Below are 230,686 nucleotides of genomic sequence, written 5' to 3'. Positions count from 1 at the left end.
GGGACTGGCGAGGGTTGAATGGAGTTGACGACGGTGAAGAATTTACCATAGAGCCATCATCGATTAAAGGTAATTCCGTCGTACTCGCAGTATCGATTTCTTATCCGGTTGATAGGCTGGCTATAGCCTCGGTTTTCACTAGTTTTCCGGTTCACTACCTATCACTGCCATCACTTGACAGAAACAACCACTGGTCGCAAGAAAAGCAAGACCGACTTAGTGGGAAGTTCTTGGAATATTGCAAAACACTGTTAGCTCAAGGTGTGGAACATGTACATTTGGTGCTTGCATCTCAAAATAGCGTTGCCTTCAGATTTGGACAGGCCTATGACAAGCGTAACCTACCAAGTGTTTCAGTCTATCAATACGAACGTCACCAACCAGTGAGATACCCCTGGAGTGTAAAGATCCTACATGAAGCGGGTAAAAAACCATCAGTCATTCAAACCGAATTCAAGCATGTCGCTTGATGTTTAAAAGTGAAAAAGGAGTCAATTATGACTAACAAAAAGCAAAGTTCATCGCAAATGGCTTCATTGGCTTCATCTGTTTTGACGAGCAATGGTTCTTCTCAGATTCAAAAAGCCTTAGCAGGTTCAGTACTAAGTCAATCCAGCACATCACATCAAACCGGTGCAGAAATGGAAAGTGTCGCTTCGGCTGTGTTACAGAGCGAAAAATACAATGATGTTACCAAATCTTTAGCTGCTTCAGTGCTTTCGCAATCCAACAAAAAGCGTTAGTAAAGTCAGGGCTGTGCATGCAGCCCATTCTTATTAAACCTTATACGAAACTAAAAATGGCTAGGTAAACCAATTTAAAACCGAGATATATACCCATATGATTGGTGGCCATCATACTGGGATCATAAGTCCTCTTGATAGTCTTTAAGACATACTACAAGACAAGTTACTCAGGATGGAACGCTATTTCAGGAAGCGGATTACCAACGGAATAGAGAAGAGTATCGGTGCTGTATTGTGACCAATGACATGAGTCAAATCCCCGCTGCGGCAGATTGGCCAATGTTAACGACAATTTGGGTGATCATTTCTTATCGAAAAGAAAAAGGCAAAGTATCCAAAGAATTAAGTTTTAGGTACTACATCAGTTCAGCCACGCTAACGGCAGAAGAGTTGGCAGCAAGTGCCCGATAGCATTGGAGTATTGAAAATGGGTTGCACTGGAAACTTGATGTTGGAATGAAAGAAGATGATAGTCAGATCCGACGTAATGGTGCACCGGAAATTATGGCAGGTGTTAGGCATGTTGCAGTGAATCGTCTTCAGTCAAGGACAAGCTTGAAAAAAGGAGTAAGAGCGAAACAAATGAAAGCCAATCGCAACACCGATTACCTTGAAAAGTTTTTTTTGGCAAGTGAATTTTCATCCTCTTACCCTGTACTTTCCCAGCTGCCTATTCAGTCATTTTATTCCTTTTCTACGTCTCCGACCAGTTTAGCTAAAACGCCATGACTAAAGGCTCTTATGAATTTTAAATAGAAACTGAAAGACTCAATCTTGAGACCTGGAGTCATTATTCATCCGCGAAGATACCCATTAATGCCTTAAAATCAGATGGTCTAAGAATAAGTTGTCCAGTTTCTTTATCAACTCCAATCCTTTCATTAAGAGAGCCACTTAACTCAACCGGACTGATACCTATTTCATCATCGGTCCCCAAAATTATCCTTAAGGTTAATTGTTGTTGTGAATTCAGGCCATTTACACGTTCTACTTTAATGTGTCCTTGTTCATCCGGCTTTTGGTCCAGCATGTTATCGATATCTAGTACATTATTATGTGTATCTTCTGCAAAAAATTTATCTAACTGCAGCTTTTGACTATGAACAACGTTCTCAAGTTGTTGTATGTAAATCTGCACCTCAAGCGGTAAATCGTTAGCAGGCACCGAACTTTTACGCTGTCCTATTGATTTATTTTCATTTTTAATCTTATTTGCAGGGTTACAATCTCCATAGGCAGTTATTATCGTACCGTATATCCCTTTGGGGTCATTATATAACGTTTTTTTTGCTGGTTTCGAGCTAAAAAACTCCAACAAATATGACGAAATTGTATCTCTATTTATACGTTTTTTTTCCTCTATCAGAGCGAAACAAGATTGTTGAACATTTAATATCGATTTCTTGATTCTAGAATCGGTGTATTTATCCAAGAGATCACTTGTGACTTTGTCTGCGACCAACGTATCAACTATGCTCATTAATTTTCTCCTAATTGGGGCGGAGAATAACTAAACTCCTGTAGGGCTTGACTTATTTTCTTGGCATCATTTAGTGATAGTTTTTCAAACAGAGATATGGGGTTATCAAACTCTTCATCTGTAAATGTTCTACCCATAATTTCAACGAGATGCTGTAACTTGTACAAAAGTACAACACGCTTTACTTCATCATCAGGTTGATATAGTAGTGCATTCGGGTTCTTTGTAATGTCAGAGAGTTTGTTATAAAGAATTTGTAGCTTTCTCATTGGTAATGATTGCTCATCGGCTTCCAAACCAAGAATCATTGCTTGAGTCGATATTTCCATGCATCTATCAAATGTGTTCAAATTAAGTTTCTGAACATCAGTCAATTTTACTTCACTTGAGCCTGGTATAGATGGCAACAAGTTTGTCAGATTACTAACTAACCCTGCTTTCTCTAATGATGCAGTTAATAGTTGCCCTCTTCGTTCTCGCTCGTGAATCAGTTTTGCTAGTTCCAAATTAATATCATCAATCTTGTGCGATAACTGATGTGAAATAAGAGAATGTGAATCAACTAATGAATTTTGATATATTTCCTTAGACTTAATAATCAATGTATCTCGACGTGTTATCGTTTCTATAATCTCTTCACTTACAACATTATAATAATGTATTTGTTCTAGTAAAAACTGTTGGCTAGACTTGAAAAAACGACATAAGCCACAGCGTTGGTACTCATTTGATTCGACAACAATCGACTCCTTACCAGTGCTAGATAATTTAAAAGAAACTCTTCCTTCGTCACAATTGAAGCTAAAACATACACCACCATTCAAAATTATAGGCATGCCGCTAGTAAAATTATTGGGGTGGTATTGCTCTCCGAATTCATTAACGTCACCCGAAGTATCGAAGATTGCAATTAATTCCTCACCATCATCAGTCAAGAATCTTTTACTGTTAACTCTAGCTGCGCCCCCTTTTGCTTTAGCTATCAATAATTGTCGTTTATAGTCAGCTGCTAATAATTTTTTATAATATAAAGTCATCAGTGAGGTGGCATGGCCGACAAGTGCTTGGACTGTTTCTAGCGACAAGCCTTGTTCTAGTAAGCTAGTTATACCGTAGACTCTTAGCGTGTGAACATCGAAAATACGATGCTCTTTAGAATCAAATGCCACCGAACGATTTGTATATTCCGGGTAGCGTTCTTTATAGCGTTTATCTGCAATCTCAAGTACTTTATAAAAAACACTCCTGATAGATTCAGCACTAGGAGGTAAACACAAAGGTTCACGGGAATGATTTTGGTCAAGCTTGATTCTGTCAGATATCCGCATCTGCCTAGGATCTCTGAAAAGAGGAATGTGGTATGGCATATCTTCCCACATTCCAGTTTGGTATTTTGCAGCAGTTTCATCCACTACCTTAACCGGGGTGGTAAAGTTTCTTGTTGATGCATATTTACGATTAAATTCAATTTGTTCAAGAATTATCTCATAAACCTTATCAACATTTTCTATTCCTGTTTCTGCTGGCCAATTAAGTTCATACCCATAATTCCCTTTTTTCGCTAAGGATGTCAGACCTGTCTTGTTTGTATTGATAAATAAGCCCAACTCCGTGATATCATCGTTGTAACTTGCTCTTAGTAAACCTGTACGCCCAAATTTCTTGGAGTGCGTGTTACCATCACTATATTTTATTTGTGTTAGATCACTTGTATTTTTAACATATCTACAGTGCTGATAATCATATATTTCGTCGTCAAGAAGTCCCTCATCTAACCATCGAACTTGATGTGAACGAAGTGGGACGAGTAATAACAAATGAATTATCCTGGCAATATTCTTAAAATAAACTAATTCTTTCTTTCCTGTCTCACTATTTAATAATGTCGTTTTCTGAGGACTTCGTGTATTTTTATAGTCATCCTCGGTGACGACTTCTAAAAGAATATCATAGAATGTTGATGGCATTGCTCTTCGCGAAGTCTGTTGTAGATTTACATCTTTGAGCTTAAAAACATCTGCAGCTCGAGGCATTGGACATAGAAGAGATACTTCATTTTGTAATGACAATTTATTAAAACACCAAGTCAAACACTGATGAACCGTTGACCAAATTGACCGATTAGTATTACTTGTACGTTTTTTTAATTTTATAAATTCAAAAAAAGACTTTGTAATTTCATTGTTCATAACATCAAAAAACATTGAGGCACGAAGCTGTTCTAACCTAGTTATTTCAACACTGTTTTCTGACAAGTAAATAATATAGTCCAAAAACAAGTTTATCTTATCAGCAACAACAGTGTTTGATTTCTGCTTAAGCCATTCACTTAATAGGCCCCTGATTTCTGAACTAACTTTGCCTTTTGCCCACAGTAAATTGGGGTTTCTTTTTGAAAGATTGGCATTAGCTATACGCTTAAGAGCGCTTGGGTCTAAATATTCTATGGGAAAATTTACATTTAAATAAGTTAAAAAGTCAGAAAAAGACTTGTAACGTATTCCTGTACTAGTATTGTAAGTATTAGAGTTCCTTATGTTTTCAAAAATTGATAGAAAAAAATCTTTTGGTATATTACCAATTCCCTTGAAAGGAAAACGATAGAGTCTTCTGAGGCTATCTATTTCATGTTTATTTATTTCAGACGATCTGATATATTCTTCGAGAGGTTTAGATATTGGATGCTTAAGTGACATCATTTCAAAAGGTTCTGGCCTGAAAAAATTAACAGCTTTAAATGGAGCATGATAAACTAACCTTTCTGAATGCAGCAGATTTAGTAGTGTAAACAGGCTTTTAGCTTGCTGCCAAACTGTATAAACATAATCAGAAAATTGGTTTCTTGAACTTTTAATGTCCACAATATCTTCTTTAAACTTTTTCGCTAATTCAGATGCCCCCTTATCCGGTGCACGATCATCATTATATTTATGCTTAACCAGTTGAATAAAGAAATAGAGTGCAGAGTTCTCTATATCTAACATTGAAAAAGTATCTTTATTTACTCTATAGTTTTCTTTAGGTTTAAAACCTGTACCAGAAGCAATATGAAATAACAATTTAACAATATCAAGTGGGTTAAAACCCTCAAATGTTTCTCTTATGTTAATCATAAAACTGCTATACATAACCCCACCACCACGAGGTTTAAAATCATAATGTTGAAAAATATCAATTTCCTGAACAAGTCGCCTAAGTTTGTCTTCATTATCAATTGATAATTTTTTTAAGTCACCCCGAGAAAATGGATGACGACTAAAATCTGCCTCTGAATTCATAGAAAACGTTGGCGTAACACGAAATACATATTCCTCAAGCGACAAATCATCTAGTTGAGAGATTATGTCGGTCAATTCATTCAATGCTCTTTCATCAACAATAAACATATTAATAGAGTCATTATAAGCAACTTTATTTCCATCTAAGAAACCTTCACCTATCTTTAAGTCAGACAGGTGAGTGCTAATTTTTACTGGATTTTCTTTGTCCCATTGATTAAAAAGCTTATTTAGATTCATATCAAGCCCATAATTCTCTGATAGATTGTTGAGTTTGCTTCCAAGCATTATCTTTGCCTAGGCCAATCCCATGGATTTTTTTCAATTCAGAACGTACTTTTTGCTTTGTTTTCCTATAATAAACTTGAGTCGAACTAGATCTGGTGTGACGCATAACAGATTTAGTTTGTTCTACACTAAAATCTAAAGCATTTGCACAATACTCTCCGCAAAAATGGCGAAGGCTATGCGGACCATATGCTGTGCCGCATATTTTTTCTGACTGACGCCTAAAAGTCATCGTGTAATTTGAGATTGTAAGAGGCATTCCAGTACTTTCTGTAATTAACAGATACGGGTGTCCGCGACGTCGTTGTCTCTTTAAGTAAGGAACTAACCTTTCAAACTCTTTTTTTGCAAAATCATCTATCCAATCAAGTGTGTAGCCATATTCGATATTATAATCAACATTGGGAAAACACATTCCTTTCCAGTCTAGATTATATTTACTAGGGATATCGATTCGTGGTCTCAGATTGTTTAAGAATTCGCGATCGACCTTGTTTAACCCTGACTTTTCTTTGTATTGACTAGCGAAACGTTCGAATAAATCTTTCCTCTTAACGCTCTGCCTTAAAATGGGATCAAATGTGTTTCCATTGATGGGATGACTTACAATGACTTCTATCCCCCTTTGAGAATTGGGGACAATATCTGTTATCAACACGTGCAAAACCTCACTACCTCTAAGTCCTGTAAATGCCTGTAACAACATAGCAGCCTTGATATTTAGGTTTTGTTGACTATTGATAAAATCTAAAAGCCTAGTGTGTGGAAATGCTTTTAACTTAGTGCTTTGAAAACTTGCTCGATCATTTTTATGGCTATTTCTTAAAGGCATCTGCCAGTATTCACTATCGGATGTAACAATACTGTTTTTTGAACCAAGATCCAAATGAGCCAAAAGGCTAAATTTAGACGCCTTTAGTTTTGAGCTATAACGCTTAGACAAGTCACCGATATAATCATCAGATGAAACAACTCCCATAAATATTCTACAAAAATTATGATACCGGTTAAAATCACGGATCTCCGCTTTAGCTGTGCTATAAAGCACTTTTTCATATAGCAGACCTGTGGAGTCGCCCTTTGAAGTTATAGTTCCATGTAGACGCGATGAAAAGTAATCGATGAAAATAGCTTCGGACTGACTTTCCCAGTGTTGATTCTGACCTTTTTGAGTTTGATAAAAATGGTAGATTCTAGCTACGACTCTGGAAGTCCTCTCAAGTGCTTTCAGTGACCCGGATCCAACCTTTAATTGCATATTGCAAAATGCAATAAGAGACAATGAAACAGATCCATCATAGAAATAACAAATAGGAAATAATTCGTCTGGAAATTGCTTAGTTTTATAGTATTCGATTCTGCAATAGCTGCTTTTAAGATTATTTAACATGATCATCATCAAATACTTATGGGAATATGGGACTAGTATAATAACTAGAAGCAAATTGTCAACAAATGAACTTTTTATCACATTTATACATATTAAATACAAGTTAAAGGACTGTACGGGAATATTCTCTTTGTTACATTATCGCTTAATCGCGCGTGATGAAGCATTACACCTTAACAGCACACAACATATATTAAGCCTAATGCAAGGCGGTAAAGATGACCCAGAAATGGGCGAAATTGCTGCTGAGTGTAAGCAAGAAGCGTATGATTTATTCGTCAAAGCGGCGGAGCAAGAAAAAGAATGGGCTAAATACTTATTCAAAGATGGCTCAATGATTGGCTTAAATGAACAGATTTTATGCCAGTATGTTGAGTTTATTACTAACCAACGGATGAAGTCAGTTCACTTACCGCAACCTTACGATGAGCAATCGAATCCACTGCCGTGGATGAAAAACTGGTTAGAAAGTGATGCAGTGCAAGTTGCCCCACAAGAAGTAGAAGTATCATCTTATCTTGTCGGTCAAATTGATTCTTCTGTCGATGGCGATGAGTTTTTAGATTTTGACTTATAAGAAGTATTTCAAAAAAGCCCCAATTGTAAGCTTGAAAGGTCAGCCGGTGATTTTATTTGACGGTAAACATTCAAGCTTATTAGAAGCACTTGAGTCTAAAAAAGTAAAAGTGTTTTCAGAGTGCCGCAATGGTTTTTGCGGTGCCTGTAAAACCACGTTGATTTCGGGTGAAGTCAGTTACCTTACCCAGCCATTAGCAGAACTTAACGCAGATGAATGCCTACCCTGCTGTTGTGTGCCCGAAACCGACCTCAACCTTAAGCTGTCTTGCCAAGGTGTTGAAGTCGTCGCCAAACGTCAATACAACACCAATCATAGTCCTGCACCAGTGCTCACCAAACTCGCGCACGAAGGTTAATAGATCCTTAAACCTTATCATGCCGTATTTCACCTCGTTATCGACTATGGCTACTGTTTAGCCTTCATACCTGCAAATCAGGTACAATTTACATATTTATAGCCACACTCAATAGCACCCGCTTGCCAGATTCAATCTTAGTGACGCTGTGTTCGTATAAGTCTGGGCGAAACAAATACACCCTATGGCATAAATTCATGATGTATTTCTCACACGTAAATACGCCTCCGTGCAAAGGTTGTTTTAGCACTATATTGAACTTGTAATATCGCCCTTGCTGCACAGGATCAACGTGTTTCATCACACGATGATTTTCATGATAAGTGACTAAATTAACTGAAAATACCCTACTGCTAAATATTGCTCTATTAACCACGTTGGCCATAATGGCTCCAATCAACTCACTTAGCGATATTGTACGGGTTAATCATCGCCAAGTGATGCCGCTAAACCATTCAATTATGCATATGTTATTAAGTTTTCATCCGCTATTGATATGTAATACCACAAAAAAGCCGAAAAGATGATTTAAAACAACAGTGATAAACGCCAATCATACTTTCATTATTGATGATAAAAAACCATAAACCCTTGATGCATTACATCAGCGTTTTGGCCAGCGTATTATGAATCGCATTGACTTCCATTAACGCAGCACTGCCATACCAGGGGACTAATTCCATTACCAAACTGCCTGCTTTAATCGCTGGATCGGTTGCAGTTAATTGTTGAGCCTGTTCAATGGTTTCTACATCGAAAATATAAATACCACGGAGTTCGCCATCAGTTAAAAAAGGCCCGGCCAATACCAATTTGCCCTCTTCGGCTAAACGTCCAATATTGGCCATGTGTAACCGTTGCAGTTCATCAGCTTCTGCTTTGGGACGTTCTAGATTAGGCCCTCGACTTAAAAACGCCATCACATAACGCTTCATGCCATATTCATCCGCCCCCACCTTTTCTGTAGGGGCTGATCATACTCGAGCGTTTTTCGTACGTCTTCTTTAAAAACAAAGAGATAAAAAATAGCTTAATTGATCTCGCCAGTGTGACCAAATAGCGCTCTTTTTCTTTGTCTTTATACTTAATATGCTTAAACACCCCTCACTTGAAAGACTTAAGCCTCCCCTGCTTATATAACACTGATTTAAAAGTGATTTTATGTTTTTTACTCCCACTAAATATACAAATCGTAAAGGATTTTTAGCCGTTAAAAAATAGAGTTTAAATGGGCACGGTTAACTACCGCAAAAATGGGCCTGGATGATGGAGAAATAGTCAATTCTATGATAGTTTAAAACCGATTATTTAAAGTCCAAAAAGTAGTAATCTATTAAAGGTAAGCATAAATTACCACTTGCACCACAATGCTAGAGGCATCAAATAAGCGTCCTATCGCAATTAGTATTATTCGCTGTCTCACTTGATTATTGTTAAGAAGGCAAAACATTGGTTAACTATTCATAAACTATGATGGTTAACGTTATAAAAAGTTATTATTATGGAAAAATTAAAGGTCTAATTGTTGTATTTCATAAACCTCAAATAAATGTCGTAATGTGCTTTATTATAGTGAAGATGCCCATGCCATCATACTTTAGATGAAATGCACCTAATCAACAAATCTATTATAAAATTACCATATTATAGTTGCTCAGATATTCGTTTATTTAAGTTTATAACTAGTGTTACTGCTTTTTTATTGGCATTTGATCTAAAATTTTTACGGAGTTTTTTATGAAGTTTATGTTGTTGCTATTGATACTCATCAGTTCTGTTAGTATTGCTGAAGTATATAAATGGGTAGATGAAAATGGGAATACACAATTCTCACAATTTCCCCCAAGAGATGTGGACATAGAATCTGAAACGTTAACGATTACCCCTCAAAATTCACCCTCTGTAGAAATATCTGAAAAACAGCTAATTGGGAATTGGCATTGTAGTAGCAGTGATGGACATACATTTGATATGAAAATCAATGATGATAGGACACTATCAATGTCTTTAACCGGTAAAATCAAAGGCGAAATGTCGGGGTCATGGAGCTTAAAAGGGGTCAAGATGAAAAATACATTATCAGGTTATTTAGACAAAAATAATCAGCGAAAATATATAAAGAGTACAAGTAGTTATGAGAACTTTATATTTGTTTCAAGTGATAGCCTTAAATCGATTGACCGATTAGGGAATACAACTAAATACGAAAGATTTTAATTGAAAATACTATTACTATTCCAACCTCCATGTTGACGAACAAGGGTGTGAGGGCGAACATAGAAACCATCAATCAACGTTAATGGATATTGTTGTTACGACTCTAATACCAATAATCTGTCACTAATATACGAATATGCGCATTAAAACCGATAGAAACTGTACAAAAAATTACCGGATGTCAAAACAAGATAAAAAAAGTCTGCCAAGATATATCATCATAGTCGCAACTAAGGTATAACGAGCGCTATGAAAACCCCAATACGATTACAGCCACTGGTTAACGATGGTCTCGTTGATGAAGTGATAAGCCAACTGATGAGTGGCAAAGAAGCCACCGTCTATATGATCCGGTGTGGCGATGCTATTCGCTGCGCCAAAGTCTATAAAGAAGCGACCAAGCGCAGCTTTAAAAAAGCCGCGCAGTACCAAGAAGGACGAAAAACTAAAAATAGCCGTCGTGGTCGCGCGATGGAAAAAGGCTCTAAATATGGCCGCGAAGAACAAGAGAAAGCCTGGCAAAATGCCGAGGTTGATGCTTTGTATCAATGCGCTGCAGCTAAAATCCGCGTTCCAGTGCCTTACGGGTGTTTTGACGGCGTATTATTGATGGAGTTAATCACTGACGCCAATGGCGACGTTGCTCCTCGTTTAAACGACGTTAACTTAACTCATGCTCAAGCCATGTCGCAACATCACACCATGATGGGCTACATCGTACGTATGTTATGTGCCGGTATTGTGCATGGTGACTTGTCTGAATTTAATGTCTTAGTTGATAGTAATGGTCCAGTGATCATCGACTTACCACAAGCCGTCGATGCATCCGCTAACAACAATGCCAGAGCAATGTTATACCGTGATGTGAATAACATGACCGAATATTACGGCCAATTCGCTCCAGAGCTGCTGCAAACAAAATACGCTAAAGAAATGTGGGCACTTTACGAACAAGGTGAACTCGAGCCAGATACCGCACTTACAGGCTTGTTTGAAGACGATACCAATGCAGCTGATATTGACTCGGTACTTGAAGAAATCAACGCTGCTTATGAAGACGCTCAGTTTAAGCGCGAACGCCAACAGGCGATAGATAATGATCATTATGATGATTAAGTCGTTATAACCAGGCGTGACAACAACCAACAAGCATAAATTAAGGGCAACCATTAGGTTGCCTTTTTATTTATAGGCTCACGTATTCTTTTGTAAAAAGTCTTCAATAACCTCAAGTTCCGCGTTGAATGTTGGCATTTTGAGGCTAAGGCTAACTTGTTATTGAACAGAAGTTTGTCAGTGGCAAAAGGTCTAAAAATGAGCGGTGAAATTAGGAAATGTACGGTAATAAATTAAAGTTTACACTGACCACTGACCCACAGACCCACATATCATTGCCTGCGGCCAAGCTAGAATTTTCAAACTTCGTTTGAAGTAAGATCGCAAGGTTCCACCCTGCACTGGCCAAAAGGGGATCAACAGCAATCCCCTCTTGGATCACCCCTGCCGTTCCGGCAACATTTTCGCTTTTTCACCAAACAACAGCAGCGAAAAAATTGCGACGGAAATCTATCCAGCTTTTAACTCTATTTGGAATCGGCCTCGGCCTTATTCGAAAATGCTAACGCTTCAGATGGGGCGTCCCTTCCCCTCCAAAGCTAGTACGCCATCCATGGCTAGCTCACGTCATTTTCTTCAACGGCCTCAAGTTTAGAGTTGAATTTAGGCATTGAAAGCTAAGACCAAATCATTTTTGGACAAAACTGGTTAACACTCTTCTCATTATCCCGGCAGTGCTTTTAAGCCGGGATCCAGGTGTTTCTTTATGCCTTGTGATTTTGACCTATAACCACAAATGTTGTGGTGGCATGCTCAGAACACGTATTCTTTTATAAATAATCTTCAACACCCTCAAGTTCAGCGTTTAATTTGGGCATTTGAAAGCTAAGAACAACTCGTTTTTGGACATAAATGCGTTAAAGCAAATGGTTTAAAAATGGGTAGTGGAATTAGTAAATGTATGCGTATCAATTAAAGTTTACACTGACCCCACATATCCACACATATCCATATCCTTCACATATCCTTAGTTATGTGACGTTTAATATACGTTATAAATTTAACTCACGCATATGGTGTATTACTTCCTCAACACCAGTTGAACCTGCAGAAATTAAGTACTCTTGAGCAATTGGAAATGGAGCATCTTGTCTACATTGTTTTACAAACCGAATAAAATTCTTATCCGCGGACATTACTACATCGACATCTATTAAATGTGAACTTAGTTGCGAATCACCAGGTGTGCCAGAGGTTATTTTATGAAAGCATTGTAGATACATGAATGCACCACGTAACCACTCCCTCGGTAGTTCATTAATCGATACCTCGTTATACCATAGCTCAGCCAACGAATCCGGTTGACTTTCAATTTTTGAAACTTCAATGAAGTAATCAAGCCACTCCCGATATGGACTGGTATAAATTGCAAATTCAGCTATAAAAATGTACAAACTTTGAAATCGCCAGTATTCAACCAACTCCCTTGCAGGTTCTGAATTTTCAGCAGGTAGAGGAAAATAGACCTTTTTAAGATCTAAAGACGCAGGCAATAAAGATTTTTTCTCAATCATCCGTACGCGAATTTCTATTGATTCTTGTTGTGCAAGCTCATGCTCCAATTCTCCTCGTTGGCTTTCATCTGTAGCTGGAGGTGATATATCATTTGCTGCATCTTCCCAATACCCACCTTCAGATTTTGTCCATTCATCTATTAATGAATCACATTCAGAGCCATCGGGATTTTGAGTTAGCCACTCTCTACGGTACTTCTCCATTACTTTTTTAATAGCTTCTGCTTCAAGATAAGTTTCAGGCATTAAGCGAACTAAACGAGGACTTGCAATAATACTGAGAATTTTTTTACGCAGAGTATCATCCTTCAGGAGTCTAACCTCATGAACTAAAGCAGGCGCAACTACCAATTCAATTCCATTACTTGAAGCAGTTTCCACTAAAGTATTAAATGCCCCAGTATCTGCTATATAGCGCCAAATATTTGTATCTAAAAATACCTTCATTAACCTACCATTTCATTAATAAATTCAATGTTCAGGAATTACTACAGACTATAGTCACATAACGAGACTGTAGAATTTCTATTTTTAGAAAAACAGTCTCAAAATTAATTAAAAAAATAAGCCTCAAATTGCGTTGTTACGTGAAATCTGAGGGAATATTCCACTAGAAAGTGAGTTTGACGGGCTGTATGAATACAAAAATCACCTGCTATTTTCTACTTTAGAGTAATTCTACGGCCTCAACACCGCAATAAAAGGCGAGTACTAGCGAGTCCAGCCCACGCTTTTTGTAGGCGATTTTTAATTGCCTTGTTATGCATTGAGCTGGTCCCGCCTAAACTCGCCAAGGCCCTTTGCCCAGTTTTTTGATATTTCATAAAGTTGCTGTGCAAGTTCTCGACAGCACTCTGGGGTAAAGAAAAAACTCTCCTCACCTAGCTCAGCATTCACAAACTCAAGAATATTTCCGTGGCAAAGATTATGACGTATACGAACGACCTCAACATTAATTTGATTAGGTTTCTTGCTCTCTAATTTTTCTAGAAAGTCATCTTCACCTGGGAAAGCTAAGAAAGTCACGGGTAAGCCAGCCTCAGATGCGGATTTTAAAAGTCTATTGCTTAATGTCTTGACTGGGTCGAGTTCTTCAACCCTTTCAGCCACCTCAACTTGAGCCATTGTGACTCTTAAAGAAGCCTCTATGCCGTTTAGAAAACTTGTGCATGCTGGCAAGTAAAGTTCATTTTTCAATGCTTGGGCAGCTTGAGTAAAAAACCAATGGATTTCAGCACCAAGCTCTTGCTCAACAAAAAACACCTTCTCTTTATGTTCTTTTCGACCATGCTCGATGAATTTGCAGATTTCTTGCTCCATGCTTTCAGCCCATATTTGCATAGCAGCGTATTAGCGAGAACCCCGACAAACACCCTTAGGTTTTGTCTAAAAATCATCACAAAAACACTTTAATTATTAATTGTTTAAGTAATTTATCAGCTTGTTTTTTACTAATCAATCATCTTTTAGTCTAGATGAAAGCGAGGATTAAGATAATCGAGAATGATCCAAACTCGTTATGTAGAGTTAACGCCTAACAAAAGACTTAAAATTCATCTAGATAGGATCGTTCTTTAGGTGGAGCCAAGAATTTTCGAAATTACATAACGAGAAACAACACGGCTATTTTAATAAACATGAATTATAACTGTATAAAAAATCAGTTCCCTGTCGTAAAGATTTGATGATGTTATGCGTAGATAGATTACCCCTCAAAATGGTGCTTTCATAAACTATCAATAACGATGTTCGAACAAAGTTTAAATTGGATTTTTCTAACAAGGAATGGGGCACAAACGAGTTAGTTGTCTTAATTTAAAATGTCCAAATTCAACTCTGAACTTGAGGACGTTGAAGAAAATGACGTGAGTCCTGACATAGCCTTTCACGCACATCCATGTGCTACAAGGCATCCTGCCTATCAGAGCCAGCTAGCTTTGGAGAGGAAGGGACGCCCCATCTGAAGCGTTAGCATTTTCATTCTTTACCATAAAGAGGTGGCCGAAGCTGGCTACAAACGAGGTTAAAAGCTGGATTTAACCACGTCGCGAAATTATCGCTGCTATTGCTTAGTAAAGAATAATAATTTTGATATGTCGGCTGGGCCAATTCTTTTATAGAAAATAAAGAGGGAACATCCGTTGGTTTCCTCTTGGTCTGGTGTGGGCGAAGCGCCACGACGTTAGTGGCCGCAGGCCATGAGTAAAATGAAACGCCTGATTTTCAACCGGAACGCGAGGAATTTTGCTTTTGCCTTAACAATAAAATCTAAATTGCAGACGTAAAAAAGCCCCAACTAATGTTGAGGCTTTTTTACACCACTCTCTATTACTAGAGATTATAATGGTACCCGAGGCCGGACTTGAACCGGCACGCCTGATTTTCAACCAGAGCGCGAGGGATTTTGCTTTTGACTTTAACCTTTAACCTTTAACAATCAAACCCAAATTACAGACGTAAAAAAGCTCCGACTAATGTCGAGGCTTTTTCACACCATACTTACGCATGTAATTTCTTACTGTAAAGAATGGTACCCGAGGCTGGACTGCTCTTTATCGAAAGAATGGCACGCCTGATTTTCAACCAGAGCGCGAGGGATTTTGCTTTTGACTTTAATCCTTAACAATAAAACTCAAATTACAGACGTAAAAAAGCCCCGACTAATGTCGAGGCTTTTTTACACCATACTTACGCATGTAATTTCTTACTATAAATAATGGTACCCGAGGCCGGACTTGAACCGGCACGCCTGATTTTCAACCAGAGCGCGAGGGATTTTGCTTTTGACTTAACAATAAAATCTAAATTGCAGACGTAAAAAAGCCCCAACTAATGTTGAGGCTTTTTTACACCACTCTCTATTACTAGAGATTATAATGGTACCCGAGGCCGGACTTGAACCGGCACGCTTATTCAGCGAGGGATTTTAAATCCCTTGTGTCTACCGATTCCACCACTCGGGCAAAGTGTTGTTTTAACCGTTACGTTACAGTAACCATTAAACGCAATTTTGTGGAGGCGCGACCCGGAGTCGAACCGAGATCGGCGGATTTGCAATCCGCAGCATAGCCATTCTGCCATCGCGCCATGCTACCAACTTCGAATCCATCGGATAAGATAAGAAATTGGAGCGACATATCGGGTTCGAACCGATGACCTATACCTTGGCAAGGTATCGCTCTACCAACTGAGCTAATGTCGCATTTTCAATCTTTATAAACGCTTTATTAAATCTGCAAGAAAGGTATCGTCTTTCAACCTATCCAACTGAGCTAATGTCGCATTTTCAATCATTGCAACCTAAGGAAGTTTCCCCTGACTGCGGAATGGCATTCTACCGATTTGATCTGGATAGTCAATCAATAAAGTCAGGATTATTGCAACAAAATGACTGTTTGATGCATAAATCATCATTGTGGTGATTATTTGCTAATTTGAGACAATTTTTCGCCAAACAATCACATTAAGATAATCCCTTGAGGGTTTTCTTGAGCTCATCACACTTTTATATCAAACAAAATAAAAAAGCACCTCGATGAGGTGCTTTCATTCTAAACGCTATCAACAGTGTATAAACGACTAATAGAAGTTATACGTTAGGCAGTGATAATGTCGTTAATCCCAACATTTTTTGCATAACGCCAACAACCTGGCAGCTATAACCAAACTCGTTGTCGTACCATACATATAAAATGGCACGCTTACCTTCTGCAATCGTTGCTTGTGAATCAACAACACCAGCATAACGTGAACCCACTAAGTCACTCGATACAATTTCAGTAGAATCTGTATAGTCAATTTGATTTTGTAAACCAGACTGAAGTGCCACGTCTTTTAAGTATTCGTTTAACTCGTCACGATTCGTTTCAGCGTTTAAATTAACGCTGATGATGGCCATTGAAACATTTGGCGTTGGTACGCGAATCGCATTACCGGTTAACTTACCTGCTAATACTGGCAGTGCTTTAGCAACGGCTTTAGCCGCTCCTGTTTCAGTAATAACCATGTTTAACGGTGCACTACGGCCGCGGCGATCGGCACTGTGGTAGTTATCAATTAAGTTTTGATCATTGGTATATGAATGAATCGTCTCAACATGACCATTTTCGATACCGTATTTATCGTTAACCGCTTTTAATACCGGTGTAATCGCATTAGTGGTACAACTTGCAGCCGACACAATCATGTCTTCGTCTAAAATATCGTTTTCATTAACGCCGTAAACCACGTTCTTGATTGCGCCTTTAGCAGGTGCTGTTAACAATACTTTAGTTGCGCCAGGACTTTTTAGGTGTAAACCTAATCCATCTTCATCTTTCCAAATACCGGTATTATCAACGATTAACGCATTGCTAATGTCGTATTTAGTGTAATCAACTTGATCAGGTGAATTAGCATAAATGATTTGAATATAGGTACCGTTCGCGATGATGGCATTGTTTTCTTCATCAACTTCAACTGAACCATTAAAAGGTCCGTGCACTGAATCACGACGTAACAAGCTTGCACGTTTCTCAAGGTCACCTTTTTTACCACCACGTAATACAATGGCACGTAAACGCATTTTGTTGCTTTTACCCGTGCGCTCAATCAATAAACGAGCAAGTAAACGTCCAATACGACCAAAACCATAAAGTACTACATCACGTGCAGGTGTATCATCACCATGGTTAATGGCAGGCGCTAATTCTTTTGCCATGTAGGCTTCAATACCGCTTGCATCCTTGTTGTCACGCCAGTAGTTTATCGCTAATTTACCGATATCAACTCGACAATGCTTCACAGCCAATTTGCTTAGTGCTTCAACAAATGGGAAACTTTCGCGAAGGCGTAACTTTTCACCAACATGACGACGAACTAAACGGTGTGACTTAATGATTTCGATGGTTGATGCGTTTAACAATGGTTTACCATAAACCATCACTTCAACGCCTTGGTTACGATACAACTTACCGAGCAATGGTTGCATTGCTTCAGCCATTTCGAAACGTTCTTGCCAGCTTTGTAAATGTTTATCTGCGCTCATGTAGGGATCCTTTATCTCACTTTTCCAGTTTTTTAACAGAAAGGTTTGAGTAACAAAAAGAAAAGACCAATAATTAAGTTTATTGTATGGGGCTCTGCCCTCTTGGTCGGCGACATTGTAATGAAATACCGCTCATTTCGCCAGTAACAAATTTTCGGTAAATATGTAATTTTATTAGACAATTTACCTCTTGGAGCTCAATTTGAGTCAAAATTTTGTATTAATTACATCATTTACCATTATTGGTGCATTTTTTGGCCTTTTTGGCTGCGATAATGACCGTAATAGCAACCTAATATGTAAAAATAATCCTGAACTTTGTAGCGATTTACATAAAGATAGTTGGTGTCGCTTTGAAAAAGCTGACCTCATTCGTCATCGTTACTTACTAAAACAACATTTCTCCCCTACAGGCAAAGAGCTGTATCAGCAACTTATTTACCTAGAAACATACAGCAAGTGCATCGAACTCGCCGCTGGTGTTCAGCATAAACTCAATACAGACAGAACACGCGACCGAGAACGTGCGTTTGCAGTGAGCACCCAAACGCTAGCAGAATTGCAAGAATCGACTCAACACAACAATGACCTCTATTTAGCGTATTACCGTTGGATACGTTTTAATGAGCAAGCGGGTCTTGAGATTGTTGAGCAAGCTTATCAACAAGGGCAACTTGACGATCCTGAAATCATTGGCCAATTGGCTTCGCATTATGTCCGCTTCGCACCAAATGATGCCAAAGCGCTCTATCTTCAATTATTAGGTAAGACCGATGCTTCATTAATCAATCCAGATTGGTTTTTAGCCCTGGCGTCCATCTATAAACAGCAACAAGATCATGATAAAGAATACTTATTGACTCGAGCATATTTACTCATTAGTCAAAGCCAGGCAGATGAGACTCAATTATTGGCTATCATTAAAGGCGATAAACCATTGGCCCAAACTTTAGACAACCAAGCCAAAGAATTAGTTGCTGCTGTGTTAAATGAACAGTTTGCAAATAGCGTCAGTGAAAGGTTATTGAAATAGAGTCTGTTTATACTTAAAAGTGCTCTTTAACCGTATGTATTGAAAATAAGCCAACTTACAAAACCGTGCTTAAATTATCTTCAAAACGTGCTTAATGTAAAAAAAATACAAAATTATTGCCTTAATTCGCCTTATTCGGGTGATTTAGCTTGATTATTATGGCCAATTTGGTAATTTTACAACCAGGCGATTTACATGCCACCAAATTATTTTAACTTGAGGGATATGAGATGACTATCCGTGTAGCAATTAACGGCTATGGCCGTATCGGAAGAAATGTTCTACGTGCACTGTACGAAAGCGAAAAAGACTATCCAATCGAAATCGTTGCGTTAAACGATTTAGGCGATGCGTCAATTAATGCTCATTTAACTAAGTACGATACCGTACATGGTCGTTTCAACGCTAAAGTTGATCATGACGATGAAGCTATCTACGTTAATGGCGACAAAATTTTAACCTTCCAAGAACGTGACCCATCAAAGTTACCTTGGGCTGAGCTTAAAATTGATATCGTGTTCGAATGTACCGGTATATTCACGTCTAAAGAATCTGTACAGCCACACCTTATCGCTGGCGCGAAGAAAGTGCTTATTTCTGCTCCTGGTAAGAATGTTGATGCCACTGTTGTTTACGGCGTAAACAACGAAGTATTAACGGCTGATATGACAGTAGTGTCAAATGCTTCTTGTACTACTAACTGTTTAGCACCTATTGCTAAGCCGTTAAATGATGAGTTGGGGATTGAGTCTGGTTTAATGACTACCATCCACTCTTACACGAATGACCAACGTTTATCTGATGTGTATCACACTGATTTACGTCGTGCTCGCGCTGCGGCAATGTCAATGATCCCAACTCAAACTGGTGCAGCTGCTGCAGTAGGTTTAGTGGTTCCTGAGCTTCAAGGCAAATTTGATGGTTTAGCAGTACGTGTACCAACCATTAACGTGTCTCTAGTTGACTTAACATTCTTAGCGTCTCGCGACACGACTGTTGAAGAAGTGAATGCCATCATTACTCGTGCTTCACAGCAGGCTCCAATGTCTGAAGTACTTGCGATTAATGTTGAGCCATTAGTGTCTATCGACTTTAACCATAATCCTTTCTCTTCAAATTTCGACGCAACACAAACTCGTGTTAATGGTCGTTTAGTGAAAGTGATGTCTTGGTATGATAACGAATGGGGTTTCAGTAACCGCATGTTAGACAACGCTGTTGCACTAATGAACGCGAAGTAATCTACCTTGTAGATTAAATTGTTCGTTTTTGATTAAGAGCCTCGCATTTATGTGGGGCTTTTTGTTGCCTGTGAGAATGTGATTGTATCTTGTTGTATTCGTTAGGTGTCGTTTTGATCATCTTTTTATCGATGTTGCACTCGCAGTGATCATAAAGCAGCCGAGTTGCCTATATAACGAAGCAACGAGGCACAAAAAAGCCGACTTGATGTCGGCTTTTTATTTAACACTTAAGCTTAATATGCTTTACGCATTGCCCTTCACTTTCATGTTTAACGATTTAGCAAAATCCAACATGCGTGTTAGAGGAATAAGCGCTTTAATGCGCAGTTCGTCATCGACAAAGATTTCGTGATTGGTTTTATCGCTATTGATCAATGACTGTTCAATGGCCTGTAAACCGTTCATCGCCATCCATGGGCAGTGGGCGCAGCTTTTACAGGTTGCGCCGTTACCGCCTGTTGGCGCTTCGAGTAAGGTTTTACCTGGCGCCGCTTGTTGCATCTTATAAAAAATACCGCGGTCAGTGGCCACAATAAACGTATCATTAGCCATGGTTTGCGCCGCTTTAATCAACTGGCTGGTAGAGCCTACAGCATCAGCAAGCTCAACCACGCTGGCAGGTGATTCTGGGTGAACCAAAATAGCTGCCGTTGGATGTTGTTTTTTAAGCTCACGTAAAGCTTTGGCTTGAAACTCATCATGCACGATACATTCGCCCTGCCACAACAACATGTCTGCGCCAGTTTGCTTATTGATGTATGAACCAAGGTGACGGTCTGGAGCCCAAATGATTTTTTTATCCTGGCTGTCAAGGTGTTCTACAATCTCTAACGCAATGCTTGAGGTCACCACCCAATCTGCACGGGCTTTTACCGCCGCTGAGGTGTTGGCGTAAACCACGACGGTATGATCGGGGTGAGCATCACAAAATGCATTGAATTCTTCGATAGGACAACCCAAATCTAACGAACAGGTTGCTTCAAGTGTTGGCATTAAAATGGTTTTTTCTGGACTTAAGATTTTGGCTGTTTCGCCCATAAACTTAACGCCAGCAACAATCAATTTTTTTGCTGGATGGTCACGGCCAAAACGGGCCATTTCTAGCGAGTCAGAGACACAGCCGCCCGTCTCTTCTGCTAAAGCTTGAATTTCAGGATCGGTATAATAATGGGCAACCAACACCGCATTTTGATCAATTAATAATTGCTTAATTCGTGCTTTATATTGTGCTTTCTCAACGTCAGACAACACGGCAGGTTTTGGCGGAAACGGATATTCAATCGTTTCAATTTTAGGTGCCGACAGACTCATACAGGTTCCAATCTAATGACAATATTCGAGTATTATACGAAAAAGAGCATAAAAACAAAAGGACGCTTTAGCGTCCTTTTGGTTAAGTTAGTCTTTTTTAGACTATTGCATAGCGATTGCAGCTTTAACGCATGGCTAAGAGCATTTCTTGCGGCTGCTCTAGGTAATGTTTCCACAGATTACAGAAACGAGCAATAGTGCCACCGTCAATGACACGGTGGTCGCCAGACCAGCTCACTTGCATAATCTTACGCGCTTCAACTTCACCTTTAGCATTAAAGCGTGGCAATACCTGTAACTTACCTAAGGCAACAATGGCCACTTCAGGTTTGTTAATAATTGGCGTCGCTACCGTACCACCTAATGCACCAATATTAGAGATTGAAATCGTACCGTCTTTTAAATCTGCAGGCGATACTCGACCACTGCGCGCGGCGGTGGTTAAGCGAGTAATGTCGGCAGCAATATCTAAAATCGATTTGCTTTGCACATCTTTAATATTGGGGACTAATAAGCCCACTTTTGAATCAACGGCCATACCAATGTTATGACGTGATTTGTAGGTCAGCTCAGTGCAATCTGCATTGATTTGGCTGTTGAGTATCGGAAACTCAATCATGGCAAGAGACATGGCCTTCATAAAGAATGGCATCATGGTGAGTTTGACTTCATCAGTTGAGTAACGTTGCTTCATGCTTTCGCGCAAGGCAACCAGTTCAGTAAGGTCAAACTCTTCACAGTAGGTAAAGTGTGGGATAGTCGATACTGACTCAACCATCATCTTCGCCATCACCGCTTTAACGCCTTTGATAGGTTCAACGCGATCCGCGCCAGGTTGACTCATGCTCGCGACATCTGTGGTACTAACATGAGTTGATGCATGAGAAACAGAAGTGGCTGAAGACGAGGCCGCAGCAGACTTAACACCACCTTGTTGATGGCGTTCAATATCTTCTTTATAAACGCGGCCGTTTTTACCACTGCCGGCAACAAGTGCAATATTAATATCAAGTGAACGAGCCATACGGCGCACCGCAGGACTGGCTAGTGCTTTACCTTGCGCAACGGGTTCGCCAGTAACGGCAGCACTTTGACTTGTAGCCTGTTGAGCCACCTGTTGTGGCGCTGAGGTCATGGGCGCTTCTTCAGCTTCCACTTCGATAGCGAATAAAGGCGAATGCACTTTGGCTAACTGGCCTTTACGGTAATGCAATTTAACAATTTTACCGGCTTTCATCGCGGGTATTTGCACTAACGCTTTATCGGTCATGACATCGGCAATCGGTTGGTCTTCGACCACGATATCGCCTTCTTCAACAAGCCAATCAACCAGTTCACACTCAACAATGCCTTCACCAATGTCGGGTAATAAAAAGTCTTCTACGTTTGAATGGCTAACAGCAGCAACGGCTGATCCGGCTTCAACGACTGGCATCACTTCTGCCGTTGGTGCCTGAGCGTGTTCTGCATCGTCACTGTCCATTTCAACGGCATAGAGCGGTTGATGTACAATCGCAATATCGCCTTTGGCGTAGTAAAGCTTAGTAATTTTTCCAGCATGGGGCGCTGGAATTTGCACTAGCGCTTTATCGGTCATCACATCGGCAATTGGTTGGTCTTCTGTGACGATGTCACCTTCGCTGACTAACCAATCCACTAATTCGCATTCCACTACACCTTCGCCGATGTCGGGTAAAATAAAATCTTTAATCATATCTTACTCCTAAAACGCTACTGTAGCCTTGATGGCTTCGAAGGTCTTCAATTCGTCAGGCATGTATTCTTTTTCGTGAATTAACGGATACGGAGTATCTAAGCCACACACTCGGCTGATTGGTGATTCAAGCGATAAGAAACATTCTTGTTGAATGGTTGCGGCTATTTCACCCGCAAATCCACCCGTTAATGGCGCTTCGTGGTTAATCAATAACCGGCCCGTTTTTGTCACGGATTTGGCAACAGTGTCAACATCCCAAGGTGCTAAGGTGCGTAAGTCGATAATTTCGCATGAAATACCTTCTTTTTCGGCACGTTCACAGGCTTTTTCGACGATTTCCATCTGCGCGCCCCAAGCCAGTACAGTAATATCGCTGCCCTGCTTAACCACTTGTGCTTTGCCTAACTCGATGACGTAGTCACCGGCAGGTACTTCACCTACAGAGGCGCGATATAAGCGTTTAGGCTCAAAGAAAATCACTGGGTTTGGATCGCGAATTGCAGCCAATAGCAAACCTTTGGCTTGCTCAGGATTACGCGGGATAACCACTTTTAAGCCAGGCGTTTGGGTAAAATAAGCTTCCGGTGATTGTGAGTGATAATGACCACCTGCTATGCCGCCACCATAAGGCGTGCGAAACGTTAAGCCGCCGACATCAAATTGATTACCACTGCGGTATCTAAATTTTGCTGATTCATTAACGATTTGATCGAATGCCGGGAAAATATAATCAGCGAACTGAATTTCAGCAACCGCAGTCATACCATATGACGCTAAGCCGTTAGCAAAACCCGCAATACCCTGCTCTGTGAGCGGAGTATTAAAACAACGGTCGCGACCAAACTGTTCTTGCAAACCAGAGGTTGCACGGAAAACACCACCAAAGTGGCCAACATCTTCACCAAAAATCACCATGCGCTCGTCGGCAGTCATGGCAATTGATAACGCCTCATTGATGGCGTGTAACATATTCATTTGAGCCACGTTTAGAGTCTCCCTGCGCTTTTTGGATAGGCTTTTGGATACTTAGCAATGTGCTCTTTCAACTCTTTAAGCTGCTTCTTTAATGCAGGTGTTGGTTTATCAAGCACATCTTCGATGATTTCGTCTAGTCTCGGAACAGGCAGTTTCTCAGCGACTTTCACAGCGGCTAATACTTCTTCACGATAACGTTCAAATAATGTGGCTTCGTCAGCTTCAGTCGTCCAGCCTTTGTTAATCATCCACAGTTTGAAACGCTTAACCGGATCATGTTGTTGCCATTTGGCTTCTTCTTCTTTTGAACGATAACCTGATGGATCATCTGATGAAGAATGCGCGCCTAAACGGTAGGTCATCGCCTCAATAAGTACGGGTGCATTATGTTCTAGTGCGTGGGCACGAGCTTGTTGCGTGGCAGCTAGTACCGCAAGCATATCATTACCGTCCACACGAATAGTGTGCATACCGTAACCGACACCACGACTGGCAATACCGTTACCGGCAAATTGCTCTTCGGTAGGGGTCGAAATGGCATAACCATTGTTACGACAAAAGAAAATAACCGGTGCTTTCAATACTGCAGCCATGTTTAAGCCTGCGTGGAAATCACCTTCTGAAGCAGCGCCTTCACCAAAATAACAAATGGCGACATTGCGCTTGCCTTGTAATTTCATACCATAAGCCACACCTGTAGCCTGCGGGATTTGCGTTGCAAGCGGTGACGAAATGGTTTGGTAATTGAGCTCACGGCTGCCGTAATGGATCGGCATTTGACGCCCTTTACCTAAATCTTTTTCGTTACTGAACATTTGGTTCATAAATTGTTCAGTACTAAAACCGCGATAACGCAATGAGGCATGCTCACGGTATTGAGCCAAAATGACGTCGTCTTTATCAAGTGCTGCTGTGCTGCCGACAATAGAGGCTTCTTCACCGGTACAGGTCATATAAAAACTAATACGTCCTTGACGCTGCGCACCCAACATACGCTCGTCTAATACGCGTGTAAAAACACAAGTATCAAAGATTTTTTCGGCTAAAGTCTTGTCGATAACAGGCAATACCGCGCTTTCATACGTGGTGCCGTCGGCTTGCAAAATACGCAAAATGGGGATGTGCAATGACGCTTTGTCTAAGAAGCTGACACGGTGCACTGTTTCATTGGTCAGTGGTGCGTTGCTCATATTATGCTCTTGTTATTGTTGAGCCATGTTCAATATAAACATGGCTCTATTTATACTATGCGAGTAGACATTACGTTAACGTAAACTACCTATCAATACCTACTCTCGCTGTAAACGCATTTTACTCACGATTAACATGTATATATTGCTTTACGACTATACCTAATCTATACAATCGTTTCATTTAACGCTGGCACTAAGCAAAGCACCGTTCGTTGACCAATAGGGACATTCGCATTAGGAAACACGATGGCTTCTTGCGGATGCTCTACTTTAACTTCAATACCGCCTTCGGTGGCCAACACTTCACCCTGATTGAAGGCACTGAAGTTTTTGGCATCACCGGCAAAGCTAAACACAAAGTCATCGAAATGTTTATTAATCGAGCGAGATACTTTGTACAAATTGACCTTGCTAGCGTCAAACTCAACTGGGGCTAACTGAGTTTCAGTAATCAACTTTTCAAGCATAGTATGAGTTTGAGCAAAGCGACTCATATCGTTTTGGCCAAATGGCATGACTTTACCTAATTCAACAGTAAAAGCATCTGCTTGAAATTGCTCTGACGAATAATAGCTGAACGTGGTTGTGGGCTCATGGTGGAACAACATCGTATCAACGCCACATGCCGCCAAAAACATAATTTGTTCACCGCTGAAAGCACGGCCTGGACGGTATGGGTAAATAGCAAACTTCTCATGCTTTGAAGCACGGATTGCAGTATGTAAGTCGTAATGTATGCGTTGATTGTCACTATTAGCATTGAAAAAGTCTGCCACATATTGCTCTAACGCTTTGGCACGATGACGCTCAGGATGGCTTAAGCCCTCACCTTTTGAATGCGCGCCGCTGAATAAGCGGTTCATGTTCTCGTCAATAAAACGGGTTTTATTGAGAATAGCAGCAGGATTACCGATTAAAAACATCACTCGTTGTTTTGCGATAATACGCTGGGTCAGTAAATCTTTAATGAGTTGATTACAGATTTCAATCGGCGCGGTTTCATTACCATGCACAGCGCAAGACAACACAATATCTTTGCTGGCATGAGCTGGAGTAAATACAATCACTCCAGTATCTAATACATCAACACGAGTGTGCTGACCTAGCATAAAGTCATATGCTGCAGGTATGTGAGTGGGGTTGGCTAAGGTGTAAGCTAAAAAATCGTTGTTGTTGGTTAGGTCAGATAACACGATCAACTCCTTGTATCATTATTATATGGCATCGTTAATGACATGTTACTTAATGGATTAACTTTTGTGCCTATTGGCGCGGATTCTATCATAGGAGAACGCGAGTTTAATGATGGCATATGTTAGATTTATTTATTAATCAAAGTTTGCTTGCAAAAACATAAAATATTCAACACAATTACAGCCATCTAGACTTCTATAATTTGTTTTAAGGGTATGTCATGGCGTTAGCAACATTTGGTGCAGGTTGTTTTTGGGGTGTTGAGTATTTCTTCCGTGAAATCGACGGTGTAAGCAATGCAACTTGTGGCTACATGGGTGGCAAAGACAGTGCTAACACCTATAAAGAAGTTAAAACAGGTTCTACTGGTCATGCTGAAGTGGTTCAAGTTGAGTTTGATCCGGAAGTCATCAGTTACAACGACTTATTGGACACGTTTTGGAAAAACCACAACCCAACCATGCTCAACATGCAAGGCGGCGACATTGGTACGCAATATCGCAGCACGATTTTTTTCCACGATAAAGAGCAAAAAGCCCAAGCTGAAAGCTCAAAGTTGGCATTAGCACGCAGTGGTAAATGGGGACAGCGTCATATTGTGACTGAAATTGTACCGATACAAACATTCCACATCGCTGAGGAATACCATCAGAATTATTTAGAAAAAAATAATTTACCAACCTGTCACTTGGTTTATTAATTGGATTGAGATAAATAGTACTTCTCTTATTGCGTGATCAATCAAGATCACTGAGATTTTTGAGTTTACGACATATTGTTGAAATAAGGGAGATGTCCTTATTTCAACAATGAAACAAAAACACCCTATTTGAGCAACGGCAGAGGATAGATTTTTTTGTTAGCTTTTGCTTAAGATTACTCATCGATGTAAAATCAATCACCCAGTAACACTATTAACTCTTATGGATATATAAATAGTAAATAAATAATCCAAGAGTAAAAATACTCACCGAAGAAATAATGTAGAACCACGCAAATTTTTTATCTTTTTCCCGGGTAAACCGTTTAGTTGCCTCTACATTAATAAGAGAAGCATGACGTTTGAGGTTAGGCCAAGCTATAACCCCAGCGTAAGCAACCATTCGTGCACCTATACCTTTATCCCAAGCTGGGGGCTCTATCCCTTCTTTCAACATTTCTTGCTCAAGATGTTTAATAGTAATGCGGCCAAATAAAAATATGGCAGTACCCCAAATAAGCAATACAATAAAAAACACTACTGCCATCAAGCTTTCAGTGGATAACTCTTCCATAAATCCCTCGCTATAGGCTATTTAACCAGTCACCAATATTATAGGCTTCATTGGCTACCCATTGCCCGATAGAATCACCACCTTTAGCTGCAACATACCCAACAGTTACAGCTGTACCAATAATAATTACCCAGCCAACAGGGGTTGCTAATAGGGCAATACCTAATCCTGCTTCAACTATTGCAGCACCTGTAGCTAAGCCTGCCGCAGTACTCAAACCAAAACCGGCTGTTTCAACTGCTGCACGTTTTTGCCAATTAGCTCCGGCTAAATAATCAACATGTACATTGCCCGCACGGATCCCAGCATCAAGCACAATTAATCCTTTACCGAGAACATTTGCTCCCATTTCAAAAGCACGTAAATTTTGAAAATCGACTGTAGAGGTAAATTGAATCGGTTTTATGGACCTACCACTTTTTGCTTTATTGATTCCACGATCGGCATTACTGTAAACAGTACCTCTTTTGCTTTTGACCCGACCAATGTATTTATTGATTTCTGCTTGGAATTTTTGATTAAAGTCTTTCCCTAGTTCCCTTGCGTTTTGTTCTAGCATCATCATTTGGGCTTTAGGATATTTTGCTTGTGCGCCAATTCTTACTTTCTCTAATGAATCTTGAAGTTTATTCGCGGCTTTAGCAAAGTTACTTAATCTGTATCTAAGGCAGTTGATGCTGCGCCTATGGCTACAATACTTTCATTGCGCAGCATGGGTGCTAACTCTGCTTGATAAAAATCAGCGAGTGCTTGTAGATTTTCGCCTCCAAACATATCATCCATCAAAGCGATATTTCGTTTTGCTTGTTGTGGTAAAGATTGTATTTGATTAAGCGTGCAGACTAATTCAGGTCTTTCTTGGCGCCAACTAGTGCCATTAGTGTTGCCACTACGCATAATAAAAGGGGTACCAGCAGCGACAAAAGCTCCATTAATATGTGGGTTGTCTTGTTGAAATGTGGCAAAGACTTGTTCGTTATTTGGGTTAACTGGGTAGGTATTACTTTTGCTATAGCAAAGCTCTATATTATTTGGCATCGTTTAGTCCTTTAAAAAAATCAATCCTATTGAAGCTACTATGAATCATTTGAGCTTCAGTCAATGAGCGACGAATATATTATCATTAAAAAAAATGATGTATAATTATTAAACTAAATGGCTTTAGCGATGACCTTACATTGAAATAAATGTTTTTTTCTGTTCCAAGGTGTGCTTTCAAAACTGCTATATTTTATATCGCCATTTTATAAACTATTATTTTTTCATACCTATTTCTAATAAGGCGAGATCACGAACGCTTTATGAACTAATCGAGGGTGTTTATCAAATTACATTTGTTCTCAATGTTATCACTTCATTAATGATTGGAAGTGATTCTATATTGAAACGATCCATTGTGAGCAAAAAATGCACACTCATGCGGTTGCCCTGATGAGGTTGCCCTGTTAACAAGCCCAAGCTAGTAATGATCTATATCAGATGAGTTGACCCACAAGAAACGGATTATTTACACAATAGATTAGCGCAATCGATTTCCTACCGTTAACTTCCCTTTACCCGCCGATATAAATTCCATACAATCCCATGCAAATTGCTTAAGGCATGTTATCGGAGAACAAAATCATGAGTGAAGCTCGTCACGTTAACCTACTAATTTTAGGTTCTGGCCCTGCCGGCTATACCGCTGCTGTTTATGCTGCGCGTGCAAATTTAAATCCTGTGATGATCACAGGTATGCAGCAAGGTGGTCAATTAACCACGACTACTGAAGTTGAAAACTGGCCAGGCGATGCAGAAGACCTAACAGGTCCTGCATTAATGGAGCGCATGCAAAAGCATGCTGAAAAGTTTGATACCGAAATTATTTTCGATCACATCAATGAAGTCACGTTAACTGAACGCCCTTTCCGTTTAAAAGGCGACAATGGCGAGTTTACTTGTGATGCATTGATTATTGCTACTGGTGCCTCAGCTAAATATTTAGGTCTGCCATCTGAAGAAGCGTTTATGGGCCGCGGTGTTTCTGCCTGTGCAACCTGTGACGGTTTCTTTTATCGTAACCAAAAAGTGGCAGTGATTGGCGGCGGTAATACTGCTGTTGAAGAAGCGCTTTACTTAAGTAACATTGCCTCTGAAGTTCACTTAATTCACCGTCGTGACAGTTTCCGTTCAGAAAAAATTCTGATCAATCGTTTAATGGACAAAGTGGCTAATGGCAACATCATTTTACACCTAGACCAAACACTTGAAGAAGTGACAGGTAACGAAATGGGTGTAACCGGTCTTAAAAAGAAGAGCACTAAAGACGGTTCTATTACCGATTTAGAGGTTGCGGGTGTATTCGTAGCCATTGGTCACAGCCCAAATACCGGTATCTTCGCAGGCCAGTTAGAAATGAACCACGGTTACTTACAAGTTAACAGTGGTCTTCAGGGTAATGCGACACAAACTAGCATCGAAGGTGTTTATGCTTGTGGCGACGTAATGGATCAACATTACCGTCAAGCAATCACCTCTGCAGGTACAGGTTGTATGGCTGCACTAGATGCTGAGCGTTACTTAGACGCGAAAAAATAATTCATTCGCTTACTCACAAGTACAAAAAAAGAGCAGATTTTCTGCTCTTTTTTATTATGTCAAATTCGTTGATTTGAGTTAATGTAATTAACGCCTTTATTATTGCAATATCCTTTACTTAATGACTCTACATGTATTAGACGAATTATTGAACTCAATCACTCTTTAATTCATAGAAACTGATATGCTAAAAACTACAAAAACTCATTATTATGGTGTAATACCTTTGTAAGTGTTTATTTTTAAAAATTTTAGTTCTTGTTAACATTAATAACAGGCAGCGTATGAGTGATATTTTACCACTTATCGGTAGTGGATTAATTATAGTAGGAACATTATTACTCGTCATAGCGATGATTAAGGTCTGGGAAATAATTCGTCTTTTCCCGGCAGGAAAATTGCAGCAGAGTTGGGGAGTTTTAATGCTGCTCATCTTATTCTTTATCATCAGTTACTGTTTATATGCGAAAGTTAGTTTTCTTAACTTTTCTATTCTAATTGATCTAACCGTTCCGACGATATTTTTCTTTGGGGCCGTTTTTGTCTATATCGTCTGCAACTTATCACTTAAAACAACAGTTGATATCATGCAGTTACACACATTAAAGCAAGAAAACATTACCGACCCACTCACTGGTATTTTTAACCGTCGCTATTTAGATCATTACCTCAAAAGTGAAACCATTAAGGCCCAAAATTATTTTCAGCCTCTGTGTGTTTTCCTTATCGACATTGACCATTTCAAGATTATTAATGATAGTTATGGCCATCATATAGGTGATCTTGTGTTGAAAAATATTGCTCAAAATATAAAGAGTTCACTACGTGATACTGATGTTGTTACCCGCTATGGTGGTGAAGAGTTTGTTGTCGTTCTTCCTTCTACTCAAGCTACAACATCACACAAACTCGCTGAGCGCTTAAGGAACATTATCGAAAATACGCATTTAATAACCCCGGGGAAATCAGGGGAAGTTGATTTATCAATTAGTGTCACTATTAGTATCGGAGTTAGCGAGCTAAACACGAATTGTAAAGACCATTTATGCTTAATAAAGAATGCCGATAAGGCATTGTATAGAGCAAAAAACAATGGCCGAAACCAAGTGTGTATTTGTTAAACGATACTGGTTTACATACATATGGTCTACACTCTTTTCTGGTAAAACACCGCTTCAGTATCGCCTAATGGATCGCGATGAAGTCGTTTGTATTGAAATTGCATACCTAATTTTTTCATGATGGCGATAGACGCTAGATTATCTTCAACCGCTATCGCGCTCACATGTGTGACCTCATCAACCGTACTTACCGCTTGCATAACCGCGTTTGCCGCTTCTGTTGCGTAACCTTTTCCCCAACTGACATATTTAAAGCGCCAGCCTAGCTCAATGTTATGCGGCTGCGATTGAGTAAAAAAATGCATTGGCCTGACTAAAATCCAACCTAGGTATTGACCACTCAATTGATGTTTATCATTTTCGACGCAATCCAGTGCTTGAACTTTCCATAAGCCCCAGCCTTTTTGAGGATTTAAATATTGCGCCAATCTTGGGATCATCACCGTATCAATCTGATGTTGAGTGGATTTAATGCCGCCATTTAAAAAATCCATGACGCGCTCGTCTTGGTCTAGTTCAAAAAGTAAGGCGCTGTCATCAAGTGTCATTAATGACAGGTGTAATCTAGCGGTGTTGGCTATTTGCATTGGCAGTTCCTATTAATACTGACACTTTAATCAAACTCAGCCTTTGACTGAAACACAAGTTTACACATTGATACAACAAACAAGAAACAATTCGATTAACATATAAGGTAGAAAATAGATTACTTGCAGCCTATTGGGGATAACACTGCAAAAACAAATCAATTAAAGGGAAGCATTGTGGCGACTAAAAAACAGATTATTTTACCCATTATCGTATTAGGAATAGGCATTGCTGGCCTGGTTGGGCTTTCTGCTTTAAAAAAGCCACCAGAAGAAAAACCAGAGGTAGATACTACCCCGTTAGTCTCTGTTGAAGTTATTAACTACCAGCCCATGACCTTTGATGTCAGCTCTTATGGCGTAGTCAATGCTAAATACATGACTGAAATTGTTGCCCAAGTCAGCGGCGAAATTATTTTTTTAGACCCTAACTTTGTTAAAGGCGGCTTTGTTAAAAAAGGCGAGATATTAGCAAAAATTGACCCTAGTGATTATCAATCGAGTTTACTCGATGCCCAAGCTAGCATAGCCTCATCGCAAGCTTCGTTAGTGCAAGAGCGTGCCAATGCCGAAGTGGCGATCCGTGAATGGGCGGATATCACTAACAGAGAGCCAACAGACTTAAGCTTACGCAAACCGCAATTAGCCCAAGAACTGGCCAAATTAAAAAGTGCAGAAGCCAGTTTAAACCGCGCTAAACGCGATTTAGAACGAACCATTATTCGTGCACCATACGATGCCTTAATCGACGGACGTGAAATTGGCCTGGGTTCATTTGTCAGTAAAGGCACCCCTGTCGGCAAAGTATTAAATACCGACAAAGCTGAAATTCGTTTACCTATCGCCGACAAAGAAATGCAGTATTTAGCCGCTAAAGGCGTTAATGCCAATGTTAATCTGTCGGGTCAGTTTGCCGGCAGTAAACAAGTCTGGTTGGGTAAAATTGTCCGCAGCGAAGGGGTTGTCGATAACAAGAGTCGCATGACCTACCTAATAGCAGAAATAAATGACCCATACGGCTTAACCACGGGTAAAAATGAATTACGTTATGGCACCTATGTCACTGCACAAATTGAAGGCATACAAGTGGGTAATGTCGCAGTAGTGCCTCGCCACCTCGTTGTTAATGGTGCGGTCGCGATTATGGACGCTGATAGAAAGTTAAAATACAAACCCGTGACTGTCATCCGCCAGGATGGCGCGAATGTGGTGATCACCGACGGTTTAGAATCTGGAATGCAACTAATTACCTCAGCACTTGATTATCCTATCGATGGGATGAAAGTGGCGCTGCCAGAAGACCGCGTTCTGCAAAAAGAACCCGTGGCAGAAAAAGATGACACTGAACTTGCGATGGAAGAAGGTGAATAACAATCATGGCTGATACTCATAAAGGACTCATAGCCTGGTTTGCCCGCAACAGTGTGGCGGCGAACTTGCTAATGATCATCATATTGCTGGGCGGATTATTAACTGCCAGCACAATTAGAAAACAATTTTTTCCCGAAGTTGAAATCAACTGGATTGAATTTAGTGCCGTATATCCTGGTACTGCCCCGCAAGAAGTAGAAGAAGGCATTACCATTAAGATTGAACAGGCACTTGAAAGCGTTCAAGGGTTAAAACGGGTAATTACCTACTCAAACCGCAATATAGCTCAAGGCTATTTTCAGGTTGAAGAGTCTTACGACCCATTAGTGGTGTTAGACGAAATTAAATCAGAAATAGATTCAATTTCAACCTTTCCAGCTGACATGGAACCGCCAAAAGTTGAACGAATTAAATTTCGTCAAGAAGTCATGTACTTAAGCTTGTATGGCGACATGTCTGAGCGCCAATTGAAAGATTTAGGCGATAAAGTTCATAACGAAATCATGCAACTGCCCAACGTGAATATCTCTGAATATTACGGTGGTTTAGGTTATGAAATCAGTATTGAAGTCAGTAAAGATAAGCTGCGCGAGTTTGGGCTCAGCTTTAATGATGTGGCTCAAGCGGTTCAAGGCTATTCGCGCAATATGTCTGCGGGGCAGATTAAAGCAGAAAACGGCTATATTAACTTACGCGTTCAAAACCAAGCTTACGTAGGTTACGAATTTGAAGAGTTGCCATTGTTAACGCTAGCTGATGGTACCAAGCTGTCTTTAGGTGATATTGCCGTCGTCAATGACGGTTTTCAAGAAGGAATACAATACTCTAAATTTAACGGTAAAAACTCGGTTACCTTCTTTATCGGCGCAGCTAAAAACCAAAGTATTACTGACGTTGCCGACGTTATCCGTACTTATGTTGATAAAAAGCAAAAATCATTACCACAAGGTGTCACACTTGAACCTTGGGTTGACATGACATATTACCTCGATGGTCGTTTAGATCTCATGCTAGACAGTATGAAAAGTGGCGCCGTACTGGTATTCCTCATGTTAGCGTTATTTTTACGAGTCCGTTTAGCCTTTTGGGTCATGATGGGATTACCGGTATGTTTCTTAGGAACCCTACTGTTTATGCCAATGGCATTTATTGATGTCACGATTAACGTCATCAGTTTGTTCGCCTTTATCTTAGTGCTCGGTATTGTGGTCGACGACGCGATTGTCATGGGAGAAAGTGCTCATAGCGAATCTGAAGAGCACGGGCAAAGTGTTGAAAGTGTTATCCGCGGGGTGCAAAAAGTGGCTATGCCAGCCACCTTTGGTGTATTAACCACCATTGCCGCATTTTTACCTATTACCATGGGCGATGGTCCGTCATCGGCCTTCGGCCAAGCGATTGGCTTTGTGGTGATTTTATGTTTGTTATTCTCGCTTGTAGAATCAAAATTGATTTTACCCGCGCATTTGGCTCACATGAAAAAACCTAAGGTAGTCAAGGCTGGTTCAAAGAACCCTCTAGACTGGCTACGTAACGGCGTGAATTTTATTCAAGGCAAAGTAGATCGTAATTTAACCAAGTACATTGAGAACATTTATCGGCCATCGTTAGAAATAGCCATTAAATATCGCTACGCGGTAATTATGGTCTTTATCAGTTTAATTATGGTCTGTGCCGGGCTTTATGGCGGTGGTTTAGTGCGTTTTATTGGTCAGCCAAAAATTCCGCACGACTTCCCGCGCATTAAAATCGAAATGAACGTTGATGCATCAGAAAAAGCCACCTTAGCGGCAGCATTGGCCATTGAAGAAACGCTGTATAAAGTGGATAAAAAAGTCGAAGACGAATACGGCCAACGAATGATTTCTGATATGCAAGTTGATCTTCGAAGCCAAACCAGCGCAGAAGTGATGACCAAACTGGTTGATCCTGAACTGCGTCCAATGGACACCTTCGCGTTAGCTGAGTTATGGCGCCAGGCTATGCCGCTTATTCCTGGAGTGAAGTCTTTTACCATTCAAGACAGCTTAATGGGTGGTGGCCGTGAAGACGGTGACATTAGCTTTAGATTAGAAGGCAATAACGAAGCCCAACTTGTTGCTGCTTCATTAGCATTAAAACAAAAGCTTAACGGCCTGAAAGGCGTAAGCGATATTAACGACAGCCGTCAATCTAGCGCCAAAGAAGTCCAATTCCAGTTGAAACCTCTCGCGAGCGTGCTTGGGCTAACATTGGCCAATATTGCATCGCAAGTAGGTAACAGTTTTTACGGCTTAGAAGCGCAGCGTATTATCCGTAACGGCGAAGAAATCAAAGTAATGCTTCGCTACCCAGAAGAGCAACGTAACTCAATTGCGTTGGTCCAAGACGTGTTAATCAAAACTGCTGACGGTACTGAGTTGCCATTATCTGAAGTGGCTGACATTAAGGTGGTTCAAGGCGTAAACAGTATCCGACGTGAAAATGGTAGTCGAACCATTAACGTATGGGCCTCTGTAGACGCTGAACAAGCTGAACCTTTTAAACTGGCAAAAGATATCCGCGACAACTTTATTCCCGAACTGTTGGTCAAGTATCCGCAAGTGCGCAGTGAAGTGTCTGGAAATATTCAAGAACAGCTCGATAGTGCAGACACGCAAGTGCGCGACTTCATCTTATCGATGTTAGTGATTTACAGCTTATTGGCCATTCCGCTGCGCTCGTATATTCAACCGATAATGATTATGTCAGTGATCCCGTTTGGTGTTATTGGTTCTGTGATGGGTCACATCATTTTGGGAATTGATTTAAGTGCCCTTTCAATGTTCGGGATTATTGCGGCTGCGGGGGTTGTGGTAAACGACTCATTAGTGATGGTCGATTATGTCAATAACTCGCGCAAAGCGGGTGTGCCGATGCGTTTAGCTGTGCTTAATGCTGGCTGTAAACGCTTTAGAGCCATTATGTTAACCTCATTAACGACCTTTATTGGTTTGGTGCCCATCATGGCTGAAACCAGCATGCAGGCGCAAATGGTTATTCCAATGGCGGTCTCATTAGCATTTGGGGTGTTATTTGCCACCGTAGTCACCCTGTGTTTAATTCCATGTTTATACATTGCCATTGAAGACACTAAAGCGTTAATGGCGCGTATTATCGGAATTTATTCACCGAGTTCAACTCACGCACCACTAGAAGAATCTCAACAAAATTAAGCCTTATCGTTTGTAGATTCATTAAGGGACCTTACGAAAAGGTCCCTTTTTTTATCTCTACACATAAACACTGACGTTAGCGATAAATGACAACGATTAAATTAATCCCGATAATATAGAGTAACTGCATCATTTTATTGAAAATATGCTAATCTGATTATCATCGATTGTAACCAAAGGACGCCAACATGAGCCAGCGCAGTATTCACTCGTTATTTAAGCCCACTTCAGTTGCCGTGATTGGTGCGTCCAACGGGAATAAGCGCGCCGGAAAAGGCGTCATGAAAAACCTATTATCCAGTGGGTTCTCAGGACCGATAATGCCTGTTACTCCTAAATATACCGCAGTTATGGGGGTATTAGCCTACCCCAATATTGAAGCATTGCCGATAAAGCCAGACTTAGCGATTATCTGCACCAATGCCCAAAAAGTGCCTAGCATTGTTGAACGCTTAGCCCAATTTGGCTGTAAAGTCGCCATCATTATGGCTTCTGGTATGGCTTCACAAACCGATGAACACGGCAATAATTTATTAGCACTCACCAAACAATATGCCAAGCGCTACGGGATGCGTTTACTGGGTCCAAACAGTTTAGGCATGATATTGCCATCGATTGGCTTAAATGCCAGTTTGGCACATGTTGGCGCCTTACCGGGTAAAATTGCCTTTGTGTCACAATCGGCGGCAATTTGCACCACAGTTTTAGATTGGGCTAACAATAAAGGCATTGGTTTTTCCTCATTTATTTCGCTCGGCGACGCCACTGACATCGACTTTGATGAGTTACTCGATTATTTAGGTCGCGACAGTAAAACCAGCGCGATTATGCTCTATATCGATTCAATCAATGAAAAACGTCATTTCTTATCCGCCGCTCGCGCAGCCTCGCGCAACAAACCCATTTTTGTGATTAAGTCTGGCCGCAGCCATGAAGGCGTTAAAGCGGCCATGCTGCATACTGGCGGTATTGGCGGTAACGATGCCGTCTATGAAGCCGCATTTCGCCGTGCCGGTATGTTAAGAGTAAACGACTTAATTGAACTGTTTGCGGCTGTTGAAAGCCTTGCCCACTCAACCTCATTAAAAGGTGAGCGTTTAGTCATTATGAGTAATGGCGGCGGTCCTGCTGTACTTGCTGCAGATGAGCTGATCATTAAAGGCGGCAAGTTAGCACAATTATCAGAAGACACCATCAACGAGCTCAATAAAATTTTGCCCGACACCTGGTCAAGACAAAACCCTATCGACATGATTGGCGATGCTGACCACCAGCGTTATGCTAAAACATTAGATATTTTAATGAAAAGTAACGATGCTGATACCATTTTAGTGTTGCATTCACCGTCAATATTGTCTGAAAGCGTAGAGATTGCCAGTAGCCTAATCGATACCATTAGCCAACACCCTAATCGCCATAGAATGAACATTTTAACTAATTGGAGTGGTGAAGACTCCGCCTATCTTGGGCGTAAACGCTTTACTAAAGCAGGCATCCCAACTTACCGTACCCCAGAGGGTGCAGTGCGCGCCTTTATGCACATGGTTGAATATCGTCGTAACCAAAAACTGTTGCAAGAAGTACCATTGTCAATTCCAGACAACATTCCGGCCGACCGTAATGCTGCCAAAACTCTATTACAACAAGCACTCGATCGCGGGCAAACCGTGGTTGAGACACATCAAGCCGTCGATATTTTAAAAGCCTATGGTTTAAACACCATTGATACCTGGTTTGTCAGCGATGTAGATGAAGCCGTGAATGTAGCTAATAAAGCCGGCTATCCAGTGGCATTAAAAGTCCAATCGCCTGATTTGCTGTATAAATCTGATGTACACGGTGTGGTATTGAATTTAACGTCCGATGAAGATGTCAGTCACGCCGCGCACTCCATCATCGACAGGGTTCATCAAATTAATCCTAATGCCAAGATAGATGGCTTAATCATTCAAAAAATGGCATTAACAGCAGGCGCACAAGAAATTAGGGTGTCGGTCATAAACGATCCGGTATTTGGCCCCGCCATTTGTTTAGGTGAAGGCGGATCTGAATGGGACCCAACACGCGATGCTGCCGTTGCCCTACCGCCGTTAAATATGGCCCTAGCACGTTATATGGTGATCCAAGCGCTTAAAACCAATAAGTTGCGCGACAGACATTTGCCATTAGGCCTTGATATGAACGCATTGTGTGTGATGCTCACTCAAATATCGCACTTAATTATTGATTGTCCTGAGATTGCTGAAATCGACATCAACCCAGTGTTAGCTGCTGGCGAAAAAATTACCTTGTTAGACGTGAATATGCGCTTGCATGACAGCCCACAAGACAACATTGGTCGTCTAGCCATCATGCCTTATCCAAAAGAATTAGAGCAAACCTCAACGCTTAAAAACGGCTTAACCGTGATGCTTAGGCCAATATTGCCCGAAGATGAGCCTAAGCATTTAGAATTTGATAACTCGCTTAGCGATGAGGACAGGTACAAACGTTACTTTGGAGTGCGTTCACGCATGACCCATGAAGAAATGGCTGTATTGACTCAAATCGATTATGCGCGCGAAATGGCCTTTATTGCCACTACCATGATAGCAGAGGGTGAAGAGTTAACCTTAGGCGCAGTAAGAGCCTCTATCGACCCCGATAATACCGAAGCTGAGTTTGCCATGGCAGTGCGCAGTGATTATCAAGGCATTGGCTTAGGCAAGTTATTGTTAGAAAAGCTTATCTCTTACTATAAAAGCAACAACACCTTGTATTTAACCGGTTTCACTATGTTCGAAAACCGCAATATGGCCAGCTTGGCTAAATCATTGGGGTTTACCGTGTCGTTTGATATGGAAGAGCACTTAATCAAAATGCACATGGATTTAGAAAACCAAGACAAGTAAGCGCTGTGATAAACCCTCGTATCGATAAAATGACAACAATTAAAAGCAATAATAAATAGCAATAATAAATAGCAATAATAAATAGCAATAATAAATAGCAATAATAAATAGCAATAATAAATAGCAAGAGGCCATCAGTGTTACTGATGGCCTCTTTCCTTTACTCACCCTTTAGCGCCCGTTACGCAAATTTAACGCAATTACGACCAGAGGCTTTCGCTTTATAAAGTTGCTCGTCTGCACGGGCTAATAAGGTATCGACATCATCGCCGGTTTGCAGTGTAGCCACCCCTATCGACACCGTAATATGGCCTAAGTTTTGTTTCTTTTCTTTGCCAATTGACAATTGTTTTAACGAAATACGCTCGCGGATTTTCTCGGCGACATTAACAGCATCATGTAATTTGGCATTGGGTAACATCACTACAAACTCTTCACCGCCATAACGCGCCACCAAGTCATCACCTTTTACTGTTTGTTTCATCGCTAAAGCCACATAGGCTAGCACTTTGTCACCAATAAGATGACCAAACGTGTCGTTAAACAATTTGAAATGATCGATGTCTATCATCAACAAACTGCACACGGTTTGCGTATCGGTAAATTTAGTCATTTGCTCCGAAGCAAACAGCTCATAAGCTCGGCGGTTATTCAGCGACGTCAGTTCATCTGTCATTGCCACCTTACTCAAATTATCCATCTCACTTTTGAGGTTAGCAATTTCATCTGACAACGACACCAAACTGGTCGTCATATGACGATTACTGGCAATCACTTGTTCGACTTCAGCCGCAATACTCAACACAATGAGGTTCAGTTCGTCTGCGTCAGGCTTTGTTTGCAATTTAACGCCAAACTCACTGAGGTTGGTCGAAAAAGACTCCGTACCTTCACCCAACTGTTGAATTTTATGCACCAAACTATTGATCAATATTTGGGTTTCTATTTGGACGTTTTCGATAATTTCAGGCGAACGCTCCTCAATGAAGCGATTGTATAATCCTAAATTAACTTCTGGAGTAAACTTAACATCATTGGCAATGAGCCCATCGATAGCACGTTTTAAATTAAGGTTGGACTCGGAAAAATAATCATACCAAATGGCATAGTTTTCCGGTGTCACTGGAATTGCCAACTCGGACATTTTAGGTAACGCTAAACGCAATATGTGCGAGGTTTGTTCTAGGTTTTGATTATTGTGCATCGAGAACGATACCTTATGATAAAAGCAATGTGTCAAAGGTTATCAGTATGTTATGTCATACTTATGAAGTAAACTCAATTATTGTTGCTAATATTAAGCAAACTTTTAATGTTAAAATGAGTGTAATAATAACCCTTTTGCAACAGCGCCACGTTTATAAGCAGTGAGTCGTTTAATAATGGCACTCATGTCATTGTCAGAACACATTCATAAACCCGTTTAAACAAGACATCATTACAGCTCATATGTAACCTTTACCATAACAGGGAATTGATTAATCATGAAAACAACAATACACATAAAACAATTCATATTTGGACTCAGCGCCTTGGTTGCCAGTACCTCTTTTGCTGGCTACGCCATGCCAAAAGTGGAACAAGTGCAACAACAGCTCGTGATTCAAACCAGCGTAATGGACAATGATAATTATAAAACTCAAGCTGACACTAAGATGTACCCTGCTCCTAAAGAAAACATGGTGCAGCATATATTAACCCTGCCAAAGCTTAACGATGAATCTCAATATTTGATCGAAATTCAAATTGGCCAGAATAAGCTGGTTGATTGTAATAAAATGCACCTAATGGGTGACATCCACACATTAGCACTCGAAGGCTGGGGATATCCTTACTATCAAGTTGACAGTATTATCCAAGGACCAAGTACAAAAATGATGTGTACAGAAGCTAAAAAGGCCCAATTCATCAGCCTTAACAACACCATAACTCAAGAGTATGACAGCCGTTTAGCTAAAGTATTTTATCTTCCTAAAGATGCGCAATTACGTTATCGCATTTGGCGCGCAGCCAGTGAATTTACATTTAGCGATTAATAATTTGCGAAATAAGCTATTGATAATAAGCGGCATGACTCTAATGCACTGCATTGATAAGGCTCATCGATATAGGATTTAATATTTACAGAATTGAACTACAGAATTGAATTACAGAATTGAACTACAAAACTGGCTATAGGAAGCAGATATAGAAAATGGATTAACAGAACGGGTATATAGCCTATCAACCTAAGAAGCACGTTTCAGAGCCTCTTCAGGTTTATTGGGGATAGGAAATGAAAAACCTTGCCAACATTTTAGACACACCATTGATGCTCAAGCAGCAATCACTCTATCTTCAATGGTGCTGACAATTAGCACTTATGACTTTACTGAGATTAACTCGCGCTAATACCGTCTCACTCGCACAACTTTCATAATTTCAATTTCAAAGCCGGCAACCACTTCTTTTGACGGATAATAAATTAAATTAACCTTTTGCCCTTGCAAGCTCTTAAACCGTTTAGGACGCTTGTATTTGAACGGAACATCACAATTTTCAATCATCAAGGTTTGCAATACCCAATCATTAGTTTCACGTTGAGTATGAGAAATAACAGTCACGCCTTCAGTTTGCACTAAATTGGCGTGTTTCTTTAATAATGCTTCAGGAACGGGTTTCATGAATTCACCTTCTTAACTGCATCCAGAATATCTTGATATCGATAAGCACTAAAACGACCAAAGCCGGCTAATTGTTTAACCTTCATACGGCTAAACCTTGGCATCACCATACCCGCTAAAAACTTAGCCTGTGTTGCGATAGTCACAGTGGGTAACGATTTTGCTTGGGCCACTTGGTGAAGAGGCGCTAGCAGTGCAGCAACGTTGGCCGTATCTGGTAATGAAACCAACGTCTGTTTAGATAATACCGCAATTTCACCTCGACAAACACTGCAATGGCCACATGTTTTGGGTGCTGCTTGATCATCAAAATATTGAGCTAACGCGGCACTTAAGCAAGTGTCGAGTTCAAAAAAATCCACCAGCTTACCAATACGGACTATTTCTTTATGCTCATTGCCGCTAAAGTATTGCGCTAATTGTTGCGTCAATTGCACTCTTTGCGATTCGCTAATCAAGGCATGTTGTTTAACACTGTACACCTGAGTGATTTTTTTGGTTTCAAGAATAATTAAATTCTGCTCGGCTAAATATTCTAGCGCGGCCACCACGCGTTGACGTTCACTACCATATTGCTGATACAAGCTGTCAAAATCCAATTGTCCCCAGATTTTTTTAAACTGAGTGTGCTCAAAGACTTGGTTTAAAAACACTTGGCGTTCAGTATTGAAGCGATTGAGTATTGCTTGCTTGTCTTCAACAAAGCGATATTTAAAGTCGGCAAAATAAGCAAAACTTGGCTTAATCACATCCATCAGCTCTAATTGCACAAATAACGTTTTAAGCGGCAACGTACGGATATTACAAGCGGTAGACAAGGATAACTCTTGCACTTCCCAACGACCTTGATCGGTCTCGCTGGCAATAATATCCAACAAATTAGCAATACTTTCAGGTTCTGGCGTGTCGCCATAGACGAAGTTTTCGACCGTATTTAAGCCATCAAGATTGGCCAAGGTAATACAATGCGACACGTTACCGTCTCGCCCTGCTCTGCCGATCTCTTGGCTGTAATTCTCAATCGATTTAGGTAAGTCATAATGCATCACAAAGCGAATGTCTGATTTGTCGATGCCCATGCCAAATGCAATAGTTGCGACAATGACTTGTATGCGATTATCCATAAATTGTTGCTGAATATCTTGGCGAGCATCTTGCTCCATACCCGCATGATATGCGCGAGCATTCACGCCTTCACTGATTAAATACTGCGCGACCTCTTCTGCCGTTTGCTGCAAGGTAACATATACAATGCCAGCGCCAGGGCTGCCATCAGCAGTAAAGTGCTTAACATAGTGCGCAAGATGATTATTTTTATCTTGCTGGCTTACAGCAACAACGGATAAATCAAGATTCGGTCGGTAAAAACCCGTTTGAATAATATGGTGCGGCTCAAGCCCAAAACGCGAAGCCATATCGTGCTTCACTTGCTCTGTGGCGGTGGCGGTTAATAACAAGGTTTGTGGAATCGAGAACGCCTCACAAAACTGTGGGATTTTTAAATAATCTGGACGAAAGTTATGCCCCCATTCTGAAATACAATGCGCTTCATCAACCACTAATAAAGAAATTGCCACAGAGTGCAGAAATTGCCTAAAGCGTTCGTTCTTAAACCGTTCAACCGACACCATCAAAATCCGGGTGCGATTGTCGCGTACATCCCGCATGACTTGTTGGGTTTGCTCATAGGTTAAGCTTGAATCAATACTGGCGGCGGCAATGCCTTTGCTGGCTAAAAATGCCAGCTGATCTTTCATTAATGCCAGTAAAGGTGAAATAACTAAGGTTAGACTAGGCAACTGTTGTGCACAAAACTGATAACACAAAGACTTGCCGGAACCTGTAGGAAAAATCGCTAGCGCTGAATGACCTGATAAAATCGTTTCTATCGCAGCTTGTTGACCGGGTCTAAATTGATCGAAACCAAATTGTTGTTGCAGTAATTGGTGCAGATTTGCATCGTTTAACGTTGCTGTATCGCCAAGATGAATAGTGTCACTGGTTGACATAAATAATCCCTATGAGAGGTGATGAAACCCAAAACTGCATAGGGTTAACAAATAAAATGGTTAGCGTAAATTGAGACGACATCGTTGCTACTGACGCTTTTTTAATATCAGGCATCTCTGCTCATTCACACTTGGTATCATTTCGGGTCTTACTTTATGATACAGGTATTAGAGCATGGTGCTGGTATTACATTGTGTGACTGCACTTTTATTGCATTCTGATTGCGTTCTGATTGCATTCTGGTTGCATTAGCCACTTGATAGCGGTTTGCCTTTACGGCGCCTGTTTACGGGCAATGTATTGATTAATCAACTGCGTGAGCTTGTCTTCAAAACGCTCTTCCAGGGTATCTAGGTTTTGCTCAAACGATTGCACAAATTTAAGCGCTTTGTCGCGGGGTAAGACTTTGCCGGCAAGACTATATTGGATCTCAACTAATGATTTATCAAAACGAGGTGAAATAAACCACTGACAAACATCGGCATTGAGGTGAGTTAACGTGCGCTCAGCAAGCTGACAAAAGGTTTCAATATGATCAACGCCATCGGGCCCTAAACAACCAGGCTCAAGCCGAAAGAGTATGAGTAACTTTTGCGGGCTGTATTGCTGAGTACTTTTAAGCAAGTCTTCCATAATATCGTGACATAATCCTTAAACAAATGATGAGACAATTTACCCTATCCAACTTTTACATTGGTCGCTAAACGGTATTACATAAAACAAACTGTTTGAGTAAGCTAAACAAATAGGCTGCTTTAATATGATGCGATTAATCCCTGACAAAAGTAAAGCAGCAACACTCATAAGCCACGTTAACCGTTATTTAGCATCCCGTAAAAATCAATAATATGCAAATACCACATGGTATTTATTCATCACAAAGCGTTTGTGTTTGGCTCGCGGCAAGTGCATCCGTAAATGCACTAATGTAATGAGCAATGGGCGTTAAGGTTTCTTTTGCACGGCGATTACGACCGAGCAATGATGATTCGACAAATAAATCAAACCAAGCAGACAGCGCCGCACCATTTTGTGGTTCTTGCGCCGCCGTTAATGCCAATGATGCCACTTCCGCGGTGCCTAATTGAAAATCATGGCTACCTTTGCGTAATGCATAAGTCGCTAGCGTTTCTGGGGCAAATGACAATACCGGCATTTGATGCAAATAAGGGCTTTTACGGAACATTTTAATCGCTTCACGCCAACTGCCGTCAAGCATCACCAATAATGGGGTTTTCATCTTACCGTTAGCTTGAAGTAGATTGTCTGGTAAAATTTGATTAACGATAGGCTGCTGGTTTTCAATATATTGTTGCGGGAACACTAAGTACGGTTGATAGCGCTCATCGGCTAACAACGCCAACATTTGTTGGTCGATATCAGTTCGTGTCCATAAAAAGGCATGGGTGTCAGGGATCAGGTCTGCAATAAGACGGCCACTATTGGTCGGTTTTAACACCTCATCATTGTACATCAGAAGCATAAAACTCACTTGTGTTGCCAAATATTGACGATGCTCGCAGGTACAAAACAATTCACCCAACAAACATAATTCACAGCGAATAAGCTTTTTCCCCCGCGCACCAAAGGGCTTAGTCGACAATGATTTTCGATAAGCGTGCAAGCGATGAACCGCATGGAGTGGTGCTTTTGCTTTTGAATTAACAACAGGATTCATATAACGCTCTGATGTGAAAAAAATTTCACCACTCGTTAGAGTGGTGAAGGAAGTTGGATAAGCAACTGTGCTGTAGCGGAGATTATAGAATACGACGCAATAAAAAGTCAGCTTTTAAACGACGGATACGATTCATAACCTTTTTTACCGGCTTAGGGTATTTGTGTAAGGTATCAATCTGGCTGTAGTGGAACAGTCGCTCAGTGTGCAACAAGATATGTTGCTGTTCAGCAATAAACGATTCTTTCCAACTGCCCGACTCATCATGCAATAACAGGCCATTTTCCAAATCCAATGCCCATGCTCTAGGATTAAGATTAGAGCCCGTAATCAGGTGTTTGCGGTTATCTGCACTGATGCCCTTTAAGTGAAAACTGTTAATGCCATCTTTCCACAAATGTATGTTTAACTGTCCATTTTCGATGGCCCATTGCTGACGTTTCGCAAATTTACGTAATGACTGCTCATACATATATGGCAGAGCGCCAATGGTAGAAAAGTCTTGCTCTGGGGGAATATAAAAGTCATTCGCTGTTTTGTCGCCCACAACAATATCAATCTTTTTACCCTCGCGCAGATGCTTAGCTAACGCGCGGCTTAAAATTGCTGGCGGGTTAAAATAAGGCGTGCAAATAAACAATTGTTGTTTCGCGCTTTCAACCAACTTAATCACAGTGTCGTTAAGTAAATTGTTTTTGCGCCCTAAACCTAACAATGGGGTAACACGATTTCCCACTGTGGTGGTTTTGTATTGATAATGCGCTTGAGACAGTCGATGCTTAAAACTCTTAATGTCTTGCTTTTCTGGGTTGCATTCGCTTTCTAATGGCTGGGTCAATACGCACACAGCAGAGTCGTTGACGATGTCTTGCTTGATCATATCTCGCATGCTGCGCGCTAACTCTGCGCACTCAATTAGGTGATAACGATCAAAACGGTATTTGTCTTTTTGTTGCAGATAAATATTATTGATACTCGCGCCACTGTATATCACCGCGTCGTCAATAATAAAGCCCTTAAGGTGTAACACCCCCATGAACTCGCGCGATTTTACAGGCACACCAATAATGTCAAAAGGATGAGATGCTTCGGCCATCAAATTGCGGTACATAATGTAATTACCACTGTCGCCTTTATGGCCAATTAAACCACGACGAGCACGATGGTAATCCACTAATACTTTGATGTCTAAATCTGGTTGGCGCGCTTTAGCGGCTAACAACGCATGCAACACTTCACGCCCGGCTTCATCGTCTTCAACGTATAAAGCAGCTATGTAAATTGAAGATGTTGCTGACGCAATTCTAGCTAATAATGCTTGTTTAAAATCTTGGGGGTTAAGTAACCAAGATACAGCATCAGCTTTTAGCGCAATACCACCTAACTTATCCAGCAAGGCATCCTCCTTAAAATGAGTGCTCATCATAATGTGATGAGCAAAATAACAAACTTCACAGCCTATCGTTATGATTATGTGGGCGGTGATATTTCGATATCGTGTGTTTTAATCAACTAAAGCACTGGTGCTTTTTCTATGTGATATTGGTATCCGTTTTATCGAACCTGACACAACGTTTATCATAAGCTAAAGCGCGGTTTATTTTCAGGTTCACTGGGCTTAATAGAGAAGCAGCACAAGTAAAACATGTCTTTGACGCATAATTTAGCTGATAGAAATTACCGACTAACAAGGTGATGAGCAAGATGTTTCTTCCTTTAGGGCGGTTTTAATGGCTTTCTTTGGCTAAAATAAACACAAAAGCTTTAAATAATTACCAATCTGCTGACTAACTGCACAGCGGTATCCACTTGCAACATGCCCTTTGCGATTCAAAATACAACATTTTAGCTAACGACACCCAAAGGTAAGCATAAATGGAATAGGTTTGCGCATATCGCGGCAATATATTTAAGCTGTGGGTGCAATAGTCGTATCAGCGAATAATTTGTTACGCTAAAATACCTAAACTGTGTAAAGCATTGATCATAATTGCACATTGACTAAGTCGCACGTTAACAAAATTGTACCTTGACTAAATCGCACGTTAACTAAGTTGTAGGCCTATATGCATTTACCGTTCTTAACGGCGTTACCCCACAATAAACCACAGCAGCCTCGTGTTACGCGTTTATGGACTTTTGTTGCCAGTTTAACTGTTATGGCGGCTCATGTTGTGATGGCGCCAGTTGCCATTGCAGAAATAACGGTACCGCAAAGCTTCGTCACTGAAGTCCCATTGGCCTCTGATGAGTCAGCGCCAAAACCGGCAACACAATACCTAGAGAGTATGTTGCAGTTACTTAAACCTGCCTACTCTCAACTTGGTATTAGCGTGTGGGACATGACAACCCAACAAGCAGTATTTACTTACAACAACCAATCATTAATGCAGCCAGCCAGTATCCAAAAATTACTCACGGCATTGGCAGCAACTAAACAATTAGGTCGTGGTTTTTACTATCAAACGCAATTGAGTACTTATGCCAGTTCCCCCCTCAATAAACAGCAGATTAACAATGGCGTTTATCAGGGTGATATTTTCATCGAGTTTAGTGGCGACCCAACACTAACGTATCAAGATTTACAGCAATTACTGACTTCACTCAAAAGTTTGGGCATTCGAAAAATTGATGGCCAAGTGGTGTTAGTCAGTGATCAAGACAGCCAATTACAAGCACCAGGCTGGGTGTGGGACGATTTAGGCATTTGTTATGCAGCACCTATTTCACCGTTTATTATTGATAAGAATTGCGTTTATGGCCGTTTATCGACCACAGGCTACGACAAAACAGCCAGTATTAGTATGATGGGCAAACGCCCAATTAACATCACTAACGAAGCGTACTTTGTTAATCCGGTTGTTGCCAGCTCACAATACAAAGTCGCACCTGCTGGTTCGGTATACACACAGGCCAATAGCCAACCGGCTTGCCAGCTCACACTGAGTCGCTTTGATAATAATCGTTACCACCTTAGCGGGTGTCACGTTGGCGCGAAATCACTGCCGCTAGCTATCGCCATTACTGAACCGGCGCTTTATGCCCAACACATCGTGGCCAAACAACTTACAGCCTTAGGCATACAGCACAACGCACCGATGGCGTTGAGCCGCGCACAGCTCACACAGTCTGGTGGTCAGCGGCAATTAATTGCCAGTCATCACTCTGCCCCGTTAACTGATTTGTTATCGACCATGCTATTAAAATCTGACAATTTAATTGCTGACAGTTTATTAAAAAAAGTGGGCGAAGCTTATTTTCAATCGCCAAGTGATTTTGCCCGCAGTAGCCAGGCCATGAAAGCCATTTTGTATTCGCTAGGGATTGATTTGGCCGATGCTAATTTAGCCGACGGCTCTGGGTTGTCACGGTATAATTTACTCAGTGCAGAGCAAGTATTAAGTGTATTAACCACGGTTTATCGAATGCCGGAATATCATTTTTTACTCGATACCCTGCCAGAGTCGGGCGTCAGTGGCACCTTGCGTTATAAACGCTACTTTAATAAATCACCGCTAAAAAATCATGTGTTTGCCAAAACAGGCAGCATGTTAGGCGTGGCCAATTTGGCCGGCAGAGTCAAAGCCAGCAATGGCCATGACTATTTGTTTGTGCTCATTGAAAACGGCTTGAGCCCACAAATTAAAAAACAACAAAAAGCGCCTTTTTCGGCCGTTTTTTTACAAACAATGTTAGATGTGCCCGTTAACTAATCGCCGTTAACACTCAGGCGTTGACACAATAAAACTCAATAATTTCAATCTAACACTGACAGATATAGACTGTTGCGATAACATTGCGGGCAGTGAGCAAACGTTAGTTGTAAATCGTGTGGAGATAATATGGATAAGCAAGTCAGTTCGCGTGGCACCAAAGAAAAAGCCCTTCGTCTCAATTTAGACGAAAAGAAATACGGCACTATTGTTGAAATTGGCGCAGGCCAAGAAGTAGCACGTAACTTCTTTGTCGCGGGCGCTGCAGCAGGAACGATCGCTAAAACCATGTCTGCCTACGATATGAAGTTCTCTGATGCAATTTACGGTGTCCAAGAAGATGGCCGTTATGTCAGTAAAGCCCGTGTACTTGCAATGATGGAACAAGAATTCGATCTTGTTGTCGATCGTGTTGGTGGGGTGCGTTCAAAGTCATCACGTTATTTTAGTTATGCCACTACGGTATCGGCTAAAAGTTTTAATCGCAAAAATGAATGTCATGCCTGGTGTGGTGTGCGAATTCAAATGTACCCAGGTGCAGAACCATCTAACATCATCGTCCATGTGCGCATGTTTGACGATACTGCTGAAGCTCAGCAACAAGCGTTAGGCATTTTGGGGGTCAACCTCATTTATGCCAGTTACTACTACTTTGAAGACCCAAAAATGATTATCGACTCGTTAACCGATAACATGAAAGCCAATCGTATTGAAATTGATTGCATTGACTTTCAAGGTCCGTATTTTGAAGACGTCGATAACCAGGCTAAAAACATCCACCTTATTCGTAGCTGGAAAACCCGTGCAATTATGTTCAAAGCGGACGGCACTGTCGCGGTACCTGCCGATATGCTTTACAAAAAGAACGTGTTAACCATTCGAGGTTCATTTAAACCTGTTACCAACCTCAATGTGGATATGATCCAGCAAGGCTACAAAGCCTTTTCGACACAAGAAGGTGTCACTGATAAAAATACCGTATTAATTGCAGAAATATCGCTCAATGACCTACACGGTAAAGATGCCAACATGTCTGAAAAAGACATTATGGAACGCGTTAAATTACTTAATTTATTAGGTTATAACGTGATGATTTCGGATTACACCCGTTACTTCTCATTACGCGCTTATTTCCGTCAATATACACAGTTACAAATTGGGATTGTGGTGGGTATTGTCAATATCAAACAAATTTTTGACGAAGAATATTACCGTGGTATGGAAGGCGGTATTCTTGAGGCTTTTGGTAAATTATTCCCTGATAACACCCGGTTGTTCGTTTACCCTGAACAAGATGAAAAAGGTGAAATTAATGATTTAAATACCCTCAGCGTGCCTAATAACTTACGTTATTTATTCCGTCATGTACTGGATAACGGCTTTATCACCAGTATTGAATCCAGTAATCCTGATTTGTTTAATATTTTTTCTCGTGAAATATTACAGCAAATCTGCCGTGGTCAAGGTGAATGGGTTGATGCCGTGCCTGAGGCTGTGGGTAAAGCGATTATGGAACAAAAGTTATTTGGTTACAGAGGCTAGTCAGCTCTATCAGTTAACAGGTTAACGATAAACGATGCGGTTATCTCAGTAATGGGGTAATCGCATCATTATTGTTAATATTCAAGCAACACCATGTAGGCAAAAAATCCTTTCTTACACTATAGTGATATCACGGTATTCAATCTCTGCTTAGCAGCCAACGTTTCAATATAAATGATTTCACTCAGCCTTATTGAAGCAATAAAATTACGTAGAATAGCAACCATACAAAGTAAACTGATTTAATCTCCTCCTTATAACTACACACTACTGACGACACGCTAGAATCTATACCCTAATTCAGATAAAACGTCCTTCTTACGGTTTAGGTTATGTCGATCACACACCGTTCATTAACACAGGAAATTGCGATTGTTACAGATATTAGCTTTGTTAATGCTTGTATTAGGGATCGGATTATTAGTTTACAGCTTGCGAGCAGTAACTGACATTTGCCACAAAGACAATAGCCTAGGATGGCGAATACTGCGCTCACTCATTGTCTTTTTTATAATGGGTTATCTCGGCGTATTTTATTATTTGTGTGAGCATCATGAGATTGCCACACCTGATATCATTTTTTGCGTGATCATGCTCTTTGGTGGTGGCTTCGTGGTATTGGTGACTCGCCTTAGTTTACTCAGTTTACTTAAAGTAGAGAAGTTAGTCATAAGTGAGCGAAATATTGCTCTGCACGACAGTCTAACGGGTCTGCCGAATCGCAAATACCTGATGGACTCGTTAACCGAACAAGTCGCAAAAGGTAAACCATTTAGCTTATTATTAATTGATTTAAATCGCTTTAAACAAGTCAATGATGCATTGGGCCATTATTACGGCGACTTATTATTAATTGAGGTAGGTAAAAGTATCCAAGATCACCTGCCCCGTTCTGCGCAACTGTTCAGGTTAGGCGGCGATGAATTTGCGGTCATTGACACTCAAATCGACCCATCATTAATCGTTACCACCATAAACACTATCCACTTGGCACTCGAAAATGGCTTTTCAATTGAAACATATGACTTACTTGTCGGGGCCAGTGTGGGGGTAAGCCATTATCCAAGCCAAGCTTTAGAAATAGGTCAGCTACTGCAGCAAGCCGACATTGCCATGTACTCCAGTAAACATTTATCCGCTCCATTTTGTGTTTATGACCAAAGCCTTAATAGTAATGCCGTTGAAAAGGTCAACATCAGTGCTTTATTAAAGCAAGCCATTGAGTTACAAGAGTTTGAATTATGGTATCAACCAATTGTTAAAATGGATAATCAACAATTTTATGGCGTAGAAGCGTTGATAAGATGGCCTCGGCCCGATGGCAGTTATTTTTGCCCTAGTCTATTTATTCCTATTGCTGAGCAAACCACGTTAATTAATCAGATTACCACTTGGGTTATGCTGCAAGTGGCCAAGGACATGGTTTATTTTGAATCGCTGGGTTTAGCCTTATGTATTCACATTAATTTGTCCGCTAAAGATTTACACGACACTAAACTCGTGAATAAAGTCTCCACACTAATCAAAAATAACCACACATCGCAAAAGGTGATGTTCGAAATAACAGAAAGTGCAATGATGATAGATGCAGAGCAAGCTAAGCAGACGATGAATTACATTGCCAGGTTAGGCGGTAAATTCAGTATTGATGATTTTGGAACTGGCTTTTCATCCCTTGAGATGTTGCGTGATTTACCCATTCAGCAAATTAAAATTGACCGCTCATTTATCAGTAATATCCATCATCAAGATGCCGATCTTGCGATTGTAAAATCGGTGATTTATTTGGCTAAGCATTTAGCATGTACCGTGGTTGCCGAAGGCATAGAACACCAGGACACCGCAGACTTAATCAAATCATTAGGATGCGATTTAGCCCAAGGCTATTTTTTTGGCAAACCTATGCCAAAAGACGTGATAGGGGAACAATTGATTCAACCTATCCGCTCATCGGCTCATTAACCCTTTCCCACCCTTTTTGAATAAGCTGTTATACGCAGTCACAAGCCAAAGCTAGCTCGGTTAATCAAAGTTCGCTCGGTTAGTTGAGTGCGTTAATCTGTAAATAATTATTTTTATCATTGCTAATGTAAATGCTAGTCATTTACAATCGCCAACCTAAAAACAAGGGGTCGGCATTGGCGTATCACAAAGACAATAAGCATTTTTTAACACTGTGGCTCATTGCTATGGTGATTTTGCTGTCTGTCGCCTCATCGATTCATAGCATTACTCACATTGAAGACACGGCAAAACATCACAGTGTTCATTGCTCGTCGTTACATCAACTTCAAAATGTCATCACCTCAACGCCTTACATTGTACCTGTTATGGTGCAATCTTATGTGCGTCAACAATTCCAATTAATTTCATTTACCTCGCAGTTTACGCGTTTTTTTAATACTCGCGCTCCACCGCAAACAGCCTCATAAATTATTTAATTTTATCGATTAGCTTAACCAATTGTGCGGCATGAATGCCTTGCATTTGTTATGGCTCAATGTTGTTTGCTGTTTGTCGGAGAGACAATGAAAACCTTATTAAAACCAAACCTTTATTCAATTGGGGCTTGCACCCTATTTTCTGTTAGCGTCAATGTTATGGCCGCTGAGTCTGAGTTAACACCAGCGTTAACTCAAGCTAAGCCAGTGGCACAAAGTACAGCCGAGATAGAACGGATCAGTATTCACTATCGCCAGGCATATCGAGGCAATGTAGCAAGTCAGGAGCTTCCACAAGCGATAACCGTATTAGACAGCAGTTTGATTTCAGACACTGGTGTGACTCGGTTTCAAGAGTTATTGGATTTTTCATCCAGTATCGCCAGACAAAATGACGGTGGTGGATTATGGGACAGTTTTTCATTACGAGGATTTCCAGGAAATGAAAATATTCCCTCTGGATATTTAATCAATGGCTTTAATGGCGGCCGTGCATTCAGTGGCCACCGCGACTTGTCGAATGTTGAATACGTCGAAATACTAAAAGGCCCGGGGTCAGCACTTTATGGTCGTTCTGAACCGGGTGGCACCATCAACATCATTACAAAAAAACCACAATATGAAACCAGCGGTTTTCTTAAAGCATCGGCTGCCAGTGAAGATCAATATCGACTCGAAGGCGATTTCACCACGGGCTTAAGTGAAGACATCGCCTTTAGAATTAACGGTGCTTTGCAAGATTATGGCAGTTTTAGAGATGAAGTATTTAGCAATAAAAAGGTGGTTTCGCCATCTTTTCGTTGGCAAATAAATGACGACAGTTCGTTATTGTATGAAATGGAATACCTCAAGCAAGAGCAGTTATTTGATCGTGGTATCGTGGTTATCGACAACAATATCAATACCGTACCAAGGTCGCGTTATTTAGGCGATCCCAATGATGGTGCTACCGAGATTGAAGCACAAAGTCATCAGCTCACCTATGACAATCAACTCAATCAACAATGGTCTTTGTCAGCTGGCTACGGTTACCGTTATTCGACATTAAACGGCTTTTCTTCAGATGCGGAGTTAGCGCAAAGCCGCCAATCACTATATGACGACGGTGAAACCCTCACCCGCCAACATCGCTACCGTGACTATAACTCGGTCGATCATGCGGTGCGATTTGAGCTCAGCGGTAGCGTAATGACGGGAAACATTAATCATAATTTGTTAGTGGGCGTTGATGCCTACGATTATCAATTATACACCGGGCTTTATCGCTACCGTGGTAGTAAAGGTGATTATGCAATCAATATCTTTCAACCGGTGTACAGCAATATTCAACCTGATGTCAGTCCGTTGTATCAAAAGCAAGAGCAGCAACAAGCATGGGGCACTTACATTCAAGACCAAATGGATTTAACCGACAAATGGAAATTGCAGCTAGGCTTACGTTTTGATGCTTACGATCAACAAATTGACGATGCTGTCACCCAAATTGCGTCATCACAATCCGATCAACGGGTCAGTCCTAAAATCGGTTTAGTGTACGTTTACTCAGATGAACTCAGTGTTTATTCCGTGTATTCCGAAGGCTATTTACCCGTATCGGGTACTGATTATGCTGGCAGTGCTTTTGCTCCAGAAGAAAGTACCTCTGTCGAAGCTGGGATAAAGTTTATGACTCAATGGCGTCAAGATATGCCATTAACGGGTACGGTGGCGATTTTTGATGCCAAGAAAAGTAATATTTTAACCGCGGATCCTGTCAACGTAGGCTTTTCGGCCACCTTAGGTGAAGCGAAAAGTACAGGCGTTGAGGTCGACCTTGATGCTGATTTAACTGATAATTTAACGGCCAAATTGTCTTACGCCTACCTGGATACCCGCACAGTCAATGAAGTGATTAACCCTGATTGGGGCGTGATGGTTAGTGCTGGCAGCAGATTAGTCAATGTTCCCAAACACACTGCCAGTATGATAATTAAACAAGACTTATCTGCTTTTAATATTGATGGTAATGCCGGAATTAACTGGCGTTATGTCGATTCAAGACTTGGCGATGCTGTCGATCCTGAGTTTCAATTATCGGCTTACCAGTTAGTCGGGCTCTTTGTAAATAGCCGCCTTGATAACAATATCAATCTAGGCCTTGCCATCGAAAACCTATTTGACGAACATTACATCGCTAACAGTTATTCAGCCTTATGGGCTGTACCAGGCGAACCGCGCAGTGTCAAAGTGAGTGTGTCTTATGAGTTCTAATCAACAGACTAATGTTATGGATGGCGCAGTAAAAGCTAAACGGATCAGCAGTATTGATATGATGCGCGGCGCCGTTATGCTCATTATGTTATTAGATCACGTTCGTGAACGATTTTACCTGCACATGCAAGTAAGCGACCCGATGGATTTAAGCACCACGTCATGGGAATTGTTTGTCAGCCGCTTTGCTGCGCACTTCTGTGCGCCAGTGTTTGTGTTTTTAACAGGTGTGTCGGCATGGCTTTATGCTAATCGAAACCCGTTACAGCCACGCTCAGCACGGGAGTTTTTAATCAAACGTGGACTGTTTTTAATTGGGCTTGAAATACTGGTGATCAATATTTCTTGGATGGGCAACTACCATACCTTGTGGTTGCAGGTCATCTGGGTCATTGGTTTAAGCATGCTCACCTTAGCCGCGTTAATTAATTTACCGCGGCCAATCATGGCACTGTTAGGATTGGCGATAGTATTTGGTCATAATCTATTAACCCCAATTCAATTTATGCCAAATGAGTGGGGATATAGTGTGTGGACTATATTGCATGATCGCGGCTATTTAATTGCCGATGGCGCGTTAAAAGTCAAAATAAGTTATCCCGCACTGCCGTGGATGGGAGTCATTTTACTGGGTTATGTTGCCGGCCCTATATTTGCAAAATCATCACTCGCCAACAGCCGACAACGTAAATTGCTTCTGCTGGGGCTTGCTTGCTTAACCTTATTTATTATCTTACGAGGCGGCAATATTTATGGTGAAACCTTACCATGGCAATTGGGCTCCCATTTAGGTGAGTCATTAATGTCGATATTTAATTTAACTAAGTATCCTCCTTCGTTAAGTTTTTTACTGATAACCCTAGGGGTGATGTTTATCGGTTTAGTGGGCTTTGAGCGCTTGAACAATCAGTTTGGCCAAGTACTGTCGACTTTTGGCTCGGTGCCCATGTTTTTCTATATTCTTCATTTGTATGTATTATTACTACTTTATGGGATCAGTAAATACGTGTTTGGCACTAATCATGGTGAGCTGTTAGGCGTCGATAATATGGCTTGGGTTTGGCTGATAGCCCTAAGCTTAATCGTGCTTTTATATTATCCCGTAAAGCGATTTAGTGCCTACAAACAATCCAGCAAGCAAGCATGGATTAAATATTTATAAGTAACATCAAGCCTCTGTGGTGTCAGAAAAAACTGGCATCATACGCTTTTCCTCTGTCCTTTTTACCTGCCGACATTCATTGACAAGCCTTTACCATGCATCCATATGTTTAATGACCTAGATCATACTTCTGCTACAAGTAATTCTTTAATCTAATTTGTATATAACTGTACTATTATTAAACAGTTTTTTGGGTGCATTTATGTGTATTAGTAAAACCGATTAAACAGATAGATAAAAGTTGCTTTAATTTGTCATCACAGTCAGTTAGCCTGAAAAAGTAATCCAATGATGCTTAACGTTTAAACTATTTTAGTGATAAAGGAACATCTCATGGAAAAAGCACAGCAATCGCTCGGTAAGTGCCCTGTCAATCATGGCGGTAATACCTCAGTATCAAATGATGTGATGGAATGGTGGCCAAAAGCACTTAACCTCGACATCCTTCATCAGCATGACAGCAAATCTGATCCTATGGATCCCAATTTCGATTATCGCGAAGCCTTCAAATCTTTAGACCTTGCAGCCGTTAAAAAAGATCTCACTGCATTAATGACCGATAGCCAGGATTGGTGGCCCGCTGACTGGGGACATTATGGTGGATTGATGATCCGTATGGCTTGGCATTCTGCCGGCACCTACCGTATTGCTGACGGCCGTGGCGGCGCTGGCACAGGTAACCAACGTTTTGCTCCACTTAATAGCTGGCCAGATAATGGCAATTTAGATAAAGCACGTCGTCTTTTATGGCCTATTAAAAAGAAATATGGCAACAAACTTTCATGGGCTGATTTAATCATTTTGGCCGGTACGGTTGCCTATGAATCAATGGGTTTAAAAACCTTTGGTTTTGCTGGTGGACGTGCAGATATTTGGCACCCAGAAAAAGACATCTACTGGGGATCTGAAAAACAATGGTTAGCGCCAAGCGGTTCAGAACATAGCCGTTATTCTGGTGAACGAGACCTTGAAAATCCACTTGCAGCCGTGATGATGGGCTTGATTTACGTTAACCCTGAAGGCGTTGACGGTAACCCTGACCCAATTAAAACCGCACACGATATTCGCATTACCTTTGCCCGTATGGCAATGAATGACGAAGAAACCGTTGCCCTTACCGCGGGTGGACATACTGTAGGTAAGTCACACGGAAATGGCCGTGCAGAAAACTTAGGCCCAGATCCTGAAGGTGCTGAATTAGAAGATCAAGGCTTAGGTTGGTTAAACAAAACCAGCCGCGGTATTGGCCGTGACACAGTAACCAGCGGTATTGAAGGTGCATGGACCACTAACCCAACACAATGGGATAACGGCTACTTTGAGCTATTACTGAATTACGATTGGGAATTGACCAAAAGCCCAGCAGGAGCCTGGCAATGGAAAGCTATCGATCTTAAAGAAGAGCACAAGCCAGCAGACGTTGAAGACCCGTCAATTAAAGTCGAACCCATGATGACCGATGCGGACATGGCAATGAAAATGGATCCTGAATATCGTAAGATTTCAGAACGTTTTTATAAAGACCCTGCCTACTTCTCAGACGTCTTCGCCCGTGCTTGGTTTAAATTAACACACCGTGATTTAGGTCCTAAGAGCCGTTACCTTGGTCCCGATGTACCTGCTGAAGAGTTAATTTGGCAAGACCCTGTGCCACAAGTGGATTACCGTTTAACGGAGCCAGAAATCAGTGAGTTAAAAGCGAAAATTTTAGCCAGTGGTTTGTCGGTTGCCGAGTTAGTGGCAACCGCATGGGACAGCGCACGTACTTTCCGAGGTTCAGATTTCCGCGGCGGCGCAAATGGTGCCCGTATACAGCTTGCGCCTCAAAAAGATTGGCAAGGCAATGAACCCGCAAGACTGCAAAAAGTACTCAGCGCATTAACCACGATTAAAGCAGGATTAACCAAACCAGTAAGCATGGCTGACTTAATTGTACTGGGCGGCACTGCAGCGGTTGAACAAGCAGCTAAAGCTGCTGGCGTTAACATTACTGTGCCATTCACAGCTGGTCGTGGGGATTCAACCCAGGAGCAAACCGATGTTGAGTCATTTGAAGTGTTAGAGCCGCTTCACGATGCATATCGTAACTGGCAAAAGAAAGACTATGTTGTGCAACCAGAAGAAATGATGTTAGACCGCACTCAGCTTATGGGCTTAACCGCGCATGAGATGACAGTATTAGTAGGCGGTATGCGCGTGCTGGGCACTAACTACGACAACACTCAACACGGAGTATTTACTGACAACGTTGGCGTGCTTTCAAACGACTTTTTCGTGAACTTAATCGACATGTCAAACACTTGGAAACCTGTCGGCAGAAACGAGTATCAAATTGTTGAACGCAGCACAAATAAAGTGAAGTGGACCGCAACACGGGTTGACTTGGTCTTTGGTTCAAACTCAATTTTACGCGCTTACGCTGAAGTGTACGCCCAAGACGATGCAAAAGAGAAGTTTGTACAGGACTTCGTTAACACGTGGACAAAAGTGATGAATGCCGATCGATTTGATCTCGCATAACCCTCACTGTTAGACACAAAAAAAGCACTGATTATTCAGTGCTTTTTTATTTTTGATTAAAAGTTCAACCGCAAACTTAACCTATTATGAACAAACTAGATCAGCCTTAACCTTTTAACGCTGAATCAATCATGGTTTGCGCCTGGGAAATAATACTCTCAAGATGCTGCTGGCTAATAAAGCTTTCAGCGTAGATTTTAAATAGCGCTTCAGTGCCAGATGGACGAGCCGCGAACCAACCGTTTTCGGTGGTCACTTTAATCCCGCCTATCGCCGCATTATTACCCGGCGCATGGCTTAAAATTGCCGTAATTATTTCACCCGCCAGCTCAGTATCGGTAAAGCTTTGAGCATTGAGCAATTCAAACTTGGCTTTTTTCTTAAGGCTTATAGGACTATCGATACGAGTGTAAAAACTTTCACCAAATTGATCGGTTAACTCTTTATAGCGTTGCGCTGGTGTTTTACCGGTTACAGCTAAGATTTCAGCCGCCAACAACGCCATAATAAAACCATCTTTATCAGTACACCAAGTGCTGCCGTCACGTTTTAAAAACGCCGCGCCGGCACTTTCTTCACCGCCAAAGGCAATGGTGCTTTGGGCTAAACCATCAACAAACCATTTAAAGCCCACTGGCACTTCTAAACATTGACGGCCTAATGCAGCACAAACGCGATCAATCATTGCGCTAGAGACCAATGTTTTACCTACCGATAATGATTCAGACCATTGTGGACGATGAGTCATTAAATAATCTATCGCCACGGCTAAATAATGGTTCGGATTCATTAAGCCAAAACCTGGGCACACAATACCGTGACGGTCATAATCTGGGTCGTTACCGACGCACAAATCATAATCTTCGCTGTAGGCTAGCAAGCCTGCCATGGCATAAGGAGACGAGCAATCCATGCGAATTTTACCGTCTTTATCCAGCGGCATAAAACCAAAGGTCGGGTCGACTCTGTCATTAACCAAAGTAATATTAAGCCCATATTGCGCAGCAATGTGTTCCCAATAATAAATACCTGAGCCACCAAGGGGATCGACACCTAAACGAATATTGGCTTTTTTAATCGCATCCATGTCTATCACTTGTGCAAGCGACTCAACATACGGCGCGATAAAGTCTACCTCATCAATCCAGCCCGATTTTACCGCAACACCGTAATTGACTTTTTTAACACCAGACAATTGCTCTGCTAGATATTGGTTTGCTTTGGCTTCGATGATTTTAGTGATGTCACCTTCTGCAGGGCCGCCATGAGGCGGATTGTACTTAATACCACCATCTTGCGGTGGGTTATGCGACGGAGTAATAATGAGTCCATCAACTAATGCAGCAGGCTTAGAAGCATTAGCTCGCACAATGGCTTGCGACACCACAGGGGTAGGCGTAAAACCATCGTCTTTTTGAATAAGCATTTTGACTTGATTTGCTGTTAATACTTCAACCACCGACATAAATGCAGCATAAGACAAGGCATGGGTATCAAAACCGACAATCATCGGCCCGGTTATGCCCGCTGACTGACGATAATCAACTACCGCTTGGGCAATCGCCCAAATGTGATTTTGGTTAAAACTGGCATTAAATGCACTACCGCGATGACCAGAAGTACCAAAAGTCACTTTTTGCTGTACGTCTTCCACGTTGGGAATAATACGATAATAGTGACTCATCAATTTAGGGATATTCACTAAATCCGTTTGTAAAGCTTGCTGTCCTGCGCGTTGATGAATAGCCACAAGTGGTCTCCTACGAGTAAATTAACGGGTTGATGACAAACTTAAATATATTCTGCAATGGTGCGGGCGTATTCACTGTCGCAACCTAAATGCTCTAATACCTCAATAAAGATGGCTTGCTTTTTGGCGGTATTATTATTGGTGGTTACCCAAAAGCCACTGGCACCAATTTCTTTAGGATTAGAAGACGGGCTCGACTCTAATAACGCTTGTTTTGAACGGGCAAAATACAAACGTCCTTTACCTTGAATATCGAGCACTTTAGTAAAGTCGCTACCCGTTGCAGCTTGTAAATTACCAAGCAACCACATGAAACGACCCACAGCCCCTTTTTGTTGGGATAATAAATGTTCATTAACGATAGATTTAAATTCAATACTGCTAACAATCGCGCCTTGCTCGTTTTCAAGTTCAGGTTCTACTTGAGCCGCAATCACTTTTTCAACCGCCGCTTTAGCCTGATTAAATAACTGACTACGTTGGCTCTGGGATTCGCTAACCGCTACAGGTTCAGTTTCAAGGCTCGGTTCGCTGATGGCCTCGGGTAAATCGACCACTACGGTTTCCACTGATAAATGCAATAAACGACGTAAAATATCCGAAGCGCTCTCGCCGATGCGTTCAGTCTTGCTGGCAATAAAGCGATAAAGTTCTTCATCAATTTCAATGTATTTCATCAGAGTCATCCTTATTCTTCTATTTGTCTTAGGCTCAACGTTACGTTAAATCTCGTTAAACACGCGATCGCCGATCAAACTTTTACGCAGCGATCAAAATATAGCTTCAGTGTAAGCCAAGCTTAACCTACTAATAAAGTAGCAAAATCATTTAATGGCGCATATTCGCTAAAATTTATTATTTCACGGGTAAAATTACAGCAATTATGGTTCAGACGGTCAGCAAAACTTGATTTGCTTAACCCATTGCCGCAAAATTCAGCCAAATTGATTGTTGTCACGAGTTTATCGCGTTATGCATTATATCTCTCAAGGTCAAGGTGAAGCCGTCCTGCTGATTCATGGATTATTTGGCAACCTTGATAACTTAAAAAACCTCGCTAGTGTATTACAACAAAACCATCAGGTTATTCGCGTTGATGTGCCTAATCATGGATTAAGCGAGCATTGGGACAACATGGATTACCCGTCTCTTGCCAATGCGATGGTGGATTTATTAGACCAATTGCAGATCTCTGCCGCACATGTTGTAGGCCATTCTATGGGCGGAAAAATAGCCATGGCCATGGCGTTATTACATCCAACGCGAGTAAAAAGTCTCGTGGTAGCCGATATTGCACCTGTGGCATACGAACCGCGTCATCAAACCGTGTTTGCAGCGTTAACCAGTCTAGTCTTTGACGAACATACCAGCCGTAAATCGGCATTGGCCCATTTGATCAGCTCAGGTATTGATGAAGCAACTTCTCAATTTCTATTGAAAAACCTGCAACGTACTGACACAGGTTTTGAATGGAAGATGAATCTTGATGGTCTAATTCATGGTTACCCGCGTATTATTGGTTGGGATTTGCCTATTAGCTCTGATGTGCATTTTGACAAGCCAACACTGTTTATACGCGGCGGCGAATCGAATTATGTTACTGCAGAACACCGTGATGAAATTGTCCGTCAATTTCCTCAAGTGACCGCAAAAACCTTAAATGGCACAGGTCATTGGCTACATGCACAAAAACCTGAGATTTTTAATCGTATCGTGGCTGAGTTTATTGAACAAAACCAAGGGTAAATTTTAATAATTTACTGTTTTGCACATACCCAATTCTGACACGATGTGATATATTCGCGCCCTCTTTTCGCCAGACATGACTAAAGCGAAGGTAGAAGTATGTTAAATCAGTACATGGATCAAATTGAAGCCGTTGGGCTGAACTTGTTTTTTGCGTCGATATTCTTTTTTATCGGCATGGCAATCCATGATGTGCTTAAACAAGGTGATGTCCCTAAATTTGGTCGATATATTGTTTGGGCAGTGTTATTTCTCGGCTGTGCCGGGTTTATTGCAAAAGGTATTATACAGATGACCTGGGAAGGCTCTGGGATCGGTTAAAATACAATGGCAAAAGAAACAACAGATAGAACGACTATTGACCTTTTTGCCAGTGAAACACGCCGAGGGCGTCCGAGAAGTAACCCACTTTCTCGGGAACAGCAATTAAAGATCAATAAGCGTAACCAAATTCAGCGTGATCGCGCTAACGGTTTAAAGCGAATAGAGTTAAAAGTGTCACAAGATTTGTATGATGCCTTGAACCAACAAGCTTTGAACAGTAACATCAGCCGTAGCCAGTTAATCGAATTTATTCTGCAACAGCAACTCGACAACTGAGACGTTTTTAGAACATCGCACAACGCGAACTAGATATTTAAAGGATAGACAATGGCAACTGTAGGTCTTTTTTTCGGTAGCGACACAGGTAACACCGAAGCTGTAGCCAAAATGATCCAGAAAAAACTGGGCAAAAGCATGCTCGATGTTAAAGACATCGCTAAGAGCACCAAAGAGCAAATCGCTGAATACGACTTGCTTATGTTTGGCATTCCAACTTGGTATTACGGCGAAGCGCAGTGCGATTGGGATGACTTTTTCCCTGAGCTTGAGCAAATCGACTTTACCGATAAGTTAGTGGCTATTTTTGGTTGTGGTGACCAAGAAGACTATGCAGAATACTTCCTTGACGCAATGGGCATGATACGTGACATTGTTGAAGCACGCGGTGGTATTATCATTGGTCACTGGCCATCTGAAAGCTATAATTTTGAAGCCTCTAAAGGCATGGCAGACGACAAGCACTTTGTAGGCTTAGGGATTGATGAAGACCGTCAACCTGAACTTACTGAAGAGCGTGTTGATGGCTGGGTTAAGCAAATTTATGAAGAAATGTGCTTAGCAGAATTAGCAGATTAATTCTGGCTTTACCCAACAAAAAAGCGGCATTTGCCGCTTTTTTACTATTCAAATTTTACATTAATGATGTACTTCACCTCTATTTATGACCACAACAGATCACACTCAACGCGTTAAACACTGGGACATCTTTTGCACTGTTGTCGACAACTATGGCGATATTGGAGTGACCTGGCGCTTAGCTAAGCAATTGGCGGCTGAATACCACATCCCGGTAAACTTATGGGTAGATGATTTACACAGTTTCTCACATATTTTACCGAACCTTAATCCAGTACTTTGCCAACAAACGTTTAATAGTGTGAATATATTTCAATGGAATAACCCATTAGATATAGACTATCAGGCCGGCGAAGTCATTATTGAAGCCTTTGCTTGTGAATTACCTGAACAGGTAAAGTCGGTCATTGAACAATTACATAAACAACCGCAAAGCTCAGCGCCACACTGGTTAAACCTTGAATATTTAAGTGCCGAAAATTGGGTAGACGGTTGTCATGGTTTACCTTCAACACAACCAAGCGGTGTTAAAAAGTGGTTTTATTTCCCCGGTTTTAACCCAAAAACAGGCGGGCTAATTTGCGAGCAACACCTCTTTAAAGAGCGCGACCTATGGCAAGCCAACCCCAATAATAAAATGGGTCTCTTTGACCAACTAGGTCTGAGTGGCATTAATGTTGATGACACTGTCATTAGTGTGTTTAGTTATGAAAGCCCTGCGTTAACTGCATTAATGGCACAATGGCAAACATCAACCAAACCAATACACGCGCTAATACCTAAAGGTCGTAGTTTAACCAGCTTAGCCTCATTTTTCCCCTGCGATGTTAATCATTTGATGCCCGGTCAGCAATTTAAGTTCGGTAATCTCACACTGCATATTTTACCCATGACCGACCAAACAGGCTTTGATCGCTTGCTATGGAGCTGTGATTTTAATATTGTGCGCGGTGAAGATTCGTTTTTACGGGCACAATGGGCCGCAAAACCCTTTATTTGGCACATTTATCCCCAAGAAGATGATTATCATCTAGTAAAATTACAAGCTTTTATGAAGATTTACTGCGATAATCTTGCGGCAGAAATATCGACCGCTTGGTGTGAGGTGAATTTGGCCTTCAATCAAGGTGATCAACATGCCGTAGTAAACTACTGGCAACAATTAAATTCTGTTATTTTGCCATTACAGCAACATGCGCTTAATTGGCCAAATAACGCATTAAATGATGCAGATCTTGCGAGTCGACTAGTTCAATTCGTTAAAAATAGCTAAGATACTGCTCTGTAAATATAAAAAGTCCATATATATAGGAAATAGTACAATGAAAACTGCTCATGAAATCCGTCCTGGTAACGTGATCATGTTAGATGGCAGCCCATGGGTTGTTCAGAAGACTGAGACAACTCGTTCTGGCCGTAACGCTGCAATCGTTAAGTTAAAATTAAAAAACGTATTGCTAGACTCTGGCACTGAACAAACCTTTAAAGGTGAAGACAAATTAGACGATATTATTTTAGAACGTCTTGATTGTACTTACTCATACTTCGCTGATCCTATGTATGTATTCATGGATGAAGAATACAACCAATACGACGTTGAAGCTGACAATCTAGGTGATGCTGCAGCATACATCGTTGATGGTATGGAAGATCAATGCCAAGTGACTTTCTACAACGAGAAAGCCATTTCTGTTGAATTACCAGTTCACATCGTACGTGAAGTTATTTACACAGAGCCTTCAGCTCGTGGTGATACTTCAGGTAAAGTAATGAAGCCAGCTACCATCACTGGCGGCGGTACTATTACTGTTGCTGATTTTGTTAAAGTGGGCGACAAGATTGAAATTGACACTCGCACAGGCGAGTTCAAAAAGCGCGTTTAATCGCCCGTTAATTTGAGTATCAGCTGAAATAGCCATAACTCAAGTAAACGCTCTAAAAGCCAGCATACGTGCTGGCTTTTTTGTCTCTACACATTCCATAAACGCTAAAACCAACCAACAAAACAGCATAAAACACTAAAGCAAAGGCTTAATTACCCTCATAAATAGCATGAACGACTGATATTATTATTCAATTTGCTCGTTTGCCCCTTTCACAAAGTCAATAAATTCGTTATGGTTCGCTAACTTAAGCCGTATTTAGTTATTGAGAGCAGTATGCGACCCATTATCAAATCCAATAAACTTGACTCTGTTTGCTACGACATTCGTGGACCAGTGCATAAAGAAGCCCGCCGTTTAGAAGACGAAGGTCACCGTATCTTAAAATTAAATATCGGTAACCCGGCCCCGTTTGGATTTGAAGCCCCAGAAGAAATCGTGCGAGACGTAATTTTAAACCTGCCAAGTGCGCAAGGTTATTGCGAATCCAAAGGCTTATTCTCCGCCCGTAAAGCCATTGTACAACATTACCAGGCACAAGGTATTTTTGGCGTGGATATAGAAGATATCTATATCGGTAATGGCGTGTCAGAGCTCATCGTGATGGCCATGCAAGGATTGCTTAACACCGATGATGAAGTGCTTATCCCCTCTCCTGACTATCCGTTATGGACAGCGGCAGCAAACCTTGCTGGCGGCAAAGCGGTGCATTATCGTTGTGATGAAGAAGCCGATTGGTTTCCGGATTTAGATGACATTAAAAGTAAAATCAGCAGCCGCACGCGCGCCATTGTGTTAATTAATCCTAATAACCCAACCGGCGCAGTGTATAGCGAAGAGTTGCTGTTACAGGTCATCGAGTTATGTCGCCAGCACGACCTAATATTATTTGCCGATGAAATCTACGACAAGATTTTATACGACGAAGCAAAACACATTCCTGCTGCACGTTTGTCTGACGATATTTTAACCATCACCTTTAATGGCCTATCAAAAGCCTATCGTGCTGCTGGCTTCCGTGTGGGCTGGATGATGTTATCAGGCAATTTAAAAGCCGCCAAAAGTTACATTGAAGGCTTAGAAATGCTCGCCTCAATGCGTTTGTGTGCCAACGTACCCAATCAACACGCGATACAAACTGCACTGGGTGGTTATCAGTCTATTAATGAGTTGATACTCCCCAGCGGCCGCTTAACCATTCAACGAGACGCGGTATACGAGTTACTCAATCAAATTCCTGGCGTGAGTTGTAAAAAACCCAAAGGCGCCCTGTATGCCTTTCCTAAATTAGACATGAAAAAGTTTAATTTACGTGATGATGAACGCCTAGTGCTCGATTTACTGAAAACCAAAAAAATCCTCTTAGTGCAAGGCACCGCCTTTAATTGGCCCGAACCCGATCACTTACGCGTGGTCTTTTTGCCGCACAAAGCCGACTTAACCAAAGCGTTAAATGAGTTTGGTGACTTTTTAGAAGATTACCGTCAATAACGTCTGTGAAGACTGGCGACAACTAAAACACTAAGCGACTGAACAGTCGCTTTTTTTTATCCTCTAGCTCAGGTAAGCTGAGATGTGAATTACAGATTATGCATTTAATGTAAGGATTATCATGAGTCATCTTTTTGCCCACTTAGCCCGCATGAAACTTATCCAACGTTGGCCGTTAATGTACAACGTTCGCCGTGAAAACGTCCAAGAACATTCATTACAAGTGGCCATGGTTGCACACGCATTAGTGATTATTAGTAATAAAAAATTCGCCACCGATTTAGACCCTAATCAAGCCGCGACCATTGCGATTTATCATGACGCCAGTGAAATCTTAACGGGTGACTTACCCACTCCCGTTAAATACTTTAATAAAGAAATCGAAGCCGAATATAAAAAAATTGAAGCCATTGCCGAACAGCGTATGCTTGAAATGGTACCCGATGAATTTAAAGAGGATTATCGAAGCTTATTTATCAGCGAAGCCGCTGATCCGCAATACAAAGCGATTGTGAAAGCCGCCGATACCCTCTGCGCCTATTTGAAATGTTTAGAAGAGCAAAAAGCCGGTAACAGTGAATTTAACAGCGCACGTAAACGTTTAGAACACATACTTGATGACAATCCCAATCCTGCGGTGCGCTATTTTAGAGACTGTTTTATTCCAAGCTTTACCCTGAATTTAGATGAAATTAACCAAATGCTGTAAGGATAGTTATGCCCGATACCACAGAGCAGCAAGACAATATTTGGCACCAACGCCTACTCGGTGAAGATAAACAACGCCGTAATGATCATCGCAGCCCGTTTCAGCGCGATCGCGCCCGCATTTTACACTCAGCTGCCTTTAGACGTTTACAGGCAAAAACCCAAGTTTTGGGTGTTGGCATGAACGACTTTTATCGCACCCGGTTAACCCATTCGTTAGAAGTGTCGCAAATTGGTACCGGCATTACCGCACAATTACGCCGTAAATACCCCGAGTTTAAATACTTACTTAACTCGATGAGCTTAATCGAATCGGTTTGCCTGGCTCACGATATCGGTCATCCACCCTTTGGTCATGGTGGTGAAGTGGCGCTCAACTACATGATGCGACATCATGGTGGTTTTGAAGGTAATGGCCAAACATTTCGAATTCTGTCACGCCTAGAACCTTATACTCCGTCATGGGGGATGAACCTCACGCGGCGCACTTTACTTGGGATAATGAAATACCCAGCCATGCATTCGCAATTGTTTATCGATCGACATAAGCCCGACATTGCCAATCATCGTCAATTGAAACCCTCAGATTGGCCGCCGGTTAAAGGCTTGTTTGATGACGACAAACCCATTATCGATTGGGTGTTATCAGCGTTAAGCGATAACGATCGCCAACTGTTTATCAGCAGTGAGCAAAGCCAGGTCAATGCCCACTACCCTCACCTTAAAACGCGTTTTAAATCATTAGATTGCTCGATTATGGAGCTGGCTGATGACATTGCTTATGCCGTGCATGATCTAGAAGATGCGATAGTGATGGGTATTGTCAATCAGCGCCAGTGGCAACATGATGTGGTTGATCAGTTACAACATATCAACGATGAGTGGTTAACATCAGAAATCGCCAGCATTGGCGAAAAGTTATTTTCCCATGAACATCATTTACGCAAAGATGCCATAGGAACTTTAGTTAACGGCTTTGTCACTGCGATTAGCATCGATACCAACGACAGCTTTGAAGCCGACTTATTAAAATACAACGCGCAGCTGCAGCCAGATTTTGCCAGCACCTTACATGTACTCAAACAGTTGGTGTTTAAATATGTGATTCGTAAACCTGAAATTCAAATGCTCGAATACAAAGGCCAGCAAATCATTATGGAATTGTTTGAAGCCTTTGCGTCAGATCCTGAGCGATTACTGCCGCTTAACACCCGTGAACGTTGGTTAACCGCAAATGCAGAAAACAGTAATCCCATGCGTGTTATTGCCGATTATATTTCAGGGATGACAGATGGATTTGCAGGGAGGTTACATCAACAATTGTTTGGTTCTAAAACAGCGGGGATTTTAGAATTAAGCAGCGAGCAATAATCATATTGCCTAGAAAAGAAAAAAGCGCTTGGTTATTTATAAACATAAAAACCAAGCGCTAGCGGGTTAAATAAAGGGGAAATAACCCAAAAGACACACGACACTTCACTTTTACATACAACAACTGTTTACATACAAAACGATTGATCTACTACTCAATTTTTACGCAACGCATCGCTCTCTCGTTCACGCCGGTTGCATAAACGCATTAATCTGTTCAAGCGTTAATAAAGGCGTTGCGCCAGCAGACTGCGCCACCATTGCGCCAACGGCACAAGCAAAGTTAATCGCATATTGCGGGTTATTGTCACTGCACAATTGATACAATAACGACCCTAAAAACGAGTCACCAGCGCCCACGGTATCAACCACATTGACCAGGTAACCAGAGTTGTAAAACTTCTGTCCTTTTACACTTAATAACGCGCCATGACTGCCTTTCGTTACACACAAATACTCAGTGTGTGTTTGCGCAGCAATGTAATCGACATTTTGCTCTAATGAATTAAACGGTGAACCCATTGCTTTGGCAATTTCGTAGAGTTCATCATCATTTAACTTAATGAAATCAGCTTTATTCATCAATTTAACAATGCTGTCGATATCGTAATGCGGCGCACGCAGATTAACGTCAAACACCGTAAAATGAGCCGCGTTCACTAACTCAGTTAATGTGGCTAATGACACCGGACTGCGGCCAATTAAGCTGCCAAATACCAATACATCAGCTTGTTTAACCTGGTTAATAATCGTGTCGGTTAACGCCACATTGTCCCAGGCAGTATCAGCCACGATTTCATATGACGCAGAGCCATTTTTGTCTAAAGTCACCTCAACGGTACTGGTGCTTTTAAGCGGATTAATCGCAATACAATCGCGGTTAACGCCACGTTCATCAATAAATGCTAACAACTCATGGCCTAATTGATCATCACCTACGGCGCTGATCATTGAGCCTTTAATGCCTAAAGCATTGAGCCTGACGCAAACATTTAACGGCGCGCCGCCAACACGTTTACCGTCAGGAAAACAGTCCCACAAGACTTCACCAAAACAACTGATATTAATATCCGCTTTGGCTTTATGATTCACTAATACACTGTTCATCATGCTTAACCTTTTGCTTGTAATCTTGCTTGCATAATCGCTTTGATATTACTGTTTTCGCCATACAAGTCAGCAATGGCGTTACGGTAGTCTTTACAAAAAACCGCTTGATTATTTAAGTCGCCAAATAAATCGGTTAACTGTAAAAAAGCTAATGGATCTTGACTCGTTTTACTGGCGAACGTATGTAATTTAGCGGCCATTTGATCGTTAATATCCAGTGCTTCACCTTGTTGGTTAACCTGTTTATCGCTGTATAAGCACCAGGCAGCAATCACCAAACAGGCTAATGAGGTATCGCGATTTAAGGCTATGTTTTCATTAATGGATGCAATGATAAATTTCGGTAATTTTGCTGAGCTTTCTAAACAAATACGCGCCAGGCTGTCTTTGATGTTCGGGTTAGCAAAGCGCTCAATTAAGGTATCTTTGTATTGGGTTAAATCGATACCCTCTAACTGATCAATTAATGGCGTGACTTCATCGTCCATAAAACGGCGTAAATAGGTGGCAAATAATGGGTCGGTAACGGCCTCATCAATCGTGGCAAAACCATGGATAGAGCCGAGTAAACCTAATACAGAATGGCCGGCATTGAGTAAACGGATTTTCATTTTCTCAAATGGGGTAACATCGCTCACAAATTGCGCGCCAACAGTATCTAATGCAGGGCGACCATCACTAAAGTTATCTTCAATGACCCATTGAGTAAACGCTTCACAGGTGATTGGCCATTCATCATTAATGTGTAATGTATTGGCGACATGTTCAATATCTGCTTTTGTGGTGACAGGCGTAATACGGTCAACCATTGCATTAGGGAACGCAACATTTGCCGCTATCCATTGCCCTAACTCAGCATCAATTTTACTCACAAATGCTAATAACATTTTACGGGTCATGTCACCGTTATGTTGAATATTGTCGCAAGACTGAATGGTAAAAGGCTTCATGCCATTGGCTTTACGCTGCATTAATGCAGCAGTGATATACCCAAAAGCGGTGATAGGGTCATGCAGATTAGCCATATCATGGATAATCTCAGGGTTCGCAAAGTCAAACTCACCCGTTGCAGGGTTAAAGTTGTAACCGCCTTCAGTTATGGTCAGAGAGACAATTTTGGTTTGTGGGTTAACTAACTTATCAATCACCTGTTGCTTGTTTTCTGGTGCAAACAGAAAATCAATCATTGAACCAATCACTTGATGATCTATCTGACCATTAGGGTGACGCACCGTTAAACTGTATAAGTAATCTTGCTTAACCAATACATCACGCAAGCCACGGTTGGCTTCTAATAAACCCACACCACAAATGGCCCACGACTCTGAGCCAGGTGTTTTAAGCAATTCATTGACATACATAGCCTGGTGAGCGCGATGAAAACCACCGACACCAATATGCACAATGCCTGCCGTTAACTGACTGCGATCGTATTTCGGCACATCAACATCAGCAGATAAAGTGGATAACGATTGTTGATTTAGCGGGTTAAGTTTAACGTTTGATTGTTGAGTGTGCTGCATACTCATGCCTCGTAAAATATAATAATCGGTTCTGTGTTAGCTCAGTAACACGCCAGACCCAAAGCAATCTTTATCATTAATATGACCATTGCTTTGAGTCACTCATTGGGTTTTATGAGTTTAAGTTTTTGTGACGTTTTAATGCAAAGTATGAACAACTAAAATAAATCACCGTACAAACAAAACACACGGTTTCGAATAACGATTTATTGTCTGCGTATATATCCATCGTTGGGCTATAAAACATCACATTCACGGCAAGTGCGGTAATAACCACTAACGAGATAAAGGCAAAACCATTTAATAGCTTGGTAAACTTACTTACATCTTCGATTGCTTCTTTATCATCTTGAGCCATTGCGTCTTGATATTCTGCAATTTGTTGCTGTTCTTTTTCATCAGCAATAATAGCGTCGCTGTAATCTAAATCAGCACCGTATTTTTTGGCTAATACGGTGTAAATAATGATGGTAAATATCCAGGTAGGAATAAACAAATAGTAGAATGAAATCACATCTAAACTGTTTAAACCAAAGCCAAAGATTAATGCTAATGCCCAAGATGCAATGGCTGGTGTGCTTTTAGACAGGTTTTGATATTTAGCCCAATAGCGAGTTAAGCCGATTTTAGGAAATAACACATGCTCAGCAAATACAATTCCGCCCACAGGCACCACTAATAAACCGGCATACGTCAGTAATGGCAGCATTTGGGTAAATACAAATGGGAAACAGGCAATCACAACCGTGACCATTCCCACAATCGCAGTGGTTCGTTCACGCGATTGATTAACAAAAATAGATTGTGCAGCAAGACCAGCACGATACAGGTTCGCGTTTGCTGTCGTCCATCCTGCAATGATAATAATCACAAAACCAGAAAAGCCTAAAGCATGATAAGCCACGTCACCAGGATCAAGCTGTGTGATGGTGGTTTTTAACAATACCGCAGTACCCGCGCCCATAATACCGGCCGAGATCCAGGCAATATAATGGCCAAAGAACATACCCACACCAGAAAACAGACCATAACTTTTACGCTTAGCAAAACGAAAAATAGCCATGTCGATTAAACCAAAATGGGTAATCGAGTTGGCAGCCCAGGCAAATCCAATCACTTCAAGTAAACCAATGCCTGGCTCGCCTTTATCGTTTAAGCCCGTCCAGATTGAACTGTCGCCAATGGTCATAAAGTCTTGCCAGCCACCTAACGTCGTCGTGCCTATCACATGGTTTGATAACGCAGGGAATAAACTGAATGAACCGGCAATAAAGATAACAAATAACCAAGGCGCGCAGATTTTAGAAAAGTCAGCAACGGTTGAAAAACCATACATGGCCACTACTACAACGATTGAACCAACGGCCAATACAATCATCACAAACCATAAACTGCTGGGATACCAATTCAACTGCGCGGGAATATCAAACAAAAAGCGCACTGCGGTGGAAGACACGGTAATCATGGCGGCAGAAATCACGGCAAAAATAATTACGTTAGCCCAGTTATAGAGCTTGGTCATTGAATCGCCAGCAATTTTATTTAAATAATTGTACAAACTTAAACGAGTTTCAACGGCAATAGGCGCAGTCAGTAGCCACCAAGAACACATGGCCAACAGGTTACCAATCAGTAACCCTAAAAGGATATCTATCGTCGATGCACCTAAGGCGACAAAGGTTGCACCAATCACAAATTCGGTTGCAGCAACATGCTCCCCAGCATATAAACCTGCAAAATGTTTCCAACCGTGCAACTTATTCTTAGCGACGGGAAGCTGCTCTTCATTCATTTGATGAAATGAAGAATCTCGGTGACTTGTTGTCATTATTGTTATATTCCTATATTTTCAGGTAAATTAATCCCTCACCAATATCGATGATAAAATTAAGCAACTTACCTTTTTGACTATTTATTATTCCTGTTTAACTGAAATAATAACCCCATTGACGTTCTATTTTTATTAATACTCATTAACTGTATAACGCTAATAAACAATATCTTGCTAACTGATGCTTATTTTATTGGTTTATATTGAGATAAACCTGCTGACATTATGTAGTACCAGCGTTATGTTTTTATAATCTATTTACGCCAAATCACTTTCACATCCATAAGTCTAGTGACGTAGCCTACTCTGTTAGCATTCTATAATTCATTTCACTTTTGCAAGTATTTGCTCTGCAGTATATTCATTAGTAATTAATGAGTTAATTAACCCACCTTGCAATGCTGCACATATCGCATTCACTTTACTTTTACCTGCGGCAATACCATAAACGGGTTTACTGGCATTGGGTGTTAACGGCGCACTCATCACTAATTGATTAATAGGATGAGCTAATAACTGCCCTTGATGATCGTAAACCCAACTAATGATTTCACCTGCTGCGCTATCGCTCACCAATTCATTCAATTTATCTTGGTTAATAAAACCATCGAGCATTAAGGGTGATTGCTCGCCCATCTGCCCTATACCAACAAAGGTTGCATCAGCTTGTTCAACCAACGCTAAAATACTTTTTATCGGCGCTAACTCATGCAAAATGTTTTTCTCTGTCACTGAGTTTGCAATAACCGGCAATGGCATTGGGTAATGTTTAGCTTGGACTCTGTTCGCCATGCTGACCACAATATCAAATGCTGAAGCTGAACCGTCTGACATCATATTACCGAGCAACGACACAATTTTATGTTGTGGGCATTGCATTGACGGTAACTCATCAATACACGCCTTAAGTGCCCGACCCGTTCCAAATGCCAACGTTTTCGGTTGTGCCGACTTTAAATAGCGTTCTAATACCGCGGCACCACATTGTGCTAAACCATATACCGAACTGGTATCGGCAGGATCGCTAGGTACTATTTCACACTCGAGTAAATTAAAAGCTTGTTTAAGTTGCTGGCCTAATTCCATGCATTTTGCAATGGGATGGTCTAAACGGACTTTAATTAAGCCTTCACTCACCGCAAGTGCAACGAGTCGCTGTGCAGATTGCCTTGATACCTCTAATTTCTGTGCTATTTCATCTTGAGTATTTTTAGCCACGTAATACAACCACGCCGCTCTAGCTGCATCTTCTAATCGCGCTAATTCTGAATTTGATTTACTGTCCATGATATTCCTCATTATTCAGTGTTAACGCATTATGCTGGGCATTAACTGAGCGAAATCTTGCCAATCTGTTAATGCCGTAATCTGTGGAAACGTTTTAGCTACCGGATGATTGTGGTAAATAATATGTGCACCACCCACATAATGAATAACAGGCATATTGGCTGCGACAGCGGCTGTTACGCCAAAAAAGCTGTCCTCTATCACTAAGCATTGTTCTGGTGCTACACCCATACGCCTGGCTGCATGTAAAAATAAATCGGGTGCTGGTTTACCGTTTTCAACTTCGCTGCCAGTAAAAACATTCCCAGCAAACACATCACTTAATCCCACCACCGCCAACGCTTTTGTTGTGCGAGGTAAACTGCTGCTTGTGGCAATGCAAAACGGCACAGTTAAGGCTGAGAGTACCTCTTTAATGCCATTTGTAACGGTTAAATCACGCTCAAATGCCAATAACAACTGTTCTCGGTACTGCAATTCAAAAGCTTGTGGCAACGTTATATTCAACAAACTGTTAATTTTGGCCGCGACAGTCGCAAATTGGCAGCCTAAAAAATGTTGCTGCACAAACGCCATATCAATTTGGGCACCCAACACGGCTAATTTGTCGATTAACACATTCGCACTAATGACTTCACTGTCGATCACAACACCGTCGCAATCAAAAATGACTAACTTTGGCTTTGTATTCATAAACCAGCCTTAATGAATAAAGAAAATTAAGGTCCTATTTTACAATGGCTTTAAGCTAAAAATCCCACTTAACTGTCTATGTTAGGCTTTATTCGATGCTTATTACGCTGCGTCATCATCTGTAATCAGGGGATGACCACCCTAAACCGAGCTTTTGCACTCAGCGTGAGCATATGCCCTTTCATTGAGCATATTCCCTCTTCTCAATATTGATGTCAATCACATTTCTTGAATTAAATAAGCAAATCGAGCTTTAGCGGTTGCTTATGTACGTTTTGTGATAATAAAATGTTATTTAAATTCAATAGAATAATATTAAGTGCAAGTTGGAAGTACGATAATTAAACGATTCAACTTGAGCGAAAATCATTCAATCTGTATTACAGAACAATCAAGATTGAAGCTTAAGATTGTCATTTGACGCCTTGTACATTGCACCAATTAAACGCATTTTGAAGATGCAATGCGCAAGCTCATTTGCACTCAAGGTGAATGGCTGAACTCTGATATTAGAGATTCGAGATTTGAAGGTTAAAGGTTGAAGGTTGAAGGTTGAAGATTCAATTAGCACTTGATCATCAATCGCCATTCACTCAATAACATGTAATTGATATGCATATCTACAACACAAAAAAGTGCAAAAATCGTACACACAAGTTGTAATAAAATTACATTTGTCGCTTTTTTGTGGTCAGTATCACAGCATATTCACCCTATAAACTGTAATTTTATTTACAAAGAATATTTTGCAAAAACGATTTGTTGAATATTTTTAGAGGAAACCATTATGACTGTAACCAATACTCAAGAGCTTGACCTACTGGTAGAACGCGTTGCCAAGGCGCAGGCCGAATTTGCTAACTTTAGCCAAGAGCAAGTAGACAAAATTTTTAGGGCTGCGGCTTTTGCTGCTGCAGATGCGCGCATCTCTCTTGCCAAAATGGCGGCAACAGAAACAGGCATGGGTGTACTTGAAGACAAAGTGATTAAAAACCACTTTGCGTCTGAATACATTTATAACAAGTATAAAGATGAAAAAACCTGTGGCATTTTGTCTGAAGACTTAACCTTTGGCACCATTACGATTGCTGAACCTGTCGGGATTATTTGCGGTATTGTGCCCACAACCAACCCAACCTCTACCGCGATTTTTAAAGCGCTTATAAGTTTAAAAACCCGTAACGGCATTATTTTTTCACCGCACCCAAGAGCGAAAAACTCAACCACAACAGCAGCAAGAATCGTACTCGATGCAGCTGTAGCCGCTGGCGCACCCAAAGACATTATTGGCTGGATAGATCAACCCAGCGTTGCCTTGTCTAATCAATTAATGACCCATGAAAAAATCAATCTCATTTTAGCCACCGGTGGCCCAGGTATGGTGAAAGCCGCCTACTCTTCTGGCAAACCAGCCATTGGCGTTGGCGCGGGTAACACCCCTATCGTTATTGATGAAACCGCAGACATTAAACGCGCAGTGAGTTCAATTTTAATGTCTAAAACTTTCGACAACGGCGTAGTGTGTGCTTCTGAGCAAGCGGTCATTGTGGTTGAAAGCATTTATAAACAAGTCAAAGAGCGTTTTGCTCATTACGGCGGCTATATGTTATCTAAAGCCGAAACTGCCGCAATGCAAAGCGTCATTCTTAAAAATGGCGGCCTAAACGCCGACATCGTTGGTCAAAGCGCAGTCAATATCGCCCTTATGGCAGGTATTACCGTGCCAGGCCACACCAAAGTATTGATTGGTGAAGTAACAGACATTAATGATGCCGAAGCGTTCGCCCACGAGAAGTTATCTCCGTTATTGGGTATGTATAAAGCCAAAGACTTTAATGAAGCCATGGATAAAGCTGAAGCATTAGTCACCTTAGGCGGCATTGGCCATACCTCTGGTTTATATACCGATCAAGATACCCAGGAAGCACGCGTTAAAGCCTTTGGTTTTAGAATGAAAACCGCGCGTATTTTAATAAACACCCCTGCTTCGCAAGGCGGCATTGGTGACTTATACAACTTCAAATTAGCGCCATCGTTAACTTTAGGTTGTGGTTCATGGGGCGGTAACTCAATTTCTGAAAACGTTGGCCCAAGTCACTTAATCAACAAAAAAATGGTCGCCAAGAGGGCTGAAAACATGTTGTGGCACAAGCTTCCATCATCAATCTATTTCCGCCGTGGCAGTTTACCCATTGCCCTTGAAGAATTAAGCGACAAAAAACGTGCGTTAATCATTACCGACAAGTTCTTGTTCAATAATGGCTATTGCAACGAAACCTTAAAGATCTTGAAAGCACAAGGGTTAGAAACCGAAGTCTTTTACGAAGTCGAAGCCGACCCAACATTAGCCATTGTCCGTCAAGGTGCTAAAGTGGCTAACAGCTTCCAACCGGATGTGATTATTGCATTAGGCGGCGGTTCACCTATGGATGCAGCGAAAATCATTTGGGTCATGTACGAGCACCCAGATGTTGATTTTGCTGACTTAGCCTTACGCTTTATGGATATTCGTAAACGTATTTACAAGTTCCCTAAAATGGGCCGTAAAGCCAAAATGGTGGCTATTCCTACCACATCAGGCACAGGCTCAGAAGTCACACCATTTGCGGTAGTCACCGATGAAGTGACAGGTAAAAAGTACCCTATTGCAGATTATGAACTTACGCCTAGTATGGCGATTGTTGACCCTAACCTTGTGATGGACATGCCTAAGTCATTAACGGCCTTTGGCGGTATTGACGCGGTAACTCACGCATTAGAAGCGTATGTCAGTGTAATGGCAAACGAATACAGTGACGGCCAGGCATTACAAGCTCTCGATTTACTGGTGAAATATTTACCAGACGCGTATGAGCTTGGAGCAAAAGCCCCTGTTGCCCGTGAGAAAGTGCATAATGGCGCCACCATTGCCGGTATTGCATTTGCCAACGCATTCCTGGGTGTCTGTCACTCAATGGCGCACAAATTAGGTGCTGAGTTCCACTTAGCACATGGTTTAGCCAATGCACTGTTAATCTCTAACGTTATTCGTTTTAACGCCACAGACATGCCAACTAAGCAAGCGGCGTTCAGCCAATACGACCGCCCTAAAGCATTATGTCGTTATGCCGCCATTAGTGAACACTTAAAGTTAGGTGGCAAAACAGATGAGCAAAAAGTTGAAAAGCTCATTGAGAAAATCGAAGAGCTTAAGAAGGTTATTGGCATCCCAGCCTCTATTCAAGAAGCCGGTGTCAACGAAGCAGACTTTATCGCCAAATTGGATGAACTTGCAGAAGATGCATTTGATGATCAATGCACTGGTGCTAACCCTCGCTACCCACTCATTAGCGAGATTAAACAAGTGCTATTAGACAGCTTCTATGGCCGTGCTTATAAAGACTAATGTTATAGTTAAACGCTAATACACAATGCCTTAAGTGCCACCGCGCTTAAGGCATTTTTTTATGTTAATGCCATCAATACTGCGCTGTTTGCATGGATTTGAGTGGTGTCGTATAACGGTACTTGAGTATGTTGTTGCTGCACTAATAAGGCAATTTCAGTGCATCCTAAAATCACCGCTTGTGCCCCTTGAGCAAACAACTTATCGATAATGGTTAGGTAAGCGTCTCGTGATTTTGGGTTAATTTTACCTAAGCATAATTCTTGGTATATCACGTCGTGAATTTGCGTTTGGTCATCAGCATTGGGCACTATCACTTCAATGGGGTAATTGTCACTGATCCTGTGTTTGTAAAAGTCTTGCTCCATGGTAAAGCGAGTACCTAACAAACCGACTTTAGTGATGCCATCGGCCAGTAGTACATTGGCGGTCGCATCGGCAATATGTAATATCGGTATTGAGATTTTCGCCTGTATCTCATCAGCCACTTTGTGCATGGTATTGGTACAAATAATCACAAAATCAGCACCACCGGCTTCAACCGCCACAGCGGCATCTGCTAATATCTTGGCAGTATCATCCCATAACCCTTGATGTTGTAACGTTTCGATTTCAGCAAAATCAACACTGTACAAACAAATCTTAGCTGAATGCAATCCACCTAAGACCGCCTTGACCCCAAGGTTAATCGCCTGATAATAGCTTTGCGTCGACTCCCAGCTCATGCCACCAATCATACCAATGGTTTTCATGCTTATTCCTGTGATGTAAGTTTGATAACGCTTGGACTGATTTTACCGATGCTTCTTTTTATAAACAGTCGCTTACTCAACTAAATTTTGGTCTGACTAAATTTTGCCCACCTAATGTTCAAAAAATTATTCATCTAAACCAAACTTTTTCCGAATGCGTTTAGCCCATGATGGCCTTTGTATTTTGTAGCTGTATATACTCTCTGGCACAATGATATTCGGGTTGGCTAATACAAGTGCATCAAAAAACGCTCGTCGATCAAATCCACGATAGTTTGAGTACATTAGTTGCCTATGCTCTCCATTTTTGAGCACTATCAGGTTTGAAATAGATTCTTGCCCTGTATGGCTGACTTGCTTCAATTGCGTAATGTCAGAAACCTTGACCTGCCAACTCACATCACTAAAGGTGGGATCAAAATAGGACAAAGTGGTTTGCGTGACACACACCCTAATTTGTTTATTTTCAAGCCAGAACCATAATGCTAACCCCAGCAATATCGCTTCAACAACCCAAATAGTGATATCAACAACCTCAAACAGCTGTGCTACCGCATGAGTATCGTTCGTTAACGTTGGCAGATATTTGTGCGCAGCTACGTATAAAAGGAATGCCACGCCAGCATTTAAAATCAGTAACAATGCTGAAGAACGTTGTTTCCTGATATAAATGAAGTAAGTTGTCATGTTGACCCTTTATGAGAAACTAGGGTAATATCCCCTAAAAATTGCTGACCCAACTAAATTATGCCTAAATAACGCCTATTTTAGACTATCCAAAAATTCTTGAGGAATTAGTGCGTTTCCACCCCGAAATTCTTCAACCAAATGAATGTTATCAAAGCCATCAAAGTATTCCTTCGGGACATGTTCAAATACAATAATTTGAAAGGGTTTTTTCATTTCCTTTAAAACGTTGCCTATAAAAGTATCCATTAATTTAAATGCATCTATGATTTTGGCCCTATCCGAATGTTGTAGTCTTGTCTCAGATAAATCACCCTCTTCGCCATAATACGGCCTACTAGGTTGATCAATTAGTAAAAAAGGAGGAACGTGCTTGGTCTTTTGGGTCAGCATTAACTCATGAAGCCCTAAAAACATAAATAAATGTTTAAACATATCATTAGAACTACTCCCAGCGGCTTCAACATAAGTCGTCTTGGGCTTCCTAAAATCAAGTTTTTTGTCTTTATAATTGAAAACTGGTAGGTAGTTACCGTAATTTTCTAATGATTGTTCAACTAATTCCATATAACCTTGTATTATTTCTTCTAGCACTTTGATACTCATTTCTCTGTTCACTGTCGTATCAATAACCTGAATAGAATTAATCTGTTCTTGAATTTCTGCCGTCGATGTTGTTTCATTATTATCATTATTATCATTATTTGGCTGATATAGATCTAACTTCGCTTTTGTTTGCCCAAGAAAAATGAACTTATCCCTATCATCTCCAAAGCTTTTAGCATGCTTGGGTAAGCATTTTTCTTCCTGTGTAAGTTTATCTATTAATCGCCTACACTCAGCTATTTCATCAGCAGTTTTTCCATCTATTGGTGTTCTGTTTCTATTTATTTGCTTGATTCGCTGTAAATCTCCCTCTAGCGATTCTATCAATGTATCAAAAATTGACGTTTTTACTATTTCGTCTTTATTTCTCCAGTATTCTACGGGCTTTAAACTATCCGCTATATTACTTAGACTAGATTTGTACACATTGTATGTGGACTGAAATCTCATGAGATTTATTATTCTTCTTTCTAATAAGCTTTTCTCTGAGATTATTTCATCAAGCCTGTTGGTTTTTACGTCATAAGCCTGACTAATCCCACTATCAATGACTGATTTAAGGGACTCTATTGACTTGGTTATGTTCTCGTCTTCGTCAATAAGCCCATATTCTTTTGCTTCCATAAGGATATTTTGAAGTTCGCCATGAAATTCAGATTTTTTAGTTGATCTTTGTTTGTTCTTTTTTTCTATTTGAGCCAGCTTAGTTTGTAGAGATAGTCTTTTTTCACGCTTAAGAATGTTTTCAATTGTCTCAATGCCCACTGCCAAATCAAAAATTCGAGGGAGTGCCTCTCTATATCTATTGTCATTTTGCTTATCAAAAAACACTTCACTATGTTGAATTATGTCTCCAGAAATGGTGCAAAATAACATGAAATACCTTAATGAAATTTTACTGTTGGCCTTTAGGGATCTGCCACCGAATGGAATTATTACATCTTTATCAATATTAAACTCAGTTTCGAGTATTTCTTTTAAGCTACCCTCATTCATGTTTAGGGATGGAGTATCTGGAATATTTCCTGTTGATGAGAAATAATAATCATTTGATACTTTAGTTCTATCAGGTGCTTTTCTTGCGATAGTGAAATGTTTATCATTTATTTTAAAGTTTAGTCCATACCAAGCTACATTCTCGTTTATTTGGCTCTCAGCTATTTTGTGCTTGGATGCAAAAAGACAGTAATCAATAATATGCAACACAGCTGTTTTACCAGTATTCGACTCTCCGGTTATTACATTTATTTTGTTTTCTTCAAATTTAAGTTCTCTCCTATAACCACTTTCACCATTCATCCAAAGCATTATTTTTTGTATCGAATATTTCATAACTCAATCCTTAAGTTCAAATAAAGGTTTGATACATCTTCTCTTAAAATTTTAGATATATTACCGGAAGCTTTTGAGGTTTTCTTTAGTCGATTACCTAATGAGCTCATATACTCAACATTTTCATTTGACACGACGAATGAGTTATCTATTGTTATCACATCAACCTCAATGAGAAATTGCAGTGCATTTATAGATGTATTTAAGTTATCGTAATATCGATTATTAAAATTTGAAAAGCAGCTAAGCTTATCCACTATTAATTTGTCTAGACTTTTTATTTGTGTTCTTCCGTTCGCCAAATATGAAAGCAGTTCTTTATTTGCCAAGAAAGGCATGATTAATAATGCTTTAGTTAATTCAAGCCTCCCTGTTTTTTGGATAACCATTGCAATTGCAAGAGAGGAAAATGCCAAGTTATTTATAGTCTCTGTTCTCATTTATAATTGTCCTCCCAACCTTTAACCCATCCGATTACAGGCTTATTGGATAGACTATATAGGCTTCCATGACTCATATCTGACAATAATCTTTGCCCTGAAATAAAAAGTTCCTTATCTCTTAATGCTTTCAATACTTTGTGTGCTATATCAACATATTCATCAGGGTTATTCTTCCTTCTATATAACGTCCTATATTCTGTCTGCCACTGGCGGAAAATTTCATCTTCAAATATGCTAATCTCTTCAGATGTTAGTTGGCCTTCGTTTACCCAATCAGAGAGATTAGCTTCAATTTTTAGCCTATACCTAGTGTAGGTCAGAATAATTTCTTGTTCATTCTTTTCGATATCTTCTATATCTAAAAGCTGTTTAATAAATGTTTGATCTTCAAGTCTATCAGGGAGTTTACCTTCAAATTTTCGTATCTTGAGTTCAGGATTGTTTGCAATATCAAAATACCTACGAAACTTTCGTTTTTTGTCTTCAAAAGAATAAATCAGTTTTTTACTGTTAGAAAAATTTTTAAATATATCTTGTCGTACAACTGAATCTAATTGATTGAATAAATTATCAATTTCTCTTGAATTAATTTCTTTTTCCTCAAGAGCTATTTTGCACTGTTCAATTATATTTTTAATATCCAACTCAGACTTTATATTGTGTAAGAAATTTTCTAATACCTCTTCATGTAGATTAATAATTGAAGTTATATAACCCTTGATGTCTTCGGATTTGGTCAATTCAGATAGTTTTTTAAGGTAGGTATTCATATCAGTGAAATCTTTTTTTCCGGCCTGAAATTCAGAAAGATATGATAAAAAGGTGTTAGTTGATGTGAATGACTTATTGCTTACCAAAACAAAGGTGGTTTTTTTCACAAAAATTTTTTGATTCGTTAGGGATTCTCGATCATCATTACTATCCGCTATTACAATGCTCCAATTATGCATTGTCTTCCAAAGGTCGGGGTCAAGCTCAGTTAAGTTGACGCTACTTCCATCAGCTTTATTTTGGGTCGAGTGTTTAATTTGAATAAGAATTTGACTGTCATTGTTTAGCTGGGTATGAACATCATCCAAAGCTTCAAACCCAATTGTTTCATCTTTCTTGAGTGTCAGAAGTTTATACAAGAAATAATAATACTGGAAATCAAACCCAGCTATTGTTCCTGCCGCAGATGTTTTTTCAGTATGAGGCTTTCCTGTCATATTCAACTCTTTCTAAGTTTGTTAAGTTTGTCGTTACTGAAATTAAGTTAAATGAACTACCTTAAAATTAAGCCTTGAGCCGGAAACTGACTCTCACGCAGTGCCGTTTAACGATTAAAGTTCATGAGCCGTAGGTCTCAGTTTTGTCACAACGGAGTGGACTGTTATCGCTCCTTGCCCAAGGGGCTTATTTGAGGCTATCCTGCGGTGTGAGGGAAGCATGGCATCTTTACACTAAACTTGAAGTCAATCGTAGATCTCTTTAAAACTTCGCTTTACGGGTTTTTACAATTGCCTTCAAGCTATCATAAAAGTAGGCTATTCTTCCATCATTCTTACCTACTTTCAGCATTTTGGCTTAGACATAGATTTCATGCCCATTTTGCTAAGGTTTTGTCTACCGCAGGGACAAAACAGCGTATTCGCGGTAATCCCGATAAAGACCCGGTGGTGCTTTCAATATCTCATTCGCTTTAACACTTTAATTATTAATAATTTTAGTAACTTATCAGCTTGTTTTTCACTAATCAATCACCTTTTAGTCTAGGTGAAAGCGAGAATTTAGATAATCGAGAATACGAACTCGTTATGTAGGGTTGATACTCTAACAAAATGCATCTAACTCCATAAGATAGGCAAATGACTTTTGTATATTGCTTGCAACTGTCAAAATTCAACTCTGAACTTGAGGCCGTTGAAGACTTTTTACAAAAGACTACGTGAGCTGGCTCAAGGCCTTTCACGCATATCTGACCGATAAGGTTATTGGAAATGTCATTATGTTGTCGGGAACATCATTGACCATGTGCTTCAAGGCATTCAGGAATCCTGCCTATCAGAGCCCGCAAGCTTAGGAGGGGAAGAGTCGTTCCTTGGTATCTGACCCATATGGATATGGGAAATGTCATTATGATGTCGGGAACATCATTGACCAGCCATCACGACATTTGTGAATCCATTCACATGAGACTCCCATCTGAAGCGTTAAGCATTTTCATTCTTTACCATAAATAGGTGGCTGAAGAACACTCAGACGAAGTTAAAAGCTGGATTTGACCACGTCGCGAAATTATCGCTGCTATTGCTTAGTAAAGAATGATAATTTTGATGTGGCGGCTGGGAGATCCAAGAGGGAACAGCCGTTGGTTTCCTCTTGGTCTGGTGTGGGCGAAGCGCCACGACGTTAGTGGCCGTAGGCCATGAGTACATAAACACCTGGATCCCGGCTCAAAAGCATTACCGGGACGACGATTACACTACGCTGCGTAAGTTCACAACTTACGACCTTGCTCTGGTGTGGCGAAGCGCCACGACGTTAGTGGCCGCAGGCCATATACTAACGGCTATATGAAAACAAAAAGCCATAAAAAAAACCAGCTAATTAGCTGGTTTTTAACGTGATGTCATTACAAGGTTAATTAAAGGGCGGCTAGCGCGTCTTTACATAACTGCGTAATACGATCCCATTCTTCATTGTCTACTGCATCCGTTGGGGCAATCCAGCTGCCGCCGATACAATCAACGTTTGGCAGAGCCAAGTATTCTTTGTATGTCGCTGGGCTGATGCCGCCTGTTGGGCAAAAACGAATATCAGCTAATGGGCCAGAGAACGACTTAAGTGCATTCACGCCGCCTGAAGCTTCAGCAGGGAAAAATTTGAAGTGAGTGTAACCTAACTCCATTCCCACCATGATTTCAGAAATACTGGCAATACCAGGAATTAAAGGCACAGTGCCCTTTTTAGCCGCTTTTAATAAATCAACCGTGGCACCAGGAGTGATAATAAACTGCGAACCTGCTGCAACCGCTTGGTTAAGCTGAGCTTCATTTAAAATAGTACCTGCACCCACAAGGGCTTCAGGCACTTCTTTTGCAATTTTAGCAATCGCTTCAAGTGCACAAGGAGTACGTAATGTCACTTCTAATACACTGATCCCGCCAGCAACCAATGCTCTGGCTAAAGGCACAGCGTGTTCTAGTTTGTTTATCACCATAACCGGAACTACTGGGCTACGTTTAAACACTTCTTGTGGTTGAAGTAACCAGTTATTAGGCTCAATCATGTTACCGACTTCCTTTATTTTTAATATAATTCATCAATCGCGCTAGTGCTGCGAGCGCCTGTTTCTGGGCTGCTTAAGCTGCGACGTAACGCACCAAACAATTCACGGCCCATGCCGTACGCTGAATGGTGTAAGTCCACAATCCCTGCGGTGCGGTTAGCAAGTGTTTTCTCATCGACTAAAAGCGTTAATTCGCCGGTGGTCGCATCGATACGGATCACATCGCCATCTTGTACTTTGGCAATTAAACCGCCGTCTAATGCTTCTGGTGTTAAATGAATGGCTGCAGGGACTTTACCTGATGCGCCAGACATACGGCCGTCGGTGACTAATGCAACTCTAAAGCCTTTATCTTGTAAGGTACCCAAGAATGGCGTGAGTTTGTGCAGTTCAGGCATACCATTAGCTTTAGGACCCTGGCCTTTCACAACAACAACACAATCACGGTCTAACGAGCCAGACTTAAATAATTCGTCAATTTCATTTTGATCGTTAATCACAACCGCAGGTGCTTCGATAATACGATTACCAGCTGGGACTGCAGAAACCTTAATCACAGCACGGCCTAAGTTACCTTTTAGTAAGGTTAAGCCGCCGTTGCTTTGGAAAGGCGTATCAAGATGCGTTAGTACTTCTTTGTCTAACGATTCAGTGACACCATCAACCCACTTTAGTTCGCCATCGATTAAACGAGGCTCTTGGGTGTAACGGCGTAAACCGTAACCGGCAACAGTGTTAACGTCTTCATGAATCAAACCGCCATCGAGTAATTCTTTAACCAAGAAAGCCATACCGCCAGCAGCATGGAAGTGGTTAATATCAGCATGACCATTTGGATAAACGCGGGCAATAAGCGGTACAGCAGCCGACAATTCTGAGAAGTCATCCCAGTTAACAATAATGCCAGCAGCACGGGCAATAGCCACAATGTGCATGGTTAAGTTAGTTGAACCGCCGGTAGCGAGTAATGCAACGATACCGTTAACCACTGACTTTTCGCTAACCACTTCACCAATTGGGGTGTATTGCGTGCCCAATGAGGTTAAACGGCACACTTGCTTAGCCGCCATTTTGCTTAACTCATCACGTAATGGATCATCAGGGTTTACAAACGATGAACCAGGTAACTGTAAGCCCATGACTTCTAACATTAATTGGTTAGAGTTAGCGGTGCCGTAGAAAGTACAAGTACCTGCACTGTGATAAGACTTAGATTCCGCTTCAAGCAATGCGGCGCGGTCAACCTGCCCTTGGGCAAATTGCTGACGAATACGGGCTTTTTCTTTGTTTGGGATACCTGACTTCATTGGGCCTGCTGGCACAAATAACATCGGTAAATGACCAAAACTCAATGCACCAATCAATAGGCCTGGAACGATTTTGTCGCAAATACCCAGTAGTAAGGCACCGTCAAACATGTTGTGCGATAACCCGACTGCGGTCGACATAGCAATGACTTCGCGGCTCAGTAAACTCAGCTCCATACCGGGTTGACCTTGAGTCACACCGTCACACATGGCGGGTACGCCTGCAGCGACTTGCGCAACACTGCCGACATCCATACACGCTTGCTTAAGCATGTTCGGATAGGTTTCATACGGTTGGTGGGCAGATAACATGTCGTTAAATGCAGTCACAATACCAATATTGGCTTTGGTCAGTTGGCGTAAAGAGTCTTTCTCTACTGGCTGACAGGCAGCAAAACCGTGGGCTAAGTTGCCACAGCTTAATGCACTACGGTGAACGCCTTGAGCTTTGGCATCGTTTAGAGCAGATAAATAGTTTGAACGCGACTGTTGGCTGCGAGCAATAATTCTATCGGTAACAGTTTGTACTACTGAATGCATGGTAAAACTCCTTACGCGCTATAGAACACATCAACGGGCGTTTTACGCTGCGCTAATACGGCTCTAATGGGCATTTGGGTAACATCATCGTTTTCAAGTGCTTGATGATATACAGTTAATTTTGACTCTCCAACAAGATGCAAATAAATCTGACGGCTATTTAAAATGGCATCTTTAGATAACGTAATTCGCGCATGTGGTGCTGTAGTTGGATTGACCGCTGCACATAACGCCTTGGTGGTCAGGGCGTTATCTAATTCAGCGCTACACGGAAACCATGAACAGGTATGTCCATCGGTACCCATGCCCAGCACGACCACGTCAAACGGACGAGGAAAGTTAGCCAATGATTCGCTGGTCATGTCACAACCTGCTTCTGGGCTGGCAAACATATTTTTAAGACCACGGAACTTGGCACTGGCGGCACGATTTTGTAACAAATGTGCACGAACCAGTCTTTCGTTAGAATCTTTTTCATCGGCATTAACCCAGCGCTCATCGGCTAACGTGATGTACACATCACTCCAGTCGACTAACTTATGGCTTAATAACTCAAATAATTTTAACGGCGTAGAACCACCTGATACCACTAAACTGGCTTTGCCACGAGTATCAACCGCATCTTGCAATTGCAGTGCAATTTTGTCGGCTAATTTAGCTTCTAAGTCCGCAGGTGTATCAAACGATTTAAATACAGTTTCTTTAATCATATCTGCTCCCTACTCGTCCCAAGAACGGCCGTCTTTAGTGATAAGTGCAACAGACGCCACAGGGCCCCAAGTACCAGCTGGATAAGGTTTTGGTTTTTCGCCGCTTTGTTCCCAAGACTGAATGATTCCGTCAACCCACTTCCATGCCTGCTCTACTTCGTCGCGACGAACGAACAAGGCTTGGTTACCTAACATGGCTTCAAGTAATAAACGCTCATAAGCATCGGCAATACGTTCGTTTTTAAAGGTATCAGTAAAACTTAAGTCCAATTTGGTGGTTTGCAAACGCTGCTTTTGCTCAAGACCAGGCACCTTGTTCATCATCTGAATTTCAACCCCTTCATGAGGCTGTAAACGGATGGTTAACTTGTTAGGTGGCAGGTTACGGTAGCTTGCACGGTACAGGTTATGCGGTGGGTTTTTAAAGTACACCACAATTTCGCTGCTCTTGAACGGCATACGCTTGCCGCTGCGTAAATAGAACGGCACGCCAGCCCAACGCCAGTTATCAATATCAACACGTAATGCCACAAAGGTTTCGGTGTTTGAATTGGTGTTCGCGTCTTCTTCTTCCAAATAACCAGGAACAGGCGAGCCTTTTAAGAAGCCGGCACTGTATTGACCACGCACAGTATTCTCGTAAACGTTGTCTTGGTTAATTGGGCGCAATGACTTAAGCACTTTTACTTTTTCATCACGGATGCTGTCAGCGTCTAAATTGACTGGTGGGTCCATTGCAACAAGGGTTAACACTTGTAGTAAATGGTTTTGGATCATGTCGCGCATCTGGCCAGCGCCATCAAAGTAACCCCAACGGCCTTCAATACCCACTTCTTCAGCAACCGTAATTTGGACATGATCGATTGTCCGGTTGTCCCACTTCGATGCAAACAACGAGTTAGCAAAACGCAGTGCAATCAAGTTTTGTACGGTTTCTTTACCTAAGTAATGGTCAATACGGTAAACCTGATTTTCGTTAAAAAATTCGGCAACTTGATCGTTAATCACATGCGATGATTCTAAATCGGTTCCGATGGGTTTTTCTAATACAACGCGGGTGTCTGACTTAATTAAATCTTGCTCATTTAAACAACGACAGATAGCACCAAAAATTGAAGGAGGCGTTGCGAAATAGTTCACCATGACACGCTTACTTGGCTCAAGTAAATCGTGGAAAGCTTTGTAACCTTCTGGCTCGGTAAAATTGGTGCCGATGTAATGACAACGACTGAGGAAGCGTTCTAGCGTGGTTGGACAGATTTCATCTTTAACAAAAGTATTTAGTGCTTTTGTTACAAGGGCGATGAATTCTTCGTGGGTGAATGCATCTTTTGCAACACCAATGACCTTGGTTTCTTTATCGAGTAACTCTGCTTTATCTAGCTGATATAAAGAAGGTAATAATTTACGCCTAGCTAAATCGCCTTTTGTACCGAAAAGTACGAAGTCACAAGCCTTGGCTCCAATTGATTTGCCCATTGCTGAAAGCTCTCCTAATTATGTGTGTGCGCCATGTTCGAATTCGGTCGATGAATAAAAACACACTTTTGTTGTAATATAACAACAGAATTTGAATATTGCATCTTTAATTTACAAATATTGCATTGTGGTTAACCTAGTCATCTTTACCCATTATCTGGTATTATTTTCCACTTATAACAAGGCTTAGAAACCGTTTAACCGTGATCTGTGTCTTGAAAAATAACAACAGGATCGTGTAAAAGGTAAAAAAATAACTTAAATCACGAAATTCCTGTAAGTTATGGTATAAAACTACATAACCTACTACTTAGCTACTTTTTAGCGGATGCTTGCTTATGAATACCCTAGAAAAGGTTCAAAAAAGCCTTACCCAATTTAGTAAATCGGAACGTAAAGTTGCCGAAGTCATATTAGCCTCACCGCAAACAGCTATACATTCTAGTATCGCAACGTTAGCCAAAATGGCTGATGTGAGTGAGCCTACCGTTAACCGCTTTTGCCGTCGCCTAGATACTAAAGGCTTCCCTGATTTTAAGTTACATTTGGCACAAAGTCTTGCTAACGGCACACCTTATGTTAGTCGACATGTTGAAGAAGACGACTCTACAGACTCTTATACAACAAAAATCTTCGAATCTTCAATGGCATCGCTCGATACTGCACGTCAAAGTCTTGATACAGCGGCCATCAATAAAGCCGTTGATGTATTGACGCAAGCCAAGACTATTTCGTTTTTTGGCCTTGGTGCTTCCTCTTCTGTTGCCCACGATGCCCAAAACAAGTTCTTCCGTTTTAATGTACCAGTAATTTGTTTCGATGATGTGTTAATGCAACGCATGAGCTGTATTAACTGTAATGAAGGCGATGTAGTCGTGTTGATATCTCACACTGGACGCACCAAATCATTAATCGAAATAGCGCGCATTGCTCGTGAAAATGGCGCCGCGGTGATTGGTATTACCGCCCGTAACTCGCCATTATCATTAGAGTGTACGTTGCCTGTCACCATGGAAGTACCAGAAGACACCGACATGTACTTACCAATGGCGTCTCGTTTAGCACAGTTAGTGACAATCGATGTACTGGCTACAGGCTTTACCTTGCGCCGTGGACCAAGATTCCGTGAAAACCTAAAACGGGTTAAAGAAGTCTTAAAAGAGTCTCGCGTGAATAAAGATCTTACGATTTAACGGCGATTTGTTACCCGAACTGTTAAATAATTACACAATAAATTAAGTTTTGATCCCGGGTTTGTAATCTAACATCAGTACTTAAAAGACACTAAAGGCCAAACGGGTGATCCCGATTGGCCTTTTTTATTGTAAAAATCACTTATATGTCACATAAATTACACCGCAAAAGTCGTCTTTTTGTTTGTAACTTTACTACATTAATTAAGAATGTCTGTTAATATAGTTACATCATTTGAGTACTAAGATAGCTTGTGTACTTTAAATAACCGAATTCTATTTAACTCAAAATCTTACTTATCATTAACGGAGTATCTCATGTTCCGCAGAACAAAAATCGTTACTACACTTGGACCCGCAACTGACCGCGATGACAATTTACGTAAAATTATCGCAGCCGGTGCTAACGTGGTTAGACTTAACTTTTCACACGGTTCACCAGAAGATCATTTAAAACGTGCTACAGATACACGTAGAATTGCTAAAGAATTAGGCAAACATGTTGCTATTCTTGGCGATCTACAGGGCCCAAAAATCCGCATATCTACGTTTAAAGACAACCAAAAAATTAAACTTAACTTGGGCGATAAATTTATCCTTGATGCTGATTTAGGCAAAGGTGAAGGCGACGATAAACAAGTGGGTATTGATTACAAGCAACTTCCAGATGATGTTGTGATTGGTGATATATTGATGCTTGATGATGGCCGCGTGCAATTACGCGTTGACAGTGTTGAAGGCCGTAAAGTCTTTACCACTGTAACCGTTGCCGGTCCTTTGTCGAATAATAAAGGCATCAACAAAAAAGGCGGCGGCTTAACCGCTCCTGCGTTGACAGAAAAAGACATGGCAGACATTAAAACGGCTGCGATGATTGATGTTGACTACTTAGCTGTATCGTTCCCACGTACTGGTGCTGATTTAGACCTTGCACGTAAACTTGCTGTAGAAGCAGGCAGTTATGCATTAATCGTTGCTAAAGTTGAACGTGCTGAAGCCGTAGAAACTGATGAAGCGATGGATGATGTGATCAGAGCATCTGACGTGGTGATGGTTGCCCGTGGTGATTTGGGTGTTGAAATTGGCGATGCTGCGTTAGTTGCAGTGCAAAAGCGTTTAATTCAACGTTCGCGCCAGTTAAACAAAGCCGTTATTACTGCAACGCAGATGATGGAATCAATGATCACTAGCCCAATGCCAACCCGTGCAGAAGTGATGGACGTGGCTAACGCGGTATTAGATGGTACTGACGCTGTTATGCTATCAGCTGAAACTGCTGCGGGTGACTTCCCAGAAGAAACCGTAATGGCAATGGCTAACGTTTGTTTAGGTGCAGAATCACACCCAAGCGTGAAAGTGTCTAAGCACCGTATGGATCAAAGTTTCTCATCAGTTGAAGAAACCATCGCATTATCGACCATGTATGCCGCTAACCACCTAGCTGGCGTGAAAGCGATTATTTCGTTAACAGAATCTGGCGCAACGGCAAAATTAATGTCACGTATCAGTTCTGGCTTACCGATTTTTGCTTTATCACGTCATCAGAAAACATTAGCCAGCATGGCGATGTATCGTGGTGTTCAGCCAATTGAGTTTGACTCAACGGCTTTCCCTGCTGACGAATTAGCGAAAGAAGCATTGAACTGCATGGTTAAGGCTGGTTACTTATCAAGTGGTGACATGGTACTGATGACCAAAGGCGATGCGATGGAAACCATCGGTGGCACTAACACTTGTAAAGTGTTGATTGTTGCATAACTCGCTCAATATGACCCTCGCAGCGTGCTAAGCCACCTGCTGATGAGTCAATAATGTTAAAGCCAACCTCGCGGTTGGCTTTTTTATTGCCAGAATGAATACCCATCCGCATTAATAAGTGACCACTAAAGTAATACCATTTCCATTAATTATGTGACTAATCAGAGTCACTCAGATTGTTCAGTTTGAGGCGCATTGTTGAAATAATGGTTGTTCCCTTCTAAGGGAATGCAACAAAGAAATGAACGGTCTGAGAGTCTCCTGCAAGGCGGGTTTCTGTGCCTTCTATGCTGCTTAATAGCATTTTGAGGTACGACTGCATGGATGCAGGAGGTAGAGCAACGCAGTAGCAGTTGCCGAGAGCAACTATGTCTTCAATCCTATTACTTGCCTAGAAGACACAGAACTCCCGCTGAATGACCAGATGATTAGTTGAATTGGTATAAGATATCGCACTCGCCTCACCCACCGTGATGAGATGCCGTGATTGGTATCCTCCCTAAACTCAGGGTATAAAAAAGCCCTAACTGAGTCAGGGCTTTAGTGTTAAATCATGTTATATCTCAAAGCAATTATAACTTGTCGAAATCATTAACATTGATTGCGGCTAAACGCAGTACATCGGCTTCTACAAGTTGTTTGTGTTCAGCTTCTGTAATGATGTCTTTATCAAGCGCCACATCAAACAGCTCAAGCATCGGTAACTTAGGCTTTAAGTGACCACTGCGTTGTGCTTTTTTAAGCTTCTTGTACAAATCTTTCGCTGCATATTTGGCTAGGAATGCATTTTCCACTTCAGCAATACCGCTGGTGTCACCGTCGAACTCACCACACAGGAAGGTAATACGGTCACGTGCAGGTCCTGGCTTAAGCATCCCTTTACACACCTCAACCGCAACTTTGTCGCTTGGTGCGTTAAAGTGATTACCCAGTGGGAAAATCAACACTCGTAATAGTACTGCCGCAATTTTACTTGGGAAATTACGTATCGCATCATCAAGTGCTTTAGCCGCTAAGTGTAAACGCTCAGTCATAGCGTAATGCACAGCAGGCAAATCATCTTGTTGACGGCCATTGTCTTCAAATAACTTCAACGTGGCTGAGGCTAAATATAGTTGACTCAATACGTCGCCCATACGTGCAGAAATCATTTCTTTACGCTTAAGGTCGCCGCCCATGATCAACATTGATAGATCAGTCATAATCGCAAGTGATGACGAAATACGTGTCATGTCGCGGTAATATTGTTGAGTGGGTCCGCTTACTGGCGCACTGGCAAAACGACTGCCGGTTAACGCGCTACCCAAAGAGCGTAATGCGTTACCGATGGCATAACCCATGTGGCCAAGTAGTAATGAATCGAAACGATCGAGTGCCGATGTTTCATCTTCCATCCCCGCGGCTTCCATTTCAGCCAACACATACGGATGACAACGGGTTGCACCTTGACCAAAAATCATCAATGAACGCGTTAGAATATTTGCACCTTCAACGGTAATTGAGATTGGATTAGCCATAAATGCATGGCCTAAATAGTTTTTAGGGCCTAATTGAATGCCTTTACCAGATTGAATGTCCATTGCATCTTCAAGCACATCACGACCCAGTTCAGTCATGTGATACTTAGCAATAGCGGTGACGACTGACGGTTTTACTTTTAAGTCGATACCTTGGGTCGTTAAACGACGTGCTGCTTCAAGTTGATAGGTATTGGCAATAATACGTGCCATCGCTTCTTGTACGCCTTCAAAATTACCAATTGGCATACCAAACTGTTGACGAACATAACTGTAAGCTGTGGTCGTTTTAGTGGCCACGTGGCCAGATGCTGTTGCAAGTGCAGGTAATGAAATACCGCGCCCAGCAGACAAACATTCAACCAGCATACGCCAGCCTTTACCAGCATATTGAGGGCCACCAATAATCCAATCTAACGGGATAAAGACATCTTCGCCGCTCGTGGTACCGTTCATAAATGCCATCATTAATGGATTATGACGACGGCCAATTTCTACGCCTTTATGATCTGTTGGGATCAAGGCACAGGTAATACCTAGATTTTTAACATCGCCCAATAAACCATCAGGGTCACGCATTTGGAACGCTAAACCCAATACTGTTGCAACGGGTGCCAGGGTAATGTAACGCTTGTTCCACGTAAGGCTTAAACCTAACGTTTCTTCGCCTTCAAATTCACGACGACACACAATGCCCACATCAGGGATTGCGCCAGCATCACTGCCCGCTTCTGGACCGGTTAACGCAAAACAAGGAATGTCTTTACCGACAGCAAGAGACGGTAACCAATGATCTTTTTGCTCTTGAGTACCATAATGCGTCAATAACTCACCAGGGCCTAACGAGTTAGGTACCATTACCGTTACTGCGGCACTCACACTGCGTGTAGCAATTTTGGCCACAATAGTTGAGTTAGCATAAGCAGAAAACTCGCGCCCGCCGTATTTCTTCGGGATAATTAATGCAAAGAAGCCTTCGTCTTTAAAGTATTGCCACAATTCTGGTGGCAAATCTTTACGATTATGGACGATATCAAAATCGTCAATCATGGTGAGGGCGGTTTGAACTTGATTATCGATAAAATCTTGTTCTTCTGCCGTTAACGTTGGCTTACCGTAACTGTGCAACATATTCCAGTTTGGTTTACCGCGGAATAATTCACCTTCCCACCACACGTCGCCCGCTTCCATAGCTTCTTTCTCGGTGCTCGACAAAGGTGGCAACACTTTTTTGAAGAACGAAAATACCGGACGCGTAATAAACTGCATGCGGATATTACGTACGCCAAAGAGGACAATGATCGCGATAAGTAGCAATATGACGATACTCATTTTATACCTTCTTAGTTTGTTAACACAGGGACAGCCACACCGGCTGCCATGTAGGGAATGACTTTACGAATAATTGCTTCAGTGTTGTTATGTTCACCATAATCGGCTGCGGCAATTTCATTTAATGCATCTGCTGATGCCATGGTGAACACAATGGTTCCCAAGGTAAAATGTAAACGCCAAAACATTTCTGCTGGCGGAATGTGCGGCGCACTTGCCGCAACAGCTTTAACAAATGTAGCTAAGTGCTCACCATAATGTGTGGTGATAAACCAGCGTAAATGACCTTGGCTTTCTATGTAGCCACGACCGAGCAACTGCAGAAAAATAATTGTTCCGCCGTTACGCACTTTATTTAATTCTAGTAACGGTTTAATTAAAGCAGAAAAAATCTCGTTTAGTGAAGCGTGTTCAGGCGCATGATGTAAACGATTTATCTCAATGGCTGCACTTGGCATAAACACGTCAAGGTATCGTGCTAATACTGCACGGATTAATTCTTTTTTAGAACCAAAATGGTAATTGACCGACGCCAAATTGACTTCGGCTTTACTGGTGATCAGTCGTAACGAAGTTTCAGAAAAACCCCTCTCAGCAAACAACTTTTCAGCAGCATCAAGTATTCTTGTTTTTGTATCAGTACGGCTTGCCATTCCATGACCCAATTTAATTTAAACACCCGTTTAAATTAATCATTGAGCGCACAGATGTCAATTGAAATTATTTGCTTTATAGATAAAACCGGACAACAAAAACCTTAACAACTGCACCAGATTATTAACTTTCATGCAAAGTTTGCTGTTTTTCGGTACACTGACGTCGATAAGAAAAACAAGGATGCCAATAAAATGAACTTCCCTTTAAAACAACCGTCTCAAATTGCACTTATTGTGTCACTCGCGTTAGGCCTTAGTGCCTGTAATGACACTCAAGCAACTGTTAGCGCACCGGCAGCTAAAGTACAACAAATTGATAGCGCTGCAGCGATTGAATTTATCAATCAAGCCGAAGCCGATTTAGCTCAACTCAACATTGAAGCCAATCGTGCTGAATGGATTTACTCTAATTTTATTACTGATGACACCGCAGCATTATCTGCTGCCATGGGTGAAAAAGTCACTTCAACGTCGGTACGTTATGCCACCGAAGCAGCCAAGTATGCGCATGTTGAACTCGATGCGGTTAATGCCAGAAAACTGAACAGCCTGCGCAGTAGCCTAGTGCTACCCGCGCCGTTAGATCCGGCCAAAAACGCTGAGCTGGCCAGTATTGTGTCTGAACTTAATGGCATGTATGGCAAAGGTAAATATTGCTTTGCTGATGGTCGCTGCTTAACTCAGCCTGAGCTGTCTAATCTTATGGCTGAGTCAAAAGACCCTGCCGTGCTTCTTGAAGCGTGGCAAGGCTGGCGCGAGATCGCTAAGCCAATGCGCCCGTTATTTGAGCGTGAAGTCGAACTCGCCAATGAAGGCGCAAAAGATCTTGGCTATGCGGATTTATCCGAATTGTGGCGCAGCCAGTACGACATGGAGCCCGATGCTTTTTCAGCCGAGTTAGACCGCTTATGGACCCAAATCAAACCGCTATATGACTCATTGCACTGTTATGTCCGTGGCGAGTTAAACGAACAATACGGTGATGAAGTTGCCCCTAAAACCGGCCCTATTCCAGCACATTTACTCGGTAATATGTGGGCACAACAATGGGGCACCATTTATAACAGTGTCGCACCAGAAGATGCTGACCCAGGTTATAACGTGACAGAGCTATTGGCCAAGAATGGTTATGATGAAATCAAAATGGTTAAGCAAGCCGAAGGCTTCTTTACCTCTTTAGGGTTTGGCGCGTTGCCAGACAGCTTCTGGACACGTTCGATGTTTGTCCAGCCACAAGATCGTGACGTAGTGTGCCATGCATCGGCCTGGGATTTGGACAATCTGGACGACATTCGCATCAAAATGTGCATTCAGAAAAATGCCGAAGACTTTACCGTAATCCACCATGAGTTAGGTCATAATTTTTATCAACGTGCTTATAAAAACCAGCCGTTTATCTTTAAAAACTCTGCTAACGATGGTTTTCACGAAGCCATTGGCGATACGATTGCGTTGTCGATTACCCCTAAGTATTTACAAAAAATTGGCTTATTAGACACAGTGCCTGATGCCTCAAAAGACATTGGCTTACTATTAAAACAAGCCTTAGATAAAATTGCATTTATGCCATTTGGCTTGATGATTGATCAATGGCGTTGGCAGGTATTTAACGGCACGATTAAGCCAGAGCAGTACAACCAGGCCTGGTGGGATTTACGTGAAAAATACCAGGGCGTTAAAGCCCCTATTGCACGCAGTGAAGCCGATTTTGACCCAGGCGCTAAATATCATGTACCGGGTAACGTTCCGTACACGCGTTACTTTTTAGCCCACGTATTGCAGTTCCAATTCCACAAAGCTTTGTGTGATATTGCTGGCGATACGGGTCCCGTTCATCGTTGCAGTATTTATGGTAACGAAGCGGCCGGAGCTAAATTGAATGAGATGCTTGAAATGGGTGCAAGCCAACCCTGGCCTGAAGCCCTTAATGTGGTCACCGGCACGAAGCAAATGGACGCAAAAGCAGTATTAGATTACTTTGCGCCATTACAAGTGTGGCTTGATGAGAAAAACACTGAAGCTAACCGTCAATGTGGCTGGTAATACTCAGATAAACCTTGATTAATCACTCGGCCCATACTTGAGTGTGATGCTGAGATAAATCAAAAAAGTGGCGCTGAAAAGCGCCACTTTTTTATCTAAAGCCGCTACCTTTTCGGTTTAACTCGCTATTTTCAATCTTCTTTTGCTGTGATTTTTTTAGCATCACAAATACCGCACCTACCCCGCCTTGATTACGTGTCGCTGAATGATAAGCGGTAACGGGTTCTATTTGCTGTAACCAGTGACACACCGCTGATTTCATTAACGCCGGATAGGGTCTACTTTTATAACCCTTACCATGAATGATCAACACATTGCGCTCACCACGCTCATAGGCACTCAACAAACAATTAATTATACTGTCGCGCGCTTGGTTTAGCCGATATTCATGAAGATCTAACACTGTTTTAATCGGATATTTTCCCAACCTTAATTGTTTAAACACTTCGTCTTGAATGCCGTCAATTTTATAACTGACCATGTCATCGGGTTGCAGTGGCTGTATTAAATGTGGGTCGGTCGGTAATAACTGTAACAATTCATGTTGTTGTGCTGCCGCTCGCTTTGCAAGTTGAGCATCTGTTACACTTAATGGATTAAGCCATGTTTGCGCCGCAATGCTTTGGCGCTCAGGTTTTAAGGGGGTAACGTCGGCCATTTCTTGTAAAAATAAATCATCATCATTAAAAGACATGGTTAACCTCCTACATACTTTGTAAAGATTATGCGCTTTGGCAAAATCATTGAATAATTTATAGTTGTGCTTACGGTATCGCGTGATGGGTTTCGTTTCCTCTTATAAAAGAATATCAAAAAGAGAATATGCATTGAAAAAAATATTGTTACGTTTTAACACATCAGTCTTAGCTTATTTTATCCTTACGATGTGTTTGTGTATTTCTACGCTTAACGCGGCTGCAGCAGAGCCTATTCCTCACAAAGCACTCAATGCTAACTTTAGCCAATTAGTGCATGCATTTGAACATTTAGACCTCAACAGCATAGAGAAAATTTATACTGAAGATGCAGCCTACGTTTCTGAAACCCAAGACAAAGGGATAATTCTGGGTAAACAAAATATCCTCAATTTGTACACGCGATTTTTTGATAAAATAAAGCGCAAACAAGCTTCATTAGAAGTCGACTTCAGGGTACTTGTACGTCACAGTGACAAAAATAGCGCAACCGATATAGGTTATTATTTAGTGCGCTTTCATCCTGGTGCTGACTCGGGTGAACCAGTAAGTGAGTTTGCGGGTAAATTTGTTACGGTTTCAGCGAAAGACAGTAGCGGGAAATGGTTGATCAGTGTTGACTCAAATACCCATGCTACTGCAAAACTTTATTATGATGCGAAGCCTGTGCCTAATTTGTATTATGGCCGTCAATTTATCACCTCTACTCCTACAGAGCCGAGTACCACACCATAATGGCAATCAATATCACCGCAACAGATTTATGCCCTTGCGGCAGCCAAACCTCGTATCAACAATGTTGTTTACCCTTTCATTCGGCTGAAAAAGTGGCCCAGTCACCACAACAACTTATGCGTTCACGTTATTGTGCTTTTGTTGTCGGTCAGTTTGATTATTTAATCTCGACACATCACCCAGATTATCGCCAAGGGTTAACGGTAGATCAGTTAGCCCAAAGCAATACTCACTGGTTAGGATTACAAGTACTGGCAACAAAACAGCTAGACCGTATTGGAGAAGTGACATTTAAAGCATGGTATATAGAAGATAAGCACATCGATGCCATTTACGAAAACTCATCGTTTGTGTTATGTGAGGGGCAATGGCTTTACACAGAAGGAAAACAAATGACTACGCGCGCCCCTGAAAGAAATGAGCCCTGTATTTGCCACAGTGGCCGTAAATTTAAACAGTGTTGCGCTAAGCTAACTCATTAATATTATACAGGCACCCAAGTGCTGTGTTTATCGATAAACTCCGCAAACTCGTTCACCCTTATCGCTGGGCTGTACAAGTATCCCTGGGCATGATGACAGGCACTTAGGGATAAAAACTCTTCTTGCTCTTTTGTTTCAACGCCTTCGGCAGTCAATGAGATATTCAATGCTTTCGCCATTGCAATAATCGCACTGACAATTTCACGGCTTTCTCGGCTCGATGAAATATCCATAATAAATGAGCGATCAATTTTAAGTTTCGATATAGGGAACTGTTTCAAATACTTCATGGAACTGTAACCCGTACCAAAATCATCAATCGCCAAGCCTACACCTAATTCCGCTAGTTCATGGCATAAGTTAATTGCATAACGAACATCACCCATTAACTCAGTTTCAGTGATCTCTAAAATTAATGTTTTTGGTTTGATGCGATAGCGCGTCACAAGTCGCCACACTTGCTCGTACAAATTACCGCTAAAAAATTGTCTTGCAGCTACGTTAACGTGCATCGCAATATCGACGTTTTTATGTTGCCATAAGTTAAGCTGTTTACAGGCCGTTTCTAATACCCACTCACCGATAGGATTTATCATTCCGCTTTGCTCGGCAATATCGATGAACGCGCCTGGGTACAGCACGCCTTTTTTAGGGTGATGCCAACGAATTAACGCTTCAGCACCAATATATTGATTGGTTTGTAAATCCATTAATGGTTGGTAATAGAGCTCAAACTCACGGCCTTTAATCGCGTGCTGTAAATCCCGCTCGATTTCAGCATTACTGGTAAATTCATCTAACAAATCAGCATTAAAAAACTGATAGTGCATTTCCAACTTACTCTTTGCATATTGCAAGGTAATATCGGCACAAGATAACGGTGAAAACATGCCTGCCACAGACTTGATATCAACAACCGCAATGGCCGGTTTAGGGCTGACTTTCTCACGTGAAATCACTGCTGGAGCAACTAAACTTAAATACAGTCGTTTCACCATTTGCTCTTGCTCGGCAATCGAATCGCCTGCATTGCCAGAATGGGCAGGTAATAAAATAGCATATTCATCGCTGCCGACTCGGGCAACATCAATGGCATTTGCTGATAATGAAAAATGCTTTAACCGACGGGCAACTTCAATCAATAATGCATCGCCTTGTTCATGGCCATGAGTATCATTAAAACGCTTAAAGCCCATTAAATCGATAAGAATAAGAGTGCCATCAATTGCGCGATCAAGTTGCTGTGTAAAATAGCTACGATTATGCAATCCGGTCAAACTGCAATGCCAGGCAAGGTGTTCTAATTCCGCTTTATGCAGGTATTCACTTGAATTGTCATAACTTGAAACCAGCGCATAATGTTTACCCAGTTCGGTCACAAAAGGCGTAATGTGATAATTGAGCCAATACTCGCTCCCATCAGTACGATTAAGCTTTATATTACCTTTAACAACCTCTTTATTATGAAGTTTTTTTATAATGACATCTAACAGTTCAGGAGTAGTGCGGAAAATATCAAGATGCAATGCACTTTGGTGTTCAATCGTCTCTCTGGCAAGGCCCGTCATTTTTTCATGCGCACCGTTAACGTATTCAACAATTTTACTGTCGGTATTAACCAGCATGACCACATGTTCTGACTGCTCTGTCGCATTTCGCAGTAAATAAATTTGTTCGTTACTGTCATAGGTGTAGCGCGTCGCTAACGTGAGCGCTAATTGATCTGCACATTGCACGGCAAATTGAATATCAGCTTTTAGCCATTTATGAGACTGGCAGTGCTCAATGGATAATACACCTTCAATGTGGCCATTAATGCGAATGGCAATATCAATGCTAGTGCTAATGTTGTGGTGTTGATAATAGTTTGCAAACTGCTGAATGAGGTTTTTTTGATGAGAGTCACTCGATAATATATAGCGGTGTAAACGAAGCTCGGTAAAAAATTGCGGTTCAATTATTGAGGTTTGGCGCAGTGACGCATTATGATTTAAGGTATCAGCAATGTTGCTGGCCACTAAATTGTGCGAACAAATAAAACAACCGTCCGAGTTTGTGGCGTCAATGGTATGAGAGTCATCAATGCTATTGGTTAGCAACCACACAGATACAAAGGATGCGTCAAACTCCTCTCTTAAGAGTTGGCAAACCATCTCAGAGGTTTCTGAAAAATTACCTTGTTGTTTAGCACTGGAATTTACAATTAACTCCAATAAGTGCTGTTGTTCTTTTCGATTCATTTACATCCCGAAACTTGGCTACATTACTCAAATCTGCTGGTGTATATCATTTAAAAATGATTTTATTGTTACGCTATGAAGCGCCAGTCATTAATCAGAGTACAACTTGGGAGCGATATCCGCTTTATAAGGTACAAAATAGCAGTAAAAAAGCCTTTGCTACTATACCTTTTGTTAATGCCGCAAGATTACACTTTTAACCCGCTAACAGCAATCATTTCGTCGGCACTAACTACGATAAACGTGACGTATCATAAAGCAACTAAGCTATTGATTTAATAATCTATAATAAAGACTAAACACGTCACGCATTATGTCACTATTTGTATTTTACTCATCTTCTACAATGAGTTTTCAAGTTGAAAAATCATTTTTTCTACACTAAAAGCAAAGTTCAATGTCAATTCATACTGGTCGGCCAAGGGTCTAATTTCAGCTCTGGTCTCTGGAAATCGTTGCAAAGCGATTTGTTCAAGAGCGTTTGCCTTTGTTAATGCATCTTCACCACTAAAGCTTAACTGCAATAACGTGTCTTCTGCCTCGACCACCGCTCCAATATCAACGAAACTGCCACAATCGGCACAACTGTCATTCACATTACTGGCTTGTTGCTGTTTAATTTGCTTAATCATGTCGTTACCTCTAAAACACCTTGTTAGTGTTTAATATCCTAACGCAAAGAACAGCTTAATTTATTTGCCAAGCTCACAAATAGCATATTAATCAATGATAGTGACGTGTTTGCCACGCACATTTTTAATGGCCACTTTATTAAGCGTACTGAAGGGCCATGGTTTGGCTTATTTTTCGCTGGGTGGCGAGCTGATCAATAAAATGCATGTCTTCAATAATATCTTGTTGCTGGTAAACATTGATTGCTTTGCGTTTTGTGAGTTCATCACAATTACTGAGCACTTCGACCATTGCGTCAGATTGTGCGCCACGAATAACCAGTGCTTCAGGCGTTAAGGCTTGTTGTAATTGAAATTGACGAGCGCCTTGCTGAAAAAGTGGCGCATTATCGGTAACATGAACATCACTTGACACATCATCAACAAATCGTTGTGCCGGTGGGAGTGAGAATTGTTTGCGTAATTTTTGTTCTACGTTGAGATCGATGTCTAACTGAAATTGCGCCATATCGCGAGCATCTGCCGATAACATAGCCAATAGTAAGCCAAACTCTCCGCGACGATTATGCTCAACCGCCACGTTTAATCTGCTGCCTATTTGTAACTCATTGACTAATGTTGACTCAATTTGCATATAAAAACATCACTACTTCTACTCGATGTAATTTTATCGACCAAATAAATCAAAACTTTAAGTTTTTTTTCATTTTTAGGCTTTACATACAATGGGTTTGTGAATACTATGGCGGCCGCAATTGAGGAGGGGTTCCCGAGTGGCCAAAGGGATCAGACTGTAAATCTGACGGCTCAGCCTTCGAAGGTTCGAATCCTTCTCCCTCCACCATTTGCGATGTTGTGTGATGTACCGTTTTAGTGGTTTCGATTGCTAAATCAAAAAGCGTTAAAGTGTAAAAAGAAAGTAAGTTATAAAGAAATCGTGTGGAGGGGTTCCCGAGTGGCCAAAGGGATCAGACTGTAAATCTGACGGCTCAGCCTTCGAAGGTTCGAATCCTTCTCCCTCCACCATCTTTTCTTTATTATCTTCTTTCGCAGTGGAGGGGTTCCCGAGTGGCCAAAGGGATCAGACTGTAAATCTGACGGCTCAGCCTTCGAAGGTTCGAATCCTTCTCCCTCCACCATTTTACATCCTGCCTTTAGTTTGTTCTTATCCAGTTTCTGTTGTTCGATTTCTAATTAACACCTCTTTTTAATGTACTCCTTACTTAACAGCCATTACTTTCTTGAGCAATTACACGCCTCACCTTTTCGAATACATCCTATTTAGCAAAAAGCCTACTTTTCACTTTTTATTTTAGTTATTATCTATTCCCTTTTGGAATAAAGAGCTTGCCGTATGCCAACTACTTGGGTCAATCAGGCCATCGCTAAAATTGAAGCAGATTACCAACGTTCTGCTGATACGCATTTAATCAAATTAGATTTACCTCAATTAACCGGCATAGACATCTATTTAAAAGATGAGAGCACTCACCCAACCGGCAGTTTAAAGCATCGTTTAGCCCGTTCATTGTTTTTATATGCGCTGTGTAATGGTTGGATTAAACAAGGCACGCCGATTATTGAGTCATCATCAGGCAGCACTGCTGTATCAGAAGCCTATTTTGCCCGCTTATTAGGCCTGCCTTTTATTGCGGTGATGCCAAAAACGACTGCAAAAAAGAAAATACAACAAATTGAGTTTTATGGTGGTCAGTGCCACTTTGTTGATAATGGAAGCCAAATGTATGCCGAGTCAGAGCGGCTCGCCAGTGAGCTGCACGGCCATTATCTGGATCAATTTACTTATGCTGAACGGGCTACTGACTGGCGAGGTAATAACAATATTGCCGACTCTATTTTCAATCAAATGGAAAAAGAGCCACATCCAATCCCTAGCTGGATTGTGATGAGTCCCGGCACTGGCGGCACTAGTGCCACCATTGGCAGGTATATACGGTACCAACAACAAACTACACAATTGTGTGTTGTCGATCCTGAAAACTCGGTGTTTTTTGATTACTTTACCAGTGGCGATGCCAGTATTGTCAGCGATAAAAACAGTAAAATAGAAGGTATTGGCAGACCAAGAGTTGAACCTTCATTTATTGCAGGCGTTGTCGACAGTATGTTGCAAATACCTGACGCTGCATCTGTTGCCACTATTTTATGGCTAGAACAATTGATTGGCCGTAAAACCGGCGCGTCGACAGGGACCAATTTATATGGGGCATTATTATTAGCCACTCAAATGCGTCAGGCAGGGGAAACAGGCTCTATTGTGACCTTGATTTGTGATGCTGGAGAGCGTTATTTAGACACCTATTACAACCCACAATGGATTGACGCCAACATAGGCTGCTTTGAGCATTATCGACAAAAGCTGCAACATTTTGATGGCAGCGGGCTGTTACTTTAATAGCGTAAGTCACCTCCGCTCAGGTTAAATACAACAATGCCGCAGATTATCCGCGGCATTGCTTTATCAATTTACAAGCAGTATCAATTGATGATACGAGCTTAATCAATATTTAGATATTTGTGGGTCTGAATAGATAAGCGCCAATTACGAGCAATACACACTTTCATGGCTAATGCCGTAGCGCGTTCTTTTTGGCTAATGGGCTGTAAGCAGATGGTTTTGTCGGTTAAGTCAATGCCATTAAGCAGTGCATCTAATTCATTTACATGTTTTTCAGTGGCCACTGGGTGTTTTATTTCATTGGCGCGCACTAATGCTTGCTCAAGCACTTTGTAGCCGCCTTTCATGTTGATTTTAGGAGACACGGTCACCCACACATCATCATGGCACTTAACCTCAAATGTTCCACTGGTCTCTATTTGAACTTGAAAGCCTGCGGCAATAAAATCGTCAGTCATTTCAGTTAAATCGTATAAACAAGGTTCGCCACCGGTCAATACAATGTGCTTTGCAGTAAAACCTTTGTCTTTAAAAGCTTGAATTAAGCTGGTACCGGTATGATCAGCCCAACGGCCAATAGTGCCATCCACTTGAATCACTTGGTCTGCACTGACTTTGTTTTCAGATAATACATCCCAAGTTTGCTTAGTATCACACCAAGCACACCCAACAGGACAACCCTGTAAGCGAACGAACAGTGCCGGGACGCCTGTAAAAGAGCCCTCACCTTGTATTGTTTCAAATACTTCGTTAACTGGATATTTCATGATTTACCTTACTTTAAACGCCCAGCAATACCACCAGACAGACAACAGGGCGGCATTTATAGAGGATTTTACTGCCTGCTGCAAGTATTTATGCTGCTTGCTTTGCACTTATGCCGACCTTAGGTAAAATATGGTTTTGATTTTATCTGAATCGTTATGGCAAAAAAGCCACTGCGATTGATCAGAGCGTTAAGAGTATATTCATGTCAAACACCACACCTAACACCACCAAAGCTTTAGTTGTTTTTAGCGGCGGCCAGGATTCGACCACATGCCTTATTCAAGCATTGTCACAGTATGATGAAGTACACGGCATTACATTTGATTATGGTCAACGTCATCGCCAGGAAATCGACGTGGCTAAGGCGTTAGCTGTTGAGCTGAAATTAGCCAGCCATAAAGTCATGGATACGACCTTATTAAACGAGTTAGCCATATCGGCATTAACCCGTGATGCGATTCCTGTATCTCACGAGTTAATGAATAACGGCTTACCAAACACCTTTGTGCCAGGCCGTAATATTTTGTTTTTAACCTTAGCTGGAATTTATGCTTACCAGTTAGGCTGCAATGCCATTATTACCGGCGTGTGTGAAACCGACTTTTCTGGCTACCCAGATTGCCGCAATGAATTTATCCAATCGATGCAGCAGTCTCTGGCACTGGGAATGGATAAACCGCTTAAGATTATTACGCCGTTAATGTGGCTCAATAAAGCAGAAACCTGGGCATTGGCAGATAAATATCAACAATTAGCCTTAGTGCAACAACAAACCTTAACTTGTTATAACGGTATTGTTGGTACAGGATGTGGCGACTGCCCTGCTTGCTTATTACGCCAACGTGGACTCGATGATTACTTGCAAAACCAAGACTCTGTGATGGCTTCGCTAAATAGTAAGATGGCATAACACCTCTTATTGAACACAAATTTATCGACGTGTTGTAAAACAATTGCTGCTTTAAAGGGATTATTTGCAATATCCCTTTCTCGCATTCTATGACTATAATTTATTATCGATGCTCCGATGCTTACACTCGTCCGTCAGATAATGTTTAGAGGTAATTTTGGCCAAACAATCACATTCAGTTGGACCCTATCATTTTTTAGTGGTGATCAGCGTCATCTGTATCATGCTGTTTGCGGCTGACGTCCCGACCCCAGCCTTTTTCCCTGTAGATAACTATTTCAGTTATCGTTATGACAATATCGCGCAAGGTGAAGTGTGGCGTTTGTTCAGCGGAAATTTGCTGCATACCAATTTGTGGCATTTATTAATGAATTTGGCAGGTTTTTGGGTGATTGTGTTCTTACATGAAGTGCACTACAAACGACACCCAGAAAAGCTGGTGCTGTTATTTGTGTGTTTATGTTTACTTGAAGGTATAGGGCTATATTTGTTTTACCCAAGCTTAAAAGCCTATGTTGGCCTAAGTGGCATGCTGCATGGCTTATTCGCCTTTGGTGCAATGATGGACATTCGCAAAGGCTACAACTCAGGATATTTGTTGTTGGTTGGAGTCATTGCTAAAGTGGCATACGAGCAATACTTTGGCGCAACAGAAAGCGTGACAGAGTTAATCGGCGCCAGAGTGGCGACAGAGTCACACCTTATCGGGCTTATTTGTGGTTTATTGTGCGCGTTATGTTGGTCTTTTGTCGCAAACCGCTTCAAATATAATAAGTTGTCTTAAGGGTTATTGATGTTCAGCGTTATTTAATTGAGCGCATTTTTTAAAGTAATCTTTTTGAAACACTCTTTTAAAGTTATCTTTTTAAAGTAATGTTTTTAAAGTTATCTTTTTAAAACAATCATCCAAAGGCTATGATGCTAATCGATTAGCATCATCTCTATCGGTAACGATAATTGACATCATCGTTACTGATATTGCTTATCACGAACCTCACCCATGGTTGGCTCTTCTGTGGGTTCGTCTCGTACACCAATATCTTGCTGCTCAGTGTTTAAGTGTTCAGCTTGCTGGGCACGCTCAACTAACTTGTTGTATTCTGTTTCAGTGATTAAATAGCTTTTTAGAGGTGGCAACGGTTTTTCGACCTTTTGCTCAAGTGGGATGTCGGCTAAACCACTAATGTCAGCCCTACCGAAAATCAGTGCTAGCGCAATCACCAATCCATGAACCATTAATACAATAACCCAACTGTTGTTACCCGTTAATCGCGCGAATATTGTTTGCACACGATTACCGTGTTGCTCAATTTCATCATCAACTAATAATGGCTGATTATTGTTGGTATTACTTGCTATGGCCCCTGTTAACTGCAATTGGATACCATCTGCAACATGCTGTTGGTGCTGTTGCAGTTGTGTATCATCTTGAACGTCATTTTCAGGTGTAATAAAGGGCGTAACGTCGAGATTAAAATCAATGTGTTCATTTTCTGCATCTTGTTCAGGCTTTGCAGTATTCATAGTGTCACCTTTAGCGCATGGCATCTTTGGATGGTCAATATCGCGACTACCGGGCTCTGTATTTGGGCGCTGATGCGAGGAAAAGTATATGTCAGACATCGTGACTGATTGGCCAAGAAATATTGAATAAGTATAACGTGATTAACGGTTTTCAGTGCACTATATTTATCGTGTCAGTTGGCTTTTTTGATAAATAATATTTAACCTAACTATTTTAATTGTTTGAATAAAATCATAAAAAAATAAACCCAGAAATTTAAGCTTACACGTGTACTCTTAAATATAGCTATTTAAGATCCAGACTGCTAGACTAGCTTTGCTGAAAATCCATCCAGGTTTACAAACAGGATATTATGAATTCTTTAACTGATACATTAACAACAAATCAATCTGCAACACCCACTTCTATTTCTGATTATTGCCACAAAGAAGAACGGGCAAACGCTATATCGCATGCTTTAGGCGTAGTAGCAGGTATTATTGGTTTAGTGCTAATGCTATTAAAAGCATCGGCAGATCTCACGTTTGTTCAGATGAGCGGTGTGGTGGTGTATGGCATGAGCATCATCGTGCTGTTTTTAGCTTCAACCTTATATCACTCAAGCCAAAGTGTTGTCTGGCGGAAACGTTTTAAAATGGCAGATCATTGCGCCATTTATACGTTAATCGCAGGCACCTATACTCCTATGATGCTAATAAGTCTTCAAAGTGCGCAAGCAACTACTGTGCTCATTGCCATTTGGACACTTGCACTGGGTGGCATCATTTTTAAAACCTTATTTATTGGCCGCTTTAAAGTTTTTAGTGTGTTGTTATATTTAATCATGGGCTGGCTATGTGTGACTGTTATGGGCGATTTAAAAACTCAAATGAGTGATGTTGGCATCGGTTTATTACTTGCCGGCGGGCTATTTTACAGTCTTGGGGTCATCTTTTATGTTGGTAAACGTATTCCATTTAATCATGCCATCTGGCACATGTTTGTCTTGGGTGGCGCGTTTAGTCATTTCTTATGTATTTATCTCACAGTGCTTTAACTTAAGCCGCATTAACTAAGGTGCTTTAACTAAAAGCCCCCTAACTTAAGGACATTACATTCCAGCGTTTTAAATCACAGGTGCTTTAAATCACAGCGCTTTAATCGACAGCATTCACTCAGCAATCCTTGCCCTGTAACCTGTTAACTTATTATAAATTGCGGTTGTACATTCAGCGCCGTTTTTCTATTATCTATCGCTAATACACATCGAATAACCACTCAATTGGAAGCGCATGACAAAACTGACGCCCATGGAGCGAATATGGTTTATTGTTAATCTTATCCCTCCAGGCTCTGTGTTACCTTATGGGATAGTAGCAGATTTAGCGGGGCTTCCTGGCCGAGCACGATATGTATCAAGAGCATTAAAACTCGCACCAGAACACCTATTACTGCCCTGGCATCGTGTCATCAACAGCCAAGGTAAAATTTCATTTGCAAAAGACACTGAGCCTTTTCGTACACAACAAGAAATACTGAGATTAGAAGGCATCACAGTGAACGCGGGTAAGATTTCGTTGTCTCAATATCAATGGAAACCCGATCTTGCTACGCTAGTAATGACACTGCCTTTTTAATTTCACGCTATTAACTTTATTCACTGTTGAGGTATTGATACATTGATCAACCAATTAACTCGCTTATTCACTATGATGTTCTGTCTCAGTCCTGTGGCGTATGCACAGGCGGCTGTCCAGTCAACACCAGCAGTCACTGATGCAGAGTCGACAACCCAACTTAATGCCTCAGAAACGTTAGCGATTGCCGAAAAAGTTGAACAACTCAATCCAGTCATCCCCTTGAGTGTGGATCAACAAGCGGCAATTATGTCGCCTTTAACCGCTCACACCGCTAAATATACTGTGTATTATGGCAGTATCGAATTAGGTGAAGCCAACTATCGACTCCCAGCCTCCGACAGTGGCTATTATGTTTACGAGTTTAACAGCGATGTTAGCTTATTAATGCTGTCTGATGAGCGTCACCTTAAAAGTGAATTTACCTTAGAAAATGGCAAACTTGTCCCCTTTCGATACATCCATGAACGCACCGGTACCGGCAGTGATTACACTGAGCAAACGGCATTTGCCAAAGCCCAGGCGTTTATTCACACCATCTACAAGCAAGAAGCATTAAAGTTACCTTATCAAGAGAAAGTGTTCGACCCTCTTATGGTGCAACTGCAATTTAGAATGGACTTAGCCGCAAATACTAGACCGTTAGATTATAAAATGGTTAAAGAAAAAGAAGTGGATGATTACGAGTTTAGAGTGTTAGGCAAAGAAACCCTCACACTTAACAGCGGCACCTATGAAACGGTTAAAGTAGAAGTGGTTCGCGAGGCAAAGAAAGCGAAAAAGCGCCAAACCTATTTTTGGATGGCACCCGATTTAGCTTATTTGCCGGTAAGATTGAGTCATTTTTCAAAAGGCAGTAAGCAATTAGACATTCAATTAGCCAGCTACCATTTTGAAAAACCACTGCCACCTATGACCCCAATCGTTATCGATGGTCCTGCAACTGAGCACGCTCCAGCATTAGATGCTCTTGCAGCAGAAACTGAAAATGATGCTGAAATCAGTGAGTCTGAATTGGATGAGATTAAGCAACTAGCTGAAGACTAATTCGCCTTTGCGGAATAGCTTCCATTCACCAGGGGTTAACACTACCCAATTTTCATTGTTGGTTAGCGGCCGAGTCGCAATCACAGTCACCACGTCGTTTGGCGTGGTTTCCTGACTAAAATCTATCACCACATCGGTATCAATGAGCGTGGCTTGACCAAACGGAGCGCGTCGGGTGATATGGCACAAATTATTGGTACAATACGCCATTAAATCTATGCCGTTACTGAGCAACATATTAAACACACCAAGCACACGAATTTCGTCTGCTAGCTGAGCAATATAATCGAACACCGGCTGCATATTGTGCGGCTCTTGCTCTCCAAACTGGTTTACAACCGATTCTAAAATCCAACAAAATGCCAATTCACTGTCGGTATCACCCACAGGTTGAAACCGAGATACACCGGCAAATTTTTTCTCATAACCCGTTAATTGGCCATTATGGGCATAGGTCCAATAACGGCCCCATAACTCTCGGGTAAATGGGTGGGTATTGACCAAAGACACGCAACCTCGATTGGCTTGTCGAATGTGGCTCACCACAATTTCACTCTTAATCGGATAAGATTTAATTAAATCGGCAATATAAGATTTACTGCTAGGGCAAGCATCCTTAAACGTACGATTACCTTTGCCTTCATAAAACGTAATGCCCCAACCATCAACATGCGGACCCGTGACACCGCCACGCTCAGCTAAACCAGTAAAACTGAACACAATATCCGTTGGTACATTGGCACTCATCGCCAGTAATTCGCACATTAATCTTGCCTTTATGGTTGTAAAATTGAGCGGTTTTGACCCATTTTCATTAGTCGAACGTATTGTATCTACTATGCTTAATGAGTGGAATGTTTCAAACACACAATTTTTTAAACAATTGTTTGAAAAACACTTGTATTCGAGGCTACATAAGGTTAACTTTTATGTGACACAGGTCTGACCACAAGGTTTCCTGTGAATGAGATCAATAATAAATAAGCTATTTCTAGTCTACATAAATAGCTTTAAGGAGAAGTACAGTGACCACCCTACTTTGGATCATCGCGATGATCTTTGTGCTCGGCGCTATGGCATACCTTCGAGTATCGTTATTATCGACCACAATTGCTGCGGCAGTTATGTTAGTCGTTGGCAGCACAATGGACATTACTGGTGTTATTGCCTGGATAGTATTCCTGGTTATCGCACTACCATTAAATATCAAATCGTTTAGACAGAATTATATCAGTCGTCCACTGTTAAAAGTTTATCGCGGCATCATGCCTGAAATGTCTTCTACCGAAAAAGAAGCCATCGAAGCAGGTACAACGTGGTGGGAAGCAGATTTATTTGCCGGTAACCCTAACTGGAGCAAATTACATAACTATCCTAAAGCACGCTTAACGGCAGACGAACAAGCCTTCTTAGATGGCCCTGTTGAAGAAGTGTGTAAAATGCTCAATCAACACGAAGTTTCACATGTGTTGGGTGACTTGCCACAAGACGTATGGGAGTACCTTAAAGACAATGGCTTCTTCGCCATGATCATTAAGAAAAAATACGGCGGCTTAGAATACTCTGCTTATGCGCAATCTTGCGTATTACAGAAATTGGCTGGTGTGAGCAGTGAACTCGCTTCAACAGTAGGTGTACCTAACTCGTTAGGCCCTGGTGAGCTATTGCAGCACTATGGTACTAAAGAACAGCAAGATCATTATTTACCCCGTTTAGCTCAAGGCTTAGAAGTGCCATGTTTTGCACTGACCAGCCCAGAAGCAGGCAGTGACGCGGGTTCTATCCCAGATTTTGGTGTGGTATGTAAAGGTGAATTCCAAGGCGAAGAAGTGCTTGGTATGAAGCTAACGTGGAACAAGCGTTACATTACCTTAGCGCCTGTCGCAACAGTATTAGGCCTTGCGTTTAAACTGCGCGATCCAGATCATCTACTCGGTGATAAAGAAGAATTAGGCATTACTTGTGCGCTTATTCCTACTGACATTCCAGGTGTTGAAACTGGCCGTCGTCACTTCCCGTTGAACTGTATGTTCCAAAATGGTCCAACACGCGGTAACGAAGTGTTTGTGCCATTAAGCTTCATTATTGGTGGACCAGAAATGGCAGGCCAAGGTTGGAGAATGTTGGTTGAATGTTTATCTGTTGGCCGTGGTATTACCCTGCCATCAAACTCTGCCGGTGGCGTTAAAACCGCTGCAGTCGCAACAGGTGCCTATGCACGTATTCGTCGTCAATTTAAATTACCTATCGGTAAGTTAGAAGGCATCGAAGAGCCAATGGCGCGTATCGGCGGTAATGCTTATCTAATGGATGCAGTGGCAACATTAACCACTACCGCTATCGATTTAGGTGAAAAACCATCAGTTGTTTCAGCCATCGTTAAGTTCCACTTAACCGACAGAATGCAAAAGTGTGTCATTGATGCAATGGACATTCACGGCGGTAAAGGTGTGTGTTTAGGCCCAAATAACTATTTAGGCCGTGGCTATCAAGCTGCACCGATTGCCATTACGGTAGAAGGCGCAAACATTCTAACCCGTTCAATGATTATTTATGGGCAAGGCGCCATCCGCTGTCATCCATATGTATTGGCCGAAATGGAATCAGCATTTGATACTGATGCTAGCCGTGGTTTAGATAACTTCGACTCAGCTATCTTTGGTCATATTGGTTTTGCAACGTCTAACTTTATTCGTAGTTTCTGGATGGGCTTAACCTCATCTTATTTCTCGAATAGCCCTTATTCAGATAAAACCAAGCGCTACTATCAGCAGATGAACCGTTTCAGTGCTAACTTAGCGTTACTGTCTGATTTAGCCATGGCAACGTTAGGTGGCAACCTTAAACGCAAAGAGCGTATTTCTGCACGTTTAGGTGATTTGTTAAGCCAGTTGTATCTGACTTCTGCAACGTTAAAACGTTATGAAGACGATGGTCGTTTAACCGAAGATTTACCTTTAGTGCAATGGGCTGTAGAAGATTCGTTATACAAGTTACAAGATTCATTAGACGACTTGCTTAACAACTTCCCAATGGGTCTTGGTATTGCACTGCGTGCAGTAATCTTCCCATTCGGTCGTCCTATTAAGCGTCCAAGTGATGTATTGGATCACAAAGTGGCTAAGATCATGCAAACGCCGTGTGCGAGCCGTGATCGTTTAGGTAAAGGCCAGTTCTGGACCCCATCTGAGTTCAACGCAGTGGGTATTCAAGAACAAACCTTTAAAGATATTCTTGCTGCAGAACCACTGTATGACAAAGTCTGTAAGGCTGCGGGTAAACGTCTACCCTTTATGTGGTTAGATAAAGTTGCTGCAGAAGGTAAAGCGCTAGGTGTGTTAAGCGACAGCGAAATCGCTTTACTTGAACGTGCTGAAATTGGTCGTCTGAAATCAATTAACGTTGATGATTTTGACTCTGAAGAATTACGTGCTCAACTTGCCCCGAAAGCTAAGCAAGAAAAAGCAGCTTAATCAATAAGCTCTGTGTAAAAAGGTAAAGCGTATGCTTTACCTTTTTTTATGCTTAAAAATTGTGAATGACAAAATAAATCGTAAAGGATAATGATGAAAAATCTCACTGGATTACAACAAATGCAAGCCATATTAAATGGCGACATACCTGCCCCTTCAATTAGCGAAGTGATTCCGATGAAGCCCATCGAGGTCAATGAAGGCAACGTGACATTTGAAGCCTTTGCAAATGAACGCCATCTTAATCCCATGGGCGGTGTACACGGTGGGTTTGCGGCAACGGTATTAGACACAGTCACCGCGTGCGCAGTGCATTCTGCATTGCCCGCTGGCGTGAGTTACTCAACCATTGATTTAAACATTAAAATGGTGCGCCCAGTACCGCAAAATACTCGCTTAGTGGCTAAAGGTAACTTAATGAACTTGTCTAAGTCGTTAGGGATTTCACAAGGCACCTTAACCACCGAAGACGGCAAGTTATTAGCAACCGCAACAGCCACCTGCCTTATTATTCGTCCATAACACTTTTAGTCACGACAAAGCGAGTGGCTAAACAGGCGGCGCGACATTTAAAATACGTGAAAAGTTAAATTCGTGATAAATAAAATACATAAAAAGTAAAAGACGTGCGTACAGGACATGAACACGATGAGATAAATGTAAAAATAAGTTGTTAGAAACAAAAAAGCCAGTCATTGACATGACTGGCTTTTTTTAGCGCTTGTGAGCCGCTATTAGTCTTCTTTTAATTCGATTTCTAACTGCTTAGCCACCGCTTCAGGCGAACTGCTGTTACGTGCAAATAAGCTATAAGCTACTGGTATGACGATTAAGGTAAAGAACGTCGCTAGTAAAATACCTGACAACACCACTACCCCAATCACGAAGCGCGTTTCGGCACCAGCTCCAGAAGCTATCACCAATGGAATGGCGCCTGCTGCAGTCGTGATCCCGGTCATTAAAATCGGACGAAGTCGTTGCGTAGAGGCTTGCAAAATCGCTTGCTGAAATTCAACACCACGGTCGCGCAGTTGGTTAGAAAACTCAACAATCAAAATACCATTTTTAGCCGCCAAACCAACCAACATGATGATCCCAATTTGGCTGTAAATATTGATACTTTGCCCAGTGACCCATAAACCAACCAATGCACCGAGTGTCGCTAATGGCACGGTAAGCATAATCACCATGGGGTGAATAAAGCTTTCAAATTGCGCCGCTAACACTAAAAATACGATGCCCAGAGCCAGTAAAAACACAAAGTTCATTGAGCTACCCGATTCTTGGTAATCCAACGAAGGGCCTTTATAGCTAATTACCGCTTCCGCAGGCAGATAAGTGGCCGCGAGAGTATTCATGTAATCTAATGCCTCGCCTAAACTGTAATCTGCTGCAAGGTTAGCTTCTAAGGTAATTGAGCGCATGCGATTGTAGCGGTTGAGCGAACTGGCATCGGCAAACTCTTCAATCGACACCAAGTTAGATAATGGAATTAATTCTTGAGTACGATCAGAGCGCACATAAATGTTTTCCATGTCTGTCGCCGTGCTTTGGTTCTCGCGATTACCTTCCACAATCACATCGTACTCTTCACCATCGCGCATAAAAGTAGTAACTAAGCGCGAGCCCAGCATTGACTCTAATGTACGACCTATATGCGACACAGAAACGCCTAGATCGGCAGCACGTTCACGGTCAATCACTACCCGCAATTGCGGCTTTGTTTCTTGATAATCATGATCTAAACCGACAATATTATGATTATCTTTGGCTTTTTCGAGCATGATGTCACGCCAATCAGCCAGCTCTTCATAACTGGGTCCGCCAATCACAAACTGCACGGGTTTCCCTACTCCACGACCAAAAGCCTGGCGCATAATCGGGAAAGCTCTAATGCCGGCTAGATCAGCTAAACGCTCACGGATCTCGACAATGATTTCGTTAGCACTGCGCCGTTCTGCCCAGTCTTCGAGTACTATAATTGCCATGCCATTTGAAAAGTCAGAGGCAGTACCAAAGCCGCGCGGAGCACGAATAAGCAAACGCTTAATTTCGCCGCTTTCCACCATAGGCATTAACCGACCTTCCACTTCATCCATATATTTTTCAATATATTCAAAGCTGGCGCCTTGTGGTCCGTTTACCATTAAGAACATCGAACCACGGTCTTCTTGCGGCGCAAACTCTTGTGGCACTTTATTGAGTAAGTAGCCGCTCAGTACAAAGGCAATTAACACCACAAGCGACACCATCATAGGACGTTTCATGCCGGTATTAAGTGTGATTAAATACCAATCGGATAATTTGCCCATCATTTTGTCGACTTGCTTAACCAACCACGGATCTTGATCAGCAGGTTTAAGCAATTTAGAACACATCATTGGGGTCAGTGTTAACGCAACAATACTTGAAAATATCACTGCAGCACTCATGGTGACTGCAAACTCTTTAAATAGCTTACCTAAATCGCCCTCCAGGAAGGTAATAGGCATAAATACCGCTACCAGTACTAAGGTTGTGGCGACCACGGCAAATGCGACCTCACGAGCCCCTAAGAAAGCCGCTTTTAACGGCGAATCACCTTCTTCGATGCGTCTGTGAATATTTTCTAACATCACAATCGCATCATCTACCACCATACCAATGGCGAGGATCATCGCGAGTAACGTTAATAAATTGATGGTGTAACCGAGCGCATAAAGCACAATAAAGGTTCCTAGCAACGATACCGGTACCGTCACAGCAGGAATTAACATCGCCCTTACTGAGCCTAAAAACAGGTAAATCACCACAATCACTAATATCATCGCAATAAACAAGGTTTGATATACCTCGTCAATAGACGCTTCAATAAACACAGAGCTGTCGTATGAGCGTTTAATCTCCATGCCGGCTGGCAATGTCGGATTTAATTTGTCGACTAACGCATTGGCCGCTCGAGCAACTTCTAAGGTGTTGGCAGTTGACTGCTTACTGACCCCTAGACCAATCATGGCCTCTTTGTTGCCCCTAAAGATAATTCGTTCTTCTTCAGAGCCAATTTCAACCTTAGCGATATCACCCAGTTTGACTAAATAGCCATCATCACCCTGGGTAATCACCAAATTAGAAAAATCCTCAGCTGTTTTGAATACTCTATCCAAACGCACGGTAAAATGACGTTCTTGGGATTCAATAGAACCTGCAGGTAGCTCAACGTTTTCCGAGCGCAGTGCATCTTCCACATCTGACACGGTTAAGTTGCGAGACGCGAGTGCTTGGCGGTCTATCCAAATCCGTAATGCATAAACCTTACCGCCACCAAGACGTAATGTTGATACCCCGTCGATCACCGAGAAACGGTCAACTAAATAACGGTTGGCATAATCAGTAAGCTGCAAAATGTCCATTTGATCAGACACGAGGTTAAGCCACATGATCACTTCATCGCTGCCATTGGCTTTAAAAATAGATGGCGAATCCGCTTCTTCAGGCAATTGCTCTAATAAGCCAGAAATCCGGTCGCGCACGTCGTTAGTGGCAGCTTCGATATCGCGGTTAATATCAAATTCAATCGTGACGCTTGAGCGCCCATCACTGCTCGATGAACTGATATGACGAATACCTTCAACACCACTAATTTGGTCTTCAACTAATTGGGTAATTCGACTTTCTACAACCGAGGCACTGGCACCACGGTAGCTTGTTTCTACCGAGACAATCGGTGGATCAATATTTGGGTATTCGCGTAGCGGTAATTTACCAAACGACACTAAGCCCAATACAATCAGCAAGATGCTGATAACCGAAGCAAAAACCGGTCTTTTAACCGATAAGTCAGTTAATATCATGCCGACTTCTCCGTACCTTCGACTTGAGCAAACTTAAAGTTTTCCGCTTGTTGCACTTTCACTTCATCACCCGGACGTACTTTTAAAATACCGCGAATAATGACTTGCTTGCCTACTTCAAGACCGTCAGTAATTTCAACCCAACCACGGGTACGAATGCCCAGAGTCACTTTCACTTGCTCTACTTTATTGTCAGCATTCACAACATAGACAAAATGATTATTTTGAATAGGAATAATCGCCGCTTCAGGTAATAACAACGCTTCGCGGCTTTGTTTAATTAACTTCACTTTCATTAACATGCCAGGTAGCAAGCTTAAATCGCTGTTTGGCATTACGGCGCGCACGATCACGGCACGCGTACTTGGGTTAACTCGGCTATCAATAGAGGTCACGACGCCTTTAAATACGCGGTCGGGATAAGCAACAGCTCTGGCTTCGACTAACTTGCCAGGTTTCAACTCCTGAATAAAACGCTCCGGTACTGAGAAATCTAATTTAATTTTACTGATATCATCCAATGTGCTGATTTGCTCACCAGGGGTGACTAAGCTGCCCACACTCACTTGGCGCAGACCTAACCGACCAGAAAAAGGCGCTTTAATAATGCGATCATGTAAGGCAGCATTGGCCTGCTCAACTTCAGCACGGGTGGTGTCGATAAGGCTTTGTAGCCGGTCTCGTTCCAATTCAGCAATGGTCTTACTGGTCACAAGGGCTCTAATTCGCTCTAACTCACGTAAATTTTCTGCCAGTTTTACTTCCGCAACCGCTACTTTAGCTTTTTGCTCGTCATTACGAAGCAACACCAACACTGAACCTTTCTCAACAAGCTCACCATCATCAAAGTTGATTTGATTAACAATTTCGGCAACTTTCGAGGTCACGATAATCGATTCATATGCTTTACCTGTTCCAAGTGCTTCCACTTCGTCACGAATCGGCATCACTTCCACTTTAGCGACTACCACATTGGGTATCGCTCGAGGACGTTGTATTTGTGCTTTTTCAGGCAGGAAAGAGAAGTAACCGAACAGCGCGATTGACACTATGGCGATCAGTAATAGTATTTTTTTCATTGTTTGTCCGTAACCATCCAGGAAAATGAATATTTATTATTAATAACAGAGATTGTACTCAGCAAACCGCTTGCTTCAAGGCGTTTTACTTACGCCAACATATTACGCATATACGTTAAAAGTGGTTCACCATGACAACTTATGCAACAAACATACACCTTACGCAACATTAACGCATAAATGTTGCGTAAAAATGCATAAAGCTTAATTTAACACCTATCATCACAAGTTAACTTGTTACAAATAGCTTACATTCGACACATATTGTGACAATTAGCTTAAAAAAAAAGACGCATAAATGCGTCTTTTTTAATCTACAGAGTAAATCACTTAGGGTCTTTGACCACGCGTCTTACCACCTTCACCACGTTCACCACGTTCTTCACGTTCTTCACGTTGCACCGGTGCTTGTCGTTGTGAATTTTCAGAGATTTTACGATCTTCTTGCATAAGATCTGACAAGATTTGATACACTTCGGTGATCGCTTCATTGTCTAGCTCATTATCTTCTACATCGTGTAGTAAGATTTTAGTTTGATCTGGGTTGTCGGTTTCTTCAAGCAATAAACGATAATTACCCTTTTTCAATGTGAGCTTTTCATCGCCCCATAATGAACTCCAGAACCCACTGCTCTCTTCTAAATTAATGAAGAACAAGCCTTTGCTGGTATCCATATCGACAACATCAAAGCCCATTTCTGGCAGCACTAAACGTAAGCGATCCCACACAGATTGGTAATTTGCATCCGCTAACCAGTAAGCAGCATCTGAAGCAGCACCAGTCACTAAGTCAACTTTAATACCCAAACTTTGTTGAATACGTGCAGCACGAATGGCTCGGTCACGTTCAACACCCATATAACCAATGGCATTGTTAAGCATGTCGGTGGTATAACGACGTTTATCATCACCACTCAATAAGATTTTTTGATCTTCGCCGTTATAAAACTCTTCGTGTTCTAGCAAGCTAATCGCTACGCTACCAGAGCGACCGTGAGGCTTAACGTCGATGTTATAGCTATAACGCTGACGCAGCGTATACACTTTATCGCTACCCCACCAACTAGACTCAATCAGTTCTTCGTGTTCAATCCAATCGGTTTCGATAACACCGGCTGCGTAATCTTCAGCACGAATAACCATGTTGCTCTTGGTTAAGTAACCTTTAATGACATCAAAGATTTCTTGTTTAAGATCAGTGGTACTTTCAATTGAATCAATCACAACACGAATATTGTCACTGCTTTCTTCAATATGAGAGCCTTCTGCCATTGGCAGCACTTGAAGCGGCGCACGAATATCGAGTTTTTTACCGATTAACGCTTTGTCAGACTTAGTTCCAACAGCTGGGATTTCATACTCTTTGCTGTAAGTTGGAGTATTTAACCCTTCAGGAATAGTCAATAACGGTGAAGTTTCAGCATTAATGAAGTCGTCATTGCCATTGGCTTGACGACGATCTAATGGCGTACTGCAAGCTGAAACAGCTGCAACAAGAAGTAACGGAGTGACTTTCTTTAACATGAATTTATTATACCTTTATCTGGGCTTGTTTCATTGTTTCTATTAACAGACCATGAAACTGCTCAGAAAGTTCAGTTAAAGGCAAACGAATATGTCCATGAGAGATTAATCCCATCTTGTGAACGGCCCATTTCACTGGAATTGGGTTGGCTTCACAAAATAAAGAACTGTATAAGCCCTTTAATGGCTCATCAATCGTTTTCGCTAATTGTGCATCTTTAGCAAGAGCGGCATCACACATGGCTTTAAACGCACGTGGAACCACATTGTTTGCAACCGAGATGACACCATTACCGCCAAGCAATAAAAACTCGCGTGCGGTGGCATCATCGCCGCTGTAAAGCATAAAGTCTTCACCGCACAGCTCACGTAAGCGTGCAACACGGCTAACATCGCCAGTCGCTTCTTTAACACCAATAATGTTACTCACGCCGACTAATTCTGCAACGGTTTCTGGCTTCATATCAACTGAAGTTCGGCCAGGGACGTTATACAAAATTTGTGGAATGTCGGTGCTAGCAGCAACGGCCTTATAATGGGCAATTAATCCCTTTGGCGTTGGCTTATTATAATAAGGCGTCACACCAAGCATGGCGACTACACCAGTATTTTGCAGTGATTTAGTCAGCTCAACAGCTTCTGCCGTCGCGTTGGCGCCGTTGCCACCTATAACAGGAATACGACCTGAGGCAAACTTAACGGTTTGAGCCACAACAGCAGCATGCTCTTTCATTGGCAATGTCGCCGACTCACCGGTCGTACCGACTGCAACAATGGCATCTGTGCCCTGTTCTATATGAAACTCGACAAGTCTTTCAAGACTTGCATAATCTATTGTGCCATCACTATTCATTGGTGTGATTAAGGCTACGATGCTTCCGTTTATCATCTATCTTCCCCAAGGTTTCAGGATTCGCTATGTTACTGATGCCAACCACTAATGACAAGCTCTACGGCAAGCATTACCTGAAATAAGTCATTTCAGTTCTTTATAATGGTATAAGCTAGCATTTTTCGACCTTAGCCACTAAAAAATAATCACATTAATGTGACCGATATGGGTTAGTATCTTGAGGTGTTTTGCAGATAAATGTTAGCATTAGCACCCGCACAAAAACGCACTGCATCGGCATGCGTTTTCGCTCAGAGATATCGACAGTGAGGAAAATCCATGACCAACTACCTGGTCGTTACGGCAATGGGTGCAGATCGCCCTGGTTTAGTCAGTCGTTTAGCGCGTTTAGCAAGTGAATGCGATTGCGATATTGTCGACAGTCGTATGGCATTATTCGGTAATGAATTTACCTTAATTATGATGATATCGGGCTCGTGGACCGCCATAACCAAAATTGAAAGCTTATTACCGAGTTTAAGTGTCGAACTTGAATTAATGACCGTAATGAAGCGCACCTCAAAACACACACCTAAAAACTTTATCTCGCGCATTGAAGTGTTGTTTAACGGCGAAGATCAGCGTGGCACCATGAAGAGTATCACCCAGTTTTTGGCCGAACGGGGCTTAGATTTAGCCGCGGTTCGCTCGCACGCTGACGATAATGACAATCTTAAAACGCAATCCATTTTATTGGCAATTAACATTCCCGATAAAGTCGACTTATTAAAGCTTGAACAAGGTATTCACGAATTGGCAGAATCAATGTCACTTGAATGCACCATCAAGCGTATGCAAGGCATTGCGGCGCCTTAACAATATTTCATTACTCAGAGTAATCACGTTGACAAGTTGAACCTTGTTCAGCCAGGCTGCGTATTATCTGCAATTCATCTGATAAGGATAAATCATGAACACATTAACCGTAGGGGATACTGCACCTAGCTTTAGTTTACAAAACCAAGCGGGCGAAACCGTGTCTCTTAAGCAAGCTCTCACTCATGGCCCAGTGCTGGTATACTTTTACCCTAAAGCCTCTACCCCTGGCTGCACAGTGCAAGCTCAAGGATTGCGTGATGTCAAAGCCCAACTCGATGGTCTAAACGTCACCGTGTTCGGTATCAGCCCAGATCCAGTGGCAAAGTTAGCCAAATTTGCAGACAAACAAGCACTCAACTTCACCTTACTTAGCGATGAAGACCATGCTGTTGCTGATGGCTTTGGAGTGTGGGGCCCAAAACAATTTATGGGCAAGCACTATGACGGAATTCATCGTTTAAGCTTTATCGTGGGCACTGATGGCAAAGTTAGCCATGTGCTCAATAAGTTTAAAACCAAAGACCATCACGAAGTGGTACTGGCAACATTAGCGGAATAGTTATCAAATTCGCAGTCAACATTGACAACTATCGATAACTCCCGGCAATAAAAAAGGCTTAGCAATTATGCTAAGCCTTTTTGTTACCCGCTAACGGTTAAACCGTTTTAGGGTCGTCCTGTTGTTCAGGCTTATCTTCTTCTGTTGGCGCATCCACTGTCGCTGACTCATCAGCTAATTGACTCACCGCAACGGCCGCCGCTTTTTTCTCAGCGGCTACCAATTTGGCTTTTTCTGCCGATTCTTTTTTCGCGATAACAGCTTGTTCTTCAGCAAGTAAACGCGCCTTTTCTTGCTCTTCAAACTGTGCAAGCTCTTCTTCTTTACGACGCGCCTTATCGATTGCGCGTTGTTCAGCTTCTTCTGCTTCACGGATAGCTCGCGCTTCCGCTGCGGCTTTAGCTTCTGCTTCTGCCAATGCCTTAGCTTGGCGGTCAGCTTCATCATCTAATGCACGTTGAATAATCGCTTGGTCTTGTGCTTCTTGAGGTAACAAACTGATTAACTCAATTCCCACAGGGAACTCAAATGGACCTAAACCTGAAAGTACTTTTACTTTACCTTCTTTGGTTAAATACACTAATGGTAATGCGGTTTCACCGTAGCGCTTTTTAAAGTGCTCATAAGTAAAGTTTTCAGTAATGTTGGTGACTTTTAACACTGCACCCTTGGCCATTAAACTGGCAATTTTGGCGTATGAGATATTTTCACCAAACAAACACAAACGTTTTAAGTAAGTCTCAGACAATTGATGACGGGCACTGCCAGTGTCAGCATTGTTCAAACCATACACTTTCTCAACACCCAGTAAGTCTTGGAAATGGAATGACACCAATGGGTTTAATTGACGATATGGCGACATTACAAGCACGCGACCTACACCACTTAAGTCCATGTAGGTTTCAGCGTGTTCTGACGCAGGGTTACCAAAGTACACCGGAATATTTTCCATTCGCGCCTGGCGAATACTGTCCCAGTTATTATCAGCTAACACCACTTTGATATTTTTCGATATTAAAACTTTCGCCAGTTCACGTGAAAAATTAGATGCACCAAAAATCAGTAAACCTTGGTTCGAACCTTCTTTTACACCCAAAAACTTAGCCCATCGGCCAGCCGTTAAACTCTGAATAACAACGGTACCAATAATGATTAAAAACACTAACGGTACAATGGAGGTTGCCCCCTCTAAGCCAACCGCTTCAAGCTTAATCGCAAATAATGATGAAATTGCCGCGGCAACAATACCCCTTGGTGCAACCCAGCTTAAAAACCATTTATCTTTTGATGATAAATTAGTACCAAGCCCCGATATCCAAATGCTTAATGGTCTTGCCACAAACATCACCACTAATAAAACAGCAATACCGCCAAAGCCAAGGTCAAGCATCGCACCAGAATCTAATCGCGCCGCCAGTAAAATAAACAGTGCCGAGATCAGTAGTACAGTAAGGGTTTCTTTAAATTCTAAAATGTCGGCAATGTCTACGCCGCGCATGTTAGCCAATAGGATCCCCATCACGGTTACGGTCAATAAACCTGACTCATGCTGTACTAAGTTAGAACCAACAAACACCCCTAGCATAATGGTTAATACTGCGGTATTGAGTAAGTAATGTGGAAATAGGTTTTTACGGATAGCCAAACCCGTTAAATACCCTGCAATAGCACCTAAACCAAAACCAATGACCAAAGTTAAGCCAAGGGCATGCAATACATGAGTCGTGGGATCGTTCGAAACCGCAATATACTCAAACACCAAAACCGCCATTAGGGCGCCAATGGGGTCAATCACAATACCTTCCCAGCGCAAAATACTGGCGAGGTTAGATTTAGGTTGAACTGTACGTAGCATTGGCACAATTACGGTCGGGCCAGTTACCACGACTAGGGCACCAAATAATGCGGCAATACTCCACTCAAAGCCCATTAAAAAGTGCGCGGCAGGGACAATCACGAGCCAGGTAACTAATGCACCAATACTCACCAGATTGGTGACCATACGGCCATGATCTTTAATTTCTTTAAAGTTTAAGGTCAATGCGCCTTCAAATAGAATGACCGCAACCCCTAACGAAATAATCGGGAAGAGTAAGTCGCCAAAAATCTCATCAGGATTTAAAATGCCTAGGCCTGGACCTAACAATAAACCGCAAAGTAGTAGCGGTAAAATAGCAGGTAAACGTAACTTCCAACCCACCCATTGACACAAAAGCGACAACACACCGATTAATGCCAGCATGCCTGTGATGTGTTCAACCATATTTGATTCCTTCTTTTAATAACACTGCAATAAGTAGCAACACTTGCAATGTGCTTCACGATAATACGTGAACTGATATATGCTTCTGGTTTATTCGTTTTATAACCTAAACCGAAAAAGGTTAGTACGATGTTAATCAGTAATCGCGATCTCATTCCTTATGACTAACCGTAATGAAGCGCTAACTCAACTGAATAATATGTCGGTTATTTGGCGCAAATTCAGCATATAACATACTAATTTCACTACATGATCAAGCACTTTTTGATCGTTATCACATTTTGTATTAATCGCAAAATAGCTTACTAAGCTTATAATTTAATTGTTAAAAACTCATGTCATTTTATCATATCACCTTTATCTTATTGGCGATTAAATCGGCAAAAAAAAACCTTGATATTCCAAGGTTTTATTTTTTCATGCTAAATGATCAATTGAGGTTATTGCGGCACCCTCACTTTTCCTTCCATCAATACCCTAGCACTGCGGCTCATAATGGCTTTTTTCACCTGCCAATCGCCATCCACAAGTTGCGCTTCAGCGCCCACACGTAATGTGCCCGACGGATGGCCAAAGCGCACAGCACTGCGCTCACCACCGCCTGCAGCTAAATTCACTAAGGTGCCAGGAATAGCTGCTGCGGTGCCAATAGCGACAGCAGCTGTACCCATCATCGCATGATGCAGTTTACCCATAGATAATGCACGTACCACTAAGTCGATGTCGGCAGTGGTCACTGCTTTACCACTTGATGAAACATACTCAGCGGCGGGTGCGACAAAGGCCACTTTTGGCGTGTGTTGACGCGCGGCGGCTTCATCAATGTGTTTAATTAACCCCATTTTAACCGCACCATAGGCACGAATAGTTTCAAACATAGCGAGGGCTTTGTCATCATTATTAATGTCATCTTGCAGCTCTGTGCCCAGATAATTAATATCGGCAGCATTAATAAAAATAGTCGGAATGCCTGCATTGATCATGGTGGCGTTAATGCTACCCACACCTGGCACCTCTAACACATCAACCAAGTTACCCGTTGGGAACATCGCGCCCTCGCCGTCTGCAGGGTCTAAAAACTCCACTTGCACTTCAGCAGCCGGAAAAGTCACGCCATCCAGTTCAAAGTCGCCTGTTTCTTGTACTTCACCGTCTGTAATAGGGACATGGGCAATAATGGTTTTTTGGATATTGGCTTGCCAAATCCGTACCACTGCGGTGCCATTGTGCGGCACACGGCTTGAGTCAATTAAGCCATTGCTGATAGCGAACGATCCCACTGCTGCGGTTAAATTACCGCAGTTACCGCTCCAATCGACAAAGGGTTTATCGATTGAGACTTGACCAAATAAATAGTCGACATCGTGTTCAGCTTGGGTACTTTTAGATAAAATAACCGTTTTACTGGTGCTCGAGGTTGCTCCGCCCATGCCATCGGTCTGTTTACCATATGGATCTGGACTGCCGATAACACGCAACAACAAGGCATCGCGCTCAGGGCCAGCAAATTGGGCGGCTTCGGGTAAATCCGCTAAGCTGAAAAACACCCCTTTGCTGGTGCCACCACGCATATAGGTGGCAGGGATTTTAATTTGTGGTAAATGAGCCATGACAACATCCTAAAATCAAATAAGAAAACGGCAGCTTGATAACAAACTGCCGATACACCAAAAAGCGACGTTAGCTAGCGACTTCGTTGGCTAAAAAGTCTTGAGCAAAGCGTTGTAGTACGCCGCCCGCCTCATAAATTGAGCACTCTTCAGCGGTATCTAAACGGCATTTAACTGGAATGGTGACTTGCTCACCATCAAGACGCGTCATCACAACAGACATCATGGCTCCCGGTTGACGGTTACCGACAACATCATAAGTTTCAGTGCCGTTAATCTCATAGGTATGACGGTTTTCACCTTTTATAAACTCAAGCGGTAACACGCCCATGCCTACTAAGTTGGTGCGGTGAATACGCTCAAAGCCTTCAGCAACAATCACTTCAACACCTGCAAGACGTACACCTTTTGCTGCCCAGTCACGAGATGAACCCTGGCCATAATCAGCTCCGGCAATAATAATCAGTGGCTGTTTACGCTCCATGTAGGTTTCAATGGCTTCCCACATACGGGTTACCTGGCCTTCGGGTTCTATACGAGCTAACGAGCCCTGGCGCACATTGCCGTCTTCCTGCACCATTTCGTTATACAGTTTCGGGTTCGCGAATGTGGCACGCTGCGCCGTTAAATGATCACCACGGTGAGTCGCATAAGAGTTAAAGTCTGCTTCTGGTAAACCCATTTTATCCAAATAAGCACCTGCGGCGCTGTCGAGCATAATCGCGTTCGATGGTGATAAATGGTCAGTGGTAATGTTGTCGCCTAATACCGCTAACGGACGCATGCCTTTCATGGTGCGCTCGCCTGCTAATGCGCCTTCCCAATAAGGGGGACGACGAATATAAGTGCTCTGTGGGCGCCAGTCGTATTGCGGATTAACATGGCTGCCATATTCAACTTTTATGTCGAACATAGGCTCATAGACTTTGCGGAACTGTTCTGGTTTAACACTGGCTTTAACCACTGCATCGATTTCTTCATCGGTTGGCCAAATGTCTTTTAACGTGACCGCATTGCCCTCTTTATCAATACCAAGCACATCTTTTTCGATATCAAAACGAATGGTACCGGCAATGGCATAGGCAATGACTAATGGCGGAGAAGCCAAGAATGCTTGTTTTGCGTAAGGATGAATACGGCCATCAAAGTTACGATTACCCGACAATACTGCAGTGGCGTATAAATCACGGTCAATCACTTCTTGTTGAATCACAGGATCCAATGCGCCGCTCATGCCATTACACGTGGTACAGGCAAAACCAACAATGCCAAAACCTAAGTTTTCAAGTTCGGGTAATAAGCCTGCTTCTTCTAAATACAATTGTACCGCTTTTGAACCAGGTGCCAGTGATGATTTCACCCAAGGCTTACGCAATAAACCGCGGGCATTGGCATTACGGGCTAACAAACCGGCGGCAATCATATTGCGCGGGTTACTGGTATTGGTACAACTGGTGATAGCGGCAATAATCACCGCACCGTCTGGCATTTTACCCGGCTCGTTTTCGACTACACCACTAATACCACGTGCAGCAAGCTCAGAAGTTGGTACGCGGTTGTGCGGATTTGACGGGCCAGCAATGTTACGTCCAACGGTTGATAAATCGAAATGTAACACACGCTCATAGTCAACTTCGGTTAAGGTGTCGGCCCATAAGCCGGCTTGCTTGGCATAAGTCTCAACCAGTTTTACTTGCTCGTCGTCACGACCGGTTAACGTTAAGTAATCGATAGTTTGTCTATCGATATAAAACATCGCAGCTGTGGCGCCGTATTCAGGCGTCATGTTGGTAATGGTTGCACGGTCACCCAGGGTTAAATGGGTGGTGCCTTCGCCATAAAACTCTAAATATGACGACACGACTTTTTGGGCACGCAAGTATTCTGTCAGCGCTAATACGATGTCAGTCGCGGTAATGCCAGGTTGCGGTTTACCGGTAACTTTAACCCCAATAATGTCTGGCAAACGCATATACGATGCGCGGCCCAGCATCACGCTTTCGGCCTCTAATCCACCAACACCAATGGCGATTACGCCTAACGCATCGACATGCGGTGTGTGGCTGTCGGTGCCGACTAAGGTGTCAGGAAATGCCACGCCATCAAGGGCATGGACCACTGGTGACATTTTCTCTAGGTTGATTTGATGCATAATGCCGTTACCCGGTTGGATAACATCAACATTTTTAAACGCGGTTTTAGTCCAGTTAATAAAATGGAAACGGTCTTCATTGCGGCGATCTTCAATGGCGCGGTTTTTCTCAAACGCGTCTTTTTCAAAACCGGCATGCTCAACAGCCAGTGAGTGATCGACAATTAATTGCGTTGGCACTACTGGATTAACTTTGGACGGGTCACCGCCTTTTTCAGCAATGGCATCGCGCAGGCCGGCTAAATCTACTAACGCGGTTTGACCTAAAATATCGTGACACACCACACGAGCGGGAAACCACGGAAAATCTAAATCGCGTTTACGCTCAATTAACTGCTTTAACGAATCCACCAACATATCAGGTGAACAACGACGCACTAAGTTCTCGGCAAACACACGTGAACAATATGGCAGTTTGGCATAAGCGCCAGGCTCAATGGCGTTAACAGCTTCTTGAGTATCAAAATAATCGAGCTTGGTGCCGGGTAAAGATTTACGGTATTGAGTATTCATAACTATATCCACAGTTAATACAAATTGGGTGATCGACTATCAAAATCGAAAAAGCCGAGCTTCGAGACTCGGCCAGTGGATTAACGTTGGCTAATTGGCACAACTTTACGGGGCTCGCTACCGACATAATCAGCACTTGGGCGGATAATGCGGTTATTTGAGCGCTGTTCCATCACATGTGCCGCCCAACCGGTTAAGCGTGAACACACAAAGATTGGGGTAAACAATTTTGTTGGAATGCCCATAAAGTGATAAGCCGAGGCATGGAAAAAGTCAGCGTTACAGAACAGCTTTTTGGTGTCCCACATAAACTCTTCACACGCGACTGAGATGTCGTATAACGAGGTGTCGCCGTTTTCGTGAGCCAGCTTTTCAGACCACTTTTTAATAATCACATTACGTGGATCAGACACACTGTAAATTGCATGGCCAAAGCCCATGATTTTTTCTTTGCGCTCAAGCATTAACGCCATTTGCACTTTTGCATCAGCAGGCGAGCTAAATTTTTGGATCATGTCCATAGCTGCTTCGTTAGCGCCGCCGTGTAAGGGGCCGCGTAATGAACCAATTGCGCCTGTGACACATGAATACATATCAGACAAGGTCGATGCACACACACGAGCGGTAAAGGTTGAGGCGTTAAATTCATGCTCTGCATACAAAATCAACGACACATCCATCACTTTACGGTGCTGTGCTGACGGGGTTTCACCGCGCAGCAGTTTGAGAAAATGTCCACCCAGAGATTCTTCATCTGTGGTGCAATCAATTTCTACACCGTCATGGCTGTAGCGATACCAATAACACATAATGGCAGGGAATGCGGCAAGCAAACGATTGGCAGCTTTGTGTTGCTGAGTAAAATCAACTTCTGGTTCGAGGTTACCTAAAAACGAGCAACCGGTACGCATCACATCCATTGGGTGAGCGTCAGCAGGAATAAGCTTTAGCACCGCTTTTAGCGCATCGGGTAAATCACGCTGCGCCGTTAACTCGGCTTTGTAAGCACTTAATTGCGCTTGAGTTGGCAATTCGCCATTAAATAATAAGTAGGCGACTTCTTCAAAAGTGGCATTATCGGCTAAATCTGACACATCATAACCACAGTACGTCAGGCCAGAACCTGATTTACCTACGGTACATAATTTGGTTTCGCCAGCACTTTGACCACGTAATCCTGCACCTGATAATTTCTTGTCTACCATGATATATCTTCCTTCTTATGCTTGCTGTGTGCCCCCATCAAGGACACACATATGTAGGGTTTTGAATCTTGTTGTTTATATTTATACGCTTATTTGTTTTTGCCTTCGGCAAATAAGCTGTCTAATTTTTGTTCATAATCGTGGTAACCCAGGTAGTCATAAAGTTCCATGCGCGTTTGCATGCTGTCAACCACCGCTTTTTGGTCACCATCGGTTAATATGGCGCTGTAGACCATTTCTGCCGCTTTGTTCATGGCTCTAAATGCGCTTAATGGGTACAGCACCATTGCCGCGCCCCACTCGCCTAGCTGCTGTTTATTCCATAATTCGGTTTGGCCAAATTCAGTAATGTTAGCCAAAATAGGCACATCTAATGCCTCAGCAAAGGCGCGATAGTGCTCTTCAGTTTTAATGGCTTCAGCAAAAATGCCGTCTGCACCTGCTGCTACATAGGCTTTTGCACGTTCAATAGCCGCTGCTAACCCTTCTTGAGCAAATGAGTCGGTACGCGCCATAATGAAAAAGTCTGGATCGGTGCGCGCATCAACCGCCGCTTTAATACGGTCAACCATTTCTTCTACTGGCACTATTTCTTTATTAGGACGATGTCCACAACGCTTTTGCGCCACTTGATCTTCCATGTGCACCGCAGCTGCACCGGCTTTTTCCATATCGCGAACCGTTTTAGCAATGTTAAACGCCCCGCCCCAACCGGTATCAATATCCACCAATAAAGGTAAATCACAGGCTGAGGTAATACGTTGCACATCCACCAGCACATCATTAAGCGATGTCATGCCTAAATCCGGTAAGCCGTATGATGCGTTTGCGACACCGCCACCCGACAAGTAAATCGCTTGATGACCAATTTGTTTCGCCATCATCGCTGAGTAAGCATTAATGGTGCCCACAATTTGCAATGGTTTGTTATTGGCTAATGCTTGACGAAATTTTTTACCTGCGCTCATGCTATTCCCCTTTATACAATGTCGTGAGTGACGTTAAACGCCACGTGTTGCGATTACGATAATTTACGTTCAATACTATTTTTAGAATATAAAATGTGGCGGCGCATCAGCATTTCGGCCAATTCTGCGTCACGATTTAAAATGGCCTGAACAATGTGTTTGTGTTCATCATAAGCGGTGGTCACACGCGGCCCCGCCATGCCAAGTTGCACGCGATACATGCGCACTAAATGATAAATGCCATCAAACAGCATTGAAATTAGGTGTTTGTTTTTGCTACCTAAAATAATTCGATAATGAAAATCCACATCACCAGCCTCTTGATAATAAGACTCGCCACCTTTAACCTCGTCAAAATGAGATTGTAATAAGCGGCTTAAATCAGCGATTTCATCATCGGTCATGTTTTTTGCCGCTAACCGCGCTGCCATACCTTCAAGCGATTCGCGCACTTGATACAGTTCAATCAACCCTTGCGGAGATAACGCCACGACACGGGCGCCCACATTGGCTTTACGCTCAACAATATGGCACGCCTCTAAGCGATTAATGGCTTCACGGATCACCGCGCGACTGACCGCATACTTTGTCGACAATTCAGTTTCGCTCAATTTCGACCCGGCCTGAATACGACCTTCGACTATATCGTCTCTCAGGGCTACAAAAGTCTTATCTGCAGAAGTCACCGGCTGGATCATATTCATACCTTGGATAATAAAAACGGACATTAAAAACAGTAACGAAAAACAAGTTGTCGACAATATAGCAAGTTTAGAACATAAAACAACCATAAATACCGAGTTATTGTCGACAAAGTGTATAAAAGAGTCCGTACTATGAAAATATCACTGCCATTGTGATACTGCCTGCGACACATTGTCGCAGATAGCGCTTTTGTGATTGCCACTTTGGCAAAGGTTATGCAAAATCAGCTTAAGGATAACGTCAGTGATATCCCCCTTTTTAAATAGTGTTCAGTAAATTATTTAACGCTGATGTTAATCTTGTTTGGTACACGCTCAGTTATTGTTTGGTTATATTTGATGTGGAATTGAATGTCATCTTGATTGAGATTGATAAAGTCAGATTTTGAATGGCTTGATTGAGAATGGCATGTAAACTTGATTGGATATGATCAACTGTCTACGCAATGCTTGGTGACTATACTCAGCGTCTATCTGCTATGGGAATGGGGATAAACGCTGATTATAGGTATCGCTTTTAATCTGTATAAGATTATGAGGCCTCTATTGATTTAGAGGCCTTTTTTTATGTATTTTCTGCCATAGAAGCCACGCCAGAACAACTGATTTATTTCAGTTTTACACCTAAGCCTAATGAAACTAATGCCCCGATAAGGGTGGTGATCACCACCGACAATAATGAGCCAATCAGTACATATTCTGTCATGCTGCGGTTAGCTGATTGATTTAATTCACCAAACCTGAATATTGACTTGGCGGCTAATACAAAGCCTACCGCAGCATAGCTACCCACCAGCGTAAACGTCAGTATTAATAATCGTTCCAGGTAACCTATTAACTCACCACCGGCAACCAGGCCGCTAATACTGGTCGCGCGCTCTTGAATAGCATCACCATCTTTAACAGGATCAACAGCTGTCACAGTGTCGGCATTTTCAGCTTTTTCTGCTGTGCCAGTATCTATCGCTGAGTTATCGATAGGATATTTACTTAACACAGCGCCTATCACAATTGAGGTTGGCTTAAGGATAATTAAGTAAGCAAACACCACTAACACCCCATCTGAAAAGTGCTCATGCGTTAACACGGCCTCAATCGATGCGCCATTTGTCACATGAAACGCAATCGCAACCAGTACCAACATATGCAAAGCCTGATCAATCACAAAGTAGGCTAACTTACCGCCCTTGGGTGTGGTCACTTTCCATAAATCGATAACAAAATGCGTCACGGCAACAATCACAACTAAGCAAATCGTTGAACGCCAATCAATGCCTAGCACCATTGCAGGCAATATTAAGCCAATGCCATGTAGCAGTGAGTGATAGTAAAGCTCAGGTGAACGGTATGTGTGCGCTTTTTTAGCCTCGACCCAGCTATCAGGTTGAAGATAAAAATCACAAATGATGTGAATAAACAAAAATGGAATCAGCACGCCGAAAAAATCAGTCATATTAGATCCCCGCAACTTTGTCGATAAACAGACTGTTCAGCTCATTAATTAATGGCCAACCTGACGCTTTAAGTGACTTACTGGCAGTCGCAGTCGCCACATCAAGCTGTTCTGCTAATTCACTGATCGACAATTCTTGATTGGTGCGTAGCATGGGCAACATGACTTCGCATTGGCGCGCGGTTAACTCGGTCAATTGTTTATCAAGGTATTTAAACAGCAAGTCAAAGTACTCTGTGAGCGTGATCCTATCGGAGTTGAACAATAACCTGTCATTTTTAAGGCCATTAAGCCCTCGGCCAGAAAGCACAAATGCAGGCCCCATCGACTCAGACACCGACTCACGTAAATCGGCATTGGCGGCAATGGCAAAACTAATCCGGCTATCAAAGGCTTTACCCAGCGCTTTAATGCCAATGCGGTAGATAATGGTGTATCTCAAGGCATTTTCAATATCATGCACCACAGACTGAAACTCATCTCCGCGCTCAATACTGTGCGCATTGGCGCTATGCCCTTCGCTGATCCATGTCTGTATTATTTTAATCCGTTCAAGTAATTGGTCAAATTGGGCTGATGTAAGCTTGGTTGAGTCAACAACATCGCCAACAATCACCGCTATCGGTTTATAAGTAGACTCCACACAAGGCTCCTTTGTTTGCAGACTGATACCAATTTAGCCACTTTAGGCTAATAATGCAAATTTAGCCACTTTTGGCTAATAGCGATTAAGTGCACAAGCCTTACCGATAGATTTAGCCGTTAATGGCTAAATATTAACATTTAGCCACTTTAAGCTAATAATTGTCAATTGTAGTTTTATTATGCTCAGAGCATTAGGTTTTAAGATTTGGGTCTTAGGTTATTTACATTGCCCACGAATCAATATAATACTGCTACATTCTTCGAAAGTGAGAAAAACTCGATGCTACGAATTGTAATGATTATCACGGTATTACTCACTGGTTGTAGTGCCCAACAGTCAATAGAACACATACCGGCTGAACAGTTCGTTTCAGCGCAAGAGCGTATTCTTAAGCAACTTTATTTGGGTAAATCGAAGCAAGATGTACTGAAACTGATAACTTACCCACGCATTCATACATTCGATGTTATAGAAGGTGCGAGTATTTACTCTTATATTGAAGCAATAAATGTCGACACCAACGTCAACATCGGCCTTTACTTTAAAGACGACACATTACAATCAGTCATGTTAGATGACGATGTTAGTGACTTATTATCCTGCCGAACACTGTTTAAAACCAATGGAAAACACTGGCTAAGTGCGGGGATAACGCCCTACCATGATTGGATAAAATCAAAAGACCAATTAAGTAAGGGGCTTAATTTTCGCATTAATCATCCAAAAACAACCACAGAAAAAACGCCTGCACATACAGTGATAGCCAATACCTTAACGCTCATTATGTATTCACCAGCACTGCTCGTCGCTGCACCTTTCATGATCCATGATGAAGTGACAGGAAAGACTGAAGATGAGCAGAAAACCATTACGACTCGCTACGAGCTAGCAAGCACCATTCAACTCGGCGAAACAAAAGAACATATACTCACTCAGTTAGGTCAGCCAGAGCAAACTCATTCTGTAATAGATGCCAACGTATTAACCTACAACGGCCCGTCTTATTCTTATGGCATTAAAGACGGAGCCGTTGTTTGGATAGAACATTTTTCAATGTTTGAACTCTATACTAGGCAGTTTGACTATGGTGATGCCCTTTATGGAAAAACAGATTGTGGCAGTTTAGATGAATTTTGGAAGGCAACGCCTTAAACCTTCCAACGCTCATCTACCAATAAACCAATCAAGTGTGTTATCAATACGTAGTCGTTAGCTCAACCTTATGATGAGCAGCTCAGGTGCGATAATCCACCGATAGCAAAATATTCAGATGCCTTAAGGCGATAAAACGTGTCCTCTACCTCTTGAGATTGCTCGGCGTAAGGATCGGTCATCACAGCCTGCAGTTCGCGCAGCAAGGTATAATCACCCTGGCTTGCTTGTTGGTAAGCTGGTACCAATAACCATTCACGCAAGCTGTACTTAGGATTAACCTGTTTCATCTGCTTGGCGATATCGTCACGGCTGCGAGTCAATACGCTAATGTCATCACTAATGTCATCGCTATTGGCCTCAGTGCTTAGCAGCGAATGCCACTGTGCTAACCATGCCACCCAGCGTTGCTCTAACCCTTGAGACTCTTGCGCACCTTGAGGCCCTTGCGATAACTCTCGGTAAAAGCTTTTTGTCAGTGGCTCAATATCATCAGGCAACGACGAAAGTTCACGGAAAAACATTGTGTAATCGACAGAGGTTTGTTGCATCAGGGTGCTAAGCTCAGTAAATAGCGCCGCGTTAAAGCGGTTAAGCCCCAATTTAGTCGCCCACATCTGCTCCATTTTTGTTTGCATCTCGGTAGAAAAATCATTAACCAATTGCTGAAGCCCATCTACACCATCAGCTTCATTTGCCAGTAATGGGCTTAATGCGGTGCAAAACATCAAGTAGTTACGCTCAGCGGCTGCGTCTTGATTTAAAAAGGCAAAGTGCTGGCCGCCGCCGGTCCACGGTTGATATTGAGGGTTAAACACATCACAAAAACCAAATGGGCCGTAATCCAGGGTAAAGCCACCGGCGGCGCAGTTATCGCTGTTAAAGTTACCCTGGCAATAACCCACACGCACCCAGTTAGCCACCAATGACGTTAAACGGCTACGGAACTCACTTGCGAGCTTCAGCACTTTATCGCTTAAGGAGAGCTGCGGGTCGATAACATCGGCGTATTCACGATCAATTAAGTGCAGCACCAACTGTTCAAGCTCTGCCATCGCTTGCGGGTGTTCATGTTTGCGGGCGCGGCGGCCAAAAAGCTCAAGCTGCCCTACCCGAATAAATGACGGCGCAACCCGGGTCGAAATCGCCACGGCTTCGGTGATCATTCGATCGGGGTCTTGCTCACGCGAGCCTTCGGAGTACCAAGGGCGCTGCACTGTTTCGGTTTTCGATACATATAAACTCAGCGAGCGAGACGTGGGTACACCTAACGCATGCATGTGCTCCTGGGCTAAAAACTCACGTACACTTGAGCGCAATACCGCACGGCCATCTGCACCGCGGCAATATGGCGTACGTCCGCCCCCTTTAAGTTGCATCTCCCAACGCTTGCCATTGATAACCGCTTCAAGCACAGACACCGCCCGACCATCACCATACCCGTTACCAGTTTTGAACGGACATTGCTGAATGTACTCGGTGCCGTAAATCGATAACGCATAACCACATGCCCAACCAAGCTTGCTCATTGGCTCAGGGACATTAGACAGATCACCAGAGAACAAACGCATAAAATCAGCCGATTGCGCCATGCTGTCAGCAAAACCTAATTCTTTAAAAAAAGTACTGCTGTGGGCGACATATTCAGGGTTTTCAATCGGTGTGGGATTAACGGGAACATAGTGGCCCGAAAATACTTGCCTTGGCCAATGATCAGCACCATGAGATGTGGCATCAGGATCGCGTTTAAGTGTGTTCATCAACGAGTAATTGGCCCATTTAGCAAGGTCTTTCACTGTCTCGACAGTGGCGTTTTTTTGCGGGGACAGTTGATTAGTCATAGGGATACCTGGTTAATTGAGTAGAAGGTTTGTTCACAACTTGATGGCTCATCGTATCGACGATGAGTCGATTTGTTCAAATTCTGCAAGCGGAATTTTTCAGCATATATCGAAGGCCTGCGCTGTGATATTTGAAATAGCCTGAGAGAAACCAAACCTATGGTAACGACAGCTTGTACTAATGAAAAGCAGACTTTGCTACATCTGCAAAATTGAAATCATGTCATATGATGATCCATCATATCTGCTATGGCCTGCGGCCACTAACGTCGTGGCGCTTCGCCCACACCAGATGAAGATCGCAAGGTTCCACCCTGCACGGGCCAAAAGGCCTGTTGCAACCCGCTCGTCGTCCCGGCAATGTTTTTGAGCCGGGATCCAGGTGTTTGTTTTTATCGTTTTGTACTTATGTACTCATGTACTCATGACCTGCGGCCACTAACGTCGTGGCGCTTCGCCCACACCAGACCAAGAGGAAACCAACGGCTGTTCCCTCTTTACTTTTTATAAAAGAATTGGCCCAGCCGTCACCTCAAAATTATCATTATTTACTAAACAACAGCTGCGATAATTTCGCGACGTGGTCAAATCCAGCTTTTAACTTCGTCTGAGTGTTCTTCAGCCTTATTCGAAAATGCTAACGCTTCAGATGGGGCGTCCCTTCCCCTCTAAAGCTAGCCAGACATCCATGTCTGGACTCACGTCATTTTCTTCAACGGCCTCAAGTTCAAAGTTGAATTTGGACTGTTGCAAGCAATATTCGTAACTCATTGTTGCCCCATTCCTTGTTAGAAAAATCCAATTTAAACTTTGCTAGAGCATCGTTATTGATAGTTTATGAAAGCACCATTTTAAGGGTAATCGATCCAAGCTTAACATCATAAAACTTTTACGACGGGGTACTGGAGAATCATATCTAATTGAATTATTTGGCTTTTATTAAAACATCAACGCTACATAACGAGTTTGTATTATTCTGGATTATCTAAATTCTCGCTTTTACTTAGAGCAATAGGTGATTGATTAGTGAAAAACAAGCTGATAAGTTACTAAAATCATTAACAATTAAAATACTCAAGCGAATGACATATTGAAAAGCACCTCAGGATGTTTATCTGATTTCACGCTAAACGCCGTTAGGGTTACTTGGAGATTTGATGGAAAATTTAAAGGCGAAGCTCATCGAATTAGAAGAGCATTTATTTAAGGCTGAGACCAGAGCATCATACGGCGAATTGGATGAACTAATTGCGGATGAGTTCACTGAAATTGGTAGTTCTGGAATTCGATTTGGAAAAAAAGAAGCTCTGGAGCGTCTGCCATCAGAATTGCCTCCTAAGATCAGTGCAACTGAATATGAATTGAGACATTTAGCGCCAAATTGTGCCCAGTTACTTTATAAAGCTGTAATGGTAAAAGGTGGTGAGGCAACCGCTATTTACTCATTACGATGTTCAATATGGTTACTGATAAATGGGAGGTGGAAAATGATCTTCCATCAGGGCACCTTTTGTAAAACATTTGAGTAGTTCCCTAACAAAGTCATTAATTACACTCCCTACCGTAGCGCGGCTTATTGCGACGTTACCCATAGAAAAATTAACCCGAAAGTCACGAATTAGAATGAATGATCTAACTCGGAATTGGATAGAAGCTTGTTAGCTACTTTCTCGTCGTCCCGGCAATGCTTTTTAGCCGGGATCCAGGTGTTTGTTTTTGTTGTTTGGTCGTTATGTATTCATGGCCTGAGACCACTCACGTCGTGGCGCTTCGCCCAGCGTCTAACTGCATATCTTAACTGACTTAAAAATATCGGATAAGTATCCTGTGTGAGCCATATTTCCCACCTTTATGTTGTGTGTACTGTATACAAAAACAGTTGTAGTGGCTTTTAGTGTTTTTTTAAGTTAAATCGGCTAATAAGTAAACTAAAGTAGTACGATGAATAATTTGTTTATTTTGTAATTAACTGAAATAAATGAATTTTTATTTATTGTAGAGTCTTGGACCCACTTTTAACGCGCAACCTCGCTTTTATTTGCCAGATGAGTTAAATAAAACTGCTTTACAACAATAAGTTAGCAAATGTAGGATGTTATTAATCAATAACTTGAACGGCCGACTTTAAATTTACTTTGCCGTTCAATAAGCTGTTATATTGCTTAATACTTGTTCACACTTGAAATATTAGTTATTGCCCATAAATATTTTTAACGTACAAAATAAAGGAATAGAAATGAATAACATGGATGATGTTTTTGAGTCACAATCAATAGCTAAAACCATCGCGCTTTGTGTATTTACGTTTGGTCTTTTCGTGATCTATCGTCTATTCACTCTCACCAAGTCAGTAAATGTCAATGTAATAAACCCAATCCCACAGTTGTTCTCGATTTCAGCGATTAGCATACATCTAATTTCATTTTTTAGTCTTGTCATATTCTTCGTAGCAAGTGGTAGCCAAGAATTGCTTATCTTTTCAAAAGGGATGCATGTTTTATCTTCTATTTTTCATGTTACATGGCTACTAAAGATCAGAAGTAGGATTAATCAAATCATTGGCGCTGAAAAAGGAAGTGAACTTTGGCTGAGCCCAATACTTAGCTCCTTTCTTCATGTTATCTACATTCAACATAAAATAAATCAAGCTTTGGTTAAGCCAATGCCTACTAAATGCACTATCAGCAATGCAATATAACAAGCTAATAAATAAGGACAAAAACAGTTGGCTGTTTTCGTTCCTCAACATTTTAGCCAACATTTTTTTGCCCATTATTAGGGCGTTATGTGAATAATCTACTACGGAGTTTCAATGAAAGGATTACTTTTAATTTTATCACTTACTTTTGCTTTATCAGCTTCTGCAAGTGAGATTGACCTAGAAAAATTTGCTCAAACTTATTTTAAAACTATGGTCGCAACTCAAGCACCTAATGCAACTAAAATAGATCTTGAAAACTACTTTTCCTTACTTACAGATGACATCGGACACTCACATTTACCATGGGATACAGATGACTCAAGATTACCTGATGGAAAAGAAGCTATGCGTAAAGGTATGCTATTTTATTTAGGTGTTCATACTGAATATAATGCAGAACTTCTTGATGTATTCATTTTCAATAACTCAGCTGTTGCTATTAGGTATAAGCACAGTGCAAAAGGTATTCATCCTCAAAGTAAACAGCCTACTGCTTATACACGAACTATGATGGAAGTGCTTGAAATGGAAAACGGTAAAGTTGCTGTTATTCGCAAATACCACGAGTAAAATTCACATAATCGGGTAGCCGGAGGTATCTAGCCTCCAGCCCCCACACCACCCTGCATGCGGCTCCGCACAGGGCGGTTCATTTAGAACACCTAACTAGCTTTCTGGTTAGGATATTGAACTGCGATCCATCCGTCTCTCAATGAATATAATCCTGCTTTCTTCAGATATTCATTACTCAGCGCTTGCTGTATCCCAGGTGTTTTCGAACTTCGCCATGGACCTTTGCTTGTGATACCACAACCAACAGCCACTTGGATCCTGACGTCACGCTTAAGTAAATTCTGTACCTTGGTCCGTGGTTTTCGCCACTGACGCCAGTAACACATACGAACACGACGTCGGATCCAATGGTCATTCTTTATAAACAATCAGCGACACATCCTTGATAAGCGTTAGCAATGCCAAAGTAATTGATCCAGCCTTGCATTCTTTATCATAAGAAGGCTAGCGGCTTCCTCCGGACCAAACCTTGCGATTAAGCCCTTGCCATTCGCTAGTAGTTAACGTTTAATAACAGTATGTTATTCTCTAATTGATAAGAGTAACGGTGATCTTCCTACAGAGGACTTGCACCTCATTAGTTCGTGCCCATGCTGGGCGTACACAAGCGTATGTTGCATCAGCCTCTGCGTGGCTTGGCGTTATATTTCTGGAGGGGTTATGAAGAATAAAACGAAAAAAAATCATTTTAGCCCTGTTTTCGCCAATCAATATTGGACGAATGAGGTTAGTAGTTGGCACTATAAATATTATTATTATTGTCCATATCGCAAGTGTGTTGTCGATTCTCAAAAAGATAGAGGTAAGACTGCTTGGGGTTATGAATTTCATTTATATTCTCAGGAACTAGAGGATAGGCTTGATTCTGAATTAGAAAATGACTCGGCACCACTCTACGAAAAGCTTTTAAATAATGACACTTTAGATGCTAATGATAGAATGAAATGGGGGCAGTTTATTATTACCCAATCTATGAGAACTCCAAGTTTTTTCAAGTATCGTGACGAACTTGAAAAAACACATGGCGGTGACGAATCCTATAAAGAAACTATCATCGGTTGCCAATGGTGCGAAGATAATAAGTATGTTGCTTGTCGAGATTGGATAATTCTTGAAGCTGCTGAAGACGATTTCTTTGTTCGGACGGATAATCCTGTTTATATGACAGGGTTTCTTCAAAACCCAAGCACTACAATATTTTATCCCTTGAGTCCTAAAAAGTGTTTTGTTGCTTGTTCTTTTATTGAAATGCCATTCACGCTAATTGGTGAAGAGCTGCCTTTTCCAAAGCAAGAAGTATTAAAGCTAGAGAAAGGTGATGCATATAAAATTAATTTTGACCTTATTAAATCGGCTTCTACTTCTCTAATTGTTGCAAAAAGCGACAACAATCGAGTAATCAGCAAAATGAATGTTGAACTTCTTGGCGCCTTCCCACAAATTCCATTTATGTTATCTTCGGCAGAAAATGATTATGCGGAATCAATTGAAATTGAAAAGATAATTCAATTAATGTCCTATTCCGATGGAATTGAATATCCAAAATACAGGGAGTATGAACTTAAGCCATTTTATGGGGTTGAGTTTTCAATGGGGATTAATCCATTCTCTGTTTTTGGTATAACCAATGAACGGTTAAAAGAGTTGCACCCCGAAATAGAAATATAACTAACAAGGATAGGCCGCGCGAAGCCGCGTCCTTATCCCAAGTGTTAAACAAGCCCGAACAGCTGGAGCGACTCTTTATTATGTAATTAACAGCTCGAGAAAAAGCGCTGTTTGATGTGATGGTTATCTGGTAACTTTTCTGTAGCCTGCCAACTCATCTCTAGCCTACGCCTCATATGATGTTCTTGTTCATCAGCTCGCATTCTTTATCACAAGAAGACTAGCGGCTTCCTCCGGACCTAACCTCGCGATTAAGCCCTTGCCATTCGCTAGTAGTTAACGTTTAATAACAGTATGTTATTCTCTAATTGATAAGAGTAACGGTGACCTTCCTACAGAGGACTTTCACCTCATTAGTTCATGCCCATGCTGGGCGTACTCAAGCGCTTCCACTGGGACAACTTTTCGCTTCGCATTTTTGTGTTGTCGCTACGCGCCAGTATCACACAAAAATGCTTCACTACAAGTTGCCCGTGAAGCGGGCGTTATGTTGCAATTAGAATTGAGAGTCATGCGTACATTTAAAGTAATGAACTTGAAAGAGTCTGAAAAACTACATAATCAATTTCCTCAATTAAAAAATAAAGATTGTGATCTTGAAGATTTTCCATTTAATGCAAGGGTTTGTATTTTTGACCATTTTCTTAATTATAATGAAGCAATTGAATTGATTGATAATGTCTCAAAAGTAGAACGGATCCAACGAGACCTTAGATGGTCAAAACTATATCAATTAATCATCCAAGAGTTCGATGTTTATATGGTTAAATATCGAGGTGGAAAAGTCATATTTAAAGCACCTAGATCGCCTGAACTGTTGCAACAACGATTAGATAATATGGACGATGCAGGCCATGTAGATTTTGTTATTCCTGCTTTAGGTATTTGGTATCAGCAATATTATGACGATACACATCTAGTTTGTTATTCAGATGAACAAAATTTAGTGCCATTTTTAAAAGTAGTTAATTTATCTGGCTTGTTTTGGTTAAAGTAGCAACATAACAAGCTGTTAAACAAGGAGTTTAAGTGTAAATGGATATCACAAAAAAATATAAACCTAGTATTTTGTTATTTTCTCTCGGTTTCTTGGGAATAGCATCCATTATCCCATTAATCCCACAATTATTGGCGCTGCAATCAGCTCCATTACCTCTATCGGTAGAAGTCATTCAAATTATTTCTGTTGCACAGTCCTCTGTTTTATTACTGCTTATGATTTGGCTAGGCTCCGTTTTTTCCAAAAAAGTAGGTTTATCTGCCCCCGTAATTTATGCTATAGCTCGCTCTGAAAGTGCTTTAAAAAAATTAAAACCACAAATAATCCCCGCTGTAATCGGTGGAGTCATTGGTGGAATATTTATACTTGTATTTCTTAGTATATTTTATAGTTATCTTCCTGCGGAGTTTATTACTGCAGGTGAGAAGCTCATTCCACCTTGGTACACCAAAATGTTATACGGTGGTATTACAGAAGAATTACTCATTCGTTGGGGGTTAATGTCATTTTTCGTTTGGGGGACATACCGTCTAACTCAGAAAAGTGGTTCTGAAATTCGTGCTCACAACTATATCTTAGCTATTATTCTGTCTTCTTTAATCTTTGGTCTTGGTCATTTACCTGTAGCTTTTGCACTATCGTCAGAAGTTACTGTCCCTTTGGTGACTTATATAATTGTAGGCAATGCCGCCTTTGGATTTATCGCGGGTTACTTATATTGGAAACGCGGCTTAGAATGCGCCATAGGCGCACATATGATTGCGCATATAACAATGATTGTAGGTGCAGGTGTTGCCTAATCGGGTAGCCGGAGGTATTTAGCCTCCAGCCCCCACACAACCCTGTATGCGGCTCCACACACGACTGAATGGCCAATGATGCTCCAGGCATCAATATGGCATTCCCGCCGTCCATGGCGGTCAGATTCAAGAAGTAGAGCAACGCAGGAGCATGTTGCCGAGGGCGGTTCATTTACTCTCTTTAAAGAAATGACCTAACTCACTTTTTGGTTAGCTATTTATTACAATAATGAACTGCGATCCATCCATCTCTTAGTGAATATAATCCTATTTTCTTAACTATTTACTCGATATTTGTCTGTGTCCCTGGTCATCACTGAAAACAAGAGTTGAGCGACGCCAAGGCCTTAACTTGTGATACCCAAAACACTTAGCTGGGTATCACAAGCGCCACGACGTGAGTGGCCGCAGGCCATAAAGAACAAAACACCTGGTTCCCGGCTCAAAACCATTGCCGGGACGACGAGAAAGTAGCTAACAAGCTTCTATACAAAAATGAGTTAGATGTGTCAGCTTGAAGTGCCCAAATTCAACTCTGAACTTGAGGCCGTTGAAGAAAATGACGTGAGCTGGCCATGGCCTTTCACGCACATCCATGTGCTTCAAGGCATTCAGGCATCCTGCCTATCAGAGCCCGCTAGCTTTAGAGGGGAAGGGTCGTTCTTTGGCATCTGACCCATATGGATATGGGAAATGTCATTATGATGTCGGGAACATCATTGACCATGCCACCACGACATTCGTGAATCCATTCACATCAGACTCCTATCTGAAGCGGTAGCATTTTCATTCTTTACCATAAAGAGGTGGCCGAATCAGACTTCAAATGCGGTCAAAAACTGGATCTAACCACGTCGCGAAATTATCGCAGCTGTTGTTTAGTCAATAATGATAATTTTGAGGTGACGGCTGGGCCAATTCTTTTATAAAAAGTAAAGAGGGAACAGCCGTTGGTTTCCTCTTGGTCTGGTGTGGGCGAAGCACCACGACGTTAGTGGCCGCAGGCCATGAATACAAAAGTACAACGTAAACACCTGGGTCCCGGCTTAAAAGCATTGCCGGGACGACGATTAATGAAACATCTGGATCCCGGCTCAAAACCATTGCCGGGACGACGAGAAAGTCGCTAACAACCAATGTTAACTTCAGGCGACTGCCTATGCTAATCACACTGTTTACTGATGATGAATTGCGCTCATGTTGCAGGTGAAATAAACCCGTTTTTGTTGATGTGCCAAACCACGTATAAATAACTCAACGCTGAGCAAGCTTATTTAGAGTTGATATTAAGCTGTTACTTAAGCCGTCAGTTTGAAAAAGTGCTGAGCTCTACTGACTTAACAGTCTGCGCAATGAGTAACGCATTAATTCGGGTTTGAGAGCAGAAAAATGGGAACCACAACATCATGAATAAACAATTTACCTTTACCGTTAATAGCATTTGTCTTGATGAAAACTATCATCCCTCAGACACAACGCGGATCACCACCAACTTTGCCAATTTAGCCCGTGGAAGTTATCGCCAGGCTAACTTACGCAACGCGTTAAAAATGATAGACAATAGTTTTAATGCCTTAGCGCATTGGGATAACCCTAGAGGCGATCGCTATACTGTCGAACTTGAAATCATTTCGGTCAATATCGATATAGCAGGCAGTGGCCAAGCCTTCCCGTCGATTGAAATCTTGAAAACCACCATTGTGGATAGCAAAACCAACAAACGCATTGACGGTATTGTTGGCAATAATTTTTCATCTTATTTACGCGATTACGACTTTAGTGTCTTACTGCCAGAACATAACAAAGACCAAGCGCAATTTAGTATTCCAACTGACTTTGGCGAACTGCATGGCAAGCTGTTTAAGTCTTTTGTGAATTCAGATGTTTACAAACAGCACTTTACTAAGCCACCGGTTATCTGCCTCAGTGTGTCCGATAACAAAACCTATCAGCGCACAGAGAATCAACATCCGGTATTAGGGGTTGAATACCAGCCCAATGAGTCGTCGTTAACTGAGCAATATTTCCAGAAAATGGGCTTACAGGTACGCTACTTTATGCCGCCCAATACCGTGGCGCCGCTCGCGTTTTATTTTGTAGGTGATTTACTCAATGACTACAGCCATTTTGAGCTGATAAGCACCATAAGCACCATGGGCACCTTTCAAAAAATCTACCGCCCTGAGATTTATAATGCCAATGCCGTGGCAGGCAAATGCTATCAACCGAACTTAAACAACCTTGATCATTCACTCACTCAGATTGTTTACGATCGCACCGAACGTAGCCAACTGGCGAATGAGCAAGGCAAATTTGCAGCGGAGCACTTTATTAAGCCCTACCAGGCAGTGCTTGAACAATGGTCTGCTCATTATGCGTAATCGCTAGGCTTAATAACCTGCGTTAACCGCTCTGTTTAATCGCTACGTTAAACGTTAACCCCAATTGATGGCATTACTACTATGAAAACATCGCTTAAAAACACACTGTTACCGACTTCAACGGCTGGCAGTTTGCCTAAACCTTTATGGCTTGCCGAACCTGAAACACTGTGGTCCCCCTGGAAATTACAAGGTGACGAGTTAGTTGTTGGCAAACAAGATGCGCTGCGTTTGTCATTACACGACCAGCAGCAAGCAGGCATAAATATTGTTAGTGATGGCGAGCAAACGCGGCAACACTTTGTCACCACCTTTATTGAACACCTCAACGGCGTTGATTTTCAAAAACGTAAAACCGTTAAAATTCGTGATCGCTATGATGCCAGCGTCCCTACCGTTGTAGGGCCTGTCAGTCGGCAAAAATCAGTCTTTGTTGAAGACGCCAAGTTTTTACGCCAACAAACCACACAACCGATTAAATGGGCGCTACCTGGCCCCATGACCATGATAGATACACTTTTTGATGATCATTATAAAAGTCGCGAAAAACTTGCCTGGGAATTTGCCATCATACTCAATCAAGAAGCCAGAGAGTTAGAGGCTGCGGGAGTGGATATTATCCAATTTGATGAACCAGCATTTAACGTGTTTTTTGATGAGGTAAATGATTGGGGCATCGCATGTTTAGAAAGAGCCATAGAAGGCCTAAAATGCGAAACAGCAGTACATATATGTTATGGCTATGGCATAAAAGCCAATACCGACTGGAAAAAATCCTTAGGTTCCGAGTGGCGTCAATATGAACAAGCGTTTCCTAAGCTGCAACAATCAAATATCGATATCATCTCTCTCGAATGCCACAACTCTCATGTGCCAATAGAACTGCTTGAACTCATTCGTGGTAAAAAAGTCATGGTTGGCGCGATTGATGTGGCAAGCAATACCATAGAAACACCAGAGGAAGTGGCAGACACGTTACGCAAAGCCCTGCAGTTTGTTGATGCCGACAAGCTCTACCCTTGCACCAACTGCGGCATGGCGCCGTTATCGCATCAAGTAGCCAGAGACAAACTTAAAGCCTTAACTGCCGGTGCTGAGATTGTCAGAAACGAGCTTTTGGCCTTGAAGAATAAGCTTCAAGGTTGATTATAAGACAGTTTACATAGTTGGATAGATAGGTCATTTACGGCCAATGTAGATTAAAACGTAGACCTATCTATACCCACCCAACAAAAAATTAAACACTATCGATTATCCGCCGTGGGCTTTTTTAATAACTTGCGCTGCAAAGTACGGCGATGCATACCGAGTTGGCGGGCGGTTTCTGATACGTTGCCATTATTATTGGCGAGCACTTGTTGTATGTGTTCCCATTCTAATCGTTTGGGATTGAGGGGTTGCTCGGTGATGGCTTCAAATTCATCGGGTTCGGCACTAAAAGTGTTGCTGGATGAATGCAGCGCATTGAGCAAGGTTTGGGTATCGACAGGTTTGGCAAGATAGTTATCTGCACCTAAACGTATCGCCTCTACTGCGGTGGCAATACTGGCAAAGCCGGTGAGTAATACCATATACACATGGGGTAATTGCTGCCTTAATGGTTTGATTAACGACAAACCATTACTTTGTGCCAGCTTCATGTCGAGTAAAATGTGCGTTGGTATAAATTGCCTGGCCATTAGTAAGCTGTCGCTGGCATTGTCACAGGTTTTACATTCAAAACCGTGGCGAGTAAGACGACGCGCTAAAATAGTCGCTAACGCGCTATCATCTTCAATTATGAGTAATTTATTCATCTACGTCTCATGTACCCTTAACAATATCCGTTAAACCTCTGTGTGATCCGCTTTGGCTGCTAATGGTAAGGTCACGATGGCTTCAGTGCCACCCTGAGGATGCGCTTTAAGGTATAACTTACCGCCTAAACGCTCAAAACTGGTGTGGCTCAATAATACCGCAATCCCCAAGCCTTTAGGACTGCTAACCATATTACTGCCTAATGTGGATAATAAATGTGTCGCAATACCCACGCCATAGTCGCGAATCATAATGCTGATCTCTTGAGGCATTATCTGAGTAGATGGCGAACGAGATGCTGAACGAGATGACGATACGCTGATATTAATGTCGACTTTGGCACCTTGTTGATTGTCTTCACTAGCCTGGGCGCCATTTTGAATGAGCGCCAATAACGCCGGCAGTAAACTCATGTCGGTATGCAAAATGGCGGTTTCTGCTTCAGGGGAAATATGCAGGCTTAATTGTGTTTCGGGCATTAATAAACTGACCTGCTCTGACAGCAAGGCCACCAGCTTAGCAACCGATTGTTGCAACAATTTTTGCTCACGAATGGACTCAGTCGCTAAGCGTAAGTCGCTTAAGGTCACTTCACAGCGGTTGAGTGCTTGCTGCATATCTGCCAGTAATTCAGTTTGCTCGGCATCATGGGCAGTGTCTGATATTTCATCCACTAATAAGCGTAACGTTGCCAATGGCGTGGCGAGTTGGTGCGCCATTTGCGCTGATGCGGTACCTAAGGCAAGGATCTTTTCTTGCCTTAATTGCGCTTCACGTAAATAGCGCAACTCAACATTTTTTTGCCGAATACGTTTAGCAATAAAGCCCACGGTAATGGTTAACACTAATGCTGAAATAACAAAATTGAACCACATGCCTAAATAATGCGAGCCCATGTCCATGCTCATATTCATGCTGTGACTCATATTGGGATTGGCAGGCATGTCCATTGCCATTTGGCTCATATCATGGCCCGCATGCATATCCGCTGCAGTGTTAGTTGTATCATCAACGCTGTGATCAGGAATATTGATAATCATCAAACTATAAACCGCAGTCGACAACGCCGTTAACGACCAGGGCGCCCAACGAGGTAAGGTAATTGCTGAAATGGCTATCGGCAGCAGCAGTAATGATACAAACGCGTTGGTGGCACCGCCGGTGAAATACAACCAGGTGGCCCAAAATAAGGTGTCCAGCAGTAAGGTTAAAAACAATAAACCGTGATTATCGATACTCAGGCGATGAAATCGATAACTAAACCCCACATAACACGCTTCGATAATCAATACATAACTTAAGGTTATTGGTGGTGTGGTTAAGCCAAATAAATCAGCCGTAAACACAATAAGACCTATTTTTAGGCCCCAGTTAACCAATCGTAACAGTGCTAATTGTTGTTGATTTGCACTAAAAGGCAGATTCAGATTTGCCATATTTATCATCCTAACTTATTGACGCAACCCTATAATCTCACAGCAAACAATAATCAACCTAACGACACTTATCAATTGCGTAAATATCAGCCGAAAAAACCAATCGATATTGTCGCCTTCCCACAAGCCTACCGTGAAATAAACCGCTAGGTGACTTTTTTTATCGATATGCTGTTAACGACGCTTCAAATCCAAAGCCTTTAGTGTTATTAATGTACTTTAATTGCATAACCATTCTATCTAGCTGTTTAACTTAATTCTATTTCAGTCTATTTATTAAGCGGTTACCGATAAAAAATACTTACCCACTTTTGAGTTCATGGACTGACGATATAAACGTCAGGCTGCTTAAAACGGCTAATGAAAAGCTCAAAAATGAGATAAACCAAGGGATTTGTTCAATGATTAATGAAATTGTGTCGTTCGCTAATAATGTTTTATGGGGCGAATACCAAGTACTGATCTACATATTAGTATTTGCAGGAGTGTGGTTTTCATTGAAGTTACGGTTTATTCAACTGCGCCACTTTGTTTACATGTTTAAAGTCATGAAAGGCAGTACCCAGGGTGATAAATCTGGGATCAGTTCTTATCAAGCCTTATGTACCGGCTTATCTGCCCGGGTAGGTACCGGAAATTTAGCTGGCGTCGCCATGGCAATATCTCTTGGCGGCAGTGGCGCCGTGTTTTGGATGTGGGTGATTGCGCTACTGGGTATGGCGACCGGGTTTGCCGAAAGTATCTTAGGCCAGCTGTATAAAGTCCGTGACGATCATAAAGAATACCGTGGTGGACCGGCTTATTATATTCAAGCGGGGCTTAATAAACCCTGGCTAGCGATATTGTTCGCCCTGTGCTTATTTTTAGGTTACGGCATTAGCTTTAGTGCTATGCAAGCAAACACGATTACTGATGCCCTTAATCACACCTTCGAGATTTCTAGTGTGTATTCAGGTGCTGTTATCACCTTTATTGCCGGCATTATTGTGATGGGCGGCCTGCGCAGCATCGCCCGCTTTGCAGAATTAATTGTGCCGTTTATGGGACTCGCCTTTATTTTGGCTGCAGTATCGGTCACCTTAATCAATATTCAGCAAGTACCCGCAGTATTAATGGATATCTTTAACTCAGCCTTTGGCTTAACCGAAGCCGGCGCGGGTGCATTAGGCGCGGCGATAAAAAATGGTATTCAGCGTGGTTTATATTCAAACGAAGCCGGTGCCGGTAGCGTTCCGCATGCGGCGGCAGGTGCGACGCCTGTGCCTAACCATCCGGTTGCGCAAGGTTACGTGCAAATGCTGGGGGTATTTATCGACACTATGGTGTTGTGTAGCTGTACCGCGATTGTGATTTTACTGGCGCAAGGTAATATCGGCAGCGAAATGGAGGGCATTCGTATTACTCAAAATGCCATGACGCACCACATGGGCATCAGCGGCGATATGTTTGTGGCCATTATTATCACCCTATTCTCTTTTACTTCTGTGGTGGCCAATTACGCCTATGCCGAAAGTAATTTACACCTGTTTAAGCTGGATAATATTTATGGCCGTACCGGTTACACCCTGTTGTATTTAGGCATGGTGTATTGGGGCGCAAACGCCAGCTTAAAAGAAGTGTGGAACATGGCCGACATGGCACTGGGCTTAATGACGGTGGTGAATATCAGTGCATTGATGCTGTTAACCCCAACCATTGTTAATTTAACCCGCGACTATCAAGTTAAGCTTAAGGCCACCAATAAACCTGAATTCAAACTGGCGGATGTGAAAATTCAAGGTAAAACTGAAGACGGTGTATGGTCGTAAGCTCATTACGCTGAGTTAATACCGCTTTCTTTTTAGCGACCTTAACCAAGATAGTGAATAAAAAAACAACCCGTTATGGTCATGCCATTACGGGTTGTTTGTCATCAGCACAACTAAAAATGCTCGGTTAGCCAATCTCTTGTCACGGTATCAAGATCTTTTCCTTCACGGCAAACCTGGTAATCTAACGCCGCAATAATGTCGTTAGAAAAACGCAAGCCGTCTAGCACGGCAAGTTGCGATTCGCTAAATAGCGACGCGCGGTCTTGACGGAGCAACAATACAGCGCGATCAATAATGCCTAATAACCCTTTTGGCTCAACGATTTCACGTATGGCAAATTTATGATGTAAAAATTGTGGCTTCCACAATGGCACAATAAACCATTGCTTTTGCGCTTCAGCACGTTCAAATGCACCAAAACAATCTTCTTCGGTGCCGGTATGGAACTGATACCCTGCATCATTTAAACCATATTCACGCATCATGTTAATTGAAAAACGGCTGATGCCTGCGCCTGGGTTAATCCCTTGAATATCTTTGTTCATTTTGCTTATTACATCAGGCTTAAGTAAATCACTGACTTCGGTAATAGCATCCTCGGGAATATAATCAGGCACTCCCCACATGGCGTAAGGCTGGTAATGTAAACCCAGCTCAATGAGAGGCATAACATCTTCTACATCAGCGCGGTAGATACCATGACTAGACGGTAACCATGCCGACGCTAACATATCAGCCTGTCCTGATTTAAGGGCTAAAAAGTTGTCTTGATGTGGTGCATAAATACGGTTTACGGTAAAGCCCATATCTGTAATGACATGGCTAATAAGTGAGGCGGTTACCCGATGAAAAGAAAGGTCGGTTACCCCAATCGTAATTGTTGGCATAAATGAATTCTCAATAGGTAAAAATAGACACAGTGGAGGTGAGCCCTCCACTGTATTGAAGGTCGTGCAAATAACTTAATCTAGTTTGATGCGTAATACATGGAATGGTTTAGCGGCACCCTCTTCGCCTGCGTTAAGTGCTGGGTTTAAATGCAGTGAGTTTTGAGTCACGTACAAATATCCACCTTGAATAGAGAAACCATCAGCCCATGACAATAATGTGTCATCTTGTGCAAACACCTTGTAACCGTCTTGACCAATAATACCAATGGCATTACGTTCAACATCGCCCACATAAATGTTGTTGTTTTTGTCAATGATCATGCCATCACTTGGACGTTTTTCACTATAAAACTCAATCTTGCTGGCAAGTTCTTGCTCGGTTAATTTGCCATTGGCTAACGCCGCGGCTGCAATACGGTAAACAGCACTGCCATTAACGGTACCAAAATACACCCACTGCTGTTGAGCATCGATTGTGATTGGGTTTAAATTAAGGTAAAGCGCATCAACACTGCCATCTTCACGTTTTGCCGCTAACAAAGAATCGTCAATAATCAGATCATGCTTTGGTGATAATAATGTTTTATTTGACTGTAATACGCGGCGTGCTTTGCCACTTGTTAAATCAACCACCACAAAAGCAGGCGCTGGCTCACCGTATAAATTACCTAAACTGGTATCGGCAATATAAATTTGCTGACGTTGAGTGTCGATAACGAAGTCTTGTAAAAATGAGTTCGCGACCATGACATCTTTACTGATTTCGATACGCTTAAAGAGTGTGTTGTTAACCGTGTCCCAGGCAACAATTTGCGCCGCAGCATCCGCACTGCCCATATCAAGGATCCACACAACGCCGTCTGCAGTGCTATCAATACCAATAACAGATGATAAACCCACCTCACCTTTAGTTGGACCATCGGCCCAATCGACAGTAGGAAATGGGACTGTTGAGCCGTCTTTTAATAATTCAACGACACGAAACTCTGGGCCATCAAGCGGTTGCATAGAAAGAAACGTGCGGCCCTGTTCGGTTACGGTTAAATTACCTGGGCGTGTTCCGTCAAATTTTGCCACAACTTCTAGCTCAGCGGCTTGCGCAGTGTTAAATAATAGTGCCGTTGCTACGGCTAATAGTGTTGTCATCTTTTTCATTGTAAACCTCGTTATAATCTAAATTTAATCGTAAAAAATAACCCGCCTTGGTTATTTCATATCGTTAAATGACGCTTAGCTGCTTAAGCTGCAGCTCGATAATCTGCTCGATGTTGATGGGATGTATCTTAATTGCCAATTGCGTCGCAATAAACACGCTAATACATGAATTATTATCAATTAATATTTGACAATAGAGTGCTTTTGACACGAAAAAAATAAAGTAAACTGTTGTTATATAGACAATTAATTAAAAATAGTATTACAACGGATGCCTTACCAAAAGCAGTTAGTTGAAAGGAATACATGGAGAGTGCTTAATTACATTGAATATGCTGGAACCCCAGCGGCTTTGTATAGATAAACAAGGGGGCGTTGAAATGTAGTCTAGATCGGCTTGATTGACGCGAAAGACACACTTATACCCAATCAACTTGAAGATACGTGTTTCAGAGCTTCACCGTGTTTTCAATACTAGGCGCGTTAATGCGGTAATGTAGGCACCTTATGAATTAGCGCAACAACGTAGTGGGAACACGGTGAAACTCCCAAAGGGCAAGTTTTACACGCGTTTATGCTGCGTTATTGATTTTGGAAAGGGAACAACCATTACCCGCAATCAATGCCTTGCCTAAACGCGTGTAAATTCTTGCTGAAATCGAGCATCTTCAGGTTGTTTGGGTATATAACCGTTGTCATGTTTTTCCGAGACAATGATGTATTTATGATTAAAAATTAATTGAATATACTCATTTGTGATTAAAAATTAATGCAATAAACTGGCCTTACCTCCACGCAATATCGTAAAATGACGGTAACTAAAGAGGGGCACATGGCTAATATTTCAAAATTTGATCGCGAAGACGTACTAGAAAAAGCAAAAAATCTATTTTGGCAAAAAGGTTTTTTGGCCACCTCTACGCGTGAAATTCAAACTACCATGGACATGCGACCTGGTAGTATTTATGCTGCATTCGGTAGCAAAGCCGATTTATTTAATCAAACGTTAATTCATTATGCTCAAACATCAACAGATGTACTTAATGAGCAATTAGCCCAGCATGACCACGCGTGGGATGGATTAAAGCAGTATCTTCGCGGTTTAATCGTGCCTTGTTGTGAACATGTACCCAGTGAATTATGCATGGTGATGCGCACGCTTGCAGAACTTGATGAATCACATCAAGAAACCCTAGATATCGCAAAAAACCTACTCACTCAGGTTGAAAACCGTTTCGCCAGTATTGTTGAACAAGCGCAACAACAAGGTGATTTGCCCGCACAGTTCGATAAGAATAAAATTGCTAAAAAAATCCAGGTACACATAATTGGCTTACGTTCGTACTTAAAAGCCACTGGCGATACCGACACGGTTAACCAACAGCTTGAAGAGTTTTTTACTCAATTAGAATCCAAATAAAAAAAGCGCCTAAGGCGCTTTTTTTGTCTAAATCCGCAGCAGATTTACGCTAATGCATCAACAAAGCTGACGCTAAATTGGCCAATGTCTTTATATTCAATACTGACTTCTGTCGCCATCGGCACTTTAACCACTCCGCAATACGAGCCGGTAATGATCGCCTGTCCTGCACTGAGTTTTATGCCCTTCTGTGCTAAGTAGTTAATCATCCAATACACAGGTAATTGCGGCAGTTCACACGGATGCTTACCGTTAAAAGACTGCTGGTGATTATTTGCCGTTACCACAACATCAACATGGCTTGCTTGATAAGCGACCGACTTAGGAATTTGTGGGCCAATATACACACCCTGGTTACTTAAACCATCAGCGAGCTTTTCTAAATAGCTTGGTTGACTGTCGCGGCTAAAACGATTTTGTATTAACTCTAAGGCCATGTGAGTCGCGCTAATAGCACTGTCAATCTCATCATCAGTGTAGTGTTGATAAGGCTCAATATCTTGGCCTAATATAAAGGCTATTTCTGGCTCAATAAGTGCTAAAGCCGTCTCATCTTTTATCGTTGGGATAATGCCACACTGCTGGCCATGTTCAGCCGCTTGTAAAATCGGCGCCACAATAAGTTGATCGTTTGCTTGCGGAACAAGGCATTTCCAACCGGCAATATGACCATTTAACTCAATTATTTTTTGTTGAACAGTGATGGCCTGGTCAATATTTTGTGCAGTAAAAGCCTCAAAATTGGCGTTAGGATTAGCGTGATTTCGTTGTGCAAATAAGTGTTTAGCAAGTTCAGTAAGCAGTGTATTTTCGGTCACGGTAGCATCATCATAAAATAAAAAACATACATTAACGGGTTTGATTGGCTTTTTCTAGCAGCAAATAATACCATTCCGCATTAATAAGTGACTACTCAGAATGCGTCCAGCGTTTTTTGATTAAGGCGTCGCTATGTAGTCATGGTTGTTCCCTTTCAAATAGCGAGAACGCAGAGCAAAAAGCGGAATGGTATAAAACCGCTGACTAAAAGCCAGCGGTTTATAACGATATATGTTGTTAAAGCACGCTTACTTGCGGGTTGCGCGTAACATCCATGCGGTTTTTTCATGTATACGCATACGGTCAGACACTAACGCTGACGTTGACTCATCATCAGCGGCCTGGGCTAACTTAAGCACTGCGCGTGATGTTTTAACCACTTGTTCATGGCCTTTAGTCAGTAAATCAACCATATCTGCTGAAGAAGGTACGCCTTCGACTTCTTTAATCGAGCTTAAACGAGCAAATTCTTTGTATGTGCCTGGCGCTGCGACGTCAAGTGTCCGAATGCGCTCTGCGATATCATCGACGGCGACTGCAAGCTCTGTGTAATGCTCTTCAAACATTAAATGTAACTCACGGAAATGAATTCCGGTGACATTCCAATGGAAGTTATGGGTCTGCAAGTAAAGTGTATATGAATCAGCTAATAAGCTCTTTAAAGCCTCAGCAATTTTAAGGCGGTCATCTTTGTTGATACCAATATCGATGTCTGTCATGTTAACTCCTTATGTTGATGAATGAATCACTATAACAATACAACGTCTATTACTTTGGTAATATTGATCTTGCTCTGCTTTGACGCAGTATTGTTGAAATCTGAGTTTATTTATACTCTATGCAATTTATATTAGATCATTTTAAATCATAAAAACTATTAGATTTACAATTTTTAATCTATTTAACCTCAGCATAACATTTCAGACCAATATGTAAAATCATCACTATGACACTCTAGGAAACAATACCCGAAACATATACAGCACTATCGCAAGATTAATGAGCAATACAATGACACTGAGTAAACTAAAGTGATGAACCATTTCGTACAGCTCAAAAGGAAGGTAAATGGCCCCACTGACTAATGCAAACCATTGGGTCCAGCGCAAGTTATGCCACAAACCGTAGGCTTCGATAAACCGCACTAAAGTATAAGCTGCAGCCCCTAACGCCATTAATGTTAAGCTCGTTTGTGAGATAGAACCGATAGCGGCAATAAAAATACTTGGGTAATGACTGGCAGGATTTAAATGTAAATGGGTCACCAGATCAATGGCGAGTAACGATAGATTTTGCCCCGCATAGGCATGTAAGCCAATGGCGACGAGCAATGCTAATAAACCTTTACTGGCCTCAAGTACTGCGACCGCTCTTACACCGTTATCTGTATGTGCCATGGGATATCTTGTTAATCAAACAATTTCTGCGATGTTATCAAACATGACGACCAATAAGCACGTCAAATCACATGCTTATTGGCTAATCTCTAATACTTAATCTTTAACCCAAACAAGAGGCCTAACACGCTTCAAGGGAACGAGTATCGCACTATACGCTTAACCACTTGGCTATATTGACGTAAAAAAGGCCCGGTGTGATACGCAATACCGTGACGGGAAAGTATCGCCTGCACTTGGGGCGCAACTTGCTGGTAACGTGACGACGGTAAATCAGGAAACAAATGATGTTCAATTTGAAAACTTAAGTGGCCCGTTAAAATGTGAAACAGCTTACCACCTTTGATGTTCGACGAGCCTAATACCTGGCGATAATACCATTGCCCTTGCGTTTCATTTTCACACTCAGCCTGGCTAAAGGTGTGAACATCGGAAGTGAAATGGCCACAAAAAATAATGGTTGAAGTCCACAGGTTGCGCAGTAAGTTAGCGATTAAATTTCCCACCAACACCCACAGAAATAGCGGCCCAGCAAGCAATGGAAATACCACATAATCTTTTACTAGTTGCTTACCGCCTTTACTAAAGAAACGACGCTTGAGCTCCGTCGCATCAACTTTAGATGCCCTACCTTGTTTCTTTTTGCCCATAAAAACACGCTCAGCGGCAAGCTCGTGATATGACACCCCCCATTGAAATAACACACTTAAATATATGTAAGTGATAAATTGCCACAGGTTTTTAAGCCGCCATGTAAAGTCATTCGACAAGCGCAGTAAGCCATAACCAAAATCACGATCTTTACCAATCACATTGGTATAAGTGTGATGTTCATAGTTATGAATACGCTGCCAACTTTTACCGTCGCAGGCTATATCCCAGTCAAACTGGCGCGAGTTAATATGAGGATCGTTCATCCAATCATATTGACCGTGTAACACGTTATGACCAATTTCCATGTTATCGAGAATTTTAGCGCTGGCTAAACTCAATACACCAATAATCCACCATACGGGATGCAGAAAACCCAGTATTAATAATGCACGACCGCCCCACTCTAACGACCGTTGCCATACAATAATCTTGCGGATATAAGCTGCGTCGCTTGCGCCAACTTGAGCAAGTGTTTGACGCTTTAACTCATCAAGCTCAGTGGCTAACTGCTCAAAATTAATATTTTTATTCATCGAACTACAGCTCCAGCTCAAGCGGCGTTACCGCCTGAGAAATACATAATTGAATTAATTGCTCGCCCGACTGCGATAATTCGCCCGTACGCAGATTTCTGACAACGCCCGATTTTTTAACACACTGGCATTGATGACATACACCGATGCGGCAGCCAAAATTAGCGCTAACGCCTTGTTGCTCTAAGCCACTAAGCAAGGTGTCATTTGCGGTTAAAACAAGCTGAGATGTTTGCCCACGTTGGGTTAAATGAACGTGTTGCTCGCCTGCTGCGGTTTGCGCAAACGTTGGCGCCTGGAAAAACTCTGCCTGGCGCTGCGCTTTAGGGTGTTTCATTACATCTAACTGCTGATCAACATCTTCCTTAAACTGGCTTGGACCGCATATTAACACCTGACTTTGCACGCTGCAGTCACAGAGCGCATCAGACAAGTTGTGGCCATTTTTACGAATAAGTAATTGCACTTGAAACTGGCTTAATTGCTGCTGTAATGCCATAAGTTCATCGACATACAAATGCTCACCGGCCTTGGCAAAGTAAACCAATTGAATGGGATGTTGTGGTTGTTGTGGTAGTAACGCCAGGTGGTTGAGCATAGCCATAAAGGGCGTAATGCCACTGCCTGCCGCCACAAACCACAATGGTGTTGACGGTTGAGTAAGGACATTCTCACTTAATATAAACTCACCTTGTGGCGCGCTTAAATTGACATATCCACCTGTGGCAATGTTCGCCAACAATGTTGCAGTAAAAGCCCCATCAGCATTCGTTTTAATGGTTAAACGAATCACACGCTTTTTTAGGTATTGGCTATGAGATTGATCGGGCGCTGACGATATTGAAAAAGGTCGGGTCATTAAACGGCCATTAATTTCTACCGTCAGTAACACATGTTGACCAGCTTTTGCTTGCGGCCAGGCTTTTTCTGGAGACAAGTCTAACTGCAAAACATCGGCACCAAGCAACTCATGCCCCAACACTTTTGCCCGAAACCAATGAGTGCGCCAAGCGGGTTTAATACGTTGCATAATAGGTTCAAAATAACTGCCTATTGATTCAGTGTGAAATAGGGTTTTTGCAGTGATGTTGTTTAGTCGAGTTAATACATTCATTTTAGCGTACAAGTGCTAGCCTAATTTCAGCGCACGATTGTATGCTGAATAACATTAGCTATGCAAGTCATGGTGATAAACAAATACACCAACTTAGTCATTAATTGTGTATGAGTTGATGAGCAAAACCAATCGCCAACACAAGAATTCACATTAAATACAGCAGCTTAACAGTGAGTCGCTAAGGAGGTTGTTATTACTTTGCAGCAAAACCTGCTGGATGATGGGGTTACCATCCATGATCCAAACTGTGTAAATCACCAGAATTATCGGATAAAACATGTTCACGCGTAAGCTTAATCAAACATTATCGATTAAATAAACGCCTGCGACGTGGAAAAGTAGCTTGGATGGTATCGTTAAAGATGTTTTTAGAAGTGCTGTTGATCTATGTCAGGAGTTGACAGATAAGCATGTTCTTTGATGTGAGCGGATGCAACTGAAACGGCTAATAGCACATCGACAAGTGTCTATACTCACGATGTAAAGTTCGTCGTTTGGGTGTTAAGTATTAAGGCTATAGATTAACTGATAGCTTTGAGTGTATAGCTTTGAACTTAATGTGATGAAATTGACGTTAACATAACTGAGTTTATTTTGGCTCCACTAACGGGGCGGTCAACAACTCGACTTGCTGATCCTCATCTGCCGTTAATGCACCATAATCCCTTGGATACGGCCAGCCATAACCCCAACGAAATTGAGTCGGCAAGTAAGGCGAACCACCCACTCGAACGCCAGCTAACATCAATAACGCAATCTGCGGTTGGCCAACATTAGCGACGCAAACACGTAACGCTTTATCTGATGCTAAGCGGTCATCAAATGTGCCGCCTTTCCAATAATCAAAGTCGTGTTTTTGACAACATGCCAACCATAATTCACTTTGCTCAAAGGTCCCATTAGGAAACGAGCTGCAGCCATCACTGGTAAAGGGCACCAATGTGTCTGCACTAGCGGGGTAAGCAAATAGAGATATGTAGGCAAATGATATCCAGACAAATACCGAGCCGACCCGAAACTGATGGTAATATTTCACGCTTTGGGTCCTTCTTAATGGCAATATCGACTGGCTAATCCTAGCGACATGACGGCGCAATAATGACCAGTAATGATGCCACAGTCATCGTAACAGTGATAGAACCTAACCTTTCATAAACACTCAATCAAAGCGTGACGGCCGAATAAAAGCTTAGCAATACTCAAACACCTTAACGATTTGGCTCTGTCAGGTTACGACGGATAGACGTTTTACCAAACCAGCGCTGATAAGGTTGATAATTATCATAAAGCCAATTGAATACGCCGGTATAAACAAAGAAAAACACCAACACGCCGCCTTCAAGCATTAAGGTATCAACTAGGTTTAAACTTAAATACCACGAAACCACAGGAAGGGTTACCACTAGCAAGCCGCCTTCAAAACACATCGCATGCACAATACGAGTGGATAAATTACGCGTCACTCTGTCACTGCCTAATAATTTATCGAACCAAATATTATAAATATAATTCCAGGTGACTGCACATAACGATATGCCGATACTCACCACCAACATATCGATGGTGCTTTTCTCCATGAGCATGGCACTCACAGGGACTATGATGGCTGCAGCCAATATCTCAAAAGACACCGCGTGGAATATTCTCTCTTTTGTTTGCATAATAAACTCAATTATTGGTGACGTTTGGCTTATTCTCATCCAATATAAGGATACTTAATAGTTAGATACTATCTGGAAAAGCGATATGTATAGCATTGATCAACTCGAGGCGTTTGTTGCAACGGCTAAAACAGGCTCGTTTTCAGCGGCGGCGCGTTCACTCAATAAAGCGCAATCGGTGGTAAGCCAACATGTTATTAATCTTGAGATAGACTGCAATGCTGCGCTATTTGACCGCAGCGGCCGCTACCCACAACTTACCCAGGCGGGACATACGTTGTTATCACATGCGCAAGTGTTATTAGCGCAGCATCAACGCTTACGTTCTTGCGCTCAACATCTTGATAAACTTTTTATTTCCGAGCTCACCATCGGCTTAGATGAAGGCATACCCTTCCAAAAACTCTCCAGTATGGTTAATCAGTTAGAAATCGACTTTCCCAATACTACACTGGAATTTTTTACCGCATCGAGCATTGATATTGTCGACTTGATTGACACAGATAGAGCCGTCACTGGGATTATTTTTAGTGAGCTGTCGATCCCCTCTCACATTGATTATGAATCCATTGGGGCAATTAAGTTTGATCTCTACGTAGCGAGTACTCATCCATTAGCCCAACAAGAATCGAACAACTTAGCCAACTTAAAGCTGCATAGACAATTGCTAATGCGGTCACGCAATAACAAATCCAGTGACTTTCAGCTCGCCTTAAGCCCAGACATTTGGTACGCAGACAACTATTATGTGTTACTTGAACTGACATTGCAGGGTAATGGTTGGTGTTTATTACCCAACCATATTGCCAATGAGTACGTTAACAGTGGTCGATTGGTGTTGTTACCCAGTGAGTTTAAAGATATGGGTTGGCATGCCAATGTTGATGTCATTCAGCATCATCGCTATAGCCTGGAACCAATGTTTAAGCAATTTAGGCATTCGTTAAGGCAATTACTGACGCCATAAAAAGTGTGCATACGAAAAAAAACACAGGCCGCGATAAGCGGCCTGTGTTTTATAAAATGTAGTACACAACTCATTGGCGATTAAAAACCAAATTTACCATTACTGTTTTTCCAATCAGTTTGAGCCGGAATGGTTTCAATGGTGTCCCAATGTTCTACAATTTTACCTTCTTGCACACGGAACAAGTCATAAAATGACACATGTTGCTGCATGAATGTGCCTTCGCTAATCGATAACACAAAGTTACCTTGGCCCAGTATTTTATGGTTAGTTTTTACCACCATTGGCATGTCTATTTTAGCGAGCTCACCTAAGGCTTTGCCTAGGCCACTTAAGCCGTCGCCAATATTCGGGTTATGCTGAATATAATCGGTATCTTCACTACCAATAAATTGACCTATTTGGGCCATATCACCTTTGATCAAAATGGTGTTTACAAAATCGGCCACTAAGGTTTTATTTTGCTCGGTTTTGTCTAAATCCGTCACTGCTGTTGCACCGTCAAACTGGCTATGACCACTTGGATTTGCAGCGGCGATGGTTTGTAGGTTATCCCAATGTTCAACAATTTTACCGTCTTCAAAGCGGAAAATATCAAAGCCCGCTTTAGGACCAAAGAAGTTATATTCCGTGTGCGTAACCACATAGTTACCGTCTTGGAATGCACGCTTAACCTGCGCTTTTTCGCTGCCTTTAGGTAACTGCTGCATTACCGCACCAAAACCGGCTAAACCGTCGGCAACGGTTAAGTTATGTTGAATGTATTTGTTAGGGTTGATATAGCCAATCGGCGCTGGGTTGCCCGTTTCAATACTGCTCACTAACTCAACAACCTGTTGCTTGTAGCTCATTTCAGCTTGTGATTTTTCGGTGGCGGCAACGCTGTTGCCAGACATTAAGGCTCCACCCAATAGTGCACTGGTAACAAGTGCACTGACGATTGATTTACGCGCTGCTGAAATGCTGTTAACTGCGATGATTTTGTTAGTAATGGTATTCATGGGTAAGTCCTCTGGTTTCAATGAGGACATTGTATAGCGCAACAAAATAGCCCAGTAGAGTGTAAATGAGCACAAAAATGGTCAAAGTCGAACCGTATCGTTCACCACGACTTATTCAACTCTTTATTAACGGTTAATCAATTAATGTGTATTGAGTTTACTAAATTGGCTTGGGGTTAATTGTGTTTGGTTTTTAAAGTACTTCACAAAATTACTGGTATCGTCAAAACCAAAATCATTAGCCAACTGTTGCGTCGTTGCATTGCTCACCACCAAGCGCCGTTTAATCTCGATAATGGTATAAGCATCGATCATCTGTTTTGCGGTTAAGCCCGTTGCTAATTTACAAATGTTATTGAGGGTTTTATAGGTGGTGTGTATTTGCCCCGCAAACCAATTAGCATCTCGTACTTTATGAGCATGTTGTTGCATTGAACTAAAGAATTTCGATAACTTAAGGCTTTGGTCTGTTGACAAGTTATCGTGGCTTAACGCGGGACGTAAGCGGTGTAATAACAAGGCAAGCGCTGAAAATAAATACATGACAATTAACGGCTCAGACGGTTCTATTGTGCTTTCGGTGAGTATTTCGTTAATTAACGTTTCAGTGCGGGCGTTGTTAACATTGTCGAGTTGCAATAGCGGATTATGTTGTTGATTTAAATGTGTTGGGGTGTAATTAGGTAGCCGCATATTGGCATGTATTTTGTCTAAAAAGGCTTGGGTAAACAGTAATATTTTACCTTGAGGCTGATGCGAAAAATCGAAACTATGCACCTGATCTGGCTGCACAAAGATTAATGAACCGGCCTTAAAGTCATAACCGGTAAAGTCCACATAATGCTTGCCCTCACCTTGTTTAATATAGATCAACATAAAAAATGACACGCGATGAGGTGCTTGAGGGTCGTGTTCCATGTTAGGTCGACAATACAAATTAGACAGTTCAATAATCTCTAATTCAGCTTGCTTGGTTTTTTCATGGTTGAAGCCAATATTAGGGATAGTCATGTCATGCTCGAATGTTATTGAGTGATTGGGCGAGTAAATGTAACCAAAGTGATAATTAAATCATTATCAAGCAATTAATACCAATCTGCATTAATAAGTGACCTCTCACTTATTAATGCGGAACACCATAACGGCCACTTATTATGGTCATATATATCCATAATGATTGGCTTTAGTTGCTCTTTTTACCGCTAACTAAAAACGGCACAATGACGCTATTAACTCATGGGCAGCACATTTTTCGTATACGTATTGCCACATGTATTCATTCATCATCACGATATTATTAAGAGGCTACTGCCATGAAAGCCATTGGTTATCAGCAAAATCTACCGGTACACGATCCATTATCATTACAAGATATTCAGTTAGATATGCCTGTTGCGCAAGACCGTGACATTCTGGTTGAAGTCAAAGCGGTGTCTGTTAATCCTGCCGACTTTAAAATTCGTCAAGATATGTCGGCACCTGAAGGTGAATGGAAAATATTAGGTTTTGATGCTGCTGGTATCGTTAAATCCGTGGGTGAAAATGTCAGCTTGTTTAAGCCTGGCGACAAAGTATGGTATGCAGGTGATGTGACTCGTTCAGGTAGTAATGCACAATACCAACTGGTCGACGAACGTATCGTGGGCCATATGCCAAAAAACTTATCTTTTGACGAAGCCGCTGCTTTGCCATTGACCGCCATTACCGCATGGGAATTATTGTTCGACCGCCTAAAAGTGGATAAAGACAACGCCAACAAACGTATTTTGGTTATCGGCGCAGCCGGTGGTGTGGGTTCAATTATGGTGCAATTACTAAAACAGCTCACCCAACTTGAAATTATTGCTACGGCATCACGAGCTGAAACGGTGTCATGGTTACAAGACTTAGGCGCTGACCATATTATTAATCATCGTTATAAATTGAGTGAACAGTTTGCCGAAAAACAGTTGCCATTAGTCGACTATGTTGTGAGTTTAAACAATACCTCTGAACACTTAATTGAAATAGAAAAGGTGATTAAGCCACAAGGTCAATTTGCGTTAATTGACGATCCACAAAGCTTAGACATTATGCCGTTTAAAATGAAGAGCATTTCAATTCACTGGGAGCTGATGTTCACTCGCTCTTTGTTTAAGACCGACGACATGCAAGCTCAACATCAACTGCTTAACGATGTCGCTAAACTAATCGACAGCGGCCAAATCAAAACCACGGTTGGCGAACATTATGGTGTGATTAATGCGACGAACTTACGCCGAGCTCACGAGCGCTTAGAAACTCAGCAAGCTAAAGGCAAAATTGTTTTAGCGGGTTTTTAAGCCGTCTTAAGGGGCTATGCCCCTTATTGAATATTTTATCCTCGTATCATTGATTTTGGAGCACTGCATGCTAACCCAACTCATTAAGTTTACAGTAAAATCCCAGCATCAACAGGCGGTTAAAGACGCGCTTGTTGACAGTAAAAAAGGCACTCGTCACGAGCTTGGTAACATCAATATGAATATTTTTGTTGATAATGCCAATCCCAATGTATTTTATGCCTATGAACGTTGGCAAGATGCAGCGGCCCTGGCCTTCCATCAACAGCAATCGTATACCCATAATCTACTTAGGTTGTTAAGTAATGCTCTTGTGTGCACGCCTGAAGTGTTTAATTTACAGGACACAAAACCTGAACCGGTAGTGATTAAAGCCGCAGACCACGAAGATGCACTATTTACCATTATATTTATTTTCCCCATTCATTCGGAATTTCGCCAACCGCTTTTGACACAGTTTGAAGACCATATTCAACACTCTCGTCAAGAAGAGGGTAATTTATTATTTGATCTTTACACCGTTCAAGATGATGACAACACCTTAGTGGTTTATGAACATTGGCGTAAAGAGTCTGACGTATGGGATATCCATTTCAACCAACCTTATGCCAAAATCACAGGGGCAATAATGGAACAGGCGGTTGTGGGTGACATGCAACAATATATGCACTTTGTCAGTGAAATAAACGAATAATAAGGAAGAATAAATGAGCGCATTTTTTATCATTAATTATGATGTTACCGATCCTGAAATGTATGCGAAATACAATCCAGGCTCAAATTCAATCACAGCCGGAACGGTTGCTAAACATGGCGGTACTATCCTTGCTGCTAGCGGTTCAGGTATCGATTTACTGGGCCAACAAGGCCAAATAAAAGTGATCATTGAGTTTCCAAATTCTCAAGCTGCAAAGGCGTGGTTAGACGACCCTGAATACGCCCCAGCTAAAGCGATTCGTTTAGCCGCAACTGACAATATTAACCAATATATCGTTGACGGTTTAATGCCGTAATAGCAATATTACTCATTGGTAGAACCGTTATAAAGTTGCTTATAATTAGGTATATGCGCTAACCAAAATGGCGGTGTGCCAATATACTCTTGCACCGCTTTAATAAACTCACTCACTAATAACGTTTGTTTACGATGTGGATACACAGCATAAATGCCAGTATCCATCGTCGACAAACCATAATTCGTTAATAACGGCACTAAGTTAAATTCCGCAATCGGTTTTTCTAAGTTAAACAAATCAATCACGGTATAGCCCAAACCATCTGCCACCGCGGCAATCATCGAACTGACATCACTGACTTTTAAATTGCCTTGCATCTTATAATTTTTAAACTGCTCACCATGAGGATGCGTACTTAATCGCATCACATCTATGGATGATTCACCATTACTGTATATCACTGCTGGCAGGGTTATCAGTTGCTCTGGCGTCGTTGGCATACCATAACGCTCGATAAAATCTTTGGAGGCCACTATCGCAAAGTGGGTTTTGGCGATTTTTTTGGCAATTAAATTCGACTCCGCTAAGCGCCCCATTCTAAAAGCCACATCAAAATGATCGGAAATAATATCAGCTTTACGGTCATCTAAAGACAGCGTCACTTTCACGTGAGGATAACGTTTCATAAACTGGCTTATCACCGGCTGCAAATAATGTTGACCAAAAAAGATGGACGAGGTTATTCGAATTATCCCTTTAGGTTCAGACTGGTAAGAGTCTGCGATGTTTTGAATATCATCTAAGGTATTTTGTAGAATATGCGCTTGCGTGAGAATTTCTTCGCCCGCTGAGGTTAACGCAAATGAACGTGTAGAGCGGTTAAGCAGCTGCACGCCTAATGTCGACTCTAACTTTTTAATTTGTTTAGAGAGTGACGAATTATCCATATCATGTAGCGCCGCCGCTTTAGCAAACGAGCCTTGTTGAACTACATCTACAAATAATCTTAATTGCGCGGTTACAGACATAAAACCCATCCTTAGCGTAAAATTTAACTCATCACTTAACATAACGGTTTAACCGAAATAACAACAATACTAGGGTAACAAATCTTCAGACTTAGCGGTTTACGCTTTCTCGTCCCAATAAGGGATTTGAGGATAATACTGACTCACAAAATCAACAAAACAAGCCACCTTTGCCGCCAAATATTGCCGATTAGCATACATCATATACAAGCCTACAGGCTTAGGCTCATAATCCTTGAGTATTTGGACGAGTTTACCTTCAGCCAATGCTTTACCCGCTATGAAAGTGGGCTGAATAATAATCCCACCCCCTAAAATAGCGGTATTCACCAATAACTCACCATTATTGGCCACCAGACGTTGTTTAAATTGAAGCGAGTGAGCCGCATCGTCGAAACCTGAAAACAACATCGCATCGTCTGAATATGCATATTTAAGGTAAGTATGGTGTTGTAACTCTGCTGGCGTTTTAGGGGTACCGTAACGCGCTAAATATTCTGCAGAAGCCATAATAGCGATACGGATCGGTGCCACTTTTTTACCGATATAAGATGAGTCAGCTAACTGACCAATACGCATTGCCACATCGATTCCCTCATTTACAATATCGATTTTAATGTCAGATAATTTAATGTTGAGGGTGATTTCGGGGTGGATACGCTGGAAATCCATTAACAATTGCGGTAAGTGCAAGGTACCAAATGACATGGGCGCGCTCACGGTTAAGGTACCCGATACCACTTGAGTATGCAGAGTTAAGCGCGTTTCCATATCATCAATATCAGCAATAATTTGCACACAGCGTTGGTAATATTCACTGCCCGCTTGGGTCAAACTCAATCGACGAGTGGTGCGCTGCAATAATCGCGTTTGTAAACTTTGCTCTAAAGCCGAAATGTACTTACTCACGAGTTGTGGTGATAAATCTAGCTTGTCAGCGGCTTTAGTAAATGCGCCTTCTTGCACGACAGTCAAAAAGGTTCGCATAGTCTCAAGCTTATCCATAAATTAACAACACCCTGTTGATTGTTTATCAATTTTTAGCACATTTATCTTCATAATGACTCGTAATATAGTGATTAGCAAGCCAGGTAAAGCCACTCGGTCACACATTATATAATCCTGCATTGATCAACAATAACCATTGTGACTGCATATAACACATACATTAAATAGGTAGCCAACATGACATCACAACGTCAATTATTTATTTCTCACGGTTCTCCAATGATGGCCGTCGAAAACAGTACAACATCGCGTTTTTTGCAGCACTTGGGGCGCACAATAACGACACCTAAAGCGATTGTGGTATTTTCAGCACATTTTGATGTGAGTCACGATGTCGTGATTACTGCAGGGCAACATCCCGCGACGGTTCATGACTTTTATCGTTTTCCCGATAAGTTATATCAAATTCGTTACCCAGCTCCCGGGGAGCCCTTACTCGCTAAGCATATAGCAGCGCTATTTGAGCAGGCCAATATCAAGGTAATGTTAGACACCCAACAGGGCTGGGATCATGGTGTATGGATCCCACTGAGGTTAATGTACCCACAAGCCAACATCCCTGTTGTGCAGATATCCATCAACACGAGACTTGGAGTTGCACAAAACTATCGATATGGCCAATTATTAGCCTCACTAAAGCATGACAATATTCTTATTATTGGCTCCGGCGGGATAAGCCATAATTTAGCCGAGGTATTTAAGCGCACTAAAACCGTTAATGGGGTCGACATGATGAACCAATTTAGGTATTGGGTTGAAGACAAGCTGGTAAATAATGATATTGAGTCTTTACTGAACTATCAACAACTTGCTCCGCATGCTCAATTTAACCACCCAACTCAGGAGCATTTTTTACCGTTAATGTCGGTACTTGGTGCAAGTGGCAACACTCAAGCTCAAAAAATACACCAAGATGTTGAGTATGAATTGTTAGCACTTGATGCTTATTCGTTCAATTAAAGCCAAGAGGTTTGCACCAGGGTCGATTGAAGGTGACAGCGATCAATGCCTGCTGTTTCATCATCATTTAATGACTTGAACTGACGGTATAAATTGACTAGGGCGTACAAAAATAACACAAACAAATAATCGTCACTCAAAGCTATTGGATCTCAGTTCAAATTCAGCATAAACTGCAATTTATTACGGTTAATACATCATTGATTAACAACACGAAAAAATGTATGTCACTTTTGCAGTAAAGCTTGAACTCGGTAGTGTTATTTCGCTTATATTACCTTATTAAATAAGCTATCTTGTAACATGACGTACACATTAAGTACGCTGTGGTTGATAACAATAATGCGACTCAATAGCCTCAAGGAACCGATTTATGCTGATTGAACATGACATTACTGACGTACGAGTTGGAATGTATGTGGTCGAAATCACCGAACCTAAAGACACGTTTTCGCTCACAAAGCCTGGCGTGCTTAAAAGTGAACGTGTTATTGAGGCATTAAAACGCAAATCGGTTACCAAGTTATTAATCGACACCAGCAAAACAGAAGTGATCACTAAAGAAACGGTCACCAAAGACCATGCGCCAAAGTCACAGCCACCTCGTCAACTTGCGCCTGCTCGCCCTATAACAAAACCGAATTTCTTTAATCAAGAAATCGTTAGAGCGCGCCAGGTGTTTAACGAATCAAAAGATATTCAAAAAAAGCTGTTTCATAATGCCCAGCATGGTTTGCCATTAGACATGGATCCGGTGCAAAAAATTACCACTGAGTCTACCGACCTTATTTTTAATAATCCTAATGCCCTTTCGTGCGTGATTAACATCCGTAATAAAGATGAATATTTATTAGAACATTCGGTATCGGTATCGGTATTGATGACCATGTTTGCCGTGTATAAAAAAATCGACAAAGCCATTGTTAATCAATTAGCGATTGGTGCATTTTTACATGATGTCGGCAAAATCATGATCCCCGATCGGATTTTGAACAAACCCGACAGATTAACCGATGAAGAGTTTCATATTATGAAAACTCACGCCAGTTACTCTATTGAGATCATGAAGAACACCCCAGGCATCAGCCCGTTAAGTTTAGAGGTTGCCAGCTTGCACCATGAAAAGCTCAACGGTGAAGGCTATCCCTTTGGCGTAGCGGCAGAAAAAATCACCCTGTATGGACGGATGATCAGCATTTGCGATATCTTCGATGCATTGACGTCTCATCGTTGTTATAAAGAAGGCTATGCTCAGGTAAAAGCCTTTAGTATATTACGAGCTTTGGCAGACAAAAATGAGCTCGACAAAGATTTAGTCGACGAATTTATTCGCTGCATGGGGGTTTACCCTGTCGGCGCAGTGGTGCAGTTAGAATCCAACAGATTGGCCATTGTTGAAGGTCACAACCCTAAAGATCCTATCCGCCCACTAGTCAAACCGTTTTATCATTTAAAACCGGATCACTTTGAAGTTGGCCAAAAGATCGACCTGGCTACCGTCACCGACGATTTAATTGTCAAATGCGTTCGAGCTGACGACTACAATCTCAATATGGAACAAATTATCGAGTTTCTGGCCCACGAGGGTTAAGCTTTTTTAGGCCAAATAAATAGCGCATCAGGTTAAAAGGTTTTATGACCCAATAACACAGCGCTGCACAAATAATAAAGGCGCTAACAAGTAAACTGAGCGATTTAACCATTATCCCCGCCTGCCACTGCACAATATAAAACGCCAATATCACAATGACGGTTTGATGCAAAATATAAAACGGGTAAATGAGTTCATTGGTTTGCTTTAGCCAGGTTGGTGTCCTGTTAATATGCGCACTGGCAAAACCAACCATGGTTAATAAACCCGACCATGACACCAAGCTGCATACCAACCACCAAATTTGCCACCGAGCCGTTAATGACAAATACGGGCTTAAATCTGGTGAATAGTAATATGCATAAAAAAGTAACGAGCTAATGAGTAGACTGATTAAATAGGTGCGACGATGCAAAGCCAATGTTTGCCAAATCTGTCCGCTGTATATAAAACTCATACCCACAAAAAAGAACAACACAAAAAACAAACTTAATGACAGGTTTTCAATATGATGACTGTCATCGGGCATTAGGTATTTTGCCAAACCTCTCACTATGACCAACACCAGACCTAACGACAATAACCCATATTGCGACTGGCTCAGGCGTTCAAGCCATTTAAGCCACACAGCCCCCGTTGCGCCATCTAAAAAGCGCTTAAACGGAATAGCCAGTAACATAAAAATCAGCAGAAACTCGATAAACCATAAATGATTGTTATCAAAAGACCACATAAGTTGGCCATAGGCTGATAACAATGACTCATAATCTGCGATATTTTCGATATAGTTTTGCGGCGGTACAATCAATATCATCCCCACCAGCAATGGTATAAATAACCGATGAAATTTACCGATCATAAATGATTTTGCCGACATTTTTTGCAGTAACAATAAACTACCAGCCCCTGCAATAAAAAATAACGTTTGCAGCCTCAACTGCTCAAAATAAACCATAATGTCGTCAAGCACTTTGCTGGACTCGTTATTCATTACATGCCAGCCATCACCATTGAATGGCATAAAAATATGATGTAAAAAAACAGCAAATATCAATATCACCCGCAACCAATCAAGCTCAGAATAACGTCTACTTTGGGGTAAAACCTTGTCCATAATCAATGCCTTCCTCTGGCTTATTCGTTTAATGGTATGCCGTGATGGCATACTGATATATATCAGTTATAAAAATAATAGTAAGGCTATTTTAGGGCATGAGTAGCATACGGCAACAAAACCTCAGTTTTTATTAGACCATACTTTTTGCAATGCTTGGTTGATTAGCGATGACTAGCGCCACAAAGGCATTGACCGTAGCACTGTGATTAGTTGACTTGACATGCAACTGCGTCGCAATGGATTTATGCGCATCAGTAAGCGTTAAAAAATGGCAACTTTGGCTGTATAATTTACTAATACAATACGGCGCAATGGCGACACCTAAGCCCGCTGCCACCTCGGTTAATAAGGTTTGCATATGCCGAGGCTGACTCACGATATTGGCTGAAAACCCTGCTTGTTTGCACAACATAATAGTGTCATCAAACAAGCCGACGGCTTCATCTCGATGGAATATGATTAATTTTTGTTGCTGTAGCTGGCTCAACGCAATCTGAGTATGTTGTGCTAAAGGATGATGTGCTCCCACAACGGCAACAAGCTTGTCGATATAGATATCTGTACTACTAAATTCATCTTGAATGCCTGTGGGTAATGGCCGAGAAAAACCCACATCAATAGTATTTCGCTTAAATGCTTCTATTTGTTCTGTCGCGGTCATTTCAAATAAGCTGACATGTACATCAGGGTATAACTGCGAGTAACTGCGAATTAGATCGGCCATAAAACTTAAGCAGGCAGAACTTAAATAGGCAATTTTTAACTCGCCCACCTGCCCTTGCTCTGCTCGCTTTACCTGGCTTTTAGCTTTTTCTGCCATGGCAATAATCTGTTTGGCATCATGCAGTAACTGCTCACCTGCTGTCGTGATCATCACCTCTCGCGAGTTACGAATAAACAACAATACTCCAAGCTCATCTTCAAGCATCGCAATATGTCGGCTAATGGCGGGTTGCACAGTATTTAGCTCGCGCGCCGCGCCAGAAAAGCTTTGATGTGCTGCCACACTGATAAAGCTATTAAGCAATTTAATATCCACACCACACCCTATACGTTTTTGCTATAGATTCCATCAAATAATAACATTTTTGTTATGACTTGTTTGTGTTTATTCTACAACCAATAAGATTACAGGCGTTACCCAATAGGAAAAGACGATGCAAAGCTTACAACAGCAAACAGAAGCAAAAGTCGCAGAGGGAAGACAAAAGAACCCAGCCTTTATGCAAAAGGTTGACGAGATAATTGCCCAATCAAAATCGTTTCAACAAGGTAACGACGCGATAAAGCTCAGGCAAAACGCGCCTCATTTTTCACTTCCCAATGCAAATGGCCAAACAATTTCACTGACCAATTTATTGCACAAAGGCCCGGTTGTGGTGACATTTTACCGAGGCAGTTGGTGCCCTTATTGCAATTTACAACTGCGCGCATTGCAAGCACGCTTAAGTGATATTAACGCCCTAGGTGCCCAGCTTGTTGCTATTAGCCCTCAAATCCCTGACGGTTCAATGACCCAAGATGAAATCAGCAATATGGATTTTGAGGTGTTGTCAGATCAAGACGCAAAAGTCGCGGCGCAATATGGCGTAGCGTGGCAAGTCCCAGCATTTCTGAGTGAGCATATGCGCGTGGATCGCAAACTCGATTTAGACGCGATTAACAATGGTAACGGCGCAATATTACCTATCCCGGCAACATTTGTGATTGACCGTGCGGGCAAGGTTGCTTGGCGTTTTGTTGATGTAGATTATCGCACCCGCTCAGAGCCAAATGACATTATCAACGCACTAAAGGCCTTGTCTTAACACCCGTGTTCATCCAACTACCTAGCACAAGACATTCATTCGCAAGGTCGTTTCTGTCTAACCATTGATTGAATGGACCATTGTTCGACTATTTCACAGGTAATACCCATGACTCATTTATCTAAATTGGGCAGTTATGCGATGCGGTGTATCGCTAGCCTCACCATTATGGTTGGCGCCCTTGTTACTCCGATATCAAATGCATTGACGCTTTGTTTGCAAGAATAATTGGCTTTGGTTTTAGCATTCCTTTACTTAACCATATGACAGTAGAGAAAAGTGCAGCCAACGTCAGAGGTAAAAATTTATCTTATTTTACCATGGCAGTGTTTGGCGGGCAGTTTATTACCTCTTTTGTTGAGTTTATTCCTGGTGGAGTCGCGGCGAGTTTTTATAGCAGCATGTTATTAGCCAGCCTAGTCACGCTGGCATTAGTTATCATGCAATACAGCAACAATAAACGCATTAATCAGTTCTCAACGGGCAATACATAAACAATGGACGGCAGCCGTTTTGCCCGTAATCAGCTTAAATTAGCGCTTTGACGCGTGCCAGTTGCGACTGAAACAACACGCTATCTTGATGCGACACGATATCGCTTTGGGTTATACCTAAAGCGACTAATCGACAGGCTTCATCGGCTTCAAAGTGATAACCCAACGAATGGCGATTATCGGTATATGAGTCAACTAAATCATCGAGATGATATAAATGGCACTCTGATGCTCTAAATGCATCAGGAATAACGATGTAGCCTTTATCGCCAATCAAATAAGCATTGTTACTTAATCGGCATTGAAAAGACGCCGCCAAACTTACCGCAACTTGATCACTTTTACCGATAATAATCACATCATCTTCAACACCCGTCTCACATAGCTGGGCTTGCACATATAAATCATCGATATCGGCTTCTAAAAAGTAGTCAGCAATAGCTAACGGGTAAATGCCCATATCAAGTAAACAACCACCTGCTAATAGTGGATTATATTCACGGCCATTTGGGCTGAAGGGAATGGGATAACCAAAGTCGACTTTGACATGTTTAAGTTGGCCGATTTTACCGTCATCGAGCCACTGTTTGGCCTGCTTCATTGCCGGTAAAAAATAGGTCCATAAGGCTTCCATTAACAGTAAACCCTTTTGTTGTGCCAATTGGCACAACTGTTGGCATTCTTCAACTGACACTGTCATTGGTTTTTCGCACAATACATGCTTACCCGCCATTAAGGCATCATAAGCTTGTTGAAAGTGAAAGTTATGTGGGGTGGCGATATACACAATATCGACATTAGGATCGTCAAATAACGCTTGATAACCCTGGTATGATTTATCGGCCCCATATTGTTTCGCAAACGTATCGGCATCCGCTTGCTGACGAGCGGCAACAGCATACAAATGGCTTTGCGGTGAGAAAGCCAGATCCTGACAAAATAACGCAGCAATTCGCCCTGTACTGACAATGCCCCAGTTTATTTTTTTCATGAACACTCCATTTCAATGTCGGTTAATCCGCGTTACGTTAATGTCGAAATAAGCTTCATATTAGCACGTCGCGATATAGATAATATGCCAAGCTCACACCTTAAACACATGATTCACTTTGACGCGCACCTGCACTGTTTTGGTGAGAATGTTGCTAAGAGCAAGCGCAATATCGCCAATTTTTAGCCAGTTAACGCCGTAAAATGCCTACTGATACCTTGGCACAGTTCTGGCTTTAGTTTGTCTGCTTTTAATGGTTTTCGGTTGGAATACTCTGTTGACAAGGGCTTGAATACTCAAGTCAAAAACCATTTATACCTGTCAATTAAATGGAGTATTTATGTCTAAAAACACCGCTTCTGCGGCGCTTGTTAGTGCTGCACTTTTATCTTCATCATCATCTGCTATAGCTGATACCACCGTCATTCGCTCAAGCTTTATTCATTTCCTGCAAGACCCCGCTCAAGCAGACAATATTAACGACACGTATCAATACTTTGAAGATGGCTTATTAGTGATTGAAAATGGTCACATTAAAACGTTAACGGCGTTTGACGCTCAAACCGCGCAGCAATACTCTTCGATTATCGACAAACGAGGTAAATTAATTATTCCGGGGTTTATCGACACTCACACCCATTACGCTCAAACTCAAATGATTGCCGCATACGGCGAACAGTTATTGACCTGGCTTAATGCCTATACGTTTCCTACTGAAGAACAATTTAGCGACATTGAACATGCGCGTAAAATTTCGCAGTTTTTTATCCACCAATTACTCAAAAATGGCACCACTTCGGCGCTGGTGTTTGGCACGGTTCATCCGCAGTCTGTTGATGCGTTATTTGAAACTGCGTTAGCAAAAAACATGCGCCTTATTGCCGGTAAAGTCATGATGGATCGCAATGCTCCAGCGGAATTACTCGACACGCCAGAGTCAAGTTACCAAGACTCAAAAAACCTCATTGAAAAATGGCACAATAAAGGCCGTTTGCAATACGCCATCACCCCGCGTTTTGCGCCTACATCTACCCCGGCACAATTACAACTCGAGGGTCAGTTAAAAGCCCAATACCCAGATGTGTATGTGCATACTCATTTGTCTGAAAACAAAGACGAAATAGCCTGGGTAAAATCATTATTTCCTGAACGTGAAGGCTACTTTGATGTGTATGACCATTATGGCTTAACCGGTAAAAAATCCATTTTTGCCCATGCGATCCATTTAACCGACAAAGAATGGGACAGCTTTCAACAAACTGATTCAGTGATTGCTTTTTGTCCTACTTCTAACTTGTTTTTAGGCAGTGGCTTATTTGATTTAACTACCGCAGACAGTAGGCATATTCGTGTAGGTTTAGGTACAGATGTAGGTGCAGGCACCAGTTTTTCACCACTACAAACCTTAAACGAAGCATATAAAGTCATGCAGTTACAAGGTAAAAAACTGTCGCCATTTAAAGGTCTGTACATGGCAACCTTAGGCGGAGCAACATCATTAAGTATCGACGACAAAGTGGGTAACTTTATGCCCGGTAAAGAAGCCGATTTTGTGGTGTTAGACTGGGCTGCTACCGATTTACAACAGCTGCGCTTTAGCTATTCAAGTGGCATTGAAGACAAACTGTTTGCACTTATTATGCTGGGCGATGACCGTAACATTTTTGAAACCTACGTCACAGGTAAATCGGTGTACCAACGCGATACGCTTAACCCTAAATAAAAATGAAGACTCATTAATGACAACAATTTACCTTATTGTCATTTTATGCGTTAGTGCACAAAAATTAACCATACTTATGGTATGGTTAATATCGGATGTTAGTTTTAGGGGTGCTAAATATGCAAACTCTCACCAAAGAATACATCACCTCACTGTTACCTGAGCGCCCTGATAATAGCCATAAAGCGACCTTTGGCCATGTGCTAAATATTGCAGGCTCAATGCATTATCGCGGTGCAGCATATTTATCGAGTTTATCAGCACTGAGAACAGGTGCAGGTTACGTGACACTGGCCAGCAGCCCTGGTGTTTGTCAGAGCGTAAGCGCATTAACGCCCAACATTGTCATGCGCCCGTTACCGACTCGGCCCATTATTTACGCCGAACTCAGTACGCAAATGACCGATTCTGTGTGTATCGAATTACAATCAATCGACACTGAATCTATTGATGAAAAAGCAGTAGCACAGTTAGATGATTTATTAGAGAAAGCCTCGGTTATCACGGTGGGCAGCGGTCTGAGTATTGGCCAAAGTAAAGATGAGTTTAATCTCTCAACGGCACCATTAAGCGCCACGGCGATTGCTGAGGGAAATCATGGGTTTTTCTTTGCCTTGCTCGGCGCACTGCAAACTCGCCCCCAAAGTATGGTATTTGACGCTGATGCGCTCAATTTTATCAGCCATTTTTTACATCATTTACAACCTCAAACACTCTTACGTTTACCCAAAAACAGTATTATTACCCCGCACCCTAAAGAGCTGGCACGCTTACTTAATATTGACGTTGAAGAAATTCAGTCTGATCGCGCTCATTACGCGACATTCGCAGCAAAACAGTTACACGCTATCGTGGTATTAAAAGGTCACAATAGCGTAATAAGCAATGGAGAATATACCTTTATTAATCCTACAGGTAACAGTGCACTCGCCAAAGCAGGCTCTGGGGATGTGTTAACGGGGATGATTGGCGGGTTTTGTGCTCAAGGCATGAGCCCATTAAATGCAGCTTGCTTAGGAGTCTATTTGCACGGATTAGCGGGTGATTTAGCCGCACAGGCATTAAGCGAATATTCAGTGCTAGCCAGTGACTTACTTGACTATATCCCGCAAGCCATTAAACACATAATGGCAGACTAAAACCAATCCACATTAGAATCTGCTCTTTTAGCAAAAATGATCAGTGCGGCATTTGCAGCAAGCTTTGAGGGCATAATACTCTCGGTAACGGCTCCTGATCTGTTCTACTTCAACCATGCTGTAGTTCGTTAAGACAGGCCAACAAAGAAAGGCGTGCTGATAAATTCGACCTTCGGGGGGATCACAAACCCTATTATGGTTTTAAATGACTTTGATGTGGATGAGTTTGATGTAGATGAGTTTGATGTAGATGACTTTGATGTAGATAACTTTGATATAGATGACTGCACCTACATTCATCTTCATTGTTCTTAGCCTCGTGACACAGCCTAAAATAGATCACTTTCTCATCAGGATTCGCATAACATCAGCACCGATAAAGGATGACTCCATATGGAAGAAGCACCGCAGCAGAGGATGAGCTTAGGTTAATGCATAAAACAATGTACGTTAGTGATTGATGATTTTATAAGCCACTATATCTAGCGATTATGATGATTGTCTGCGCGAGCGTGTAAACTTAAAAATGCCAAGCCAAAACGCGATTTCAAGCAAGATGCCCATGACAATAAACGCCACTGCACCAGTTGCACTGCCAACAAAATAACAAACTAAGGCTAAGCAAATTAATACTGCTAACAATAAATATTGGGTCACTGCTGTCATGTAAACTCCGTAAATTATATGGCCATTTAATCAAAAATACTTAATCAACAACACTGTATCAATGAGGCTATATCAACGAGACTGCATCAATGAGACTACATCAATGATGCTAAGAATCTAATCCATCAATGTAAAACATTACCATGTCACAAAAGCGACACGATATTCACATTAACACTATTTAATCGATGACATTCGCAAAAAGTGAACCTCTAAACAACAGTTTAACCGTATGGTATCGACTTGCTTTGATGAGTGAGCTTTCATCCTTCATAGTTAAAATTACTGTATTTCACAACGAATCATTTAAGCATCAGACTAAATAAGAACTAAGCGAGTTTCTTCATGGTAAGTTCGCATTGCACACATTAGTTTAGGGCTAACTAATATCATGTACGCCATCAAGAGAGTACACCATGACAGTTTATTTACCGAAAAACTGACATTGTTAACAAACCAGCAATCATGCTAAGTTAATGAGTCAATTAGGCGTATTTTTGCACAACTGTGTTGTTATGTTTTTTCGTCAAACCCATTTGTTACCATTCAAGATTACATAGAATACTAACGATTAAGTCTCATGGTTATAGACAATGGTTATAGAAAATGGTGACAAACATTAATGATAAACAATAGTGACAAACAATAGTGACAGACTACTCTACCCTCAGGTACGGAGCTCTATATGAAAAACAGATTTTTAATTGCTGGATTACTACTCAGTATCTCTGCATTTCAAACCTCTGCACAAGAACATTGCGGCACAGTGACTATCGCCGACATGAATTGGAGCTCCGCGTCGTTAATTGCCAATGTCGATCGGTTTATTTTAGAGCATGGCTACGGCTGCGACGCCACGCTAACACCAGGAGATACCATACCAACGAGCACCTCTATGGTTGAAAAAGGTCAACCCGATATTGCCCCAGAAATTTGGTGGAACAACGTCAAAGACCTAATGGATCGAGGGATCAGTGAAAATCGCCTTGCTGTTGCGGGTCATTCACTCACCAACGGTGGCGAAGAAGGGTTTTGGGTACCTAAGTACATGGTTGATAAAGTTCCGAGTCTGCAAACCATTGAAGGTATTATTGCCAACGCAGCGCTGTTTACCAATCCGGATAACCCAGAGCGCAGCGCTTTTTACGGTTGTCCTGTCGGTTGGGGTTGCCAAATTACCGCAACCAATCAATATCGCGCGTTAAAACTCAATACTGCGGGCTTTGATTTAATCACCCCAGGCTTTGGTGCGGGATTGTCAGGCTCTATCGCGCACGCTTATCAACGTAAACAACCTTGGTTTGGATATTATTGGGCACCAACGGCCATATTGGGAAAATATGACATGGTCAAAGTTGAGTTTGCGAACGAAAGCGATATCGCACATTTTCGCGACTGTATTTCAAAAGAAGATTGTGCAGAGCCTAAAGCAACAATGTATCCAGCGGCAATAGTACAAACAGTGACTACGGCTAAATTTGCGCAGCAATCGCCCCTCGCATTCAGCTATCTTGGTAAACGTGCTTTTACTAATGCTCAAATGAATCAGTTGTTAGCCTGGATGGAAGAAAATCAAGCTGATAGTCAGGCGGCAGCTGAAGCATTTTTCATTAACCATAAAGACATTTGGGTTAACTGGGTACCCGCAGATATCGCTGCCAACATTCAACACGCAGTCGATACGTTAGTAAAACCAATCCGCATGAAAAAGTGACCACTCAGAATGCATCCAGCAGTTTTTGATTAAGGCGTCGTTATGAGGTAATAGTTATTCCCTTTCAAACAGCGAGATCGCAGAGTAACTGCCGCGGCGGTTAAGCGTGAAAGAGGAGCACCAATTGATAACGTTATATTATAAAATCAGCCACCTATTCCACCAGATACTCGCTTTAACGTTATTGTTTCAGCCACCCCGTTTGATTTCCTATCCCTGTAATGTCCACTGATTAATGCGGATTGGTATTACTCACAAAGCAAGCTGAAAAAGTCTTTAATCGCCATAGGTTTATGGAAAAAATACCCTTGAAATGCACAACACCCCATTGCTGTTAACGTGTCCACTTCAGCTTCTGTCTCTACGCCTTCTGCAATTAACTCTAACTTAAAGGTTCTGGCAATTAGCATCGTCGCTTCAACGATGGCTCGGCTATCATCACGTTTATCGATAAGCGATACAAAGCTCCTATCAATTTTAATTTTATCGACGGGTAAATGCTTAAGATAACTTAGTGAGGAATACCCGGTCCCAAAATCATCAATAGACAATTCAAAACCGATTTGTTTTAACGCTGTAATTTTAGATACCGCCAAATCAATATCTTCGAGCATGGCGCTTTCAGTCAATTCAAGTTCGATATCACTCACTTTTATGTGATGTTGACTAATCAGTGTGCTGATGCGGTCAATAAACTCTGCTTGGTAAAACTGTTTTGCGCTGACATTGATGGCTAATTTGATAGGCATTTTTAATGGCAGTGTTTGCAATGTTTTAATGCATAAACACGCTTGTTCAAATATCCACTCGCCCAGCGGAATAATAAACCCAGTTTTTTCTGCAATTGTTATAAACTCATCTGGAGGGATAAAACCGAGCTCTGCATGTTGCCAACGGATCAATAGCTCTGCACCTATAATCTCACCATATTGATTAACTTGGGGTTGTGCCACCATAAAAAAATCATTTTGAATTAGCGCTTGTCGCATTTCGGTGTCGAGTAAATAACGACGTCGAGTTTGCTTTTCCATATCTTGCTGGTAGAACACCGAGCTAGTCCCGGTAGAGATTTTAGCCTTCGACATGGCCAAATCGGCTTGCAGATACACCGTATAAGCATCGCAACTAGTAGACGAAAAATAAGTAATCCCTATGCTGGCATTCACGTCAATACGTCGACCATCAATTTGATAATCTAATTCAAAGCATTGATGTACTTTTAGCAACAACAGATCAAGATCTTTTTGTAAGTTCAATTGGTTTGGGCATAAAATAACAAATGCATTACCCGAAAAACGCCCTACCATTTCCTGCTTAAGGCATATTTGTTGTAATCGTTGTGCGACCTGGCAAAGCAGTTCATCACCAACGATATGTCCTAGAGAATCATTAATGTCTCTGAAATGGTCTAAATCAATATAAATTAACGCACCATGGCGATCGTGTTGAACGCATAACTCAATTTGTTGGTTAAGTACATTAATAACTTGAGTGCGGTTAGGTAAACCCGTTAGTTCGTCATGGAATGCAATAAAAGTCAGTTGCTGCTCGGCTAGTTTTCGGCGCTCTACTTCACTCACCACTCGTGAATGCTGTAAAGAAGCACGGCAAACATAGAACAAATCTTTTACTGCTGGTGTAATAGCATTAATCACTTGCGGCGGTAAGGGAATGTCACAGCGTTCAAGTACAAAGAACGTGTGATCGATGAACGCGAACAGATGATAATAAGTCCCTTGATGGACGACGTGTTTAGTGATCACATTATCAATGCTTGGCTCGTTCAATAACTTGGTAAAAAAATCTTTAATTTCAGGAACTTGCTCAGGATAACACGCCGTAACATTTGGCATACAAATCCGCCCTAAATGATTGCACGTCATCTCATTGGGAGTAAACAAGTCACCTGTCATTTTAGTCGGCATATACAAATAAGCCGCTCTAACGGATAAACGACGAATACACGTTTCCATGTAGCGCCGGCACAATGACCTTATATCAGTATTCGCATTTAAGCTGCGAGTGATTTCATACTGTATCGACACAAGTTCTAATGTGGCTAAGTTGGCGGTAGAATTAATCACACTAAAGCCCCCCTAGCACGATGGTTTTATTTAGAAATTGAATGGCACCTTGGTCAGTATTTTTTATCTCACCAATAGATAATACTCCAGCCAATTTTTTCCCCACTGGCATCTGTGCATTAATGGCATTGAGTTCTAACTGATATTCATCATTTAAAAATAATGCTCGTGAAATACAATCAATCAGCACCACATAATGCATTTGCTCAGCCGTGTTTGGCTGTAGTTTTTGCGCAAATTGTTTACCTGCATCGCTGGCTGCCGTAATTAAAATATCTTTAGTGGCATTAAGAATATACACCAAACTGTTTTCAGCAACATTCCCCACACACACAAGACTATTACCGTTAACTGCAATAATATCTCTAACTAAATACTCTTCATTTAATTGTTTTAAACCAAAAGGATAACTGTGTATGTATTGGGCAATTTCATCTTGTGTGATTTCCATACCACTCACTTTGGATATTGCATCACTATAAATATCTGCGGCAGGTTGGTAATTTAGACTATAGATTATGTTGTCTTTGGCTTCGGTGACTAAATAAGGACCTGCAACTTGAGGCAAGTCATGCTTACCTTCTACTTGCAATTTAACGGTATTCGACAAACAAAAGATAATTGCGGCATTGCTAAAGCAGCCCTGTTCATTAGCCACACACATATTGAAGCGATTATTAAGATCTCCAACACCTGCGCCAATCAATATCCTGTCACTGCCAAGGTTTTCATAAACTGTTGCAATAAAGGGCTCTACTGCAGGGCTTAATCCATCAACAAAAATACCCGCAGAACCCAAGGTACCATTGGAGGCAACAAACTGTTGAAGTTGTTGGCATAAAACATCGTGACTTGCGGCAATATCTGGGATTAATAAACTGCATATTTTATCTTTAAAGCCAAGTACCAATGCGCCTTTAAAGCTGTAATGATCTTCAAATATCACGCCAGGAATAATACAAGCATTGAGTGGCACAGGTGTGGCAGCAGCAATAGCAGGAATCGATTCAATATGCAGTGTGGACTGAGAACCCATTAACACTAAAATATATTGTGCTTTTTGACTAACGGTATGAGCAATTAATGAAACAACATCATCCTCTGTTGCCTCATCTAAAAATTCGATATTGGTGAATATAATTGTCATTACTTATCTGAAATTCCCTATCATCAAATGGCTTTATTATCATAGCTGATAATGGCATATTCTTAGCTCGACAAATAGTGAATTGTGGCTTTCATCACATCATCTAATGAGCATAATTCACACTCCCCTCTAATGATCTGCTTCATTTCAAATTTTGTATCAAGTACTTAAGTGACGTGAGTGAGTTCAATGCTTGTATGAGAAACAAACGAAAAGAGTAAAACATAACACGTCACCCACTGACTATAGGTGACGTTATTGTCACTTTTGGAATAAAATAGAGTCGCGTTTATCTAGCCTAGTAACGTTTCTAAGCATTGCTCTTTGATGCCGTAAAACGCTTTAATATCGGCAATTTGCTGTAAAATTGCACTGTTGTCACGGGGTTGCTTACGTTTTTGCGCCAAGATCATTTTGTTTTTGCTGGTGTGCTCAAGGGAAATAAACTCAAACACTTGCGTGTCGTAACCGTGAGCTTCTAACAATAATGCGCGTAGGCCGTCGGTGATCATTTCAGCTTCTTGGCCTAAATGGATCCCATGTTGTAATAATGGTGCAAGCAGCTGTGGGCTTTGCATTTGCGGGCGAATTTGTTTGTGACAACATGGCGAACACATAATAATTTCAGCCCCGGTGCGGATACCCATATGCAGCGCATAATCAGTAGCGATGTCACAAGCATGTAAGGCAATCATGATATTAATGCCCTGCGCTTTAAAGTGTTGCACATCGCCTTGTTCAAACTTAATCCCAGTTAATGCTAGCTTCGCAGCCGTTTGATTACACAAATCAACTAACCCTTGGCGTAACTCTACTCCAGTTACCTGGGTTTTCACCTGCAACTTATCGATAAAATAGTCATGTACCGCAAAGGTTAAATAGGCCTTGCCTGAGCCAAAGTCGGCAATATGCACTTCATTTTTATCGGCTAAGCCGGTGTTATCAATGGCACGTGATAACACTTCAATAAACTTATTGATTTGCTTCCACTTTCGTGACATCGACGGAATAATCTCGCCCTTAGCATCGGTAATACCAAGTTCACGTAAATACGGACGATGTTGTTCTACAAAACGCTTTTTAGCTCTGTTGTGTGACATTGCATCACCATCGACGCTAATCTCTTTTTCGCTGGCTTTAGGGGCATTTTTATTGCGATATTTATTGATAAGCACTTTACCCTTTTTACTGATGCTCAACTGCACTTCCCACTCATTAGTCATTAAATGAGCGCTTTGAAAATCACTCTCTAACCATTGCTGGCAAAGGTTGCCGACATCGGCAAGTTCAACATTTTTGGTAATATGATTGGTACGGTATTCATATAAACAAGATGCAAGCCGCTGACCTTTAAGTTCAACACTGCGCACAGCAATGCGAGTCAGCTCTTTATCGTCGCCACGGTATTTTGAAAATACTAAGCGTTGTAACGTGTTGTCAGTTAACGCGTTAACACATTCTTGTACAAAGCCATTCAGTTCGAGGGGGGTTACGTTTGACATTAAAATCTCGTTTACATTAAAAAATTAAAGCCGTATAGCACAAATGATCCTAGCGCATCTAATCTAAGTGCATCTAATCTTAGTGCATTTCATCTTAGTGTCTCTCACCTAAGTGCATTTCATCTAAGTGCATTTCATCTAAGTGCATCACCTGCGGCTAATGCTGATGTCCTATTCTACACCATCTAGCCGATACAACTCTCCTATTGATATCATTTCTCTGTACAGAATGAGCCATGGTTTATGCACAAAAGAAAACGGTTAGAACTGATAAGTAAAATGCCAAATATTTGCCTGTGCATAATACCGGCTATATTAAAATAGCAATGCAAATACAGGTGCAGTAATGACCATCGCAATGCCGGTAAAAATCATGGTTAAACTGGCAATAACCCCCTCTTCTCGGCCAATTTGATTCGCTTTAGCCGCACCTGCGCCATGGGCTGATACGCCTAAAGAAATCCCTCTTGCCAAGCTACTTTGTATTCGGGCAGCTTTAAATAACGGTTCACAAATTAGCATGCCCATAATTCCGGTCACTAACACCAACATCGCGGTGAGCTCAGGTATACCACCAAAAGCACTCGTGGCTTCAATAGCAAATGGCGTTGAAACAGAACGCACAATTAAGCTTTTAGATAACTCCGATGGCATATGAGTAAAGTGGACAATCATCCATGAAGAGCCAACACCTAAACATAAACCAACGATTACACCCACACTGATGGTGAGCGGATAACGTTTAATCAACGCCCTTTCTCGATAAATCGGCACTGCAAATGCAATAGTTGCTGGCGCTAATAATGCTGGCAACCAATGGGTAAACTGAAAATAATCTTCGAGTGGGATCTTAAAAATCACAACTGTGAGTAATATTAATGTAGGTGCCATGATAATGGGCGCAAACCATATCCGTTGTTGACGTAAATAAAGCTGCTTACTGATGTAATAGCCAGCCAAGGTGAGTAATAAACACAATATACCTAACGATGAACCACTCATAACACCCCCTATCTCCATTGCATTAACTCACCGACTATCTAAGCTGAAAACGCAGTGATGTGATGTGGTTTAAACGTTGTTGACGTTCAAATTTAAATAACTTGTCGACGACAAATGCGGTACCCAATAACACGCTGGTGCTAGCAAGTAACATGCACACAATGAGCTCAACACCGTAGCTTTCGAGTATTAATTGATATTTAGTCATCGCAACTACGGGAGGAATAAAAAATAATAGTAAATCGCCGATTAACCATGCTGAGCCTTTATTCACTGCTTTTTCAGGCACCCAACGACAGGACAACAGTAATAATAACAAGCCCAAACCAATCACACTGCCAGGAATAATCGAGTGCACAGATTGCGCAAACCATTGGCATATCCATGCAAATAAACACAAGCCGACAATTTGAAAAAATAAGGTCGTTTTGCACTTTAACAAGCATAGATGGGCGTTTAATGAAAATGTCATGTTGAATTACACTGTGGTTTTAATTAATAACTGAAGTTTACTCTTGCTTAATTTATAAAAAAAATGAATATTAATAATCAAATGCATCACCTTTGGTTATACAAATGGATCTTAAAGCACTGCATTATTTCACTGAAGTGGTCAACGCTGGCGGTTTTGCTAAAGCGTGTAACCGTGCATTTGTCACCCAACCTGCGCTTTCTAAAGCCATTCGTTTGCTAGAGGAAGAGCTTGACATGATGTTGTTAGAGCGAGGAAAACGCGGAACGCAAATCAGGTTAACAGAAGCCGGTCACGTCGTTTATCGCCATGCATCAAGGCTAATAGAAGGACGCCAACTCATGTTAAATGAGTTAGGCAGTTTACGTAACTTGAATGGCGGCGTACTTAAATTAGGCTTAGCGCCGCTAGGGAGCGCTGAGCTATTTGCCCCTGTCATTGCAAAGTTTAGGCAGTTACACCCTCATATTGAATTACAACTTTTGGTACGTGGTGGTGTAGAACAAACAGTTGCACTACATAAAGACGAAATTGAATTAGCGACAGGTATTATTGATTTTGATGATGAATTTGATGGCATTCGAGTGCGCGATGAGTCAATGGTTGTTGTGCTTCCCGAGGCCCATGCATTAGCAAGTAAACAAACACTACAACTAAGTGATCTCAATACATTAGCTCAAGTCATGTTTGAACCAGAATATGCATTATATGAATTAGTATTAGGCGCTTGTGCCAAAGCCGGTTTTACGCCAAAAAATATCACCCGAGTCAGCCATGCTGACTTTGGTATTGCCCTCGTTGCGGCTGGCACTGGCGTAATGATACTGCCTAAAATTATTGCAGAGCGTTATCGGGTTAATGAGGTGGTTAATATTCCATTAGCCAGTGCCGACTTACGCTGGGAGTTATCATTATTTTGGCGTAAACAAAAACACTTATCATTTGCTGCAAAAGCCATGCTACAGCTCGTTAAACAACATTTGAGCCAATTAGAAAATACCCATCAAACCAAAGAATAGTAAACATACTTGTATTTAAATAGTGTAGTGACGCACTGAGCTTCATTCGACTAGCTATATATATTCAATAGCAACGATATATCCCCATGTTGTGTCTTTTGCTCGTATAATATCGACATAACGATAAAGCGCTAGTCATCACATATTAACAGGTCTATTTATGTCAGCCGAAGTACTCGAAATCCAGAGCTTTATTGCTCAGCACGCTCCCTTTGATCAGCTTCCAGAACACGTTTTGATTGACGTTGCCAAAAGTGTTGAGATTTCTTATTACCGTACCGACAGTATGATTGTTAACTTCAATGACAGGATTACCGAACTTTATATGATCCGCAGTGGCGTCGTAGAGTTATATCGCCGTAAAGGTGAGCTTTATAATCGTCTTGATCAAGGGCAATTATTTGGCCAAATGGGATTACTGACCAATAATAAAGTGCGTTTCCCAGCCAAAGCGGTAAAAGATACCCTCGTATACTGTATTCCAGAATCAGTGTTCAATGATTTATGCGAAAATTATGATGATTTTGCAGATTTTGTTGAGGCTGAGGATACCACTCGGTTAAAACAAGCCGTAAAGGGTAAAACCGTTGAGGCTAATGCGCTTACCACCTCTAAAGTGAAAACCTTACTGACGAGAGAACCGGTTATTCTCCCTTGTAACAGCACAATACAAACCGTAGCCCAAATTATGGCTGAACAAAATATTTCTGCGGTATTAATTAATGACCCCAATATAGATGATCAACAAGATAGCAGTTTTGTCGGCATTATTACTGAACATGATCTTTGCGCTAAGGTGATTGCCGTGGGTGTTAATGTTGATAGCCCTATTTCACAAGTCATGTCGACCGATTTAATTTCACTGGATCATAACGCATATATATTTGAAGCGATGCTACTGATGCTTCGTAATAATATTGACCATCTGCCCATTCTTAAAAATAAAATCCCCATTGGCTTAATTGAAGTTGCCGATATTATTCGGTACGAGTCGCAAAATAGTTTGTTATTTGTCAGTAGTATCTTTCAACAGAATAGTTGCGAAGATTTAGTATCGTTATCTTCGCAGTTAAAAAGTTGTTTTGTACGCATGGTTAATGAAGATGCTAACTCGCATATGGTCGGACGGGCTATGTCTGAAATCGGCCGTAACTTTAAACAACGTTTATTAGAACTTGCTGAAGAAAAGTTCGGCACACCACCGGTTCCTTACTGCTTTTTAGCGCTGGGTTCAATGGCTCGTGATGAGCAACTGATGGTAACCGATCAAGACAATGCCATTATTTTAGATAATAGTTATAACGTCACGGTGCATGGTGAATATTTTGCAAAGTTAGCAGATTTTGTGTGTGATGGTTTAGCGGCTTGTGGTTACAGTTATTGTACTGGCGATATTATGGCCAGTAATCCTGAGCATCGTAAAACTCGCTCAGAGTGGGAAGCATGTTTTGCTGACTGGATAGAAAATCCAAACCCAAAAGCTTTATTAAACAGCTCTATATTCTTCGATCTTACCGGGGTTTATGGTCAGGTTAAATGGGCAGAACAATTAAATACATTTATCTTGAGTAAAGCCAAGAAAAACAACCGTTTTTTAGCTTGTCTGGCGCACAACGCCCTTAACCGTAAACCTCCGCTGGGTTTTTTTAAAGACTTTGTGATGGAAAAAGATGGTCGTCATAATAACGCCATTAATTTAAAACGTCGTGGTACTGCGCCATTGGCAGACTTAATCCGAGTACATGCGCTAGCCATTGGCTCACAAGCACAAAATTCATTTGAACGCTTAGAAGATATTATCGACGCGGGTATTCTACCCAACTCAAAGGGTGAAGACTTACAGCATGCGATGGAACTTATCTCTTTGGTGCGCCTGCGCCACCAATCATCCGATATTGAATCTGGGATAGAACCTGATAATAATATTGAACCAGAAAGTATGTCTGATTTTGAACGTCGTAATCTTAAAGATGCTTTTTTAGTGTTAAGCAATGCGCAGAACTTTTTAAAATTTCGCTACAGTTCCAACAAACTTTAAAGGCTAACTCATGACAAATTTCAGTAAACAGGAGATTGTAAACTGGCAAGCCTTTCTCGAATTAAAAATGCAAAAAAGTAAAGATAGACGCTTGTTTGATTTTTACCACGCTGGAACGTATCAAAATGAAACACCATTAAGTGATATTGAGTTTGTTGCGCTTGATTTTGAAACAACAGGCTTAGACTCAGAGAAAAATAGCATCATTAGCATTGGTTTAGTGCCATTTAATTTGCAACGTATATTCTGCAATAAAGCAAAACAATGGTATCTCAACCCAAAAGATAAACTCCAAGAAAACTCTATTATTATTCACGGTATCACCCATTCAGACTTACAAGGTGCACCCGATCTTTTGTTGATTTTAGAGCAGCTTTTAAATGAATTAGCCGGAAAAGTCGTCGTGGTACATTATCGACATATTGAACGCGATTTTCTCGATCACACATTACGCATGTTGATTAACGAAGGCATAGTTTTTCCGGTAATCGATACGATGCAAATTGAAGCCAATTTGCATCGGGCGAAATCTCAGGGGTTATTTAATTTCTTTAAGCGAAAGCGTCCACATTCCATTCGGCTTGCTAATAGTCGTGAACGTTATCACTTGCCGGCTTATGCTCCTCATGATGCATTAACTGATGCGATAGCCACTGCTGAATTATTGCAGGCTCAAATTAAATATCATTTTAGCCCCGATACAGCGATTAAAAATTTATGGGTATAACTGAACCGCTATATGAATAAAAAAGCCGATGAATGAATCATCGGCATCGGTTGCAATACCCAGCTGTAGCCATGCTGGTTAACTATATTTTAAAGCGACTTAACTGCTGTTTAAGCCTATGCACTTCATGCTCTAGTTGATCTCTTTCATCGAGTAATTGCAAAATTAAACCAATTCCACTCCAGTCGAGCGCCAAATCACGTTGAATGCGCGTGGCTTTTTTAACTTGATGTAAATTTTCAACACTAAATTGCCATTGCTCTATTACCTCGCCCTGCAGCGGAATCGCAATACTGTGCTCTACAAGCTCAAGTAATAACGCTGAGCTAATGTCGCTGCATTCACACAGTTCATCACTACTCAACCAACAATCTTGTTCGCTTATATTAATCTGCAGCATCGTTATTTACTCCAACTGGCACGAGGGTCGAATGTATTTTTTTCAGCTAATTCAGTCCACAAAGGTTTGCTTGTATCGTCTGATACCGTCGGCACCACGATTTTAAGCACCGCAAATAAATCACCCTGCTCTTTTTTACTCAACAACCCTTTACCTTTTATACGCAACCGCTGCCCAGATTGACTATTGGCTGGAATACTCAATTGAATATGCCCGGTTAAGGTCGGCAGTTTAACCTTGGTACCTAACACGGCTTCCCAAGGTGCCAGTGGCACGACTATAGTCAAATTTCGACCATCAACGTCGAATAAAGGATGAGGCGCATAACGAATTTTTAAATACAAATCGCCATTATCGGCTTTGGTTTGCCCAGGTCCGCCTTGGCCTTTTAGGCGAATGCGCTCGCCATTACTCACACCGGCTGGAATGTTCACTTTTAAGGATTTAGGATGTTCAACAACCTGACCATGAGCATCGCGTTGTTGTAGGGTAAACGAGACAGGCTTAAGGGAATCGGTCAATGTTTCTTCAAGAAACATCGGAAACTCCATTTCGATATCCTGGCCTTTAGCGTGTTGAGATTGACGACCATGATGTTGTTGGTTAGGGTCAAAGCCTGAATGACGAGAGTCAAAACCTGAATGGCGAGCCCCAAAAATTGAATTAAAGAAATCAGCAAACTCTTGATCGTTTTGAGGATCACTTTGCTGTTGTCCCCAATTTTGCCCACCAGCTTGATCGGCATCGTTGTTGTGTGGCCTATTGAGATGATGATGACGTACTTCATCATATTCAGCACGCTTTTTAGTATTATTTAATACCGCATAAGCTTCACCAATTTCTTTAAATTTCGCTTCTGCATCAGCATGTTTACTGACATCGGGATGATATTTTACCGCCAGCTTTTTATATGCGGCTTTTACCGCTTTAATATCCGCTTGCGGATCGATGCCCAATACCGTGTAATAGTCTTTAAAATTCATGTTATCCCCTAACAAAAACACGTTTGCAACGGAACGTCAGACAGCTTAATACTAATGAGTTTAGGCCCACAGAGAAACAATACGCTTGATCTTGATCAACTCTATTACTGTACGCCTCGTTTAATTAATCACCAATAATTAATCACCATCACTCATTAAGAATTACTATGAATCAATCAGGCATAATCGCTTACTGAGATAATATCTTGAATATAGGTAACCATTGTCGCTATCGATGCTTATGGTGCCTCACCAGGCTTTGGTACATCATGTTTGTTCACTTTTTGCTCTGCGGTAATATCTTTGGCCCACTCATGCTCAGACACTCCCGCGTCAATACCTTGTTGTTGGTTACTTTGCGACGGAGTAAAAGACAACCTAGTCAATAAAGGAAAATGATCCGAACCAATCGAAGGTAAACGTTGAATGTGCTGCAAGGTAAAATGTTGGCTGTGAAATAAATGATCTAATGGCCAGCGCATAAAGAAGTAATCGGCATGAAAAGTGTTAAATGCTCCACGGCCAACACGCGGATCAAGCAACCCACTCATTTTACGAAAAAGTCGAGTGGTGGCAGACCAAGCGACATCATTAAGATCGCCGGTGACAATCACGGGCAGATCGCTGTCTGCGACACTTCTCGCTACGATGACTAATTCAGCATCTCGCTCTGCCGATTCAATATTTTCGGTTGGGCTTGGCGGTGCGGGGTGGAGAAAGTGCATCCGAATATGGTCTGTGGTGCGTAAGGTTAATGTGGCATGTATTGATGGCACATCCTTCTCAACCAAATAACATATTTGTTGATCGCCTAAAGGCAATCGTGAATAAACGTGCATGCCATAAAGGTTATCAAGCGGACATTTAATGCTGTAAGGCATGTCTGTTTCTAATACCTTGAGCTTGTCTTGCCACCATTGGTCTGATTCAAGTGTGACCAGTACATCGGGCTTATGCTCGTTGACTAATTGGATCAATGCGTCGGCATTACGATTGGGCGTGAGTACATTAGCAGTGATAATACTAAGTTGCTTATCAACACCAAATTCAGTGGACGTTTTAACCTCTTTGGGAAATAAAAAGGTATAAGGGAATATCCAGCTGAGCTGCCACATTAAGCATAACGTGGTGGCCACAACCAATATCTGCGTACTTAGCAGGTGAATGTCGAGAAAAGCAATATTAGCGATTAATAGTATTGTGGCGAATATAGACAATTGGAATCGGGGAAAATCCATACTCCTGACAATCCAATGCGGATGCCGTGAAAGAGGCAGTAAAGTCGCCAGTAACATTAACACAGTAAAAAATGTCAGTATCGTAAACATAGACAACCTAGTTTTGTATGGTGAATCTTAATATCACTCTCACTGCCACTGCCACATTATTTAAATAGTGGCCTACATTCAAGACTAAAAAAAGGGCTTATCAATAATGTATCTTGATAAGCCCCCCTTCACAGTAGAGTCGTTAAGTGGATTGATTACGACTTAACTGCGGCGTTTTACCTCAGTAAACATACCGAGCACTAAGCTAATACAAGCGAGTATTAAAATAATAGCAAACGGAAGTGCTGCGATAATAGTCACCGACTGAAGTGCTTGAATAGAGTCAGTACCGCCAATCCACAACATCACCATAGCGATTACCGCAGAGATAACCGCCCACACTATCTTTTGCTTCATCGGTAATTCTAACTTACCACCTGCAGTCATACTATCAACCACAATGGAGCCTGAATCTAAGGTCGTCACAAAGAACACAATAATCAGTATAACCGCAATAATGGACAAAATATCACCCATTGGATAAGCATCAAGCATGTAGAACAAACTCAATGAAACGTCGGTAATACCTTGCTCGGTCCCTAGCTGGCCAACCTTATCAATGATTTGTTGAATCGCGATGCCACCAAAAAAAGACATCCAAGCAGTCGTCACTAAAGTAGGGATAATCAACACACATGCCAGAAACTCACGTACGGTGCGGCCACGTGAAATTCGCGCGACAAACATACCAAAGAAAGGTGCATACGCTATCCACCAGGCCCAGTAGAATACTGTCCAACCGTGTAACCAGGTGGTGTCTTCACGGCCAGAATTCTGGCTCAGTGGTATGATGTTTTTGACGTAACCGACAACGCCTGTTACCAATGAATCAAGCACAGTCGTGAAATTAAGAATGCTGATAAAGCCAAGGAATATAAAGGCAATAATCATGTTGATGTTACTCAACAGTTTAACCCCGCCATCCATGCCACGCACCACAGAGAGAATAGCCAGCCCCATAATGAGCAGAATAATCGTCAGTTGCAGAAAAATACTATTTTCAAAACCAAACACATGGCTTATACCGCTGGCCGCTTGAGAACCACCTAAACCCAGTGACGTTGCAAGACCAAACAATATAACCAGTACCGCCATAATGTCGATGACATCACCAGTTTTCCCCCAGACTCTATCACCGAGTATAGGATAGAAAACCGAGCGCATAGACAGAGGTAAGCCCTTGTTATATACAAAATACGCCAATGAGAGCGCAGTCATGCCGTAAATAGCCCAAGCATGAAAACCCCAGTGGAATAACGAGGCGCCGAGCGCTAATTCGCGACCTTCAGGTGTAAAAGGTGCCACGCCGAGCGGGGTGCCAAACCAATCGGTGTAAAACGCAGTAGGCTCTGCTACGCCCCAGAAAATAAGGCCAATACCCATACCTGCGGCAAATAGCATGGATATCCAAGATACTGTCGAGTAATCAGTGGTGGCGCTATCACCGCCCAAGCGAATTTTGCCTAATGGGGAAAAGGCTATCACAAGTGCAAAAATGAGCATTATGTTCGCAGTCCACATGAACACGAAGTCAAAGTGAGATAGCGCGGCTGCCTTGACTGAATCAATGGCAGCTTTGGCATCTGCGGGAGGGAAAACCAGCAGGGCCACAATAAATAAAATGGATAAACCGACAGAAACGGTGAACACGGTGTTGTGGACATCCATGCCCCACTTTAAAATATTATCTTGACCAACTTGATAATCAGTTGAGTCGATACTGTATTTTTTTGATTTAAATTTCATAATTAAAAGGTTTACCTATTCGTAATCACGAATATGAAGACCAACTCCATTTTTGAGTGGTACTAATTAAACTGTAATAAAATACAAGGGGATTTGAACTTCATCATTTGTGCAGCGGTTTGATTTACATTAAAGAAGACGTTCTTACTGTGTAAATATTTAGCTGACAAAATATGGGTAAAGTATACGTTATTAACAGCCCAACTTATATAAAAATAGGGGCATTGCCCCTGTAACAGTTCCTGAGTCAATCTTGATTAACGTGTCTACCTAATTCTGCTACAACAATTGATATTAGGTTTTAGGCTATACCACTCCGCGTTAATAAGTGATGACTCTGCTAGAGTTTAAAAGGGCTTAAACAAGGCGCAGGACTGAATGGTCAAGCGCAAAAACCGGTGAGTCATTCAGAAAAATAATGACCATCGTCAGCGATGTGACTATCACTCCCTTGAAGTAAACACAGCCTAAGCGGGTTCGGTTTTAGGTTTGAGTAAACCAATGCCGACAGAAGCCATTGCCACTGCAATAATGGCATTGAGGTAGTTGAAAAATGCATAAGGCGCGTAATCAAGCACGTCCACCCCTAGCGTCGCGGTATAAAAGGCACCGGCCGTAGTCCACGGAATAAGGGCTGTGGTCATCGTGGTCCCTTCTTCCACTGAGCGCGAAAGAATGGCGGGCTCTAAATTTTGTTGTTCATATTTAGGCTTAAACAGTTGGCAACTTAGAATAATCGAAATATAGGCTTCACCCATGGCAATGTTACCTAAAAAACCCGACATAATCGTCGTTGCAATAAGGGTAGCGGTGCGTTGCACTCTTTTTATGATGCCCGCTAATAGTGCGTTGAGAAATCCCGCCCCGTGCAAAATACCGCCTAGCGCGATAGCCATTAACGCCAGCAATAAGGTCCAGCTCATGCTGCTAATGCCACCGCGACCAAGTAAAGCATCTACATTGGCGATACCCGTTGATTCGGGCGTATTTTCCCACAGCGCATTAAGCACGGAGATAGCACTCTCTCCTTGATAAAAAATGGCGATGAGCACGGCAAGTATAATGCTGCATGACATCGTCACTTCTGCAGGCACTTTTCTAATGCTCAATACTGCAAGTAAAATTAGGGGTAATAAGGTAATCAGTGGCGTGAGGCTGTAAGTGTTGGCAAGTGCCGTTTGAATTGAAGTGACTTCTGTTAAATCAAGATTTTGCTCACCATAGTTAAATCCGATCACTAAAAATATGATGAATGTAAGGATAAAAGTAGGCGTAGTGGTGAACAGCATAGAATAAATATGTCGATAAATATCAGTGCCAGCACTCATTGCGGCGAGGTTTGTGGTATCTGAAATCGGTGACATTTTATCACCGAACGTTGCACCGCAAACAATCATACCGGCAACTAACGGCAGCGGGATATTCATCGCAGAGCCGATGCCAATAAAAACCACGCCTAACGTGCCAACGGTACCCCAAGAGGTTCCGGTTGCGACCGACATCAAGGCGCACAATAATAAACCAACAGCCAAAAACACACTTGGACTCAACCAGCTAAGGCCATAATAAATCAGCGTCGCGATGGTGCCACTGTGCATAAAACTGGCTATCACCATGCCGATCAATATAAAGATATAGATGGCAGGCATCGCTTTGCTCAACGCATTTGTCATTAACTCACGTATGTGTATATAGCCATAGCCAAGACTAAAAGCGTTAAGTCCTACCCATAAAAGACACAAAAACATCAGTATATGCAGGCTGATCCCTAGACCAAAAAGCCCTCCTGCAATGGTGATGATAATCACGCTAAAACAGATAAGAGACTGCAAAAAACTAGGGCTACGGGGTAAGTTAGGAGTGATAACTGGCATTGGCACACATTATGATAACAATTGGGATAAAGCTGAGTATATCAGTACGAGTAATTGGGTAAACTATAAACCAACAAGTTATCAAAATTTATACAGTTCATCTTTAATAAGCGATGGTTTAGCGACCTGTAAGCCGCTGTAAATAAGCCCCCATAAATAAAAGCCTGTAAATAATTTCCGAGGTATGGCCATAAAAAACATCTAGATTAGTATCAATTACGTATTCAGTGTATCCACATACGTTTTTAATCAATATTCACATCGTCAAAACTATCGATTTGTTATCGATTCACAATCTATGCTTCGCAGACTAATGTTAGGTGTCGATGGTTGTTGAGTCGATGGTTGTTGAGTCGATTGTTACTGAATCTATTGCTGTAAATCGAATGCTTGAGAATCTGATGTTATAGAGTCAAATGCAGATACAAATTATTTTTACCATGTGATTGAGGCATTACTATGAATAACCCCCCCTTCTCAGAAACTTCGCGTAACCTGGGCACTAAAAACAAGTTTTATTGCTGACGCTTTAGCCATGCCAGTACATTGGTATTATCAACCAATGGAAATAGAGCGTGCTTTTACTGGTGGTATTCAACGCTTTGAAGCTGCACCAGAATTTCATCCTTCATCGATTATGTCGTTGCACTCCAAACACAAAGGAGGGCGACAATCGACTAATGGTTTGTCTAAAGGGCATGCGTCTAAGGGACATGCAGTTAAAGATCAGCCGCCACAAGTAGTCGGTGATATTATTTTAAAAGATAAAGCGCAGTTTTGGGACACACCGAATGTGCATTATCATCAAGGCATGCAGGCAGGTGAAAACACTCTCAATGCCCATTGCGCTCGAGTCTTAATGCGCACCCTCGCGAGCTCGTCACAACCCGATGACCGACATGAATTTGTTAATGCCTACATTGACTTTATGACGAAGTCCCCCGCCGCTCATCCTGATACTTATGCAGAATCTTACCATCGAGGATTTTTTGCTAATTTGGCGCAAGGTCGCGAGCCTGAAAATTGTGCCATGATAACGCACGACACCGCATCCATTGGTGCATTAGTAACCATAGCGCCTTTGGTTTTTTCAGAACGGCTTAAGGGCATAAACGAAACTGATATAAAGATTGCCTGCCGAGCAAATTTGGCCTTAACCCATCCCGATGAATCCTTAATGCGGGTGTGTGATAGCTATGTGCAACTGTTGTGTGCTCTGATGGAAGGACCTGATGAAGTCAGCATTAAAGCACTTTTACTTGAAGCCAGTATAGGCTTAACGAGTACCCATTTAGCCGGTCTGTTAAAACGTAATCTGCCCGACAGTCAGGTTATCGGCCTGGTGTTTTCAAGGGCGTGTTATATTTCAGATTCCTGGCCTATCGTCTTGTATCTGGCTTATAAATACCAAGATGATCCTTGGCAAGCACTGCGAGTAAATACCAATTTAGGCGGTGACAATGTACATCGCGGCATCGTACTGGGAACCTTGATTGGACTGCAAAGCGATACTGTGGCCGCCAGTTGGTTTGAACAACTGGTAGACCACAAAGAGATAGCTGTAGAAATTGAGGCGCTTATCAGCGTGGCAAACGCTGCCAAATCGTAAGTTCTGACAAGGTATGCTGAAACTTATGCTGAGTTTCACGGATCACAAACGGGACTTTTTGCGGTTCACCCACTAACGTAAAGTGGCTTGATAGTTGATCTTTCAAGCCATCTAATGTGCTGTAGTTTTCGCCATCTTTTTTGAAACCCCCTATCCACTCTTCCTTGGGTGTATGCTCTTCTAACCACGTATAAGGCGATGCAATAATAAGCAAGCCGCCATCATTGATACGCTGCGCAATATCCGCTAAAAAACGGCTCGGCTGGTAAAGCCTATCAATCAAATTAGCGGCGAGAACTAAATCATAAGCCGTAAATTGAGGTTTAAGGTTACAGGCATCACCTTGATGAAATGCAACACGGTTTGCATATGCGTCCAACCCAAGTTCTTGCAGGGTACGAGTATGATAACTCACCAACTCGCCTTCTTCAGCCCGGGCGTAACGCACTGCGCCTTGTTGCGCCATTTTAGCCGCCAGATTAGTAAAGTTTGCTGAAAAATCAACACCGTCTACGTCATCAAACTGACGCGCTAATTCAAAACTGGCTCTGCCACACGCGCAGCCTAAATCGAGCGCTTTAGCGGTAGGTTTACCCTTCATAGCTTCAAGAGCAATATCGGCTAAAGCTTTAGGAAAGTTCTCTACGCCATACCAGGTGTCACCAAAGTGAAACTCTGCATATTCTGACAACAACTGATCACTTTCGTAGTAAGCCTTAGGCGACTTAGCCTCAACACTCGAGGCAATATAGCGAAACCCGGCATGCTGAAAGAAGTGACGCCTAAACGCATAACGTGCACTAAGGCGTGTTTCGTTACCACTTGAAATCCATGACCCGCCTTTGATCAAATTGTGTTTACCATCAAACGTCGGCGTGGTGAAATCATCATAAAGTGGGTGTACTTTAAAATCATCAAAAGGATATATCGGCGTTTCGGTCCATTGCCACACGTTACCAACCACATCAAACCAATCGCCGTGTTGATGGCGCGTAACTGGGCAACATGATGCAAAATGGTCAAGATGCAAGTTAGCATCGGCCTTGCTATCACCTAATTCTTCAACGCCGGCTTGTGAACACAGACGATGCCATTCATCTTCAGTTGGCATGCGGATCTGTTGCCCTGTCGCTACTGTTTTCCATTCACAAAACGCTTTTGCTTCATGATAGTTAACTTCAGCAGGCCAATCCCAAGCCATATCAATTTCTTCGGTCATCAGGCGTAAACGCCAGCCATTGTGCCAACGCCAAAAAGTCGGGTGTTTCGCCTCAGTAAACTGCCGCCAAGCAAGGCCTTCATCACTCCAAAAACTATTTTGCTCATAACCCCCCGCCTCAACAAACTCGAGGAACTCTTGGTTACTGACTAAATATTGGCTGGCTTTAAATTCGGCTACCTCAGCCTGATGTTGGCCATATTCGTTGTCCCAGCCATAAACGTCACTGTCAAAGGATTTGCCGAGATTAACGGAGCCAGCAGCCACGCTTATCAGTGTGTTTTTGGGTGCCTGGCCAGTCTCTTTGCAAGCCGGCCATTGGGGCAATGACTGCACTTTAGCCAGTTCATGTTGGCGAATGAGTACCGTGGACGTTTCAAGATGAATACGCTCGTGCTCAATTCCCATCACGATAGGCCACCAGGTATTTTCCCAATCAATGGGTAGCACTAGGTCTAAGCTATCAATTAATCTTAATACTGTGGTGCGCACTTTGGCGCGGTATTGTTTTACGGCAGCAACACTGGGCCAGTCATAACTGTCTTCCGACAAATCATCCCAACTCATTTCATCAACACCCACCGCAAAAATTGATTCCATGTAAGGATTAATCCGTTCTGGTATCAGTTTTGCCAATATTAGTTTATTGATGAAAAACGTTGCCGTATGCCCAAGATAGAAAATAAGCGGGTGGCGCAAAGGGATAGGTTTTTGATAAAAGCCGCTATCGTCGCGCAAACAATCAAACAGTTGCGAATAGGTATCAAAAGTGTTGGTAAAGTAAAGCGCGATTTCCTGGCGCTTATCCTCCACGGTGCCACTAATAAGTGAAGGAGTTCGGCGTAATGCTACAGAATCAACAAATGTTGCAGAGCGTTTAGCTATTTCTTGAGCGTTTTGTATTGGTATTGTCATCGTGAAACACGTTCCTTTAATGCTTATTCTATAGTCATACGATTGAATACTGGATAAAGCCTCAACTTTTTACTTTATATTGAATTTTTTGCCCAGAAACTCAGATTTAGTTGGTGGTTAAACGGCTCAACCTCGGAGTTTTTCAATCGCTTCGACTAAATAATCTCGTGAGCAACCAAAATTTAAGCGAAAGCAGTCTTTATCACCAAAATCTCTGCCCGCTGATGGGCCAACACCTTTGGCCTCGCACCAGGCTTGCGTATCGGCGACTTGCAAACCGCTGGCATTAACCCACAGTAAAAAGGTCGCTGCGGGTGAAATAGCGGTTAACCCTTCAATTTTGTTAATTTCAGTCACTAAATAATCGCGGTTTTCGATTAAATACGCCACTTGTTGCTGATGCCAGTCATCGCAATGTCTAAAGGCTGCATTTGTAGCGGTAAGACCAGTAACAGTTACCGAGGGCAATCTACCACGGGCTGCATGGTTAAAATCGTCTCTTAATTGTTCGTTTGGAATAATCGCGAAAGAGGTACCTAATCCAGCAATATTAAAGGTTTTACTCGCAGCCATTAATGTGACTGAATGCTCAGCCAACTCTGGGTGAGCACTGGCGGGTAAATGCGGCACGTCATCTAAAATGAGATCGCAATGTATTTCATCCGAACACACCATGACGCCATATTTTCTGCATATTGCTGCAATAGTATCTAATTCGTCCTGGTTTAAAACTGAGCCAAGCGGATTCATTGGATTACACATAATAAATAAGCTGGCTTTGGGATCTGCGGCCGCCGCTTCCAAGGCATTAAAATCAAGTGTCCAGCGCCCTTCTACTTCTATTGAGCCGATGCACGTTCGATTAAGATTATTGATTGCCGGTGCCGCCAATATCGGAGGATAATTGGGTGTTTGCACAATAATCGTATCACCTGCTTGGCAATATGCTGCAATAGCCACATTGAATGCGGGCACCACGCCTGGAGTCCAAACTAGCCAACTAGGCTCAATCTTCCAGTTATACCGACGTTGACACCACGCCACTACGGCCTCACTGGCATCGGTATCGTGTGCCGGTAACGTATAACCAAAGAGGCCGTCATCAATGCGTTGATGTAAAGCAGATAAAATAGGCTCTGCACAGCGAAACTCAGTATCCGCAATCCACATAGGCAATATATCTGTGCCTTTGTATTTTTCCCATTTATGGGCTTTGGACGATGTGCGATCGGGTTTATCACTGAAATTCATTGCGGGTCCTTCGATTGTTAATGTAACCGTTTGCATAAAACAGCCAATGTAGTTTGTTACTGACAACTTTAGATTAAAACACAAGTCAGCATAACCCAAGAACTTGTCTGGAATATTACCGGCTTTGTTTGTCTGAGGGAGGCGATAAAAGAGCATTATTGGTGGGCATATCTTCGTCTAAATGACAAAGTCGGTATAAGGAACAAAATGAAAAAACCTGCAACGTAGCGAATCGAAAGCTTACTGGTCACACAGAAAACCATCGATTCGACATCCTCTATTACCTAGATAACTTACAACGTTACCAGCGCTGCAGGCGTTACAGTTGTTGAAAATCCGCCGCCATGAGATTTTCACACAAACACCAACACAGACTAAAGATTAACTCACAACCCTATTTACAAATCCAAGGGGGGGAGACGCCTGTCATAACGAAATCCACTCTGGGATAGCGCTTGCAGGCATTCGATAAGCTAACAAATTTCTGTTTGGCAAATGTGCATAACGAAAACTTAAGCTGATACCAACTAGTTTAGAGCAAAAATATATAATCAATGTTCACATAAAAATGAATGTTGATCGTCACCTCCAAATTTATCAACCTCACCAATAATCATTAACTCCCTCTCGAAAAAGCGCTGAAGTTAATTAATACATAAAAACAATACTTGCACGCTTGCGCAAGTGATCGTATATTGCGTTTTTACTTCATTCTACTTTTAAGAGGCAACTGCGTGGATATAAATAAAATTACAATTGCATTGAATGAATTCATTCATGTTGGGGGGGGCACTAATTATTGTCATAGCAGTAGTCTCTGTTTTAACAGGCTTTATGCGTGAATACATTCCACAAGAGAAGTTACAAAAAAAACTTGTTAAACATGAAAAATGGGGGCCTATACTAGGTGCTCTGTTTGGAATGTTGACACCTTTTTGTAGCGCTTCAGTTGTGCCTGTTACTATGGGAATTGCAACAATGGGGGTGTCATTAGGTACTCTTTTGAGTTTTTTGATTTCTGCACCGCTTTGTAATTTTATTGTATTAGCGATGATTTTCGCCACCTTCGGATTGAAAGTGACAGTAAGTTACTTGGCGATTACTTTATTGGCTGCAATCTTTGGCGGGTGGTTTATCACCAAAACACCTTGGCGTAATGAAATTAAATGCGGGGGAGAGTTAGAAACCCAAACCGCCCCTCCAAGTTGTTCAGCATCAATAGCTAAAACACAAAGCTGTTCTACCTCACAGCCGCTACCGTCATGCGGCAACATAAATAGTGGTTGCGACTCTTCAGCTACACTCACTGTGACTGAAGTAATCCCCTCAAAATCGACTAATGCACTGCGTTTTGCGTGGGCTTTATTCAAAAAAATCATCCCTTATGTATTGCTTGGCGCTCTGATCAGTGGCGTATCTGCAGCATATTTATCTGCAGATCTCGTTGAAAAGTATGTTGGTGGGGACAATGTGTTTTCGGTCTTAATTGCCGCCGTCATTGGAGTCCCTGTATATTTACGTATAGAAATGGCTATTCCACTTCTTAAGGTATTGATTGTGAAAGGTATGGGAATGGGTCCAGCTATGGCGCTTATTATCGGGGGGACTGGTGCGAGTCTTCCTGAAATTGCACTTGTTTCTGCTGTGCTGAAGCCAAAAGCCGTTGTTGCCTTTGTCTCAATTATACTCACCACAGCCATTATCGGTGGCTTATTATTTCAATATGTTATTTAACATCTAACTAAATAATTATTGGTTATTCCTAATAGACTCACTTTTTTACATGTAAGTATTAATTATTACACATTAAATCAATGAGTCTTTGATCATGTAATATTTACAGAGTTGATTATGAAAATTGGAATATTGTTATGTGGCGATGTTCCCGAGCCCTTAACAGAAGAGTTTGGAAGCTATTCAAGTTGCCTTCAGAATCAATTGAATTTAAAAGGCGATGTAATTTTAACCGTTTTCAACATCTATCAAAAAAATGAATTGCCAGATAATGCTGACTCTTTTGACGGGTTTATCATAGGTGGAAGTCAGACTGGAGTAAATGATGACGTTGATTGGATAAAACCTCTAGCTAAATTTCTCCATAACGCTTTCTATCGCGGCAAAAAACTTTTTGGCATTTGTTTTGGACATCAAATGATCCATCACGCATTAGGTGGTATTGTCATGCGGACACCTGCAGGCTGGGGATTAGGTGCTTATGAAGTGACATTATTCAAAGACTTTGAACAACTAAAAACAGGAGAAAAAATATCAATACTCGCCATCCACCAAGATCAAGTTATTAAGCCTGCCGAGTATTTTGATATTATCGCCGGAAATGATTTTTGCCCCAATTATCTTACTCGATATAAGAAACAGGTATTAACGATTCAAGGTCATCCTGAATTTAATTTCTCATTTTTTTTAGCATTAATCAATGCTAGTGAAAACCGTTTTTCACCCACAGTATTTGAGCGTGCTTTAACAGAACGAACGAGCGAAAAAGATAGACTTTATTTTAACCAGTGCGTCAGTAATTTTATCCTTGAACGATAAGAGATATCTCTAATGCAACAAATTTCATTCATCAAAACGATAAAAAAAATACTGTTTAATATCAGTAAATGGTGCGCTTATAGTCAAATGTATCGATTACTGTTAGCGCTTTGCAACGGTGCTGAATGGTCCGAACAAACAAAGGTAGGTCGAAATATTGCATTACTCGGAATTTTCTGCCCTTTTTTCTGGTTTGCTTTGTTTTCTGATGCCGATCCATCGGTACTTACTTTTCATGCTTGCCATTCAAGTATCGTTTTCTTAATTGGAGTCGTTATAATGATTGTCAGTCTCACAAACAAAAAGCAAAACTGATGGATAATGAACAATATATAGATGCTTTAAAAGCTCTAGCCGAACCCAATAGGCTGCGCCTATTTTGGTTACTAATACATGTGGACCAACGGATTACGCTTGCTGAAGCCATGGATGTCACGAAAGAGACGCAATACAATGTATCGCGGAATTTAAAGATACTGTATAAAGCAAAACTACTCACTCAAGAAAAATCGGGTAAGTGGGTTTATTACACCCTTGCGGAACAAAAACTGCCTCATTGGTGTTCCATTGTTGAATCAGTACGAACTCTTCCTGCAACGGGGTTCTCGGATGTGTCATCTCGTTGTATGAAACGTTTAGCAATGAGAATTAATAATCAATGTGTGATTGGACCCAATAGTGACGAATGGCTCAATCAATTTTGAAAGCTTTTTAAATAAATGCACAACAAAAACAACTACTTAAAGCAAAACTCTAAATCAAACAACTAAAAACGAAGTCTCCCATTTTTGAACGAATAACATTACTCGTTTCATGACTTTGACGAGGGTTACGATAGACGTGCTCAACTCATTAATTTCTATCGATACAACTAAAATATTATCGTTAAATTAGTGGTTTACTCATCATTTGCAGAATTCAGCAGAACACCTTGATATCAATCAAACATAAGGAGAATTGTAATTTGATTGAGGATTATGAGTGGGCATTAATCAAGGCACCCATAATTAATCAGCACTGCCTAATGATACTTTTTAGGTATTAGTCTTGAATCTTGAAGAAGGATAGCTTGCTTGTAATAAAGAGGAACCCAGGGTTAAAACCTCAATCTTTCGCCAAAAAAAAGTAACTCAGAATCTCGATTGAAAAGTTAAAATAATCTTTTAATTTAATCGCTTGCAGATGCTTTCGTATTCTAAGACTACAATTGCTAACTGAGATTAACCTTATTCCTGAAGTTAAAAAAAATCAATTATTATGAACTGATTTCATTAGGTGCGCAGAGAAATATCTTGACTCACCGGAGGGGTACAACGGCCATGTTAAAGTACTTTATTTAATGCGATACTTTCCTACAACCTCGGTTAATATGACCTTCAGTTTTTCAAATTGGGCAACTCCCATGTCAGTCATTTTAAAATCTCCTACCTCAGAATAAGTTAACTTTGATTGCTGTTCATCTTCCCTGAACATAACTTCAACATATTGCCCTATCAATCCATTACTAACACGCTTCATATCAATGTAATAACTGCCCACCATCCAACATTTATTAGCACTTTCGTCTTCTTGTTCATAATTATCACTAACAAAGCCCAATGCTTTAAGATTAGCGCATAGGGCCATATATTGTTGTTCAATATTTAACTTGTCAGTATTGAAGCTAATTTCAACATCGGTCGTTGGCAAACATCCACTTAATGCCATTAAGATAGTTGAAAGCATCAAAATCCTTAACATCCAATTATCCTCAAATCACTATTAGTTGGGGCGATATAAAACAAAAACGGAGCCATTTTTTAACAAATAACATAACTCGTTTCAATGGCCTTGGCGAGAGGTATAGTCGATATACTCAACTCACCTTTTTCTATCAATATGACTAAAACATTAGATTTAAATTAGTAGTTTACTAACTATTTTCGAAGTTAGGAGCAGCAGAAAATCTTGATATCAATCAAGTATAAGAAGAATTGAAATTTGATTGGGGATGATGACTTAAGCGCACAGCCAGCGCTGACAATTTGTCGCGCCTTGTCGTCGTTTTCGGTCTAAATACTCACAATATTCGGTTAAGGCAGGTAAGGCACCGACAGCATCTTTAAATAATGCGCCGAACTCTGTGGTGATTTTAAGCCAATTTTCTGCGGGGATGTTGAGTCTATTCAGTATATCCTGGCTGCTTGAGCTAATGGCACCACGCTTATCTTCTCGAATAATCCGACCAGTATCTTCAACCAGTACAATATAGTCTTTCACGCTGAACATGAGCCCGTTAGGCATATTAAGTCGCTCATTACCCACAAACGGTAATAGCTCAGATGGTTGCTCACCTTTCATTGCTGAATTGATACGGCGCTGAATACTGGTGTAATCTGAAGTTTCAGGATTTGCAGCCATCTTGGCTCTGACTGGGTTTAAATCGATATAAGCCATACAGGCTAAAACTGCGGCTTCATCAAGTAGTGCTTGAGACTTAAAGCGCCCTTCCCAGCAGCGACCTGTGCACTTATCTTCTTTATTGGCCATTCTAGCGATGGGCTCACTGAGTGAACGCATAAACCAACTGATATCAATTAAACGTTTACGGTATTCGGTAATGCATTCATTAACCGTTTGAAGTTCAAATGAGTTAAGGTCTTCCTCTTATAGGTATTTTTGTGTGAGTAACGAGCCCTTAAAGCCTTTGTTCCATTGAATCAGTATCTCTTTGTCTGACCACTTTTTTGCTTTGTCAGCATCTATTTTTAACACCACATGCAAATGATGACTCCCAGCCCTGATAAAAAGAGTGCATAAGCACAGATATCGATAGCAAAAATGGTCGCCAATTCAAGAATGCGTGAATCGACCTACTCACACCTACGCTCAAAACGCTCACCGGTTGAGTGATCAACTCCGCACAGAAATGCCTTATCCCCCCGTGAACAACAGTGATCACTTCTTATTTGCAGGAGAAGGCGTATTTTCTAGGCTAACCATAGACTGTCTAGGTCTGGCCAACTTAGATTACCTGTCTGAGTTAATAATAACGAAAGCCTAGTTGGGTGCTTGCGATTAAACCCATCTGGTTGGGTGATAATACTGTTCCTTATGCTGCTTTATCGCAAATTGAGCGATCGATCAAAATAAACTTGAACGACTGTTCATATTGCTTTATAGTTCATCCCATCAACGAAGAGACAATCAATCAATTTGTTTTCTTGTTACGAGTTTCAACATTTTAAATAACTAATTGGATTAAGACATGACAGCATTTAAATCAGACGTAATCAGCCGTGAATCATACCGAGTCAATGGTGCCGACATTTCTGTACTTCAAGCAGGCAAGGTAGGAAACCCAGTCGCGTTATTAATTCATGGTATTCCGGCTAATGCATTACTTTGGACTAAAGTCATTGAAGCGCTATCTGCTCGAGGTTACTTTGTTGTTGCGCCTGACTTACCTGGTTTTGGTGAAACAAAAGTGTCTGATAAAAGCCAGTATGGTATTCAAGCAAGTGCAGATTTACTGAATGACTGGATTATCGCGCAAGGTTGGAAGAATATCTGGCTTGTCGCTCATGATATTGGTGGCGGTGTCGCTCAAGGTTTGATGGTAGCAAATGAAACAGTCTTTCAAAAAGCAACCATATCCAACGCGATAACAGCAGATACGTGGCCTGTACCGGCAATGCAAGGTCTGATTGATGCAGCAAACGCACAGCAGTATGAAATAGCGGCAAAATCCGGAATGCTTGCAGAACAACTTACCCCTTTGGTTCGTGCAACGTTTGTCAATCAACAACAGATAACTGATGAAGTCCTGGAAACGGTATTTCTTGACTCAAAACTAAATACTGAAACGGGTAGAGCTAAATTTGCAGACCTGCTTCGTAGTTTAACTAATGAAGATACGCTAGCGAACATGGAAGCATTGAAAAAAGTAAACCTTCCTGTCAACCTGATCTGGGCGATGCAAGATCCAAATCAACCGTGGGAAGGTCCTGGTTCAATCCTGCTAAATACATTTAAAAACGTGACGGTCAATAAAATTGAACAGGCGGGTCACTTCCTGCAAATTGATGCCGAGAAAGAGTACTTAAAGCTACTACTTGGCTAGGACGTTATAAAAACCACTTTGTTAGCGTTTAACTGGACGATAACTTGAATGATTTTATGTGGGAGATGAAGAATCACTCCCCATTATTTATAATATTAGGACCATAAAAATATGCTACTTTCTATCGTCAGTTTTGTTTTACTCAATACTGCATTGGTACATTACTTTTCTAAATTAAAGCAGAACAAAGCAGCAAAGAATCCTGTGTTTCTTAAGAGTGCAATGGCCATTAGCTCTTTATCGTCGGTGTGGGCAATAAGTACACTTTTTACAACGCCTACACCGGTGACTTCAACGGTTTTTATCATCGTCATAGCGCTTTATGTATTATTAACCAGCGCGATATTTACTTTTCTTCTTTCTACAGCAGAAACACCTATTGGTGATATTAAAATCGCGGTAGGCGATGATCTTTTGGCCTTTAACACTGAAAGCTTTGACTCTAGCTCACTGGCAGGTAAGCGTACATTATTGAAGTTTTATCGAGGCTCATGGTGCCCTTATTGTTCGGCAGAACTGGTTATGTTTGAAGCGCTTAAGCCTCAATTAGATCAATATAATATTCAAATAGTCGGTATTTCTAACGATACCGCTGAACAACAACAAACCCACAAAATACGCGATAATATTAGCCACATGTTGGTGTCAGATCCTGAACTAAATATCATCCGACAATACGGCGTTGAGCATCATAAAGCGTTAGGCGCAACCTCGGATGAGCTGATTAGTATTTTTGGTATGTCTATGCCGCTGCCTTGGAAAATGAAATATAAACCGATGTCTATTCCAACGTCGATATTAATCGATGAGAACGGCAAAATTGTATGGATTGACCAATCAGAGGATTATCGTTTACGTGCAAGCGAAGATGCCGTAATGGGTGCGGTTGCAGCTAATTTTGCTAAAGATTAATAACCAATTTCATTAAGTAATCTTGGATACTGTAGGCATTGTTGAAGCATATTAACTAAATTGCAGTTACACAGAATCTGTTACACCCTCCCATACTGGAGTTATTTATCAGTGTTTTTCAATTTGATAAGTTAATAGGTGACTTGCTAAGTTATTTACACCTTCTCAACATCTTAACCCCCTTAACAAAGAGCGACATCAGTGTCGCTCTTTTTGTGTCTTAATTTAGCTCATTTTCTGAGGCAACCAATCAAGCACCGCTTTTTTGAAGCTTGGGCGCTGGACGATAGCGTTTTTCCATTTTTCTAGATTAGGGTAATTTTCAAATGGGTAGTTTGCCGCTTTAAGAACAACTAATTGTGGGATCCAAGCAATGTCGGCCAATGAGAAATCTTCACCTGCTAACCAGTCATGATTGCTAAGATGAGCATCTAACTTTTCAAAGCAGGCATCTACAACAGCAGTCGCTTTATTTATATCTTCCTCAGATAGGCCCTCACTAGAATTATAGCGCTCATGGAACGCTAGCAATGCTTTATCAAAGGTTTGATTTTTTCTATATTCAACCATTTCTTCTTCGGTTCTCTTCATGCCGCCACTTATTTTTCCCAAGTTTGCATACATGTAGGTTTTGATCGACAAATGGTTGTCTGTTGCCATTGCCATCCACTTATACATCGACTTTTCATCTTTTGCTGACGAAGGGCGTAATGAACCAGGAGAAAAATTTTTATCTAAATAATCAATAATATCAGCGGAATCGATAATAACAGTACCGTTATCAATCAAGGTTGGAACAACGCCATTTGGATTAATACCAAAGTACTCTTTTGTTAGATTTTCACCTTTCATTAGGTTAAGTAAATGGCTCGTCCATTCTAAGCCTTTTTCTTCCAGTGCCAATCTCACTCGCATTGCGCAGTTAGACATATCTGCGTGATAAAGATGTAGGCCTTTAAAACTTTCTACTGATTTATTCGTTGGTTTGATGATAGCCATAATTTTCTGCCTCTATTTTATTGGTTTGTTCTTTAATCTTTGCTCTTGGCTTTACTTAGCGTTAACGGATTCTTTTACTGTTTTTTTTTAGCTTTTGCATGAAATCAACAAAGAGTTCGTGCTTATGGTTTTGTATCATCAGTGACCCAAGTATGCGTAATGCAACACTAACTTTGGTTACAGTATCAGGATCTAAACCACTACCTTGTTTTAAGTTTTTGATAGTATTGAATAGCTCTTCACGGTATTGATAATCAAAGACTATATTTTCTTGGCTCTTCAGTATTTATTTCTTCAATAGTGACTCGATATTGATTGTCTTTAGAAGCTTTACTATTCATGAAGTTACCCTTTAACAACATAGTTGATAAAATCAACTATGACTCAAGTGGTTGACAGTGTCAACTATAATATTTAAACACAAAAGCTGTGGAAATGATGTGATAAATTATTTAAGTGGATCACGAAGCTGGCAATTAAGTTTTTTTGATTGCAACACAGAAAGGTAGTTAATAACGTCTTTGCCACTATGAAAAATTATGAGTAGTAATATAGATACAGGGGGATTAATCAAGACACTCATAATTATTCAGCACTGCCTAATGATACTTTTTGGGTATTAGTCTTGAATCTTGAAGAGAGATAGCTTGCTTGTAATAAAGAGGAACCCAGAGTTCAAAGTCCTATCTTTCGCCCCAAATAAAAAGGCCTTAGGTTTGTCGATTTGGCATTTGGTCTATTGTTTCATTTATAAATGAATCTCCTGAGTTTGATTTTTCTTCTTATACAAGGAGATTAGCTTGTTGCTGTAGTTTTCTAATATAACCATTTAAAGATTTATTAAACTTAGGAATGGTTTCAGCTACAAAATCCCAGTTAAAGCTAAACAAAGCACTTGTCCAGCCCACTTGAGATATAAGCCCGTCTTCATGAGGTTGTTTATCACCATGTTTTACGTGAAAACTTTTTTGGTCAAAGTGTGCTCCCTGCTGGTCACGATATGCTCTAGCCTGCTCGATAAACTGGTCGAAATTTGCTCGAGCATCTGCTGGAAATGCCTCCGAAATCACATCATCAAGAATGGGTTTCCAGAATGTTTTTTTATTACCAGAAATAACATCAGCCTTCCCATAACCATCGTTAAAAATAGTACAAAATTTGATTATGATTTCTTCGGTTATTAATTCATCAATTAGGTGAACATCATGGATATCGGGGAATACAGAGCCATGCTTAACTTCAAAATTATCTAACGCCTCTCCTTCAAGTCGTACGCCAATTTTTAACCTTGCACGCTCTTCGTCATATAGTTCAGTGATATTCTTTGGTCTTCCAGAATCACAGAAACGGTCAACTCGAATTCTCAGTTCCAAAAGGTCATTAATTCTGTTAAGTGCCACTTGCCACAAATATAACCTCCCGAGGGTTTCTTTCACACTCGACACCATATTTCTCCTAACATAGATGATAAAAGCTGCACCAAACTCAGATAAAACAAATAACGAGAATGTAGAATAACTCTAACAGCCAAATTCAATTAAAAAACGAGCTCCTGAAACCAATCGTAATCGCTATTAAGGCACTAGGTAATGCATTTGGAACCAATACAATAGGCTGTATTTTCTTAACAAAGAGTAAATCTACCGCCTCAACGCCCGTGTCAACTGTCGGAGGCTAATGGAGCTTTTTGTGCGGTTCTTTGCACAAAAGGTGACAGTGGCTGGATGTCAGATTACACGCGCTTGTTATGCCTCTACAATTCCATGATTCACTAGGTATTCATAACCATCAGTGGTTACTTTATAGCGATTTACTATATTTTTATGGCTATGTTCCATAATACTGTTGTCTACCATAAGCGGATAACAGTATTTGCCGTTTATCTAGCTTTGCGCTGCTTTCCTTAAACCAAGCTAGATAATTCGATAAATATTTTGTTGCCACTCCCTTCATGCTTCCGTTTACCCAAGCCTTAAAATTCGCTATTGCACCATTGACAGTCTGAATGTGGTAAATATTATCCATGACCCTGATTATGCTATTTATCAATCGCTTATGATCACATCGCTTTTGTTTGGCTATCTTCACATATGCCCATGCGCCATCGCTGCAAAGCACTGAATTTTCTTCAATGTTTTCAGTAAGATTAATTGATATTGCTGAAGACGTATCAGCAGATAAAATTGGCGCTATCATGTGTTTACTGCGGTCAATGCAAAGAAGTACCGCAACTTGGCCTTCTTTAGTTCGTTTATCAATATCACCACCGCGCTTCCTGGCTTTTTGCGGTGAACTGAGTGTTTTATTACCTTTTTCTGAGTAGGCAAGAAAGAATTCATCAACCTCGATAATGCCCGATAGTTTGTCATCATTTTTCCCTGCCTGAGCCTGAAGAAAACGATGTCGCCATAAAAAGGCAGTTTTAAGATTAATACCACATACTCTAGCAGCCTGCCTCAGCGTTAACCGCAACGCCATACAGTGAGCATACTCAGCCCAAATGTAGCTCTTATGCAGCCGAGCTAGCGGGGTATTAGTCTTGTTATTAAACGTTTTACTGCAGCTATTGCAGCGATATCTTTGTACTCCACCTGCTTTCCCCCACTTTTTGAACTGACTTGAATAGCAATGTGGACACTGCGATTTTGCATCAAAAAGTGGTTGGATCAGCTCATCTATAGGGATTTCGGTATCTAATGCTTGAATTGACTGGTGAACAATCTCTCTCTGAGCTGGAGTCATTGAGATAAGTGCTTTTGTTATCTGGTTAAGTTTACTTACAAATAATTTTGCTTTCATTTCCTTTACCCTCAATCAGTTAGCTTCACCCATTAAGTATAGACAACATTTACCTACAACAGCGCCATTTTTATATACTAAATTTTCGGCTATAGCCTGCGCCAAGTAACGCTCTAATTTTAATCGATGTATATCTGTATAACCTAAAATTTGTCCAATAGATAAGTCATCTGTTGTGCATTTTTCGAATGCTGCTGCAATACATGACATGGCTGATTTGAGGCCATCAGCGGTTCTATCTGGCTTTGCATTAACCAAAGATTGAAAGGGGTTACTGCCAATTTCTGGCTTTTCGTATAATGGAGCATTAAGGATGGCCCTCAATAGTTCATCAAGAGAATATTCGACATCAGAATCATTAGAAAAATTGATATAAATCTTTGATTGTAGAAACGTAGGTAAAATAGGTTTAGCTGCCTGCCTTACAATTGGAATAATTTTATTATTATCAATTGTTGATAATAACGATGATGTTGCTATCATTTTTTCGTAGCCAACTCCACCTTCTCCCGCATTTGCTTTTGAAACATAAGTTTCAGAACAAACTATTACAGAATAATCACATTTTGCGAGTTCTGTTTCCATGAAGTGAGGCAAATCATCTCCAGGTTTTAAATCCCATTGATCAAGCACAACATCTACACCTCTATGTCTCAGCGTAGTAGCTAAATTCAGAACCCAACCTTTGTGTTCGGCAGAATCATGAGAATATGAAATAAATACTCTAGGTGGAATCATTTAGTGAACTCTAATTGTGATTGAACAGCGGCATAACGTTTTATTGAACGGCTCGACCGATAAAGTCGACCGTTTAAGTTATTGATTAATATCATCCTACATTTGCTATCTTATTGAAGTAAAGCAATTAATTGTGCCTAACAGGCAAAAACAAACCGAGCTTGCGCGTAAAGTAGAGTTTGTGGTCACCGCCAGAAAAAATAAAAGCATTAATATCAAATGATTACGATTTTTCTATTTTAAATACGATACAACTAAAGAACGATTTTAAATCGTTTTTGATTAATCAAGACACCCATAATTAATCAGCACTGCCTAATGATACTTTTTGGGTATTAGTCTTGAATCTTGAAGAGGGATAGCTTGCTTGTAATAAAGAGGAACCCAGGGTTTAAATCTCTATCTTTCGCCCAAATAAAAAGGCCTTAGGTTTGTCGATTTGGCATTTAGTCTTAAATCTTGCTGTGGGATAGCTTGCTTGTAATACAGAGGGCCCGGGGTCAAAGCCCTATCTTTCGCCCAATAAAAATGCCTAATCTTTATTGATGTGGCATTTGGTCTTGGATCTTGAGGAGGGATAGCTTGCTCGTAATAAAGAGGAACCCAGGGTTCAAAGTACTATCTTTCGCCCAATAAAAATGCCTAATCTTTATTGATGTGGTATTTGATGTTGAATCTTGAGGAGGGATAGCTTGCTTGTAATAAAGAGGAACCCAGGGTTCAAAGTCCTATCTTTCGCCCAATAAAAAGGCCCGCTATAAATAGCGGGCCTTTTTATTTTAATGTGGCGGAGGGATAGGGATTTGAACCCTAGAACGGGATAAACCGTTGCCGGTTTTCAAGACCGGTGCATTCGACCACTCTGCCATCCCTCCGAGCGGCCGAATAATATGACAATGGCTGTTTGGTGTAAAGGGGAAATTGAAAATAATCAGTTAAGTGGCGATAAAACACTCAGAAGATGAATAGATAGTGTGTGGATGCTGATTTATCGGCACTGTAAGGTCGATATAGTCACCCACAAGACTGTCATTTATAAGGTATTGAGAATGGTCTGCATTCTTTAAACTGGTTATCTGGTCTTTTGCTAAGCCAAATATGTGATTAAACAGCTTATCACCGCGACTTTGCTTGATTTGATTGGGGTTAATGTTTACCTTTACTGCAAGTAATGTTGCCAATGCCAAGGATAGCGAGATGCTTTCAGAACAAGCATTCGAAATGATAGATATAGTTGCCCGAGTGGGTAGTTTTACTGCCGCCGCCAATAAATTAAATAAAGTCCCCTCGGCGGTGAGTTATGCAATTAAACAAATTGAAGATGACCTAGGGGTCATATTATTTGAACGTCATCATCGTAGTGTGAGTTTGACGCCTGCGGGTGAGCATTTTGTCGCTCAGTCGCGTGAGATCATGACTAAATTGAATAACATTAAGCGTGATACTCAAAAAGTCGCCAATGGTTGGCGGCCTTCTTTGTCTATCGCGATTGATAATATGGTGCGCGCCGACAAGATAAGCGGGTTGATTGCCGATTTTTATCGCCACTTTACCGACATTGAATTAATCATCCGCCTTGAAGTGTATAACGGCGTATGGGAAGCGTTATCGACAGGTAAGAGTGATGTTGCCATTGGCGCAACCTCGAGTATTCCTGTTGGTGGGGTATTTAAGTCTCGCGATATGGGAATGATTCAGTGGTCGTTTTTGGTCGGTAAAAACCATCCATTGGCTAAAGCTGAACATGCATTAACTGACGAGGAGTTATTACAATATCCGTCCATTTGTTTACAAGATACCGCGCATAATATCGCACACAGACCTAATTGGTTATTAAACAACCAGCGCCGTATTGTGGTGCCAGACTGGATCCGCGCATTAAACTGTTTTCGTGAAGGCTTAGGTGTAGGTTATATGCCTAACCATTTGGCGGATATATTCATTAAAGCCGGTGCATTAATAGAAAAGCAATTAGACAAACCTAAACAAGATACCGCCTGCTGTTTGGCCTGGAACAATGCCAATATGACCCCTGCAATGCAGTGGGTTCTGGATTATTTAGGCGAGACACCTAAGCTTAAAAAAGAATGGCTAAGCTAAACGGAAGCTATTGAAGATTATAAGGTTATATTACTCTTAGCTTTATGGTAACGTAGCGACATGAATCGATGTCATAAATTAATTTATATTTAATGTACATTGCTTACGCTAATAACAAAGATTTACTGTCAGAGTGAAAACGATAGGTTTTCGCGTTGAACAAATCATTGAGTTAATCTCTGGAGACGATAATGAGTCAACAATCAGTTATATCCCCTAGTCTATCGACTACTGAAGTCAATAAACTGTTAAAAAACACCTATATGCTGTTATCAATGACATTGGCTTTTGCTGCGGCTAGCGCAGGTTTAAGCATGTTATTTGAAATTGGTCGCTGGCCATCACTGGGCTTAGCATTAGGTGGCTTAGTATTATTATTTGTCACATTGAAAAAAGCTGACACTGCTGCGGGTATCTTTTGGGTATTTGCCTTTACCGGTATGGAAGGTGCTTCATTAGGCTACATTCTTAACCATTATGCTGGTATGGCCAATGGCCCTGGCTTAATTATGCAAGCACTTGGTTTAACTTCCGTTATCTTTGTAGCCTTATCAGCTTATGCACTGACCACTAAAAAAGATTTCTCGTTTATGGGCGGGTTCTTGTTTGCTGGCATGTTAGTCATGATTGGTGCACTAGTGATTAACTTATTTGTGCAAAGCTCGATTATGTTTATGGCAATGAACGCGGGTATTGCATTACTGATGACCGGTTTTATTTTATATGACACTAGCCGTATCGTGAACGGCGGCGAAACCAACTACATCCGTGCAACCGTTTCGTTATTTTTAGATTTCTTAAACTTATTTATGAGTCTTCTGCATTTAATGGGTATGGGCAACGACGATTAATCGCCGATAGAGTTCAGCGTTAAATTACGATAAAATGACCCTACTTTAGGGTCATTTTTTTTATCATGAGCAAATTCATTATTCAAGTAAACGGCAGTGTTTATGGCTCTAGCGCCAGTTTTCGTGCATTGACCTTTTGTCAAAGTGTGTTGGCCAATGGTCATGACATTATCACGGTCTTTTTCTACCAAAATGGCGTGACAAACAGTAACGCCCTTACCTGCCCAGCCTCTGACGAAATAGACATGCATGCTCAGTGGCAAGCCTTTGCACAGCAACATCAAATACCGCTCACTAATTGCGTGTCTGCTGCACTTCGCCGTGGGGTGTTATCACAGCAAGAAGCTGTTGAAAACGGCAAAAGCCATTGGAATAGTAGTGAGCATTTTTCCATGGGCGGCTTAGGCGAATTAGTGGTTGGCATAGAAAAAGCCGATCGTTTAATCAGCTTTTAAAATCGATAGGATTAATAATGAAATCTGTGGCCATTGTATTTCGCCATGCACCATTTGGGTCCACCAGTGGCCGTGAAGGTCTCGATGTTGCGATGCTCAGCGCCAGCTTTGAGCAGCAAGTGAGTCTTATTTTTACTGACGAAGCGGTATTACATCTTCTGGGTGGGCAAACCCCAGAGCAAGCAGGCGCAAAAGATTACTTAGCGGCCCTTAAAGCACTGCCGTTATACGATATTGAAACGGTATTAGTATGCAGTGAATCGATGCAACGCTTGGGGATGAATGCCAGCGAATTAAGTATTGATGCCGAGGTTGCTAGTGCCTATATGATAACCCAAACATTACAAGCGGTTGATGAGGTATTAGTATTTTGATTTTACATCATATTCAAACATCAGCATTAACCGACAATGCACTCAACACCTGCTTACGGTACATTCACCCTAACGACAGTATATTATTAGCTGGCGATGCCGTTAACTGCTTATTACAAGCCCAGTGGCAACAGCGTTTAACCTCGGTTAACCTATTTGTGTTGCAAGATGATATTCAAGCGCGGGGATTACAGCAGCGGATTGATATGATTGCAGAACATATGTCAGCCGAACTTTTTCATATTATTGATTACTCAGATTTTGTTGAGCAATCACTTAAGCATAACAAGGTCATCACTTGGTAAACTCTTTTGAATTTAATGGTCAACAGATTGAAATTGATCATCAAGGCTATTTAAAAAATGTTGCAGATTGGCAAGAGTCGATGGCGCCAGTTATTGCAGCGACTGAAAAGATTGAACTGACAGAGCAACACTGGGAAGTGATTCGGTTTGTACGCAATTTTTACCTAGAATACAAAACCAGCCCAGCGATCAGAGTGTTAGTTAAAGCTATTGGCCAAAGCTTAGGTGCAGATAAAGGTAACTCTAAATACCTGTATACCCTATTCCCAATTGGCCCTGCCAAGCAAGCCACTAAAATTGCCGGATTACCAAAACCGGCTAAATGCTTGTAGATTATTGAAATACCAAACAAAAAGCCCAGTTAAGCATGCTTGACTGGGCTTTTTACTGTTCACTATTTTTCGGTACTTTTACTTCGACGCTTAGATTTTGGCTTTAAATTTAGGGCTTTACATTCAGGGCTTTATATTCAGAGGCTTTACTGAGGTACGACATTATCTAATAAGATAAAGGCGACTTGACCAAGCAACACGAATACCAATAATACAAAAAACATCCCAATCGAAGAAGACACAAATTTACTGTTATTACGCTGACCAGTAGCCACCGCTTATTATCCTTTAAAAAGTATCAAAAATGTTTGTCGCACTCGAGGAGCACGACAAATACATTACACCATTAACCAATGACGCTTAAGCCGCCCATGTATGGACGTAATACATCAGGTACCGTAATGGTGCCGTCTTGGTTTTGATAGTTTTCAAGAACAGCTACTAACGTACGACCGACAGCCAAACCAGATCCATTGAGTGTGTGTAATAATGCAGGCTTATTGTCGACTTTACTACGGTATCGAGCTTGCATTCTACGCGCCTGGAAATCTTTCATATTTGAACAAGATGAAATTTCACGGTAAGTATTTTGCGCGGGTAACCATACTTCAATGTCGAAGGTTTTGCTTGAGCCAAAGCCCATGTCACCGGTACACAACACCATAGTGCGGTGAGGCAGGTTTAATAGTTGTAATACTCTTTCAGCATTAGCAGTAATTTCGTCTAATGCTGCCATAGAGTTATCTGGATGAGCAATTTGTACTAGCTCAACTTTATCAAATTGGTGCTGGCGAATTAACCCGCGAGTATCACGGCCGTATGAACCCGCTTCGCTTCTGAAACATGACGTTAATGCGGTCATCTTCATTGGCAGTTCGCTTTCTTCAACAATCATATCGCGCACATAGTTGGTTAATGGCACTTCAGCGGTAGGAATAAGCGATAAACCCTGGCCTTCTTCTGTAGCAGGCTTAGTGTGGAATAAGTCTTCACCAAATTTAGGTAATTGGCCTGTACCCATTAAGCTGTCTTCGTTAACGAGTAACGGCACGTATGCTTCAGTGTAGCCGTGTTCTGTGGTGTGTAGGTCTAGCATAAACTGACCTAATGCACGGTTTAAACGGGCTATTTGGCCACGCATAATAATAAAGCGCGAACCGGTGATTTTAACGGCGCTTTTAAAGTCTAATCCGCCAAGTGCTTCGCCTAAATCTAAATGATCTTTGACTTCAAAGTCGAATACTTTTGGGGTGCCCCACTGACGCACTTCAACGTTTTCGCTTTCGTCTTTACCTACTGGCACTGACTCGTCTGGCAAGTTCGGTACGCTCATGGCAATAACGTTAATTTGTTGTAATAGCTCAGCAAGCTCAGCCTTTTTCGCATCTAACTGCGATCCTAAATCACCCACTTGCGCCATAATGGAACTCGTGTCTTCGCCGCGAGCTTTAGCTTGGCCAATCGACTTAGAAATCGCGTTACGCGATGCTTGTAAGTCTTCAGTTTCTACTTGAAGCGATTTACGCTTTTCTTCAAGCTTGGTCAAATTATCGACATCAAGAGTAAAACCACGAGAGGCTAAACGCTCGGCAGTGACTTCGAGTTCGTTACGCAAAAATTTTGGATCTAGCATGTTGTCAGTTCTTTTTAGTTAAACGCGAGAAAATACAAGTTGTTGACCGATGTACACCATAAAAAGACACAAGGTGACATTCAACAACACATTTAAAACAGCCTTATGCCAAAGGCCGTCCTGGATCAGCAATAAGGTTTCATTCGAGAAAGTTGAAAACGTGGTGAGTGCGCCTAATAAACCCACACCAACCAAGGCTTTTAATTCTGGACTCACGTGACTCAGTTGACCGAGTGCATAAACAACGCCCATTAAAAACGATCCCAATATATTGACCATCAGTGTACCAAAAGGAAAACTGCTTCCAAATAGCTGGATCATAAATATTGACAAAAGATAGCGTAAAACAGCACCAATTGAGCCACCCAGCGCCACAAGTAATACATTAGTCATAGCGTTTGACCTCACTTTGCCTGTCAAGCTCGTTGAGTTGTGCCAATTTTTCTTGAATGCGTTTCTCAAAACCACGATTCGTTGGCTGGTAAAACTGGCTGTGTTTGAGTGATTCAGGAAAGTAATTCTCACCAGGTGCAAACGCGCCCGGTTCGTTATGGGCATAGCGGTATTCTTTACCAAAGCCGATTTCTTTCATCAGTTTGGTCGGCGCATTACGCAAATGATTGGGCACAGGCTCATGGCCGGTTTGTTTAGCTAACTCTCGTGCGGCGCCAAAGGCACTGTAAACGGCATTACTTTTAGGCGCACTGGCTAAATAAAGCACCGCTTGTGCGATAGCGCGCTCACCTTCTGCGGGGCCGATACGGTGATAACAATCCCAGGCATTAAGCGCAACAGTCATGGCGACAGGGTCGGCATTACCGATGTCTTCAGAGGCAATGGCTAATAAACGCCTGGCAACATAGAGTGCATCGCCGCCGCCTTCTAAAATCCGGCAAAACCAGTAAAGTGCAGCATCAGGCGCTGAGCCTCGAACTGATTTGTGTACTGCAGAGATTAAGTCGTAAAACTGATCGCCATTTTTGTCGTAACCTGCCGCTTGATGGCCTGCTACTTGAGTGAGCATCTCTGTTGTAAACTCACCGCCGTCGCTGACTAAATCACTCATGAGCTCAAGCAAGTTGAGTGCTTTACGGGCATCACCTTCACTGATGTCGGCAAGTTGTTTAGTAACGTCTGTCGGTAGTATTAATTGGCGTTTGCCATAACCACGCTCAACATCCGCTAAGGCTTGATTAACAATTAAGGCTATTTCATCGGGCGTTAACCGATTGATTAAATACACACGCGCACGTGACAATAAGGCGTTATTGATTTCAAACGAGGGGTTTTCGGTTGTCGCGCCAATAAAAATAACCGTACCGTCTTCAATAAACGGTAAAAAGGCATCTTGTTGGCTTTTGTTGAAACGATGAACTTCGTCGACAAATAATAAGGTGCGCTGGCCACGACTTTGCGCAATGGCTTTGGCTTGCTCAATGGCCGCTCGAATATCTTTTACACCCGAGGTTACCGCTGAAATTCGCTCGACATGGGCATTAGCATAATGGGCAATGAGTTCTGCTAAGGTGGTTTTACCTGTTCCAGGAGGCCCCCACAATAGCATTGAATGGGCTCGGTTTGCCTCTAGCGCTTTACGTAGCGGCTGGCCTTCGCCAAGCAAGTGAGCCTGGCCAATATACTCACTGATTTCCCTTGGCCGCATACGTGCAGCCAAAGGACGAAAGTCGGGTGCAAAATCGAAACCTAGATTAGCCATGAAACGACTTAGTTACCTTGCTTTAAACGCTGATCATCAATATCAACGTTGTCTGGAATGGCAAACTTAAACAAGTTTTTTTCAGCAGGCAGCACAGCACGCTGCGCAGACAATTGGAATTGGCTTAAATTACCTTGCTCGTCAGTTAAGTTAAATTGAGTTAATTGATCTGCATTAAAACAGACACTAACCGCAACAACGCTGCTATTTAGTTTTTTAGGTTGAATATCAAAACAGTTCGATTTAGCTTTGTTTTTACGCTTTATTACTGTGTATTTGTTCCATGTTTCATCATCACGATGCACTAATAACGCCATTGGTGAGGCATCAACGGCTTGTGAAACATCCATTACAGTCACTTCTTCAGCAAAGGGGTTAAACACCCATAAGTTGGTGCCATCGGCCACAATTAATGATTCGTCTGGCTCGGTTAAGTGCCAGTAAAATTGATTAGGATAAGCCAGTGCAAAAACGCCGTTACCACTTTGAATAGGCTTATTGTTAATGTCGGTCACTTGCTGAGAAAACGTGGCATGCAAGTTATCTATTTTAGCTAGTTTGGTGCGTAATTCGGTGGCGTCATCGGCCTGCACGGCGGCAGACAACATGCTCGTCGTTAAAAATAGGCTTAATACTGTACTTAAAACTGTAATGCGTTTGTTCATCATTATTCCTATTGGCTTCTTGGTGGTGGCGGTGCCAACACCTCGCGGTTACCGTTGTGGCCTTGCGAGCTCACAATACCTTGGCCTTCCATCATTTCAATGATGCGAGCGGCGCGGTTGTAACCAATCTTAAACTTACGTTGTACGCTTGAAATAGAGCCTCGGCGGGTTTCGGTTACAAACGCCACGGCATCATCATAAAGCGCATCATATTCTTCTTCAGTATCTGAGGTTTCACCCGGCAGCAGCACTTGCTCACCTTCTGACACCCCATTTAAAATCTCATCAATATACTGTGGCTTACCACGTTCGCACCAATCGGCTACCACTTTGTGCACTTCATGGTCGTCAATAAATGCACCATGGACACGGTTAGGTACACTGGTACCGGGTGGTAAATACAACATGTCGCCCATGCCTAACAAGGTTTCTGCACCTTGCTGATCTAAAATGGTGCGCGAGTCGATACGTGACGACACCTGGAACGCTATACGGGTTGGGATGTTGGCTTTAATCAAACCGGTGATAACATCAACCGACGGACGCTGTGTCGCTAATATTAAGTGGATCCCTGCCGCACGTGCTTTTTGCGCAATACGAGCAATGAGCTCTTCAACTTTTTTACCCACAATCATAATCATGTCGGCAAACTCATCGACAATCACCACAATTGATGGCAACTTTTCTAATGGCGGCGCTTCATCTAGCATGCTCTCAGATGATTTCCATAATGGGTCTGGAATGTATTCACCTTTGGCAGCAGCTTCTTTAATTTTGTAGTTGTAACCTTTTAAGTTACGTACACCTAAAGCCGACATTAATTTGTAACGACGTTCCATTTCACCTACACACCAACGCAGAGCATTGGCCGCTTCTTTCATGTCGGTGACCACTTCACATAATAAATGTGGGATGCCTTCATATACCGACAGCTCAAGCATTTTAGGGTCAATCATGATAAAGCGAACATCATCAGGGCCAGATTTATATAACAAGCTGGTGATCATCGCGTTAACCCCGACAGACTTACCAGAGCCTGTCGTACCTGCCACCAATAAATGCGGCATTTTACCTAAATCGACGACAACGGGCTCACCGGCGATGTCTTGGCCAAGCACCATCGATAACGTTGATTTACTGTCGTTGAACGCTTCGCTGTCTAGCACATCGCGCATAAATACGGTTTCACGGAACTTGTTTGGTATCTCAATACCGACATACGCTTTACCCGGAATAACCTCTACAACTCGCACGTTTTCAGCTAACAAAGAACGCGCTAAATCTTTAGCAAGGTTAGAGATTTTTGATGCTTTTACCCCTGGAGCCAATTCAAGCTCAAAACGAGTAATCACAGGGCCTGGATAGACTCCAACCACATTGGCAATAATATTAAAATCAGCCAGTTTGGTTTCAACAAGTCTCGCAACCTGGTTGAGCTCTTCTTCGCTAATCGGGTTTTTCTTACGATCGGGCACATCAAGTAAAGTAATGCTGGGTAGCGGATCCATTTTGCGTTTTTCTTGTGGCGCCTGGCCATCAATAACCACTAAACCATCGACAATTTTGGCTTCTTTTTTCGGTTGTTTTTGAGCTACTAACGCACCTACAGAATGCGGTTTCTCAAACGCTCCTGCAAATGGATCGGGCGTGATATCGATATCATTCTCAGTGTCGGTATCGTCGATATCATTGTTCACACTAAAGCTGACGTCATCTACATCGTCTTTACTGGCAACCCATGGTGCAAATGTTGGCTCGTCATCTTGCAGTTTAATCGACGGCTCTTGGCGGTCATCGGTGTCTAATTCGTCATCATCAATATCGCGGGGTTCAAATACGTCAACCACTTTAGGTTTACGGCTAAAGAAGCTGCGTTTTTTCTCCTCCGGCGCAACGGCTATGTCGTCTTCGACTGCAGCCTTGGTTGCAAATATCTCTTTGGCTTTTTTAGCCTCTTTTGATGTAACGGGTATATCTGAAGCGTCTTGATCGTCTAATTCATCTCGGCGTTGTTTGAACTTATCAACCAATGACATAAAGCCTTTGGTGTCTTCGGTTTCACGCTCACGCTTAAACAGGCTTGGTAACGTCCATACTTTTTTGGCACACCAAATGGCACCAAAACCAATTAACTCAATAATAGTGAGCCAACTTACCCCAGTAGCTAAGGTAAAACCGGCACAAATAAAGCACATTAATAACAGTGTGGTACCTAACGTACTAAAATACGGCAGCATCGCCTGCCCTATCACATCACCGGCTACGCCACCGGCTGAAAACACAAACATGTTGTCGGCGTTCATGCTGACTAGTGCGGCTAACGCCAACAGCATGAGCATAAAGCCTATGATGCGTAATCCGACGGAAAAATAATCAATCTCAAATACCCGATGAGCACGGTTAAAAATAAACCACCCTGTGGTGGCGATAATCACCGGGATTAAAAAGGCAATAAAGCCAAAAAAGTAAAACAGCACATCGGCTGTCCAAGCACCTACAGCGCCAGTCCAGTTATGAATTTCACCTTGAAAATGCGACTGACTCCAGCCCGGATCATTCGGGTTAAAACTGGATAGCGCCAATAGAATGTAGGTTGCAACCATGCAACAAAGAATTAAACCACCTTCAAGCAAGCGTTGTAAGCCGCTGAGTGTTTTTAGACTATTTTCCTGAGTCAAACGAAAACATCCATAAAAGAGTGAAAAATAAGGGTTAAGATAACAGAATATCACTGTATTTGCAGTGATTATGCACCTTGATTTCATCAAGCTCAATGGATTGTTATAGGGAATTAATCCAACAAATCAAAACTGCGATTGAGATGCATAAAACTGAGTGATTTATCGACAAAAACAATCAATGGTGAACTGATAAGTTGCAGCGCTATTGTCCATCACGATTGAATATAAGGCATTGCAGCTAGCACTTCATGCTACCTAACAGGTAAAACCACTTAGTGATTAAGATAAGGTTATCCTAGGTTGTATAAAGCAACTTTATTGGTTTGCTTTACCTCTTCCATCACCACATAAGTACGAGTATCTGATATAGACGGTAATTTCAGCAAGGTTTCACCTAATAATCGTCGATATGCAGACATATCTGATACTCGAGTCTTCAATAAGTAGTCGAAATCACCAGAAACTAAATGGCATTCTTGAATGTCATCAAGTAATTGAACTGCACGATTAAAGCGGTCGAAAATGTCTGGCGTGTCTCTGTTTAAAGTTATTTCAACAAAGACTAACAGTGATGCACCTAAATAATGTGGATTAACGAGTGCTGTGTACCCGTTAATAAACCCTTGTTTTTCAAGTCGTTTAACTCTTTCAAGACAGGGCGTTGGACTTAAACCCACTCTTTTAGATAACTCTACATTAGAGATGCGTCCGTCAATTTGAAGTTCATTGAGTATGTTTCGATCGATACGGTCTAAATCTTTAATTGAATAGTTTTTATTAGTTGCCATACATTTAACCTTGTTTTGTCCCTAAAACAATATTTAAACCTTTTTAAGGGGAATCTTCAGCAGCATAATCTGCTTAACCGGAACTATACTAGAGTTCCCTGAAATAAGCACGTTCAGGTCACAATTAATAACAATTATACCCACTTACAAGTGGGTTTTATGCAAATTGAGGCTCAAAAATGATTATTGGTGTACCAACAGAAATCAAAAACCACGAATACCGTGTTGGCATGGTTCCTTCAAGCGTGCGCGAATTGACCATTAAAGGTCATGACGTATTTGTTCAATCTGATGCGGGTGTGGGTATCGGTTTTACCGATCAAGATTATATTGATGCTGGTGCTTCAATTTTAGCAACTGCTGCAGAAGTCTTTGCTAAAGCTGAAATGATTGTAAAAGTGAAAGAGCCGTTAGCTGTTGAACGAGCGATGTTACGCAACGATCAAATTTTATTTACTTATTTACACCTTGCGCCAGATTTGGCTCAAACTAATGATTTAGTTGCGAGCGGTGCAGTGTGTATCGCTTACGAAACAGTGACTGACGACCGTGGTGGTTTACCGCTACTTGCCCCTATGTCAGAAGTGGCTGGCCGTATGTCGATTCAAGCGGGTGCGCGTGCACTTGAAAAATCATTAGGTGGCCGCGGCATGCTATTAGGTGGCGTACCTGGTGTTGAACCGGCTAAAGTTGTGATCATCGGTGGCGGCATGGTAGGTACTAACGCAGCGCAAATGGCTGTTGGCATGGGTGCCGATGTGGTTGTACTTGACCGTAGCATTGATGCATTACGTCGTCTAAACGTGCAATTTGGTTCTGCTGTGAAAGCCATTTACTCAACTGCAGATGCCATTGAGCGTCATGTGCTTGAAGCTGACTTAGTGATTGGTGGTGTATTAGTACCAGGTGCAGCAGCACCAAAGCTTATCACTAAAGACATGGTTAAGCGTATGAAGCCTGGCAGTGCGATTGTTGATGTGGCAATCGATCAGGGTGGTTGTGTTGAAACTTCACACGCTACTACTCACCAAGACCCAACGTATATTGTTGATGACGTAGTACACTATTGTGTTGCTAACATGCCTGGTGCTGTTGCACGTACCTCTACTTTCGCATTAAACAATGCCACGCTTCCTTATATCATTAAGTTAGCTAACCAAGGTTACAAACAAGCTTTATTAAATGACAAACATTTATTAAATGGCTTGAACGTTATCCACGGTAAAGTCGTGTGTAAAGAAGTCGCTGAAGCATTAAACCTTGAGTTTACTGAACCAAAGAGCATGCTTAACTAATCGCCTTTTTTGAGTTAACTCAGTTAGGGTTAACTCGATTTAGCTTAAGCTGGTTCAATAAAAATGCCGCATAGTATTATGCGGCATTTTTTATTTAACACTGTCAAACACACACTGACATTGGGATTCATCGCAAAAAATAACCTTGAAAGATCATCAGGTCCTAAACTAATAGCGGTTAACTGAGTTGGGCCTGTTTGGCTAATAACTCAAAGAATGCGTGTTCTGGCATCGGTTTGTAGAAAAAGTACCCTTGCACAGCCTCAATATTTTGCAGTTTCATAAAATCCAGTTCTGTTTGAGTTTCAACGCCTTCGGCGACAATCGATAAATCTAAAGCACGACTCATACTGACAATCGCTTCAATGAGTGCTTCATGGCGAGTACCCATTGATATTTTTTGGATGAATGACTTATCAATTTTCACCTGATCTACGGGGAAATTCGCCAGGTATGATAATGATGAATAGCCGGTACCAAAATCATCAACCGATATTTGCATACCACGATGCCTTAATTCGATAAGAAGTTGGTTAATGGTGTCAAGCTGCTTCATCATCAGCGACTCGGTGATTTCTAAGGTAATCAATGAGTAGGGAAATCCCTGATCACCGAACTCGGCTTCTTTGGCATCAAAATACGCTAAAAATCGTTGCTGTAATTCGGTGGTCCAAAACTCAATGGTCGACACATTAATCGATAATGGGATCGCTAAACCGCGTTTTTGTAAGGTAGTAATAGTATCAATAGCCTGGTTTCTTACCCATTCGCCAATTTGCACGATAAAACCAGACTCTTCAGCAATAGGAATAAACTCATCAGGCGAGATAAATCGGCCATCGTATTGCCAGCGTAATAATACTTCCGCTTTAATAATTAAGCCGGTATTTGGGTTCACTATCGGTTGATAATAAAGTTCAAACTGCTGTTCATTAATGGCCGATTTTAAACGCAGATGAAGCTCGGCATTGCGTTCTGCATCTTTCTGAATTTGTTGATTAAAAAATTTAAAACCGTTACGTCCATGTGACTTAGCATTATACATCGCTTGAGTGGCACAATTTAATATTTGCTCGACTTTGTCAGCATCGTCTGGGTATCGCGCTAAGCCAATGCTAACAGTCAGTTTAAGATGTTGTCCACCTACTGAAAAGGGATTATCTAATACCGCAGAGACATCGTGAACCATACTGATGAGTGTTTCTGTCGACCTTTCGCCCGGAAACACTAAGGCAAACTCATCGGCGGCAATCCGAGACAACAGCACATTTTCAGGGATGACACTCGACAAACGTTTAGCCATCAAGGTGAGGATTACGTCACCTTTGTCATGGCCTAATGTATCGTTAATTTGTTTAAAATGATCGATGTCTATCAACATCAAACTAAACTGTTTTTCATTTTTTTTATGTAAATCATCAGGTTCAATGATGCTTTGTAAACTGTCGAACAAATATTTACGATTTGCCAAACCGGTTAGTTGGTCATAATTTGTTTGGAAATGAATGGTTTGCTCAGCATTTTTTCGGGCTGAAATATCATTAATCAACCAGGCAAAACAATTTTGCTGGGTAAACGAGTCACGGATCACCGCTACGGTTAACGATATATCGATAATATCGTTATCAGTTCTTAAGCCTTTTAACTCACCCTGCCAGGCATGGCCTCGCGATAAATGATCAAATAAATCGGCAATTTGCTCGGCGGGTGAATGGCTTAAAAATCGCTGCACATCAAATAATTTGAGATTGGCGTAATAAGTTGAAGTTAACGATTTAAAAATCGGGT

192 protein-coding genes, 7 tRNA genes and 4 pseudogenes (2 of these 203 running past the window's edge) are annotated in these 230,686 nt (G+C 41.6%); 91 read left to right on the top strand and 112 right to left on the bottom strand.

What is annotated here, in order from left to right; all coding sequences use genetic code 11:
* The 4 genes from AC19MV_RS03320 to AC19MV_RS03305 all read left to right on the top strand — a co-directional run.
* Positions 1 to 470, top strand: the end of a protein-coding gene (locus tag AC19MV_RS03320; RefSeq protein WP_498305773.1) for an SAVED domain-containing protein. Its footprint begins 634 nt before the window's first position; only the last 470 of its 1,104 coding nucleotides appear in the window; the start codon falls outside the window, past its left edge; its stop codon occupies positions 468 to 470.
* A gap of 27 nt (positions 471 to 497) precedes the next feature.
* On the top strand, positions 498 to 743 hold the full coding sequence (locus AC19MV_RS03315) for a hypothetical protein (RefSeq protein WP_047535607.1): 246 nt from the start codon (positions 498 to 500) through the stop codon (positions 741 to 743).
* 249 nt (positions 744 to 992) lie between these two features.
* A complete protein-coding gene (locus AC19MV_RS03310; RefSeq protein ID WP_498305772.1) occupies positions 993 to 1,157 on the top strand; it encodes a hypothetical protein in 165 nt (54 codons plus the stop codon).
* Between the two features lie 45 nt (positions 1,158 to 1,202).
* Positions 1,203 to 1,475 (top strand): hypothetical protein, encoded by a 273-nt coding sequence (locus AC19MV_RS03305; protein WP_498305771.1) that lies wholly within the window; start codon positions 1,203 to 1,205, stop codon positions 1,473 to 1,475.
* A gap of 61 nt (positions 1,476 to 1,536) precedes the next feature.
* On the opposite strand, the gene AC19MV_RS03300 is transcribed toward AC19MV_RS03305, so the two are convergent.
* Genes AC19MV_RS03300 through AC19MV_RS03290 form a run of 3 tightly spaced genes read right to left on the bottom strand, consistent with a single transcriptional unit; the run spans position 1,537 to position 7,182 of the window.
* A complete protein-coding gene (locus tag AC19MV_RS03300; RefSeq protein WP_498305770.1) occupies positions 1,537 to 2,226 on the bottom strand; it encodes a hypothetical protein in 690 nt (229 codons plus the stop codon).
* Positions 2,226 to 5,792, bottom strand: coding sequence for a VPA1269 family protein (locus AC19MV_RS03295; RefSeq protein WP_498305769.1), 3,567 nt, complete (start codon positions 5,790 to 5,792; stop codon positions 2,226 to 2,228). The genes AC19MV_RS03300 and AC19MV_RS03295 overlap by 1 nt, the downstream gene beginning before the upstream one ends.
* A complete protein-coding gene (locus AC19MV_RS03290) occupies positions 5,746 to 7,182 on the bottom strand; it encodes a hypothetical protein (RefSeq protein WP_498305768.1) in 1,437 nt (478 codons plus the stop codon). Before AC19MV_RS03290 ends, AC19MV_RS03295 begins: the two co-directional genes overlap by 47 nt.
* Positions 7,183 to 7,324: 142 nt before the next feature.
* Here AC19MV_RS03290 and AC19MV_RS03285 point away from each other — a divergent pair.
* A pseudogene (locus tag AC19MV_RS03285) lies at positions 7,325 to 7,759 on the top strand (ribonucleotide-diphosphate reductase subunit beta); the annotation flags it as partial.
* Positions 7,749 to 8,117: a class I ribonucleotide reductase maintenance protein YfaE gene (gene yfaE / locus AC19MV_RS03280; protein ID WP_498305767.1), complete on the top strand. Its 369-nt coding sequence runs from the start codon at positions 7,749 to 7,751 to the stop codon at positions 8,115 to 8,117. The pseudogene AC19MV_RS03285 and the gene yfaE, both read left to right, overlap by 11 nt.
* A gap of 88 nt (positions 8,118 to 8,205) precedes the next feature.
* Here yfaE and AC19MV_RS03275 read toward each other — a convergent pair whose 3' ends face one another.
* Both AC19MV_RS03275 and AC19MV_RS03270 read right to left on the bottom strand, forming a co-directional pair.
* Positions 8,206 to 8,505 (bottom strand): 2OG-Fe(II) oxygenase, encoded by a 300-nt coding sequence (locus tag AC19MV_RS03275; RefSeq protein WP_432402148.1) that lies wholly within the window; start codon positions 8,503 to 8,505, stop codon positions 8,206 to 8,208.
* Between the two features lie 211 nt (positions 8,506 to 8,716).
* Positions 8,717 to 9,052, bottom strand: coding sequence for a YciI family protein (locus AC19MV_RS03270; protein ID WP_498305766.1), 336 nt, complete (start codon positions 9,050 to 9,052; stop codon positions 8,717 to 8,719).
* 802 nt (positions 9,053 to 9,854) lie between these two features.
* On the opposite strand from AC19MV_RS03270, the gene AC19MV_RS03265 reads away from it, so the two are divergent.
* Both AC19MV_RS03265 and AC19MV_RS03260 read left to right on the top strand, forming a co-directional pair.
* The gene (locus tag AC19MV_RS03265; protein ID WP_498305765.1) at positions 9,855 to 10,334 is read left to right on the top strand and encodes a DUF4124 domain-containing protein; all 480 of its coding nucleotides are present in this window, start codon (positions 9,855 to 9,857) and stop codon (positions 10,332 to 10,334) included.
* Positions 10,335 to 10,583: 249 nt separating this feature from the next.
* Entirely contained in the window at positions 10,584 to 11,450 is an 867-nt protein-coding gene (locus tag AC19MV_RS03260) for a PA4780 family RIO1-like protein kinase (protein ID WP_432402031.1), read from the top strand.
* Between the two features lie 992 nt (positions 11,451 to 12,442).
* Here AC19MV_RS03260 and AC19MV_RS03255 read toward each other — a convergent pair.
* From AC19MV_RS03255 to AC19MV_RS03230, 6 genes are all read right to left on the bottom strand, one after another.
* Positions 12,443 to 13,411 (bottom strand): hypothetical protein, encoded by a 969-nt coding sequence (locus AC19MV_RS03255; protein WP_498305764.1) that lies wholly within the window; start codon positions 13,409 to 13,411, stop codon positions 12,443 to 12,445.
* A gap of 312 nt (positions 13,412 to 13,723) precedes the next feature.
* Positions 13,724 to 14,284 carry a hypothetical protein gene (locus AC19MV_RS03250; RefSeq protein WP_498305763.1) on the bottom strand — a complete coding sequence of 187 codons (561 nt, stop codon included), beginning with the start codon at positions 14,282 to 14,284 and terminating at the stop codon, positions 13,724 to 13,726.
* A 1,557-nt stretch (positions 14,285 to 15,841) separates the two neighbouring features.
* Positions 15,842 to 15,927, bottom strand: a tRNA-Leu gene (locus AC19MV_RS03245).
* 50 nt (positions 15,928 to 15,977) lie between these two features.
* Positions 15,978 to 16,051: transfer RNA gene (locus AC19MV_RS03240), tRNA-Cys, on the bottom strand.
* A gap of 39 nt (positions 16,052 to 16,090) precedes the next feature.
* A tRNA-Gly gene (locus AC19MV_RS03235) sits at positions 16,091 to 16,166 on the bottom strand.
* 387 nt (positions 16,167 to 16,553) lie between these two features.
* Entirely contained in the window at positions 16,554 to 17,990 is a 1,437-nt protein-coding gene (locus tag AC19MV_RS03230) for a glyceraldehyde-3-phosphate dehydrogenase (RefSeq protein ID WP_432402039.1), read from the bottom strand.
* A 202-nt stretch (positions 17,991 to 18,192) separates the two neighbouring features.
* Between AC19MV_RS03230 and AC19MV_RS03225 the strand changes: the two genes are divergently transcribed.
* Complete coding sequence (locus AC19MV_RS03225; RefSeq protein WP_498305762.1) at positions 18,193 to 19,023, top strand: DUF2989 domain-containing protein; 831 nt, start codon at positions 18,193 to 18,195, stop codon at positions 19,021 to 19,023.
* A 230-nt stretch (positions 19,024 to 19,253) separates the two neighbouring features.
* Positions 19,254 to 20,264 carry a type I glyceraldehyde-3-phosphate dehydrogenase gene (gene gap / locus AC19MV_RS03220; RefSeq protein WP_432402043.1) on the top strand — a complete coding sequence of 337 codons (1,011 nt, stop codon included), beginning with the start codon at positions 19,254 to 19,256 and terminating at the stop codon, positions 20,262 to 20,264.
* Positions 20,265 to 20,510: 246 nt separating this feature from the next.
* On the opposite strand, the gene nadA is transcribed toward gap, so the two are convergent.
* The 5 genes from nadA to astE all read right to left on the bottom strand — a co-directional run bounded on the left by nadA (position 20,511) and on the right by astE (position 26,656).
* Positions 20,511 to 21,578, bottom strand: a complete 1,068-nt coding sequence (gene nadA, locus AC19MV_RS03215; RefSeq protein ID WP_498305761.1) for a quinolinate synthase NadA — start codon at positions 21,576 to 21,578, stop codon at positions 20,511 to 20,513.
* A 124-nt stretch (positions 21,579 to 21,702) separates the two neighbouring features.
* A complete protein-coding gene (locus AC19MV_RS03210) occupies positions 21,703 to 23,292 on the bottom strand; it encodes a dihydrolipoyllysine-residue acetyltransferase (protein WP_498305760.1) in 1,590 nt (529 codons plus the stop codon).
* 9 nt (positions 23,293 to 23,301) lie between these two features.
* Positions 23,302 to 24,279: an alpha-ketoacid dehydrogenase subunit beta gene (locus tag AC19MV_RS03205; protein ID WP_432402049.1), complete on the bottom strand. Its 978-nt coding sequence runs from the start codon at positions 24,277 to 24,279 to the stop codon at positions 23,302 to 23,304.
* Positions 24,280 to 24,281: 2 nt separating this feature from the next.
* Positions 24,282 to 25,460 carry a thiamine pyrophosphate-dependent dehydrogenase E1 component subunit alpha gene (locus AC19MV_RS03200; RefSeq protein ID WP_498305759.1) on the bottom strand — a complete coding sequence of 393 codons (1,179 nt, stop codon included), beginning with the start codon at positions 25,458 to 25,460 and terminating at the stop codon, positions 24,282 to 24,284.
* A gap of 167 nt (positions 25,461 to 25,627) precedes the next feature.
* Positions 25,628 to 26,656, bottom strand: a complete 1,029-nt coding sequence (gene astE / locus AC19MV_RS03195; RefSeq protein ID WP_498305758.1) for a succinylglutamate desuccinylase — start codon at positions 26,654 to 26,656, stop codon at positions 25,628 to 25,630.
* A gap of 221 nt (positions 26,657 to 26,877) precedes the next feature.
* Between astE and msrA the strand changes: the two genes are divergently transcribed.
* On the top strand, positions 26,878 to 27,357 hold the full coding sequence (gene msrA / locus AC19MV_RS03190; RefSeq protein ID WP_498305757.1) for a peptide-methionine (S)-S-oxide reductase MsrA: 480 nt from the start codon (positions 26,878 to 26,880) through the stop codon (positions 27,355 to 27,357).
* Positions 27,358 to 27,571: 214 nt separating this feature from the next.
* Here the strand turns inward: msrA and AC19MV_RS03185 are convergent, their stop codons facing one another.
* The 3 genes from AC19MV_RS03185 to AC19MV_RS03175 all read right to left on the bottom strand — a co-directional run bounded on the left by AC19MV_RS03185 (position 27,572) and on the right by AC19MV_RS03175 (position 28,969).
* Positions 27,572 to 27,931, bottom strand: a complete 360-nt coding sequence (locus AC19MV_RS03185; protein ID WP_498305756.1) for a hypothetical protein — start codon at positions 27,929 to 27,931, stop codon at positions 27,572 to 27,574.
* A 10-nt stretch (positions 27,932 to 27,941) separates the two neighbouring features.
* Positions 27,942 to 28,496 carry a hypothetical protein gene (locus tag AC19MV_RS03180; RefSeq protein WP_498305755.1) on the bottom strand — a complete coding sequence of 185 codons (555 nt, stop codon included), beginning with the start codon at positions 28,494 to 28,496 and terminating at the stop codon, positions 27,942 to 27,944.
* Between the two features lie 86 nt (positions 28,497 to 28,582).
* The gene (locus tag AC19MV_RS03175) at positions 28,583 to 28,969 is read right to left on the bottom strand and encodes a hypothetical protein (protein WP_498305754.1); all 387 of its coding nucleotides are present in this window, start codon (positions 28,967 to 28,969) and stop codon (positions 28,583 to 28,585) included.
* 585 nt (positions 28,970 to 29,554) lie between these two features.
* On the opposite strand from AC19MV_RS03175, the gene trxB reads away from it, so the two are divergent.
* Positions 29,555 to 30,508: a thioredoxin-disulfide reductase gene (trxB, locus tag AC19MV_RS03170; protein WP_498305753.1), complete on the top strand. Its 954-nt coding sequence runs from the start codon at positions 29,555 to 29,557 to the stop codon at positions 30,506 to 30,508.
* Positions 30,509 to 30,792: 284 nt separating this feature from the next.
* Positions 30,793 to 31,629: a GGDEF domain-containing protein gene (locus AC19MV_RS03165; protein WP_498305752.1), complete on the top strand. Its 837-nt coding sequence runs from the start codon at positions 30,793 to 30,795 to the stop codon at positions 31,627 to 31,629.
* A gap of 26 nt (positions 31,630 to 31,655) precedes the next feature.
* Here AC19MV_RS03165 and AC19MV_RS03160 read toward each other — a convergent pair whose 3' ends face one another.
* Positions 31,656 to 32,216, bottom strand: a complete 561-nt coding sequence (locus AC19MV_RS03160) for a GNAT family N-acetyltransferase (protein ID WP_498305751.1) — start codon at positions 32,214 to 32,216, stop codon at positions 31,656 to 31,658.
* 177 nt (positions 32,217 to 32,393) lie between these two features.
* Between AC19MV_RS03160 and AC19MV_RS03155 the strand changes: the two genes are divergently transcribed.
* The 3 genes from AC19MV_RS03155 (at position 32,394) to AC19MV_RS03145 (ending at position 39,672) form a co-directional block, all read left to right on the top strand.
* Positions 32,394 to 33,587, top strand: coding sequence for an efflux RND transporter periplasmic adaptor subunit (locus AC19MV_RS03155; RefSeq protein WP_498305750.1), 1,194 nt, complete (start codon positions 32,394 to 32,396; stop codon positions 33,585 to 33,587).
* A 5-nt stretch (positions 33,588 to 33,592) separates the two neighbouring features.
* Positions 33,593 to 36,781, top strand: coding sequence for an efflux RND transporter permease subunit (locus tag AC19MV_RS03150; protein ID WP_498305749.1), 3,189 nt, complete (start codon positions 33,593 to 33,595; stop codon positions 36,779 to 36,781).
* A gap of 188 nt (positions 36,782 to 36,969) precedes the next feature.
* Positions 36,970 to 39,672, top strand: a complete 2,703-nt coding sequence (locus AC19MV_RS03145; RefSeq protein WP_498305748.1) for a bifunctional acetate--CoA ligase family protein/GNAT family N-acetyltransferase — start codon at positions 36,970 to 36,972, stop codon at positions 39,670 to 39,672.
* 181 nt (positions 39,673 to 39,853) lie between these two features.
* Here the strand turns inward: AC19MV_RS03145 and AC19MV_RS03140 are convergent, their stop codons facing one another.
* Positions 39,854 to 40,876, bottom strand: coding sequence for a GGDEF domain-containing protein (locus AC19MV_RS03140; protein ID WP_498305747.1), 1,023 nt, complete (start codon positions 40,874 to 40,876; stop codon positions 39,854 to 39,856).
* A 280-nt stretch (positions 40,877 to 41,156) separates the two neighbouring features.
* On the opposite strand from AC19MV_RS03140, the gene eco reads away from it, so the two are divergent.
* Positions 41,157 to 41,708 (top strand): serine protease inhibitor ecotin, encoded by a 552-nt coding sequence (gene eco, locus AC19MV_RS03135; RefSeq protein ID WP_498305746.1) that lies wholly within the window; start codon positions 41,157 to 41,159, stop codon positions 41,706 to 41,708.
* A 351-nt stretch (positions 41,709 to 42,059) separates the two neighbouring features.
* On the opposite strand, the gene AC19MV_RS03130 is transcribed toward eco, so the two are convergent.
* The 5 genes from AC19MV_RS03130 to pssA all read right to left on the bottom strand — a co-directional run bounded on the left by AC19MV_RS03130 (position 42,060) and on the right by pssA (position 47,446).
* Positions 42,060 to 42,335, bottom strand: a complete 276-nt coding sequence (locus tag AC19MV_RS03130) for a hypothetical protein (protein ID WP_498305745.1) — start codon at positions 42,333 to 42,335, stop codon at positions 42,060 to 42,062.
* On the bottom strand, positions 42,332 to 44,344 hold the full coding sequence (locus tag AC19MV_RS03125) for a RecQ family ATP-dependent DNA helicase (RefSeq protein WP_498305744.1): 2,013 nt from the start codon (positions 44,342 to 44,344) through the stop codon (positions 42,332 to 42,334). The genes AC19MV_RS03130 and AC19MV_RS03125 overlap by 4 nt, the downstream gene beginning before the upstream one ends.
* Before the next feature lie 274 nt (positions 44,345 to 44,618).
* Positions 44,619 to 44,978 carry a hypothetical protein gene (locus tag AC19MV_RS03120; protein ID WP_498305743.1) on the bottom strand — a complete coding sequence of 120 codons (360 nt, stop codon included), beginning with the start codon at positions 44,976 to 44,978 and terminating at the stop codon, positions 44,619 to 44,621.
* Between the two features lie 235 nt (positions 44,979 to 45,213).
* A complete protein-coding gene (locus AC19MV_RS03115; protein ID WP_432402077.1) occupies positions 45,214 to 46,023 on the bottom strand; it encodes a tRNA-uridine aminocarboxypropyltransferase in 810 nt (269 codons plus the stop codon).
* Positions 46,024 to 46,105: 82 nt separating this feature from the next.
* Complete coding sequence (gene pssA, locus AC19MV_RS03110) at positions 46,106 to 47,446, bottom strand: CDP-diacylglycerol--serine O-phosphatidyltransferase (RefSeq protein WP_498297519.1); 1,341 nt, start codon at positions 47,444 to 47,446, stop codon at positions 46,106 to 46,108.
* 643 nt (positions 47,447 to 48,089) lie between these two features.
* Between pssA and dacB the strand changes: the two genes are divergently transcribed.
* The 7 genes from dacB to katG all read left to right on the top strand — a co-directional run bounded on the left by dacB (position 48,090) and on the right by katG (position 59,651).
* On the top strand, positions 48,090 to 49,736 hold the full coding sequence (gene dacB, locus AC19MV_RS03105) for a D-alanyl-D-alanine carboxypeptidase/D-alanyl-D-alanine endopeptidase (protein WP_498305742.1): 1,647 nt from the start codon (positions 48,090 to 48,092) through the stop codon (positions 49,734 to 49,736).
* 129 nt (positions 49,737 to 49,865) lie between these two features.
* Entirely contained in the window at positions 49,866 to 51,278 is a 1,413-nt protein-coding gene (locus AC19MV_RS03100; protein ID WP_498297356.1) for a TonB-dependent receptor, read from the top strand.
* 372 nt (positions 51,279 to 51,650) lie between these two features.
* A complete protein-coding gene (locus AC19MV_RS03095) occupies positions 51,651 to 53,240 on the top strand; it encodes a putative bifunctional diguanylate cyclase/phosphodiesterase (RefSeq protein ID WP_498305741.1) in 1,590 nt (529 codons plus the stop codon).
* A gap of 176 nt (positions 53,241 to 53,416) precedes the next feature.
* Positions 53,417 to 53,710: a DUF2946 domain-containing protein gene (locus AC19MV_RS03090; protein WP_498305740.1), complete on the top strand. Its 294-nt coding sequence runs from the start codon at positions 53,417 to 53,419 to the stop codon at positions 53,708 to 53,710.
* Between the two features lie 96 nt (positions 53,711 to 53,806).
* Positions 53,807 to 55,969 carry a TonB-dependent siderophore receptor gene (locus tag AC19MV_RS03085; RefSeq protein WP_498305739.1) on the top strand — a complete coding sequence of 721 codons (2,163 nt, stop codon included), beginning with the start codon at positions 53,807 to 53,809 and terminating at the stop codon, positions 55,967 to 55,969.
* Positions 55,959 to 57,131 (top strand): acetyltransferase domain-containing protein, encoded by a 1,173-nt coding sequence (locus AC19MV_RS03080; protein WP_498305737.1) that lies wholly within the window; start codon positions 55,959 to 55,961, stop codon positions 57,129 to 57,131. The genes AC19MV_RS03085 and AC19MV_RS03080 overlap by 11 nt, the downstream gene beginning before the upstream one ends.
* Positions 57,132 to 57,464: 333 nt before the next feature.
* Positions 57,465 to 59,651, top strand: a complete 2,187-nt coding sequence (gene katG / locus AC19MV_RS03075; RefSeq protein ID WP_498305735.1) for a catalase/peroxidase HPI — start codon at positions 57,465 to 57,467, stop codon at positions 59,649 to 59,651.
* A gap of 106 nt (positions 59,652 to 59,757) precedes the next feature.
* On the opposite strand, the gene pgm is transcribed toward katG, so the two are convergent.
* Both pgm and seqA read right to left on the bottom strand, forming a co-directional pair.
* Positions 59,758 to 61,401, bottom strand: coding sequence for a phosphoglucomutase (alpha-D-glucose-1,6-bisphosphate-dependent) (gene pgm / locus AC19MV_RS03070; protein ID WP_498305734.1), 1,644 nt, complete (start codon positions 61,399 to 61,401; stop codon positions 59,758 to 59,760).
* A gap of 41 nt (positions 61,402 to 61,442) precedes the next feature.
* The gene (gene seqA / locus AC19MV_RS03065; protein ID WP_432402095.1) at positions 61,443 to 62,078 is read right to left on the bottom strand and encodes a replication initiation negative regulator SeqA; all 636 of its coding nucleotides are present in this window, start codon (positions 62,076 to 62,078) and stop codon (positions 61,443 to 61,445) included.
* A gap of 295 nt (positions 62,079 to 62,373) precedes the next feature.
* Here seqA and AC19MV_RS03060 point away from each other — a divergent pair, with 295 nt between their 5' ends.
* The 9 genes from AC19MV_RS03060 to AC19MV_RS03020 all read left to right on the top strand — a co-directional run bounded on the left by AC19MV_RS03060 (position 62,374) and on the right by AC19MV_RS03020 (position 69,779).
* The gene (locus AC19MV_RS03060; protein ID WP_432402097.1) at positions 62,374 to 63,147 is read left to right on the top strand and encodes an alpha/beta fold hydrolase; all 774 of its coding nucleotides are present in this window, start codon (positions 62,374 to 62,376) and stop codon (positions 63,145 to 63,147) included.
* A gap of 99 nt (positions 63,148 to 63,246) precedes the next feature.
* Entirely contained in the window at positions 63,247 to 63,468 is a 222-nt protein-coding gene (locus tag AC19MV_RS03055) for a DUF2788 domain-containing protein (RefSeq protein ID WP_124014960.1), read from the top strand.
* A gap of 6 nt (positions 63,469 to 63,474) precedes the next feature.
* Positions 63,475 to 63,747 (top strand): LexA regulated protein, encoded by a 273-nt coding sequence (ybfE, locus tag AC19MV_RS03050; protein WP_432402099.1) that lies wholly within the window; start codon positions 63,475 to 63,477, stop codon positions 63,745 to 63,747.
* 51 nt (positions 63,748 to 63,798) lie between these two features.
* The gene (fldA, locus tag AC19MV_RS03045; RefSeq protein ID WP_432402101.1) at positions 63,799 to 64,326 is read left to right on the top strand and encodes a flavodoxin FldA; all 528 of its coding nucleotides are present in this window, start codon (positions 63,799 to 63,801) and stop codon (positions 64,324 to 64,326) included.
* Positions 64,327 to 64,411: 85 nt separating this feature from the next.
* Positions 64,412 to 65,599, top strand: a complete 1,188-nt coding sequence (earP, locus tag AC19MV_RS03040) for an elongation factor P maturation arginine rhamnosyltransferase EarP (RefSeq protein ID WP_498305732.1) — start codon at positions 64,412 to 64,414, stop codon at positions 65,597 to 65,599.
* Between the two features lie 49 nt (positions 65,600 to 65,648).
* Positions 65,649 to 66,209 (top strand): elongation factor P, encoded by a 561-nt coding sequence (gene efp / locus AC19MV_RS03035; protein ID WP_432402105.1) that lies wholly within the window; start codon positions 65,649 to 65,651, stop codon positions 66,207 to 66,209.
* Positions 66,210 to 66,485: 276 nt separating this feature from the next.
* Positions 66,486 to 67,700, top strand: coding sequence for a pyridoxal phosphate-dependent aminotransferase (locus AC19MV_RS03030; protein ID WP_498305730.1), 1,215 nt, complete (start codon positions 66,486 to 66,488; stop codon positions 67,698 to 67,700).
* 121 nt (positions 67,701 to 67,821) lie between these two features.
* Entirely contained in the window at positions 67,822 to 68,409 is a 588-nt protein-coding gene (gene yfbR, locus AC19MV_RS03025) for a 5'-deoxynucleotidase (RefSeq protein WP_498305729.1), read from the top strand.
* An 8-nt stretch (positions 68,410 to 68,417) separates the two neighbouring features.
* The gene (locus tag AC19MV_RS03020; RefSeq protein WP_498305728.1) at positions 68,418 to 69,779 is read left to right on the top strand and encodes an anti-phage deoxyguanosine triphosphatase; all 1,362 of its coding nucleotides are present in this window, start codon (positions 68,418 to 68,420) and stop codon (positions 69,777 to 69,779) included.
* Between the two features lie 186 nt (positions 69,780 to 69,965).
* Here the strand turns inward: AC19MV_RS03020 and AC19MV_RS03015 are convergent, their stop codons facing one another.
* The 5 genes from AC19MV_RS03015 to AC19MV_RS02995 all read right to left on the bottom strand — a co-directional run bounded on the left by AC19MV_RS03015 (position 69,966) and on the right by AC19MV_RS02995 (position 76,223).
* Entirely contained in the window at positions 69,966 to 70,886 is a 921-nt protein-coding gene (locus AC19MV_RS03015) for a carbohydrate kinase family protein (RefSeq protein WP_498305815.1), read from the bottom strand.
* Positions 70,887 to 70,891: 5 nt separating this feature from the next.
* The gene (locus AC19MV_RS03010) at positions 70,892 to 72,418 is read right to left on the bottom strand and encodes a mannitol dehydrogenase family protein (RefSeq protein WP_498305726.1); all 1,527 of its coding nucleotides are present in this window, start codon (positions 72,416 to 72,418) and stop codon (positions 70,892 to 70,894) included.
* Between the two features lie 106 nt (positions 72,419 to 72,524).
* Positions 72,525 to 74,240 carry a purine-cytosine permease family protein gene (locus AC19MV_RS03005; protein ID WP_498305725.1) on the bottom strand — a complete coding sequence of 572 codons (1,716 nt, stop codon included), beginning with the start codon at positions 74,238 to 74,240 and terminating at the stop codon, positions 72,525 to 72,527.
* A 327-nt stretch (positions 74,241 to 74,567) separates the two neighbouring features.
* Complete coding sequence (locus AC19MV_RS03000; protein ID WP_498305723.1) at positions 74,568 to 75,530, bottom strand: sugar-binding transcriptional regulator; 963 nt, start codon at positions 75,528 to 75,530, stop codon at positions 74,568 to 74,570.
* Positions 75,531 to 75,551: 21 nt separating this feature from the next.
* Positions 75,552 to 76,223 (bottom strand): HAD family hydrolase, encoded by a 672-nt coding sequence (locus tag AC19MV_RS02995; protein ID WP_498305721.1) that lies wholly within the window; start codon positions 76,221 to 76,223, stop codon positions 75,552 to 75,554.
* Positions 76,224 to 77,010: 787 nt separating this feature from the next.
* Between AC19MV_RS02995 and adhE the strand changes: the two genes are divergently transcribed.
* On the top strand, positions 77,011 to 79,608 hold the full coding sequence (gene adhE, locus AC19MV_RS02990) for a bifunctional acetaldehyde-CoA/alcohol dehydrogenase (RefSeq protein WP_498305719.1): 2,598 nt from the start codon (positions 77,011 to 77,013) through the stop codon (positions 79,606 to 79,608).
* 59 nt (positions 79,609 to 79,667) lie between these two features.
* Here the strand turns inward: adhE and AC19MV_RS02985 are convergent, their stop codons facing one another.
* The 9 genes from AC19MV_RS02985 to zwf all read right to left on the bottom strand — a co-directional run bounded on the left by AC19MV_RS02985 (position 79,668) and on the right by zwf (position 90,735).
* Entirely contained in the window at positions 79,668 to 80,360 is a 693-nt protein-coding gene (locus tag AC19MV_RS02985) for an aspartate/glutamate racemase family protein (RefSeq protein WP_498305717.1), read from the bottom strand.
* Positions 80,361 to 80,486: 126 nt separating this feature from the next.
* Positions 80,487 to 81,047: a hypothetical protein gene (locus AC19MV_RS02980; RefSeq protein WP_498305715.1), complete on the bottom strand. Its 561-nt coding sequence runs from the start codon at positions 81,045 to 81,047 to the stop codon at positions 80,487 to 80,489.
* A 75-nt stretch (positions 81,048 to 81,122) separates the two neighbouring features.
* Positions 81,123 to 82,985 carry a DUF3732 domain-containing protein gene (locus AC19MV_RS02975; RefSeq protein ID WP_498305714.1) on the bottom strand — a complete coding sequence of 621 codons (1,863 nt, stop codon included), beginning with the start codon at positions 82,983 to 82,985 and terminating at the stop codon, positions 81,123 to 81,125.
* Complete coding sequence (locus AC19MV_RS02970; RefSeq protein ID WP_498305712.1) at positions 82,982 to 83,425, bottom strand: three component ABC system middle component; 444 nt, start codon at positions 83,423 to 83,425, stop codon at positions 82,982 to 82,984. Before AC19MV_RS02970 ends, AC19MV_RS02975 begins: the two co-directional genes overlap by 4 nt.
* Positions 83,422 to 84,636 (bottom strand): ABC-three component system protein, encoded by a 1,215-nt coding sequence (locus AC19MV_RS02965; RefSeq protein WP_498305710.1) that lies wholly within the window; start codon positions 84,634 to 84,636, stop codon positions 83,422 to 83,424. Before AC19MV_RS02965 ends, AC19MV_RS02970 begins: the two co-directional genes overlap by 4 nt.
* 1,418 nt (positions 84,637 to 86,054) lie before the next feature.
* A complete protein-coding gene (locus AC19MV_RS02960) occupies positions 86,055 to 86,699 on the bottom strand; it encodes a bifunctional 4-hydroxy-2-oxoglutarate aldolase/2-dehydro-3-deoxy-phosphogluconate aldolase (protein ID WP_498297317.1) in 645 nt (214 codons plus the stop codon).
* A gap of 20 nt (positions 86,700 to 86,719) precedes the next feature.
* Entirely contained in the window at positions 86,720 to 88,546 is a 1,827-nt protein-coding gene (gene edd / locus AC19MV_RS02955; protein ID WP_498305708.1) for a phosphogluconate dehydratase, read from the bottom strand.
* 11 nt (positions 88,547 to 88,557) lie between these two features.
* Positions 88,558 to 89,256 (bottom strand): 6-phosphogluconolactonase, encoded by a 699-nt coding sequence (gene pgl, locus AC19MV_RS02950; RefSeq protein WP_498297316.1) that lies wholly within the window; start codon positions 89,254 to 89,256, stop codon positions 88,558 to 88,560.
* 9 nt (positions 89,257 to 89,265) lie between these two features.
* Complete coding sequence (zwf, locus tag AC19MV_RS02945) at positions 89,266 to 90,735, bottom strand: glucose-6-phosphate dehydrogenase (RefSeq protein ID WP_432403225.1); 1,470 nt, start codon at positions 90,733 to 90,735, stop codon at positions 89,266 to 89,268.
* Positions 90,736 to 91,073: 338 nt separating this feature from the next.
* On the opposite strand from zwf, the gene AC19MV_RS02940 reads away from it, so the two are divergent.
* Both AC19MV_RS02940 and pyk read left to right on the top strand, forming a co-directional pair.
* Positions 91,074 to 91,928 (top strand): MurR/RpiR family transcriptional regulator, encoded by an 855-nt coding sequence (locus AC19MV_RS02940; RefSeq protein ID WP_498297314.1) that lies wholly within the window; start codon positions 91,074 to 91,076, stop codon positions 91,926 to 91,928.
* Between the two features lie 318 nt (positions 91,929 to 92,246).
* Positions 92,247 to 93,686 (top strand): pyruvate kinase, encoded by a 1,440-nt coding sequence (gene pyk / locus AC19MV_RS02935; RefSeq protein WP_432403221.1) that lies wholly within the window; start codon positions 92,247 to 92,249, stop codon positions 93,684 to 93,686.
* Between the two features lie 572 nt (positions 93,687 to 94,258).
* Here pyk and AC19MV_RS02930 read toward each other — a convergent pair.
* Both AC19MV_RS02930 and psrA read right to left on the bottom strand, forming a co-directional pair.
* Entirely contained in the window at positions 94,259 to 96,535 is a 2,277-nt protein-coding gene (locus AC19MV_RS02930; protein ID WP_432403219.1) for an acyl-CoA dehydrogenase, read from the bottom strand.
* Positions 96,536 to 96,546: 11 nt separating this feature from the next.
* Positions 96,547 to 97,188, bottom strand: coding sequence for a TetR family transcriptional repressor PsrA (gene psrA, locus AC19MV_RS02925; RefSeq protein ID WP_160052423.1), 642 nt, complete (start codon positions 97,186 to 97,188; stop codon positions 96,547 to 96,549).
* Between the two features lie 195 nt (positions 97,189 to 97,383).
* On the opposite strand from psrA, the gene AC19MV_RS02920 reads away from it, so the two are divergent.
* Complete coding sequence (locus AC19MV_RS02920; protein ID WP_498305706.1) at positions 97,384 to 99,234, top strand: M2 family metallopeptidase; 1,851 nt, start codon at positions 97,384 to 97,386, stop codon at positions 99,232 to 99,234.
* A 91-nt stretch (positions 99,235 to 99,325) separates the two neighbouring features.
* On the opposite strand, the gene smrA is transcribed toward AC19MV_RS02920, so the two are convergent.
* Complete coding sequence (gene smrA / locus AC19MV_RS02915; RefSeq protein WP_498305705.1) at positions 99,326 to 99,928, bottom strand: DNA endonuclease SmrA; 603 nt, start codon at positions 99,926 to 99,928, stop codon at positions 99,326 to 99,328.
* Between the two features lie 133 nt (positions 99,929 to 100,061).
* Here smrA and AC19MV_RS02910 point away from each other — a divergent pair, with 133 nt between their 5' ends.
* On the top strand, positions 100,062 to 100,664 hold the full coding sequence (locus AC19MV_RS02910; protein ID WP_432403212.1) for a YybH family protein: 603 nt from the start codon (positions 100,062 to 100,064) through the stop codon (positions 100,662 to 100,664).
* Positions 100,664 to 101,146: a YchJ family protein gene (locus AC19MV_RS02905; protein ID WP_432403210.1), complete on the top strand. Its 483-nt coding sequence runs from the start codon at positions 100,664 to 100,666 to the stop codon at positions 101,144 to 101,146. Before AC19MV_RS02910 ends, AC19MV_RS02905 begins: the two co-directional genes overlap by 1 nt.
* Before the next feature lie 2 nt (positions 101,147 to 101,148).
* Here the strand turns inward: AC19MV_RS02905 and AC19MV_RS02900 are convergent, their stop codons facing one another.
* From AC19MV_RS02900 to AC19MV_RS02890, 3 genes are all read right to left on the bottom strand, one after another.
* Entirely contained in the window at positions 101,149 to 103,386 is a 2,238-nt protein-coding gene (locus AC19MV_RS02900) for a sensor domain-containing phosphodiesterase (RefSeq protein WP_498305704.1), read from the bottom strand.
* A gap of 341 nt (positions 103,387 to 103,727) precedes the next feature.
* Positions 103,728 to 104,018 (bottom strand): DUF406 family protein, encoded by a 291-nt coding sequence (locus tag AC19MV_RS02895; protein ID WP_498305703.1) that lies wholly within the window; start codon positions 104,016 to 104,018, stop codon positions 103,728 to 103,730.
* A gap of 139 nt (positions 104,019 to 104,157) precedes the next feature.
* Positions 104,158 to 104,652 carry a VC2046/SO_2500 family protein gene (locus AC19MV_RS02890; protein ID WP_498305702.1) on the bottom strand — a complete coding sequence of 165 codons (495 nt, stop codon included), beginning with the start codon at positions 104,650 to 104,652 and terminating at the stop codon, positions 104,158 to 104,160.
* A gap of 125 nt (positions 104,653 to 104,777) precedes the next feature.
* Here AC19MV_RS02890 and AC19MV_RS02885 point away from each other — a divergent pair.
* The 4 genes from AC19MV_RS02885 (at position 104,778) to AC19MV_RS02870 (ending at position 106,434) form a co-directional block, all read left to right on the top strand.
* Positions 104,778 to 104,862, top strand: a tRNA-Tyr gene (locus AC19MV_RS02885).
* Positions 104,863 to 104,959: 97 nt separating this feature from the next.
* Positions 104,960 to 105,044 (top strand) — tRNA-Tyr (locus tag AC19MV_RS02880).
* Between the two features lie 28 nt (positions 105,045 to 105,072).
* A tRNA-Tyr gene (locus tag AC19MV_RS02875) sits at positions 105,073 to 105,157 on the top strand.
* 215 nt (positions 105,158 to 105,372) lie between these two features.
* Complete coding sequence (locus tag AC19MV_RS02870; protein ID WP_498305701.1) at positions 105,373 to 106,434, top strand: PLP-dependent cysteine synthase family protein; 1,062 nt, start codon at positions 105,373 to 105,375, stop codon at positions 106,432 to 106,434.
* 101 nt (positions 106,435 to 106,535) lie between these two features.
* Here AC19MV_RS02870 and queE read toward each other — a convergent pair whose 3' ends face one another.
* Positions 106,536 to 107,204, bottom strand: a complete 669-nt coding sequence (queE, locus tag AC19MV_RS02865; protein WP_498305700.1) for a 7-carboxy-7-deazaguanine synthase QueE — start codon at positions 107,202 to 107,204, stop codon at positions 106,536 to 106,538.
* A gap of 203 nt (positions 107,205 to 107,407) precedes the next feature.
* On the opposite strand from queE, the gene queC reads away from it, so the two are divergent.
* Together queC and rrtA are read left to right on the top strand one after the other, a co-directional pair.
* Positions 107,408 to 108,115, top strand: a complete 708-nt coding sequence (gene queC / locus AC19MV_RS02860; RefSeq protein ID WP_432403196.1) for a 7-cyano-7-deazaguanine synthase QueC — start codon at positions 107,408 to 107,410, stop codon at positions 108,113 to 108,115.
* A 223-nt stretch (positions 108,116 to 108,338) separates the two neighbouring features.
* The gene (gene rrtA, locus AC19MV_RS02855) at positions 108,339 to 108,899 is read left to right on the top strand and encodes a rhombosortase (RefSeq protein ID WP_432403240.1); all 561 of its coding nucleotides are present in this window, start codon (positions 108,339 to 108,341) and stop codon (positions 108,897 to 108,899) included.
* 185 nt (positions 108,900 to 109,084) lie between these two features.
* On the opposite strand, the gene AC19MV_RS02850 is transcribed toward rrtA, so the two are convergent.
* On the bottom strand, positions 109,085 to 109,639 hold the full coding sequence (locus tag AC19MV_RS02850) for a hypothetical protein (protein WP_498305699.1): 555 nt from the start codon (positions 109,637 to 109,639) through the stop codon (positions 109,085 to 109,087).
* A gap of 353 nt (positions 109,640 to 109,992) precedes the next feature.
* Between AC19MV_RS02850 and trhA the strand changes: the two genes are divergently transcribed.
* From trhA to AC19MV_RS02835, 3 genes are all read left to right on the top strand, one after another.
* Positions 109,993 to 110,676 carry a PAQR family membrane homeostasis protein TrhA gene (gene trhA / locus AC19MV_RS02845; protein WP_432403192.1) on the top strand — a complete coding sequence of 228 codons (684 nt, stop codon included), beginning with the start codon at positions 109,993 to 109,995 and terminating at the stop codon, positions 110,674 to 110,676.
* Positions 110,677 to 110,911: 235 nt separating this feature from the next.
* Positions 110,912 to 111,256 carry an MGMT family protein gene (locus AC19MV_RS02840; RefSeq protein WP_498305697.1) on the top strand — a complete coding sequence of 115 codons (345 nt, stop codon included), beginning with the start codon at positions 110,912 to 110,914 and terminating at the stop codon, positions 111,254 to 111,256.
* A 42-nt stretch (positions 111,257 to 111,298) separates the two neighbouring features.
* Complete coding sequence (locus tag AC19MV_RS02835; protein WP_498305695.1) at positions 111,299 to 112,303, top strand: DUF3108 domain-containing protein; 1,005 nt, start codon at positions 111,299 to 111,301, stop codon at positions 112,301 to 112,303.
* Here AC19MV_RS02835 and AC19MV_RS02830 read toward each other — a convergent pair.
* Complete coding sequence (locus AC19MV_RS02830) at positions 112,289 to 113,068, bottom strand: class II glutamine amidotransferase (protein ID WP_498305693.1); 780 nt, start codon at positions 113,066 to 113,068, stop codon at positions 112,289 to 112,291. The two genes, AC19MV_RS02835 and AC19MV_RS02830, sit on opposite strands and share 15 nt — an antisense overlap.
* Positions 113,069 to 113,328: 260 nt before the next feature.
* Here AC19MV_RS02830 and fadE point away from each other — a divergent pair, with 260 nt between their 5' ends.
* Together fadE and AC19MV_RS02820 are read left to right on the top strand one after the other, a co-directional pair.
* Entirely contained in the window at positions 113,329 to 115,776 is a 2,448-nt protein-coding gene (gene fadE, locus AC19MV_RS02825) for an acyl-CoA dehydrogenase FadE (RefSeq protein ID WP_498305691.1), read from the top strand.
* An 87-nt stretch (positions 115,777 to 115,863) separates the two neighbouring features.
* Complete coding sequence (locus AC19MV_RS02820) at positions 115,864 to 116,298, top strand: PaaI family thioesterase (protein WP_498297513.1); 435 nt, start codon at positions 115,864 to 115,866, stop codon at positions 116,296 to 116,298.
* Between the two features lie 212 nt (positions 116,299 to 116,510).
* Here AC19MV_RS02820 and AC19MV_RS02815 read toward each other — a convergent pair whose 3' ends face one another.
* From AC19MV_RS02815 to dapA, 4 genes and pseudogenes are all read right to left on the bottom strand, one after another.
* Entirely contained in the window at positions 116,511 to 119,606 is a 3,096-nt protein-coding gene (locus AC19MV_RS02815) for an efflux RND transporter permease subunit (protein ID WP_498305689.1), read from the bottom strand.
* Entirely contained in the window at positions 119,603 to 120,685 is a 1,083-nt protein-coding gene (locus AC19MV_RS02810) for an efflux RND transporter periplasmic adaptor subunit (protein ID WP_498305687.1), read from the bottom strand. The genes AC19MV_RS02815 and AC19MV_RS02810 overlap by 4 nt, the downstream gene beginning before the upstream one ends.
* A gap of 429 nt (positions 120,686 to 121,114) precedes the next feature.
* Positions 121,115 to 122,209, bottom strand: a pseudogene (gene bamC / locus AC19MV_RS02805) (NlpB/DapX family lipoprotein); the annotation flags it as partial.
* A gap of 7 nt (positions 122,210 to 122,216) precedes the next feature.
* Positions 122,217 to 123,098 carry a 4-hydroxy-tetrahydrodipicolinate synthase gene (dapA, locus tag AC19MV_RS02800; protein WP_498297291.1) on the bottom strand — a complete coding sequence of 294 codons (882 nt, stop codon included), beginning with the start codon at positions 123,096 to 123,098 and terminating at the stop codon, positions 122,217 to 122,219.
* 282 nt (positions 123,099 to 123,380) lie between these two features.
* Between dapA and AC19MV_RS02795 the strand changes: the two genes are divergently transcribed.
* On the top strand, positions 123,381 to 123,917 hold the full coding sequence (locus tag AC19MV_RS02795) for a glycine cleavage system transcriptional repressor (protein WP_432403175.1): 537 nt from the start codon (positions 123,381 to 123,383) through the stop codon (positions 123,915 to 123,917).
* Positions 123,918 to 124,011: 94 nt separating this feature from the next.
* The gene (bcp, locus tag AC19MV_RS02790; RefSeq protein WP_432403173.1) at positions 124,012 to 124,479 is read left to right on the top strand and encodes a thioredoxin-dependent thiol peroxidase; all 468 of its coding nucleotides are present in this window, start codon (positions 124,012 to 124,014) and stop codon (positions 124,477 to 124,479) included.
* Between the two features lie 97 nt (positions 124,480 to 124,576).
* Here the strand turns inward: bcp and AC19MV_RS02785 are convergent, their stop codons facing one another.
* The 8 genes from AC19MV_RS02785 to AC19MV_RS02750 all read right to left on the bottom strand — a co-directional run bounded on the left by AC19MV_RS02785 (position 124,577) and on the right by AC19MV_RS02750 (position 135,990).
* Positions 124,577 to 126,742 (bottom strand): cation:proton antiporter, encoded by a 2,166-nt coding sequence (locus AC19MV_RS02785; protein WP_498305685.1) that lies wholly within the window; start codon positions 126,740 to 126,742, stop codon positions 124,577 to 124,579.
* 440 nt (positions 126,743 to 127,182) lie between these two features.
* Positions 127,183 to 128,352 (bottom strand): 2-methylaconitate cis-trans isomerase PrpF, encoded by a 1,170-nt coding sequence (gene prpF / locus AC19MV_RS02780; protein ID WP_498305683.1) that lies wholly within the window; start codon positions 128,350 to 128,352, stop codon positions 127,183 to 127,185.
* A 70-nt stretch (positions 128,353 to 128,422) separates the two neighbouring features.
* Positions 128,423 to 131,017, bottom strand: a complete 2,595-nt coding sequence (gene acnD, locus AC19MV_RS02775; RefSeq protein ID WP_498305682.1) for a Fe/S-dependent 2-methylisocitrate dehydratase AcnD — start codon at positions 131,015 to 131,017, stop codon at positions 128,423 to 128,425.
* An 80-nt stretch (positions 131,018 to 131,097) separates the two neighbouring features.
* A complete protein-coding gene (gene prpC, locus AC19MV_RS02770; RefSeq protein WP_432403165.1) occupies positions 131,098 to 132,222 on the bottom strand; it encodes a bifunctional 2-methylcitrate synthase/citrate synthase in 1,125 nt (374 codons plus the stop codon).
* An 89-nt stretch (positions 132,223 to 132,311) separates the two neighbouring features.
* Positions 132,312 to 133,190 (bottom strand): methylisocitrate lyase, encoded by an 879-nt coding sequence (gene prpB, locus AC19MV_RS02765; protein ID WP_498297285.1) that lies wholly within the window; start codon positions 133,188 to 133,190, stop codon positions 132,312 to 132,314.
* Positions 133,191 to 133,243: 53 nt separating this feature from the next.
* On the bottom strand, positions 133,244 to 133,888 hold the full coding sequence (locus AC19MV_RS02760; protein WP_432403161.1) for a GntR family transcriptional regulator: 645 nt from the start codon (positions 133,886 to 133,888) through the stop codon (positions 133,244 to 133,246).
* 613 nt (positions 133,889 to 134,501) lie between these two features.
* Positions 134,502 to 135,347: a DUF3307 domain-containing protein gene (locus AC19MV_RS02755; RefSeq protein WP_498305680.1), complete on the bottom strand. Its 846-nt coding sequence runs from the start codon at positions 135,345 to 135,347 to the stop codon at positions 134,502 to 134,504.
* Between the two features lies 1 nt (position 135,348).
* On the bottom strand, positions 135,349 to 135,990 hold the full coding sequence (locus AC19MV_RS02750) for a hypothetical protein (RefSeq protein ID WP_498305679.1): 642 nt from the start codon (positions 135,988 to 135,990) through the stop codon (positions 135,349 to 135,351).
* A 282-nt stretch (positions 135,991 to 136,272) separates the two neighbouring features.
* Between AC19MV_RS02750 and AC19MV_RS02745 the strand changes: the two genes are divergently transcribed.
* Positions 136,273 to 137,145 (top strand): hypothetical protein, encoded by an 873-nt coding sequence (locus AC19MV_RS02745; RefSeq protein WP_498305677.1) that lies wholly within the window; start codon positions 136,273 to 136,275, stop codon positions 137,143 to 137,145.
* Positions 137,146 to 137,213: 68 nt separating this feature from the next.
* Here AC19MV_RS02745 and AC19MV_RS02740 read toward each other — a convergent pair whose 3' ends face one another.
* Positions 137,214 to 138,986 carry a protein adenylyltransferase SelO gene (locus AC19MV_RS02740; protein WP_498305675.1) on the bottom strand — a complete coding sequence of 591 codons (1,773 nt, stop codon included), beginning with the start codon at positions 138,984 to 138,986 and terminating at the stop codon, positions 137,214 to 137,216.
* A gap of 1,157 nt (positions 138,987 to 140,143) precedes the next feature.
* On the opposite strand from AC19MV_RS02740, the gene AC19MV_RS02735 reads away from it, so the two are divergent.
* The 3 genes from AC19MV_RS02735 (at position 140,144) to AC19MV_RS02725 (ending at position 142,257) form a co-directional block, all read left to right on the top strand.
* On the top strand, positions 140,144 to 140,515 hold the full coding sequence (locus AC19MV_RS02735) for a nuclear transport factor 2 family protein (RefSeq protein ID WP_498305673.1): 372 nt from the start codon (positions 140,144 to 140,146) through the stop codon (positions 140,513 to 140,515).
* A gap of 707 nt (positions 140,516 to 141,222) precedes the next feature.
* Positions 141,223 to 141,684, top strand: coding sequence for a hypothetical protein (locus AC19MV_RS02730; protein ID WP_498305671.1), 462 nt, complete (start codon positions 141,223 to 141,225; stop codon positions 141,682 to 141,684).
* 114 nt (positions 141,685 to 141,798) lie between these two features.
* On the top strand, positions 141,799 to 142,257 hold the full coding sequence (locus tag AC19MV_RS02725; protein ID WP_498305669.1) for a nuclear transport factor 2 family protein: 459 nt from the start codon (positions 141,799 to 141,801) through the stop codon (positions 142,255 to 142,257).
* Positions 142,258 to 142,349: 92 nt separating this feature from the next.
* Here the strand turns inward: AC19MV_RS02725 and AC19MV_RS02720 are convergent.
* Positions 142,350 to 142,687: pseudogene (locus AC19MV_RS02720) on the bottom strand (group II intron maturase-specific domain-containing protein); the annotation flags it as partial.
* A 233-nt stretch (positions 142,688 to 142,920) separates the two neighbouring features.
* Here AC19MV_RS02720 and AC19MV_RS02715 point away from each other — a divergent pair.
* The 5 genes from AC19MV_RS02715 (at position 142,921) to AC19MV_RS02695 (ending at position 149,255) form a co-directional block, all read left to right on the top strand.
* Positions 142,921 to 143,928 carry a DUF4238 domain-containing protein gene (locus tag AC19MV_RS02715; protein WP_498305667.1) on the top strand — a complete coding sequence of 336 codons (1,008 nt, stop codon included), beginning with the start codon at positions 142,921 to 142,923 and terminating at the stop codon, positions 143,926 to 143,928.
* Between the two features lie 487 nt (positions 143,929 to 144,415).
* Positions 144,416 to 144,925 carry a hypothetical protein gene (locus AC19MV_RS02710; RefSeq protein WP_432403143.1) on the top strand — a complete coding sequence of 170 codons (510 nt, stop codon included), beginning with the start codon at positions 144,416 to 144,418 and terminating at the stop codon, positions 144,923 to 144,925.
* A 38-nt stretch (positions 144,926 to 144,963) separates the two neighbouring features.
* Positions 144,964 to 145,728 carry a CPBP family intramembrane glutamic endopeptidase gene (locus AC19MV_RS02705; protein ID WP_498305665.1) on the top strand — a complete coding sequence of 255 codons (765 nt, stop codon included), beginning with the start codon at positions 144,964 to 144,966 and terminating at the stop codon, positions 145,726 to 145,728.
* Between the two features lie 1,406 nt (positions 145,729 to 147,134).
* Positions 147,135 to 148,109, top strand: coding sequence for a DUF1852 domain-containing protein (locus AC19MV_RS02700; RefSeq protein WP_498305663.1), 975 nt, complete (start codon positions 147,135 to 147,137; stop codon positions 148,107 to 148,109).
* A gap of 81 nt (positions 148,110 to 148,190) precedes the next feature.
* The gene (locus AC19MV_RS02695) at positions 148,191 to 149,255 is read left to right on the top strand and encodes a methionine synthase (protein ID WP_498305661.1); all 1,065 of its coding nucleotides are present in this window, start codon (positions 148,191 to 148,193) and stop codon (positions 149,253 to 149,255) included.
* A gap of 98 nt (positions 149,256 to 149,353) precedes the next feature.
* On the opposite strand, the gene AC19MV_RS02690 is transcribed toward AC19MV_RS02695, so the two are convergent.
* Together AC19MV_RS02690 and AC19MV_RS02685 are read right to left on the bottom strand one after the other, a co-directional pair.
* Positions 149,354 to 149,905, bottom strand: a complete 552-nt coding sequence (locus tag AC19MV_RS02690; protein ID WP_498305659.1) for a response regulator transcription factor — start codon at positions 149,903 to 149,905, stop codon at positions 149,354 to 149,356.
* Between the two features lie 30 nt (positions 149,906 to 149,935).
* Positions 149,936 to 151,342, bottom strand: a complete 1,407-nt coding sequence (locus tag AC19MV_RS02685) for a sensor histidine kinase (protein ID WP_498305657.1) — start codon at positions 151,340 to 151,342, stop codon at positions 149,936 to 149,938.
* A 401-nt stretch (positions 151,343 to 151,743) separates the two neighbouring features.
* On the opposite strand from AC19MV_RS02685, the gene AC19MV_RS02680 reads away from it, so the two are divergent.
* On the top strand, positions 151,744 to 153,150 hold the full coding sequence (locus AC19MV_RS02680; RefSeq protein WP_498305656.1) for an alanine/glycine:cation symporter family protein: 1,407 nt from the start codon (positions 151,744 to 151,746) through the stop codon (positions 153,148 to 153,150).
* Positions 153,151 to 153,263: 113 nt separating this feature from the next.
* Here the strand turns inward: AC19MV_RS02680 and AC19MV_RS02675 are convergent, their stop codons facing one another.
* Positions 153,264 to 154,040, bottom strand: coding sequence for a glycine betaine ABC transporter substrate-binding protein (locus AC19MV_RS02675; protein WP_498305654.1), 777 nt, complete (start codon positions 154,038 to 154,040; stop codon positions 153,264 to 153,266).
* A gap of 75 nt (positions 154,041 to 154,115) precedes the next feature.
* Complete coding sequence (locus AC19MV_RS02670) at positions 154,116 to 155,198, bottom strand: L-dopachrome tautomerase-related protein (protein ID WP_498305653.1); 1,083 nt, start codon at positions 155,196 to 155,198, stop codon at positions 154,116 to 154,118.
* A gap of 832 nt (positions 155,199 to 156,030) precedes the next feature.
* On the opposite strand from AC19MV_RS02670, the gene AC19MV_RS02665 reads away from it, so the two are divergent.
* Positions 156,031 to 156,618: a TetR/AcrR family transcriptional regulator gene (locus AC19MV_RS02665; RefSeq protein WP_498305651.1), complete on the top strand. Its 588-nt coding sequence runs from the start codon at positions 156,031 to 156,033 to the stop codon at positions 156,616 to 156,618.
* Positions 156,619 to 156,662: 44 nt separating this feature from the next.
* Here AC19MV_RS02665 and AC19MV_RS02660 read toward each other — a convergent pair whose 3' ends face one another.
* The 7 genes from AC19MV_RS02660 to AC19MV_RS02630 form a co-directional block, all read right to left on the bottom strand.
* Positions 156,663 to 157,436, bottom strand: a complete 774-nt coding sequence (locus AC19MV_RS02660; RefSeq protein WP_498305649.1) for a 2-keto-4-pentenoate hydratase — start codon at positions 157,434 to 157,436, stop codon at positions 156,663 to 156,665.
* A gap of 249 nt (positions 157,437 to 157,685) precedes the next feature.
* On the bottom strand, positions 157,686 to 158,156 hold the full coding sequence (locus tag AC19MV_RS02655; RefSeq protein ID WP_498305647.1) for a Dps family protein: 471 nt from the start codon (positions 158,154 to 158,156) through the stop codon (positions 157,686 to 157,688).
* A 225-nt stretch (positions 158,157 to 158,381) separates the two neighbouring features.
* Entirely contained in the window at positions 158,382 to 158,834 is a 453-nt protein-coding gene (locus tag AC19MV_RS02650) for a DUF2127 domain-containing protein (RefSeq protein WP_498305645.1), read from the bottom strand.
* A gap of 131 nt (positions 158,835 to 158,965) precedes the next feature.
* Complete coding sequence (locus AC19MV_RS02645; protein WP_498305643.1) at positions 158,966 to 160,021, bottom strand: fatty acid desaturase family protein; 1,056 nt, start codon at positions 160,019 to 160,021, stop codon at positions 158,966 to 158,968.
* A gap of 4 nt (positions 160,022 to 160,025) precedes the next feature.
* Complete coding sequence (locus AC19MV_RS02640) at positions 160,026 to 161,135, bottom strand: flavin reductase family protein (RefSeq protein ID WP_498305641.1); 1,110 nt, start codon at positions 161,133 to 161,135, stop codon at positions 160,026 to 160,028.
* Between the two features lie 592 nt (positions 161,136 to 161,727).
* Positions 161,728 to 162,129 carry a hypothetical protein gene (locus AC19MV_RS02635; RefSeq protein ID WP_498305814.1) on the bottom strand — a complete coding sequence of 134 codons (402 nt, stop codon included), beginning with the start codon at positions 162,127 to 162,129 and terminating at the stop codon, positions 161,728 to 161,730.
* Between the two features lie 217 nt (positions 162,130 to 162,346).
* Positions 162,347 to 162,799, bottom strand: a complete 453-nt coding sequence (locus tag AC19MV_RS02630) for a PACE efflux transporter (protein WP_432403114.1) — start codon at positions 162,797 to 162,799, stop codon at positions 162,347 to 162,349.
* An 85-nt stretch (positions 162,800 to 162,884) separates the two neighbouring features.
* Here AC19MV_RS02630 and AC19MV_RS02625 point away from each other — a divergent pair, with 85 nt between their 5' ends.
* A complete protein-coding gene (locus AC19MV_RS02625; protein WP_498305639.1) occupies positions 162,885 to 163,766 on the top strand; it encodes a LysR family transcriptional regulator in 882 nt (293 codons plus the stop codon).
* Between the two features lie 80 nt (positions 163,767 to 163,846).
* On the opposite strand, the gene AC19MV_RS02620 is transcribed toward AC19MV_RS02625, so the two are convergent.
* Both AC19MV_RS02620 and AC19MV_RS02615 read right to left on the bottom strand, forming a co-directional pair.
* Positions 163,847 to 164,767 (bottom strand): nuclear transport factor 2 family protein, encoded by a 921-nt coding sequence (locus AC19MV_RS02620; protein WP_498305637.1) that lies wholly within the window; start codon positions 164,765 to 164,767, stop codon positions 163,847 to 163,849.
* Between the two features lie 141 nt (positions 164,768 to 164,908).
* The gene (locus AC19MV_RS02615; protein ID WP_498305636.1) at positions 164,909 to 165,778 is read right to left on the bottom strand and encodes an AraC family transcriptional regulator; all 870 of its coding nucleotides are present in this window, start codon (positions 165,776 to 165,778) and stop codon (positions 164,909 to 164,911) included.
* Positions 165,779 to 166,080: 302 nt separating this feature from the next.
* Here AC19MV_RS02615 and AC19MV_RS02610 point away from each other — a divergent pair, with 302 nt between their 5' ends.
* The 3 genes from AC19MV_RS02610 (at position 166,081) to AC19MV_RS02600 (ending at position 168,101) form a co-directional block, all read left to right on the top strand.
* On the top strand, positions 166,081 to 167,088 hold the full coding sequence (locus tag AC19MV_RS02610) for a zinc-binding alcohol dehydrogenase family protein (RefSeq protein ID WP_498305634.1): 1,008 nt from the start codon (positions 166,081 to 166,083) through the stop codon (positions 167,086 to 167,088).
* Positions 167,089 to 167,155: 67 nt separating this feature from the next.
* Positions 167,156 to 167,782 carry a putative quinol monooxygenase gene (locus tag AC19MV_RS02605; protein WP_498305633.1) on the top strand — a complete coding sequence of 209 codons (627 nt, stop codon included), beginning with the start codon at positions 167,156 to 167,158 and terminating at the stop codon, positions 167,780 to 167,782.
* A gap of 13 nt (positions 167,783 to 167,795) precedes the next feature.
* Positions 167,796 to 168,101, top strand: coding sequence for a DUF1330 domain-containing protein (locus AC19MV_RS02600; protein WP_498305631.1), 306 nt, complete (start codon positions 167,796 to 167,798; stop codon positions 168,099 to 168,101).
* A gap of 8 nt (positions 168,102 to 168,109) precedes the next feature.
* Here AC19MV_RS02600 and AC19MV_RS02595 read toward each other — a convergent pair whose 3' ends face one another.
* Together AC19MV_RS02595 and AC19MV_RS02590 are read right to left on the bottom strand one after the other, a co-directional pair.
* On the bottom strand, positions 168,110 to 169,072 hold the full coding sequence (locus tag AC19MV_RS02595; protein ID WP_498305630.1) for a LysR family transcriptional regulator: 963 nt from the start codon (positions 169,070 to 169,072) through the stop codon (positions 168,110 to 168,112).
* A gap of 99 nt (positions 169,073 to 169,171) precedes the next feature.
* Positions 169,172 to 170,077, bottom strand: coding sequence for a LysR family transcriptional regulator (locus AC19MV_RS02590; protein WP_498305628.1), 906 nt, complete (start codon positions 170,075 to 170,077; stop codon positions 169,172 to 169,174).
* A gap of 180 nt (positions 170,078 to 170,257) precedes the next feature.
* Here AC19MV_RS02590 and AC19MV_RS02585 point away from each other — a divergent pair, with 180 nt between their 5' ends.
* The gene (locus AC19MV_RS02585; protein WP_498305627.1) at positions 170,258 to 171,040 is read left to right on the top strand and encodes a DODA-type extradiol aromatic ring-opening family dioxygenase; all 783 of its coding nucleotides are present in this window, start codon (positions 170,258 to 170,260) and stop codon (positions 171,038 to 171,040) included.
* Between the two features lie 373 nt (positions 171,041 to 171,413).
* A complete protein-coding gene (locus tag AC19MV_RS02580) occupies positions 171,414 to 172,631 on the top strand; it encodes a cyclic di-GMP phosphodiesterase (protein ID WP_498305625.1) in 1,218 nt (405 codons plus the stop codon).
* Here the strand turns inward: AC19MV_RS02580 and AC19MV_RS02575 are convergent.
* The gene (locus tag AC19MV_RS02575; protein ID WP_498305624.1) at positions 172,603 to 173,745 is read right to left on the bottom strand and encodes an acyltransferase family protein; all 1,143 of its coding nucleotides are present in this window, start codon (positions 173,743 to 173,745) and stop codon (positions 172,603 to 172,605) included. The two genes, AC19MV_RS02580 and AC19MV_RS02575, sit on opposite strands and share 29 nt — an antisense overlap.
* 133 nt (positions 173,746 to 173,878) lie before the next feature.
* Positions 173,879 to 174,787, bottom strand: a complete 909-nt coding sequence (locus AC19MV_RS02570; RefSeq protein WP_498305622.1) for a LysR family transcriptional regulator — start codon at positions 174,785 to 174,787, stop codon at positions 173,879 to 173,881.
* 118 nt (positions 174,788 to 174,905) lie between these two features.
* On the opposite strand from AC19MV_RS02570, the gene AC19MV_RS02565 reads away from it, so the two are divergent.
* Both AC19MV_RS02565 and AC19MV_RS02560 read left to right on the top strand, forming a co-directional pair.
* Entirely contained in the window at positions 174,906 to 175,556 is a 651-nt protein-coding gene (locus tag AC19MV_RS02565) for a peroxiredoxin-like family protein (protein ID WP_498305621.1), read from the top strand.
* Positions 175,557 to 175,768: 212 nt separating this feature from the next.
* Positions 175,769 to 176,050: a hypothetical protein gene (locus AC19MV_RS02560; protein WP_498305619.1), complete on the top strand. Its 282-nt coding sequence runs from the start codon at positions 175,769 to 175,771 to the stop codon at positions 176,048 to 176,050.
* Between the two features lie 34 nt (positions 176,051 to 176,084).
* On the opposite strand, the gene AC19MV_RS02555 is transcribed toward AC19MV_RS02560, so the two are convergent.
* The gene (locus AC19MV_RS02555; RefSeq protein ID WP_498305617.1) at positions 176,085 to 177,041 is read right to left on the bottom strand and encodes a Gfo/Idh/MocA family protein; all 957 of its coding nucleotides are present in this window, start codon (positions 177,039 to 177,041) and stop codon (positions 176,085 to 176,087) included.
* Positions 177,042 to 177,381: 340 nt separating this feature from the next.
* Here AC19MV_RS02555 and guaD point away from each other — a divergent pair, with 340 nt between their 5' ends.
* The 3 genes from guaD to AC19MV_RS02540 all read left to right on the top strand — a co-directional run bounded on the left by guaD (position 177,382) and on the right by AC19MV_RS02540 (position 180,218).
* Positions 177,382 to 178,764, top strand: coding sequence for a guanine deaminase (gene guaD / locus AC19MV_RS02550; RefSeq protein ID WP_498305615.1), 1,383 nt, complete (start codon positions 177,382 to 177,384; stop codon positions 178,762 to 178,764).
* Positions 178,765 to 178,883: 119 nt separating this feature from the next.
* Entirely contained in the window at positions 178,884 to 179,903 is a 1,020-nt protein-coding gene (locus AC19MV_RS02545; RefSeq protein WP_498305613.1) for an NAD(P)H-hydrate dehydratase, read from the top strand.
* A 153-nt stretch (positions 179,904 to 180,056) separates the two neighbouring features.
* Complete coding sequence (locus AC19MV_RS02540) at positions 180,057 to 180,218, top strand: hypothetical protein (protein ID WP_498305611.1); 162 nt, start codon at positions 180,057 to 180,059, stop codon at positions 180,216 to 180,218.
* Between the two features lie 174 nt (positions 180,219 to 180,392).
* On the opposite strand, the gene AC19MV_RS02535 is transcribed toward AC19MV_RS02540, so the two are convergent.
* A complete protein-coding gene (locus AC19MV_RS02535) occupies positions 180,393 to 180,569 on the bottom strand; it encodes a hypothetical protein (protein WP_498305609.1) in 177 nt (58 codons plus the stop codon).
* A gap of 685 nt (positions 180,570 to 181,254) precedes the next feature.
* Here AC19MV_RS02535 and AC19MV_RS02530 point away from each other — a divergent pair.
* Positions 181,255 to 182,283, top strand: a complete 1,029-nt coding sequence (locus AC19MV_RS02530) for an ABC transporter substrate-binding protein (protein WP_498305607.1) — start codon at positions 181,255 to 181,257, stop codon at positions 182,281 to 182,283.
* 248 nt (positions 182,284 to 182,531) lie between these two features.
* On the opposite strand, the gene AC19MV_RS02525 is transcribed toward AC19MV_RS02530, so the two are convergent.
* From AC19MV_RS02525 to AC19MV_RS02505, 5 genes are all read right to left on the bottom strand, one after another.
* Entirely contained in the window at positions 182,532 to 184,367 is a 1,836-nt protein-coding gene (locus AC19MV_RS02525) for a putative bifunctional diguanylate cyclase/phosphodiesterase (RefSeq protein WP_498305605.1), read from the bottom strand.
* Position 184,368: 1 nt separating this feature from the next.
* Positions 184,369 to 185,514, bottom strand: a complete 1,146-nt coding sequence (locus AC19MV_RS02520) for an FIST signal transduction protein (protein ID WP_498305604.1) — start codon at positions 185,512 to 185,514, stop codon at positions 184,369 to 184,371.
* A gap of 293 nt (positions 185,515 to 185,807) precedes the next feature.
* A complete protein-coding gene (locus AC19MV_RS02515) occupies positions 185,808 to 187,016 on the bottom strand; it encodes a class I SAM-dependent methyltransferase (RefSeq protein ID WP_498305602.1) in 1,209 nt (402 codons plus the stop codon).
* A 315-nt stretch (positions 187,017 to 187,331) separates the two neighbouring features.
* Positions 187,332 to 188,018: an LrgB family protein gene (locus AC19MV_RS02510; protein ID WP_498305600.1), complete on the bottom strand. Its 687-nt coding sequence runs from the start codon at positions 188,016 to 188,018 to the stop codon at positions 187,332 to 187,334.
* A gap of 34 nt (positions 188,019 to 188,052) precedes the next feature.
* Positions 188,053 to 188,490 carry a CidA/LrgA family protein gene (locus AC19MV_RS02505; protein ID WP_498305598.1) on the bottom strand — a complete coding sequence of 146 codons (438 nt, stop codon included), beginning with the start codon at positions 188,488 to 188,490 and terminating at the stop codon, positions 188,053 to 188,055.
* A 104-nt stretch (positions 188,491 to 188,594) separates the two neighbouring features.
* Here AC19MV_RS02505 and AC19MV_RS02500 point away from each other — a divergent pair, with 104 nt between their 5' ends.
* From AC19MV_RS02500 to AC19MV_RS02490, 3 genes are all read left to right on the top strand, one after another.
* Positions 188,595 to 189,509 (top strand): LysR family transcriptional regulator, encoded by a 915-nt coding sequence (locus AC19MV_RS02500; RefSeq protein ID WP_498305596.1) that lies wholly within the window; start codon positions 188,595 to 188,597, stop codon positions 189,507 to 189,509.
* Positions 189,510 to 189,669: 160 nt separating this feature from the next.
* Entirely contained in the window at positions 189,670 to 191,547 is a 1,878-nt protein-coding gene (locus tag AC19MV_RS02495) for a putative nucleotidyltransferase substrate binding domain-containing protein (RefSeq protein WP_498305594.1), read from the top strand.
* A gap of 10 nt (positions 191,548 to 191,557) precedes the next feature.
* Positions 191,558 to 192,274: a 3'-5' exonuclease gene (locus tag AC19MV_RS02490; RefSeq protein WP_498305592.1), complete on the top strand. Its 717-nt coding sequence runs from the start codon at positions 191,558 to 191,560 to the stop codon at positions 192,272 to 192,274.
* A gap of 82 nt (positions 192,275 to 192,356) precedes the next feature.
* On the opposite strand, the gene AC19MV_RS02485 is transcribed toward AC19MV_RS02490, so the two are convergent.
* The 5 genes from AC19MV_RS02485 to nhaC all read right to left on the bottom strand — a co-directional run bounded on the left by AC19MV_RS02485 (position 192,357) and on the right by nhaC (position 198,605).
* A complete protein-coding gene (locus tag AC19MV_RS02485; protein WP_160052348.1) occupies positions 192,357 to 192,674 on the bottom strand; it encodes a chaperone modulator CbpM in 318 nt (105 codons plus the stop codon).
* Positions 192,675 to 192,676: 2 nt separating this feature from the next.
* Positions 192,677 to 193,657, bottom strand: coding sequence for a DnaJ C-terminal domain-containing protein (locus AC19MV_RS02480; protein WP_498305590.1), 981 nt, complete (start codon positions 193,655 to 193,657; stop codon positions 192,677 to 192,679).
* 239 nt (positions 193,658 to 193,896) lie between these two features.
* Entirely contained in the window at positions 193,897 to 194,895 is a 999-nt protein-coding gene (locus tag AC19MV_RS02475; RefSeq protein WP_498305588.1) for an endonuclease/exonuclease/phosphatase family protein, read from the bottom strand.
* 252 nt (positions 194,896 to 195,147) lie between these two features.
* Entirely contained in the window at positions 195,148 to 196,731 is a 1,584-nt protein-coding gene (locus AC19MV_RS02470) for a BCCT family transporter (protein ID WP_498305587.1), read from the bottom strand.
* A 467-nt stretch (positions 196,732 to 197,198) separates the two neighbouring features.
* Positions 197,199 to 198,605 (bottom strand): Na+/H+ antiporter NhaC, encoded by a 1,407-nt coding sequence (gene nhaC / locus AC19MV_RS02465; RefSeq protein WP_498305585.1) that lies wholly within the window; start codon positions 198,603 to 198,605, stop codon positions 197,199 to 197,201.
* A 463-nt stretch (positions 198,606 to 199,068) separates the two neighbouring features.
* Between nhaC and AC19MV_RS02460 the strand changes: the two genes are divergently transcribed.
* Positions 199,069 to 200,214, top strand: coding sequence for an ADP-ribosylglycohydrolase family protein (locus AC19MV_RS02460; RefSeq protein WP_498305813.1), 1,146 nt, complete (start codon positions 199,069 to 199,071; stop codon positions 200,212 to 200,214).
* Here the strand turns inward: AC19MV_RS02460 and ovoA are convergent.
* Both ovoA and AC19MV_RS02450 read right to left on the bottom strand, forming a co-directional pair.
* Positions 200,186 to 202,348, bottom strand: a complete 2,163-nt coding sequence (ovoA, locus tag AC19MV_RS02455) for a 5-histidylcysteine sulfoxide synthase (protein ID WP_498305583.1) — start codon at positions 202,346 to 202,348, stop codon at positions 200,186 to 200,188. The two genes, AC19MV_RS02460 and ovoA, sit on opposite strands and share 29 nt — an antisense overlap.
* A 126-nt stretch (positions 202,349 to 202,474) precedes the next feature.
* Entirely contained in the window at positions 202,475 to 203,599 is a 1,125-nt protein-coding gene (locus tag AC19MV_RS02450) for a MalY/PatB family protein (RefSeq protein ID WP_498305581.1), read from the bottom strand.
* A gap of 777 nt (positions 203,600 to 204,376) precedes the next feature.
* Between AC19MV_RS02450 and AC19MV_RS02445 the strand changes: the two genes are divergently transcribed.
* From AC19MV_RS02445 to AC19MV_RS02435, 3 genes are all read left to right on the top strand, one after another.
* Complete coding sequence (locus AC19MV_RS02445) at positions 204,377 to 205,333, top strand: permease (protein WP_498305579.1); 957 nt, start codon at positions 204,377 to 204,379, stop codon at positions 205,331 to 205,333.
* A 117-nt stretch (positions 205,334 to 205,450) separates the two neighbouring features.
* Positions 205,451 to 206,152 carry a type 1 glutamine amidotransferase gene (locus tag AC19MV_RS02440; RefSeq protein WP_498305577.1) on the top strand — a complete coding sequence of 234 codons (702 nt, stop codon included), beginning with the start codon at positions 205,451 to 205,453 and terminating at the stop codon, positions 206,150 to 206,152.
* 314 nt (positions 206,153 to 206,466) lie between these two features.
* Positions 206,467 to 206,856 carry an ArsR/SmtB family transcription factor gene (locus AC19MV_RS02435; protein ID WP_498305576.1) on the top strand — a complete coding sequence of 130 codons (390 nt, stop codon included), beginning with the start codon at positions 206,467 to 206,469 and terminating at the stop codon, positions 206,854 to 206,856.
* A gap of 628 nt (positions 206,857 to 207,484) precedes the next feature.
* Here AC19MV_RS02435 and AC19MV_RS02430 read toward each other — a convergent pair.
* Both AC19MV_RS02430 and AC19MV_RS02425 read right to left on the bottom strand, forming a co-directional pair.
* Positions 207,485 to 207,877: a hypothetical protein gene (locus tag AC19MV_RS02430; protein WP_498305575.1), complete on the bottom strand. Its 393-nt coding sequence runs from the start codon at positions 207,875 to 207,877 to the stop codon at positions 207,485 to 207,487.
* A gap of 273 nt (positions 207,878 to 208,150) precedes the next feature.
* A pseudogene (locus tag AC19MV_RS02425) lies at positions 208,151 to 209,155 on the bottom strand (transposase).
* A gap of 244 nt (positions 209,156 to 209,399) precedes the next feature.
* Here AC19MV_RS02425 and AC19MV_RS02420 point away from each other — a divergent pair.
* Both AC19MV_RS02420 and AC19MV_RS02415 read left to right on the top strand, forming a co-directional pair.
* Positions 209,400 to 210,254, top strand: a complete 855-nt coding sequence (locus AC19MV_RS02420; protein ID WP_498305573.1) for an alpha/beta fold hydrolase — start codon at positions 209,400 to 209,402, stop codon at positions 210,252 to 210,254.
* Positions 210,255 to 210,365: 111 nt separating this feature from the next.
* Positions 210,366 to 211,166: a peroxiredoxin family protein gene (locus AC19MV_RS02415; RefSeq protein ID WP_498305571.1), complete on the top strand. Its 801-nt coding sequence runs from the start codon at positions 210,366 to 210,368 to the stop codon at positions 211,164 to 211,166.
* A gap of 225 nt (positions 211,167 to 211,391) precedes the next feature.
* Here AC19MV_RS02415 and AC19MV_RS02410 read toward each other — a convergent pair whose 3' ends face one another.
* The 7 genes from AC19MV_RS02410 to AC19MV_RS02380 all read right to left on the bottom strand — a co-directional run bounded on the left by AC19MV_RS02410 (position 211,392) and on the right by AC19MV_RS02380 (position 216,889).
* Positions 211,392 to 212,165 carry a glutathione S-transferase family protein gene (locus tag AC19MV_RS02410; protein ID WP_498305569.1) on the bottom strand — a complete coding sequence of 258 codons (774 nt, stop codon included), beginning with the start codon at positions 212,163 to 212,165 and terminating at the stop codon, positions 211,392 to 211,394.
* A 61-nt stretch (positions 212,166 to 212,226) separates the two neighbouring features.
* Positions 212,227 to 212,430: a DUF3861 family protein gene (locus AC19MV_RS02405; RefSeq protein ID WP_498305812.1), complete on the bottom strand. Its 204-nt coding sequence runs from the start codon at positions 212,428 to 212,430 to the stop codon at positions 212,227 to 212,229.
* Between the two features lie 517 nt (positions 212,431 to 212,947).
* Positions 212,948 to 213,601 carry a hypothetical protein gene (locus tag AC19MV_RS02400; RefSeq protein ID WP_498305567.1) on the bottom strand — a complete coding sequence of 218 codons (654 nt, stop codon included), beginning with the start codon at positions 213,599 to 213,601 and terminating at the stop codon, positions 212,948 to 212,950.
* A gap of 391 nt (positions 213,602 to 213,992) precedes the next feature.
* On the bottom strand, positions 213,993 to 214,964 hold the full coding sequence (locus AC19MV_RS02395) for an IS1595 family transposase (protein WP_498305565.1): 972 nt from the start codon (positions 214,962 to 214,964) through the stop codon (positions 213,993 to 213,995).
* Positions 214,965 to 214,979: 15 nt separating this feature from the next.
* Positions 214,980 to 215,702 carry a toll/interleukin-1 receptor domain-containing protein gene (locus tag AC19MV_RS02390; RefSeq protein ID WP_498305563.1) on the bottom strand — a complete coding sequence of 241 codons (723 nt, stop codon included), beginning with the start codon at positions 215,700 to 215,702 and terminating at the stop codon, positions 214,980 to 214,982.
* Positions 215,703 to 216,487: 785 nt separating this feature from the next.
* A tRNA-Ser gene (locus AC19MV_RS02385) sits at positions 216,488 to 216,577 on the bottom strand.
* Positions 216,578 to 216,637: 60 nt separating this feature from the next.
* On the bottom strand, positions 216,638 to 216,889 hold the full coding sequence (locus AC19MV_RS02380) for a hypothetical protein (RefSeq protein WP_498305561.1): 252 nt from the start codon (positions 216,887 to 216,889) through the stop codon (positions 216,638 to 216,640).
* A gap of 10 nt (positions 216,890 to 216,899) precedes the next feature.
* Between AC19MV_RS02380 and punR the strand changes: the two genes are divergently transcribed.
* The 6 genes from punR to AC19MV_RS02350 all read left to right on the top strand — a co-directional run bounded on the left by punR (position 216,900) and on the right by AC19MV_RS02350 (position 220,119).
* Positions 216,900 to 217,802 carry a DNA-binding transcriptional activator PunR gene (punR, locus tag AC19MV_RS02375; protein WP_498299077.1) on the top strand — a complete coding sequence of 301 codons (903 nt, stop codon included), beginning with the start codon at positions 216,900 to 216,902 and terminating at the stop codon, positions 217,800 to 217,802.
* A gap of 191 nt (positions 217,803 to 217,993) precedes the next feature.
* Complete coding sequence (locus AC19MV_RS02370) at positions 217,994 to 218,653, top strand: Bax inhibitor-1/YccA family protein (RefSeq protein ID WP_188955293.1); 660 nt, start codon at positions 217,994 to 217,996, stop codon at positions 218,651 to 218,653.
* Between the two features lie 65 nt (positions 218,654 to 218,718).
* The gene (gene tusD, locus AC19MV_RS02365) at positions 218,719 to 219,108 is read left to right on the top strand and encodes a sulfurtransferase complex subunit TusD (protein ID WP_498305559.1); all 390 of its coding nucleotides are present in this window, start codon (positions 218,719 to 218,721) and stop codon (positions 219,106 to 219,108) included.
* Positions 219,109 to 219,125: 17 nt separating this feature from the next.
* Positions 219,126 to 219,482, top strand: coding sequence for a sulfurtransferase complex subunit TusC (gene tusC, locus AC19MV_RS02360; RefSeq protein ID WP_498305558.1), 357 nt, complete (start codon positions 219,126 to 219,128; stop codon positions 219,480 to 219,482).
* Positions 219,479 to 219,787 (top strand): sulfurtransferase complex subunit TusB, encoded by a 309-nt coding sequence (gene tusB, locus AC19MV_RS02355; RefSeq protein ID WP_498305556.1) that lies wholly within the window; start codon positions 219,479 to 219,481, stop codon positions 219,785 to 219,787. The genes tusC and tusB overlap by 4 nt, the downstream gene beginning before the upstream one ends.
* The gene (locus AC19MV_RS02350) at positions 219,781 to 220,119 is read left to right on the top strand and encodes a TusE/DsrC/DsvC family sulfur relay protein (RefSeq protein ID WP_498305554.1); all 339 of its coding nucleotides are present in this window, start codon (positions 219,781 to 219,783) and stop codon (positions 220,117 to 220,119) included. The genes tusB and AC19MV_RS02350 overlap by 7 nt, the downstream gene beginning before the upstream one ends.
* 346 nt (positions 220,120 to 220,465) lie before the next feature.
* Here the strand turns inward: AC19MV_RS02350 and serS are convergent, their stop codons facing one another.
* The 6 genes from serS to lrp all read right to left on the bottom strand — a co-directional run bounded on the left by serS (position 220,466) and on the right by lrp (position 227,603).
* Positions 220,466 to 221,752 (bottom strand): serine--tRNA ligase, encoded by a 1,287-nt coding sequence (gene serS / locus AC19MV_RS02345; protein WP_498305552.1) that lies wholly within the window; start codon positions 221,750 to 221,752, stop codon positions 220,466 to 220,468.
* A gap of 18 nt (positions 221,753 to 221,770) precedes the next feature.
* Positions 221,771 to 222,145 (bottom strand): fluoride efflux transporter CrcB, encoded by a 375-nt coding sequence (gene crcB / locus AC19MV_RS02340; RefSeq protein ID WP_432399527.1) that lies wholly within the window; start codon positions 222,143 to 222,145, stop codon positions 221,771 to 221,773.
* Positions 222,138 to 223,469 carry a replication-associated recombination protein A gene (locus AC19MV_RS02335; protein WP_498305551.1) on the bottom strand — a complete coding sequence of 444 codons (1,332 nt, stop codon included), beginning with the start codon at positions 223,467 to 223,469 and terminating at the stop codon, positions 222,138 to 222,140. The genes crcB and AC19MV_RS02335 overlap by 8 nt, the downstream gene beginning before the upstream one ends.
* A gap of 8 nt (positions 223,470 to 223,477) precedes the next feature.
* Positions 223,478 to 224,134, bottom strand: coding sequence for an outer membrane lipoprotein periplasmic chaperone LolA (gene lolA, locus AC19MV_RS02330; RefSeq protein WP_432399529.1), 657 nt, complete (start codon positions 224,132 to 224,134; stop codon positions 223,478 to 223,480).
* An 8-nt stretch (positions 224,135 to 224,142) separates the two neighbouring features.
* Entirely contained in the window at positions 224,143 to 226,812 is a 2,670-nt protein-coding gene (locus tag AC19MV_RS02325; protein ID WP_498305550.1) for a DNA translocase FtsK, read from the bottom strand.
* A 293-nt stretch (positions 226,813 to 227,105) separates the two neighbouring features.
* Positions 227,106 to 227,603, bottom strand: a complete 498-nt coding sequence (lrp, locus tag AC19MV_RS02320; protein ID WP_432399531.1) for a leucine-responsive transcriptional regulator Lrp — start codon at positions 227,601 to 227,603, stop codon at positions 227,106 to 227,108.
* A 179-nt stretch (positions 227,604 to 227,782) separates the two neighbouring features.
* Between lrp and ald the strand changes: the two genes are divergently transcribed.
* Positions 227,783 to 228,898: an alanine dehydrogenase gene (gene ald / locus AC19MV_RS02315; RefSeq protein WP_432399532.1), complete on the top strand. Its 1,116-nt coding sequence runs from the start codon at positions 227,783 to 227,785 to the stop codon at positions 228,896 to 228,898.
* A gap of 178 nt (positions 228,899 to 229,076) precedes the next feature.
* Here the strand turns inward: ald and AC19MV_RS02310 are convergent, their stop codons facing one another.
* On the bottom strand, positions 229,077 to 230,686 hold the 3' portion of the coding sequence (locus AC19MV_RS02310; protein ID WP_498305549.1) for a bifunctional diguanylate cyclase/phosphodiesterase. It continues 649 nt past the right edge of the window; only the last 1,610 of its 2,259 coding nucleotides appear in the window; the start codon falls outside the window, past its right edge — the gene reads right to left on this strand; the stop codon is at positions 229,077 to 229,079.

The organism is Shewanella sp. MF05913 (assembly GCF_059758095.1).
Note: the sequence above shows the minus strand (reverse complement) of the source record. Positions and strands in the feature narration are given on the sequence as shown.

Coding starts and splice junctions, on each gene's coding strand:
- AC19MV_RS02510 (WP_498305600.1), bottom strand. CDS start 188,018: ATGAGTGGTTCATCGTTAGGTATATTGTGTTTATTACTCACCTTGGCT.
- AC19MV_RS02395 (WP_498305565.1), bottom strand. CDS start 214,964: ATGAAAGCAAAATTATTTGTAAGTAAACTTAACCAGATAACAAAAGCA.
- AC19MV_RS02840 (WP_498305697.1), top strand. CDS start 110,912: ATGACAAAACTGACGCCCATGGAGCGAATATGGTTTATTGTTAATCTT.
- AC19MV_RS02485 (WP_160052348.1), bottom strand. CDS start 192,674: ATGCTGCAGATTAATATAAGCGAACAAGATTGTTGGTTGAGTAGTGAT.
- AC19MV_RS03140 (WP_498305747.1), bottom strand. CDS start 40,876: ATGCACAATAATCAAAACCTAGAACAAACCTCGCACATATTGCGTTTA.
- tusC (WP_498305558.1), top strand. CDS start 219,126: ATGAAATCTGTGGCCATTGTATTTCGCCATGCACCATTTGGGTCCACC.
- AC19MV_RS03230 (WP_432402039.1), bottom strand. CDS start 17,990: ATGAGCGCAGATAAACATTTACAAAGCTGGCAAGAACGTTTCGAAATG.
- AC19MV_RS02710 (WP_432403143.1), top strand. CDS start 144,416: ATGTTGCAATTAGAATTGAGAGTCATGCGTACATTTAAAGTAATGAAC.
- AC19MV_RS02965 (WP_498305710.1), bottom strand. CDS start 84,636: ATGACAGGAAAGCCTCATACTGAAAAAACATCTGCGGCAGGAACAATA.
- pgl (WP_498297316.1), bottom strand. CDS start 89,256: ATGATTAAAGAAACTGTATTTAAATCGTTTGATACACCTGCGGACTTA.
- AC19MV_RS02410 (WP_498305569.1), bottom strand. CDS start 212,165: ATGGCTATCATCAAACCAACGAATAAATCAGTAGAAAGTTTTAAAGGC.
- AC19MV_RS02615 (WP_498305636.1), bottom strand. CDS start 165,778: ATGACTATCCCTAATATTGGCTTCAACCATGAAAAAACCAAGCAAGCT.
- AC19MV_RS03300 (WP_498305770.1), bottom strand. CDS start 2,226: ATGAGCATAGTTGATACGTTGGTCGCAGACAAAGTCACAAGTGATCTC.
- AC19MV_RS02440 (WP_498305577.1), top strand. CDS start 205,451: ATGAAAATTGGAATATTGTTATGTGGCGATGTTCCCGAGCCCTTAACA.
- psrA (WP_160052423.1), bottom strand. CDS start 97,188: ATGGCAAGCCGTACTGATACAAAAACAAGAATACTTGATGCTGCTGAA.
- punR (WP_498299077.1), top strand. CDS start 216,900: ATGCTTTCAGAACAAGCATTCGAAATGATAGATATAGTTGCCCGAGTG.
- AC19MV_RS03160 (WP_498305751.1), bottom strand. CDS start 32,216: ATGCAAATAGCCAACACCGCTAGATTACACCTGTCATTAATGACACTT.
- AC19MV_RS03200 (WP_498305759.1), bottom strand. CDS start 25,460: ATGAGCAACGCACCACTGACCAATGAAACAGTGCACCGTGTCAGCTTC.
- AC19MV_RS02815 (WP_498305689.1), bottom strand. CDS start 119,606: ATGATATTAACTGACTTATCGGTTAAAAGACCGGTTTTTGCTTCGGTT.
- AC19MV_RS02745 (WP_498305677.1), top strand. CDS start 136,273: ATGCTACGAATTGTAATGATTATCACGGTATTACTCACTGGTTGTAGT.
- AC19MV_RS02760 (WP_432403161.1), bottom strand. CDS start 133,888: ATGATCCAGCCGGTGACTTCTGCAGATAAGACTTTTGTAGCCCTGAGA.
- lolA (WP_432399529.1), bottom strand. CDS start 224,134: ATGAACAAACGCATTACAGTTTTAAGTACAGTATTAAGCCTATTTTTA.
- AC19MV_RS03255 (WP_498305764.1), bottom strand. CDS start 13,411: ATGAAGGTATTTTTAGATACAAATATTTGGCGCTATATAGCAGATACT.
- AC19MV_RS03005 (WP_498305725.1), bottom strand. CDS start 74,240: ATGACAACAAGTCACCGAGATTCTTCATTTCATCAAATGAATGAAGAG.
- AC19MV_RS02980 (WP_498305715.1), bottom strand. CDS start 81,047: ATGACAACTTACTTCATTTATATCAGGAAACAACGTTCTTCAGCATTG.
- AC19MV_RS02930 (WP_432403219.1), bottom strand. CDS start 96,535: ATGAGTATCGTCATATTGCTACTTATCGCGATCATTGTCCTCTTTGGC.
- msrA (WP_498305757.1), top strand. CDS start 26,878: ATGGCGTTAGCAACATTTGGTGCAGGTTGTTTTTGGGGTGTTGAGTAT.
- yfbR (WP_498305729.1), top strand. CDS start 67,822: ATGAGTCATCTTTTTGCCCACTTAGCCCGCATGAAACTTATCCAACGT.
- AC19MV_RS02335 (WP_498305551.1), bottom strand. CDS start 223,469: ATGGCTAATCTAGGTTTCGATTTTGCACCCGACTTTCGTCCTTTGGCT.
- prpC (WP_432403165.1), bottom strand. CDS start 132,222: ATGGTAGACAAGAAATTATCAGGTGCAGGATTACGTGGTCAAAGTGCT.
- ald (WP_432399532.1), top strand. CDS start 227,783: ATGATTATTGGTGTACCAACAGAAATCAAAAACCACGAATACCGTGTT.
- AC19MV_RS03015 (WP_498305815.1), bottom strand. CDS start 70,886: ATGAACAGTGTATTAGTGAATCATAAAGCCAAAGCGGATATTAATATC.
- AC19MV_RS03060 (WP_432402097.1), top strand. CDS start 62,374: ATGCATTATATCTCTCAAGGTCAAGGTGAAGCCGTCCTGCTGATTCAT.
- efp (WP_432402105.1), top strand. CDS start 65,649: ATGAAAACTGCTCATGAAATCCGTCCTGGTAACGTGATCATGTTAGAT.
- rrtA (WP_432403240.1), top strand. CDS start 108,339: ATGCTGTTTGCGGCTGACGTCCCGACCCCAGCCTTTTTCCCTGTAGAT.
- AC19MV_RS02905 (WP_432403210.1), top strand. CDS start 100,664: ATGGCAATCAATATCACCGCAACAGATTTATGCCCTTGCGGCAGCCAA.
- tusD (WP_498305559.1), top strand. CDS start 218,719: ATGAGCAAATTCATTATTCAAGTAAACGGCAGTGTTTATGGCTCTAGC.
- AC19MV_RS02975 (WP_498305714.1), bottom strand. CDS start 82,985: ATGAAATATTCGATACAAAAAATAATGCTTTGGATGAATGGTGAAAGT.
- AC19MV_RS02490 (WP_498305592.1), top strand. CDS start 191,558: ATGACAAATTTCAGTAAACAGGAGATTGTAAACTGGCAAGCCTTTCTC.
- pyk (WP_432403221.1), top strand. CDS start 92,247: ATGTTCCGCAGAACAAAAATCGTTACTACACTTGGACCCGCAACTGAC.
- AC19MV_RS03180 (WP_498305755.1), bottom strand. CDS start 28,496: ATGATGATGCTAGAACAAAACGCAAGGGAACTAGGGAAAGACTTTAAT.
- zwf (WP_432403225.1), bottom strand. CDS start 90,735: ATGGGCAAATCAATTGGAGCCAAGGCTTGTGACTTCGTACTTTTCGGT.
- queE (WP_498305700.1), bottom strand. CDS start 107,204: ATGAAATATCCAGTTAACGAAGTATTTGAAACAATACAAGGTGAGGGC.
- AC19MV_RS03165 (WP_498305752.1), top strand. CDS start 30,793: ATGAGTGATATTTTACCACTTATCGGTAGTGGATTAATTATAGTAGGA.
- ovoA (WP_498305583.1), bottom strand. CDS start 202,348: ATGACAATACCAATACAAAACGCTCAAGAAATAGCTAAACGCTCTGCA.
- seqA (WP_432402095.1), bottom strand. CDS start 62,078: ATGAAATACATTGAAATTGATGAAGAACTTTATCGCTTTATTGCCAGC.
- AC19MV_RS03295 (WP_498305769.1), bottom strand. CDS start 5,792: ATGCTTGGAAGCAAACTCAACAATCTATCAGAGAATTATGGGCTTGAT.
- smrA (WP_498305705.1), bottom strand. CDS start 99,928: ATGTCTTTTAATGATGATGATTTATTTTTACAAGAAATGGCCGACGTT.
- AC19MV_RS03250 (WP_498305763.1), bottom strand. CDS start 14,284: ATGGAGCAAGAAATCTGCAAATTCATCGAGCATGGTCGAAAAGAACAT.
- AC19MV_RS03290 (WP_498305768.1), bottom strand. CDS start 7,182: ATGTTAAATAATCTTAAAAGCAGCTATTGCAGAATCGAATACTATAAA.
- AC19MV_RS02795 (WP_432403175.1), top strand. CDS start 123,381: ATGACCAACTACCTGGTCGTTACGGCAATGGGTGCAGATCGCCCTGGT.
- acnD (WP_498305682.1), bottom strand. CDS start 131,017: ATGAATACTCAATACCGTAAATCTTTACCCGGCACCAAGCTCGATTAT.
- bcp (WP_432403173.1), top strand. CDS start 124,012: ATGAACACATTAACCGTAGGGGATACTGCACCTAGCTTTAGTTTACAA.
- AC19MV_RS03265 (WP_498305765.1), top strand. CDS start 9,855: ATGAAGTTTATGTTGTTGCTATTGATACTCATCAGTTCTGTTAGTATT.
- AC19MV_RS02740 (WP_498305675.1), bottom strand. CDS start 138,986: ATGACTAATCAACTGTCCCCGCAAAAAAACGCCACTGTCGAGACAGTG.
- edd (WP_498305708.1), bottom strand. CDS start 88,546: ATGCATTCAGTAGTACAAACTGTTACCGATAGAATTATTGCTCGCAGC.
- AC19MV_RS02700 (WP_498305663.1), top strand. CDS start 147,135: ATGAATAAACAATTTACCTTTACCGTTAATAGCATTTGTCTTGATGAA.
- AC19MV_RS02680 (WP_498305656.1), top strand. CDS start 151,744: ATGATTAATGAAATTGTGTCGTTCGCTAATAATGTTTTATGGGGCGAA.
- pssA (WP_498297519.1), bottom strand. CDS start 47,446: ATGAGCACTCATTTTAAGGAGGATGCCTTGCTGGATAAGTTAGGTGGT.
- AC19MV_RS03130 (WP_498305745.1), bottom strand. CDS start 42,335: ATGAAACCCGTTCCTGAAGCATTATTAAAGAAACACGCCAATTTAGTG.
- gap (WP_432402043.1), top strand. CDS start 19,254: ATGACTATCCGTGTAGCAATTAACGGCTATGGCCGTATCGGAAGAAAT.
- AC19MV_RS02900 (WP_498305704.1), bottom strand. CDS start 103,386: ATGAATCGAAAAGAACAACAGCACTTATTGGAGTTAATTGTAAATTCC.
- AC19MV_RS02895 (WP_498305703.1), bottom strand. CDS start 104,018: ATGATTAAGCAAATTAAACAGCAACAAGCCAGTAATGTGAATGACAGT.
- AC19MV_RS02810 (WP_498305687.1), bottom strand. CDS start 120,685: ATGAAAAAAATACTATTACTGATCGCCATAGTGTCAATCGCGCTGTTC.
- AC19MV_RS02850 (WP_498305699.1), bottom strand. CDS start 109,639: ATGAATACTGCAAAGCCTGAACAAGATGCAGAAAATGAACACATTGAT.
- AC19MV_RS02995 (WP_498305721.1), bottom strand. CDS start 76,223: ATGAATACAAAGCCAAAGTTAGTCATTTTTGATTGCGACGGTGTTGTG.
- AC19MV_RS02985 (WP_498305717.1), bottom strand. CDS start 80,360: ATGAAAACCATTGGTATGATTGGTGGCATGAGCTGGGAGTCGACGCAA.
- AC19MV_RS03145 (WP_498305748.1), top strand. CDS start 36,970: ATGAGCCAGCGCAGTATTCACTCGTTATTTAAGCCCACTTCAGTTGCC.
- katG (WP_498305735.1), top strand. CDS start 57,465: ATGGAAAAAGCACAGCAATCGCTCGGTAAGTGCCCTGTCAATCATGGC.
- crcB (WP_432399527.1), bottom strand. CDS start 222,145: ATGACTAATGTATTACTTGTGGCGCTGGGTGGCTCAATTGGTGCTGTT.
- guaD (WP_498305615.1), top strand. CDS start 177,382: ATGTCTAAAAACACCGCTTCTGCGGCGCTTGTTAGTGCTGCACTTTTA.
- AC19MV_RS02605 (WP_498305633.1), top strand. CDS start 167,156: ATGCTAACCCAACTCATTAAGTTTACAGTAAAATCCCAGCATCAACAG.
- adhE (WP_498305719.1), top strand. CDS start 77,011: ATGACTGTAACCAATACTCAAGAGCTTGACCTACTGGTAGAACGCGTT.
- AC19MV_RS02890 (WP_498305702.1), bottom strand. CDS start 104,652: ATGCAAATTGAGTCAACATTAGTCAATGAGTTACAAATAGGCAGCAGA.
- AC19MV_RS02515 (WP_498305602.1), bottom strand. CDS start 187,016: ATGTCAAACGTAACCCCCCTCGAACTGAATGGCTTTGTACAAGAATGT.
- AC19MV_RS02470 (WP_498305587.1), bottom strand. CDS start 196,731: ATGAAATTTAAATCAAAAAAATACAGTATCGACTCAACTGATTATCAA.
- AC19MV_RS02580 (WP_498305625.1), top strand. CDS start 171,414: ATGCTGATTGAACATGACATTACTGACGTACGAGTTGGAATGTATGTG.
- earP (WP_498305732.1), top strand. CDS start 64,412: ATGACCACAACAGATCACACTCAACGCGTTAAACACTGGGACATCTTT.
- AC19MV_RS03260 (WP_432402031.1), top strand. CDS start 10,584: ATGAAAACCCCAATACGATTACAGCCACTGGTTAACGATGGTCTCGTT.
- AC19MV_RS02475 (WP_498305588.1), bottom strand. CDS start 194,895: ATGGATTTTCCCCGATTCCAATTGTCTATATTCGCCACAATACTATTA.
- trxB (WP_498305753.1), top strand. CDS start 29,555: ATGAGTGAAGCTCGTCACGTTAACCTACTAATTTTAGGTTCTGGCCCT.
- AC19MV_RS02610 (WP_498305634.1), top strand. CDS start 166,081: ATGAAAGCCATTGGTTATCAGCAAAATCTACCGGTACACGATCCATTA.
- AC19MV_RS02665 (WP_498305651.1), top strand. CDS start 156,031: ATGGCTAATATTTCAAAATTTGATCGCGAAGACGTACTAGAAAAAGCA.
- AC19MV_RS02960 (WP_498297317.1), bottom strand. CDS start 86,699: ATGATTGAGCCTAATAACTGGTTACTTCAACCACAAGAAGTGTTTAAA.
- AC19MV_RS02640 (WP_498305641.1), bottom strand. CDS start 161,135: ATGAATGTATTAACTCGACTAAACAACATCACTGCAAAAACCCTATTT.
- AC19MV_RS02690 (WP_498305659.1), bottom strand. CDS start 149,905: ATGAATAAATTACTCATAATTGAAGATGATAGCGCGTTAGCGACTATT.
- nhaC (WP_498305585.1), bottom strand. CDS start 198,605: ATGCCAGTTATCACTCCTAACTTACCCCGTAGCCCTAGTTTTTTGCAG.
- AC19MV_RS02600 (WP_498305631.1), top strand. CDS start 167,796: ATGAGCGCATTTTTTATCATTAATTATGATGTTACCGATCCTGAAATG.
- AC19MV_RS02420 (WP_498305573.1), top strand. CDS start 209,400: ATGACAGCATTTAAATCAGACGTAATCAGCCGTGAATCATACCGAGTC.
- AC19MV_RS02695 (WP_498305661.1), top strand. CDS start 148,191: ATGAAAACATCGCTTAAAAACACACTGTTACCGACTTCAACGGCTGGC.
- AC19MV_RS03120 (WP_498305743.1), bottom strand. CDS start 44,978: ATGGAAGACTTGCTTAAAAGTACTCAGCAATACAGCCCGCAAAAGTTA.
- AC19MV_RS02735 (WP_498305673.1), top strand. CDS start 140,144: ATGGAAAATTTAAAGGCGAAGCTCATCGAATTAGAAGAGCATTTATTT.
- dacB (WP_498305742.1), top strand. CDS start 48,090: ATGCATTTACCGTTCTTAACGGCGTTACCCCACAATAAACCACAGCAG.
- AC19MV_RS02545 (WP_498305613.1), top strand. CDS start 178,884: ATGCAAACTCTCACCAAAGAATACATCACCTCACTGTTACCTGAGCGC.
- eco (WP_498305746.1), top strand. CDS start 41,157: ATGAAAACAACAATACACATAAAACAATTCATATTTGGACTCAGCGCC.
- AC19MV_RS02620 (WP_498305637.1), bottom strand. CDS start 164,767: ATGAATACCATTACTAACAAAATCATCGCAGTTAACAGCATTTCAGCA.
- AC19MV_RS02650 (WP_498305645.1), bottom strand. CDS start 158,834: ATGGCACATACAGATAACGGTGTAAGAGCGGTCGCAGTACTTGAGGCC.
- AC19MV_RS02535 (WP_498305609.1), bottom strand. CDS start 180,569: ATGACAGCAGTGACCCAATATTTATTGTTAGCAGTATTAATTTGCTTA.
- AC19MV_RS02675 (WP_498305654.1), bottom strand. CDS start 154,040: ATGCCAACAATTACGATTGGGGTAACCGACCTTTCTTTTCATCGGGTA.
- AC19MV_RS02435 (WP_498305576.1), top strand. CDS start 206,467: ATGGATAATGAACAATATATAGATGCTTTAAAAGCTCTAGCCGAACCC.
- nadA (WP_498305761.1), bottom strand. CDS start 21,578: ATGAGTCTGTCGGCACCTAAAATTGAAACGATTGAATATCCGTTTCCG.
- queC (WP_432403196.1), top strand. CDS start 107,408: ATGTCAAACACCACACCTAACACCACCAAAGCTTTAGTTGTTTTTAGC.
- AC19MV_RS03315 (WP_047535607.1), top strand. CDS start 498: ATGACTAACAAAAAGCAAAGTTCATCGCAAATGGCTTCATTGGCTTCA.
- AC19MV_RS02430 (WP_498305575.1), bottom strand. CDS start 207,877: ATGCTTTCAACTATCTTAATGGCATTAAGTGGATGTTTGCCAACGACC.
- AC19MV_RS03100 (WP_498297356.1), top strand. CDS start 49,866: ATGGATAAGCAAGTCAGTTCGCGTGGCACCAAAGAAAAAGCCCTTCGT.
- AC19MV_RS02730 (WP_498305671.1), top strand. CDS start 141,223: ATGAATAACATGGATGATGTTTTTGAGTCACAATCAATAGCTAAAACC.
- AC19MV_RS03175 (WP_498305754.1), bottom strand. CDS start 28,969: ATGCCAAATAATATAGAGCTTTGCTATAGCAAAAGTAATACCTACCCA.
- AC19MV_RS02725 (WP_498305669.1), top strand. CDS start 141,799: ATGAAAGGATTACTTTTAATTTTATCACTTACTTTTGCTTTATCAGCT.
- ybfE (WP_432402099.1), top strand. CDS start 63,475: ATGGCAAAAGAAACAACAGATAGAACGACTATTGACCTTTTTGCCAGT.
- AC19MV_RS02595 (WP_498305630.1), bottom strand. CDS start 169,072: ATGTCTGTAACCGCGCAATTAAGATTATTTGTAGATGTAGTTCAACAA.
- AC19MV_RS02495 (WP_498305594.1), top strand. CDS start 189,670: ATGTCAGCCGAAGTACTCGAAATCCAGAGCTTTATTGCTCAGCACGCT.
- AC19MV_RS02830 (WP_498305693.1), bottom strand. CDS start 113,068: ATGTGCGAATTACTGGCGATGAGTGCCAATGTACCAACGGATATTGTG.
- AC19MV_RS02645 (WP_498305643.1), bottom strand. CDS start 160,021: ATGAATAAAAATATTAATTTTGAGCAGTTAGCCACTGAGCTTGATGAG.
- AC19MV_RS03115 (WP_432402077.1), bottom strand. CDS start 46,023: ATGAATCCTGTTGTTAATTCAAAAGCAAAAGCACCACTCCATGCGGTT.
- AC19MV_RS02705 (WP_498305665.1), top strand. CDS start 144,964: ATGGATATCACAAAAAAATATAAACCTAGTATTTTGTTATTTTCTCTC.
- AC19MV_RS02940 (WP_498297314.1), top strand. CDS start 91,074: ATGAATACCCTAGAAAAGGTTCAAAAAAGCCTTACCCAATTTAGTAAA.
- prpF (WP_498305683.1), bottom strand. CDS start 128,352: ATGGCTCATTTACCACAAATTAAAATCCCTGCCACCTATATGCGTGGT.
- serS (WP_498305552.1), bottom strand. CDS start 221,752: ATGCTAGATCCAAAATTTTTGCGTAACGAACTCGAAGTCACTGCCGAG.
- AC19MV_RS02970 (WP_498305712.1), bottom strand. CDS start 83,425: ATGAGAACAGAGACTATAAATAACTTGGCATTTTCCTCTCTTGCAATT.
- fldA (WP_432402101.1), top strand. CDS start 63,799: ATGGCAACTGTAGGTCTTTTTTTCGGTAGCGACACAGGTAACACCGAA.
- AC19MV_RS03305 (WP_498305771.1), top strand. CDS start 1,203: ATGAAAGAAGATGATAGTCAGATCCGACGTAATGGTGCACCGGAAATT.
- AC19MV_RS03085 (WP_498305739.1), top strand. CDS start 53,807: ATGAAAACCTTATTAAAACCAAACCTTTATTCAATTGGGGCTTGCACC.
- AC19MV_RS03030 (WP_498305730.1), top strand. CDS start 66,486: ATGCGACCCATTATCAAATCCAATAAACTTGACTCTGTTTGCTACGAC.
- trhA (WP_432403192.1), top strand. CDS start 109,993: ATGAATTCTTTAACTGATACATTAACAACAAATCAATCTGCAACACCC.
- AC19MV_RS02630 (WP_432403114.1), bottom strand. CDS start 162,799: ATGCAAACAAAAGAGAGAATATTCCACGCGGTGTCTTTTGAGATATTG.
- AC19MV_RS03020 (WP_498305728.1), top strand. CDS start 68,418: ATGCCCGATACCACAGAGCAGCAAGACAATATTTGGCACCAACGCCTA.
- AC19MV_RS02390 (WP_498305563.1), bottom strand. CDS start 215,702: ATGATTCCACCTAGAGTATTTATTTCATATTCTCATGATTCTGCCGAA.
- AC19MV_RS03150 (WP_498305749.1), top strand. CDS start 33,593: ATGGCTGATACTCATAAAGGACTCATAGCCTGGTTTGCCCGCAACAGT.
- prpB (WP_498297285.1), bottom strand. CDS start 133,190: ATGAGCGCAGGTAAAAAATTTCGTCAAGCATTAGCCAATAACAAACCA.
- AC19MV_RS02920 (WP_498305706.1), top strand. CDS start 97,384: ATGAACTTCCCTTTAAAACAACCGTCTCAAATTGCACTTATTGTGTCA.
- AC19MV_RS02520 (WP_498305604.1), bottom strand. CDS start 185,514: ATGACAATTATATTCACCAATATCGAATTTTTAGATGAGGCAACAGAG.
- AC19MV_RS02370 (WP_188955293.1), top strand. CDS start 217,994: ATGAGTCAACAATCAGTTATATCCCCTAGTCTATCGACTACTGAAGTC.
- AC19MV_RS03270 (WP_498305766.1), bottom strand. CDS start 9,052: ATGAAGCGTTATGTGATGGCGTTTTTAAGTCGAGGGCCTAATCTAGAA.
- AC19MV_RS02415 (WP_498305571.1), top strand. CDS start 210,366: ATGCTACTTTCTATCGTCAGTTTTGTTTTACTCAATACTGCATTGGTA.
- AC19MV_RS02445 (WP_498305579.1), top strand. CDS start 204,377: ATGTTGGGGGGGGCACTAATTATTGTCATAGCAGTAGTCTCTGTTTTA.
- AC19MV_RS02505 (WP_498305598.1), bottom strand. CDS start 188,490: ATGACATTTTCATTAAACGCCCATCTATGCTTGTTAAAGTGCAAAACG.
- AC19MV_RS02755 (WP_498305680.1), bottom strand. CDS start 135,347: ATGACTGATTTTTTCGGCGTGCTGATTCCATTTTTGTTTATTCACATC.
- AC19MV_RS02785 (WP_498305685.1), bottom strand. CDS start 126,742: ATGGTTGAACACATCACAGGCATGCTGGCATTAATCGGTGTGTTGTCG.
- AC19MV_RS02500 (WP_498305596.1), top strand. CDS start 188,595: ATGGATCTTAAAGCACTGCATTATTTCACTGAAGTGGTCAACGCTGGC.
- AC19MV_RS02870 (WP_498305701.1), top strand. CDS start 105,373: ATGCCAACTACTTGGGTCAATCAGGCCATCGCTAAAATTGAAGCAGAT.
- AC19MV_RS02480 (WP_498305590.1), bottom strand. CDS start 193,657: ATGAATTTTAAAGACTATTACACGGTATTGGGCATCGATCCGCAAGCG.
- AC19MV_RS03185 (WP_498305756.1), bottom strand. CDS start 27,931: ATGGAAGAGTTATCCACTGAAAGCTTGATGGCAGTAGTGTTTTTTATT.
- AC19MV_RS03000 (WP_498305723.1), bottom strand. CDS start 75,530: ATGGACAGTAAATCAAATTCAGAATTAGCGCGATTAGAAGATGCAGCT.
- AC19MV_RS02585 (WP_498305627.1), top strand. CDS start 170,258: ATGACATCACAACGTCAATTATTTATTTCTCACGGTTCTCCAATGATG.
- AC19MV_RS03125 (WP_498305744.1), bottom strand. CDS start 44,344: ATGTCAACCAGTGACACTATTCATCTTGGCGATACAGCAACGTTAAAC.
- AC19MV_RS02590 (WP_498305628.1), bottom strand. CDS start 170,077: ATGGATAAGCTTGAGACTATGCGAACCTTTTTGACTGTCGTGCAAGAA.
- AC19MV_RS02450 (WP_498305581.1), bottom strand. CDS start 203,599: ATGAATTTCAGTGATAAACCCGATCGCACATCGTCCAAAGCCCATAAA.
- AC19MV_RS02670 (WP_498305653.1), bottom strand. CDS start 155,198: ATGAAAAAGATGACAACACTATTAGCCGTAGCAACGGCACTATTATTT.
- AC19MV_RS03080 (WP_498305737.1), top strand. CDS start 55,959: ATGAGTTCTAATCAACAGACTAATGTTATGGATGGCGCAGTAAAAGCT.
- lrp (WP_432399531.1), bottom strand. CDS start 227,603: ATGGCAACTAATAAAAACTATTCAATTAAAGATTTAGACCGTATCGAT.
- AC19MV_RS02625 (WP_498305639.1), top strand. CDS start 162,885: ATGTATAGCATTGATCAACTCGAGGCGTTTGTTGCAACGGCTAAAACA.
- AC19MV_RS02715 (WP_498305667.1), top strand. CDS start 142,921: ATGAAGAATAAAACGAAAAAAAATCATTTTAGCCCTGTTTTCGCCAAT.
- AC19MV_RS02555 (WP_498305617.1), bottom strand. CDS start 177,041: ATGAAAAAAATAAACTGGGGCATTGTCAGTACAGGGCGAATTGCTGCG.
- AC19MV_RS03055 (WP_124014960.1), top strand. CDS start 63,247: ATGTTAAATCAGTACATGGATCAAATTGAAGCCGTTGGGCTGAACTTG.
- AC19MV_RS03310 (WP_498305772.1), top strand. CDS start 993: ATGAGTCAAATCCCCGCTGCGGCAGATTGGCCAATGTTAACGACAATT.
- AC19MV_RS02565 (WP_498305621.1), top strand. CDS start 174,906: ATGCAAAGCTTACAACAGCAAACAGAAGCAAAAGTCGCAGAGGGAAGA.
- AC19MV_RS02530 (WP_498305607.1), top strand. CDS start 181,255: ATGAAAAACAGATTTTTAATTGCTGGATTACTACTCAGTATCTCTGCA.
- AC19MV_RS03010 (WP_498305726.1), bottom strand. CDS start 72,418: ATGAGTATGCAGCACACTCAACAATCAAACGTTAAACTTAACCCGCTA.
- AC19MV_RS02575 (WP_498305624.1), bottom strand. CDS start 173,745: ATGGACAAGGTTTTACCCCAAAGTAGACGTTATTCTGAGCTTGATTGG.
- AC19MV_RS02655 (WP_498305647.1), bottom strand. CDS start 158,156: ATGACAGACATCGATATTGGTATCAACAAAGATGACCGCCTTAAAATT.
- dapA (WP_498297291.1), bottom strand. CDS start 123,098: ATGATAAACGGAAGCATCGTAGCCTTAATCACACCAATGAATAGTGAT.
- AC19MV_RS02685 (WP_498305657.1), bottom strand. CDS start 151,342: ATGGCAAATCTGAATCTGCCTTTTAGTGCAAATCAACAACAATTAGCA.
- AC19MV_RS03210 (WP_498305760.1), bottom strand. CDS start 23,292: ATGATTAAAGATTTTATTTTACCCGACATCGGCGAAGGTGTAGTGGAA.